Consider the following 219,930-nt stretch of genomic DNA (forward strand, 5'->3'; position numbering starts at 1 on the left):
GCTCCTGTCTCGGCGAGTTGCAGGCCGATCGCCTGTCTAAAGTGAGCCTGAACGGCGACTGGCTCTCCGGCGACAAACCGTCGAAAGAGATCAGCTTTCATCGGGCGCTCTATCTGAACAACCCGGAATGCAAAGCGGTCGTGCACTTGCATTGCACCTACCTCACGGCGCTCTCTTGCCTGCAGGGGCTGGACGCCGACAACGCCATCAAACCGTTCACCCCCTATGTGGTGATGCGCGTCGGCAAGGTGCCGGTGGTGCCTTACTACCGGCCCGGCGACGAAAGGCTGGCGCAGGATCTGGCCCGCCTGGCGCCGACCCACCGCGCCTTTTTGCTGGCCAACCACGGGCCGGTGGTGACGGGTAAAGACCTGCGAGCGGCGGCGGACAATACCGAAGAGATGGAAGATGCGGCGCGGCTGATCTTCACCCTCGGCGATCGTCCGATCCGCTATTTGACCGCTGATGAAATTGCCGAATTACGGAGCTGAACCATGCCTAAATTTGCCGCCAATTTGTCGATGATGTTTACCGAGGTGCCGTTCCTCGATCGCTTTGCCGCCGCTGCCGCACAGGGCTTCAGCGCGGTGGAATTCCTGTTCCCTTACGAGCATCCCGCCGATCTGTTGGCCGAGAAACTGCGCGAACACGGCCTGCAACAGGTGCTGTTCAACACCGCGCCCGGCGATGCCGCCGCCGGCGAATGGGGGCTGGCGGCGCTGCCGGGCCGCGAACGGGATGCGCGCGCCGATATCGATCGCGCGCTGGCCTACGCCATCGCCCTTTCCTGCCCCTGCGTGCACCTGATGGCCGGCGTGGTGCCCGCGAGCGCGGATCGGCGGCGTTATCTCGACACCTTTATCGCCAATGCGCGCTATGCCGCCGACGCTTTTGCGCCGCACGGCGTCAAGGTGCTGATCGAGGCGCTCAGCCCGCCGGTCAAGCCCGACTACCTGTTCGCCAGTCAGCATCAGGCGGCGGAAGCGGTGGCGGCGATCGAAAGACCGAACGTGTTCATCCAGTTCGATTTTTTCCACGCGCAGTTGGTGGACGGCAATATCAGCGGGCTGCTGGAGACGCTGGCCGGGCGCTACGCGCATATCCAGATAGCCTCGGTGCCGGATCGTCATGAGCCCGACGAAGGCGAACTGAATTACCCGTGGCTGTTCGACAAGCTGGATGCGCTCGGCTATCAGGGCTGGATCGGTTGCGAATACCGCCCGCGCGGCGACACCGCCGCCGGGCTCGGCTGGCTGAAGCCTTACCGCTAAAGCCGCACGCCGACACCAGGAAATCGATTTTATAACAATGAAACGCACCCGTATCGCCACGCGGCGATCGCGGTGCCCAACGCTTACCCAACGAAAGGCTTTTTTCATGTCTACCTCTCTGCTGTTGCTGATTGCCGTACTCGGCGTGGTGCTGCTGTTATTGATGGTGATTAAGGCGAAGGTGCAACCCTTTGTCGCGCTGTTGGTGGTCAGTTTGCTGGTGGCGCTGGCCAGCGGCATTCCGACCGGCGAAGTGATGAAAGTGATGACCGCCGGAATGGGCGGCGTGCTCGGCTCGGTGACCATCATCATCGGTCTGGGGGCGATGCTCGGCCGCATGATCGAACAATCGGGCGGCGCCGAGTCGCTGGCGCAGCGTTTCAGCCAGGGTCTGGGGCCGAAACATACCGTCGCGGCGCTGACCCTCGCCGCGTTTATTCTCGGCATTCCGGTGTTCTTCGACGTCGGCTTTATCATTCTGGCGCCGATTATCTATGGCTTCGCCAAGGTCGCCAAAGTGTCGCCGCTCAAGTTCGGCCTGCCGATGGCCGGCGTGATGTTGACGGTACACGTCGCGCTGCCGCCGCACCCCGGCCCGGTCGCCGCCGCCGGCTTGCTCAACGCCGACATCGGCTGGCTAACCATTATCGGCCTCGCGATCTGTATTCCGGTCGGCGTTATCGGCTATTTCGCCGCCAACTACCTCAACCGCAAAACCTATCCGTTATCGATAGAGGTGCTGGAACAGCTGCAGCTGGCGGCGCCGGAGCCGCGTCCGGAAGATCACGCGCCGCTCAGCGATCGCATCAACCCGCCCGGCGCCGGCCTGGTGGCGGCGCTGATCGTCATCCCGATCGCCATCATCATGCTCGGCACCGTCTCCGCCACCCTGCTGCCGGCCGGCTCGGCGCTGCGCGACGCGCTGTCGCTGCTGGGCTCGCCGGCGGTGGCGCTGATGATCGCCCTGCTGTTGGCCTTCTATTTCCTGGCGCTGCGCCGCGGCTGGAGCCTGCAACACGCCGGCGACGTGATGGGGGCCGCGCTGCCGACCGCCGCGGTGGTGATCCTGGTAACCGGCGCGGGCGGCGTGTTCGGCAAGGTGCTGGTGGAGTCCGGCGTCGGCAAGGCGCTGGCGGAAGTGCTGACGGCCATCGGCCTGCCGCTGGTGCCCGCCGCGTTTATCATTTCGCTGGCGCTGCGCGCCTCGCAGGGTTCCGCCACCGTGGCGATCCTGACCACCGGCGGCCTGTTGTCGGAAGCGGTCAGCGGCTTGAATCAGCTGCAGCTGGTGCTGGTAACCCTGGCGACCTGTTTCGGCGGGCTCGGGCTTTCGCACGTCAACGACTCCGGTTTTTGGATCGTCACGCGCTATCTGGGGCTGTCGGTGGCCGATGGCCTGAAGACCTGGACGGTGTTGACCACCCTGCTCGGCCTGAGCGGCTTCCTGTTCACCTGGCTGTTGTGGCTGGCGGCGTGATTTCTCTGGCATACTGAACGCCGTTGTTTTTCATCGCCTTTCATCCTGTGCAGGAGCAGCAACATGACCGTAATCAACACCGCGCCCACGCTTATCACCGAACGCCTGCGGCTGGACGCGCACACGCTGGACGACTTCGACTCGCTGGCCGCGCTGTGGGCCGACCCGCTGGTGGTGCGCTATATCGGCGGCACCCCACGCGACCGGGAAGACTCCTGGGGGCGCCTGATGCGCTACGTTGGCCACTGGGCGCTGTTGGGATACGGGTATTGGGCGGTGCGTGACAAGCAGAGCGGCGAGTACCTCGGCAGCATCGGCTTCTCTAACTTCCTGCGCGACATCACCCCGGCGCTCGATGCGCCGGAGATGGGCTGGACGCTGGTGAGTTCAGCGCACGGCAAAGGCTATGCCACCGAGGCGCTGCGGGCGGCGCTGGCCTGGGGGAAAACGCACCTGCCGGGGGAAAAAACCGTCTGCATCATCTCGCCTGAAAACCAGGCTTCGCTGGCGTTGGCGAAAAAGGTCGGCTTCAGCGAAAGCCACCGCAGCGAGTACCATCAAAACCCGATCGTGGTGATGCACTGCCTGCTTTGAATGCCTAAGCGCGTTGCACCGCCAACGCCGTCTGAATGAAGTTGTCCCGCAGCGCGTCGGTGCGCTGCGGATCCCAGGCGATACCGACCTGCCACTCCGTCTCCTCGCCGCTCAGCGGTAAAATGTCGATGCCGGCCGGCGCGATATGTGTGATGCTGTGCGGCAGCAGCGCGACGCCGACGCCGGCGGCGACCAACGCCAACAGCGTCTGGATGTCGCCGGCCTGCTGCACCACGTTCGGCGTCAGGCGGTGAGCGGCGATAAACCGCAGCGACTGATCGCTCAGCCCGCGCCCGCGTTTAGGGGTCAATTGCAACAGCGGCAGCTGATTGAAACGCGTCATCAGCTCGTCGGCGCGCAGCGCCAGCGCGCCCGGCGCGGCCAGCACCAACCGATCACTCAACAACGCGACGCCGCACAGCGGCGTATTGACCGGCAAGCGCACGAACCCCGCCTGCAACTCTCCCTGCAGCAACAGCTGATACTGCCGCTCCGACGGCAGATCTTCGAGGCCAATCGCCACCTCGGGAAACCGTTGGCGAAAGGCGGCCACCAGCTGCGGCGCCAGATGAAAACTGGACAGGCCAAACCCCAGCGCCAGCCGCCCCGCTTCCCCGAGCGCCACCCGCCGCGCGCGCCGCTGAAACTGCTGATACTGCTCCACTAGCGCCTGCGCCTCCGGGTAAAGCCGCCGCCCGCCGGCAGTGAGCACCGCCCCTTGTCGGCCGCGCTCGAACAGCCGAACGTCAAGCTGGGCTTCCAGCGCCTGAATTTGCTTGCTCAGCGCCGGTTGGCTGATGCACAGCAGGCTCGCCGCCTGCCGATAGTTGCCCTGCTCCGCCAGCGCCACCAGGGCGCGCAGTTGTTTTATATCCATTCCATTAGGTTATCAAATAAGGAATTTAATTGATTATACAGTAATCAATTCGCCTGCTGTAATCAATGCAGACCCCAACCGGAGAGATCCCATGACCACCTCATTACGCGCCGCCACGGTGCAATTCCAGCATCATGCCAATGACAAGAATTACAACCTGTCGACCATGGAACGCTTTATCGCGGAAGCGGCCGAACAACAGATACAACTGCTGGCATTCCCGGAAATGTGCGTCACCGGCTATTGGCACGTGCGCCATCTGTCCGACGCCGAAGTGCGGGCGCTGGCGGAGCCGATCGTGAGCAGCCCTTCGCTGGCGCGCATTCGCCCGCTGGCTGAGCGTTACAACATGGCGATTGGCGTCGGGCTGATCGAGCTGGGCGATGACGGCCGGTGTTACAACGCCTATGCCGTTTGTCTGCCGGACGGCGAACTGCATGTGCACCGCAAACTGCACGCCTTCGAGCACCCGGCTATCGCCAGCGGCGACCGCTATACGGTGTTCGATACCCCCTGGGGCGTACGCGTGGGCGTATTGATCTGCTGGGACAATAATCTGGTGGAGAATGTGCGCGCAACGGCGCTGCTGGGCGCGGACGTGCTGATCGCCCCGCACCAGACCGGCGGCACCCATTCGCGCAGCCCGCACGGCATGAAGCCGATCCCGCAGGCGCTGTGGCAGCGGCGCGTGGAAGATCCGCAGGCGATAGAAGCCGCCTTTCGCGGCGAACACGGCCGCGGCTGGCTGATGCGCTGGCTGCCGTCGCGCGCTCACGACAACGGGCTGTTCTTGCTGTTCAGCAACGGCGTGGGCCGAGATGACGATGAAATACGCACCGGCAACGCGATGATCCTCGATCCTTACGGCCGGATCGTGGCGGAGACCTGGGCGGCGGAAGACCGGATGGTCAGCGCCGAGCTCGATCTGACGCTAATCCCGCTCAGCACCGGTCGCCGCTGGATCTACGGGCGGCGCCCCGAGCTGTACGGGTTGTTGACCGAGCCGCAAGGCTACGAGCGCGATGCCCGCAGCGCGCGCTTTTCGACGCAGCCGACGGGGCGCGGCGGTGAATGACAGATAAAAAAAATCCGCCCGGAGGCGGATTTTTTATGGGTGCGGCAAACAAGGCCGCAGGTTCATGCCCGCAGGCACGAACACACTTAGAAGCGGTAGCCTACGCCAACGTTCCAGGTGCCAACGTCAACGCTGCGAATGCGGTTCTGCTCGTAACCGACATCCAGGGCAACGTTCTCGATTGGGTTGAACTGCAGACCGGCGCCATAGGTGAAGCCGTAGTCAGCGGTGTCGTGACGAGAAGTGCCGTTCTGAGCGTTGGTAGTGAATTTACCGTAACCCAGGCCAACCAGACCGTAGATGCTCGCCCAGTCATTGATGCGGTATGCTGGACCGGCAGAGATAGAGTTGTACTGAGCTTTGTTATAGAAACCGTCCTGAGAACCGTCCTTTTCCAGGTGGGTAAAGGAACCGATTACGCCCAGTGGGTTGTTGTCGAACTCGTAACGGTATTTCAGGTTGAAACCGTCGGCTTTGTTAGCAACGCCTTGGAAATCACCCTGCGCATAGCCAGCGGATACGGTGCTCTGACCAGCGAATGCGGTACCTGCGCTAACTGCTAATACGCAAGCTGCTACTGCGGAAAGACATGCAATTTTTTTCATAACCACCTCAAACGCGTTTTATTATTAAGTACATCCATTTGTTCATGCTTTGAAAATATAACAAAAATTAGCGTGAAACTCTGCCTTGAAATGAGTGTCTAATGCTTTATATCGTGTAACAGAAGATTTCAAGAACAGTGTATCTTCTTCTTTTCGCTCTATTTTCGGCCGTATTCTACGACTTTCTGTGACAAAAATCACCTATTTAATATCCAGATAATTCTTAAGAAAAAGCGCATTTTTTGACCAAATCCGCCACATCTCATCCGAGGATCGGCGGATTTCACCGCGATGCGCGCTTTTCTCAGACAGATTTTCGCCATTTCATTTACACTGCTCGCATCCCCGTTTCGACCGTTTTCTCAAGGCTGAGGAACGGCGCATAAAAGGCCCGTTAAGGATGTCGTTATCTACTGCCGGCAGAGCGCCCTCCGCGCTGCTGCCCATTTGTCTGTTAATCATCGCCATGGTGTCGATCCAGAGCGGCGCTTCGTTGGCCAAAAGCCTGTTCCCGATCGTGGGCGCGGAAGGCATCACGACGCTGCGTCTTTTCATTGGCACCCTGATTCTGTTCATCATCTTCCGCCCGTGGCGCATGCGCATCGCCGCCGGCAGCCGCTTGCCGCTGTTGATTTACGGCCTGTCGCTCGGCGCGATGAACTACCTGTTCTACCTGTCGTTGCGCACCGTGCCGCTCGGCATCGCCGTGGCGCTGGAGTTTACCGGCCCGCTGGCGGTGGCCATGTTCTCGTCGCGGCGGCCGATTGACTTCCTTTGGGTGGCGTTGGCGATCGCCGGGCTGTGGTTCCTGCTGCCGCTTGGTCACGGCGTAGGCGGAATCGACCCGTTCGGTGCCGCCTGCGCGCTCGGCGCCGGCGCCTGCTGGGCGGTCTATATCATCTTCGGCCAGAAGGCCGGCGGCGATCACGGCCCCGGCACGGTGGCGCTCGGCTCGCTGATCGCCGCGTTGGTGTTCTGCCCGATCGGCGCCTGGCAAACCGGCAGCGTGCTGTTCAACGTTGAGATTCTGCCGATAGCGCTGGCGGTGGCGATCCTCTCCACCGCGCTGCCTTATTCGCTGGAGATCATCGCGCTGCCCAAAATTCCGGCGCGCACCTTCGGCACCTTGATGAGCCTGGAACCGGCGATGGCGGCGTTATCCGGCATGCTGTTCCTCGGCGAACACCTGAGCGGCGTGCAATGGCTGGCGCTGGCGGCGATCATCGCCGCCTCCATGGGCTCCGCCCTCACCATTCGCCCCAAACCTCGCTTCGAAAGCCTTTCCTGATGACCCGACTCGCCTGCAGACCGCAACGTCGGAATGCAGGCGGGTTAACTGTTTTCCTCGTGACAAGTCGGCATACTTCCCCTTAGCCTGTATCGCAGGCTCTTTGGACTTTCGCTCACATGGAGAATAACAGTGATTCACAACAGCCTGTTCAACCCACGCTTCGGCCGCGGACTCGCGCCGGCGCTGGTTTCAACCCTGACCGAATTGCGCCGATGCGACCTGCCAGAACTGGCGCTGGGGCATCACCCGATCGACGGCGACAACATCTTTATGGACGTGATGACGCTGACCACCGCGCCGGCGGCGGAAAAGCGCGCCGAAATGCATCAGGAATACATTGCGCTGCATCTGCTGATCAGCGGTGAAGAGCGCATCGAATACGGTCTGGCGGGCAACGGACATCGCGAACACCCCCACGCGGAAAATAGCGATCTGCTGCTGCTGGACATCAAACGCCACCCGCAAACGCTGCACATGACGCACGGCATGTTCGCCCTCTTTTTCCAGATGGAGCCGCACAAGACCGGCTGCGTGTGGCAGCGGCCACAGCAAATCAAGAAAGCGGTGGTGAGGATCCATCACCGTCTGCTGCTGTGAACCTGCGGCAGCGCCCGTAGAAAATCGGCGGCCTGGCGGGGAGAACGCAGGCGCACGAAACGGCGTCCGGCGTCGGGACGAGCCATCTCCGCCAGGTATTTTCGCCGGTTCTTCGAGTAAGTGCGGATCGTCCAGAGCACGATCGACTCGCGGCTGAAGAAAGAACGGCGGAAGCTTTCCCGATTGCCGGTGCCCGGCCACAGCTCGCTTTTGCCGGCCGCGCGTCGGCACGCGCGGCGCACGGCCTGCCACAGCGTGCGGCCGAAACCGTAGTCCAGCCACAGAATATAATCGACCTCGCGCCACTTGCTCGGCTGCGTGCGGCTGTAATTGCCATCCAGCACCCAGCCATCCCCCGCTTCGGCCAGCGTCTGTTCAAGCCGCGCCAGGAACGCGTCATCAGGCGTTCCCTGCCATTCGGGCCGCCAATACAGCCTGTCCATCTCGATATAGGGCACGCCAAGCCGTTCCGCCAGTTGACGCGCCAGGGTGCTTTTACCGCTGCCGCTGGTGCCGACGACGTTAATTTTCATTATTCGCCTATAAAGAGAGAGGATAATTGCCCTACTGTAGCGGCATCAATTACCGCTATCAATATGAATGGATGAGAAATTAACACCACGATAACAAAGCGGATATTTAGCCGAAGCCCGCAGGCGAAAAAATAAAATAACCAGGGTAAATTTTCACAGCCATAAACAATAAACCAGAAAATGATAAATAATTATATTTTTCATGGTGTTGCATTAATTAAAAATTCAACCAGACCCATTATTCGTAGGCTAACCCTATTTGTGCAATAGCCATTTTCGTCCGGCAAAAATAAACAGCCCTGCTATAATTGATCCCGTAATGAAATAGGACAACGACTAATCAAGAGGATATCTGATATGAGTACCGCTAAACTGGTGAAAACGAAATCTTCTGATCTGCTGTATACCCGTAACGATCTGGACGAAAAAATCAAACTGGCCGCCATCAAGGCGCTGAACCATCAGGTCGTGCAATTCATCGATCTTTCGTTGATCACCAAACAGGCGCACTGGAACATGCGTGGCGCGAACTTTATCGCGGTTCATGAAATGCTGGACGGCTTCCGCACCGCCATCATCGAGCACCAGGACACCTTCGCCGAGCGCGTGGTGCAGCTGGGCGGCGTGGCGCTGGGCACCGTACAGGTGGTGAACGATCGCACGCCGCTGAAAAGCTATCCGACCAATATCCACAGCGTGCAAGAACACCTGAAAGCGCTGGCCGATCGCTACGGCGCGGTGGCGAATGACATCCGTAAGGCCATTACCGAAGTGGAAGACGAAGACACCGCCGACATGTTCACCGCCGCCTCGCGCGATCTGGACAAGTTCCTGTGGTTCATCGAATCCAACATCGAATAACGCCGCAGCGCGTTGCAGACCGCCCGTCGTGCCGGGCAGAACAGGCTGGGCTTCGCCCGGCCTGTTTTCTTTTGCGCGGCCGTTGAATTGTGCAAAAAACGGCCCATATTAAACGGTAGGTTTCCCTTGTCAGGAGGTCATGATGGCCAGCGGCTGGGCGGCGGACGGCGCCGTACAAGATCAGATTGATTCTACCGTCGACGATGCGGTGCAGCGTGCGCGTGATGCGCTCGGGCATGGCGAGAGCGAGCGCTATTGCCAGGAATGTGGAGAACCGATCCCCGAGGCGCGCCGCAAGGCGCTGAAGGGGGTGCGTTTTTGTGTCGCCTGCCAGGCCGAACAAGACAAAAAACACGCGGCCAGCAGCCTGTACAACCGGCGCGGCAGCAAAGACAGCCAGTTGCGCTAGCATTATCTGCTCCCCTTTTTCCCCTCTCGCGGCCACGCTTGCACCGTCAATGGATCATGAAAGTTAGAGTTAGTTATCAATATTGAAGCAAAAACGTTAAAGAACGGTTGTTTCACAGCCAAAATTTGGTTAATGATAGCCCCGTGCACCAAGATAATTCTTACGCACCATTTCGGTGCCTCATTGTGGTGCATAACCATAACTATTCGCCGTCACGGCACAACATCACGCAGTAACTCTTTGTTTTTATATTAGTTGAAAACATGGCACGATTTTTTCATGGCACCAACTGCAATATAAAAAATGGGTAATCCGCAACCTGTACAGGAATTCCTCTCATGAAGTCGATTTTTAAAGTCTCCCTGGCCGCACTCTCCCTGGCCTTTGCCGTAAGTTCCCACGCAGCAGACAAACTGGTGGTCGCCACCGACACCGCTTTCGTTCCTTTTGAGTTCAAGCAAGGCGACAAATACGTCGGCTTCGACATCGACCTGTGGGCCGCCGTCGCCAAAGAGCTGAAGCTGGACTACACCCTGAAACCGATGGACTTCGGCGGCATCATTCCGGCGCTGCAGACCAAAAACGTCGATCTGGCGCTGGCCGGCATCACCATCACCGATGAGCGCAAGAAAGCCATCGACTTCTCAGACGGTTACTACAAAAGCGGCCTGCTGGTCATGGTCAATGCCGACAACAACAGCGTGAAAGGCATCGACGATCTGAACGGTAAAGTGGTGGCGGTGAAGAGCGGCACCGGCTCGGTGGATTACGCCAAGCAGCACATCAAAACCAAGGATCTGCGTCAGTTCCCGAACATTGACAACGCCTATATGGAACTGGGCACCAAGCGCGCCGACGCGGTGCTGCACGACACGCCAAACATCTTATACTTCATCAAGACGGCCGGCGCCGGCAAGTTCAAAACCGTCGGCGATTCGCTGGAAGCACAGCAGTATGGTATCGCCTTCCCTAAAGGCAGCGATGCGCTGCGCGAGAAGGTGAACGGCGCGCTGAAAACCCTGCGCGAGAACGGCACCTATAACGAAATCTACAAGAAGTGGTTCGGCACCGAACCTAAGTAAGCGGTGAACTTGGCACGCTATTAACTTAAGCACAGGGGGTCGCTTAACCCCCTGCGCTTCGTTGTATCTGATACCCACGTTTGGGATCACCGGGAGAAATATCATGCAGTTCGACTGGAGCGCCATCTGGCCCGCCATTCCTATCTTGTTAGAGGGCGCCAAAATGACCCTGTGGATTTCGGTCCTCGGTCTGATTGGCGGCCTGATCATCGGCCTCGTCGCCGGCTTTGCCCGCACCTACGGCGGATGGATCGCCAACCACATCGCGTTGGTGTTTATCGAAGTGATCCGCGGCACGCCGATCGTGGTGCAGGTGATGTTCATCTACTTCGCCCTGCCGATGGCGTTCACCGATTTGCGCATCGATCCGTTCACCGCGGCGGTGGTGACCATCATGATCAACTCCGGCGCCTACATCGCGGAAATCACCCGCGGCGCGGTGCTGTCTATCCATAACGGTTTCCGCGAAGCCGGGCTGGCGCTCGGCCTGTCGCGCCGCGAAACCATCCGCTACGTCATTATGCCGCTGGCGCTGCGCCGCATGCTGCCGCCGCTGGGCAACCAGTGGATCATCAGCATCAAAGATACCTCGCTGTTCATCGTGATCGGCGTGGCGGAGCTGACCCGTCAGGGTCAGGAAATTATTGCCGGTAACTTCCGCGCGCTGGAAATCTGGAGCGCCGTGGCGGTTATCTACCTGATTATTACTCTGGTGCTGAGCTTCGTGCTGCGTCGTCTGGAAAGAAGGATGAAAATCCTGTGATTGAATTTAAAAACGTCTCCAAGCATTTTGGCCAAACCCAGGTGCTGCACAACATCGATTTGAAGATCGACAAAGGCGAAGTGGTGGTGATCATCGGGCCGTCCGGCTCCGGCAAATCCACCCTGCTGCGCTGCATCAACAAGCTGGAAGAGGTGACCAGCGGCGATCTGATCGTCGATGGCCTGAAAGCCAACGATCCGAAAGTAGACGATCGGTTGATCCGCCAGGAAGCCGGCATGGTATTCCAGCAGTTCTACCTGTTCCCGCACCTGACGGCGCTGGAAAACGTCGCCTTCGGCCCGATCCGCGTGCGCGGCGCGAAGAAGTCCGATGCGGAAAAGCTGGCGCGCGAGCTGCTGGCCAAGGTCGGTCTGGCGGAGCGCGCCCACCACTACCCGTCCGAACTGTCGGGCGGCCAGCAGCAGCGCGTGGCGATCGCGCGCGCGCTGGCGGTGAAGCCGAAAATGATGCTGTTCGACGAGCCGACCTCCGCGCTCGATCCGGAGCTGCGCCACGAAGTGCTTAAGGTGATGCAAGACCTGGCCGAGGAAGGCATGACGATGGTTATCGTCACCCACGAAGTCGGCTTTGCCGAAAAAGTGGCGTCGCGCCTGATCTTTATCGACAAGGGCCGGATTGCCGAAGACGGCAACCCGCACGATCTGATCAACCATCCGCCGAGCCCGCGTCTGCAGGAATTCCTGCAGCACGTTTCCTGATCCTGGCGGTTTAACGGCGGGCGCGCCACGCGCCCGCCGCTTTCATTCCGCACGCTCTCCCACGCCCCATCGCGTTTCCTTTCCTACTATATTGATTGTTTTTCATCGTATTGCTCTGACATCCGCCGATCACAGAACGCCAAAGAGAGGAACCATGCCGCCAAACGCAGACTCCCGACGAGGTTCTCATCTGCGAGAACACCTGCTTTTCCTGCTGCTGCTGTTGACCCTGAGCGTCTTCGCACCACCGGCGCTGGCGCAAAATGCGCCGCCTGCGCCCGCCGACAAGAGCGAGCAGCAGAAAGCCGCCTACGCCGCGCTGGCCGATCTGCTGCAAGACGACCAAGCGCGCGCGGAACTCATCGACCACCTGAAACAGACCGCCGGCGACGCTGCGGCCGCCGCGCCGACAACGCCGGAGGAATCGACGCCCGCTACGCTGAGCGACAGCCTGAACTCGCTGGCGCAGGAAGGCATCGGCACCTTTAACCAGAAGCTCGGCGCGCTGCAAAAGCTGATCGATTCCGGCCCGAAGCGCGTTTTCAATCCCGCCGGCTTTTTCCGCGCGCTGGGCTACTTTCTGCTGACGGTGGCGGTCACCTTTGCGCTGTTCCACCTGATCCGCCGGCTGATCGCGCCGCTGTACAAGCGCATGGGCAGTTGGGGGCACAACGCCAGGCTGCAGCGCGGCCCGTGGTATAAGCGCCCCGCCGCCATTCTCGGCGCTTTCGCCATCGATCTGCTGGTGCTGCTGCTGGCGCTGGCGGCAGGCAACCTGTTTGCCCGCCACGTCCACGCCGACAGCGCCACCATTCTGCGGCTGCAGACCCTGTTTCTCAGCGCCTTCGCGGTCATTGAATTTTTCAAGGCGGTGCTGCGGCTGATTTTCGCCCCCAGCTTCGACTATCTGCGCCCGTTCCCCTTCAGCGATCGGAGCGCACGCTATTGGAACACCCGCCTCGCCTGGCTCAGCGGCCTGATCGGCTATGGCCTGATGGTGGTGGTGCCGGTGGTGGCGGTGCAGATCAGCTATTCGGCCGCCGCCGCCGTCAACCTGGTGGTAATGCTGGCGCTGACGCTATACGCCATTTGGCTGATCCTGCACAACCGCAAACCGATACAGCAACAGATCAACCTGCTGGCCGAACGGTCGATGGCGTTTTTCAGCGTGATCCTGCGCGGGCTGGGGCATGTCTGGCACCTGCTGGCGATCGCCTATTTTCTGGTGCTGTTCGTGCTGTCCCAGTTCGACATCGGCAACAGCCTGCGCTTTATGATGAGCGCCACGGTAAAAAGCCTGCTGGTGGTCGGTGTCGGCGCTCTGCTGTCCGGCATGCTGACCCGCTGGATTTTCCACCGCATTTCGCTGCCGACCGACGTCAATTTGCGCTATCCGATGCTCGAGCGGCGCATCAACTCTTACATCCCCAACGGGTTGAAGATACTGCGGGTGATGGTGGTGCTGGCAGTGACGCTGTTTCTGCTCGATGCCTGGCATCTGATCAACCTGTATCAATGGGCGGGCAGCGAAAATGGCCAGCGGACGCTCGGCGGGCTGGTGCATATTCTGCTGATCCTGTTGATCGCCGTGTTCAGCTGGACGCTGATGGCCAGCATCATCGAGCACCGCCTGGCGCTGGAGCTGAGCAACGGCGTGCGGCCGAGCGCGCGCGAACGCACGCTGCTGACGCTGTTTCGCAACGTGTTGGCTATCGTTATCAGCACCATCACCGTGATGATCGTGCTGTCGCAGGTCGGACTGAACATCGCGCCGCTGCTGGCGGGCGCCGGCGCGCTGGGGCTGGCCATCAGCTTCGGCGCCCAGACGCTGGTGAAAGACGTGATCACCGGCGTGTTCATCCAGTTTGAAAACGGCATGAACACCGGCGAATACGTGACCGTCAGCGGCATCACCGGCACCGTGGAGCGCATGACCATCCGCTCGATCGGCCTGCGCGACGACTACGGCGTCTATCACATCGTGCCGTACTCTTCGATCACCACGTTGGCCAACTATGCGCGTGAGTTCGGGGTATACCGCGCCAATTACACCGTTAGCCGCGACGAGGACATCGATCGGGTCAATGAGGTGCTGCATCAGGCCATCGCGGCGTTGAAGCAGGATGAACAGGTGAAGCATTTCCTGATTGGCGAGCCGGTCTTCAACGGCGTGGTAGCGCTGGGCGATCGTTCGTTCACCACCCGCGTGACGGTGCGCACGCAGGCGCTGAAACAGTGGGTGGTGCAATACGCCCTCGACCGGCTGGTGAAAATCCATTTCGATCGGGCCGGCATCGGCATGCCGCAGCAGGCGATGCAGATTTCCCGCGCGCCGCAGCCGCATGACGAGCAGGCGCCGCCCGCGGCGATCTGAGGTTAGCGCCCGCGCCCGCAGGGCTGAGCGGCCAGGAAGGCCGCCACGTCCTGCCGGTAGGCGTCGTATTGCACCGAGCGCGGGGCAAACAGGCCCACCACGTTGATCAGCCACGGATGGCGCGCGAACAGCGGCTTGACCATCACATGATCGGCCTCGTCGATGCGCGTCACCGTCAGCAGCGAGGCCGGGATCGTTTGCCGATACACGCGCTCGGTTTCGTCCGCGTCCACGTTGACGTCGCGCCCGCCCAGGATCAGGTGCACCGGCGTGGCGAAATGCCGCAATCCCGCCGTCGCGTCGCTGGCCATGTTGGCGCGAATAAAGCGCCAGCGGTCGGCGCTCAATGCAGCGGCGGCGCCAGACTCACGGCGGTACTGTTCGTAGCCGTCCGGCTGTTCGAGCAGCGTTTGGATGTGGCGCCAGTGCGCCTCGCGCGCAGCGATCGACGCTTCATCGTCCCCTGCCGCCGCCATCGCCGCCCGGGTGTTGTAGCGCCCCTGCCGCAGCCAGTTGATCGCCGGCGCCACCGCCAGCGTAAACGCGATGTCGGGGCGCAAACGCGCCACCTCCGGCATCACCCACCCCGCCTGACTGGTGCCCCACAGCCCCACGCAGCGCGCATCGAAGCGCCCGTCCCGCCGGGCCCAGTCGATGATATCGACCGTTTCCCGCGCGCGATCCGCCATGGTCTGATGCAGCCAGTTGCCGCCGGAGCCGCCCACGCCCGGCTTATCGAAGGATAAAACCGCATAGCCCTGCTGCGCCATCGTCTCCCAAATGCCGTAATAGCCTTCGTCGCGGCTGGCGTTGGCCGGCCCATCGCCGTGCACGAACACCACGACGCCGGGCTTCACCGGCGCATGCTCCGGCAGCACCAGCGTGCCGGTCAGCCGATTGCCACCGGCGGTCACCACGACCGGTTCGGTGACAAAGCGAAAGTCGTTGACGTAAATCACCCAGCCGAGCACCGGCAAGAGCAGCGCCACGAGACACAGCCCTATTCTGCGCACGTCGCCTCCCCGCTGCGTTTCTCCATCAACACCCAATCGGCCTGGCCGAACAGCAAGCCCAGCGAGGCGTAATGTTCTTCGCGCCGCACCTGAAAACCGCAGCGCTGATACAGACGCTGCGCATCGACGTTGCGCCGGCTGACGTGCAGGCTCAGGCGCCGGCCTGCGCCTTGTTCGGCGGCGTAGTCGTTCATCCACTGCAGCAGTCGCCTGCCCACGCCTTTGCCGCGCTGACTCTCGGCCACCGCCAGGTAGGAAAGATACAGCTCATCGGCCGCCGGGGTGTGCTGCAACACCGCAATTTGCAGATACATACGCCAAACGTTCAGCCAGCCATAGCGGCGACACAGCCGCCAAATCGGCAAGGCGTGCGGACGTGGCCCAGCGCGGTTCTCGCCATCGATGGCATTCAGGGCAAAGGCCGCCACCACCTGTTCATCCTGTTTCACCACGAAGCTGCGCTCCCGGCTGCCGCTTTGCCGCCAACGCCACAGCCGATAGAACAGACGCCACTGAAGGCGGGCGCTCAGACGGCGCGCGCGCTGGAATTTGTCGCAGAACGCGGCGTAGATCAACGCCGCCGTTTGCAGGCGGTCAGCGTCGCGATAAGGCTCAATGTGCAACATATCAACCTCGACTAGGGTTGGCGGTAGAGCAGCTGTTCCAACAGCCGCACCGGCGTGATCGCCTCCGGCGAAGGCGACGCGAAGATCGCCTGCCGCCAAGCCTGGCTTTCGATCACGTCCAGCACCAGCTGCGCGAGCGGCAAGGGCGCTATCGCCGGCGCGATCTCGCCGATTTGCTGAGCCTCGGCGATCGTCGTCGCCAGCGCCTCAATCAACTGCCGCTGGTTGGCGCTGAACGGCTCGGCCAATGCCGGGTTACGCGCCACTTCAGCCACAATCTCCGCCGACAGTTGCACATTGTCCGGTTCGGCGACAAAAGCGTGATAGGCGGTGAAAAAGGCCGACAGCGCCTGTTTCGGCCGCTTTTTCTCGGCCCGCAATGCGGCGGCGAACTCGGCGAATACGCCGTTTTCCAGCAGCGCGATCTCGCCGATCAGCGCCTCCTTGCCGGAAAAATGGTTATAGAGGTTGCCCACGCTGACGCCCGCCGCCTGGGCGATATCCCGCATGCTGGTCTGGTGAAATCCCTTATGGGTAAAGCTGTGCAGCGCAGCGTCGACAATCTTTTCTCGGTTTCCCATCGGCAGCTCCCGAAGCAATGAGGGCGCTGGGCGCCGTAAATTGATACAAAAAAATGAACGAACGTTCGTTCATTTTCAAGTCTAGCATAGACCGGTAAAATTGAACCGCGGCTCAACGGTGCAGAGATCGGTGGGAAGAGACAAGCGCCGCCCCGCTTTCAGGGGCGGCGCCCGGCAAACTCAGTGCAGCGCGTCGCCCTGCTTCACCGACGTAAACGCCTGCATCAGTTTCACGACGTCATGCATGCCGATGTTGACCTGGTTGATCACTTCTCCGGCGTCATGGGTCAATGCCACACCGCCGCCGGCCTGTTCCACGCAGGTCGCCATGCCGGCGATCGCCGCCGCCACGCCTTGCTGGATAGACTTGGTCATGCGTTCGATCTCGGTCGCCGCCTTGCGCGACTGTTCCGCCAGCGTGCGCACCTCGTTGGCCACCACCGCAAAACCGCGCCCGTGCTCACCGGCGTGGGCGGCTTCGATGGAGGCGTTAATCGCCAGCAGATTGGTTTGCGAGGCAATTTTACGAATGGCTTCGACGATGGTGCCGATCTGCTGAGAGCACTTGCCAAGCTCGGTGACCACGTCCGACGTTTCGCGCGCCGCCGCTTCGACCTGCTGCATGCCCTTCACCGCCTGCTGCACGATGACCGCGCCCTGCGCCGCCTGCCGGTCGGTATCGAGCGACAGATGATGCGCGTTGCGCACCATCTCTTCTTCATGCTGCTGCTGTTGCATCAGCCGGGTGATGTCCTGGGCGATCTTCACCACTTTCACCACCTGGCCGTCGTTGTCGAGGATCGGGTTATAGCTGGCCTCCAGCCAGACCCGTTCGCCGCGCCGGTTGACGCGCTCAAAACGCCCGGTGATGAACTCGCCGCGCGCCAGGCGCTGCCAATGCCGCCGATAGTCGTCGGAAGCGGCGAACGCCGGTGGGCACAGCACCGCATGCGACTGCCCGCACGCTTCTTCCAGCCGATAGCCCATCAGCGCCAGCATATTGTCGTTGGCGCTGACAATGTCGCCCTGCGGCGTGAAAGAAATCATCGCCATCGAGCGATTCAGCGCCGCCAGCAGGCTGCGGTGTTCCTGCGCCTGGGTCACTCGCTCGGTCACTTCGCTGGCGATCTTGACGATTTCCACCACCTTACCCTGTTTATTCAGCACCGGCGCATAGGTGCCCTGCAGCCACACCGCCTCGCCGTTTTTCGCGATGCGCTTTATCGTGTCCGTGATGGGTTGCCCTTTATTCAGCGTCTCCCAATGTTCGCGATATAACGGGCTGGCGACATAGTTCGGATCGCAGAAAATACGGTGATGCCGGCCTATCACATCATCGCGTTGAAATCCGAGCGTGCTGAGAAAGAGATCGTTGGCGCGCAATACCGTGCCGTCGGGCGAGAATACAATCATGGGAACGGCGTGTTCTATCGCGCTCAGCTCGGCGCCTTTGTGGGTAGTTAACTGACTGAATTGTAACAGCATAGGGTGTAGTCCTTGTGGCAGATGATCGCGCTTTTCTTATTTTGTCTGGCCACATGCCGCGCCCACACGCAGACGTGCCATCGCGGAAGGAGCGGGCAGCGCCGATCCTTCTGGTTATTGCTCTTAACCGGATTAAATTTATTTATTCAGTAAAGTAATTATTCGAATTTAAATAAACCAACAACCTAAGATTTTTATTATGAATAACTGTATTGAGAATAACGTAAGTGATGAAAATTGAAAGGTAAAATGCGGATTTTTGTCGGCGCCGGCAGGATAACCGGCGCCGGGAAGATTAACGCCAGCGTTCGGCTGCCCAGGCGGCCTGTTGCTCGGCGTCATGGAAAGTCCAGGCGACGAAGCGGCTGATCTTCTGCCCTTGCGCCATCTCGATGGTGCGCACCTCGGCCGCCCCCGCCACTTTCAGCGCATGGTAGATGGCCGGCAACGTGGTGTTTTTCGAGATAAGCGAGGTGAACCACAGGCAGTTATTGGCCTTGCTGACGCTCTCTTCCACCATCTTGCGCACAAAGGCTTCTTCGCCGCCTTCGCACCACAGCTCGTTGTTCTTGCCGCCGAAGTTTTGCACCGGCTTGTCGGCCACTTCCCCTTTGCCCAATTTGTGCAGCTTGCGGCGGGTGCTGGCGCGCGCTTCCTGCTCGGACGCGTGGAACGGCGGGTTGCACAGAGTGGCGTCGAATTTCTCGGCCGCGCCGATGATGCCGCTAAAAATCAGTTCAGGCTGTTTTTGCAGCCGCAGACGCACGCTGTTGCGCAGCGTCGGGTTCATCTCGACGATCATTTTGGCTGCGTTCAGCGACACCGGATCGATTTCGGAGCCGGTGAAACGCCAGCCGTATTCGCGCAGGCCGACGATCGGGTAAATGCAGTTGGCACCGACGCCGACGTCGAGGATCGCCACGCCCTTGCCGCGCGGGATCTCGCCGCCGTTGCTGGTCGCCAGCAGATCCGCCAGGTGGTGCAGATAGTCGGCGCGGCCGGGGATCGGCGGGCACAGGTAATCAGCCGGAATATCCCAGTGTTCGATGCCGTAAAAGTGTTGCAGCAACGCACGGTTGAGCATTTTCACCGCCGCCGGATCGGCGAAGTCCACCGAGACATCGCCCCAGGCGTTCGGTTTTACGAACGGCGCCAGCGCCGGGCAGCTGGCGATCAGCGCCGGGAAGTCGTAGCGCGAACGATGACGGTTGCGCGGATGCAGGCCGCTTTTCTGCTGCGGGAAGGTTTTCTTTTTTTCCACCGTGACGGGCTCTCTTGAAGGTATTTCCGGCGCGTAAGATAACACATCCGGCCCGGAATGGCGCAGCGGCGGGAAACCCGGCACAATGAAAGCTTCATCGATTGCCACAGGGGCCCCCATGAGCCGTGAATCTCGTTATTATTATGAACCCGCCGCCGGCCACGGCCTGCCGCACGATCCGCTGAACGCCATCGTCGGCCCGCGCCCCATCGGCTGGATCTCTTCCCGCAGCGCCGCCGGCTTGCGTAATCTGGCGCCCTACAGCTTTTTCAACTGCTTCAACTACCGCCCGCCCATCATCGGTTTCGCCAGCACCGGCTGGAAAGACAGCGTGGCGAATATCGTGGAAACCGGCGAGTTCGTTTGGAACCTGGCGACGCGCCCGTTGGCGGAAGCGATGAACAACAGTTCCATCAACCTGCCGCGCGGTGAGGACGAATTCGCCTTCGCCGGCGTCACGCCGCTGCCCGGGCGCCGGGTCAAAGCCGAGCGCGTGGCCGAAAGCCCGGTGAACTTCGAATGCCGCCTGACCCAATGCATTCAGTTGCAAACCGCCGCCGGGGAACAGGTGGAGACCTGGCTGGTGTTGGGCGAAGTGGTGGCGGTGCATCTCGATCCGGCGCTGCTGGATGAACACGGCGTTTACCAGACCGCCGCCGCCGAACCGATCCTGCGCGCCGGCGGCCCGAGCGCCTACTACGGCATTTCCGAGCAGCACCGTTTCGATCTGACGCGCCCGACGCGCTGATCGTCTCCCCCGTTTATACAGAAGATGAACGGGGGAATTAACAATCAAAAAATCTGAATAAAACCGTCAACACTCTCCGATTTCATCACGTCTTCTCCTGCGCAATAATCTTCCCATCGAAAGGTACTCCCTTTCTCCCTAATCCGCTTTGACAGGAATGACGAACATGAAAACCATCAAAACTTTTGCTGCCGCTATCGCCCTGGCTACCGTTTCTTTCACCACTTTCGCCGCTGAACACGTCAGCGCGCAGGATGCCGCCCAATTCGAAAAAGCCGGCGTGATCGTCGCCAGCGGCGCGACCGACTTGAGCAGCCTGAAATCCCAGTTGGCCGCCAAAGCCGATGCGGCGGGCGCCAAGGCTTTTACCATCACCTCCACCAGCGGCAATAACCTGATGCACGCCACCGCGGTTATCTACAAATAATCGCCGCCCAGACGTCAAAAAGCCCGCCGGCTATCACCCCGGCGGGCTTTTTTTATGTTCAAGTGCATTAGCGCTGAATGGGTAAGACAGTGAGTTTTTTGCCGTCCGCTTTGTCAGCAACCAATGTAAATTCAGTCCAATATTTGCGCGGTGCCTCATTTGACGCATTGCCGACCGTCGCAATCTCAACCGAATAGCTATGCCCAATCTTGAACCCGTCGAAAGCCTCCGTCAGGCATTCGCCAGGCATGACCGCTATCGGCTGCTGGCCCGGCGCAACCGACGTGGACCATTCCGCCTTCCCTCCGGCCCCCGGTTGATAAATTCCGATGCCCACCAGCTCGCGTTTTCCGTCAATATCGTCCGGCACACTAATGCATACGCGATTGTTTTTAACGCTGACGTTTGCCGGATAGAACCAGGGACGTTCCTGCACACAGCCGCTCAGCAATGCCAGCGCCAATAAAAAAGTCAGTTTTTTCATTTCATCGCCTTAGGATTACGCGGCTCTCGAAGGAACAACCGTAACACGGTTTCATAGCGAGTTTTAAATAGATACGACAGCTATTTTCCTATCGTCCGCTTCGTCAGCCCCCACGCGTAAACGAGCCGGAAAATTCTGTCGCCAACAGGCAGAAACCCTGTATTCAATGGGGTTTGCGGGGCTTGCACACACATTTTTTTACCTGCCCATAGCTGGACTAACGGGAGAGGATGATTATCATGTTACGTAGACTACAGATGCAGAGAACGTTGTATGCAACATATCATTGAAGGTTTCCTCAGTTTCCAGAAAGAGATTTTCCCGCAGCGCAAGGAACTGTTCCGCAGCCTTGCCTCCAGCCAAAATCCCAAAGCGCTGTTTATCTCATGCTCTGACAGCCGTTTAGTGCCCGAGCTGGTCACACAGCAAGAACCTGGGCAGCTTTTCGTTATCCGTAACGCCGGCAACATCGTCCCTTCCTTCGGCCCGGAGCCGGGCGGCGTGTCTGCCACCATCGAGTATGCAGTGGTGGCGTTGGGGGTTACCGATATCGTGATTTGTGGCCACTCGAACTGCGGCGCCATGAAAGCGATAGCCTCCTGCCAGTGCCTCGATCCCATGCCTGCCGTGGCTCACTGGCTGCACTATGCCGATGCGGCAAAAGCGGTGGTCGAAAAGAAAACGTGGAATAGCGAAACAGACAAAGTTAACGCTATGGTCGAAGAGAACGTTATTGCTCAGCTAAATAATATCAAAACCCACCCTTCTGTGGCGGTGGGTCTGCGCAACAGCGGGCTGCGCCTGCACGGCTGGGTGTACGACATCGAAAGCGGCGAAATTCGCACGCTGGATAGAAACACCAAGAGCTTCGTGTCTTTGGCCGATAATCCCGACGTCTATTTCGAATAAAATAGCGTCCGGTTTAGCCATTAAATAAAATCCACGCCGCGGCGTGGATTTTATTATCCGCCTTAAGCCAAGCGCGCCTCTATCGCCGCAGCGAAGTCGCGGCACATCCGTTCGTCACCCTCAGCGTTGTCCGCCAATACCGTCTCGCCATCCACCACCCGGATGTGCGCCTGCAAATCGAAATCTGCCGGCGGCTGCGGGCGCTTGGCCGCGGCGGCCATCGTCTGCTGCGCCTCGTGCCACGCCTGCGCCACCGTCTGGTTGCAGGCCTGCGCCAGATAGTCCGGATTAAACCCTTCGCCGGTCAGGCTGCGCAGCGTGTCGTCATGGCTGACGCTGTTGCCCGGCAACCAGTAGTGTTGCGCCAGATCCGGGCCGATGGCCGGGTTGTCCGTCAGGTAACCGTCGCGCTGCAGGAAGAAGTGACGGGTTTGCTCCACCGCCATCATCGCCAGCAGATAACCCTGATAGGAACAGGCGGACTCCAGCGACAGCAGGTGCGGGATCGCCAGCGTCGGGCGCGGGCTGCCGCTGATGCCGAGGATCTTTTGCTCGACCTCGCGCGCCAGTGCGGTGATGGCTTCCGGCGTGCGTTGCTCGTCATCCCACTGGTACAGCGCCCACTCGAAGTACGGCACCAGCAGGATGTGGCGCTCGTTGAACGCGCGCATCGGCTGGCGCGCCGCGATGCCGGCTTCGATCAGCGCATCGGGCACCGCTTCGCCGGCGGCGTTTTTCGCATAGCGTTTCAGCCAGTCGGCGTCGTCCAGCAGGCTGTCGCAGAACATCGACTGGGTTTCGGCATAGGCCATCGAGGTCGGCGGGAACTCCTGCGAGAAGCACGGCGCATTCTGGCGAATGTTGGCGAAGTGCGCCGCATGGCCGCCCTCGTGGAACAGCGTGTTGAGCCCATAAGCCCCGCTGCCCACCTGCCCCGGCTGCGCCAGGCTGGTGAAGTTGATGCGCGCCGGCACCCATTCCCCCTGACGTACAAACGGCGGCACCGGGCCGTGCATAAAGCCGTTCTCATACTTGCCTTTGCGCACCAGCAGATCGAGATTCATCTCGGCGCCGCCAAAACCGATGTGCAGACGTTTGAAGCTGTCGACCCAGCGTTCCAGCGAACGAGAAAACGGGAAGTAAGGATCCAGTTGACGGGTGACGTCGCCGGCGCTGGCAAAGCGCACATTCCACGGCTCCAGCGCCTGGCTGCCCTTGTCAGCCGCCAGCTGTTGCAGGCTGCGCGCGTTGGCCTCGCGGGTTTCCCGCTCGAAGCGATCCAGAATGGCGAACAGCTGCTCCGGCGTCATGCGCTCGGTTTTGTTCACCTTATAGTCGAAATAGTTGCGATAGCCCATCTGGCGCGCAAAGCGGTTGCGCAGGCCAATCAGCTCCGGCAGGCCGTTATGCAGCAGCCATTGCTCCAGGTCGCGCAGCGCCTGCTGCGAGCTGCGGCGGTAGTCTTCGTTCGGGTTGGTTGCCTGGTTGGTCAACAGTTCGCCGAGCGAGGCCGCCACCCGCCGGCCCTCGGCGTTCAGGTGCGTGACCTGATAGCCCTTGCGGCGCGAGTAAAGATCGGACTCGGCGTGAATGATCTGATCCAACAGCGCCTGCGCCTGCGGATCTTCGATGGCGTTGCAGTCGAAGAAACGCAGCCAACCTTGCAGGCCGTGGATCAGCGCATCGCGCTGCGCCTCCTGCGGCAGCGCTTCCAATCCGGCCAGCAGGCTGCGGATCTCGGCCAGCCGGCGCGGTTCGGCGACGAAGCGCTTATAGGCGCTTTCCGCGGCGGAAAAGCGCGCCGACACGTCTTCACCGCCGGTGCCCATGTAGTTTTGCCAGAACAGCTCTTCTTTGGCGCGGTGAACGTCGAGGTAATCCTGGTTCAATTGATTGAAGTAATCGAGAGCCTGTTGCATAACCGTCCTTCTCAGCCGATGAGGAAATATCCCAGTATAGCCGCGCTTAGGCCTGACGCAGACGCTGCAGCCCCTGCTCCAGCGTCTCGCTCTCGCCGGCGGCCACCAGGCAACAGGCGACCTGCCGCTGGATGGCCTGCGGGATCGCCACCTCGCCCGCCAGACAGCGTTCAGTCCAGCGCGCGGTGGTTTCAGCGTCTTTCGCCGCCGGCAATGCCGGTGTTTCATCCGGCAAGGTGCGCTCCAGCAGCACCTGCTGTTCGCCGCCGACGATGTGGTGAATTTGCGGGCAGCGCAGCGGGTTGGCGTAGGCCTCGCCTTCCGTGCCGTGCATCAGCAACCCGCGGGCGCCGATCTGGCGGAAAAACGACGCCACCCGGCCAACATACTCCGGATGTGAGACGCTGGCGAGGCGCAACGCATCCTGTTCGCCAAACGGCGTCGCCAGCTTGGCCAGCGTATGGGCGCTGTTGCGCACCCCCATGCGCCAACGCAGCCCGAGCTGCCGCGCCAACGGCGCCGACAGCGTGGAAACCGGCATGAATACCGCCTCGCCGTTATCGAGACGCCGCTGGGCGTGAGCGGCCTGTTCCGACCACGGCAGCCCCAGAGCGCGGAAAATCTCGGCGCTGGTCACGCGGGTGCTGTCGTCCAGGACGCCGTGCACCACCACCGGCAGGCCCACTTTCGCCAGCAGCAGCGCCAGCAGCGGCGTCAGGTTGGCCTGCTTGCGCGCGCCGTTGTAGCTCGGCAGCACTACCGGCAGCGGGCGCCCTTGCGGCGCCTGCAGCGACAATACCTGCTGCTGCATCGCCTGGTAGAACCCCAGCATCTCCTCTTCGGCTTCGCCCTTGATGCGCAGCGCGATCAGAATGCCGCCAAGCTCAAGTTCGGGGACCTCCCCGGCCAGCATCGCCTGATACAGTTGAAAAGCGGTCTGTTGATCCAGGTCGCGCGCATGATTTTTGCCGCGGCCTATTTCTTTGATAATTTTGGTGTAATCCATCCGAAGGTTCCCCTGGCTGCCCTTCAGTTAGCATACCCTATCCGCGCCGCCGCTCAACCTCCTGCGCCAGTCGCCGCTGCGCGTCATCGCCCTCGCGCAGCCCGGCGATCACCCCGCCGGCATCGTCGGCGCTGCGGTTTTGGCTCATCTTCCATTTGCCTTCGCGCCGGGTGACGGCGATCTCGATACCGACAATGCCTTTAAGCTGCGCGGCGATGTAGTTGGCCGGCGCGTCGTCGAGCCGCCAGGGCGCCGGGCGGCGCCCTTCCTGTTGCGCCGTCAGGTCGATCAGTTGGCGGCGCAGCCAGGCCGGATCGTCCGTCACCGTCGGCACGCCATACAGTTGCACCACGCTGTAATTCCAGGTCGGCACCACCTTGCCGGTCTGGCGTTTGCTCGGGTACCAGCCTGGCGACACATAACCTTCCAGGCCTTGAAAGATCACCAGGCATTCCGCGGCGTGCCGCAACCGCCGCCAGTGCTCGTTGGCGCGCGACAGGTGCGCCCGCAGCCGCAGCTGCCCCTGCTCGACATCAGCCACAAACGGCAGCGGGTCGGCCGTCAATCCGTGCTCGCCGTGGCTGACCAACAGCCCCAGCGGGTGGGCGCGGATCAACGCCAGTTGGGCATCCAGATCGTCTTCGCGAAATGCGGCGGGTTGAAACATCAGTGCGGCTCCTTATCGCTCTCTCATGATGACAACAGTAAAGCACCCGCCGGCGGCCTACTTAAGATCCGCTTTCTGGCTATTTCGAGTGATCCGGTTTAACAACAACAGGGCCACGCCCATCGCCAACAGATTAAATACCATGGCGCCGGCAAAGGCCTGGGCATAGCGCTCCGCCGCGCCGCCGCTCGCCAACAGCGGCACAAAACCGACGCCGCTGACCACGATGCCCAACGCGCCTCCCACCTGCTGCACGGTGGCGACCAGACCCGCCGCCATCCCCGCCTGCCGCTCCTGCGCCAAACCCAGCACCAGATTCAGCAGCGGCGTCATGCTCAGCGCCTGACCGAATCCCAGAATCACCAACCCCGGCAGCAGCCGCAGCGGATGCGCCAGCGCCTCACCCCACAGCGCCTGCGCCATCAATAGCACCAACCCGGCGGCGTAAATCGCCACGCCCACGCTCAGCACGCCGTTGCCCCACCGCTGCGCCAACCGGGGCGCCAGCATCGAGGCCAACATAAAGGCCGCGCTGGCCGGGGCGAACAGACTGCCCGCCTGAAAAGGCGTCAGCCCCGCCCCCGCCTGCAGCAGCAGTGCGAAACACAAGAAAAACGAGGAGGCGGTGGCATAAATCGCCAGCACCACCGCCATACCCGGCGCGAAACCCGCCTGGCGGAACAGCGCCGGATCGAGCACCGCATCGTCACCGTGCTGCGCCAGACGCCGCTCCCAACGCAGGAAGCCCCACAGCGTCAGCATCGCCAACGCCAACATCGGCGCTATCCACCACGGCCAGCCGCGCGCCGGCCCCTCCAGCAGCGGCAGCAGCAACAGCGACAGGCCGGTCGCCGCCAGCCACAGGCCAACGCCGTCCAGCCGCTGTGCCTGCGCCACCCGCGATTCGGGAATGCGCCGCACCGCCCACAGCGCCAGTGCACCGATCGGCAAATTGATCAAAAAGATCATGCGCCAGCCGCTGCCGAACAGGTTGGCCTCGATGATAAATCCGCCGAGGATCTGGCCGAAGATCGCCGCCAATCCCAACGTCATGCCCAGCCAGGCGAAGGCGCGTCGCCGCTGTTGCGGCGCGTACAGCACCCGCATCAAGGCGTAAATTTGCGGGAACAACAGCGCCGCCGTCGCCCCCTGCAGAATACGCGCGGCGATCAGCAGGCCGAGCGATCCCGCCAGCCCGCACAGCAGGGAGCTCAACGTGAATCCCAGCATGCCGAGGCTGAACAAGCGCCGACGCCCGAAGCGATCGCCCAGACGCCCACCGGCGATCAACAGCACCCCAAACGCCAGCTCGTAACCGGCGACGATCAAACCGACCCCGGCGAAATCGGCGGCGAACTGCCGCTGGATCACCGGCGCCGCCACGTTGACCACGAACAGATCGAACACCGTGACGAAACCGCCCAACAGCAGCACCGGCAGGCCGGGCAGCCCTCGCCGCTCACCAGATAATGAATGTTCCATACCACCTCCAAAGATTATGATGGCCGCAGTATGGAACAAGGTTTAAACTGTTACTATATAGCCATTTATACTATTACTAACAGCAACAGGACGGCCGACATGCCCCCACGCACCCTCGAACGCACCCGCCACGAACTGGGGGATTTTCTGCGGCAAAAGCGAGAACAGCTGTCGCCAGAGGCGGTCGGCTTGCCGAGCGGCAGCCGCCGCCGCACGCCGGGATTGCGGCGCGAGGAGGTGGCGGCGCTGGCCGGCGTCGGCCTCACCTGGTACACCTGGCTGGAGCAAGGCAGGGAAATCAATGCGTCGGTGACGTTTTTGGAAAATCTGGCGCGGGTGCTGCAGCTCGACGCCGCCGGCCGCTACCACCTGTTCTTATTGGCGCATCAGCGCCCGCCGGTGCCGGTTGGGCATCAGTGGTGCCAGGTTTCGCCGTTGGTGCGGCGTCTGCTGGACGATTTGGCGCTGCGGCCGGCCTACGTCATGAACCTGAGTTGGGACATCATCGCCTGGAATCCGGCGGCACAGCGGCTGTTCGCCATCGGCGATCGCCCGGCGCAAGAGCGCAACATGTTGTGGATGCTGTTTGCCGATCCGCAGCTCAATGAGCGCCTGCTGGAGTGGCAGGCGCAGGCGCCGCAAATCCTGGCCAGCTTCCGCCGCGACTATGCCCGCGCGCCGGAGGATGAGGTGATGCGCCAACGGGTGCAGGCGCTGGAGCGGGTGTCGCCGCCGTTCCGCCGGCTCTGGCGGCAGCATGACATTCACGGACGCTGTCAGGGGCGGCGCAGCTTCGTCGTCCCGGAGATCGGCCCGGTCACCTTTGACCATGCCTCTTTCATCGTCGACGAAGAGAACCATCTGCGGCTGGTGATGTACAGCGCGCTGCCGGACGAACCGGCCAGCGCGGCGTTTGAAGCGCTGCTGCGCGAGGATTAACGACGGCTGTCGAAAATGAGTTTGCAGGCCAGCCCGGCGAACACGCCGCTCAGCAGGTAGTTCGGCCAGCGGGCGCTGAAACGGCGGCCGACGAAACGGCTTTTCATGCCGCTGACCGCCAGGATCACCCCGCCGTTAATCAGCAAGCCGACCAGATTCAGCACCGTCGCCAGCGCCAGCATCTGCACCACCACCGAGCCGGCGCGCGGATCGATAAACTGCGGGAACAGCGCCAACACGAACAGCGCCATCTTCGGGTTGAGGATGTTGGTCAGCAGCCCCTGTCGGAAAATGCGCGCCGTCGGCACCGCCTGCAACCCGGCAGAAGCCTGCAGACTGCTGCCGGATCGCAACGTTTTCCACGCCAGATAGAGCAGATAAGCTGCGCCCAACATTCTCACCGCGTCGTAAGCCAGCGGCACCGCGACGAACAGTTGCGACAACCCCAGCGCCGCCGCCAGCGCATGGCAGTAAGTGCCGAGTTGAATGCCCGCCAGCGAAGCGAAACCGGCCCGCCGCCCCTGGCTGACGCTGCGCGAAGCGATCAGCAGCATATCCGGGCCGGGGGTCAGCGCCAGCGCCACGCAGGCACCGGAAAACAACAACAGCGTTGCAGCATCAATCATGAATCACCTGATAAGAAGACGGACGGGGATGGAGCGTCCATCATAGCGACGCCGACGTGGCTTGTCAGCGCCGCTCGCGTCAGATCACCCACAAATCGAGATACTCGTTGACCGGCATCTGCGCCAGCCGCTGCCGGTCCAGCGACACCTCAAGAATGCGCTGCTGCTGCAGGGCCGGGAACTGGCGCGCCAGGTTGGTTTTGAACTTCTCGATCAGCAGCGGGATGCCCTCTTCGCGCCGCCGGGCATGGCCGATAGGATACTCCACCGCCACCTCATCCAGACGGCTGCCGTCGGCGAACTCCACCGTCAGCGCATTGGCTATCGAGCGTTTTTCCGGATCGTGATAATCGCGCGTGAAGGCGGGATCTTCATGGCAATGTATCTTGCTACGCAATGCGTCGATGCGCGGATCTTCGGCCACCCGGTCCTCGTAATCCGCCGCCGTCAGCCGGCCGAACAGCAGCGGGATCGCCACCATATACTGAATGCAGTGATCGCGATCCGCCGGATTATCCAGCGGCCCCTGCTTGTCGATAATGCGCAGGCAGGCCTCGTGGGTGCGGATGCTCACTGCGGCGATGTCGGCGGCGGTTTTGCCGGCGGCCTGCATCTGGCGGTGCAGCGTCATGGCCGCCTCCACGGCGGTCTGGGCATGGAACTCCGCCGGGAACGAAATTTTAAACAGCACGTTCTCCATCACATACGCGCCGTACGGCCGCTGGAAGCGGAAAGGTTTGCCGTTGAACGAGACGTCGTAGAATCCCCAGGTCGGCGCCGTGAGCGCCGAGGGATAGCCCATCTCACCGGTGGCGGCCATCAGCGCCAGCCGCACCGCGCGGGCGGTCGCATCCCCCGCCGCCCAGGATTTGCGGGTGCCGGCGTTCGGCGCGTGGCGGTAGGTGCGCAGCGACTGCCCGTCCACCCACGCCAGCGACACCGCGTTCAGGATCGCCTCGCGGCTCAGGCCGAGCAGCTGCGCCACCACCGCGGTGGACGCCACCTTCACCAGCAGCACGTGATCCAACCCTACCCGGTTGAAGGCGTTTTCCAGCGCCAGGCAGCCTTGGATCTCATGCGCCTTGATCATGGCGATCAGCACCTGCCGCATGGTCAGCGGCGCTTTGCCCGCCGCCACCGCCTGGCGAGAGAGCCAATCGGCCACCGCCAGGATCCCGCCCAGGTTGTCCGACGGGTGGCCCCACTCCGCCGCCAGCCAGGTGTCGTTAAAGTCGAGCCAGCGGATCATGGTGCCGATATTGAACGCCGCCTGCACCGGATCCAGCTGGAAACGGGTGCCGGGCACCCGGCTGCCGTTCAGCACCTCGGCGCCCGGCACCACCGGCCCCATCAGTTTCTTGCAGGCCGGGTAGCTCAGCGCCTCCAGCCCGCAGCCGAGGGTATCGAGCAGGCAATAATGGGCGGTGCGGTACGCCGCCGGGGTATCGACGGCCTCTTTCATCACATAATCGACGATATCGACCATTTCGCGATCGAATGGCGGACGGCGGGTATTGGCAGACTCAAGCATCATGATTCCCAAAGGCTCCAGAGTGAAAACGACACGATAACGACCGGCGCTCAGCGCTGATCCAGCGGTACGAAGGCTCGCGCTTCCGGCCCGGTATAGTTGGCGGACGGGCGAATGATTTTGTTGTCCTGCCGTTGCTCGATGATGTGCGCCGACCAGCCGCTGACGCGCGCCATGACGAACAGCGGCGTGAACATTTCGGTGGGCACCCCCAGCTGGTGATAAGACACCGCCGAGAACCAGTCGAGGTTGGGGAACATGTTTTTGGTGTCGCGCATCACGCTTTCCAACCGGTCGGCGATGTCATACAGCTTCATCGCGCCCGCGTCCTGCGACAGGCGTAGCGCGATCTCTTTGATCACCTGATGGCGCGGATCGGAGACGGTATACACCGGGTGCCCGAAGCCGATCACCACCTCTTTGTTGTCGATGCGGCGGCGAATGTCGGCTTCCGCTTCGTCCGGCGTTTCATAGCGTTGCTGGATCTCCAGCGACACCTCGTTGGCGCCGCCGTGCTTCGGCCCGCGCAGCGCGCCAATGGCGCCGACGATCGCCGAATAGACATCGGATCCGGTGCCGGCGATCACCCGGCCGGCGAAGGTCGAGGCGTTGAACTCATGCTCGGCGTACAGGATCAATGACGCGTGCATCGCCTGCTCCCAGCTGGCGGAAGGTGCTGCGCCGTGCAGCAGGTGCAGGAAGTGGCCGCCGATGGAATCGTCGTCGGTCTCCGGCTGAATGCGCTCGCCGTTGTGGCTGTAGTGATACCAGTAGAGCAGCATCGATCCCAACGACGCCAGCAGCCGGTCGGCGATGTCGCGCGCGCCGGCCGCGCCGTGCTGCTCTTTTTCCGGCAGCGTGCAGCCGAGGGCCGAAACGCCGGTGCGCATCACGTCCATCGGGTGAGATGCCGCCGGCAGCGCCTCCAGCACCGTGCGTACGCTGGCGGGCAGGCCGCGCAGCGCTTTGAGCCGCTGCTTGTAGGCATGAAGTTCGTCGCGGTTGGGCAACTTGCCGTGGATCAGCAGATGGGCGACCTCTTCAAACTCGCAGTGGCGCGCGAGGTCGAGAATGTCGTAACCGCGGTAGTGCAGATCGTTGCCGCTGCGCCCTACGGAACACAGCGCGGTATTCCCGGCGGGCACGCCGGATAACGCCACGGATTTTTTCGGCTTAACGCCAGTCGGGCTTTGCGGGGAGATCGCTTGGCTCATACTGTCCTCATTTGGCTTCTGCGTGAATGGCGCTTATTCGTCGCGTTGGCGAGCGAACAGAGCGTCGAGTTTCTCTTCGAACAAATAGTAGTTGATGCTTTCATACAGCTCGTTGCGGGTCTGCATGGTGTCGATGACGTTTTTCTGCGTGCCCTCCTCGCGCAGGGCGCGGTACACCCGCTCCGCCGCCCGATTCATCGCCCGGAAGGCCGACAGCGGATACAGCGCCATATCCACCTGGGCGCTGCGCAGCTCCTCGGTAGTGAACAGCGGCGTCGCGCCGAATTCGGTGATGTTGGCGAGGATCGGCACCTGCGTCGTTTCGGCGAAGCGGCGGTACATGCCCAGCTCGGTAATCGCTTCCGGGAACAGCATGTCGGCCCCGGCCGCCACGTAAGCCTGAGCGCGCTCGATGGCCGCCTCCAGCCCCTCCACCGCCAGCGCATCGGTGCGCGCCATGATCACGAAGTCCGGATCGCTGCGCGCATCTACCGCTGCCTTGATGCGATCCACCATCTCTTCGGTGGAGACGATGGCCTTATTGGGCCGATGGCCGCAGCGCTTGGCGCCGACCTGATCTTCGATATGCAGCGCCGCCGCCCCGGCCTTGCTCACCGAGCGCACCGTGCGGGCGACATTGAACGCCGATGCGCCGAAACCGCTGTCGACATCCACCAGCAGCGGCAGCGGGCAGACATCGGTGATGCGGCGAATATCGGTCAACACATCGTCCAGCGTCGAAATACCCAGGTCCGGCAGCCCCAGCGAACCGGCCGCCACGCCGCCGCCGGAAAGATAGATGGCCTGGAATCCGGCTCGCTGGGCCAGCAGGGCATGGTTGGCGTTGATCGCGCCGGCGATTTGCAGGGGTTTTTCTTTACTCAGGGCCTGACGAAAGGCGAGCCCGGGTGAGCGCAGCGTCATGACGTTCTCTCCGATTAGCTAGATGGAACAGACAGAGCAAGAGGCGGGCCAGGTTGCACTTTGGCGAGGAAAAAATTAAAAGCGATAAAAATAAGTGAGTTATAAAATTCGCATCGCCATTGGGCAGACCAAGCGATAAAAAACGTTTCAGTTAACGTTTCAATCTCGGTTTCAGTCGGCATATTTGAAACATGACTGAAACAAGGCTACACCTAATGCAGCCACTTTCATTCGGTAACCCACCATGAGCGATCACATCACGCCGTCCCGCACGCCGGACAAACCGGTGATCTGGACCGTCTCCATCACCCGCCTGTTCGATCTGTTCCGGGATATCAGCCTCGAGTTCGACCACCTGGCGACCATCACCCCGATCCATCTCGGCTTCGAGGAGGCGGTGCAGCATATCCGCGCTCGCCTGGCTAGCGAGCCTTGCGACGCCATCATCGCCGCCGGCTCCAACGGCGCTTACCTGAAAAGCCGCCTGTCGGTGCCGGTCATTTTGGTCAAGCCCGGCGGCTTCGATCTGCTGCAGGCGCTGAGCCAGGCGCGCAGAACCGCCGATCGGATCGGCGTCATCACCTACAAAACGCCCCTGCCCGCGCTGCTGGAGTTCCAACAAACCTTCGATCTGCCGCTGGAGCAGCGCAGTTACGTCACCGAAGAGGACGCGCGCGGCCAGATCGCCGAGCTGAAAGCCGCCGGCATTCAGGCGGTGGTCGGCGCCGGCCTCATCAGCGATCTGGCGGAAGAGGCCGGGCTCACCGCCATTTTTCTCTATTCCGCCGCCACCCTGCGCGCCGCCTTCAGCGACGCGCTGGACGTGACGCGCCTGATGCTGGGCGGCGCCAAACGCGGCGGCGACTACGCCGCGCGCGATACCCTGCAGCCGCGCTATGGGCTGAGCGATTTACAGGGCGATTCCCCGCAGATGGAACAGACCCGGCGCACCATCATGCTGTACGCCCGCTCGCCGGCGGCGGTGTTGATCGAAGGCGAAACCGGCACCGGCAAAGAGCTGGCGGCGCAGGCGATCCACCGCGAATACTTTTCCCGGCGCGGCGCGCCGTCCAGGGGCGCGACACCGCCGTTCGTCGCCATCAACTGCGGCGCCATCGCCGAATCGCTGCTGGAGGCGGAGCTGTTCGGCTATGAAGAAGGCGCCTTCACCGGTTCACGGCGCGGCGGCCGACGCGGGCTGCTGGAAACCGCCAACGGCGGCACCCTGTTTCTGGATGAGATCGGCGAAATGCCGCTGCACCTGCAAACCCGGCTGCTGCGGGCGCTGGAAGAAAAAACCATCACTCGGGTCGGCGGGCAACAGCCGGTAAAGGTCGACTTTCGCGTCATCAGCGCCACCCACACCCGCCTGGAGCAGGCGATTCAACAGGGCGATTTTCGCGCCGATCTGTTTTACCGCCTGAGCGCCCTGCGGCTGCAGCTGCCGCCACTGCGGGCGCGCGGCGACGATATCGCGATGCTGGCGGAACACTTTCTGAAACAGTCGCTGGCGGCGCTCGACGTGCCGCTGACAGAGCCGCTGCGCGCCGCCCTGGCCGGGTGTTACGACGCGCTGGGTCATTACGCCTGGCCCGGTAACCTGCGCGAGCTGCGCAACATGATGGAGCGGGTGGCGCTGATGCTGAGCACCGGCGTCGCGCCGAGCGGCGAGACCCTGCAGTGGCTGCTGCCGGAGCTGGCGACGGCCACGCCGCCCGATCCGCCGGCGGCGCCCATCTCCGCCCACGAAGCCCTGGCGCGGTGCGGAGGCGCCCACGCCGCCGCCGCCCGGTTGCTCGGGATCAGCCGCACCACTTTATGGCGCCGGCTGAAAAAACCGAACTGAGCATCAGCCGGCGCGCCGGCCGTCCGAGGCCGGCAGCAGTCGCGCTCGCCGCTCGCCCAGCAGGTTCATGCCCGCCGCCGCCAGCAGGATGATCGCCGTCCCCAGCAGTTGCCATGCCGACAGCCGGTGGCCAAACGCCAGGCGATCCACCAGCATGGCGGCGATCGGGTAGATGAACGACAGCGAGCCGATCAGGTGAGTCGGCAGCTTCTGCAACGCGCCGTACATCAGCACGTACATCAGGCCGGTATGCAACACGCCGAGCGTCGCCAGCATCCCCCACTGCCCCACGCTGGCCGACGCATGAAAATCCACCAGCGGCAGCAGCATCACCGCCCCCACCGTTACCTGGATCAGCGCAATAAGATGGGGCGGCGTGCCCTTCAGCCGCTTGGCCGCCAGCGCCATCAGGGCGTAGAAAAACGCCGCGCCGAGCGCCAGCGCGATGCCCGCCAGATAATGGCTCTGCTCCCCCGCCTGCCGCGGCTGCGCCAGCACCACCAGCATCATGCCGCCGAACGCCAAGCCCAGCCACAGCAGCTTGCGGGCGGTCAGCCGTTCCCCCAGAAACAGCGCCCCCAGCCCCACCAGCATAAACGGCTGGGTGTTGTACACCGCGGTGGCGATGGAGATAGAGGCATAGGAATAGGCGGCGAACAGCAGCAGCCAGTTGATCACCAGCGCGACGCCGCCGGCGATCGCCAGCAGCAGCGTGGCGCGCGTCAGCGCATCGCGGCGCAGCTGGCCCAGCGCGCCGCACACCGCCAGCAGCACCAGCGCCCCCACCGCGCAGCGCCAAAACACCACGTTGACCACCGGCTGGCCGGACATCAGCACAAACCAGCCGATGGAGCCGGAAATCAGCATCGCCGCCGCCATCTCCAACGAGCCGCGTTTTATCTCTGCATTCATTCTGCGTTCCTCAAAGCTTGCCCAGAGACATAGCTTGCGGCTTCGCAGGACGGCTTTCCATAGCATAAAAAAGGCAGATATGCTTAACTGCCTTTTTCTCGCAGCTACAATCAAGAAAACACCTAACGGAGGCGTTATGGATGATATCGATCGCCAAATCCTGACCATTCTGGCGGAAGATGCGCGCGCATCGTTGAAGACGCTGAGCGCGCAGGTGGGCCTGTCGTCGCCGAGCACGTCGGAAAGACTGCGGCGGCTGGAGGAAAGCGGCGTGATCCAGGGCTATACCCTGAACGTCAATCTGCAGGCGGTGGGTTACGCCTTTCAGTCGCTGGTGCGCATCAAGCCGCTGCCGGGCATGCTGAAGAAGGTCGAACAGCTGATTCAGGCGATCCCGGAAGTGGTCGAATGCGATAAGGTGACCGGCGAAGACTGCTTTATCGTGCGGCTGGTGGCGCACTCGATGGAACAGCTCGACCACACCCTCGATCGGCTGGCCGAGCACGCGCAGAGCAACACCTCGATCGTGAAAACCACGCCGGTCAAGCGCCGCCTGCCGCCGCTGCTCTGATCAACGCCGCCGTTTGCGGGCGAGCGGGTTGCCGCGCTTCTTCTCTTTTTTAGCCGCGTCGGCGGCGGATTTCAGCGCCGCCAGATGCGCCTTGTCGGCCTCCGGCACCGCGCGCTGCTCAATCGGGAACACCGGCAACGACGCCAACAGCCGCGAACCGTAGTTTTTGGTCAACAGCCGGCGATCGTAGATCACGATCTCGCCGTAACATTGGTTGCTGCGGATCAGGCGGCCGACCTGCTGGATCAGGTTGAACGAGGCGCTCGGCAGGCTCTGCACTTCGAACGGATAACGCTTCAGCGATTTCAGCCACTCGCCTTCGGTGATGATCACCGGGCTGTCGATCGGCGGGAACGCGATTTTGTGAATATGCACCTGGGTCAGCAGTTCGCCTTTCAGATCCAGCCCTTCGGCGAACGATTGCAGCCCCACCAGCACGCTGGCGACGCCCTTCTCCACCCGCTTGCGGTGCTCTTCCACCAGCCGGTAGCGCGGCTGGTCGCCCTGCACCAGCAGCATCAGCCGCAGATCGGTCACGTAGCTGAGGAAAGTCTGCATCGCCCGGTGGCTGCTGAACAGGATCAGCATGCCTTTGTGCTTGCCGCTCGCCTGCTCGGCGCGGAAAAACCGCGCCATTTCCTCAAGGTGCTCCGCCTCATTGGCGAGCGCCGGTTCGTAGCGCATCTGCGGAATGACAATCTTGCCCTGTTCGACGTGATTGAACGGCGATGAGAGCGTTTCGAAGCGATCGCCGGCCTTCTCGCTCAGCCCGCTCATCTCTTGCAAACGCGCGAAGCTGTTCAGTGAACGCAGCGTGGCCGAGGTGACCACCACGTGCGGCACCTTGCGCCACAGCAGCTTTTCCAGCTGATCGCTGACACGAATGCCGACGCAGTGCAAATACAGATGGGTGACGTTATCGCGCAGTTCGCGCGTGACCCATTTGGAGATCGGCGCGTTGGACGACTTGTCGAGCGCCGCCAGCCGCCACAGCTTGCTCATCGCCTCCAGATAGCCCAGCGTGCGGCTCATCTGAATGATCGAGCGGTGCAGACGCATGATGTCGTGCTTGCCGGTCTGTTCGGTAAGATCGTTAAGCACGAACTCCGCCAGCCCGCGCAGCGCATCGGTCAGTTTGAACAGCCGCGCGCAGCTCTCCACCATCTCCGCGGGCAGCTCGCCCATTTCAAAACGGTGCTCGGCCGCCACGCTGTCGCCGGGCAGATAGGCGCTGACCTGATGCTCGAAGATCTGCACCAGCTCGCGCAGCTCCTCGCAATGGTTTTTCAGCCGTTCGCTGTTGGCCAGCCCCGGCGGATTCTTCGGCCGGTACTGCGTCATGCACTGTTCGACCTGGCGCACGATCATGTCCAACTGCAGGTTGGTCGACAGCGCGGTGATTTCCCCGTCGATCTCCAGCGCGTCGCGCGCCACCTCCGGCAAATGGTGGCCTTCGTCCAGCACCAGCAGCAGCTCTTTCGGGTTCGGCAGCACCGATTCCGTCTCCAGCGCCGCCATCACCAGCGCGTGGTTGGCCACCACCACGTCGGCGCTCTCGATCTCTTTGCGAGCGATATAGAACGGGCATTCGCGAATGTAGTGACAGTTGCGCCCCAGACAGTTGGCCTTGTCGGTGCTCAGCTTGGCCCACAGCGGATCGTCGATGCTCTGCTGATAGTGATCGCGCAGCCCGTCCCACTCAAAGCGGGCCAGCGCCTTGGTCAGCTTCTGACACAGCGCCTGCTCTTCACCGCTGGACGGCGCCAGCTCGTCGTCGAGAAACAGCGTCAGATCGCCCTGTTGGCTAACGTCGGTGCTCATCGCCGCCAGATTGCGCGGGCAGACGTAACGCCCGCGGCCAAAGGCGCCGGTAAATTTCAGATCGGGAATAATCTTCTTCAGCAGCGGCAAATCCTTGCTGTAGATCTGATCCTGCAGCGCCACGTTGGCGGTGCTGACCACCAGCGGTTTGCTCTCCGCCCGCCCGACGGCGATGCCCGGTATCAGGTAAGACAGCGTTTTGCCGACGCCGGTCGGCGCCTCGATCGCCAGATGGCGCGGGTAGTCGCCGGCCAGCGTCTTCGCCACCTCGGCGATCATCTGACGCTGGGGCGCGCGGGAAATGAAATCCGGTATTTGCTGCTGCAGGGCTTTGTACCACTGGCCAATCTGATCTTTAACTGCGGAGGAGAGCGCCATTCAACTCTTATCTAAACGAAATGATGGCGCTATTGTCCCACAGACCGCCGGCGGCGTCAGCCCGAGTTACGCCTGCGGATCGATCATCGAGGCGCGACCACCGCCGAACGACCACTCGTCCAACTTGGTGGTGGCGATCACCACCATCACATCCTCGGGGTTCAGCCGCAGCTTTTCCATCAGCAGCGCCGCCAGCCGTCGGTAGAAACGCCGCTTGGTGTCGCTGTCGCGCGGCCGCCCGGCGGTGATGTAAAACAGCACGAAATCCGCGCTGCGCGGCCCGCCGAGATAATCGCGATCGTAGATAAGCTCACCGGGGCGGTATTGATCGATCGCCTGAAACCTGTCCGCCGGCGGCACCTCGAAGGCCTCCACCAGCGCCTGATGCAGGCTGTCGGACAAGGTTTGCAGGTAGTCGGCGGATTTGCCCTGATGCAGGGCGATGCGGCTAAACGGCATGGGGCGCCTCCGGTTCCAGCTCGCGCAAGCGCGCCACGGCCGACGCCGCCGCGGGCCAGCCGGCGTAAAACGCCAGGTGGGTGATGAGCTCAGCCAGCTGCTGATGCGCCACGCCGTTGCGCTGCGCCAGCTGCAGATGAAACGGCAGTTGCTCCAGGCGGTTGAGCGCCACCAGCGCGGCGACGGTGATCAAGCTGCGCTCGCGCGGGCTCAGCTCTGGCCGCTGCCAGACATCGTCAAACAAGACGCTGTCGCTGAGCTGCGCCAGCTTGGGGGCGATATCGCCGAACGCCTGTTGTCCGGCCCGGGATTCTGATTGCATCACACTCTCCTGTCAGTTGCGGATAGCCTTACGCTACCCGCCGACGAGGCGAGTGAAAATCGGGATTTTCGGCAGTCTCGGTTCAGAAAAACGGGAGGGTTCCCCGCCGACGGCGGGGAGATATTACGATTCCAGCGGCGCAACGCCGTCGAAATGGGCGCTCAGCAGCGCATTCAGCTCCGGCCGCTGCTCCACCCGTTCGGCGATGGTGTAAAGCCGCGTGCAGTGTTGCCGGAACCACGCGCGCCCCGGCCGCCAGTTGCACATCACCGCCACGTACAGGTCCAGCGCGCTGAAGCTCTTGCCGAGAAACCACGGGCCGGCGGCGCCGGCGGCGGCGTTCAGCTGCCGCAATAAACGCTCGCGATAGCTCATCACTGCGTTTTTCAGCTGTTCCGCCCCTTCCGTTTTCGGCTGCCAGCGCTGCGGATGGTCGGCGTAGGTGAAAGTGGGATAAATCTCTGCGTTGATGAACAACAGCCAGCGCAAAAAGCGCGGCAACAGCGGCGAGCCGCCGGACGGCGCCAATTCGGCGTGCGGCGCGCGATCGTGCAGCAGCAGGATAATCGCCGCGCTCTCCGTCATCACTTCGTCATCAGGCAGCACCAGAGTGGGGACCTGACCGAGCGGGCTCAACGCCAACAGGCGATCCCGCTCCGGGCCGTCCTGGGTGTAATCCACTTCCTCGTAGCCCCAGGGGAACGCGGTCAGCACCAACGCGGCGGCCACGATGGTCGAGCCACACCCCTGCGTACCGAACAATGTATAAGTATCGTGCATGATTCCTCCGGAAACCGATCAGGCTATCGGTAACTGTAGACCAGCCGCCGACCGTCGGTTGCAGAAAAAATTCACCCTTTGCGCGACTTTTTTAATCGTTCGACATGAAAATGAATTTTTTGTCATAAATAGATCACATTACTACGGTAAAAATTCTCCGCCGCCAACAACCGGACGGCACAGTAAAGCAGCAATGCAACTGATGATAGCGTCTTTTAATCGAATAAAGCAGGGTAACCCATGAAACGTAATCTTCTGGCCGTTATTATTCCGGCACTTTTACTTGCGCAAGCGGCACAGGCAGCAGAAATCTACAATAAAGACGGCAACAAACTCGATTTTTACGGTCGTGTGAAAGCCCTGCATTATTTCTCCGATGATGCCGGCAACGATGGCGATAAAACCTACGTCCGTATCGGCTTTAAAGGCGCCACCCAGATTAATGACATGCTGACCGGTTACGGCCAGTGGGAATATCAGATCGCCGCTAACCATTCTGAATCCGACGGCACCAAAGACACTAAAACGCGTCTGGGCTTCGCCGGTCTGAAATATAAAGACCTTGGTTCTTTCGACTACGGTCGCAATTACGGCATTATTTACGACGTCGGCGCCTGGACGGATATGCTGCCTGAATTCGGCGACGACGCGTACGTCAAAACCGACAACTTTATGAACGGCCGCACCAACGGCGTCGCCACCTACCGCAATAACAACTTCTTCGGTCTGGTCGACGGCCTGAAATTCGCCGTCCAGTATCAGGGCAAGAACGAAAACGACGGCCGCTCCGCCAGCAAGGCTAACGGCGACGGCTGGGGTCTTTCCTCCAGCTATGAAATCATCGACGGCCTGAGCGTGGGCGCCGCCTATGCCTCTTCCAACCGCACCGCCAGTCAGAAAGCGGGCACCTTCGGTAAAGGCGACAAGGCCGATATCTGGGCCGCCGGTCTGAAGTATGACAACAACGATGTCTACCTGGCCGCGACCTACTCGGAAAGCCGCAACATCGCGCCAATTTCCGGCACCGCCACCATCAATAACCGCTCCACTTCCGTCAGCGGCTTCGCCAATAAAGCCGAAGGCCTGGAACTGGTTGCGCAATATCAGTTCGACTTCGGTCTGCGTCCATCGCTGGGCTACGTTCAGCAGAAGGGCAAAGATATTGAAGGCATCGGCGATGCCGACCTGGTGAAATATATCGACGTCGGCGCGTACTACTATTTCAACAAGAACATGTCGACCTATGTCGATTATAAAATCAACCAGCTCGACAGCAATAATAAGCTGGGTCTGAAAGACGACAACGTGATTGCCGTCGCCCTGACCTATCAGTTCTGATGTGATGAATGAATAACCACCACTGCAAACTTTAGCGTCACTTGATACCCAGAGTTTTATTTCGCCGGGCGGCTGCGTCCGGCTTTTTTGTTTTTATTTTCCCCGCCGGCGAATGCCCCCGCTTGCCTTGCCAAACAAACGGGTCTACATGTATAGCTTTCCCCCGAGCGGAATCAGCCATGCATAACGACGGTCGGTTTAACTATCACAACGCCGTGCGCTACAGCAGCGACGAACTGGCGAACATCCTCAACCACTGTTTTGAAAACTACATCGTGCGTTTCGTCCTCGACGGGCCGACCTTCGCCGCCCGCTTCGGCGCCGAAGATCTCAGCCTGAACGACAGCCTGATCGTCACCCATCGCAATGAACCGGTGGCGGTGGCGCTGATCGCCCGCCGCGGCCGGCACAGCCGGATCGCGGCCTTTTCCGTACGCCCCGAGATGCGCGGCCAGGGGCTGGGTAAGGCGCTGATGCAGCGGGTAGTAGCGGATGCCCGTCAGCGCGGCGATCATCGGCTGTCGCTGGAAGTGATCGAAGGCAACGACGCCGCGCTGGCGCTGTACCACCGCGCCGGGCTGCGCATCGTGCGCACCCTGACCGGCCATCAGGCGCCGGCGGCCGTGCCGCCAGGCAAGGCGGTGCTGCAGGCGGTCGATCCGCTGACCGTCAGCCATCGCCTGACGGCGGAAGGCGCCACCGACCTGCCCTGGCTGATCGCCCCCGAGTCGTTGTTCAAACTGCCGGGCACACCGCGAGCCTATACGCTCAATCGTCAGGCCTACGCCGTGGTGATGCCCGGTACCGAGCACTGCTGGCTGCGCCTGATCTACGTGCCGCCGCAGCATCGCGGCCAGGGGCATGCCCGCGCCTTGCTGGCCGCCCTGCAAGCGCAGTTCGCCCCTTTGCCGCTGACCGCCAACGTTTTTGTGCCCGAGGTAGCCGCCCCCTTCTTTACGCATCTTGGCTGGCGGCAGGATCCCCTGCGCCAGTTCGAGATGGATATGCTGCTGGACAGCCCACAAAAATAAAACCGAGAGAGATAACGATGGCAGGAAAACAGGCAAGGAAACTCACCCTCGGCGCGGCGGTTGGCGTCGCGCTGCTGACGTTGGCCGGTTGTGCGCAGCCGCCGCACACCGACGCCCAGGCCCAGCAGCGGCTGGCGGATCAGTCGGTGCTGGCGGTGAACTGGTTCCAACAGTCCGGCGAATACCAGGCGCTGGCGCATCAGGCGTTCAACAGCGCGCAGCGCGCCTTCGATCAGGCCAGGGCCGCGCCAGGCCGTAAAAAAGCGGTGGTGGTCGATCTGGATGAAACCATGCTGGATAACAGCGCCTACTCCGGCTGGCAGGCGCAGCAGGGCCGACCGTACGACGGCGCGACTTGGGCCAAATGGACGCAGGCCGAACAGGCCGCCGCGGTGCCGGGCGCAGTGGCGTTCGCCCGCTATGTTAACGCCCATCAGGGGACCATGTTCTACGTGTCGAACCGTAAACAGAGCGACTACGCCGCCACGGTGGCCAACATGCAGAAGCTCGGTTTCACCGGCCTGTCGGCAAAAACCGTGCTGCTCAGCACCGACACCGCCAATAAACAGGCGCGCTTCGACGCCATCAAACAAGCCGGCTATGACATCGTGGTGTACGCGGGCGACAACCTGAACGACTTCGGCGCCGCGACTTACCACCAGGACAATGCGCAGCGCCGGGCGTTCGTCAGCGAGAACCAGGCCAAGTTCGGCACCGAATTCATCGTGCTGCCCAACCCGATGTACGGCGACTGGGAAAGCGGCCTGGCTCGCGACTACAACAAGCTGACGCCGCAGCAAAAGCTGCAGGTGCGCCAGCAGGCGATCAAAGCCTGGCGCGGGCGCTAACCCTCACAGCAGTTTGTACATATAGCAGGTGGCCTCCAACGCCCCGCCGTCGCTGGCACGGGCGTATTGCGGGATGTCGCCCGCCGCCTCGAACCCCAATTGACGGTACAGCCCCTGCGCCGCGCTGCCGCTCAGGGTATCCAGCACCAACAGGCTGCGGCGATGACGCGCCGCCAGCGCCTGCACTTCCTGCATCAACAGCCGGGCGACGCCCTGCCGCCGCGCCTGCGGGTGCACCATCAGCTTGACCACTTCCGCTCGGTGGCGGCCGTTGTCCGGCATCGCCAACAGCAGCTGCACGGTGCCGACCGGCCGGCCGTTCGCGAGCGCCACCAGCATCGCACGCTCTCCCCGCGCGATGGCCGGCAGCAACCCCTGCCAAAACGCCTGCGCCTGCGTCAGCGTAAAGGGCATGACAAAACCGATGCTGGCGCCGTGCGCCACGCTGGCGTGCAGCATTTCGGCCAATTCGGCAATGGCGCTTTGCGCCGCGCCGGCGTCCCACTGTTGCAATTCAATCATGGCTATGGCCTGCAAATAACGAGGGTGTAATGGGCCGGCTCATCGCCGGGGACATGGAAACGGGAGGCGCCGAACAGGCGGTAGCGCAGGCAGTCGCCGGATGATAATCGGAAAACGCGCCCTTCCAGCGTCAACTCCAGCTGCCCGGACAGCAGCCAGAGATGGTGCTCCAGCGCCGGAATCGACGGCAGGTCGTAATCGATCTGCGCGCCGGCATCAAGCCGGGCTTCGATAAATTCAGCCTTATACAACGCAGCGGGGGGAGAAACGGAGCGACGGTGAAAACCGCTGGCGCGATCGACCCACACCGGTTGCTGCTGCGGCCGCAACAGCTCCGGCGGCTCGTCTTCGATCTCGCTCAGCAGGCGCGACATGGTCAACCCATAGGCGGCGCACAGCCGGTTCAGCAACGACGCCGTCGGGCTGGTCTCGGCGCGCTCCACCCGCGAGAGCGTCGCCCGGCTAAGGCCAGTGCGCTGCGCCAGCTCCTCCAGCGACCACGCCCGTTGCTGGCGCAAATCCGCCAGCCGCTGCGCCAACCTCAGGTCGGCATTGTCCAGACCGTTATCCACCGTTCACACTCCGCTTGAAAATCCCATATAAGAGAAATAATCTCAAATTAGAGATATAGCAAGCGAATTTTAACAATGTCGCGCAGGAATAACGCCAGGATCACCGCAAACATCGCCGAATGAGGAGAAACGTTCTAGCACTCGCGCGAGGACGGGTTGGGTACAAAATTGCCCGTCTCGGCGGCCAGCGGCGCGATCGCGGCGCAGCGCCAGGCGCTGAATACCGCCAGCAGCGGCGCCAGCGCGAACGCCAGGAACAGCCAACGCGCCGCCGATGCCGCGCCCGCCGCGCCGCCCGGATCGTTCAGCCCCGCCAGGTTGGCGATCATCCCCGCCAGCGCCGCGCCGAATGCGGTGGCGAACAACTGCACCGTGGTGATCGAGGCGCCGGCGATGTCTTTGTCCGCTTCAGGCGCCACCTGCAAAATGCGCGTCAGCAGATGCGGCCAGCCGAAGCCGATGCCGAATCCCACCAGCGATAACGCGATGACGATCGGGGTCAGCGCCTGCCAGTGACCGCCGGAGGGCGTCGGCATCAGGATCGCCAGCGCCAGCAGGCCCACCAGCACGAACAGCGGCCCGCTGACGATCGCCCGGCGAATGCCCGCCCCGCGCCAGCCGGAGCTGAGGATTTCGGACAACGTCCAGCCGGCGGCCATGGTCGCGGCGATATAGCCGGAGATCAGCGGCGACTGGCCGTGCAGCAACTGCAGGAAATAGGGCACGAAGATTTCGCTGGTCATGCCGATCACCAGCAACGCGGTCGTGATGTACAACGCCGCCAGCGATGAGCCGCGCCGCAATGCGCCATGCGGCAACAGGCGCGCGAGCGAGCGCGCCTCGCGCTTCATCAGCCAGGCCATCAGCACCAGCGAAAGCGCGATGCCCGCCAGGTTGATCCAGACGCTGTGCGCCAGGCTGCCGGCGGACACCACCAGCACCGCCACGGTCAGCAACAGCAGCTGCGCGGCCGGCAGCGGCGCGGCCGCCTGCTGCGCCTGGCCCTTGGGCAGGATCAGGAAGGTAAACGCGGCGTACAGCGCCATGATCGGCAGCAGAATGCCGAAGGCCCAACGCCAGGCGTGCAACTCGGCGAAAATGCCGCCTACCGCCGGGCCGACCAGCGTGGCGATGCCCCACATCGCCGAGATAAGCGCCATGGCGCGCGGCCACAATCGCTGCTCGAACACCAGATTGATCATCGCGTAGGAGAGCGCAAAGATCAGCCCGCCGCCGAACCCCTGCACCGTGCGGCCGATCAGCATCACCGGCATGCTCGGCGCCAGCGCGCACAGCCCCGCTCCGGCGATGAAAAACAGCGAAGCGACCAGATAGGCGTTGCGCGCGCCGTAGCCGCTGAGCAAGCGGGCCGACAGCGCGGAGCCAAGGATCGACGCCACCACGAACAGCGTGGTGTTCCAGGCATAGAGATCCAGACCGCCGATATCCTGCACCACCGAGGGCAGAATGGTGGTGGCGACCAGAATATTGATGGCATGCAGCGCCACGCCAAGCGAGAGCGCGATCGCACTGGCCGCATTTTTGCCGGAGAAAAGGTCGCTCCAGCGGCTATCATCATGGGTTATCACGGTTGTTGTCCTGTTTTCAGAGGAATGGCATTGAGTTGGTCATGAGATTGCGTTAAATTTAACAAGAGTTATCTTGGAATAAGTTAGGGCGAGGCGGAGAAATATGTCAAGAATAAACTTGGAAAATGGCGGCAGCACCGCACAATCGGTCAGTGACCGTTTGCTGACGCTATTGAAGACCCGCGGCCCGCAGCAAGCCTCAGACGCAGGAAAAGTGCTCGGCACCACCGGTGAAGCGGCCCGCCAGCAGTTCGTCAAGCTGGCGAAAGAGGGGCTGGTCGAAGCGATCGCGGAAACGCGCGGCGTGGGCCGCCCGGTGCAGCTGTGGCATTTGACTGCCGCCGGTAACGCACGCTTTCCGGACACCCATGCGGATCTGACGGTGCAGCTGCTGCGCACCGTGCGTGACAAGCTGGGTGAACAGGCGATCGACCTGCTGATCGAGACCCGTGAGCAGGAAAACCGCATCAACTACAAGCAGGCGATGATCGGCGCCACCGATCTGCGCGAACGCGTGGCGCGTCTCACCGAGATCCGCTGCCGCGAAGGGTATATGGCCGAATGGCGTCAGGAGGAAGACGGCGCTTATCTGCTGGTGGAAAACCACTGCCCGATCTGCGCCGCCGCCACCGTCTGCCAGGGCTTCTGCCGCGCTGAGCTGAGCATCTTCACCGAAGTGCTGCAGGCGCAGGTGGAGCGCGCCGAACACATTCTGGCCGGCTCTCGCCGCTGCGCCTACCGGATTTCTCTCTTGTAACACCGGTTTTTGCCCGCGTTTTCAACCGGTACAGATTATTCTGCTTGTGCACCCCGCACCTTCCCTTCTAAGGTTGAATTATCGAATATTCAGGCAAACAACGGGCCCCACGCCCGTTCTGACACCTCCGTCGGCGCGCTGCGCGCGCGGCGGCAGAGTAACCCCACGGGAGTTGAACGATGAAGAAGCCGCATGCCGGATTCTGGCTGGCGACGCTGGGGCTGGGCGTCTGCTGGCTGCTGGCGCTGCTGACTCGCGATCGGCTCAACGGCATACTGCTGGCCGGTGCGGCGCTGGCGCTGATCTTTACCCCCGCCGCCCGCCGCAAGGGCGCCGCCCTGGCCGCCTTGGGCGGCATCGGCATGGATGGTCTGTGGAGCTACAGCGGCGTGCTGCATTACAGCGGGCAACACGACCTGCCGCTCTGGACCATCGCGCTGTGGATCGGCTTCGGCTGCTGGTGGTATTGGCTGTTGGACGTGGTCAGAGCGGCGCCCTGGCCGCTGGCGGTATTGGGCGCCGCCCTCGGCCCCTTCGCCTACGCCGTGTCCTGGAAACTGGACGCCCTGCTGCCCGGCGTGCCGCCGGAGTTCATGCTGCTGCTGCTGGCCATCGGCTGGTCGATTTATCTGCCGGCCGTCAGTTGGCTGCAGTGGAAACAGCAAGGCCATTGAACGGCTTTCGGCCGCCGGAAAAATAATGCCGCAGGCCATTGCTTATCGGTTGCCCGATCGGGTTTACTGAGCATTCTAATAATAATCATTCCCGCAAAATACAATCCTATGCTTAGCCAACAAAGCCGTAGCGTCCTGCCGTTGATCGGGGCGTTGTTCACGTTATATATCGTTTGGGGTTCCACCTATTTCGTCATTCGTCTGGGCGTCGAACAGTGGCCGCCGCTGATGATGGCCGGGATTCGCTTTCTGCTAGCCGGCATCGTGCTGTTCAGTTTCCTGGCCTGGCGCGGCCACGCGCTGCCGACGCCGAAGCAGTGGCTGGCCGCCGGCGCCATCGGCATTCTGCTGCTGGCGGTGGGCAACGGCCTGGTGACGGTGGCGGAACACCAACACGTGCCGTCCGGCATCGCGGCGGTGATGGTGGCGACGGTGCCGCTGTTTACCCTCTGCTTCAGCCTGCTGTGGGGCATGCGCAACACCAAGCTGGAATGGGCCGGCATCGCGCTCGGGTTGGTGGGCATCGTGCTGCTTAATACCGGCAACAACCTGGTGGGCAATCCGACCGGCGCGCTGCTGATTTTGCTGGCGTCGGCCAGTTGGGCCTTCGGATCGGTGTTGGGATCGCGCATCTCGCTGCCGGCCGGGCCGATGGCCGGCGCGGCGGAGATGCTGGTCGCCGGCGTGGTGTTATTGGCAGCCAGCCAGCTGAGCGGCGAGCGCCTCGTTCAGATGCCGAGCACCGGCGGCTTTCTGGCGCTGGGCTATCTGATCGTCTTCGGTTCGATGCTGGCGATCAGCGCCTATATGTTCTTGTTGAAGAACGTGCGCCCGGCGGTCGCCACCAGCTATGCCTACGTCAACCCGGTGGTGGCGGTGCTGCTCGGCATCGGTTTTGCCGGTGAATCGCTGGCGCCGCGCGAGTGGCTGGCGCTGGTGATCATCGTGGCGGCGGTGGTGCTGGTGACGCTGGGAAAATACCTGTTCGCCCGCCCGGCCAACGTACAGGCCATCGACTGCGAACGGCGGTGATCACAAAGGGCGGTCTGCGGGCCGCCGTTAAAAACGATTCTTGTTTCACCCGGCGAAGGGGCTATAATTCCCGCTGTTCCAAGCAACCTGCGAAATTATTCCTATGCTGAAAAAAGCGTTCGTCATCGTCATCGCCCTGTGCGCCTTCGGTTCTCTGGGCGGCGTATTCCTCGCCGGGCTGAACATCTACACCCGTTCCACCACCCCGCACGAAGAAAGCGCGCCTTCCGGGGATACCGCCGCCACGCCGGCGCAAACCGAAACCCTTCAGGCCAAGTGATCGTCCATCCAACGCTGGCAGCGCTGCTGTAAAAAGCGCTGCAGCTGCCTGACGCGTTCCGACACCTGCGAACGATGCGGGCAGACCAGATTGATCGGCACCGCGTCGCTGCGCCATTCCGGCAACAGTTGCACCAGCCGCCCGGCGTGAATGTCGGCCGCCACGTCGATCGCCGACTTGCGCACCACGCCGTGCCCCGCCAGCGCCCAGCGCCGCGCCACCTCGCCGTCATCGGTAAAATAGCTGCCGTTCAGTGGCACTTCGACCCCCTCCTCACCGCGCCACAGCCGCCATTCTACCTGCCGTTTGCCGCTGGGCTGATACACCAGAATGCTGTGCCGAACCAGATCGGCCGGCGTTTGCGGCGCGCCGTGACGCCGCAGGTAATCCGGGCTGGCGCAGATCAACCGCCGATGCTGCGGCAAGATCGGCAGCGCCACCAGCGAAGAGTCGGCCAGCGGCCCGAAGCGCAATGCCACGTCCACCGGTTCGCGGAACAGGTCGGCCTGCCGATCGTTGATCAGAAGCTGCAGCTGGATATGCGGATGCTGCAGGCGGAACTCATCCAGCCAGCAGAGCAGCAAATTGCGGCCAAAATCCGACGGCGCGGAAATCTGCAGCACCCCGGACAGCCCCTGATGCTTCTCGCGGATCGCCTGCTCTCCTTCGGCTAACGCGCCCAGCGCCAGGCGCGCGCTGTCGAGATAGCGAGCCCCCTCCTCCGTTAACCTCAGGCTGCGGGTGGAGCGCACCAGCAGCCGCGCGCCCAACTGCTGCTCCAGCCTTTTCACCGCAATGCTGGCCGCCGCCGGCGTCATGTCCAGCGCGCGCGCCGCGGCGGAAAAACTGCCGCCGTCCACCGTGCGGACAAACACCTCGAGATCGACAAATGAGGTCATGTATTTCCCTTCTTAGAGAGCCGGATTCACGGCGTATCGGATTGACGATAAAACGCCCAACAGTTATGATTAGATCATAATAAATGGAGCTTTGATCAATGGATGAACACAACGGACTGGACTACATCCTTAGCCTGCATGGCACGCGGGTCAATCGTGAGGATGGCTATTGGTGGAAAATCGAGGCTTGGACGGTGACCCAAACGGCCTTTATCCCTCACGGCATCCGTTACAATTTGACCTTGCATGATAACCACAATACCCGGGTTTTTGGCATAGACAACGCGCATGCCATTAAAACCCCCCGCAAAGGTAAATTTTCGGGCCGCGTCGTTTACGATCACCAACATGACTCCCCGACGGACAAAGGCTCACCCTACGAGTTTCATTCCGCCTATCAGTTGGTGGAAGATTTTTTTACCCGGATAGACGAAGTCATACGCAAGAGAGAAAACCGAGGTTGATGATGAAAGCACTGATTGGCGTGATGCCTGAAGAACTGATTCGCAAGCGCACACTGGCGATCGCAAAAGGGGAATACCAGCCACAGGAACGTGAGCCCAAAGTGTGGTTTACGTCAATGATTGCGCTGGCCCAGGTGCTCAGCAACGAGAATATTGCCCTGCTGCGTCTGATCGACACTGCCCGCCCCGAGACCATCAGCCAGTTGGCCGAACTGTCGGGGCGCCAGGTCAGCAATCTGTCCACCACGCTGAAAACGCTGAGCGGGCACGGCCTGGTGGCACTGGAAAAACAGGGGCGTTCAGTGAAACCCCGAGCGCTGTTTACCGATTTCGAAATCATCGTGGATCAGAAGCTAAACGCCCGCTTTAGCGCCGCATGATCTTTAAAAAATATTAATAAGAGTTTGTCAGCAAGGCCGATTGTTAGGTGATTTTCAATCAGGAAAGATAGATCCCGTTGAAACTTACCTAAAAAGAGGCCTTAACATGACAATTCCTGACTCCCCCCTGAAACGACAAAAGCTGGTGATCCTGGGCGGCACCAGCGGCATTGGCGCCGCGGTGGCCTACGCGGCGGCGGCGCGCGGCGCTGAAGTGGTGCTGGCTTCGCGCCGCCTTCCCCACGCCGGGGAGAAAAACGACGCGCTGCATCTGATGCAGGCCGATCTGACCGATGAAGCGTCGCTGCATGCGCTGTTTGCCGCCGTCGGCGCTTTCGACCATCTGGTGATCACCGCCGGGCCGCTGGTGCAGGCGAAACCGCTGGCGGAGACTGCTTTTGAGCAGGCGCAGGCCGACTTCAACGTCAAATTCTGGGGCAGCTTGCGCGCGGTGCAGGCCGCGCTGCCGACGCTGGCGCCGCAGGGCTCCATCACCCTGACCTCCGGCCAGCTGTCGCGCAAATACCTCGGCGGTCAGTTGATCAAAACCGGCATCAATGCCGCGCTGGAAGCGGTCGGTAAACAGCTGGCGAAGGAACTGGCGCCGCGGCGGGTGAACGTGGTCAGCCCCGGCATTACCGCCACCGAAGCCTACGACGGCATGAGCGCCGCGCAGCGTCAGGCGCTGTTCGAACGCGTGAGCGACAGCCTGCCGGTCGGCCGGATCGGCCAGGCGGCCGACGTCGCGGCGGGTTACCTGCTGGCGATGGAGAACGGTTTCGTCACCGGCAGCGTGATCGACATCGACGGCGGCGGCCTGCTGTAACGGCGGCTAGAGCGCCGTTACGCCCTGTGCGGCGGCCTGTTGCTCCAGCACGGTGATAATCTGGTAAGCCGAGCGCGGCACCAGGCTGAAATCGCCGATCAGCAGACGGTCGCTGACCGCCTCATCCAGCATCGCTCGGGCGCCGGCGCGCAGGATGTCCACCTGTTCCGGCGGCGTGCCCGCTGCGGTGATCAGCGGCAAACCCGGCACCGCCGCCGTGCGGCCAATGATTTTCAGCCCCTCCAGCGCCTGCGGCTGCGCGCGGCGCAGCAGTTCCATGCTGATGGAATCGATGGCGGCGATATCCGCCTGCCCGCTGCGGATCAGTTTCAGCGACTGATAATGCGCCCCGGAGGCAATAGCCGCACCGAAGAATTTCCCGTCCTGCGCCAGCGGCGCGATTAGCGCGCGCAAGCCGTTGTAGCCGGACTGGGAATCGGTGCTGTTATACGCCACCGTCCGGCCGCGAAAATCCGCCAGCCGTTCGCCGGAGTCGCCTGCACGCACCACCAGCCAGCTGCGGTAATTTGGCCCGTCGCACCCTTCCACCCGATAATGATAGGTTCCGATCAGCTGCACCTGCGGCAGGCTGCTGACCAACGGATAACCACAGGTTTGGCTGAGCAAGAGATCCTCGCGCCGCCAATGCTGCGCCAAATCGTCCGGCCAACTGAGCCGTTCCGGCGCCGCCGGCAGCCCCAGCCGCAGCAGCTTGCCGCGCAAGACCTGCCAGAAAGCGTCGGCCTGCTCCCGGCCAACGCCGTACATCGGTAGAGACACCTGCATCATTTCCCCCTTACCCCGCCGGAGTGGCCGCCAGCGTCTGCTGACGCCAGGCGGTGAGATAACGCACCCAACGTTCGAACAGCATATCGGTGATAATAGCCAACAACGCCACAACCGCCGCGCCCTGGATCACATAGGCGGTGTTAAACCCGGTTAGGCCGATGATGATCGGCGAACCGAGCGTTTTGGTACCGACGGTGGAAGCGATGGCCGCCGTGCCGATGTTGATGATCACCGACGTGCGGATCCCGGCGACAATCACCGGCGCCGCCAGCGGCAGTTCAACCCGCCACAGTATTTGCCAGGCGCTCATCCCCACGCCGCGGGCGATCTCGCGCGTGGCGGGCGGCACCGATTCGATGCCCGCCAGCGTGCCCTGCAGGATCGGCAGCAAGCCGTACAGCACCAGCGCGATGATCGCCGGCTGCTCGCTGAAGCCCATCACCGGCACCGCCACCGCCAACACCGCCACCGGCGGGAAGGTCTGCCCCACCGCCACCACCGTTTCCAGCAGCGAACGAAACTCCCGGCCGCCGCGTCGGGTCACGGCGACGCCCGCCGCCACGCCGAGAGCCACCGCAATCAGGCTGGAGATCGCCACCAGCGACAGGTGCGCCCCCACCAGCGCGATAAAGCTGTCCTGCTGATAAATGGGCCGGTCCAGATCGGGGAACCAGGCGGCAAACAGACCGCGCAGATGATCCATACCGAACACCAGCGCCAACAGCAGCGCCAGCGTCCAGGGCAGCGGATCGCGCAGCAGGCGCCAGAGACGCCCGCTCATGACAGCGCCTGCCCGGCGATCAGATCGTGGAAGTGCAGAACCCCCAACGCTTCGCCCCGTTCATCCACCACCGGCAGGCAGTCGCTGCCGCGCGCCACGAACACCGACAGCGCCTCGCGCAGGCTCATGGCAGCGGCGATCGGTTCGCCCCCGGCGACACCGGGCCGCACCCGCTCCGCCACCGTCCCCAGCGACAGCAGCTTGATGCCGCGATCGCTGCGCCCGAAGAAGTCACGCACGAAGTCGTTGGCCGGGGCGGTCAACAGCGTCAGCGGCGTGCCCTGTTGCACCACCCGCCCCTGATCGAGCAGCACCAGACGATCCGCCAGGCTCAACGCCTCGTCGATGTCGTGCGTCACCAGCACAATGGTACGGCCCGAGATCTGATGAATGCGGGCGATCTCCGCCTGCAGCGCCGCGCGGGTGACCGGATCCAACGCGCCGAACGGTTCGTCCATCAACAACACCTCGGGATCGGCGGCGAGCGCGCGCGCCACTCCGACCCGCTGCTGCTGCCCGCCGGAAAGCTGGTGCGGGTAGCGGCGACGAAACAGCTCCGGTTCCAGGTGCAGCAGCTCCAGCAACTCGGTAACCCGATCGCGAATGCGCGCGCGCGGCCATTTCAGCAGCTGCGGCACGGTGGCGATGTTCTCCTCCACCGTCCAATGTGGAAACAGGCCGATCGATTGGATCGCATAACCCATGCGCCGCCGCAGATCCTGCGGTTTAAACGACTGGATCTCTTCGCCGGCAAAGAGAATCTTGCCCCGATCGTGTTCGATCAGGCGGTTGATCATTTTTAATGTCGTGGACTTGCCGGAACCTGAGGTGCCGATCAACACGGTGAATTCGCCCTCGGCGATGTGCAGCGTGAGATCGTCCACCGCCGGCTTGCCCTGAAAAATTTTGCTGACTTGCTCAAAGTGAATCATCGGCGCGATACGTCCAGGATTGAAACCCAAAATTTAAACAGCGAATCGACGATGACCGCCATCATGACCACCGGGATCACCCCCAGCAGAACCAGCTCCAGCGCGCTGCTGAGCAGCCCCTGAAACACGATGGCGCCAAAGCCGCCAGCGCCGATCAGCGCCGCCACCACCGCCATGCCGACGGTTTGCACCGCCAGGATGCGCACGCCGGTCAGGAACAGCGGCAACGCCAACGGCAGTTGCACGCGCAGGAAGATCTGCCCGCGCGTCAGCCCCATGCCGGTGGCGGATTCAATCACCCCGGCCGGCACGCTCTGCAGCCCCGCCACCACGCTGCGCACCAGCGGCAACAGCGCGTACAGCACCAGCGCCACGATCGCCGGCGCCATGCCGATGCCGCTGACGCCGTGTTCCGCCAGCCAGGGCACCGCCGCCGCCAGCCCCGCCAGCGGCGCGATCAGCAGGCCGAACAGCGCGATGGAAGGCACGGTCTGGATAATGTTCAGCGCGGAAAAGATCGGCCTCTGCCAGCGCTCGGAGCGAAAACACAGCACCCCGAGCGGCACGCCGATCGCCAGCGCCGGCGCCATCGTCGCCAGCAGAATGGTCAGGTGCTGCAGCAGCGCGGCGTCAAACACCTCCTGGCGATTGTGGTACTCCTTCAGCAGCGACAGCTGATCGAGCTGATGGCCGAACAGCAGCAGCGCCGGCGGCACCAGCACCAGCGCGTTGCCGAGCATTCGCCGCAGATGCGACGCGGTGAGGCGCGTCATGGCGTCGGCGGCGATCAGCAGGCTCAGCGCCATCGTCAGCCAGGCACCGCTGCCCCAAGAGGTGCGCGCCAGGCGCGATCCCTCCTGCGCCAGGCGTTCGGCGGCCTGTCCGCCGATCCAAAAGACCAGCGTCAGCACCCCGCAGGCGGCCAGCGCCGTCAACAGCGCACGCCCCCGCGTCGGCGGCAACAGGCTGAGGATCGCCAACGCCGCCAGCGGCAACAGCAGCCACAGCGCCGGGCCGTTCAGCAGGGAGAATAAGGACAGGCTTTTACCCGACAGCAGACGATTGGGGGCATAACTGAGGAACGGCAGGCCGAAGGCGGCCAGCAGCAACAGCACGAACAGCGTTAACAACACGCGATGTTTTACGGCAATAGTCAAAGAAACTCTCCGGCGCCATCGGTTTTCCCCCTCTCCCGTAGCAAGAGGGGGCACCTCGGCGTTATCCCTTAACAAATCCTTTCTCTTTCAGGTAAGCGGCCGCCACCTGTTTGGCGTCCTGGCCTTCCACTGCGATCTGCGCGTTGAGCTTTTGCAGCGTCGGCCCGTCCAGCGAGGCGAACACCGGTTTCAGCAGTTCAGGCAGATTGGCGTGCGCTTTCAGCGCCGCTTCGCGCACGATCGGCGCCGGCGCGTAGATGGGTTGTACGCCTTTCGGGTCCGCCAGCGTTTGCAACCCCAGCGCCGCCACCGGGCCATCGGTGCCGTAGGCCATCGCCGCGTTGACGCCGGAGGTCTGCTCCGCCGCCGCCTTGATGGTCACCGCCGTGTCGCCGCCGGCCAATGACAGCAGCTGATCCTGATTCAGCTTGAAACCGTAGGCGTTCTGGAACGCCGGCAGCGCATCCGGCCGCTCGATAAACTCCGCCGAGGCCGCCAGCTTGAACTTGCCCCCGCCGTTGATCCACTTGCCGAGATCCGCCAGCGTTTTGAGATGGTTGGCGTCCGCCACGTCCTGCCGAATGGCGATAGTCCAGGTATTGTTGGCTGGCGCCGCGTCCAACCAGACGATTTTGTTTTTGTCGTAGTCGAGCTGCTTCACCTTCTCGAAGCCAGCCTGGGCGTTCTTCCATGCCGGATCTTTCTCATCGGAGAAGAAAAACGCGCCGTTGCCGGTGTACTCCGGGTAAATGTCGATCTCACCGGAGGTAATGGCGCCGCGCAGTACCTTGGTAGTGCCGAGCTGCAGTTTGTTGGTGGTTTTGATGCCGTTGGCTTCCAGCACCTGCACGATGAGGTTGCCGAGCAGCGAACCTTCGGTATCGATCTTGGAGCCGACGCGTACCGAGTCGGCCGCCTGCGCCAGGCCGCCGGTGGCCAGCAGAGCCAGCGCGATGGCAAAGGAACGTCCGCGTGATAAGGTGATTGCCATACTTTTCCTCTGGTTATATGTTTTCCGGCTCATGGGCCAGTTCGGTTGGAAAATCCTGAGAAACGCGCTTCCAGCGCGCAATAAAGTTTTTCTTCGGCCGGGCACCGCGTTCCTCCCGCCGTTCGCCGGCGCTCAGCGGATGCACGCAGACGTCGATCGGCGTCAGCGCGTAATCGCGCAGCCACTCGCCGTAGCCTTGCGCGACAAATCCCTGGCTGCGGCGCTGATACGCTTCGCGTTCCGCCAGATAGACTTCGCGCAAACCATACCAGGGCAGGCCGGGCAGATCGTGATGCACTAAATGGTAGTTCAGATTGAGAAACAACAGCCGCCACGGCCAGCCCGCCTCATTAATAATAGAACGTGCCTGCGGTGCGTCCACGGCGCGATGCTCAAAAAACGATCTCACCTTGGTCAGCGCCAGCGCCGGGTAGCTGATGGCCAACAGATAAAACGCCGTACCGATACCCTGCATCTGCAGCCAGTGCAGCAGCACCGCCAACAGCGACAGGTGCACCAACCACCTCGCCCAGGCGCGCCACTCCCCTCCGGCGAGCGCTTTCACCGCCCCGGCCAGGGTCGCGGCGATATCCAGCGCCGGGCCGAGGAGCACCCGGCCGATCAGCGTATTGCGCACGGCGGCCAGCAGCGGCAACAGGCGGGGATAACGCCGCCACTGCGCGGCGCTGAAGTAGTAGCTTTCGGGATCTTCGTGCGGATCGGTCAGGTGTTCATTGCGATGGTGGCGCAGATGCGAATCGCGATACAGCCCGTAGGGATACCACACCGCCAGCGGCAACAGGCCGAACAGCTGATTGACGCGCGGCCAGCGCGTCGGATGGCCGTGGATCAGCTCGTGTTGCAACGACAGGTACCAGGTGGTCAGGAGGATCAACAGCGGCGCGCCAAGCCACGGGCCCAGCGTTTGCCATCCCAGCGCCACGCCGAACCAGCCGCCGTACACCGCCACCATGATCCCCCAGGTGGGCAGCTCCAGCCGCCAGTGCCGGCGCCGATAAAGCTGCCTGATTCGTTCGCGCTGTTCGGGGTGCAAATAGTGGGCGTGGGACATGCTGCGGCTCGCGGTTGGGGATTTTCCCCCAGTATCCGTGAGCCGCAGTGACGTTCAAAATAACGAAAATGGCAAAGCTAAGTGAAAATTCAGCGGGTTGCGTACGCGTCAAAGCGAAAAAACGGGCCGCGCAGGCGGTGATATCAGTCAGTTAAACCTGACTGGCATTTTTTATCCCATCTTTGTGTGTTTTGTGTAGCCTGAATTGCCGTCAATGTTCCGCATTTATTTGTGGCCAATATGAACGGCAATTGGAGGGGCCGAAGGCGCGGCCCCTCCACCCGCGCCCTTGCTTAACACCGTCTGTCCGCTGTGCGGATGCCCTCGCCGCGTCTGCATTGTCGGGCGGGTCGGCTGCGACAAACGTCCCTGTTAGTCTCGCCTCAACCGGCCTTCCCTGGCCGGTTGCCCCTGACTATGCCGTCTTGCTCGGCAGCCGGTGATGCGCGCCTAAGGTCAACACCCGAGCTGGCAGCTACCGGGCAACCTGTCCCTTATGAGGTTATGACAGAGAAGAGAAATCGGAGATGAGCACGGTATTGGACGCCCTTGAAGACGCCGAACGCAGGCATAGCGCATTAGGAGAAACCGCCATGGACGGCGGTTCCAGGTGAGACAGGCAGGGACGCCTGTCGCAACCGGCCTCAATGCGCTATGGCGGAGAGAGGACAAATCTGCCTGGAGCAGATTTGAACGCTGCTTGCAGCGGCCCCGAAGGGGCGAGGCCCAGGGATGGGCTGAGTAACGTTGGCAAAGCCAACCGTCTGACAGGGCAAAGGCGCGGGTTGCCAGGGGCCGCGCCTTCGGCCCCTGGCTCGGTCGAGGCGCAGGAGCCTCATGATGCACCTCTCATTTATCGACCGAAAACGTCACGAGTACTTCAAAAAACGCTAACTGACAAGCATTAGCCGCGCAGGCAGCCCGTCGGTCACATCCCTTCAGGGAACGAAATCGAGCACCACGGCGTTGAACAACGCGTATTCAGTGGCGCTGGCCATCGGCGGAAACTGCGCGCGCTGCACCGCCGCGTTGGCCGCCGCGCACAGCGGCGCATCGCCTCTTACGATCTTGCTGCTCGCCAGTTTCCCGTCCGGCCGCAAACGGATGCTGATGGTGCAGCGTTGGCCGCGCGCATGCTCCGGCAAACGCAGCTCGCGGCTCACCGCGTTATGCACCCGCACCGGATAGCTGAGCGGCGCCGCAACCGGCGCCTCGGTCTGCGGCGACGGCAAGGGGGTGCCGGCCTGACGCCCGGCGCCCGCGCCGCAGCCGCTCAACAGTAACAGCGCCAACAGGCTTAGTGTCTTTTTCATTCCCTATGTCCTTATTGGGGATTAATCTTTATCGAGCGCCCTTACTGCGCCGCTGGGTAAGCCTCACCGTCATCCGCGTAACGCTGCAGCCGCTCGCGCCACCACTTGGCCGCCAGGCCGCTGGCGCTTTCCCGCCAGCCGAAGTAGGCGATGTCGTTGCAACGTTCCGATTCGACGCGTTTCGCCACCAGTTCGCCGCTGTTCAGGTAAGGTTCCGCCAAGGCGCGCGGCAGATAGCCGCAGCCCAGCCCGGCCAACTGCGCCTGCAGTTTGGCGTCGAAGCCGAAGACCGTCAGCGTATCCTGCTCTTCCAGCAGGTTCAGGCTCTGCGGCGCGTTGACCCGCGAGGTATCGCGCACCACCACCGCCCGGTGCTGACGGATCTCATCCTTCGGCAACGGTTCCGGCAGCGCGGCCAGCGGATGCTGCGGCGCGACGGCGAACACGTAATCCAGCTGCCCCAGGCGGCTGAACGCATAGCCCACTCGCGACGGCGGCTCGCAGATGGCGCCGATGATAATGTCGGCGCAACCGTAAACCAGCGACTCCCAGGAACCGGCCAGCACCTCGTGGCTGAAACGCAGCCGGGTATGGTGATGCTGCCGATAGAATTCGTCGATCAGCGGCAACAGGCGGGCAAACGGGAAGGAGGCGTCGATCCCGAGCGTGATTTCGCTTTCCCAGCCGTTCTCCACGTAGCGCGCCTGCTGCTCCAGATCCTGCGCCGCCCGCAGCAGCACCCGCCCTTTTTCCAGCATCAGCTTGCCGGTATCGGTGAACTTCGCCCGATGGCCGGAGCGGTCCAGCAGGGTGATGTCGAGATCGTTCTCCAGCTTTTGCACCATATAGCTGAGTGCCGAAGGGGTTTTAAACAGTGCGGCGGCCGCGGCGGCGAAAGATCCGTGCCGGTCCAGCGCGTCCAAAATCAGCAGCGCTTCCAGGTTTAATCTCATGCTTTCTCCCGTGTATAAAAAAACTCAACAAGTCGGCAAAAATTCTGCGGTATCTTTGAAATCGCCCTCTGCCTACCATGCGTTTTATCGGCGTTACACTCATCAGATGTTCAACCGAAATATCACTGGGAAGGTAAATTATGTCCAAGTTTCAACTGCTTGATAAAGACAATTCCGCACTGATTTTTATCGATCATCAACCACAAATGGCCTTCGGCGTGGCTAATATTGATCGTCAGCAACTGAAAAACAACGTTGTTGGTTTGGCGAAGGCAGGCAAGATTTTCAACGTCCCTACCCTTTTCACCTCGGTCGAAACCGAAAGCTTCAGCGGCTATATCTGGCCGGAACTGCTGGCGGTACACCCTGAAATCACCCCGATTGAACGCACCTCGATGAACTCCTGGGAAGACGCGGCCTTCGTCAAAGCCGTGGAAGCCACCGGCCGCAAAAAGCTGGTGATCTCCGCGCTGTGGACCGAAGTGTGCCTGACCTTCCCGGCGCTGATGGCGCTGGAGGCCGGCTATGAAGTGTATGTGGTGACCGACACCTCCGGCGGTACCTCCGTCGATGCGCACGAGCGCTCGATCGAACGCATGGTGCAGGCCGGCGCCGTACCGGTGACCTGGCAGCAGGTGCTGCTGGAGTACCAACGCGACTGGGCGCGCAAAGACACCTACGACGCGGTGATGGCGCTGGTGCGCGAACACAGCGGCGCGTACGGCATGGGCGTCGACTACGCTTACACCATGGTGCACCACGCACCGGCCCGCACGGTGAAATAATTCCCCCTGCCCCGGCCCCGCGCCGGGGTATTTTCAGGAGTCGGTTTTATGGCCCATCCGCAGCATGTCACGCTGGTGATCACCCACCGTTTGGCGCCGGGGAACGAGCAGGCCTATGAGGCCTGGCTGAACCGCATCATGCCGGACGCCGCGGGCTTCACCGGCCATCTGGGCGTCAACGTCATCCGCCCATCCGACAGCGAACAGGCCTATACGGTGCTGGTCCGCTTCGACAATGTCGATAATCTCTACCGCTGGCTCAACTCGCCGCTGCGCAAGCAATACATCGAAGAAGTCACTCCGCTGTTGCTGGAGAATGACCATATCGAGATCCGCCCCGGCGCGGAGTTCTGGTTTACCCCGCCCAACCCCGGCGTGCGCCAACCGCCCCAGTGGAAGCAGTTCATCATCACCCTGCTGGTGATCTTCCCTTCCACCAATCTGGTGCCCTGGTTTTGGGGGCTGGCGCTGCCGCAGTTGAACGGCACGCTGCTCGGCCATTTTCTCAATGACGCCACCGTGGTCGCCCTGGTGGTGTACCTGTGGATGCCCATCGTGACTCGCGTTTTTCATCAATGGCTGATCCGCCGCTAGGCGGTTCGCCGGGAGAATGTTATGAACCACCACGCTTCATTGATCCTCACCAACGGCAAATTTCACACCGTTGACCGCCAAAACCTCACCGCGCAGGCGGTCGCCATTCGCGACGGCAAGTTTCTGGCGGTCGGCAGCGAAGCCGAAGTCATGCAACACGCCGGGCCGGAAACCCAGGTGATCGATCTGCACGGCCACACCGCCATTCCGGGCCTGAACGACTCGCACCTGCACCTGATCCGCGGCGGCCTGAACTACAACCTGGAGCTGCGCTGGGAAGGCGTGCCTTCGCTGGCCGACGCGCTGCGCATGTTGAAAGAGCAGGCGCTGCGCACGCCGAGCCCGCAATGGGTGCGGGTGGTCGGCGGCTGGACCGAGTTCCAGTTTGCCGAACGCCGCATGCCGACGCTGGACGAAATCAACCAGGCGGCGCCGGACACGCCGGTATTTATTCTGCATTTATACGATCGCGCGCTGCTCAACCGCGCGGCGCTGAAGGTAGTCGGCTACACCAAAGACACGCCGAACCCGCCGGGCGGCGAGATCCAGCGCGACGCCAACGGCAACCCGACCGGCATGCTGATCGCCAAACCCAACGCCATGATCCTGTACGCCACGCTGGCGAAAGGGCCGAAGCTGCCGCTGGAACAGCAGGTCAACTCCACCCGCCAGTTTATGCGTGAGCTGAACCGCCTCGGCCTCACCAGCGCCATCGACGCCGGCGGCGGTTTCCAGAACTACCCGGAGGATTATCAGGTGATCGCCGAGCTGCACGAGAAAAAGCAGCTGACCATCCGCATCGCCTATAACCTGTTCACCCAGCGGCCGAAGCAGGAACTGGAAGACTTCGAGCTGTGGACCGACATGCTCAAGCCGGGCCAGGGCACCGACTTCTATCGCCACAACGGCGCCGGCGAGATGCTGGTGTTTTCCGCCGCCGACTTCGAAGACTTCCTGCAGCCGCGCCCGGATCTGCCGCCGGGCACCGAAGACGAGCTGGAGCGAGTGGTGCGCCATCTGGTCGAGCACCGCTGGCCGTTCCGCCTGCACGCCACCTATGACGAATCCATCAGCCGCATGCTGGACGTGTTCGAGAAGGTGAACCGCGATATTCCGTTCAACGGCCTGAACTGGCTGTTCGACCACGCCGAAACCATTACCGAACGCAATATCGAGCGCGTCAAGGCGCTGGGCGGCGGCATTGCGGTCCAGCACCGCATGGCGTTCCAGGGGGAATATTTCGCCGACCGCTACGGCATCGAAGCCACCAAACATACGCCGCCGGTAGCGAAAATGTTGGCGGCCGAGCTGCCGGTCGGGCTGGGCACCGACGCCACCCGCGTCGCCAGCTACAACCCGTGGACGGCGCTGTACTGGCTGGTCTCCGGCCGCACCGTCGGCGGCATGGCGATGTACGACGACAGCGCCCGGCTGGATCGCGAAACGGCGCTGATGCTGTGGACCCAGGGCAGCGCCTGGTTCTCCACCGAACAGGGCAAGAAAGGCCAGATCAAGGTCGGCCAACTGGCGGATTTGGCGGTGCTGTCGCAGGACTACTTCAGCGTGCCGGAAGAGCAGATCAAAGGCATCGAGTCGGTAATGACGGTGGTGGACGGCAAGGTGGTCTACGCCGCCGGCAGCTTCTCGCCGCTGGCGCCGCCGCCGCTGCCGGTGCTGCCGGAGTGGTCGCCGGTCACCCAGGTGCCGGGCCATTACCGCTCCGCGCCGCCGTCGGCGGCGGCCCGCGTCGGGGTAGTGAGCCAGGCGCACCAATGCTGCGGCCCGTGCGGCGTGCACGCGCACCAGCATGACATCGCGCGCCGCTCCAGCATCCCGGTGTCGGACGAGAATGCTTTCTGGGGCGCGTTCGGCTGTTCGTGTTTCTCGTTCTAAGTTATCAAGCCAGTAACTTATTATAAAATTAATTTAATAAGCTATTAAGCTAACAACACAATAAATTAATGGCGCTGTCCGCGGAGGGCGCCATTTCCTTTTCAATCGCGGTTGATCTCCAGCCAGCGCCGCTGCTCGGCGGAGGCGGCTATCGCGTCCAGCACGCACGACACCTTCCAGCCCTCTTCAAAGTCCGGCCACATGCGATCGCCCGCGGCGATGCCGTTGACCAGATCGCGGATCTCCACCGTCTTCTGATCGTTAAAACCAATGCCGTGCCCGGCGCTGATGCAAAACGCCGCATAGTCCGGGTGCTTCGGCCCCACCAGCAACGTCTTGAACCCCTGCCGCTCCGCCGGTTCATCGTGCCGATACAGCTTCAGTTCGGCCATCCGTTCCTGGGTATAACTCAGCGTGCCTTTGGTGCCGGTAACCACATAGGTCAGCCCCATCTTGCGCCCGCAGGCGATGCGCGACGTTTCGATAGTGCCCATCGCCCCGCCGGCGAAACGCAGCAGCGCACTGGCCTGATCTTCGTTTTCCACCGGATGCATACGCGACGGGTCTTGCGGATCCGGCCGCTGTTTGATCACGGTCTGCATATCGCCAGAGACCGCCACGATATCGCCCACCAGGTAGTGCGCCATATTGACGATGTGCGCCGCCAGATCCCCCAACGCGCCCAGCCCGGCGCTGGCGCGGCGGCAGTGCCAGTCGATCGGCGTGCGCGGGTCGGCCAGGTAATCCTCATTGTGGGTGCCGTAAAAATGCACCACCTCGCCGATTTCGCCGTTGGCGATGATCTCGCGCGCCAGCTGGCTGGTGGGGTTTTTCATGTAGTTGAAACCGACCAGCGTTTTCACCCCCTTGGCGCGGGCGGCCTGCACCATCTCCGCCGCGTCGGCGGCGTCCAGCGCCAGCGGTTTTTCCGAATACACGTGCTTGCCGTGGCGGATCGCCGCCAGCGCCATCTCTTTGTGCAAGAAGTTGGGGGCGCAGATGTCCACCACGTCGATCGCCGGATCGGCCACCAGCTGCCGCCAGTCGCCGGTCGAACGCGCAAAGCCGAACTCGGCCGCGCGTTGCGCCGCCAGCTCGGGCGTCACCTCCGCCAACATCTCCAGCACCAGATCCCCTTTAAGGGGAAAGACCGTGGGGGCCTGCGCATAAGCGATAGCGTGACAACGCCCGATATAGCCGGTGCCGATTAATCCAACGCGTACCTGTTTCATCATCCTCTCCCGTGACCGAAATCTTGCCTGAAACCCGGCGCCCTGAGTGAAACGCGCCAGCTGATAACGGTTTTATATGGAATATAAATTTCAATAACAAGCGCACGGAAAAAGAAAGTTCGGATTCGTGATGTCGTTCATGAAACGTTGATAGGATGATGCAAAAAGGAAAATCCGAACGCGGCGTTGCCGTATCCGGATAAGGTAAAATGAACCATTTATTTCATATTACGGTAAACCGTTGGCACCGTGCTGAACGTAGCCAGGGCGTTGCAGCAGGCGCTGCTGATAGGCCGCCAGCCCCGCATACTCCGGCCGCTCGAACGGCGTCATCAGCCAGCGGTTGAGCGACAGCCCCAGCACTACGTCCGCCAGCGTGAAGGCAGCGCCGGCGGCGTAAGGGCCGCGCTGCGCCAAATGCGCATCCAGCAAGCCCATCAGCCGATTCCACTCGCGCTCGGCGGCGGCCAGGCTGGCGGCATCCTGGTAATCCGCATGCCCGCGCACGCGCGACATGAACACATAGCGCCAGGCGCCGTTCAGATCGGTGGCCTGCCAGTCCATCCACATCTCCACCGCCGCGCGCGCGCCGGGTTCCTGCGGCAGCAGATCGCGGCGCCCTTCCCGCCCCGCCAGATAGCGGCAAATGGTGTTCGATTCCCACAGCACCCGTGCGCCGTCGATCAGCACCGGCACCAGGCCGTTGGGATTGAGCGCCAAAAACTCGGGTTCCTGCGTGGAGCGAAAGCCGCTGCCCCAGTCTTCCCGTTCCAACGTCAGCCCCAGCTCATGGCTGGTCCACAGCACCTTGCGCACGTTGATCGATGAGGCTTTGCCCAATAATTTCAGCATCCGCTTTCCTTATTCTCTCCAGAACGGTTTATACCCTTCCCGCCAGGCATCCGCCCGCGTCAGGCCGATATCCGCCAGTTGCCTGTCGTTCAGCAGCAGTAACTCTCTGCGCGTTCTGCGACGCAACAAATACCAACGCCAGCGTGACCAGCCTCCCCGTCGCCACGTCGTCATGCCATCAAACAGAGCCATCTTATTATTCCCCCTGATGTTTTCGCCTTGTTGTGATGATGCGCGCCGGGCAAAAAACAATACAGATGCACGTTAGCGTTATTTTTTTCATACAGCTGCATACCAAAATGCGCTGAATGGTTTACTTTTGAGGCATCTGTACCGGTTTTTCGGTTGCTTTTCCTGATGAGGGATATCTGTATGACACGCTACGCCACGCTGGCCGCCATTCTCAGCCAACGCATTCAGCAAGGGCTGTATCCGGTCGGCCACCGCTTGCCTTCGGTGCGCGCGCTGAGCCTGGAACACGGCGTCAGCATCAGCACGGTGCAACAAGCCTACCGCCTGCTGGAAGAACGGCGCCTGGTGGAAGCGCGACCGAAATCGGGCTACTTCGTGCATGCGCAGCGCACGCAGGCCGAGCTGCCCGCCATGACGGCGCCGACGCAGCGGCCGGTGGACATTTCGCAATGGGAACAGGTGCTGGAACTGGTGCGCACCCGGCCGCGCGAGGGCCTGATCCAACTGGGGCGCGGCATGCCGGACATCGCCGAGCCGACGATGAAACCGCTGATCGTCGCCCTGCGCAACGCCGCCCGTCACGGCGACTTGCGCAGCCTGTATTACGACAGCATCCAGGGCGTGACCGCGCTGCGCGAACAGGTCGCTCGCCTGCTGCTGGATTCCGGCTGCCAAATCGGCGCCGATCAGTTGCTGATCACCACCGGCTGTCAGGAAGCGATCTCCGCCGGGCTGCGCGCCGTTTGCCAACCCGGCGACATCGTGGCGGTCGATTCCCCCTGTTTCCACGGCACCATGCAAACGCTGAAGGGATTGGGCATCAAAGCGCTGGAAATCCCCACCGATCCGCTGACCGGCGTGAGCCTGGCGGCACTGGAGATGGCGCTGGAACAGTGGCCGGTCAAGGCCGTCCTGCTGACGCCCAACTGCAACAACCCACTGGGCTACATCATGCCCGACGCCCATAAACAGCGGCTGCTGACGCTGGCGCAGCGCCACGACGCGGCGATCATCGAGGATGACGTTTACGGCGACATCGCCTATCACTACCCGCGGCCGCGCACCATCAAATCGTTCGACGAAGATGGCCGCGTGCTGCTGTGCAGCTCGTTTTCCAAAACGTTGGCGCCGGGGCTGCGCGTGGGCTGGATCGCGCCCGGCCGTTATCTGGAGCGGGTGCTGCACATGAAGTTCATCGGCTCCGGCGCCACCGCCACGCAGCCGCAGCTGGCGATCGCCGACTTCATCCGCGGCGGGCACTATCTGAAGCACCTGCGGCGCATGCGCGCCCGCTACCAGCAAAACCGCGACCGCATGACCGATCTGATCCTGAAATACTTCCCGGCCGGCACCCGCGTCAGCCGGCCGCGCGGCGGTTTTATGCTGTGGATCGAACTGGACGAGGCGTTCGACACCCTGCGGCTGAATCGCCATCTTGAACAGCAAGGCGTGCAAATCGCCGTCGGCAGCATTTTTTCCGCCGCCGGCAAGTATCGCAACTGTCTGCGCATCAACTATGCGCCGACGCTGACGACGGAGATCGAACAGGCGGTACAACGGGTCGGCGCCACCATCCAGGCGCTGATGCCGAGCAACAGTTTGGCGCAATCGGATTAAATCTTGACGCGATCGGATTATCGGCGCACGGACAGGCTGTTTTAGAGTAATGCCTTCTCTTACCACTGGCAGGCAACAACCATGAGCAGCGATCAAATTCCGGTTTCCAACGCGTTGGCGGTGCGCCTCGCGGCGCAAGGCGTCGATCTCGAACGGGTCGGTCAGTTGGCCGGCTTGCCCGCCGGGCTGCTCAGCGAGCGGCGCGTAAAAGTGCGGTTGACCACCCACCAGTTCTTCGCCGTCTGGCGCGCCCTCGCCCAACTGAGCGACGATCCCGCCTTTGGTCTGCGGCTGGGCGGCGACGTCGCGCCGGAGCATTACGATATCGCGTCAGTCGCCGCACTGCACTCCGCCACGATGGGCGAGGCCCTGCGTAAAGTCGCGCGCTACAAACGGTTGGTGTGCCCGGAAGAACTGATGCTGGAGGAAGATGGCGACAGCGTTCGGCTGCATACGCGTTGGACGATGATCGAGGACCATACGCCGGAATTGCTGATAGACACCATGTTCGCCTCTATCACCACCCTGTGCCGCCGTGGCACCGGTTTACCGCTGCAGCCCAAGGCGCTTGAGGTGACCCGCCGTCGCGATCCCCACTCACCGCTGCTGCGCCACTTCGGCTGCCCGGTGCGATTCGACGCGCCGCTGGACGTGCTGGTATTTGACCGTGCGCTGATGCAGCAGCCGCTTATCACCCACGACCAGGACATGCTGGCGCTGCTGCTGCCGGAGCTGGAGGCCGAGTTGGCCGAAGCGCGCGCCGAGCAAGACTTGCCCACACAGGTGATGACGATCCTCGGCCGCAGCATGCGCGGCCAGCGCCCCAGCGTCAACAGCGTGGCCGCGGAGCTCTATCTCAGCCCACGCACGCTGCAGCGCCGTCTGCAACGGCACGGCTACAGCTACCAGCAGTTGTTGGACAAAACCCGCCACCGCACCGCCTGCCGCTTGTTGGCGGAGACCGATCTTGAGCCAGGGGAAATCGCCTTTGTGCTGGGATTCGAAGAGCTGAATTCGTTCAGCCGCGCCTTTATTCAGTGGGAAGCGCTGACGCCCAGCCGCTGGCGCATGCAGCGCACCGCCGGCCAGTGGGAGAACAGAGCATGAAAGTGATTATCTTCGGCGCCAGCGGCATGGTGGGCCAGGGCGCGTTGCGGGAATGCCTGCGCGATCCGCGCGTCAGCGAGGTGCTCAGCATCGGCCGTCGTCCGGTGGCGCAGAGCCACGCCAAGCTGCGCCAGCTCTCCCTGCCCGATCTGCGTGATCTGTCGGCGCTGGAGCCGCAGCTCGCCGGCTATGACGCCTGTTTCTTCTGCCTGGGGATTTCGTCCGCCGGCATGAGCGAAGCCGAATATCGCGCGGTGACTTACGATCTGACGCTGGCCGCCGCCCGCCCGCTGGCGAGGCTGAATCCGACGATGGTCTTCCTCTACGTTTCCGGCGTCGGCACCGACAGCAGCGAACGCGGCCGCAGCATGTGGGCCAGGGTCAAGGGCGCCACCGAAAACGCGCTGCTGGCGCTGCCGTTCCACGCGGTGATGTTCCGCCCCGGCGCCATTGTGCCGCTCCACGGCATTCGCTCCAAAGTCCGCACATACGATCTGATTTATCGGCTGTTCAAGCCGCTGTGGCTCGGCGCATTGCGACTGTTTCCCGCGCAGGTGAGCAGCACCGAACGAATCGGGCTGGCGATGCTGGCGGTGGCGCGCCGGGAAACGGCCTTGCGCATCCTGGAGCCGCCGCAGATCAATCAACTGGCGACGCGCTGAAATACCGTCATCAACCGCGCCGCCGCCAATACTCCGCCACCCGGCGGCGCAGATGCTCGATGCCCTGCGGATGCTCAATAAACTGCGCCACCGGCATCATCCGCCAGCGCTGGCCTTCGTCGCCGAAGCGAATGGCGGCGATCTGCGCCGGGGCGATCTCGCCGGCCATAAACCAGGTCGGCGGGGAGCCGGGCAAAATGCCGGCGTAGCGCCGCCGCCAGACAACCTGGTGTTCGGCGATCGCCACGCCGAACTCTTCCCGCGTTTCCCGCTGCACGCACTGCAGCGGCGTTTCGCCGTTTTCCCGCCCGCCGCCGGGCAGATCCCACTGACCGGGCCACGGAATGCTCGGCTTGTCGTCCCGTTGGTAAACCAGCAAGAGACCGTCGCACAGCAGCGCGATCTTGGCCCCGCCAAACGCCTCGTCCGTCATGATTTCTCCGCTCCCGGCCCCATCGCCTTTGACTGAACATCATACTTCATCCCCGCGCGGCCTGGTGTATAGTGAAAATCCGTTTTCACAACAGGCGAACAATGACGATGAACTCTCCGTTTCTGGTGACTCCCCAATGGCTTGCGCAACATATCAACGATGAAAATCTGGTGGTGATCGACGTTCGGATGTCGCCGGTCGGGCTGACGCCGAAAAAAGACATGCTTGCCGAGTTCGAACGCGGCCATATCCCCGGCGCGGTCTATTTTGATATCGACGACGTGGCGGACAAAAACACTGCGCTGCCGCACATGTTGCCGACGGCGGTGGAATTCGCCGCGGCGGCGGGCCAATTGGGCATCAGCGAGCGCGATACCCTGGTGATTTACGACGAGGGCAACCAGTTCTCCGCACCGCGCGGCTGGTGGACTTTCCGCAATTTCGGCGCCGAGCGCGTTTATGTGCTGGATGAAGGGCTGAACGGCTGGACCGCGCTGGGGCAAGCGTTGGAAACCGGCCCGGCGCAGCCTGCCCCGCAGACGTTTAACGCCCGGTTCAACGCCGACGCGGTGGTGGGTATGCGGCAAGTGGAGCAAGCGTTAGGCACGCCGGTGCAAATTCTCGACGCGCGCGCCGCGCCGCGCTTTTATGCCGAAGCGCCAGAGCCGCGCCCCGGGCTGCATCGCGGCCATATTCCCGGCAGCATCAACATTCCGTACGGCGAGCTGCTGGAAAACGGCCGCTTCAAATCATTGGAGGCGCTGTGCCAAACCTTCAGCGACAAGGGGGTGGACATCAACGGCCCAATCATCACCAGCTGCGGCTCCGGCGTGACGGCGGCGGTGCTGGCGTTTGGCCTGCTGTCGCTCGGCGCGCCGCAGGTCAAGCTGTATGACGGCGCCTGGAGCGAATGGGGCCAGCTGAGTGGCAAGCAGCCTATCGCCCAAGATTAAGTTTCGATCCGCTCGACCACGATCTGCGCCAGCCGCTGCACGGCGGCCGAAGGCTGATCCTCGGCGCGGTGCAGCACCACGCCGAGTTGGCCGAGAGCGGGCAGCAGATTGGGGGCCAGCGGTGACAGGCCGGGCGGCAAGCCCGCCGCCGTGCGCACCGTAACGCCCAACCCGGCGCTCACCGCCGCCCACACGCCGTTCAGGCTGCGGCTGCTAAAGGCGATGCGCCAGGGTATGCCGGCGCGATCCAGCACCTGCGTCGCCGCGCTGCGCATCAGACAGGGCGCATCGAACATCACCAACGGCAACGGCTCATCCCCTTCTCGCCAGGGCGCCAGCGCGAAGCCGGGCGACGCGATCCAGTGCAACTGCCGCTGCCCCAGCGCCTGATGAAACGGCGTGCTCAGACCGCCATCCCACGCCAGCGACAGATCCAGCTGGCCTTTCAGCACCCAGTCGATCAGCTCGGCATTACGCGCGATGCGTGCCTCGATCCTCACCTTTGGATTGGCGCGCGCGAAGCTGCCCAACACCTGCGGCAGAAACGTCTCGCCGAAATCCTCCTGCAGCCCCAGCCGCACCGTGCCCTGCAGATCCAGCCCGCGCACCGCGGCGGCGGCTTCGTCATTAAGCTCCAGCAGGCGGCGCGCGTAACCGAGCAGGGTCTCCCCCGTCTCGGTCATCACCATGCCGCGCCCGGCCTTGCGCAGGATCGGCGCGCCAACCTGCTGTTCCAGCTTTTTCAGGTGGGCGCTGACCGCCGACGTCGAACGCCCCAGCCGTTCAGCCGCCTTGGCGAAGCTGCCCAGCTCGACGCCGGTGACGAAGCTGCGCAAATCCTCGAGATCGAACGTTATTCGCCCCATGCTGACCATCCTGATTTTCTGAATCATCAATCAAAATAATACCGATTTTACTGATAAAGATGGCGTGTCACGCGCTCCGGGTCAATGTCTTTCCGGAGAATCCTTATACTCGCGATGCAATACCGTTTTACCCTGCCCGCCGGTTCCGCCCCTCTGTCCGCTCCCTTTGACCACACTGCGCCGCGGGTTGACAGCTCAATGTGATATTGATAATCATTATCAATATTGCATATTCATTTGCGGCTCGCGGGATGCGGGCCGCTCTCCGGGGTCAACCGCCATGTCGTCATCACCAATCACACCTTACGCCACCACCTGCTGCATCGTGGGAGGCGGCCCCGCCGGGCTGATGCTCGGCTATCTGCTGGCGCGGGCGGGGATCGACGTGACGGTGCTGGAGAAGCACGCCGATTTCCTGCGCGATTTTCGCGGTGACACCATTCACCCGTCGACGCTGGAAGTCATGCATCAACTGGGCCTGCTCGACGAGCTGCTGACGCTGCCGCATCAGCGCGCGGAATCTCTGCACGCCGAAGTCGCCGGACGCGACATCAAGCTGGCGGATTTCACCCGCCTGCCGACGCGCTGCAAATTTATCGCCTTTATGCCGCAGTGGGAGTTCCTCAACTTTTTGGCCCAGCAGGCCGCCGCCTTCCCCAACTTCAGGCTGCTGACCTCGGCGCAGGTTCATGAGCTGCTGTACGACCGCGGCCAGGTATGCGGCGTGCTGGCCGACACGCCGGAAGGCCCGATCCGCGTGCGCAGCCGGCTGGTGATCGGCACCGACGGCCGCAACTCGGTGGTGCGCGAGCAGGCGGCGCTCAGCAGCCGTTCCTTCGGCGCGCCGCGCGACGTTGTGTGGATGAAGCTCAGCAAGCAGCCGGGCGATCCGGCCTGGTCGATGGGCCACACCGGGCCGAAGCAGAACTTCATCATGATCGATCGCGGCGACTACTGGCAGTGCGGCTACTCGATCGATAAAGGCAGCTTCGACGCGATCCGCGGTAGCGGCCTGGAGAAATTTTTGCTGCACCTCGCCGAGGTGGCGCCATTCCAGGACGATCGCCTGCAGGAGATCGTCGAGTGGGATCAGGTGAAGCTGCTGAGCATCCGCATCGATCGTCTGGATCGCTGGGCCAAACCGGGAGTGCTGTGCATCGGCGACGCCGCGCACGCCATGTCGCCGATCGGCGGCGTGGGCGTCAACCTGGCGATTCAGGACGCGGTGGCCGCCGCCAACGCCCTGATCCCGCCGCTGCGCCAGCATCGGCTGCAGCTGAAGCATCTGCTGAGCGTGCAGCGCCGGCGCGAATTCCCCACTCGCGCCATCCAGTTTTTGCAGATCAAAATGAGCCAGCGCAAGCCGGGCGAACGCCGCGCGGCGGGCGGCTCGCGCTTGATCGCCCGCGTCGGCAACAGCCGCTGGCTGCCGCGCCTGTTCGGCCGCATCATCGGCCTGGGTTTTCGCCGTGAAACACCGCGGCATCTGTCCAACGAAACCTGCCCGCCGGAATAGCATTGGTGATTTTTTCATCGCGCCGTATAATGGTTAAATCGAACGATTTAATTAACTGGAGCGATTAAATGTACGCACTCACCGCGAACGAGGCCAAAACCCAATTCGGCGATTTGCTGCTCAAGGCGCAGCGTGAACCGGTGCAAATCAATCGCAACGGCAAACCGGTCGCCGTCGTCATGTCTGTAGAAGATTACCAGGCGCTGGAAGATCTCAAATTAAGCGCACTGCAGCAAAAAATCGCGCAGGCTACCGCCGAGGAAGACGCCGGTAAGGCGGTAGACGGCGATGCCTTCTTCAACCGTCTGCTCACCGATGAAACAGACTGAGATACCCGCGTTTCGCCTCACCCCGCAGGCCCAACAAGATCTGCTGGCTATTCGTCATTTCACCATCGAGCACTGGGGCCAAGCGCAATCTCGCCGCTATCTTGAGCAGTTGAGAGAGGTCATGCATCATTTGGCAGATATGCCGGAAGCGGGTAAAGCTCACTTCCACGATCTGGGCGAAGAGATACGCCGTTTTCCTTACGCCAGCCATAGGATCTACTACCGCAACCGCCCTGCCGGCATCACCGTTCTCGCCATTCTGCATCAGGCGATGGTGCCTCACCGCCATCTGGAACAACGGCTGTAATTTTTCTTACTCAAAGGGGCACTGATGTTCACCGTTCGTCAGGCATTGCTGGAAGATTTAACGCAAGTGCGCGATATCGGCATCCGCACCTACCGCGCCCACTTCGGTGAGCTGTGGCGCTACCCGCACGAGCTGGAGGCCTTTCTGGCGGAGGATTTTTCCGTCTCCGCGCTGGAACGGACGCTGCGCGATCCCGACGTGTGCTGGCTGTTGGCCCATGAGGATGACGCCCTCGTCGGCTATGCGCGGGTGAACTTCGACAGCCTGCTGGCACCAACCGAGCACATCGGCGCAGAGCTGCAGAAAATCTATTTTCTGCCGGGCCATGCCGGCAACGGCTATGGCCAGCGCCTGTACGAACAGGTGCAGCAGCGGGCTATCGACCGTCGGCAAAAAACGCTGTGGCTGGAAGTGCTGCAACGCAACACCCGCGCCCAACGTTTTTATCAGCGTCAAGGATTGAGCATTTGTGGCGAGACCTGCTACACCAGCGCCCAGGGCTCGATAGGCATTTGGTATATGAGCAAGGCGCTGTAACCGCGCCCCACTCCGCCGTCGTTTAGCGCGGCTCCCGCTGCAGCATCAAGAACAGCAAGGCAAACGCATTGGGCGCCAGGTAGATCAGCGCCCCCAGCTGCACCGCCAGCGGATCCTTCTTGGCCTGCCAGGCCATAAACCAGTCGCCGGCGACCACCATAAAGCCGACGCCCCACACCGTTATCGCGCAAAGCGCCCCCAGCATCGCCCAGGCTTTGCCCTTGGCGAAAGCGGCGTAAGGGCCTTTCAATCGCCCGATCATCAGCGCCACGCCCGCCGTCGCGAATAGGCCGGCCAGCGTTTCCAGCGCGGTGATGACCGCCAACCCCAACATGCAGGCCCAGTCGGCGCTGATCGCGCGCCACATCAGCCCCGGCGTTTGATAAGTATCCTGCATGGCGAGCAGCGGCCCCACCGCATTGCGCGCGGTGCCGGCGAAATCCGCCGTATTGTTCAACAGGCTAAACAGCCCCCACAGGGCCGGAAACAGGGACAGGACGATGCAACCGAGGCGTGACACAGTGGTTTCGTTCATGGTTATCCTTAATGAATAAACGGGTGGCTCCCGTCCTCATGACGGGACCGCTCTTGAGAGCCTGATAGTTTGACGTGCACAATGTAAGAACTAATCTTACAATGACGCAGCATAGCCGAAAGTGAGGAGGAACAATGGGCAGAACACTAACGGTAGATCTGGGTGACGAACTGCGTAGCTTCGTCGAAGACCTGGTGGCCAGCGGCGATTACCGAACGCCCAGCGAAGTCATCCGCGAATCCGTGCGCACTTTGCGCGAACGTACCGCCGCCTCAAAACTGGAAGAGCTTAGGCGCTTGATCGCCGAAGGAGAGAACAGCGGCGAAGCCGTCGAATGGGATCGTGATGTGTTCATGGAAAGAATACGGAGCAAAGCAAAAGGATGCGCAGGAGAGTAACCGTTCGTCCAAAAGCGTTGGACGATATGGAAGAGATCTATTTTTACGGGTTGGCGCACTTTGGCTTGCAGGTGGCCGAAGATTATCTGCGCCGCCTGCATCAGGCTTTCGATAACCTTAGCCACCACCAACTCGGCAAAAACATCGATGCAATCGGCCCCGGCCTATGGGTATCGCCCGTCGCCAACCACCTGATTTATTTTCGACAGCACAGGCGGGAGGTGAATATCATCAGAGTGCTGCATCATTCCCGCGATCCGCTCAGCCAATCCTTTTTCAGCTGACCCAACGTTAAATCGCCACCAGCCCGCGTACGCCGTCCTGTTCCATAGCGCTGCCGGCGCCGCGCTGCACGATGCTGCCGCGCGACATCACCAGATAGCTGTCCGCCAGGTCGGCGGCGAAGTCATAGAACTGCTCCACCAGCAGGATCGCCATATCGCCCCGCGCCGCCAGCTGTTTGATCACCGCGCCGATCTCCTTGATCACCGAAGGTTGGATCCCTTCCGTCGGTTCGTCGAGGATCAACAGCTGCGGCCGGCAGGCCAGCGCCCGGCCGATCGCCAGCTGCTGTTGCTGCCCGCCGGAAAGATCGCCGCCGCGCCGATCCTTCATTTGCCGCAGCACCGGAAACAGTTCATAGATCGGATCCGGCACCGCGCGCGCGTCGGCGCCGGAAAAACGCGCCAGCCCCATCAGCAGATTTTCCTCCACCGTCAGGCGCGGAAAAATCTCCCGCCCCTGCGGCACATAGGCGATGCCCGCCTGCACCCGCTGATGCGGCTTTTTACCGGTGATGGTTTCGCCCCGCCAACGGACGCTGCCGCTGCGCGCCGGGATCAGCCCCATCAGGCATTTCAGCAGCGTGGTCTTGCCCACGCCATTGCGCCCCAGCAGGCAGGTCACCTCGCCGATGCGCGCCTCGAACGACAGGCCGCGCAGAATGTGGCTGCCGCCGTAATACTGATTCAATTCCTCTACCTGCAGCATGATTACGCCTCCTCAGCGCCCCAGATATACCTCAATCACCCGTTCATCGGCCTGCACCTGCGCCAGCGATCCTTCCGCCAGCACCTGTCCCTGATGCAGCACCGTCACGCGATCGGCAATGGTTTCCACAAACCCCATGTCGTGCTCCACCACCATCAGCGAATGCTTGCCCGCCAGCTCGCGGAACAGTTCGGCGGTGTAGTCGGTTTCAGCGTCGGTCATGCCGGCCGCCGGCTCGTCGAGCAACAGCAGGTGCGGTTCCTGCACCAGCAGCATGCCGATCTCGAGAAACTGTTTCTGCCCGTGGGACAGCAGCCCGGCGGGCCGGTGGCGCTCGTGCCCCAGCCGCAGGGTCTTCAGCATCTCGTCGATGCGGTCTCGCTGTTCGCTGCTTAAACGGGCGCGCAGGCAGGCCCATACCGACTTGCGGGTTTTCTGGGCGATCTCCAGATTTTCGAACACCGTCAGCGCCTCGAACACCGTCGGTTTTTGAAACTTGCGGCCGATGCCGGCATGGGCGATCTGCATCGGCGCCAGCCGGGTCAGATCGACGGTCTGGTCGTAAAACACCCTGCCGCTGTCCGGCCGGGTTTTGCCGGTGATCACATCCATCAGCGTGGTCTTGCCGGCGCCGTTGGGGCCGATCACGCAGCGCAGTTCGCCGACGCCAATGCGCAGCGACAGATCGGTCAGCGCGCGAAAACCGTCGAAGCTGACGTTGACGTTATCGAGCTGCAACACCGGATCGGTTTGCTGCCGGTATTTGTCCGCCGGCAGCGGGTGGGTAAACAGTTCGTCGGTCACTTGCATCGCCTTCATGAGGATTTCCTCCGACGCAGCAGGCCAATCACCCCTTTGGGCAGAAACAACGTGACGACGATAAACATCAGGCCGAGGAAAAACTGCCAGTATTCGGGAATGGCCATGGTGAACCAGCTCTTGGCGCCGTTGACGATGCCGGCGCCGAGCAGCGGCCCCACCAGGGTGCCTCGCCCGCCGAGGGCTACCCAAATGGCGGCCTCGATCGAGTTGGTCGGCGACATTTCGCCGGGGTTGATGATGCCGACCTGCGGCACATAGAGCGCGCCGGCCAGCCCGCACAGCACCGCCGACAGCGTCCAGACGAACAGCTTGAAGCCCTTCGGATCGTAGCCGCAGAAGGTCAGGCGGTTTTCCGCATCGCGCACCGCGGTCAGCACCCGGCCGAACTTGCTGCGCGCCAGCGCAAAGCCGATGGCCAGGCTGGCGGCCAGCAGCAGCACCGTCGCCAGGAACAGCGCCACCCGCGTGCCGGCGGCGGTGATGGGAAAGCCGAGCAGCGTGGTGAAACCGGTAAAGCCGTTATTGCCGCCGAAACCGGTCTCGTTGCGAAAGAACAGCAGCATGCCGGCATAGGTCAGCGCCTGGGTCATGATCGAGAAGTACACCCCTTTGATTTTCGAGCGAAAGGCGAAGTAGCCGAACAGGAAAGCCAACAGGCCCGGCACCAGCACGATCAGGCACAGCGCCCAGGCGAAATGCTGGGTGCCGCTCCAGAACCACGGCAGCTCGTTCCAGGAGAGGAACGCCATAAACGCCGGCAGCCCGTCTCCCGCCGCCTGCCGCATCAGGTACATGCCCATGGCGTAGCCGCCGAGCGCGAAGAACAGCCCGTGGCCGAGCGACAGCAGCCCGGCATAGCCCCACACCAGATCGAGCGCCACCGCCACCACCGCGTAGCACAGGATCTTGCCCGCCAGCGTCAGGGTATAGGTGGACACCGCCAGCGGATGACCCGCCGGCAACAACGTCATGAACGGCATGACCAGCAGCGCCAGCAACGCCAGCCCGCCGATGCTCAACGCCAGCCGGGGCGCTTTCTGCACGCCGGTTACGGTCAATGGTTGGCTCATCAGTCAATCACCCTGCCCTTAAGGGCGAACAGCCCCTGCGGACGCTTTTGAATAAACAGAACGATCAGCACCAGGATCAGGATCTTGCCCAACACGGCGCCGATCTGCGGCTCGAGGATCTTGTTGACGATGCCGAGGCCGAAGGCCGCCGCCACCGTCCCCGCCAGCTGGCCGACGCCGCCGAGCACCACCACCAGGAACGAATCGATGATGTAACCTTGCCCCAGCTCCGGCCCGACGTTGCCCAACTGCGACAGCGCCACCCCGCCAAGCCCGGCAATGCCGGATCCCAACCCGAAGGCCAGCATGTCCACCCGCCCGGTGGGCACGCCGCAGCAGGCAGCCATCGCGCGGTTTTGCGTCACCGCGCGCACGTTCATGCCGAGCCGGGTTTTGTTCAGCAGCAGCCAGGTCAACGCCAGCACCAGCAGCACGAACGCGATCACCGCGATGCGGTTCCACGGCAACACCAGGTTCGGCAACAGCTGCACGCCGCCCGACAGCCACGCCGGGTTGGCGACCTCGACGTTCTGCGCGCCGAAAAGCACCCGCACCAGTTGGATCAGCACCAGGCTGATGCCCCAGGTGGCCAGCAGGGTTTCCAGCGGTCGGCCGTACAGGTGGCGGATCACCGTGCGCTCCAGCAGCATACCGATCCCGGCGGTGATGGCGAACGCCACCGGCAGCGCCGCCAGCGGGTAGAGCGCCAGCCACTGCGGCGCAAATTGCTGAAACAGCCCCTGCACCAGATAGGCGGAATAGGCGCCGAGCATCAGCATTTCGCCGTGCGCCATATTGATGACGCCGAGCAGGCCGTAGGTGATCGCCAGGCCAAGCGCCGCCAGCAGCAGGATCGAACCGAGCGACAGGCCGCTGAACGCCTGGCCGAGCAGATCGCCGATCATCAGGCGGTGCTGCACGCGCTGCAGGCTGCGCTGCGCCTCGGCGCGCACCGCGGCGTCCGGCTCATTGGCCGCGTCGGTCAAGGCTTGCAGCCGCGCGCGGGTTTCCGGCTCGCCCGATTCCCCCAGCAGCCGCACCGCATTGAAGCGCACCTGCGGGCTGGCGTCGGCCAATTGCAGGTTCGCCAGCGCAATGCTCAGCGCGTCGCGTACCTGAGGGTCTTTCTCCTGCGCCAGCCGCCGGGTCAACAGCGGCAACTGCTCGCCCTGCGCCTCGCGCTGCAGCGCGGTCGCCGCCTGCAGCCGCACCGCCGCGTCCGCGCTAACCAACCGCTGCGCCGACAACGCGTTGGCGATCAGAATGCGCAGCCGGTTGTTCAGCCACACCTTCTTCGGCTCGCCAACCGGGGCCGCCTCACCTTCAAGCGGCAGATAGCGGTCGCCCTGGCGGATAAAGGCGCGTTTCGCCCCGTCGATCACCACGGTTTCCTGCTGCAGCCCCTGCAGCAACGGCAGGCGCGCGGCGTCCGGCTCGGCCGCCCACGCCTGCAGCAGTTTAGCCTGCTGCGCGCGAGTGGCCGCCGCGAACTCATCGGCCGGCCCGGCCTGCGCCAGCAGGGGCCAGGCGCACAACAGCCACAGCCCGGCGCGCAGAGAGGATAAAAACGGAGATTGCATCAGCTGCCTCTTCTGTTGGGCCGGCGCGCGTCGAGCCGCGCCGGCGCTGAGTGACGTTACTTGCCGCCTTTCACCGGGTAATCCGGTTTTTTGTCGTTGCCGGCGATATACGGACTCCACGGCTGCGCGCGCACCGGCGCCTCGGTCTGCCACACCACGTTGAACTGGCCGTTGCCCTCGATCTCGCCGATCATCACCGGCTTATGCAGGTGGTGATTGGTCTTGTCCATGGTCAGCGTGAAGCCCGACGGCGCGGCGAAGGTTTGCCCAGCCATCGCCGCGCGCACCTTATCGACGTCGGTGGTGCCGGCCTTTTCCACCGCCTGCGCCCACATATGGAGGCCGACGTAGGTGGCCTCCATCGGATCGTTGGTGACCGCAGTGGCGTAATTCGGCAGATTGTGCGCCTTGGCGTAGGCTTTCCACTGGCTGACAAACTGTTTGTTGGTCGGGTTATCCAGCGATTCGAAGTAGTTCCAGGCCGCCAGGTTGCCCACCAGCGGCTTGGTGTCGATGCCGCGCAGCTCTTCCTCGCCGACCGAGAAGGCGATCACCGGCACGTCGGTGGCCTTGACGCCCTGGTTGGCGAGTTCTTTGTAGAACGGCACGTTGGAATCGCCGTTGATGGTGGAGATCACCGCGGTGTTTCCGCCGGCGGCGAACTTCTTGATGTTGGCGACGATGGTCTGGTAATCGCTGTAGCCGAACGGCGTATAGACCTCTTCGATATCCTTGTCCTGCACGCCTTTGCTGTGCAGGAAGGCGCGCAGGATCTTGTTGGTGGTGCGCGGATAGACGTAATCGGTGCCCAACAGGAAGAAGCGCTTGGCGCCGCCGCCGTCCTCGCTCAGCAGGTATTCCACCGCCGGGATCGCCTGCTGGTTCGGCGCCGCGCCGGTGTAGAACACGTTCGGCGACATCTCTTCGCCTTCGTATTGCACCGGATAGAACAGCAGGCCGTTCAGCTCCTCAAACACCGGCAGCACCGACTTGCGCGACACCGAAGTCCAGCAGCCAAACACCGCCGCCACCTTGTCCTGGCTCAGCAGCTGGCGCGCCTTTTCGGCGAACAGCGGCCAGTTGGAGGCCGGATCCACCACCACCGGCTCCAGCTTTTTGCCGAGCACCCCACCTTTGGCGTTGATCTCGTCGATGGTCATCAGCGCCACATCCTTCAGCGGCGTCTCGGAAATCGCCATGGTGCCGGAGAGCGAACTCAGAATGCCGACCTTGATGGTGTCGGCGGCCTGCGCGCTCCAGGCCAGGCCCAGGCCGACAGCGGCGGCGGACAGCGCAAAAGCTTTGATAAAACGACGACGTTGCATAGTTCAAACTCCTGATGTGTATGAAATCAAAATCGTTACGCCGAGCGCGCAGGCTGCTGAGCCCGCGCCTGGTGCAACATGTGCAGCGTTATTTTTCGCACTTCTGCCTTGCTGACGGCGATGTGCTCGCCGAGCAGCGTTTGCGCCGCCCCGCTTTGCCGCTGCAGGATCGCCTGCAAAATGGCGGCGTGCTCGCGGTAGGTGGCGTCCACCCGCGCCTGCTGGGTGAAATCCAGCCGGCGAATGATGCGGATCTTTTCGGTCAGTTCACGGTGAATGCGCGCCATTTCGCCGTTGCCCGCCGCGGCCACCAACGCCTGATGAAACTGCTCATCGTGCTGCGACACCGCCTTGCCGTCCGCCAGGCGCGGCGCTTCGGTCCAAAAACGGCTCAGCGCCGCCAGCGCGTCCGGCGTTTCCCCGGCCGGGCGTTCGCACAGCCGTTTCACCGCCTCTTGCTCCAGCACGATGCGCAGGTCGTACAGCTCTTCGAAGTAGGCGAAGTCGAACGGCCGCACCTGCCAACCGCTGCGAAACAACACCTCGACATAGCCTTCGCGCTCCAGCCGAAACAGCGCCTGACGCACCGGCGTGCGGCTGGCCGCCATGCGCTGCGCCACGTCGCTTTCGCTGAAGCGATCGCCCGGCAGCAGGCGAAACTCGAAGATGTCGGCCTTGAGCTGCAGATAAATGCGCTCCGCCAACCCTTCCGGGCGCGCCTTGTGCTCTCCGTTGGTGATTTGCATCATCGCTCCTCCGTTCAGACCGCCTTTTCCAGCCACAGCAGGGCGTCGCCCGGCCCGACCGGCCGCCCCTGCCGGCAGCTGATGCGTTTAACGATCCCGGCGCGCGGCGCGGTGACCGCCAGCTCCATTTTCATCGCCTCGACCACGATCAGCGGCTGCCCGGCCGCCACCACCTGCCCCGGTTCCACCAGGATCTTCCACACGCTGCCGTTCAGATCGGCGCTGACCAGATCGCCGTCGATGGCGTCTTCTTCCTCCGGCGGCAACAGCTGCGCCTCGGCCTCGTCGTCATCGCTGCGCCAGCGCGCCACTTCGGCGCTGAACGCCTGCTGCTGGCGATGCTGGAAGTCGGCGATCGCCTCGGCGTTGTCGGCCAGGAAACGGGTGTAGGCGGCGAAGTCGAACTCGCTCTCTTCGATGCGCACCTGCATGCGCCCTTCACGGAACGCTTCGCGCTGCTCGTCCAGCTCTCGCTCGCTGACCGGGTAGAAGCGCACCTGATCGAAGAAGCGCAGCAGCCAGGGCTCACCGGCGGTGAACTGCGGGTTTTTGAGAAACTTGTTCCAGATCGGCAGCGTGCGCCCCACCAGCTGGTAACCGCCCGGCGAGTCCATGCCGTAGATGCACATGTACATGCCGCCGATGCCGACCGTCCCTTCGGCGGTGTGGGTGCGCGCCGGGTTGTATTTGGAGCTCAGCAGGCGATGGCGCGGATCGAGCGGCACCGCGCAGGGCGCGCCGAGGTAGACGTCGCCCAGCCCGAGGATCAGGTAGCTGGCGTCGAACAGAATGTCGCGCACCTGCTCGCGTCGGCTCAGGCCATTGATGCGCTGAATGAAATCGACGTTGTTCGGCAGCCAGGGCGCCGAGGCGCGCACCGTCTGTTGATAGCGATCCACCGCCCCCAGCGTGGCCGAATCCTCAAACGCCATCGGCAGCCACACGGTGCGCGTCGGCACCTTCAGGCGGCTGACGTCCCCCAGCGCCCGTTCGCGCGCCAGCAGGCGCTGCAGCAGGTCGGCCTGGCTAATCTGCCGGCTGTCGTAGCGGATCTGCAGCGAACGCACGCCCGGCGCCAGCTCCGCCACGCCCGGTATCGCCCCCTCACGCAGCGACTGCATCAGCAGATGAATGCGCAGCCGCAGCGCCAGATCGAGCACATTGTCGCCGTACTCCATCAGAATGTAACCGTCCCCCGCCTGGCGATACGCCACCGCCGGGCGCCCTTCCGCCGCCGGCAGCGCCGCCAGCACCGCGGCGGAAACGGTCTCCGCCGGGGCCAGATCCGGCGGCGGCAGGGTGATGGCCTTCACCGCCGCCAGCGCTTCGATGCTGCCAAGCTGCGCCTGTTCCAGCGACTGCGCCTGGCGAAAGCCGATCGGATGGAACCGGATGCGGTCGCCCGGCTTCACCTGCCCCACTTTCCACAGCTCGGCCTTGGCGATGGTCACCGGGCAGACGAAGCCGCCGAGGCTGGGCCCGTCGCGGGTCAGGATCACCGGGAAATCGCCGGTGAAGTTGATTGCGCCGATGGCGTACTCGCAGTCGTGCACGTTGGAAGGATGCAAACCGGCTTCGCCGCCGTCCTCCCGCGCCCATTCGGGCTTCGGCCCCGCCAGGCGCACGCCGAGGCGGTTGGAGTTGTAATGCACCTGCCAGTCGGTGGCGAAGAAGGCCTCTATTGATTCGGCAGTGAAAAAGTCCGGCGCGCCGTGCGGACCGTACAGCACGCCGATGTGCCACTGGTCGCCGTAGTGCGGGATCAGGCTGTCGTCCATCGCCTGCGGCGCGGCGATCGGCGCCGGCGTGGTGCAAGCAGTCAGCGCCGGTTGAGCGATCGCCAGCATGTCCGCCACGCGCAGGGTGCGCCCGGCATGCCCGCCGAACTGGCCCAGCGCAAAGGTGGAACGGCTGCCGAGATACACCGGCACGTCAAAGCCGTTGCGTACCGCCAGATAGGTGCGGCAGCCGTGCGTGGCGCGCCCCAGCGTCAGCACCTGCCCGGCCCGCACCGCGATCGGCCGCCAGTAAGCGACCGCTTCGCCGTCCAAATCGGCCGGGCAGCTGGCACCCGTCAGCGCGAGGGTGGCGTCGCAGTGAAAGCGCAACGTCGGCCCCTGCAGGGTAAACTCGAGCCCGGCGGCCGCCGGGTGGTTGCCGACGATGCGGTTGGCCAGCCGGAACGCGAAGTCGTCCATCGGGCCGGACGGCGGCACGCCGATGTCCCAATAGCCGAGGCGGCCGGGATAATCCTGCACGCTGCTGTAGGTACCGGGTTGCAGCACTTCGAGGCAGTGCGGCTGGAAACGCACATCGTCCAGCAGACGCGTCCAAACGTCGCCGCGCTGAAATTGCGGCGTGGCGATCACCTGCCGCAGATAATCGAGGTTGGTGGCGATGCCGTGCAAACGGGTCGCCGCCAGCGCCACGCGCAGTTTTTCCAGCGCCTGCGCCCGATCCGCGCCGTGCACGATCAGCTTAGCGATCATCGGGTCGTAAAACGCCGAGACTTCGCTGCCGGTCGCCACCCACCCGTCGAGCCGCACGTCGTCAGGGAAATGCACCTCGGTCAGCACGCCGGGGCTGGGCTGGAAGTTTTTCAGCGGATCTTCGGCGTAGAGGCGCACTTCGATCGCCGCGCCCTGCGGCGCGCGCTGCAACGCCGCCCAATCCAGCGCGTCGCCCGCCGCCACCTGCAGCATGCATGCGATCAGATCCAGGCCGGTGACCATCTCGGTGATCGGGTGCTCGACCTGTAAGCGGGTGTTCACTTCCAGGAAGTAAAACTCGTCGCGCGCGGCGTCATAAATGAATTCCACGGTGCCGGCGCTGCGGTAATTCACCGACTCGCCCAGCGCCACCGCCGCCCGATGCAGCGCCTGGCGGGTCGCCGCCGGCAGGTGCGGCGCCGGGGTTTCCTCCACCACCTTTTGGTTGCGCCGCTGCAGCGAGCAGTCGCGTTCGCCGAGCGCCGCCACCCGCCCCTGGCCGTCGCCGAAAATCTGCACCTCGACGTGGCGCGCGCGATCGACGAAGCGTTCGATAAAGGCGCCGGCGTCGCGGAAGAACTGCTCTCCCAGCCGTTTGACGCTGTCGTACGCGTCGCGCAGCGCCGCCTCGTCGTCACAGCGCGTCAGGCCGATGCCGCCGCCGCCGGCGGTGCTTTTCAGCATCACCGGGTAGCCGATGCGCGCGGCGGCGGCGACCGCCTGCTCAACGCTCTCCAGCAAGCCGGTGCCCGGCGTCATCGGCACCCCGGCCAACGCCGCCAGCTCGCGCGCCCGGTGCTTGAGGCCGAACTCGCGCATCTGCGCCGCCGTCGGGCCGATAAAGGCGATGCCCGCCGCTTCGCAGGCGTCGGCAAACTCGGCGCTCTCGGACAAAAAGCCGTAGCCGGGGTAGATCGCCTGCGCGCCGGTGGCCGCTGCCGCCGCGAGGATCTTGTCGATGCGCAGGTAGCTGTCGGCGGCCTTGTCGCCGCCGAGCGCCACCGCCCTGTCGGCCTCGGCGACGTGCGGCGCATTGCGGTCGGCGTCGGAATAGACCGCCACGCTGGTTACGCCCAGGCGTTTCAGGGTGCGAATGGCGCGGCAGGCGATTTCGCCGCGGTTAGCGATCAGTACGGTAGTAAACATGTTCATGCCCCCTTAACGCTGGCGAGATAGTCGCGCCAGCCGCCAAACTCAGTGATATCCGTCGCGTCTTCCAGCGCCCAGGCTTCGCAGATAAACCCCTTCACCCGCCGGCCGTCCGCCAGCAGCAGCGTGCCGATGCCCAATGGCGCCGGGATTTCCGCCACAAACTCGCCGAAACGGGCCAGCGGAATGTCCCACAGCTCAACGCGGATCGCCGCCCCCTGCGCCGCGCGCGCCAGCCCCGGCTTCGGCGGCTCGGTATCGGCCAGCGCATACAGGCGATAGCAGGGGGCGGTAGCGGTTTGCTCCACCTGCACCGCGTCGCGCTGCGTCAGCTGGACGTTGAGCGGCATGCCACTGAGGTGAGCGCCCACTACCGCCAGACGCACGTGTCCCAAAGACGGGGCCGGCGTGGGCTGCGGCGGCAATGCCCGACCGATAGCGCCGAGCGGCAAGGCGCTTTGCCGTTGCCAGCGCACGCCAAACGCCGCCAGCGCCCGGTCATGCCAGGCGGGCGCAATCAGGGTGATGCCCGCCGGCAGACCGTCTTCGCGCAGCGGCCCCGGCAGCGCCAGCGCGCTCAGATCGGCCAGGTTGGTGAAATTGGTGTAAGTGCCGAATTGCGAATTGAACAGCACCGGCTCCTGCGCCATCTCCGCCAGGGTGCGGATAGTGGGCGCGGTCGGCACCACCAGCGCGTCGAACGGCGCCAGCCGCTGGGCGATTTGCCGCGCCAGCTCGGCGCGCAGGTATTCCGCCTTGTAGGCGTCGCAGGCGCTGTAGCCGAGGCCGTTGCCGACGATGCCGCGCACCACCGGATCGATGGCCTGCGGGCTCGCTTCCAGCACCTGCTCAATGGCCACCGTGCGCTCCGCCACCCAGGGGCCGTAATACAGCTGTTCCGCCAGAGTGCGAAACGGCGCGAAATCGAGGGGTTCCAGCGTGGCGCCGCCCGCCTGCAGCTGCGCCAGCGCTCGGTGAAACGCCCGCTCGGCCTGAACATCGCCGAAAAACTCCAGCTGGGCGGGAACGGCGAAACGCGGCGCGGCGGGGATATCCGCCGGCGCGGTATGCGGATCGGGGCGGGAATACGGGTCTGCCGCGTCAAAGCCGCTCGCCAGTTCCGCCACCAGCGCGGCATCGGCCACCGTCAGCGCGAAGACCGACACCGTATCGTTCAACCGGCAGGCCGGCACCACGCCGCGGTTGGACAACCGCCCCTTGGTCGGCTTCAGCCCGACGATGTTGTTGAACCCGGCGGGCACACGCCCCGAACCGGCGGTGTCGGTGCCGAGCGCGAACGGCACCAGGCCGCGCGCCACCACCGAGGCGGAGCCGGAGCTGGAACCGCCGCTGACGTAGCGGCTGTCGAAGCTGTTGACCACTGCGCCATACGGTGAGCGAGTGCCCACCAACCCGGTAGCGAACTGGTCGAGGTTGGTTTTACCAAGGGCGATAGCCCCGGCGGCGCGCAGGTGGGCGACCACGGTGGCGTCCGCCGCGGCCTGATAGGTGAACGCCGGGCAGGCGGCGCTGGTCGGCCAGCCGCCGACGTCGATATTGTCTTTGATGGCGAAGGGCACGCCGAACAGCGGCAGGCGGCTGAGATCGCCGGCGACCGCCTCGAGCCTCTGTGCCAGCTGCCGATACTGCTGCTCGCGCTGCGCCGGCGTGGCGAGATACAGCCAGGCGTTATCGTCTGGGGTCAGCCCGGCGACCAGCGTTTCGATCGTCGCACTGACGCAGGCAAGGCGCTCGCCCGCCGGGCGGGTTTGGTAATGGTGTTGCCATTCACTGAGGGTAAAACCGCACGCTACAACAGGTTCGCTCATCGACTGAATTCCATCTGGTACACAAGATGGGATTCAACAGAGCAACCGGCGTGCCAATTTTTAATCTCATGATTTCAATAAATTATAATTAAAACTTATGACAGCAGCGGCAAACGGGCTGCACCAGCGGCGCGCAGCGGGAGAACAAAAAGAGTGCAATGGCGGGATGACGCAGAGGAAAAACCGGGGCGACTCACTCGCCGCCCCGCAGGCCGATGGGGATAGGTCAACCGCCAGCCGCAAGCTCAGTACCTACCATGTGGTGAGCGCTACCCTTCTCCAGGTATTGGCCGCCGTGCAAATATAAAAGAACGTGGAGTCTGCCGACCATTGGCCTATTTTACCGGGCGCAACGGCCGAAGCGGGGACAGCAACTCTGACACCTACAGGATCTCCGTTCACGTTCGCTGAATCATAAATATTCAACACTTTTATGTGGCCGGAGGAGAATTGGTTATTCGGCCCACCAATAGGATAAGCGCCGTTACCGGCCGGATAGATGCCATTATCCGCAACCGTTAACTGCTTGGTGTACAACCCGCTCCATTTAAATGAGGGTTGTCCTAAGGCGGTCGCGATATCCTTCTGCGGCGAAAAATCCGCCGGGGAGATGGATACGCCGCTGCTGGTCGTATTGTTATTAGCGCCAAGCGTAAACTTAGGTGAAAAACTAATTAAGGAAGCCCCGTCCTGAGCCAACCTGACGCCCGGTTCAAACCCCTGAAGGTTATTGCCTGGAGAAATGCCGCCAAAGTAATGGTAGCTGGTACTCCCTCCTTTGGCGGCATAGAACAGGTTATCGGAGCCGTCCTTGATACCATGGAAAATGGCCGGATAAGCGCCATGGCTGGCCCTGTCCGCCAAGGACCACGGAAGTTGCCTAGGAGCCATATCGGCGATTGCCGCGTTGGCGAATCTTGTCGTATTGCTCAGCATGTTATCAAACACAAATGCCGCCGCGATGCCGTTTACCGGTTCTGCAGCCACATTGTAAGTGGTATTACCCACGTTATAGAAACCGCCCCGACATTCAAAGGTGCTTCCATCACTCTGAAGAATGGTTTCACCTTCGCAAGTAAACTGCCCCAGGATGTTATCGGTGTTGGTTCGGGTGAGTTTGATCGCCGTAGCGCCGACGCCGCCGAACAGGTGGATATAGCAGAAACCGTTGTACCACGTTACGCTGTTGGCGTTTCCTCTCAACTCCAGCCCCACGCCGGCATCCGTATTTGTGCCACCATCGCCCGGATTGCCGGAGACCTTGATCTGACATTGAATTTCATGGAACCCCACGCCGTGGAAGGAGCTATCCCCGCCATTGCTTTCCATCAAGATGTTCGACAAGCCACGGTGGAACCGGCAAGAGTGAAAACTGACGAACTCGGTAAACGCACCGGCATAGCCGTTCAACAGATGTAAGTTCACAAAAAACTTCATAATCAGCAATCTTTCATGCCGCATGAAACAGGAACCATTGATCCGATAGCCGGTGCCCGTATATAACGCGCCCTTGGCCGGCGTAATCGTCACATCGCTGATATATCTGTTGGTATGGATCCCGGAACCGCCTTTCGACTCAAAACACGCATGATCATTAGACGTCGGCTTAAAGAAGAATTTCGTACTAATCCAATTTTCACCCTCTATCGCAATGCCTTTATCTCCGGTGTAGTTTTCTCCCCCTAAATTTAAGGTATCTGTAATGTAATAGTTGCCGGCAGGAACATAGAGCTTCTTGCAGCCTTGGCTAATCGCATAAGCGATAGCCTGTTTAAACGCCTGCGTATCATCCGTACCAACGCCAGCTGTATCATTCCAATCGCCCTTCGCGCCGAACATCTGAGGGGTAATGTGGGGCACGCCTTCATTCGGGAAGGAATACTGAATGAGTTGATTGCCCGTTACCCCTGCAAGCGTAGAGAGAATCGGTTTAAAAGCGCAATCCCAGACGTTCTTGCCAATGAGAGTCGTTTCGTCAAATGCCCCGCCTAACTCCAGCGCCCGAGCGGGAGAAGCAAGTTTAATCACATTCCCTTCAATAATGGCGTTTTTCCCATTCAAGAAACGGATATAACCAAACCCAGAGTCCGTGACCCGATTGCCGGAAAACACCGTACGGTCGCCGTACAGCTTGATCCATACCTGGCTGCTGGTCCATCCGGAGTTGGTTATCTTGTTGCCGGTCATCACGCAGCTATTGGTGAACAGGGCAACCTTGCAATTATTGATAATATTGCCTGAGAGGGTCGCCTCCGTTGCGGCAATGCCATTGAAGGCCGAGGAATTGGAGGTGCCGCAGAAATTTAAAAAATTATCTGCGATAACGGACTCAGCGACAGAAATATCGTTATTGCCGTGATAGTCGATGCCATTCTCAACGGTATCTTCAACGTGATTCCCGATAATTCGTGAATTATTCGTAGGGATTTTGGTGGGGTTATTCACTAAGGAATAGTCGATCTGAATGCCGAACCTTTCGATCGTTTTGATGTAGTTATTAGAGATATTAATGTCACTGATTCCACCCAGCGAGATGCCATAGCTGGTATTAACAATATGGTTATTGGCAACGGTCAGGTTAGTGAATGAATGAGGCGTGCCGGTCACTTCATTATTCAATGTCACCCCGCCCCCTCTTTGCGTATGCCCGGCCCCAGCGGGTTTAGCGGGTTTATGTCCATCATGAATATGATTGTTCACAATCAAGATGTCATAAGCATCTCGGTTCACGCCCGTTTTCAGCAAGATCCCGTCACCCTGGTGATTCGTCAGTTCGTTATTCTGGATTGTAATATGGCGTCCGCCACGAACGGCGATAGGTTCTTCACCCAGATCTTTAAGTAAATTGTTCTCAAGGGTAACTGACGTACAGTCAGAAAGGCCCAAAGCATCGGTATGCATGCTGATGACGCAATTTCTCACGGTGAAGTTTTCACAACGGGTGAAAGCCATGCCGGTACACGCGCGAGTGGCATACCACCAAATAGGATCTGCATCTTTCTGAGTCACCTTTCTCGTGATCCTCAGATCTTCCACGATGAAATTCGACTGTTCCACGGTATTAAAAATGTTGATTTGAGGCGTATCGTCATCCAGGTGAATTTCACCACCGCCATAAATATGGCAGTTGCTGGGTATCTGTAGAGACTGCCAAGCCGAACCCAACGTCAACCGATAGACATTCGCCATTCTGACCTGGCGTTTTTTCATCGAGTTAGCGGCGTCAATCGCCACTTTAGCGAACATGGCGCTAACGGCATCTCGATCGTCAGCCAGGCCATCGCCTACGGCGCCGAACTGCTCAGGGGTATATTCAGCGAATTCGCCGCCGTCATTGACCTGAGCAGCGACATTTTTTGCGTTGAACTGCGGATCTTCTTTTGACATTTGAGCCATTGAATTACTCCTCTGGATTTTACGTTTCAATCGACATTGAATTGAACGACCCCTAAAAAAGTAACCGGATGGGCGGCACGCCCTCCATCGATGGCGGGTGGCTGAGGGCCAGTACAACAAAGGTAGGAGGGAGGAGACAATAAAAAAGGCGCAACCTTGCGATTGCGCCTGATGTTCGGTGAACGCTGCGCGTTACTCGCCGCGAACGCGCTGCGCCAACCCTTTGAGGAAGTAGCGCAGCATCTGATCGCCGCACGGGCGGTAGTTCTTGGTGCCCTCTTTGCGGAACAGCGCGCTCAGCTCCGGCTTGGAGATGCGGAAGTCCACCGCGGTGAAAATCTGGTGCATGTCGGTGTCTTTCAGCTCGAACGCCACGCGCAGCTTTTTCAGCACCAGGTTATTGGTGATCGGCAGCTCAACCGCCGGCGCCGGGAACTTGTCGTCCTTGCCGCGCTTGAAGAACACCAGGCCGTTGAGGAAGTGCGCCATCACTTCGTCCGGGCACTTCTCGTAGCCCGGCTCGCCTTCTTTGATCACGTAAGCGTCCATCGCCGACACCGCCATCTCGAAATCGTCCAGTTTGATAATCTCGACCATTTTGGCGTTGTTAATGCTCAGCATATAGCGCACGCTGCGCAGCACGTCGTTGTTCATCATGGGATTGCATTGCCTTTACTTGTCTAACGGGGACGTGCGCATTGTAAAAAAATGCCCCATACCCAAAATAGTTGGAGTTGCATCGCGGCGGCAAATTTGTAAGCCCCCGGAGCATAGTTAACTATGTGACCGGGGCGCGCAAATGCAGCCAACAAAGAGGCAGCTCCAAGTATGACGGGTATGGCCGCACACCTTGAATGTGCGGCAGTATAGGGATCGGCAAGGGGTTTCTCAATCGATTTGGCTTTTTTGCTGATACAGCGGGATATCTTCGCCGATGATGTACTTGTTGCGCAGCATCGACGAGACCTTGTCCATGATCATCACCACCACCACCAGGATCAGGGTGATGAACATCACTACGTCCCAGTTCCACAGCCGCATATTCTCCGCATACACCAGGCCGATGCCGCCGGCACCGACGAAGCCCAGCACCGCCGCTGAGCGGGTGTTGGACTCGATCTGGTACAGGCTGAGCGCCAGGAAGGTGGGGAACGACTGGGTGAAAATGCCGTAACGGTGCTTCTGCAACCCGTTGGCGCCCACCGCCGTCAGGCCGCGGCTGGGGGACTTGTCCACCGCCTCATGGCCTTCGGCGTACAGTTTACCCAGCAGCCCGACGTCCTGCATCACGATAGCCAGCACCCCGGCGAGCGGCCCCATGCCGACGGCGCGCACGAAGATCAGCCCCCAGATCGCCATGTCGATGCCGCGCAGCACGTCCAGCAAGCGGCGCACCAGCACCGAAATTGGCCGCAGCAGCGGCGTCGACATCACGTTGCGCGCGGCGAAGAACGACAGCGGCAGCGCGATCAGCGACGCGGTGATGGTGCCGGCGAACACGATGGCGATGGTGATGCCGATCTGCTGGAAGTAGTACATGAACGGCCAGTTGGCGAAGTCATGCCAGACGAACATGCGCAGGAAATAGCGCCCCAGCTGCTGGCAGCCGTTGATAAACTGCGGCCAGCTAATGCCGAAGACCAGGAAGAAGAACACGTAGTACAGCACGATCGCCAAGGCGATCAGGCCGACGGTGCGCAGGTAGCGCCCCTGCTGCGCGAAGATCACCGGATGCTGCTGTTTCAACTGGCGCAGCGTTTCCGCCGATGCCGGAGTGCCCGCTGTCATTTTGCCCCCTCCACCACGCGCTTGCGCAGCTCGCCCGACACGTAGTCGAGCACGGAAACCACCACGATGATCAGCAGCAGCGTCATGCTGACCTGATCGTAACGGTCGAGTTTAATGTTGGTCATCAGCTCCTGGCCGATGCCGCCCGCCCCCACCAGCCCCAAAATGGTCGACTGACGGAAGTTGATCTCCAGCCGCATGAAGCTGTAGGAGAGAAACACCGGCTTCACCTGCGGCCACAGGCCGAAGCGCATGCGCTGCAGCGGCGTGGCGCCGCAGGCCGCCAGCCCGCGCACCGGTTTGTTGGAGGCGGTTTCGATCGATTCGTAGAACAGCTTGGTCAGGCTGCCGATGGTGTGCAGCGCCAGCGCCAGGAAGCCGGGAATGGCGCCGATGCCGAACGCCATCACGAACATCACCGCCCACGCCAGCTCCGGCATGGTGCGCAAGAACGCCACCAGCGTGCGGATCGCGAGCCGCACCGAGGCCGGAGTATAGGTATTGCCGGCCGCCAGAAATGCCAGCACGGTCGCCACCAGCACCGAGAAAATGGTCGCCGCCAGCGCCAGCTGCAGGGTCTCCCAGATCAGCGGCAGCTGAATGTTCAGGCGATAGCCCCAGTAGGCCAGCGAGCCTTCGGTACGCCCATCGGCGAACAGCAGGTTCCAGTGCAGCGTCGGCACGGTTTCGGCCAGGTAGTCGAAGAAGTGCGGAATAGACACCCAGACGGTGTACAGGTTGAACTCGGCGAGGTTGCCGGCGCCCAGGTACAGCACCACCAGCCCGAGCGACCACAGCAGCGCTTCGCGCTTTTGCTTGCTGCGGATCCGTTGGTAATAGTGTGCGAAATCGGTATTCAAAACAGGTCTTCCATCGTTATGGAACAAGGGGTTCAGCATGCTGAACCCCTTCATTCGGGCGGCCGAGGCAGCCGGGAATCAACGGTCGCCTTTGGTCAGCTCGCGCTTCATATCGATGATGGTCTGGTATTCCGCCAGGGTGGTGTCGCCGATGTGCTGTTTGCCGCCCATCGCTTTGATAAAGCACGCGTGATCGTCTTTATCCAGCTTCTTGATGGCGGTGACCACTTTGGCCTTGAAGTCGGCCGGCAGCGAGTTGCTCACCAGGATCGGGCCGTTCGGGATCAGCGGCGACTGCCAGATGATGCGGATCTGCTTCATCAGGTCCGGGTGATCCATGCGGATCATGCGGGTGAACGCGCCGCTGGTGTAGCCGGTGTTGTAGTCGCCGATCATCGACGCCCAGGTCACCGCGCCTTCGAACTGGCCGTTCAGCACGCCGAGGATGTCCTGCTCGTGGCCGCCGGAGAAGGTGACGCTGGAGAAGGTGTTGTTGTATTTGTTGTCGACCGTGCCGCCGAACAGCTTTTTAAACGCCTGGTTCGGGATCAGGAAGCCGGAGGTGGAATCCGGATCGGCGAAGCCGATGGCCTTGCCCTTCAGGTCTTCCAGTTTCTGGTACGGGCTGCCGGCCTTCACCACCACCACCGAGTGGTAGCCGCGCGACTGGTCGACGTCGTCAACCGCGATGCCGACGATGTCCACCGCTTTCGGATCCTTGATGTAAACCGAAGCGAACGACGACGGCGACATGCTGAGCACCAGGTCAATCTTGCCGCCCAGCAGGCCCTGGATCACGCCGGAATAGTCGGACGAGTTGCGCAGCTTGGTATCGACGTTCAACTCTTTATCCAGGAACTGCTTCACGCACTGGTTATCGCCGATCTGCTGGGTGGCGTTCTGGCCGCCGAGAATGCCCAGGTTCAGCTCTTTCGGCGCATCCGCTGCGGCAGCATTAAATACCATCATCGCGCCGGCCATCAGGGTGGTCAGACTCAATACTTTTTTCATTAGGTGTGCCTTGTGTGTAAAGGGTAAAGGTCAAAAGTGCTTCAATGGATCTGATTGGCTTCCTCGCCATACAGCTGGTGCAGGATCCGTTCGTTCAGTTGCGAAGGATGCCCGTCAAACACGATCTTCCCGTGGGCGATGCCGATCACCCGCGAGCAATACTCTTTCACCAGTTCGACCGAGTGCAGGTTCACCATCACCGCGATGCCGTCTTCGCTGATTTTCTGCAGCGCGTCCATGATGCGGCGGGTGTTTTTCGGATCGAGCGACGCCACCGGCTCATCAGCCAGCAGGATTTGCGGGTTTTGCATCAGCGCGCGGCAGATGGCGACGCGCTGCATCTGGCCGCCGGAGAGGTGCTCGGCGCGCTGCAGCGCGTGCGGCAGCATGTTGAGCCACTGCAACAGCTCGATGGCGCGAGCGCGGTCGGCGTCATCGAACAGTTTGAAGAAGGATTTCAGGGTGGAGGTGTGGCTCAGGCGCCCCAGCAGTACGTTGGTCATCACGTCCAGCCGCGGCACCAGGCAGAAGTCCTGGAAGATCATGCCGCAGCGCGCGCGCCATTGGCGCATCTGGCGGCCGGCAAGCTGGGCGATATCCTGCGCCACGCCATCGTCTTCGAAGTGCAGCATCTCGCCGCAGCTGGAAGGAATGGTGCCGTTGAGGGTATGCAGCAGCGTGGACTTGCCTGCGCCGGAGCGGCCGATCACCGCCACGAATTCACCGGCGTGCAGATCGAAATTGATGTCATCCAGCACGCGCTGCTGCGCTTTGTAAGCTTTGCCGAGCCCCTTGACCGATAACACTTTGCGGGATGCGGCGACGTGCTGCCCTGGAAAGTCGTGCTGCGCCAATTTTAACAGTGCCTGAGCCATATGATTTCTCTGGTTTCAGTGGCTAATCATTATGGGCACCTATTAACGGATAAGTTTATGACAGTGGGATGATGGTTTTATGGCCGGGGCGTGACGCGTGCCGCCCCGGCGTACGCATCATTCCAGGCTAAAGAAGTCCAGCCCCAGCGCCGCCTTGACCTGCTGCAGCGTCTGCTGGCTGACCTGATGCGCGCGGCGGGTGCCGTGCTGCAGGATGCGCGTCAGTTCGCCTTTATCGGCGATGAACTCGGCGCGGCGGGTGCGGATCGGCTCAAGCAGGCTCTGCAGGCAATCCTCCAGCAGCCGTTTGATTTTCACGTCCCCCAACCCGCCGCGCCGATAGTGCGCCTTCAGATCCGCCACCAGCGCGGCGTCTTCGCAGAAGGCGTCCAGGTAGGTGAACACCATGTTGCCCTCCACCCGGCCGGGATCGCTGACGTTGAGATGGCCGGGGTCGGTGAACATACTCATCACCGCCTTATGCACCTCGTCGGCGCCGGCGCCAAGCGGGATGGCGTTGCCGCGCGATTTCGACATCTTGCCCTGCCCGTCCAGCCCCGGCAGACGCCCGACGTTGCTCAACAGCGGCTGGCACTCCGTTAATATCGGTTGGCCGACGATGTGGTTGAAACGCCGCACGATCTCATTGGTTTGCTCCAGCATCGGCAGCTGATCCTCGCCGACCGGCACGTGGGTGGCGCCAAAGGCGGTGATGTCCGCCGCCTGGCTGACCGGATAAATCAAAAAACCGGCCGGCAGGCTGCGGGCGAAATCCTTCTCGGCGATTTCGTTTTTCACCGTCGGGTTGCGCTCCAGCCGCGCCACGCTGACCAGGTTGAGGTAGTACATCGTCAGCTCGGCCAACGCCGGCAGCGCCGACTGCAGGCAGATCGTGGTCTTATGCGGATCGATGCCCACCGCCAGATAGTCGGCCACGACGTTGAGCACGTTGGCGCTGATTTTTTGCGGGTTGTTGCCGTTGTCGGTCAGGCCCTGCAGATCCGCCACCATCACCGTTTGGTTATGCTGGTGCTGCAGTTCGACGCGCTGGCGCAGCGAGCCGACGAAGTGGCCTAAATGCAGTGGGCCGGTGGCGCGATCGCCGGTAAGAATGGTGTAGCTCATGACAGTGCTCCTGAAGGTCTGTAGACCGCCGGATCAACGCCACAAAAAATAATGCCGCCAAACCGGCGGCATTAAAAAGAGATGTGAATACTCGTGCCGCCTCAGAAGAGGCGCCACCATGACTGATTGTGGGTGGAGTGCATCGATATATTCATGCCATCAAGGTATACCCGCAGCGGCAGCGCGTCAATAGCCCGCCGCCGGCGCGTAAGACGGCGTTACACTCCGGCATTTGCGTTCCTGGCCTGGCGCGCTAGGGTAAAACCTTCAACCTGAAAAAGGAGCGCATGATGAAGATCGGATTTGCCGGACTGGGTGGGATGGGCAGCGCCATGGCGGCTAACCTGGTGAAGGCGGGATTTGCGTTGACGGTATGGAACCGTTCGCCGCAGGCGGCGCAGCCGCTGGTGAGTGCCGGCGCGCAGCAGGCCGAACGGCCGGAGCAGCTGGCCGATGCCGACGTGCTGATCACCATGCTGGCCGACGATGCCGCCACGCAACAGGTGGTGGTTGACAGCGGGTTGCTGCAACGGATGAAACCGGGCGCGCTGCATATCAACATGGCAACCATCTCGGTCGAACTCGCCCAGCGTTTGACGGCACTGCATGCGGAACACGGCATCGGCTATCTCGCCGCGCCGGTGCTGGGACGGGTCGACGTGGCCGCCGCCGGCAAGCTGAATATTCTGGCGGCCGGCGATAGCGAGCTACTGAAGCAAGCGCAGCCGCTGTTCGATGCCCTCGGCCAGAAAACCTGGCACTTCGGCGCCGATCCGGCGCAGGCCAACGTGGTCAAAATCGCCACCAACTTTACCCTGGCCAGCGCCATTGAAGCGATGGCGGAAGGCAGCGCGCTGGTGCGCAACTACGGCGTTTCCGGCGCCGACTACCTGCAGATGCTGAGCGGTACCGTCTTCGCCGCCCCGGCCTATCAGGGCTATGGCGCGCTGATCGCCGCCGAGAAGTATTCACCCGCCGGATTCCGCTTGGCGCTGGGGCTGAAGGACGTCGGGCTGGCGCTGGCCGCCGGCGCCGACAGCCATACGCCGATGCCGTTCGCCGGGGTGCTGAAAGACAATTTCCTCGACGCGATGGCGCAGGGGGATGCGGATCTGGACTGGGCGGCGCTGGCCAAGGTAGCGGCGCGACGAGCGGGCCTGAAATAACGAACGGGGGCGTTGGCCCCCGTTTTCCGTACTCAGAACACGATGTCCGCCGCGGGCACGGCGCGGATCGGCACGCCGAAGCTGTCGATATTCGACAACGTCTCGTTATGGTGGGTACGGATCAGCAAACCATCGGCATAGGATTTGTCGTGGCAGGTATGCGCATCCGCCGCCAACGTCACCGGATAACCGTGCGCCGCCGCGCTGCGCACCGTGGTATCGATGCAAAACGGCGTGGAGTAGCCGCAAACCACCAACTGCGATACGCCGTTGGCGATCAGTAACGCGCCGAGCGAAGTGCGCAGGAACGAGTCCGGCGTGGTTTTATCCACCCGATGGTCGCCCGGCGCCACCTTCAGCGCCGCGAGCACTTGCCAGGCGGCGCTGCCGTGCGGCAGTTCGTCGTCCGGCGTATGGTGCTGAATCACGATCACCGGCACACCCGCCTGGCGGGCGCGCTCGCTCAGTTGGTTGATGCGCGCAACGGTGCCCGCGGCATCCGCCGGCGGCGGCGTAAACAACCCTTCCTGCACATCGATAATCAACAGCGCGCTGGTCATGGCGGCTCCCGAAGAGAAGACAAGACAAGTCGCGTCAGCACACCGGCTGGCGCGGGCGGAAAATATGGTCGACGCCCTGCTCGCGCAGCCTGTGCACCAGATCGTGCCCGCCGTTCGGCGTGGCGTGCGCCAGCTGGCGCTCGGCGGTAAACACCGGGCTGGCCCAGAACAGGTTCACCGGGTCGCCATACTGCTGAGGCAACGTCAGGTGCGCGTGATGCGGGTAGAAGGACGACGATAAAATATAGCCTTCATAGCCCAACGGCGCCACGTCGGACTCCAGCGTATGCCCTTCGCCGATCCAGGTCAGCCGCGCCCAAGGGGCGTGAGCGAAACCGGCCAGCGCGCTGGCCATCTGCACCGCGTTGTCTTCGGTCATGTATTGGCTGTCGATGGCGATCGCCATCTCCATGCGGCGATAGCGCGAAGCCTCATCGTTGAACAGGATCTCCACCCACGGCATCGGCCGAATGCTGACGCCCATGGTGAGGAAGTAATAGATGCCGTCGCGCTCGTGCTGAGTGATGGCCATCGGCGGCCACTTGCCCTGATCGATGGCGTAGTATTTTACCGAAGGGCCGAAATGCTGCTCATAGCGCGCCTGAAAATCGCGCTGCATCTTCGGCCACGGATTGCCCTCTTCACGCTGCCAGCTGCGCCAAAACTGGCGGGTGCTTTCCGCCTGCGCATATTGCGTGTTGGTCGAGGCCGAACCGAGCGGATAGGCCAACGGGCTCTCCTTGATGCAGCTGGCCGAATAGCACACCGAATGGTCGATATACAGGCTCCAGCCGGGGATCACCGCCAGCAGTTGGCCGTAATACCACAGGGCCGCGCCGTCGTCGCTTTCGCTCCACACCACCATCAGCCCTTCAGGGTTCAGCGGCGCTTCCCCTTCCAGGTTGCGGCAAAATTCCGCCGCCAGCATCGGCGGTTGCCCCTGCTCCAGCGCGGCGCGATCTTCCTGCAACGGCGCGGCGGCCAGATTGCGCAGCCAGCAGGCGCGCACCTGATAGCGATCGCTGTAGGCTTCGGCGGGATAGATGTAAAAATAGGCTGCCCGGTGATCTTGCTGAACCACCGCGACCAGCGTCTGGTTCTCATTGCTGACTTCAGCAAGTACGTATGACTCGTTCATATCACCTCAATAGGGTCAGGGCGCGGCAGAATCGGCTGCGCGCAAAAAATGGAATGTGGCTTTGCCCTCAAGTGTAAAACGCATTACTGGCCGGATCACCCGTAAAAGTCTCAAAAACGGCCGTAAACGAAGATAAACAAAGGTTAATTATAGCGGCTGCGGCTCATGACGCCTGAGTGATGCGCCGCACCGCGCGCTGATAGGAACCGTTGCGCATCGACGCGCCCAGCACTTTGCCGAGGCCTGCAGCCCCCGTTCGCACCAGCCGCCGCCGCAACGCGCCCGGATGAAAGCCGAACTGCCGCTGCGCCCAATCGGGCAACAGATCGATGCCCGCCTGCATCACCACCCCGCCGAGCGGGCGCGCCAACGCGCTCGGCGCCGGCGCCTTCAGCAGAATGCGCGCCACCTCTTGGGTGCGTTCGTCACAGACCAGCTGCGGCCGCATCGCCTGCAGATAGTCGTCTACTTCCGCGCAGGACTGAGGGATAGCGGTCGCCCCCAGCGCGGCGGCCACGCGCGCCGCTTCGCGATAGTATTGATCCTGCAAATCGCGGGAAAGATGCGGGTTGCGGTAGCGCAGGTGGCTGGCCAGAAAACGGCTGCTCTCCGCCACGTGCACCCAGGTCAGCAGCGCCGGATCGCTGGCGGCATAGGGCGTGCCGTCGCTGCCGACGCCGGTCACCCGCAGGTGGATGGCTTTGACTTTGGCGATCAGCCGCTCCGCCTCGGCGGTCGGGCCGAAGGTGGTGACCGACACGAACTGGCTGGTGCGGCGCAGGCGGCCAATCATATCGTCGCGGAAGTTGGAGTGATCCCATACGCCGGCCAGCGCCAACGGGTGCAGCATTTGCAACAGCAAGGCGCTGACGCCGCCGCACAGCATCGGGGTGAAATCGCGGTGTACCTGCCAGATGACAGACTGCGGGCCGAACAGCCCCGGATCGCCGGGCGGATTCTCAAAATCGACGCCGCCGAGCGCCAACCCGGTCAGGCTGAGCACCTGTTTTTCTATCGCTGCGCGTACCGCTTCCATCCTACCGCCCTCTTGCTCATTCAGCGGCCAGTGTATCACGCGGCGAGCGCCTCATTGCGCCCTGCGGCGGTTGAAAGCTTTAACTTACTGAATTACAGTTGTTATACCGCTTGCAACCAGGCGGGCCTATTCGATCCACTGCAGAGGCGCTTTGCAGGGCGTTAACCCACGTTAATTCGGCACTAACCCCACAAAACCTCTATCTAGTTTCTTTTCCTTCAACTTAGATAGCAGAGAGTTCGATGATTACCATCAGAGCACGCGCGGCGGAAGACAACGCGCAATTGGCAGATATCTGGCTGCGTTCGGTGCGCGCCACTCACCACTTTTTAACCGAAGACAACATCGCACAACTGTTCCCGCTGGTGCTGAACGACTATCTGCCGGCGGTCAACGTTTGGGTGGCCGAAGAGCAGCCGGGGCATCCCTGCGGCTTTATCGGTCTGAACGGCAACAAGGTGGAGATGCTGTTTATCGACGCCGATCAGCGCGGCAAAGGCGTGGGCAAAGCGCTGCTCACCCACGCGGAAACGCTGCACGATGAGCTGCAGCTGGACGTGAACGAGCAAAATCCGCAGGCCAGCGGCTTCTACCGCCACTACGGTTTTGTCATCACCGGCCGCTCACCGCTCGACGGCCAGGGCAACCCGTTCCCGCTGCTGCACATGAAGCTGGAAAAACGCTAGTCCGCCCCCGCCGGCCGCCCTGCGGCCGGTTTTCTCCCCCTTCTCTCGCCCGCCGCCTAATATATCAAATCAGAATAAGTAATAGATTTTACATTCTTCCTGTCACTATCAACCCTCGGTAGGATTGCCCGGTATTCACCCGCAACAGAGGTTCCGTCCGTCACTTCCCGCCGGGTTGTGCCCCGCCGAAAAGCCGAACGATCCTTGTCCGGCGCGACGCGCCCCGGACGGAATGCTGTGATGTATCAATAAGGATCCGCTTCGCTATGATCGTTCTTTCGAACGTTTGCAAAACTTTTGACAGCGCACAGGGCCGCGTCGTGGCGGTTGACGACGTCAGCCTGGCGATAGAAGCCGGGCAAATTTACGGCATCATCGGCTACAGCGGCGCCGGCAAAAGCACGCTGATCCGCCTGCTCAATGGCCTGGAAAAGCCCACCAGCGGCCGCATTGACGTGGGCGGATTCGATATCGCCCGCGCCAAAGGCAGCCACCTGCGCCAGGCGCGGCTGAAAATCAGCATGGTGTTCCAACACTTCAACCTGCTGTGGTCGCGCACCGTCAGCCAAAACATCGCTTTTTCCATGCAGATAGCCGGCGTCCCCAAGGCGCAGATTGCCCCGCGCGTGGCGGAACTGATCGCGCTGGTTGGCCTGCAGGGGCGCGAAAACGCCTACCCGTCGCAGCTCAGCGGCGGCCAGAAACAGCGCGTCGGTATCGCCCGCGCGCTGGCCAATAACCCGAGCGTGCTGCTGTGCGACGAGGCCACCTCGGCGCTCGATCCGCAAACCACCGACGCCATTCTCGACCTGCTGCTGGCCATCAATCGCCAGCTGAAATTGACCATCGTGCTGATCACCCACGAAATGCACGTGGTGCGCAAAATCTGCCACCGCGTGGCGGTAATGGAAAACGGCCGCATCGTCGAAGAGGGGCCGGTGCTCGAGGTGTTCACCCGGCCACAGCAGCCGATCACCCGGCAGTTCGTCAAACAGGTGTCGCAGTATGCGGACACGGCTGAGAGCTTCAACCCGCAGCTCACCGCCCACCTGCCGGGGGCGATCTTCAAGCTGACCTTCGTCGGCGAACAAACTCATCAGGCGGTAATCGCCGAGGTGATTCGGCGCTACCCACTCACCGTCAACATTCTGCACGGCAAGATCAGCCACACCCTCAACGGTTCGTTCGGCGAACTGTACATCCACGCCGAAGGCAACGAACAACACGTCGCCGACATGCTCAGCCTGCTGAACGAAAGAGACATCGCCGTCGAGGTTATCCAACATGATTGAATCCCTGTTCCCCCACCTGCGTCTGGACCAACTGTGGGACGCCACCTGGGAAACGCTGTACATGACCGGCATCGCCGGTTTGGCCACGCTGGTGCTGGGCATCGTGCTCGGCGTGCTGCTGTTTTTAACCTCGAAGGGGCAGTTGCTGCAAAACCGCACGGTCTACACCCTGATCTCCGTGCTGGTCAACGTCTTCCGCTCCATTCCGTTCATCATTCTGATCGTGCTGCTGATCCCGTTCACCAAGTCGCTGATCGGCACCATTCTCGGCGCGGACGCCGCCCTGCCGGCGCTGATCGTCGGCGCTGCGCCGTTCTACGCCCGGCTGGTGGAGATCGCGCTGCGCGAGGTCGACAAAGGGGTAATCGAAGCGGCGCGCTCGATGGGCGCCAAAAACCGCACCCTGATTTTCCGCGTCTTGCTGCCGGAGAGCTCGCCGGCGCTGGTTTCCGGCATCACCGTTACCCTGATCGCGCTGGTGAGCTACACCGCGATGGCCGGGGTGATCGGCGCCGGCGGCCTGGGCAACCTGGCCTATCTGGAAGGCTTCCAACGCAACCACAGTGACGTGACGCTGGTGGCGACGCTGACGATCCTGCTGATCGTTTTCGTCATTCAGTTCATTGGCGACACCCTGACAAGAACGCTCGATAAACGTTAATTAACCAAGGAAAACGATGATGAAAAAGCACCTACTGATGTTGGCTTTCGCCTCTGTCGCCACCCTCGCCTCTTACGGCGCCGCCGCGGCAACCAAGCTGGTGGTTGGCGCCTCCAACGTGCCGCACGCCGAGATCCTCGAACAGGCCAAACCGATACTGGCGAAGGAAGGCATCGATCTGCAGATCAAGCGCTTCCAGGACTACATCCTGCCGAACACCGCGCTGGCCAGCCACGACATCGACGCCAACTACTTCCAGCACGTGCCTTACCTGAACTCGGTGCTGAAAGACCACGCCGACGACAAAAGCTACGACTTCGTCAGCGCCGGCGCGATCCATATTGAGCCTATCGGCATCTACTCGAAGAAGTACAAGAGCCTGAAAGATCTGCCGGAAAACGGCAAAATCATCATGCGCGACGCGGTGGCGGAAGAAGGCCGCATTCTGTCAATCTTTGAACGGGAAGGCGTGATCAAGCTGAAGCCAGGGGTGAGCAAGGTGGATGCGCGCATCGCCGACGTGGTGGAAAACCCGAAACACCTGAAGTTCCAGGCTAACGTTGAAGGCGCGCTGCTGCCGCAGATGTACAACAACAACGAAGGTGACGCCGTGGTGATCAACGCCAACTACGCCATCGACGCCGGGCTGAATCCGACCAAGGATCCGATCGCGGTCGAAAGCGGCGAAAACAACCCGTACGCCAACATCATCACCGTGCACAAAGCCGACGTGAACAAGCCGGAGATCGTGGCGCTGGTGAAAGTGTTGCACTCCAAGCCGATTCAAGACTTTATCCGCGAGAAGTACCAGGGCGCGGTGATCCCGGTCAATCAGTGACGCTGTATACGGCCCGGTAAAAACCGTAATGCTGGTCAGTTAGCGTTTTTATGCAGGCGTTCGTGAAATTTTCGGTCGATAAAAGTGAGATGCCCCATGTGGCTCCCACACCTCGACCGAGCCAGGGGCCGAAGGCGCGGCCCCTGGCAACCCGCTCCTTTGCCCTGTCAGACGGTTGGCTTTGCCAACTCCCCTCCCTCCGCCATAGCGCATTGAGGCCGGTTGCGACAGGCGTCCCTGCCTGTCTCACCTGAAACCGCCGTCCATGGCGGTTTCGCCTAATGCGCTACGTCTGCGTTCGGCGTCTTCAAGGGCGCCCAACACCGTGCTCATCTCCAACTTCTCTACCACAACCTCATAAGCGACAGATTTCCCGGTAGCTGCCAGCTCAGGTGTTGACCTTGGGCGCGCATCACCGGCTGCCGAGCAAGACGGCGTTGTCAGGGGCAACCGGCCAGGGAAGGCCGGTTGAGGCGAGACTAACAGGGACGTTTGTCGCAGCCGACCCGCCAGACAATGCAGGCGCGGCGAGGGTATCCGCATAGCGGACAGACGGTGTTAAGCAAAGGCGCGGGTGGAGGGGCCGCGCCATCGGCCCCTCCAATTGCCGTTCATGTTGGCCATAGAGAAATGCAGGACATTTACGGCAATTCCCCTGCACAGAACGCCCAGAAGCTGGATAAAAAAATGCCACTCAGGATTAACTGATCAGCATTGCGGTAAAAACCGGGCCTGTTTCTACACCTTATTGCCAATCTGGCTGAGCCGCGGCCACACCAGCATCAGCGCCTCCAGCAACCGCAACAGATCGTCCCGGCTTGCCCCTTCTCGCGCCTGCACCGACATGCCTTCAATGGTGCAAATCACGTATTTCGCCAGCAGCGCGGTATCGGTTTTCGCCAGCAGCTCGCCCTGCTGCACCTTGCGATCGAAGCAGGCCTTCAGCGCCGCTTCCTGGGCATGATGTTTTTTGCGCAGCATCTGGGCGACGTCGTCGGAAGCGGACGACAGCGCCGCGGAGGCGCACACCATAAAACAGCCTGACGGCGTATCGGGGTCGGTGAACACTTCGACGGAAGAGCGCACGTAAGCCTCGACGATCTCGGCCACCGGCACATCCTGTTCCAACAGTTGGTTGGTACAGGTGGTGTATTTTTGCAGATAGCGTTCCACCGCCGCGCGGAACATCCCCTCTTTGTTGCCGAATTCCGCATACAGCGTCGGCGCCTTGGCGCCGGTCACTTCCACCAGATCGGCCAGCGAGGTGGCTTCATAACCGTGCCGCCAGAACAGATCGAGCGCGCTTTCCAACGCCCGGTCGCGATCAAATTGTTTCGGTCTGCCACGGCTTTTTTTGCCGCAGACCGCTTCATTGATGCTCATCGTTCCTCTCCTATCCCGCTCCACGGCAGGGTTAGCACAAATAACTTAACGATCATTATAAAAAAATATTGCGCGCTCGTCGAGAACCGATTAGCATTTAGTTATCGATCGTTAAGATAAATTAGCGAAGCGGATTAAAACCCTCTATTCACCGTTATCGGAAAGGAATTAACATTATGAAAAACTTAAAATTAACCTTAGCCGCCCTCACTCTGGCCAGCGTTTCCTTCGGCAGCTTCGCCGCCGATTTGGTCACTAGCCAACCGGCCGACCAGCAAAAAGTGGGCGTCATCACCGTCAGCGGCGCATCCGATTTGACCTCGCTGGAAAACAGCCTGGCCGCCAAAGCCGATCAGGCCGGCGCCAAATCCTTCCGCATCACCAGCGCCGGCGGCAACAACCAGCTGCATGGCACTGCAGAAATCTATCAATAACAAAGCATTAAGCCTGTGGACTGCATATCCTTATTGCTCACAACGCCAGGGCGTAAAAAAAATTAATTAACGAGCATTAAAAAAATACTTGCAATCCGTCAAACCGGTATCTAACATTAAATTATCGATCGTTAATTAATTTAACGACCTTACAAAACAAACATCGTAAAGAACACTGATAGGAAATAAGACCATGAAAAACCTGAAAATGACCATCGCAGCCATCGCACTGGCTTCCACCTCCTTCGGCAGCTTCGCCGCTGAACTGGTGAACGCGCAACCCGCCGACCTGCAAAAAGCCGGCGTCGTTACCGTCAGCGGCGCGTCCGACCTGAGCAGCCTGGAAAACAAACTGGCGGCCAAAGCCGACGCGGCGGGTGCCAAATCCTTCCAGATCATCGCCACTACCGGTGACAACAAACTGCACGGCACCGCGATCATCTACAATTAATGGCCGGATCGGCAATCGTGCAAAAGGGCGGCTCAGGCCGCCTTTTGTTTGCTTTAACGCCAACGTTCTGTTGTAAGCTGTAGCGACCTCTTCCCGCTGAGCCGAGCAACGCCATGACTCCCCTGCTGTTTCACAAATATCACGGTCTGGGCAACGACTACCTGGTATGCCACCGTTCGGTCGCCGATCGCCTGAGCCAGGAACAAATCCGCCTGCTGTGCCACCCGCATTACGGCATCGGTTCCGACGGCCTGCTGATCGACAGCGGCGACGCCGTCAATCCCACCCTGCGCATCATCAACCCGGACGGCTCCGAAGCGGAGAAAAGCGGCAACGGCTTGCGTATCTACGCGCGGTATCTGTTCGACAGCAAGCGCGTGGCGCATCAGCCGTTTCTGGTGCACACCGCCGGCGGCGACGTGCGTTGCCAGGTGGCGGAAGACGCGCATCAGATAACCGTGGAGATGGGGCGCGCCAATTTCAGCCCGGCGGCGCTGCCGGCCTTGATCGATCTGCCGGAGGCGCTGAACTATCCGCTGCCCCTGAAGGAGGAGACGTTAAGCGTTTCGCTGGTGTCGATGGGCAACCCGCACTGCGTGGTGCCGGTGGAAAAACTGGATCTGGCGCAGGTGCATCGGCTCGGACCGCAGATTGAGCGCCATCCGCTGTTCCCGAAACGCACCAATGTACAACTGGTGGAAGTGGTCGATCGCCAGACGCTGCGCATCGGCATCTGGGAGCGCGGCGCCGGCTTTACCCTCGCCTCCGGCAGCAGCAGCTGCGCCGCCGCCAGCGTGATGCGCAAGTTGGGACGAGTCGGCGAGCGGGTTAGTGTGCGGATGCCGGGCGGCGAACTGCAGATCGCCTTCAGCGGCGATTTTCAGGTCAGCATGCGCGGACCGGTGCATAAAATCGCCACCCTGACGCTGGACGAAGACTGCTTTGCCGGCGGCGCGGGGCTGTTTACGGGATCCACCCCAGCAGCCTGAACCACAGATAGTCCAACGGCACCAGCAGCGCAAAGCTGAGCGCGGCCAACAGCAGACACAGCTTTAGCCCTTCACGCGCCGGCACTTTGCCCATCCCCATCGCCACCACGATCGGCGAGGCCTGATACGGCAACAGCGGCGTGGCGTAACCGATCACCTGGGTCATCAGCACCGTCAGCAGCGGCAAGCCGCTGCCTGCGGACAACGCCTGCGCCAGCGGGGTAAACAGCGCCGGCACGCCGTTGGCGGTCACCACGAAATTCAACAGCGCGGTGACCCCCACCAGCGAACCGAATGCGGTAAACGGCTTGCCGTGCAGATCCGGCATCATCGCCAGCAGCGCGCCGCCCAACCGATCGCCGAGCCCCGAGTGGCTGACCAATGCGGTCAGCCCCAGGATCCCCGCCACGTAAATACAGGTGCGCACGTTGACCCCGGCGGCGAACTGCTCGCCGTTGAGAAAACCGATGCGCGGCAACAGGCAGAAGCAGGCCGCCGCCAACCCTATCCAGGCGGGGGCGATGCCGTGCCAGCTGTCGGTCATCCACAGCAGCACCGTAATGCCCAACAGCGCTATCAGCCGCCACTCGGCGGCACTGAGCGGCGTTTGCCCCGCCTCGGTCGCCACCGGCTGCGGCCGGGCACGGAACAGGCCACAGATGCACAGCGTCAGCAGCGCGCCTTTGGCCAACCCGAGCACCGGAGCGTGCAACAGCAGATAAGAGAGATAAGCGAAGTGGCTGCCGTAGGCGCTTTCCGCCGCACCGCTCATCACCAGGTTAGGCACGTTGGCCGGCAGGATGCTGGCGGAAAGCTGGAAGGTGCCGAACCCCACCGCCAGCGCCAAACCGATGCGGCCGCGCGAGCCTTCCGCCAAGCCGGCGCGCTCGGCCAATGCCATGACGATCGGCATCAGCAGCGTAATGCGCCCCATATTGGAGGGCATGACAAACGCCAACGCGTAGCTTATCGCCACCACGCCGCCCACCAGGCGCGGCCAGGAACCGGCCAGATGCGGCAAGAGCCGGTTGGCCAGGCGATCCGCCAAGCCGGTGCTGCGGATGGCGGTGCCCAACACGAAACCGCTGAGCACCAGCCAGAATGCGGAAGACGCGAAACCGGAAAAGGTCACCGCGGCGGGTGCCAGCTGCAATACCATCACCGCCGCAAAGAACAGCAGCGCGACCAAATACTCCGGCAAACGGGCGCTGGCCCATAGCGCGATGACCACCAGCGTGACCAGCGCAGACAGCGCCATGGGATCCCCCAACATAATTCTCCTCCCTGATAAAACGTTGTGATTGTTATCAAACGGTTAACAGGGTGACACAAGGCGCGGGCGTTAACCTTGAAACCGCTCACATATCGTCGTTCTGCAGATTTTTCAGCATGCACACATTGCAGCCGTGGTGGCCGGTATTGCCGCGCCGTTCCGTCAGCAGCGTGAAACCCAACGCGTAATACAACCCGATCGCCTCTTTCAATTGTTCGGTGGTTTCCAGATAGCAATAGCGATACCCTGCCGCCCGGGCCGCCTTCAGCGCCTGCACCACCATATAGCGCGCCATACCCAACCCACGCACACCGGGTTTGAAGAACAGTTTTTGCAGTTCGCAATAGCCGGGCTCTTCGCCGGCCAGCGGCGCCATGCCGACGCCCCCCACCACCTGCCCGTCCCGCTCCAGCACCCAGTAGCGGCCGCCGTTGTCGCGATACAGGCCGGTCAGCCGATCGAGATCCGGATCGTGCAGGCTGACGCCTTCCATCTTGTCCATGCCGTACTCGCGAAACACCTCGCGAATGATCGCCGCCATCGCCGCATCGTCGCGCTCGGCGATCGGCCGCACCCGCAGATTGGCGTCGCGCTGTTTGCGCGCGCTGCGCAGCGCCGCGGTCATCTTTTTCATCGCCGCAGTGGTGCTCGCCAGCTCATCGTCATCCAACTGCGCCAGCGCCGCCTGCATAAAGCCGTCGGCGTCGCTCTCGATGCCGGCCAGCGCCTTGACGCCCTGTTTACTCAGCCGATGCAGGTTGTGCCGCTTGTCATCCGGATGATCCACCGTTTCTATCACGCCGGCGGCCACCAGGCTGCGCAGCGCCCGGCTGGCGCTGGCTTTGTCGATGCACAGCCGGGCCGCCAGCTCGGTGACGCCCAGCGGCTGCTCGCTAACTTCGATCATCAGATGGATCTGCAGCGGCGAAAAGCGCGAGCCGTTGCTCTGCTTGTTCAACATGCCGAATTCTCTGACCAAATTGCGCGCCAATGCTCTGAAATCCCTGATGTTCACAATTGATATCCCCAATTAGCTACCGATAAAAAATGAAATTTAGTTGATAGTGTTACCTAATTCTCACTACCTTAACGGATCATCAAACCGCCATGAACCCCGGTATAACAGAGGAGCTGATGCAAAACGTTACATTACCCAATACAGTAAACTGATTAATTAAAAAAAATCAGAATAAAAATTCATTAATTTAATATTGATAAAACAATAAACCAGTTAAAAAACATACAATCATGAAAAAATCTGCGGATAAGAGAAAAAATCGATATCAATCCATTGCATTACAATAGGTTACAACAATGTTAATAGCGGCATTAATGCCGATATCTTGTTGTAATTTGTTACATATTCATGGCAGGATCGCGGCGCTTCCATAACAGCGACAACGCTCGTTATGGAAACATCGGGCGCGGGTTGCTCCCGCGCCGTTTTATGCTCATGGAGAGATCGCATGCCAATGAAAAAATCACTCGCCGTCTGTTCCGTCGCCCTTTCCGTCACTTTGCTGGCGGGCTGCGCGACCGAATCCTCCCGCTCTTTGGAAGTGCCGAAAGTGGCTTCCTACAACACCACTTATCAGGGCCCACGCAGCCCTATCGCCGTCGGTAAATTCGACAACCGCTCCAGCTACATGAATGGCATCTTCTCCGATGGCGTCGATCGGCTGGGCAATCAGTCCAAGACTATCCTGATCACGCATTTGCAGCAGACTGGCCGTTTCAACGTGCTGGATCGCGCCAACATGGAAGAGTTGAAAACTGAAGCCGGCATTAAAGGGAAAGCACAAACGCTGAAAGGCGCCAACTATGTGATTACCGGCGATGTCACCGAATTCGGCCGCAAAGAAGTCGGCGATCATCAGCTGTGGGGCATTTTGGGCCGTGGTAAATCACAGGTCGCTTACGCCAAAGTCAATCTGAACGTCGTGAACGTACAGACTTCAGAAGTCGTCTATTCCTCTCAGGGCGCCGGTGAATACGAACTGTCCAATCGCGAAATCATCGGTTTCGGGGGCACCGCCAGCTACGACTCCACCCTTAACGGCAAGGTGCTGGATCTGGCCGTGCGTGAAGCCGTCAATAACCTGGTTACCGGTATCGAAAACGGCGCATGGCGCCCTGCTAACTAACGGACTAGAAGCAGAAAGATGATAACTAAAAAAATGGGCGGGGCGCTGTTTGCAGCGACCCTGTTGGCCGGCTGCGCCGCGCCGAAAACGCTTTACAATTGGGATGGCTACCAAACTTCTCTTTATCAATACTACCAGCAGGATGGGCAAAGCCCTGAGCAGCAGATCGCTACGCTGAAAGAGATCGTCGAGAAATCCCGCGCCAAGGATAAAGCCGTACCGCCGGGGCTGCATGCGCAACTGGGGCTGCTGTACAGCAAAACCGGCAACGACGGACAAGCCATGAGTGAATTCAACACGGAAAAAGCGCTGTTCCCGGAATCGGCATCGTTTATGAATTTCCTGATGGCCAAGGATAAGGGGAGCTTTAAATGAAGCGTGTACTCACTTTCCTCAGCGTTACCGCCATCCTGTTGCTGAGCGGCTGTGCTAAGCAAACGCCTTATGACTATGCGGCATTCCATGAGAGCAAGCCGAAGTCGATCCTGGTCTTGCCGCCGGTTAATCAGTCGCCGGATGTCAAAGCCAGCCACAGCGTGCTCGCCAGTGCAACCTTACCGCTGGCCGAGGCCGGTTACTATGTGTTGCCGGTCGCTGTAGTGGAGGAAACCTTCCTGCAAAACGGTCTAACCAACGCCAACGACATCCGCGCCGTCAGTCCGAAAAAACTGCACCAGATTTTCGGCGCCGACACCGTGCTGTACCTGGATGTCACGCAATACGGTACCAGCTACATGGTGATCAGCAGCGAAACTCGCGTTACCGTAGCCGCTCGCCTGGTTGACCTGCGCAACGGCAAACAGCTGTGGGCCGGCACCGCCACCGCATCCAGCAACGAAGGCAACAACAATTCCGGTGGCCTGCTGGGCATGGTGATCAGCGCCGCGATTTCACAAATCGCGGATACCATCAGCGACAAAGGGTTCGACATTGGTGCCATCGCCAACACTCGCCTCCTGTCGGCAACAGGTCAGAACGGCGCCATTCTTTATGGCCCGCGCTCACCTCATTACGCCAGCCAGCGTTAAGCAGTCTCTCGGGCGGCCTTCTCGGGCCGCCTATGCCAAACTTGTCCCTTTTGCCAAAAGTAGCCCATGCTTTAACTGCTCCTTTCCTTCTGGCTAACCGGGACGCTGGCTCATGACGAAAAAAACCACCCTGCTGCAATTCTTCCACTGGTACTACCCCGACGGCGGCAAACTGTGGCAGGAGGCCGCCGAACGCGCCCCGCACCTCGCCGAACTGGGCATTACCGATCTGTGGCTGCCGCCCGCCTACAAAGGCGCTTCCGGCGGTTACTCCGTCGGTTACGACACCTACGATCTGTTCGATCTGGGCGAGTTTGACCAGAAAGGCAGCGTGGCCACCAAATACGGCGACAAGGCGGCGCTCGAACACGCCGCCACTGCGCTGCGCGAACACGGCGTGGGGGTGCTCTACGACGTGGTGTTCAACCACAAGCTCGGCGCGGACGAGAAAGAACGGGTGCACGTGTTCAAGGTGGACGCCAACAACCGCAACGACATTGACAACCAGGGCTTCGACGCGCTGGCCTATACCCGCTTTACCTTCCCCGGCCGCCAGGGCGCGCATTCCGAGTTTATCTGGGATTACAAATGCTTCAGCGGCGTCGATTACGTTGAGCAGCCGGACGATAAAGGGGTGTTTAAAATCGCCAACGACTACGGCGACGACGGCTGGAACGATCAGGTCGACGACGAGAAAGGCAACTACGACTACCTGATGGGCGCCGACGTGGAGTTCCGCAATACCGCCGTGACGGAGGAGCTCAAATACTGGGCGCGCTGGCTGCTGGACACGCTGCCGTGCGACGGCTTCCGCCTCGACGCCGCCAAACACATTCCCGCCTGGTTCTTCAAAGAGTGGGCGGATCACGTGCGCGACAGCGCGCAGCGCGATCTGTTTATCGTCGCCGAATACTGGTCGCACGATCTCAGCGCGCTGCAACAATACATCGAGTTGGTGGACGGCAAAGTGATGCTGTTCGACGTGGCGCTGCACCTGAAGTTTCATCAGGCGTCAAAACAGGGCGACGGCTTCGACATGGCGCAGATCTTCACCGATACCCTGACCGCCGCCGATCCGGCCCACGCGGTGACGCTGGTCGCCAACCACGATACCCAGCCGCTGCAATCGCTGGAGGCGCCGGTGGAACCCTGGTTCAAACCGCTGGCCTACGCGCTGATCCTGCTGCGCGAACAGGGCGTGCCCTGCGTGTTTTACCCCGACCTTTATGGCGCCAGTTACCGCGATAAAGGGCGTGACGGCGGCGAGTACCAGATTGACATGCCGGCGATCCCGGAGCTGGAGAAGCTGATTGCCGCCCGCCAGCGCTTCGCCAACGGCCCGCAAACCGACTACTTCGACGACAGCCACTGCGTGGCCTTCAGCCGCGCCGGCACCGCCGACGCCCCCGGCTGCGTGGTGGTGTTGACCAACGGCGGCGAAAGCGGCAAGACGGTCGCGCTCGGCGCCGATCTGGCGCGCACCGCCTGGCGCGATTTCCTCGGTAACCGCCAGGAGGAAATCACCACCGACGACCAGGGCAGCGTCCATTTCCCGGTCAACGCCGGCAGCGTCAGCGTCTGGGTGCCGACAGGCAGCCTGTGAACGCCCGCCGCCGCGCAATGATGCCGCGGCGGCAAAACTAATGTTTGCCTTTCGGGTCTAACTTACGCTATCAACTGCGCAAGCCATTCACACCGGAGCCTAAATAGGGTACAAGGCTGCATGAAAATTCCAAAACGACTCCAGCCGCTGGTGGATGACGGATTAATCGACGAAGTCATCCGCCGTTTGAAAAGCGGCAAAGAAGCCGACGTGTTTATCGTGCGCTGCGGCGATGAGATCCGCTGCGCCAAAGTGTACAAAGAAGCCGAGAAGCGCAACTTCAAGCAGGCCGTGCACTACCAGGAAGGGCGCAAGGTGCGCAACAGCCGCGACGCGCGCGCCATGAGCAAAGGCTCCAAATTCGGCCGTCAGCAACAGGAAGAAGCCTGGCAGAACACCGAAGTGGACGCGCTGTATCTGCTGGCCAGGGCCGGGGTGCGGGTGCCGCAGCCGGACATCTGCCTGGACGGCGTGCTGCTGATGGAGCTGATCACCGACGAGGAAGGCCTGGTGGCGCCGCGTCTGAGCGATGTCATCCTGACGCCGGAACAGGCGCGCGCCGATCATGCTCTGATGATGAACTACGCGGTGCGCATGCTGTGCGCCGGCTTGGTGCACGGCGATCTGTCGGAATTCAACGTGCTGATGGATAAAGACGGGCCGGTGATCATCGATCTGCCGCAGGTGGTGGACGCCGCCGCCAACAACCACGCCAAAAGCATGTTCGAGCGCGATATCGACAATCTGGCGGAATATTACGGCCAATTTGCGCCGGAGCTGCGCGACAGCCAATATGCCAAAGAGGTCTGGGCGCTGTATCAGGAAGGCACGCTGACGCCGGACAGCGTCCTCAGCGGCCGATTCAGCGAAATTCAGAAGCGCGCCGACGTCGGCTCGGTGCTGGAAGAGATCCAGGCCGCCAGCGAGGAACATCAGCGCCGCCTCATGGCGCGCAACGCGGAAGAGTAACGCCCGCGCTACTCGACGCGAAACACGTCCGGCCGCTGCGGGGTCGCGGCTTCGTGATAGATATCCCCCAGATAGCCGGCGATCTCCTCTTCGCGCAGATCCGCCGGCAACACGATATCGTAGCTGGGGGCATATTTGCGCTCCGGCAGCGTCACGCGGAACAGCCGCCATTCGTCCCCGATACGCTTCACGCCTACCAGGCGGCCGAACACGTTAAAAATCATCATCCGCCATTCCCCTTTTCGTCGCTTTCAGGCTATAACACTGTGATGCCGCCGCAGTGAAAAGGAAAGCGCATGAGTGAAAAAACGCCCCAGTTCTGGCGCGACCCGCAGTTGCCTTTTGTCGAAGCGCGCGCCATCAATGATGGCCGCAAAGTGTGCTACAGCCTGCACAGCCACGAATTCTTTTCCATCGGCGCCATCACCGGCGGCGTCAGCACCTATGTCAACGGCGAGCGGCGCATGCAGGTCGGCGCCGGCGATGTGGTGATCATCAATCCGCAGCAGGCGCATGCCTGCAACCCGATCGCCGACCGCCGTTGGTCATACATCATGTTCTATCTCGATCTCGCCTGGCTCGGCGCGCTGCAGCAGGAAATGATGGGCGGCGACGGCGACCGCTTTGTCCCCTTCAGCCGGCCGCTCAGCCGCGATCCGGCGCTGTTCAACGGGCTGAACCAATTGTACGCGCTGCTGACGAACGCGCAGTGCGGCGCGCTGGAAAAACAGATCGCCCTGGTGGAGTATTTCAGCGCCCTGCAGCTCGCGCTGGGCAGCGGCCGCCAGCCGGAGACGCCGCCGCACCCCCGACTGGAAGCGGCGGCGGCGTTTATCGACGCGCACTGCACTCAGTCGCTGACGCTGGAAGACATTTGCCACGCCGCCGCGCTCTCGCCCTCCTACCTGATCCGCGCCTTCCGCCAGCGCTACGGCATGACGCCGCACGCCTATCTGGTCAATCGCCGCGTGCAGCACGGCCATCGGCTATTGAAAAGCGGCCTGCCGATCGCCGCAGCCGCCAGCGAAAGCGGCTTTGCCGATCAGGCGCACTTCCAGCGCACCTTCAAACAGCTTCTGGCCGCGACACCCGGCCAGTATCAAAAACCCTCCGCCAACAGATAGCAGGCGCTGGCCGCCAGCAACGCCGCCATCGCGCGATTGAAACGCTGTACGTTGCGCGCCTGCCTGAGCAGGCCGCGCAACATCGCGCCAACGTAAGCCCAGCAGGCCACCGAAGCATAGCAAATCACGAAGTAGAGCCCGGCGAACTGCCACAGCAACCGGATGTCACCGTCGCCGACAAACGCCCCGAGACTGGCCACCGACGCCAGCCACGCCTTGGGGTTCAGCCATTGCATCAGCGCGCCGTACCAACAGGAAGGCGCCTGCGCCTCGCCGTTGCCCAGCCTGCCGTCGTCAAACGCCAGCCGGTAGGCCATAAACAGCAGGAAGGCCACGCCGGCCCATTGGATCAAGCGGGTCAACGCCGGCCACAGGATCAGCAGTTGGTGCATGCCCAAACCCAGCAGCACCAGCAACAGGGTAAACCCCAGCGTGGCGCCGAACACGTGACGCTGGGTCGCGCCAAAGCCGAACTGCGCCCCGGCGCTCAATGCGACGATGTTGACCGGGCCGGGCGTGATGGAGGCCGCCAGCGCAAATGCGGCCATGGAAAGGTAGATATTATTCATGAGGGCACCTGAGGAAAAATTCACAGGCGCCAGAATGCCGGGCCGCGCCGACAACGTATTGAACAGAATTGCCCTGTTAGGTTTAGCGCACCGCGACGGCCCGTCGGCGCGGCAACCCGAAGGTATTGACCGCCATGCCGGCCAGCACCAGCAACGCGCCGCCGAACTGCGCCGGCGACAGCGCTTCGTCCAGCAGCAGCCAGGCGGCGAACAGCCCGACCAGCGGCACCAGCAGCGTCAGCGGCGCGACGCGCCAGGTTTCGTAGCGCCCCAGCAGGCTGCCCCACACCGAATAACCGAACAGCGTGGCGGCGAACGCCAGATAGGCAACCGCCAGCCAGGTGCCGACCTGCACATGGCTCAGGCTGGCCAGCACCGCCTGCGGGCCGTCGAACAGCCAGCTGCAAATCAGGAACGGCAGTACCGGGATCGGCGCGCTCCACACCACCAGCGACAAAATATTGCGCTGCGGGAAACCGGCCAGGATCTTCTTGTTGGTCAGGTTGCCCAGCGCCCAGGAGAACGCCGCCGCCAGGGTCAGCAACAGGCCCGCCAGGGGGACCGCGCCGCTGCCCGGCTTATGCAGGCTGGCCTGCGCCAGCGCCAGCATGCCGCCGCTGGCGATGGCGATGCCGACGAAATGATTGACGCGCAGCTTTTCGCCCATCAGCACGACACCCAACAGCAGGGTGAAGAACACCTGCGCCTGCAACACCAGCGAGGCCAGCCCCGCCGGCATGCCCACCTTGATGGCGACAAACAGAAAGGCAAACTGCGCGAAACTCATGGTCATGCCGTAGAGCAACAGCCATTTCCACGGGATGGTCGGGCGCGGGATAAAGAAGATCGCCGGCAACGCCACCAGTAAAAAACGCATCCCGGCCAACAGGAACGGCGGCATCCCCTGCAGGCCGAACTTGATTACCACGAAATTCACGCCCCAGATCACCACCACCAACAGCGCCAACAGCCGATCGCGCAATGTCATCCTCGCCCCGCTTATCCCATTGAAAATTCGCTTTGCCTTGCAGGTTACAACCAAACCGGGCGCATGGACACCGGCAAACGCCGGCGTTTATTCCGGCATCAGGCCAATGAAGGTGGTTTTCTTGCGCGGGCCGGTCATCAGCGCTTCCAGCTTCTCCACGCACTGCAGATAGTGTGGGGTCTGCTTGTGCGCCGCCACCGCCTGCTCGTCGCGATAGGCTTCGTAGATGTAAAACCGCGTCGGAATATGCTCATCCTGCAGCACGTCGAAACGCAGGTTGCCCGGCTCTTCGATCGCCCCCAGATGATTGGCGCGGAAAACGTCGATAAATTCGTCGATCTTATCCTGTTTAACGTTGATCTCTACCAATGTGACGTGCATGACAGCTCCTTGTTTAAACGGCGCGCCGCAGCATGGCGCTTTCCAACCATAGGTTTATTCCCGTCGATTGCCCTGCCGCAACGGCAATTTTGCCGCCTGGCTCACAAATCGCACCGGCGATGCCCACCCCGCCCCCGGCGAGGGAAGACGGCGGCATCTATAGTTACTATTCCTCCCCCTGAGAGCATAGGCTATGGATAACTACTTGATGGCGCTGGACGCAGGAACAGGCAGCATTCGCGCGGTGATCTTCGATCTGGCGGGCAATCAGATCGCGCACGGCCAGGCCGAGTGGCAACACCTCGCGGTGCCGGGCGTGCCCGGCTCGATGGAATTCGATCTCAACCGCAACTGGCAGTTGGCCTGCCAGTGCATCCGCCAGGCGTTGCAGCGCGCGGGGCTGAGCGCGCAGGCGATCCGTGCGGTAGCCTGCTGCTCGATGCGTGAAGGCATCGTTCTGTACGATCGCAACGGCGTGCCGATCTGGGCCTGCGCCAATGTCGATGCGCGCGCCAGCCATGAAGTCAGCGAACTGAAAGAGTTGCACAACCACGGCTTCGAACGTGAGGTCTACCAGTACTCCGGCCAGACGCTGGCGCTGAGCGCCATGCCGCGCCTGCTGTGGCTGGCGCACCACCGGCCGGACATCTATCGCCAGGCGGCGACGCTGACCATGATCAGCGACTGGCTGGCCTACATGCTGAGCGGCGAGCTGGCGGTCGATCCTTCCAACGCCGGCACTACCGGCATGCTGGATCTGACCAGCCGCGACTGGCGGCCGGCGCTGCTCGATATGGCCGGGCTGCGCGCCGATATTCTGTCGCCGGTGAAAGAGACCGGCGTCGTGCTGGGGCGCGTCACCGAACAGGCGGCCCAGGAGAGCGGACTGCTGCGCGGCACCCCGGTGGTGATGGGCGGCGGCGACGTGCAGCTCGGCAGCCTGGGGCTCGGCATCGTGCGCGCCGGGCAGACGGCGGTGCTCGGCGGCACCTTCTGGCAGCAAATCGTCAACCTGCCGGAACCGGCCATCGATCCGGAAATGAACATCCGCATTAACCCTCACGTCATTCCCGGCATGGCGCAGGCGGAATCCATCAGCTTCTTTACCGGCCTGACCATGCGCTGGTTCCGCGACGCTTTCTGCGCCGAAGAGAAACTGCTGGCGGAGCGACTGGGGATCGACGCTTACAGCCTGCTGGAAGAGATGGCGGCCAGGGTGCCGCCGGGCGCCTACGGCGTGATGCCGATCTTTTCTGACGCCATGCATTTCAAAACCTGGTATCACGCGGCGCCGTCGTTCATCAACATGTCTATCGATCCTGAACGCTGCAACAAACAGACGCTGTTCCGCGCGCTGGAGGAGAATGCCGCCATCGTCTCAGCCTGTAATCTGGAGCAGATCGCCGCCTTCTCCGGCGTGCAGGCCCGCTCGCTGGTGTTCGCCGGCGGCGGTGCGAAGGGCAAACTGTGGAGCCAGATCCTCAGCGACGTCACCGGCCTGACGGTGCGGGTGCCGGTGGTGAAAGAAGCCACCGCGCTGGGCTGCGCGATCGCCGCCGGGGTCGGCGCCGGGCTTTACGCGTCGCTGGCCGAAACCGGCGAGCAGCTGGTGCGCTGGGAGCGCGAGCATCAGCCGGATCTCACCAACCATGCGCGGTATCAGGAACAGAAAGAAAACTGGCGGCGAGTCTACGCCGATCAGCTGACGCTGGTGGATAGCGGCCTGACCACCTCATTGTGGAAAGCGCCGGGGCTCTAGCGCCGCGCGCGGCCCGGTCATAACCTTATACCGTTTTATTCCTTTCCCCTCGGCGCGGCGCAAGCCGCGTTTTAACTCGCTGCCGTCATTGTTCCCCCTCAGAAACAGTGTAACCACCGCAGATGGATTTATCTGCGCCTTCAGCCTGCCGTAGATTGTGACTTTGATCACGCCGCGCCCCGAGCGCGGCCTGCGCATTCACCTGAGAAGAGCGGCATTATGCTGAATAATAAAGATAACCCTGCATCATCCCCGTGGCCGGCGATCTTCTCGCTGACGGTCGCCTGTTTTGTCATGGTCACCACCGAGTTTTTGCCGATCGGCCTGCTGACCAACATCGCCCCTTCGCTCGGCGTCAGCACCGGCACCGCCGGGCTGATGGTGACCATGCCCGGCATCGTGGCGGCGGTGGCCGCGCCGGTATTGAGTCTGGCTTCCGGCCGGCTGGACAGACGCCTGCTGATGCTGGGGCTGTCGTTGCTGCTGATGGTGTCCAACCTGGTGGCGGCGCTGGCCGTCAACTTCCCGATGATGCTGCTGGGCCGCGTGCTGCTGGGCATCTGCGTCGGCGGCTTCTGGTCGTTCGCCGCCAACTACGGCCGCCATCTGGTGCCGGAAGCCAGCCAGGGCCGCGCCACTGCGCTGATCCTCAGCGGCATCTCGGTCGGCGCGGTATGCGGCGTGCCGGCAGGGGCGCTGATCGGCGATCTGTTCGGCTGGCGCGCCGCCTTCTTCGGCGGTGCGGCGCTGGCAGTCGGCGTCCTGTTGGCGCAGCTGCGTTTGCTCACGTCGGTACCGCCTTCCCGACCGGTCACGCCGCGCGATCTGGTGCTGCCGCTGCGCCTGCCGATGGCGCGCATCGGCCTGATCGCCATCGTGCTGTTGTTCATCGGCCACTTCGCCGCCTATACCTATCTGCGGCCCCTGCTGCAGCAGGTGTTCGTGCTCAGCCCATCGGCGATCTCGCTGCAGCTGTTGGCCTATGGCGCCATCGGTCTGCTGGGCACCTTTCTCGGCGAGCGTCTGGCGGAACACAGCCTGCGCGCCACCTTCATACTGATCGCCGCCATGCTGGCGGGCATTTTGATCGTTTCGCCGCTGCTCAGCGGCCTCGCCGGCGCCACGCTGATGGTGCTGGTATGGGGGCTGGCCTTTGGCGCCGTGCCGGTCTGCGCCACCAACTGGATGTTCGCCGCCGTGCCGCAGGCGCCGGAAGCCGGTCAGGCGCTGTTGGTGTGCGTCATCCAGATCGCGCTGGCCTCCGGCGCACTGCTGGGCGGCGAGGTGGTGGACTGGCAGGGCGTCAGCAGCGCCATGCTGTTCGGCGGCGCGCTGATCCTCTCCGCCACGCTGGTATTCGGCCTCAGCTTGCGCTCCGGCGCGATTGGCGCTAAACAGTGTTAATCATTATCTATCTGCAGAAACATGCCCCGGCCAGCGCCGGGGCATGGCGTTGAGAACCTATGGACCATCATTTGCTCGCTATCCGGGTATTTAACCGCGTCGTGGAAACCGGCGGCTTTACCCGCGCCGCCGATTCGCTGGGCATGCCGAAAGCGACGGTCACCAAGCTGATCCAAAATCTGGAGGATCACCTGCAGACCAAACTGTTCCAGCGCACCACCCGCAGCGTGTCGGTCACCCGCGAGGGCGAATGCTATTACCAGAATACGGTGAAATGGCTGGCGGATTTGGAGCAGATGGAGGGCTGTCTGACCGAGTCGCAGAATTCTCCGCAGGGCGTGCTGCGCATCGATACCGGCAGCGGCACCGCCCGCCAACTGCTGTTGCCGGCGCTGCCCGGCTTTTTGGAACGCTACCCGCAAATCCAGATCGATCTCAGCATCGGCGATCGCGTTATCGATTTGATCAGCGACAGCGCTGACTGCGTGATCCGCAGCGGTCCGTTGGCCGATTCCAGCCTGATCGCCCGGCGTCTGTTCGATCTGGACTGGGTCAGCTGCGCCACCCCGGCCTATCTGGCGCGCCACGGCACCCCGCGCCATCCGTGCGATCTGGAACAGGGTTTTCCGATGGTGCACTACCGCCATCCGGTCAACGACCGCATCCATCCGCAACGCTATGTCGAGCGCGGCAAAGAGATCGCCATCCAACAGCGCTACCCGGTCAGCATCAATGAAGGCAACGCGCTGCTGGCGGCGAGCCTGGCCGGCTTGGGCATCATCCAGATCTATCGGTTTATGGCGCAGCCGCACCTCGAGCGCGGCGAACTGGTCAGCCTGCTGCACGACTGGCAGCCGCCGCCGGAGCAGATGTACGTGGTCTACCCGTCCAATCGCCACCTCAGCGGCAAGCTGCGGGCGTTCATCGACTGGGCGGTGGAGACGTTTCATTAACCGGCCGCTTAGGCAGGAGCGGCTTTTTTCCCGACTTTAAAAAAAATAGGCACATCATGCATATCGAACCGCTGCTCGCCCATCGCCGGCGCATTGAGGAACTGGCCGCGTTGCTGCACCAGGAATGGGGCGCCTTTGCGCAGTGGAGCAGCCGCGATACCATCAGCCGGCGGCTGGCTGAACGCTGCGCACCCGAGAGCCAAGGCGTCGTGTTGCTGGCGCTGTCGCCACAGCAACAGATCGTCGGCACCGCCAGTTTGACGCTATATGAATTGACAGATAAACCGGAGCGCCAATACTGGCTGAGCGAAGTCTTTACCCACCCGCAGCACCGCGGCCAAGGCATTGCCCGCAACCTGATCGCGCGCTGCATCGAGCACGGCCGAATCCAGGGCATCAGCGAACTGTATCTGTATACGCCCGACCAGCAGACGCTGTATCAGAAACTCGGCTGGCGCCCTCTGGAGCAACGCCAGGTCGCCGGTGAAACCGTCACGGTGATGAGCCGCACGTTGTAGCCGCACGCACTGTGGTATTATTTACCGCATAGTGATTCACGACGGACGACCACCATGGCCTATATCCCCAAAAACTATGCGAAGCTGGAAACCGGCTACCGCGAAAAAGCGCTGAAACTGTTCCCCTGGGTATGCGGGCGCTGCTCGCGCGAATTCGTTTATTCCAACCTGCGCGAGCTGACGGTGCACCACATCGATCACGATCACAGCAACAACCCGGAAGACGGCAGCAACTGGGAAATGTTGTGTCTGTATTGCCACGACCACGAACACTCGAAATACACCGAGGCCGATCAATACGGTTCGACGGTGGTGGCCGGTGAAGATGCGCAAAAAGATATCGGCGTCGCCACCCACAACCCGTTCGCCAACCTGAAGGCGATGATGAAGAAGTAACGCCATCGACAGCTTAATGAGCCACTAACTTATTAAGCTGTTAAATTAACAAAAGGCACTTCCGTTCCGCCACTTCCCAGAGAATTCCTACTTACCCATCCGGTCCATTCACCGCAAAATAAGCTGCGCAGTTAACAACATACTGGCTTGGCAAGCCGCCGCAGTTGGTGCATATTGTTCGCGAGTTGTTCTTGTTAACCTGTTTGATTATCAACCTAATAAGCACATTAACTTAATAAGTTACCTGCTTAATAACTTGAGAGATGGCAGCATGATTGTTCTGATTGGCTCGCAAAAAGGCGGCGTCGGCAAATCGACGAAAGCAGTGAATATCGCCGGGTATCTGATTCTTAAGCAAGGCAAGACGGCGATCATCGTCGATGCCGACGACCAGAAATCGATCATGACCTGGTACAACGACCGTCAGAACGTCGAGGGGCTGCCGCACATTCCGGTGGTGGCCGCGTCGGGTAAAATCAAGGAAACGCTGCTGGAGCTCGATCGCCATTACGACTACGTGATCGTCGATACCGCCGGCCGCGACAGCGCCGAACTGCGCTCCGGCCTGCTGGCCGCCGATCTGTTCCTCTCGCCGCTGCGCCCTTCGCAGATGGATCTCGACACCATCGGCTATCTGTCGGAGATGTTCTCCACCGCGCAGGAATACAACGAGAAGGTCAAAGGCTACATCGTATTGAACATGTGCCCGACCAATATCTTCATTAATGAAGCCAACGAAGCGGCGCAGGTGCTGAGTGAATACCCGGAGTTCACCCTGGTGAGCAATCGCCTGTGCGACCGCAAGATTTACCGCGACGCCTGGGGTGAAGCCATCACCGTGCACGAAGCGAACAATGAAAAGGCGCAGACCGAAATTGAATGCCTGGTGAAAGAGGTGATCCTGTGAAGAAACGCACCCCCACCCACCGCATGTCGGAAGACGAATTCATCAACAGCGCCACCTCGCATACGTTGCCGGTTGCGGCTCCCGCGCCGGAAGCCAAGCCGGCCGGCCGCAAGCGTACTTATAAGGCGATTTCCGTCAGCCTGACGGACAACCACATTGAGGCTATCGATGAAGTGATCGTGCAGGCGGCGCGCAACGGCATCGTGCGTATCACCCGCTCCGACATCATCAAACTGGCGATCGACGGATTGGCGGAGAAAAGCGAAGCGCAACTGCTAGCGCTGCTGAAAAAGCTCTGACCGCACGGCAGCCGCCGGCTGATCGAGCCGGCGGGCCGTTACACCGACGAGAACTCGCGTGGGAACGGCATAGTACGATAGGTTTTGCCGGTGGCCTTATGCAGCGCGCTGGCCATCGCCGGGGCGACCACCGCAGTCGACACTTCCCCGCATCCCTGCGGCGCACGCGCGCTGTCGAGTATCACGACCTCCACCTTGGGCATTTCGGCGATCGCGAGCAGCGGATAGCGATCGAAATTCCCTTCCACCACGCCGCCCCGTTCAAAATGCAGCTCGCTGTGCAGACAGGTGGTCAGCGCAAAGCCGATGCCGCCCTCTACGTTGGCGCGCACCAGGTTCGGGTTTATCACCTTGCCACAGTCAATCGCACATACCGCGCGCAGCACCCGTAGTCGCCCCTCCTGAATGGCGATTTCAACCACCAAACCGACGTAGGTGGTGAAAGCATTATTGCGGCCGACCCAAATATTGCACGCCATACCGCGAGAAACGCCCGACGGCGGTTCATGCTGCCAACCGGCCGCCGTGGCGGTGGCGTCCAGGACGCGCAACGCTTCCGGGCTGTCCTGCAACAGATGCCGCCGATACGAATACTCGTCCCGGTTGGCCTTATGGCTGAGTTCGCTGATAAAGCTTTCCAAAAAGAACAGACTGGCGACGCTGCCGACACCGCGAAGATAGCTCAGGGAGATCGGCTGTTCGACGATGCCGGCCTCCACCTTCAGATGAGGGATGCGATACGGCGTGCTGTAAACGCACTCCACCATACTTTCATCCCATCCCCCGGCCTCGTTGACCGTTTCGCGCCGCATTTGCCAGAAGAGCGACTGCCCGGCATAGCGCGCCCACAGCGCCTGCGGGTAGCCGTTTTCATCCAACAGCGCCCGATAATGGCTGATGCAGGCCGGACGATAGTATTCATGCCGCATGTCGATCTCGCGCGGATAGACCACTTTGACCGGTTTCCCCACCGCCCGGGAGGCGGCGGTAGCATGCATCACGGCATCCGGCAGATATTTGCGCCCAAAGCTCCCCCCCAGATAGGTCGTATTCACCACCACATCCGTCGGCTTCAGCCCGAACATTTTCGCCAGAACGTTGCGCACCATGTCCTGCCCCTGGAAGGGGCCCCAGGTTTCGATACGGCCCTCGCCGTAATGGCTGGTGGCATTGCAAGGCTCCAGGGTGGCGTGCGCCACATAAGGTGCGCTGTAACGCGCCTCATGCAAGCGCGAACCTTGTTCAACTCCACGAATCAACGCCGACGCCTCGCCGCGATCGACCGCCGGCACCAGCGTATCGCCATCCAGCATCGCCAGATTCTCTGCCGCAATCGCGCTATCGGTCAGCGCTTTTCCTGCGCCCGGCAGCCAGTCGACCTCCAGCAAATCAGCCGCCTTTTTGGCCTGCCAGTAACTCGCCGCCACCACGATCACCGTATTGAGCGACATATCATGATCCAATCCGACCATGTTGTTCATCGACCACTGCCGGGTCAGCACCAGATCCACCACGCCCGGCATGGCCCGAATCTGTCGTTCATTACGCACGGCGACCAGCTTTCCGCTAAGGTCGGGCACCATCCAGGGGACGCCGATCAGCATCTCCGGCAAGTCGATATCAATACCGTAAATCGCACTGCCATCTACTTTCTCCGGCGTATCGACCCGCAACAGCGGCTTGCCAATGACACTCTCTCGCTCTTGCGCCTCACTCTTTAAAGCAGGCTGCGGATCCAACGGCAGTTCGGCGGCATAGCGCACCAAATCGCCATAGGCGACCTTGCGCTTCCCGCCTTTCTCAAGCACCCAGCCTTTCTCCGTGCGGCACTGCGATGGTGAAAGCGCGAAATGTTTTGCGCCGGCCCGCAGAAAGAAATCTCTCGCCTGTGCGCCGGCCAGCCGGGCACGCTGATAAAATTTGGTCATGGAGGTTGAGGCGGCGACAAACTGCGCGAAAGCCTCGCCCCCGGCAACCTGACGGTAAGCGTCACGGCCGGTGACGAATTTCACCGTCACCTGCGCCCAATCGGCATCCATCTCCGCCGCCACCACTTCGGCCAGGCCGGTGTAAATCCCCTGCCCAACCTCACATTGCGACACGCCGATGACGATGCGCCCATCGCGGTCGATCCAGATCCAATCGTTCAATTCATGCTGACTGTCCGGTGGCGCCACGTCTTGTGAAACCACGGCCGCCAGGCTGCGCGTCGATATCGGCAGCAACATGGCGGCCACTGCCAACGCGCTGCCTTTTATCAAGGTTCTGCGGGTGATCGCCATACTCAGGGTTCTCCCTTGTCGGCGGCGCGGTGCACCGCCGCACGGATACGGTGGTAAGTGGCGCAGCGGCACAGATTGGTCAGGCCCGTATCTATCTGCCGATCGTCCGGCCTCGGGTGTTCCGCCAGCAGCGCGCTGACCGCCATGATCATGCCTGATTGGCAGTAGCCGCACTGCGGCACGTCCTCCGCAATCCAGGCCTGCTGCACCGGATGACGGCGATCGATGGACAGCCCTTCGATGGTGGTCACCTGCCGATCGCGCACCAATTGCAGCGGATAACAGCATGAACGCACAGCCTTACCGTCGACATGTACCGTACAAGCGCCACAGGCGCCGATACCGCAGCCGAACTTGGTGCCGGTTAATTTAAAATGTTCTCGGATCACCCACAGCAGCGGCGTATCCGGCTCGCCGTTAAATTCGACCGCCTGGCCGTTCAGATTGAACTTCATGCCATCCTCTCTTGGATCAGTGCTTCACCCGACGTTTCACCCACGCCCCAATGACGATCAATACCAGCAATACGCCGCCCCAGAACACATAATGCAATGACGTAATCAACAGCGGTTTTTCACCGCCCGCCCGCTGCAGAGCCACTTGCTCCGGCGTTATCCTGACCGCCGGATTGCCGAATTGCTGCAATACGTAATTGCCCAATTCAGCCAGTTGCCGGTCATCCAGACTATCGGCGAACCCCGGCATCCAGGTCTGTAGCGTCTCCCCCTGACGCTGCACGCCATACAGCATCACCATGATCAGGTTATTGGCCCGTTCGCTGCCTACGGTGGTGTTGTGCGTCAAAGAAGGGAAATGGCCGTCATAAGCCCCCTCGCCGCCCAGACGATGGCAGCTGGCGCAGGAAACGGCATACAGCGCCTGTCCGGTGGCACGGCCTTTACCGCCCCCCTGATATTGATAGGCCGCTTTCGTTCCTTGTACGGTGACGATCGGCGGCGTTTGTTTAAGCCAATCGGCGATGGCGCCGAGGTTGTCGTCACTCAGGAAACGCAGGCTATGCTCCACCGCCTCCGCCATGCCGCGTTCCGCCATCATCCCGTTACGCGGGCTGTGACACGCCGAGCAATGCCCCAACACATCCACCAGATAGCGACCACGCGCCTTCCTCTCGTCTGCATCGACGGGCGTCTTTTTCAGAAACAGCCAGTTCCAGCCGTGGATCGCATAACGCCAGGAAAAAGGGAACGTCAGTTGGGTCTCAGGCACCGCACGATCGACCGGTGCGACACCGGCCATAAAATAGCGATACAGCGCGTGCAGATCGTCATCACTCAGCCCCCGATAAGCGGTATAAGGCATGGCGGGATACAAGGGTTGGCCGTCCCGCCGAATGCCCTGCGTTAACGCGCGGCGAAACTCTTGTTCACTGTAGTCGCCAATGCCGGTTCCTTTGGCGGGCGTGATATTGCTGGCGATGATGTCGCCCATCGGCGACGCGATGGCATAACCGCCGACATAGGGGGCGTCCTGTTGACTGCTGCCGCGGTGACAAGCCGCGCAATCTGCGGCGGTAGCCAGATATTTTCCCCGTGCGATGACCTGTTGGTCATTCTGGCTGGCGAAGACCGAGCAGGAGAAGATCCCCAACGCGATAACGCACAGCTGTTGTGCTCTCCGCCAGCGGCCGTTCACGCTTCACCTTCCGGCTTCATCGCCCCCGCTCGCTCCTCCGCCAGAAGAGCAAACTCGTCCGGCAACAGATTTTCCTGTTCGAGCATCGCTATCGCGTTATGCTTGATGCCAAACAATACGCGGTAAAAAGCCTCCAGATCGTTGGCCGAAATGCCGTTGAGCAGTTTTTCCCGCGCTTGCTGGCTGGAATGATCCAACTGCGCCAGCATCTCCTGCCCGGCCTCGGTCATTCTCACCCCTTTGGCGCGCTTATCTTCGGACAGAGCATCGCGGGCGATAAGCCGATTTTTTTCCAGAAACAGCAGCGCGCGCGACATCGTCGAGACTTCGGCGTTCAAATGCTGCGAAACGTCTTTCAACGTGCAGCCATCCCCCAGATCGGCAATCGCACTCAGCGCCAGCCAATGCGGGCGCGTCAGATTGGTCATTTTCACCGACTGGTCCATCGCCGTGCGCCACAGGCGATTGGTCACATCCAGATGGATGCCCAGTGCAGCAGGAAGTTTACGTGGTTGTGACATGTCGGGTTACTCTCGATTATTTATTTGCTTGTGCAAACAAATAGTAGATCGAACATGAGAACAGGATCAAGCAGAGGAGGGAGAATAAAATAAAAGCAAGTTAATACATTTGGTTAGTTTGTATCGCACGGCGTACGCTCCCCAACGACGGGGAGCGATAAGAAAAACTCAGTTCCCCGCGACCTCGCACCGGTAGTCCTGAATTTCACCGGCCGACCCCAGGTTGAGATCGGTCAACTTCAAACGGTTTGCCAACAGCAGCATCTCGCCCTGCGGGCTGATCGCCAGCGCCAGGCCGTAATTGCCGATGCTGTCGCCCTGCTCGACCACGTAGTTTTGCAACAAGCGGAAAGGATCTTCCTGGGTTAAATCGGTGCCCGCCAATTTTCTGGCCAGATATTGATGGCCGACCAATTTCACCGCCAGCGGCCGCCACTGTTGATCTAATTGCTCAGCCTGTTCCCCCAGCGCGTTATAGACATCCTGGCGCAAGCAGGCAACGTGAATATGCAACTGATTTTGAGAGCGGCCATATTTCGAATTGACCGCCAGAGAAACCCATGCGTCTTTTAACGGTTTACCCAGCTCGCTGGATATATGTTCGCGGTTATTCCAGGCCTGGGCGAAATAAGGCGGCGTTCGATCCGCTTGCAATATCGGGCTCTCGATGCCGCTGACCTTTTCGGTCGGCATCACCAGATCGTGGTAAGGGCCCTTGCTGTCCTTAAACAGCACATATCCTTCGGTTAAATCCACCTTTAAGCAGGGTGCAGGATCGTGGTTCTGCTGCTGATTGGGCACGCACTGTTGGCTGACTATCTGCCACAGCGCATTCGGATTGCCGCGCCCGAAGAACCACCACAGCACCGCCGCCAGCAGCAAAATGACAAGCAAAATAATTAATAGTCTGAAAAGTCTTTTCATCGCGACTCCCTGTTTATCTATTCCATACCGAAAGGAGCGCCAGCATAAACCAAGGCTCCGGCATCGACCAGAATATTATCCTTAATGTCACCTTTTATTGACGTCTTGTTAGCAATGGATAATTAAAAATAAGCCTCCACCTGAGTAATTTAAGGTAAATTAATACCGTGGGTTGAATATGAGTGTGATATAAGCAGCCGGGACTCTTTTTATATAAGGAACCGATAAGATGCCAACGATGGGCAAATCCCTGCATTATCTCGACGTAGGTTCAGGCTTTCCATTGCTGCTGGGCCACAGCTATCTGTTCGATCTGAATATGTGGGCGCCGCAGTTCGAAGCGCTGGCTAAACGCTACCGCCTGATCGTACCGGATCTCTGGGGCCACGGCGATTCACCGGCACTGCCACCCGGGCGAAACAGCCTGTCGGATATCGCCGCCGATCATTTGGCGCTGATGGATCATTTGGATATTGAAGAGTTCGGCATCGTCGGCCTGTCCGTCGGCGGCATGTGGGGCGCCGAACTGGCGGCGCTGGCGCCGGAGCGGGTGAAAGTGCTGGCGCTGCTGGACAGCTACCTGGGCGACGAAACTCCAGAGGCACGGCAGCGCTATATGGGCATGCTGGCCGCCGTGGAACAGGCCGGCGCCATCACGCCGCCGCTGCTGGAATATATCGCCGCGCAGTTCTATTCCGACGAAGTGCCCGCTGCGCTGTCGCAGCCGTTGCTGGCCCATCTGCAAAGCCTGCCCGCCGATCGTCTGCGCGAGAGCATCGTACCGCTGGGCCGGATGATCTTCGGTCGGCCCGACAAGCTGGCGCTGCTGGAACACATCACCGCCGCCAGCATCGTCATCACCGGCGCGCAGGATAAGCCGCGCCCGCCGGCGGAAGGCCAGCGCATGGCGGATCTTCTCGGCTGCCGACATGTGCTGATCCCCAACGCCGGGCATATCAGCAACAAGGAAAATCCGGCGGCGGTCAATGAAACGCTGCTGGCGTTTCTTGCCGAAAGCACCACGCCGCTGTTTTGGTAAGTCGCTCCGGGCCGCCAGGCCCGGACCTGCCATGCCATCGCTCAGACGACGTGGCTATCGCCATTTCCCTGACCGAACTCCCCCAGACGCAACCAGCGGTAAAGCTCCGCATCGCGCTGAAAATGCATCTTTCTCATCACCGCCCGTTTATGCGTGCTCACCGTCTTGATGCTGACCCGAAGCCGACGGGCAATGGCGGTCGGCGTCATTTCCCAACTCAGGTAACGCATCACTTGTTTTTCCTGCGGCGTCAATGGCAACGGCTGGCACCAGGCGCAACAAGAAAAACCGCAGGCGCCGCCGGTTCGGCCTTTTATCACCCGCGCTACCGTGTGCAACAGCTTTGCGACGCCTTCATTGCGGTACACCCTCCCCGCTTCCCTCAGGCACCCCGAAATGGCGCGAATGCGAGCTTCTCTGAGATCGTAAACGGCGAGATAAAGGGCGTGAGGAGCATGGGGAGGATGGCAAAAACGCGCCATGTCGCCTTTGGCGATCGCCTGGAACACAAGGTCGGCATTCAGCGGCTCGCTGCAGCGCGCCTCGATGCCACGTTCACTAAAATAGTCGCTCAACGCCCGATACGCCCCGGCGACAAAAAAGCAGTCGATATCCAGGAAGGCGATATTGATGACCGTGTTCACGCCGTTTCCCTCCGCGCGAAAACAAACCGGCAAAACCGGCCGGCATTGAGCCTGCTGCGCCCATCCAACGTAACGAGCAGCAGCGTCAAAACCGCCCATTGGATGAGCGACAGCCCGAACGGGTAGGAAAACTGCGCGCACAGCAGCAAGGGAATGCCGCTCGTCGCCAACGCGGCCTCTTCCCCGGCGGCCGGGCTGTGCAAGCGGGCGGCGATGCGCTCCCGTCGCCATGTTTGGTGCACCAGCGCCGCCACGCCCGCCAGCAGGCACAGCATGCCCGCCAACGCAACGACGCCGCCTTCTATCCACCACAGCAGGAGCTCATTATAGGGTTGCCGCGCTGCGCCTGCCCGCGCCACCGCGGGCAGCGCATGGGCCTGTAAATGCTCAAAGCCATGCTCGAATCGGCCATAGCCCCATCCTAACCAGGGCCGCTCTACCACCAGCGCCAGCGAATCAAGCAGCGTATCGCAGCACGGCGCGGCGTTCGACAAACGAACGCCGGCGTTCAATTCATCCGCCAATATCGCCAGGCAGAATCCCAATGCCGTCATCAGCAGCGCGAGCACGCAATGCAGCGGGTATCTGCGCACAAACATCAGGGTCAACAGCGCGGCACCCAATACCACGCTGAGACAAACTGTCTGCGATGCCCCCCAGCCCAGCGCGGCGGATAAACCGATCAAGAGCGGCAGCAAGAGTAAAATACGCCATCGCTCGCTATCTCGGCGCAACATGCGGAACCGAGGCAACACCGTCAGCCCCCATCCCGCCAATAATCCGCTCGCCAATAAACTGCTCGCGGCATCCGGCCAACGCCCCCCGCTGCCGGCATAGCCTGCCGCCGCCTCGGCCGGGAAGGAAAAAAGCCAAATGCCTCCCACGGCTGCGGCTAATACCAGCGTATAGATAAACGCAATACGCACGTGCTGCATGACCCGATATTGCAATAGGATAAAGTAAATAATCCAACTGCCAAACAGGCAGGCCATTCGCCCGACGGTAAGCACGCCCCACTCGGCACGAGAATAAAAAAGGGGCAGCAGCAATATCACCGCGCCCAGCGCAAAGAAAAAACACGCGGGGGTCATCCCCCACGCTTTTCGCAAAAAAAGGAGCGCGCCGCCGACGCCCAATAAAGCAAACAGCACAATCCCAATCACAAGAGAATATGGAAACGTCAGCGAGAAATAGTTCATATCATAGTGATAAATATAGCCACCCAACAAAAGCAATACGCTGACATAGACCATCACCATGAACTTTAAACATGGAATAGACATAATAATTTCATCCCAAAATATCTATCTGAAAAATCATCAGAAAAGGCTAAGCCATTTTTCAATTGCAATAAAAGAAATGCCTGTCAGCAACACCAGCCCGGTAATTATCGCCATCACAATCCCGACAGATTGAATAGCTTCAAAAAGCTTTCGCCTGTAGCGTAAAAGCGTCCAGTTTCTTTTAAACATACCTTTTCCTCTTGGCCATTCAGGCTTCAAGCAAAGAAAGCCCGCAATTTAAACGTGGATTACCGGCAAAATCCTGTCGCATTTCCCAGCGAGTTCCATAGTATCGCCGCAGCCAAAATCAAGATATATGTATTAAATTTAACCATAAAAACAGTTTTTAATTCCTAAAGATAATAAAAATAAGGAATTAAAAACCAAAACAAAGAAAACCTAATATTATAAAACTGGCGCCCCCGTACGTTTGAACTTTCGCCAAAAATTTCACAACATGAAAAAATCGCCATCATCTTGACGGGTGAAAAATAATAGATAACTCTGTCCTCGCTAAATTTCGCCGTCGCTATAAGGGCAAGCAGCACATTATGGAATACGTCATTAATCAGATGATTATTTTCTCACCTGCCGAACGCGCATTGTTCATCATCAATGAACGGGAATCTTTTATGCCGTTATCTAACCCTGCCACCCGCTTGTTGTTAGAGTTGGTTACCCATCATAAAGAGATGCTCACCCGCAGGCATTTGATGCAGCGGGTCTGGGAAGATAATGGTTTTGTGGGTTCAAACAATAATCTGAATGGTTGCATCAGTGAGATAAGAAAAGCGCTTGAGTCGTTGGCGCTGGATCCGCAAATCATTATTACCATCCCCAAACTGGGGTTCATTCTTGAAGCGGAAATTACCTCATGCGAAAACATGCGCTCACCGGACAACCAAGAAGCGGTTATTCCCACCCTGTTGACCCGGGCCGGCGCACTGTTAAAACGGCGTGGGAATATCTGCCTGGCAAATAAAGCGCCCCTTGCCGCAGCATTGATGATGATTGCGTGCTTTAGCCTCGTCTGCGCTTTATTGTGGTTCAACCGGCCGGTTCACGCGTTCAAAAACGCCAGGGTCGATTTTTTTTATCGCCATGAGCAGTGCAACGTTTTTACGTTGGAAACCGCCGCGCTGAACGATCGGCGTGAAACGCAAGCGCAAATTGCCGCTGCATTGAAAGCTGAAGCGACCGACTGCGGCACAACGCCCGCCGATCTGTTCTACACCAAAATCGCCAACCCCAATCTTCCTTTTCAGGTCACCTTCATCGCCATCTGCAATCTGGCGCAACCTGGTCAATATGGCCGGTGCCGCACGATCAAAAACACCGACGGTATGACGCCATGAACAAAAAAACACGCTTTATCGTCGGCTTGTTATTATTGATGGCACCCCTGGCAAGCCAGGTCGCCCAGCTGTCGCACCATCCTAAAACCTTACTGCGTTGCGAAGCGGAGATCACCGCGCGCAACCGCTATGGCCCAGCCATGGAGCCCGCCGCGGTTTTAAAAGCAAAGATGTATTTTTTCCTCTACCACAACGGCACTGGCTTTATCAGGCTCAATGGTTTTATCGAGCGGCAAGAAAAAACCTATGTGCTGAACCGCGAACTTCACTATGTGTATGACACCCCCGGCGATGAGGCGGCTGAAGAGGATGGCGGCGGCGATGGGTACACGCTACGATTCGCCGCCGACCGTAAACATGCCGGAGATACGGTTCCCGCCCCCCTTTGGGCGACCTTTTTGCAGTCGGAAGATCCCCGAATCTCCTACCATGTCGCCGTCGAACACGTACTCGGCAACCTGTATGTGGTCAGTACGCTTCAAAGCCCGACCTTTGTCTGCCGGCGTTATTAGGCTATGCGTTGCGAGTGTTGCCTATCGGAAGAAAAGCCCGCAAGCGGCAGCCATTTCAGCGGTTAATTGAACGCGCCATGCGGCTGTAGGTGTGGCGCACGCCGCGAATCGCCACGCTGTAGGCGAAGATGTTTTCCGGCAGCGCCAGCCCCAAATAGCCGGTATCGCCGATATGGTGCAGATCCGCGCCGGCCATTTTGCTCATCAGCGCAATCTGCCGCACGGTCTGCACGTCGGCCCCCTCTTGCGAGGTGCCGATCGCTGTCATCGCCAGCGCCCCCTGCCGCTGGGCAAAGGCGATCAGCGCCGCCACTTTCTCCTGCGACATGCCGGGAATGGTGCCCGGCGCCGGCAATAGCACGATATCCGCACCGTTCTCCACGAACAGCGCGATGTCCTGCTCGCCGATCAGTTGGCTGCCGCTTTCGCGCACAATGCCGGCGCCGTGCATTTTGCCGGTCACCAGCACCATCTCGTCGCCCACTTCATCGCGTATCGCTTTCAGCGCGGCGGCGATCGCCTGATTGCTGACGCCGTTGTTCGGGTTGCCGGTCAACACCAGCATGCGCGCGCCGAGCTGATACAGCTTACGCGCATTCTCGGCGGTGGCGGCGCGGCCCGCCGTCATCTGCCAAAAGTCGTTATGTTCGCTGGCGAAAGCCGGATCGACGGCCTCCAGGTTCACCCCGATCACCCGCCCGGTCAGTCGCTGCAGCGTGCGCAGCGCCTCCTGCGGCGGCACGTCGGCGGGCAGGCCCGCGATATGTGGACGATCGACGTCGAACAGGTTCAACAGCAGCAGGTCGGCGCCCTGGCTGGCCGCCAGTTCGGCGTTGGTGACGTTATTGAGCAGCGGCTGAGTGACCGCGATGGTTTCGCTGACCAAGATGCGCCCTTCGCTGGCGCGGATGGCGTAGAGCAGATCGGCTTTGCCGATATCGGCCAGATCGCTGGCGCTGCAGTCCAGATAGCGTTTCATGAGGCAAGCTCCGGTGACGTTAGCGGAAAGGGATGGATGCCCCCTCTCCCACCGCAGTGAAAGAGGGGGAAAAGGTTACTTCAGCGTAAAGCTTTGCGCCTGCACGTTGTCGGAATCCAGGCCGACGAACACGTTGAATTTGCCCGGCTCCGCCCCCCACTTCAGGCTGGCGTTGTAGAACTTCAGATCGTCTTCGCTAATCGGCAGCTCAACCTGCTGCGACTGGCCGGCCTTCAGCGTCACTTTCTTGAAGTTGCGCAGCTCTTTCACCGGGCGGCTGACCGACGCGGTGACGTCCTGCAGATACAGCTGCACCACCGTGGCGCCGTCGTACTTGCCGGTATTCTTCAGCGTGACGCTGGCGGTTAACTTGCCGTTGCGCGCCATCGTCGGGCTGGATAACTTCAGATCCGACAGGCTGAAGGTGGTGTAGCTCAGGCCGTAACCAAACGGATACAGCGGGCCGTTCGGCGAATCGAAGTAGCGCGAGGTGTACTTGCCCGGGTTCTCCTTGCCGAACGGCCGGCCGGTGTTCAGGTGGTTGTAGTACATCGGGATCTGGCCGACCGAGCGCGGGAAGGTCATCGGCAGCTGGCCCGACGGGTTGTAATCGCCGAACAGCACGTCCGCCACCGCGTTGCCGCCCTCGGTGCCGCTGTACCAGGTTTCCAGCATCGCGTCCGCCTGCTCGCTCTCCCAGCTCAATGCCAGCGGGCGGCCGTTCATCAGCACCAGCACCAGCGGCTTGCCGGTGGCTTTCAGCGCGGCGATCAGATCGCGTTGGCTCTGCGGGATCGTGATGTCGGCGCGGCTGGAGGCCTCGTGCGCCATGCCCTGAGATTCCCCCACCACCGCCACCACCACGTCGGCCTTGTTCGCCGCCTGCACCGCTTCGTCGATCATCTGCTGCGGCGAACGGGTATCGAACGCCACCGCCGGCTCATACTCGTTCAGATAATCGATGATGCCTTTATCCTGCGTGACGTTGGCGCCCTTGGCGTACAGAATGCGCGCCTTGTCGCCCACCGCCCGCTCCAGCCCCTCGCGCAGGGTGACCGACTGCTTGACCACCCCGGCGGCCGACCAACTGCCCATCACGTCGCGCTGGCTGTCGGCCATCGGCCCGACCAGGGCGATGGTTGCCTGCTTGCTCAGCGGCAGCGTCTGCTTATCGTTCTTCAGCAGCACCATCGTCTTGCGCGCCACCACCCGCGCTTCGGCGCGGTGCAGACGGCTTTCGGCGTTGGTGTCCTGCGGATCGGAACCCGCCGGGCCCAGATGCACATAAGGATTGGTGAACAGCCCCATGTCGTATTTGGTGTTCAGCACGTCGCGGCAGGCGCGGTCGATATCGCTTTCAGACACCAGTCCGTCCTTCACCAGACCCGGCAGGTATTTGTCGTAGAACTCGTCGCTCATGCTCATGTCGACGCCGGAGGTGATCGCCAGGCGCACCGCGTCGCGCGCGTCGGCGGCCACGCCGTGCTTAATCAGTTCCTTAATCGCGCCGTGGTCGCTGATGGTGATGCCTTTAAAGCCCCACTGCTCGCGCAGCAGATCTTTCAGCAGCCACGGGTTGGCGGTGGCCGGCACGCCGTTCACCGAGTTGAGCGACACCATCACTCCGCCGCTACCGGCGTCCACCGCCGCTTTGTAAGGCGGCAGATAGTCCTGATGCATGCGCAGCGGGCTCATGTCGACGGTGTTGTAATCGCGGCCGCCTTCGACGGCGCCGTACAATGCAAAGTGCTTGACGCTGGCCATCACCGAACCGGGTTTGGCCGGATCGCCGTTCTGGAAACCATCGACCATCACCTTGGCGATTTTCGAGACCAGCCAGGTGTCTTCGCCGAAGCCTTCGGAGACCCGGCCCCAGCGCGGATCGCGGGTGATATCGACCATCGGCGCGAAGGTCATGTTCAGGCCGTCATCGCTGGCCTCTTGCGCCGCGACCCGGGCGCTGAGCGCGATGGCCTCCAGATCGAAGCTGGCCGCCAGCCCCAGGCTGATCGGGAACACGGTGCGCTGGCCGTGCACCACGTCATAGGCGAAGAACAATGGGATTTTCAGGCGGCTGAGCTGCATCGCCTGATCCTGCATCACCCGGATATCCGGCCGGGTAACGGTATTGAAGATGGCACCGATCTGCCCTTTGCGGATCCCCTCGCGGATCGCTTCTTTCGGGTTATCCGGCCCGACGCTGATCAGCCGCAGCTGGCCAATCTTCTCTTCCAGCGTCATCTGCTTCATCAAATTGGACACGAAGGCGTCGCGCTGCTGGGCGTGAATGCCCTGCGTTATCGGCGTTTCCTGCGCAAAAACCGGGCTGAGGGCCAGACCGGACAACATACTCACCACACAAAGCCATTTCATCTTGTTTTATCTCAGGCGTGTTTCCGCCGCCAACGCCGCGGAGTTTAATCGGAGTGAAGAAACAGTTTGCCACACTCTGTTTCATCGCCAAGGGAATTCGCATCGCTAATGTTTACAAAGCATTACAGGTTATCGGCAGGTAATTCCGCAGCCGGGCGCGGCTGTCGGCGGCCTCCGTCGCCAGAAAATCGACCAGCGCGGTTAACGTCGGCGGTGCCACCGTGCGTTCAGGATAGACCAAATAATAGGCCGCGCCGCTGCTGACGCAGAGCGGGAACGGCGTTACGATGCGCTGCGCCTGAATATCCTCCTCCAGCAGGCACAGATCGCCGATGGCGATGCCGAATCCCTGCAGCGCGGCGCTCATCGCCAGATCGAGGGTATCGAAATGCTGGGCCTTGCCGGACGGCAACGCATCGGCGCCCGCCGCCTTCAGCCAGCGCAGCCAGTCGCGCCGATCGCGCGTCGGGTGCAACAGGGTTTTGTCCGTCAAGTCCGTCAACCGGGCTGCCGGCGGCAGGAACGTCGGCGTGCAGACCGGCGTGAGGATTTCGTCGAACAGCAAGTGCGCGGTCAGCTTTTTACTCGGCGGCCGGCCGAATACCACCGCGGCGTCAAACTGCTCGGTACTGAAATCCAGGCCGTGCGACACCGAGGCGGTCAGCTCGATATGCATGTCCGGCCGTTCATTTTGCAGGCGAATGATGCGCGGCAGCACCCAGCGCATGGCGCAGGTCGGGCATTTGATGCGCAGCGCCCCCGGCGGAGCGGCGGCCCGCGTCAGGGCTTCATCCAACTGCCCCAGCGCCTGCTGTACCGGCGCCAGCAGCTGCGCGCCCTGCGGCGTCAACGCCAAACCGCGCGCCTGACGGCTGAACAGCGGATAGCCCAGACGCTGTTCCAGCCCGAGAATTTGCCGGCTGACCGCCCCCTGCGTCAGGTGCAGCTGCCGGGCGGCATGGGTAAAGTTGAGGCGTTGCGCCACCACCACAAAGGTTTTCAATACGTCGAGCGACGGCAGGGATATCGGCATAGCGTGCCTCGATTAGGTATGATCGTAGTGCATGACAAGTATGACAAACTTTCCCTTGTCCGCCTACGCCGCCTGATGCTTAATCGCTCAACACTTCCCTGTTTGCCTGGAGCCCATCATGCAGAGCGCCTGCTCATCCCGCTCGAAGCTGCCGGACGTCGGCACCACCATTTTCACCGTCATTGGCCAACTCAGCGCCGAACATCAGGCCCTCAACCTGTCGCAGGGCGCACCCAACTTCGCCGGTGACCCGCAGCTGATCGAGGCAACGGCGCAAGCCATGCGCGCAGGTCATAACCAATACGCGCCGATGAGCGGCGTGGCGGCGTTACGTGCTGCTCTGGCGGAAAAAGCTGAACGATTGTATGGCGCGCGCTATGACGCCAACGAAGAAATCACGGTGATCGCCAGCGCCAGCGAAGGGCTGTACTCGGCGATCAGCGCACTGGTGCATCCCGGCGACGAGGTGATCTATTTCGAACCGGCGTTCGACAGCTATGCGCCGATCGTGCGCCTGCAGGGCGCCACGCCGGTGGCGATCAAACTGTCGCTGCAGGACTTTCGCGTCGACTGGGATGAAGTGGCCGCCGCCATCAACGGCAAAACGCGCATGATCATCGTCAACACGCCGCACAACCCGACCGGCGCAGTGTTCGACGCGCAGGATATCGACCGCCTGACCGCCCTGACCCGCGACACCGACATCGTGATCCTGTCCGACGAGGTCTACGAGCACGTGGTGTTCGACGGCGATATTCACCACAGCATGGCACGCTACCCGCAGCTGGCGGAACGCAGCGTGATCGTGTCGTCGTTCGGTAAAACCTACCACGTCACCGGCTGGCGCGTCGGCTACTGCCTGGCGCCGGCGGCGCTGATGGACGAGATCCGCAAGGTGCACCAGTTTATGGTGTTCTCCGCCGATACGCCGATGCAACACGCCTTCGCCGCCGCGCTCGCCAACCCGCAGAGCTACCTGGGGCTGGCGGCGTTTTACCAGCAAAAGCGCGATCTGCTGGCCAGCGCCCTGCAGGATTCGCGCTTTGAGCTGCTGCCCAGCCGCGGCAGCTTCTTCATGCTGGCCCGCTTTAGCGGCTTCAGTCACGAAAGCGACAATGATTTCGCCGTGCGCTTGATCCGCGAAGCGAAGGTGGCGACGATCCCGCTGTCGGCGTTCTACAGCGACAGCACCGATACCGGCCTTATTCGGCTGAGTTTTTCCAAAGATAACGAGACCCTGCTGGAAGGCGCGCGCCGCCTGAGCCAGGCGTAATTTTTTGTCCGACCATGGGAAAGGGGTACTGCCTATGAAAGCTTTGAAAACGCTGTTCGCCGCCGGATGCCTGCTGGCCGCCGGCTCTTCTCTGGCGGCGGAAAACAGCCTGCGCTTCGGTCTGGAAGCGCTGTATCCGCCGTTCGAATCCAAATCCGCCAGCGGCAAACTGGAAGGGTTCGACATTGAACTGGGCGACGCGGTGTGCGCCGCCGCGCAGTTGCAATGCAGCTGGGTGGAAACCTCGTTCGACAGCCTGATCCCGGCGCTGCAGGCGCGCAAGTTCGACGCCATCAACTCGGCGATGAACGTGACCGAACAGCGGCGCCAGGCGATCGCCTTTACCGACGCCATCTATCAGGTGCCGAACCGTCTGATCGCCAAGGCCGACAGCGGCCTGCTGCCGGACGCCAAAGCGCTGGCGGGCAAACACGTGGGCGTGCTGCAAGGCTCGATTCAGGAGATTTACGCCAAAACCCATTGGGCGCCGGCGGGCGTGGATGTGGTGTCTTACCAGGATCAGAATCAGGTGTATCTCGATCTGGCGGCCGGTCGGCTCGACGCCACGCTGGTGATGGCGCCCTCGGGGCAAAGCGGCTTCCTGTCACAGCCGGACGGCAAAGGCTTCGCCTTCGTCGGCGAGGCGGTGCGCGACGACAAGATCCTCGGTGAAGGCATCGCCTTCGGCCTGCGCAAAGGAGATGAGGCGCTGAAGAAGAAACTGGATGCCGCCATCGCCAAAGTGAAACAACAAGGCACGGTGACGGCGCTGTCGAAGAAGTATTTCGGCGATATCGACGTGACGGTGAAGTGATGGACGGGGGCGGCACCGCCGCCCCCTGCCGCGTTTAGCGATCGAACACCGAACTGTTCAGCGCGCGATCCTGCTGGTGGCGCTCCAGCGCCAATTCGATCAGGCGCGTGATCAGCGCCTGGTAGCTGACGCCGCTGGCGGCCCACAGCTTGGGATACATGCTGATGTTGGTGAAGCCCGGCAGCGTGTTAATCTCGTTGATCACCACCTGGTTATCCGGCGTCAGGAACACATCCACCCGCGCCAACCCGAAGCACTCCAGCGCGCGGAACGCCTTCAGCGCCACCTCACGGATGTGGTCGCTCACTTCCGGTGCGATCGCCGCCGGCACCACCACCTGAGCGCCCTGCTCATTGATGTATTTGGTGTCGTAGGAGTAGAAAGCGTCGCTCAGCACGATCTCGCCGCACACGCTGGCCTGCGGATCGTCGTTCCCCAGCACCGCGCACTCGATCTCGCGGCCGACGATCGCCGACTCCACCAGTACTTTATGATCGAAACTGAAGGCCAGTGCCACCGCCGCGTCAAACTCGGCGCGGTTCTCCACCTTGCTGACCCCGACCGACGAGCCCTGGTTGGCCGGCTTGACGAACAGCGGCAGGCCGAGGCGCTCGCTCAGTTGCTCAAACGTGAACCCGGCGCGGTTGGCGCGCGTCAGGGTGACGAACGGCGCCACCGCCAGCCCGGCGTCGCGCAGCAGGCGCTTGGTCACGTCTTTGTCCATGCTGACCGCCGAACCGAGCACGCCGGCGCCGACGAACGGCATATTGGCCATGCGCAGCAGCCCCTGCAGCGAGCCGTCCTCCCCCAACGTGCCGTGCACGATCGGGAAGATGACGTCGAGCTGGCCCAGCGCGCCGGCGCTGCCCGCTTCGATCAGCTGCTGTTTTTCCTGGCCCGGGATCAGCGCAACGTTCTTGTTCGAGCGGTTCAGCGCGATCAGCGCCGGGTTCTCGGCGTTGAGCAGGTAGTTGGAGGCGTCGTTGATGTGCCACTGCCCCTGTTTGTCGATCCCCAGCAGCGTGACGTCAAACTTCTCTTTGTCGATTGCATCCACAATGTTTTTGGCCGACTGCAGCGACACCTCATGCTCCGCCGATTTACCGCCAAAAATCACCCCAACACGTAGTTTAGTCACGCCTTAAATCCTTCTGAAAAATCATGGCAAAAAAGTCGTTCATCACAATAAACGCATTGCCTGGCGGCGGCAATCGTTGTTGCCAGAATCTTCTTACGCCACAGAATGCCACATCGCGACCATCCAAAGCGTATACACTTCGTATATCGTTCATTTATGGAGACGCCGATGGGCATCGTAAAAATTTCGGACGCGCTGCATGACGATCTGCGCCTCGCCAGCCTGACCATGACGCGTTCGATCAACGCGCAGGCCGAGTACTGGATCAAGATCGGCATGCTGGCGGAGTTCCATCCGGAACTGACCTACCCGCAACTGGTAAAAAAAATGATGAAAGATAATGCGCTGACGCTGAAGGAGATTGTCGGGTGAAACAGATTGTGATTAAAACGCCGGAAGAGATTGCCAAAATGCGCCATTCCGGCGCTCTGCTGGCTAAAGTGTTTGCTATGCTCGATGAGGTCATCGTCGAAGGCATCTCCACCATGGAGATTAACGACCGCGCCGAGGCGTTTATCGTCGAAGAACTGAAGTCGCGCCCGGCCAGCAAGGGGCAGTATGATTTCCCCTATGTGCTCAACACCTCCGTAGACGACGTGGTGTGCCACGGGGTGCCGTCGGCCAGCAAAATCCTGCGTTCCGGCATGATTGTCAACGTGGACATCACGCTGGAAAACGGCGGCTACATCGCCGACTCCAGCAAGATGTACTGCATCGGCCAGGTGACGCCGCTGGCTAAACGGTTGGTGAACAACGTCTATGAATCGATGTGGCAGGGCATTCGCGCGGTGAAACCGGGCGCGACCCTGGGGGATATCGGCCACGCCATCCAGCGCCACGCCGAGCAGGCCGGCTACAGCATCGTGCGGGAGTATTGCGGCCACGGCATCGGCCGCGACATGCACGAAGAGCCGGCGGTGCTGCACTACGGCCAACCCGGCAGCGGCATGGCGCTGCAGGAAGGCATGGTGTTCACCATCGAGCCGATGATCAATCAGGGTGACCGCCGCATCAAGCAGAAGAAAGACGGCTGGACGGTGGTGACGCGCGACAAAAAACTGTCGGCGCAGTGGGAACACACCGTAGCGGTCACCGCCGACGGCGTGGAAATCCTGACGCTGCGCGACGAAGAGCGTCGGGCCGGTTACGCCGAACGCTACTAAATCCTCAAGCCATTAGCTTAATAAGCTAATTGCTTGATAAGTTATTTAATTGATAGCCTCTTAGCTAACTGCGCGGCACTCCGGCGCCGCGGTTAAAGCGACGGGGATGACAGGGAGACAGGCAGCATGCAGTCAGGCAATCAGGCGTTTCTCAACCAGCTTAAGGACATCGTCGGCGGCCCGCAGTTATTGACCGGCGATCGCAACACCGAACGGTATCGCAAAGGGTTCCGCTCCGGCGAAGGCCAGGCGCTGGCGGTGGTGTTTCCCACTAGCCTGCTGCAGCTGTGGCGCATTCTGCAGGCCTGCGTGGCCGCCGATAAAATCGTCATCATGCAGGCCGCCAACACCGGCCTGACCGAGGGCTCAACCCCCAGCGGCAACGACTATGATCGCGATATCGTCATCGTCAGCACCCTGCGCCTCGACCATATTCAGGTGCTGGACAACGGCAAGCAGGTGGTCGGCTTCCCCGGCAGCACCCTGCACCACCTCGAGAAATTGCTCAAGCCCTACGGCCGTGAACCGCATTCGGTGATCGGCTCTTCCTGCATCGGCGCCTCGGTTATCGGCGGCGTGTGCAACAACTCCGGCGGCTCGCTGGTGAAACGCGGCCCGGCCTATACCGAAATGGCGCTGTACGCCCAGTTAGGGGAAGACGGCCAGCTGCGCCTGGTCAACCATCTGGGCATCCGGCTTGGCGACACGCCGGAAGAGATCCTCACCCGGCTGGAAAAAGGCGACTATCGCCCGAGCGACGTCGAATACGGCGAGCTGCGCGCCTCGGATAACGAGTACGCCAGCCGGGTGCGCGACGTCGACGCCAACACCCCTTCCCGCTTCAACGCCGACAAACGCCGCCTGTACGAAGCCTCCGGCTGCGCCGGCAAACTGGCGGTGTTCGCGGTGCGGCTCGACACCTTCGAGAAAGAGGGCAAAGAGCAGGTGTTCTATATCGGCACCAACGACACCGCGGTGCTGACCGAACTGCGCCGCCACATGCTGAGCAAATTCGAAAACCTGCCGGTGGCCGGTGAATACATGCACCGCGATATCTTCGACATCGCCGAGGTGTACGGCAAAGACACCTTCATGATGATCGACAAGCTCGGCACCGATCAGATGCCGCGCTTCTTCACCCTGAAGGGCCGAATGGACGCCAGCCTCAACAAGCTGCCGCTGCTGCCGCACAACCTGACCGATCGGCTGATGCAGGGCCTGAGCCATCTGGCGCCGAGCCACCTGCCGAAACGCATGAAGGAATACCGCGAACGTTTCGAACACCATCTGCTGCTGAAGATGGCCGGCCCCGGCGTGGAAGAGGCCCAGCGCTACCTGACCGACTATTTCGCCCAGGCCGAAGGTGCCTTCTTCGCCTGCACGCCTGACGAGGGCAAAAAGGCTTTCCTGCACCGCTTCGCCGCCGCCGGCGCCGCCGTGCGCTACCACGCGGTGCACGCCGACAAGGTGGAGGATATTCTGGCGCTGGACATCGCCCTGCGCCGCAACGACACCGACTGGTTCGAAACGCTGCCGCCGGAAATCGACAGTCAGTTGGTGCATAAGCTGTATTACGGCCACTTTATGTGCCACGTCTTCCACCAGGACTACGTGGTGAAAAAAGGCGTGGACAGCCATGCACTGAAAGAAAAGATGCTCGAGATCCTCAACCGGCGCGGCGCCGAGTACCCGGCGGAGCATAACGTCGGCCACCTGTACCACGCCAAACCGGATCTGCAAGCGTTCTACCGCACCGCCGATCCGACCAACAGCTTCAACCCCGGCATCGGCAAAACCAGCAAACGCAAAGGCTGGGCCGAAGCCCCCCGCTAAACGCCGCACGATTGGCCCGCCGCCCACCCGGCGCGGGCCTCACCGCCCCTGCCCGCCTCGTCGAGATCTTTGCGCCCATAAAGATGCATTCTTATTGCAACTTATAAAATTCCCGATTACCATTCATCGCAAATGAGAATTAATTACAAAGCTGTCGTGACGGATACATGACATCCGCCGTGGCATTCACCGCGAACTTAATGAGAAGGAACCTACCATGAGTCAGACCCTCGATTCCGCCCAGCTGTTGGCCGCGCTCGATAAAGTGATGGTGATCTCCACCACCGATCTGCAGGGCACTATCACCTACGTCAACGACCTGTTCTGCCAACTGACCGGCTTTTCCCGGGAAGAGCTGGTGGGCCAGCCCCACAGCATCGTGCGTCACCCTTCCGTACCGAAAGCCGTTTACAAAGCAATGTGGGACACCATCAAGGCGGGCGGCATCTGGACCGGAATCATCCCGAACGTCGGCAAGGGCGGCGTGCTGTACGTGGTCGACACCACGGTGCAACCGCTGTATGACGCCCAAGGCAATATCGAGGCTTATATCAGCATCCGCCGCGTAATTAACGATCTGATGACCGACTTCGAATCGGTGGAATTCGCCAAAGAACAGTTCGACAACCACTACGACAAGTAACCGCTATGGCCGACATCATCGAACGCATCCTGATTGGTTACGGTTCGGAGTCGGGCAACGCCCGGGCGCTGGCGATGCGCCTGGGCGAGCAAAGCAGCCTGCAACCCTACCGCCCCGTCGTTAAAGAACTCAACGCCATCCAGCCCGCCGATGTGGGCAAACGCGACGCCCTGTTGATTGTCTCGAGCTCATTTGGCGACGGCGAACCGCCCGCCAACGCCGAACGTTTCCCCGACGCGCTGGCGCAATGGCCGGATCGCCACCGGTTGCGCTACGCCATCTTCGGTCTCGGCGACACCGCTTACCCGCATTTCTGCGGGTTTACCCAGGCGCTGGATGCGCGCCTGACGCAATACGGCGCCCGTGCCATCATCAATCGCGTTGACGCCGACGTTAACGTCGAACGGTTCTTCACCACCTGGCTAACGACGCTGGATAAGGTGCTGGCCGGCGATGCCCAGGCGGGCCGCGATTTGCATCTGCGCGTGACCGCCTACGGTGAAGACCATGCGTTCAACGCCGCCCTCCTCGAACGGCGGCCGCTTAGCGCACGCACGCCGCAAGCCTGGCATCTGCGGCTGAATATCGCCGGCAGCGGCATCGTTTACCGGGCAGGGGATACCGTCTATCTGTTGCCGGAGAACGACGAAGGATTATTGATCCGGCTGGCAGAGTGGCTCGGCAGGCCGGAGGCCATCGACGCGCTGCGGCGCCGGGAGCTGCGCCAGATCAGCAAAACGACGCTGCGCGAACTGGCGCAGTTGGCCGACAGCGAAGAGCTCAAAAGCCTGCTCAAGATCCGTCAGCGCAAATCCCTGGAGAGTTATCTATACGGCGCCGATCTGCTGGACGTGCTGCACGATTTTTGCCCGCCGCACGCGATCACGCTGGAGAACCTGTTGGCGCTGCTGCCCATTTGCCTGCCGCGCGCCTACTCCATCGCTTCGGCAACGCGGGAAGAGAGCCTCGATCTGTGCGTGCGCGACGTACATTATGAACGCGGCGGCCGCACCCGGCGCGGCACGGCGACCGGCTGGCTGCTCAAGCACCCCGGTCCTTTCCGCCTCTTCTGCCGCGCCAACCCCGGCTTTTACCTGCCGCGCGACACCGCCTTGCCGGTGCTGCTTATCGGTACCGGTACCGGCATCGCACCGTTGATTGGCTTACTGCGCGAAATGGCCGCCCAGGGCGAACGGCGTGAAACCGTCCTGATCTTCGGTGAGAAAAGGCGCGATGAAGACTTCCTGTATGGCGAGGAGTTGGTCACGCTGAACGCGACGGGCGTACTCACACGGCTCATCACGGCATTCTCGCGCGACGCCGCCGACAAGTATTACGTGCAACACGCCATCGACGATCACGCCGATGCCGTCAGCGGCCTGCTGCAACGGGGCGCGCATGTCTACCTGTGCGGCAATCGCCAGTATCTGGAACATGCCGTGGCGACGGCGCTGGAGCACGCCTGCGGGACGGAAAACCTGTGGCAGACGCTGATTGAGCAGCAGCGGCTGCACCTGGAGCTCTATTGAGACAGGGCGGCGTTCACCGCTCCGCGCGCAGCAGCAAGGAGACGATGAACGCGCCCCCCAGCCCCGCCGTAATGATGCCGATGGGCAGCTCCTGATTGGGGATCAGGCTGCGGCTGAGCATGTCGCCGCCGGTCAGCAGCATCGCCCCCAGCAGGCCGCACATCGGCACGGACAAGCGGTGGCGCACACCTACCAGGCGCCGGGCCAGATAAGGCACCATCAGCCCGACAAAACCGATCACGCCCGTCAGCGAAACGAGAAACGCTGTAGACAATGCGCAGCACAAAAAGGTCTCGGTGCGCAGGCGCGCCACGTTGACTCCCATCGAATGGGCGGTTTGCTCACCCGCCAGCAGCGCGTCCAGCGCCCGCCAACGCAGCGCCGTAAACCCGGCCAGCAGCGCGAAACTCACCAGCGGAATGAACAAATTATCCCAACGCGCCAACCCCAAGCCGCCCAGCGACCAGAACAACACTGAACCGGCCGCCCGCTGATCGCCGGAAAAAACCAGATAGCTGGTGAGCGCGCTGAACAAAAATGAGACCGCCAGGCCGCAGACGATAAGCTGCTCGGCGCGCCTGACCCGGCTGACGCGAAACAGGATCATCACCGCCAACGCGGACAGAATGCCGCCGACGAAAGCGGACAGCGGCAACGTCAGCGCGCCCAGCGCATCGCCGAATCGCGTGATGACCAGCACCGCGCCGGCGGCGGCGCCGGAGGAGAGCCCAAACAAAAAAGGATCGGCCAGCTCATTGCGGGTGGTGGTCTGCAGCAGCGCGCCGGTCATCGCCAGCCCGGCGCCGGTCAACGCCGCCAACAAGGCCCGAGGCACGCGCAGTTGCACGACGATAGTGTCCAGCATGCCGGAAAGCGGCGCCGAATCTATCCCTAACGCCGCCAACGCCTGCCGCCATGACAGCGCGACGCTGCCCAATTGCAGGCTCCAGACCATTAATCCGCACAACGTCAACAGCGCCAGCGGCGCGAGCAGCATAAACCGCCGTGTCGGCGAGTTCATTCAGCCTCCGGCGCGTACAGCGCCCGCGCCAGCTTTTCCACCGCGCCGATGTTGGCTGGCCCCGGCGTCAGCTCCGCATACTGCAGTTTCAGATAACGATGGTGCCGTACCGCAGGCGTCAACTTCATCAACGGATGAGACTCGAGGAAACGCCGCAGCGCCTCGGCGCCTGACCCGGTCTGATAATCCAGCAGAATGATGAAGTCGGGTTCCGCCGCCGCCACCGCCTCCCAAGATGCCGTCGTCCAGCTCGCCGCCAAACCGTCCATCACGTTGCGGCCGCCCGCCGCTTCGACAATCGCCGTCGGCATGGCGTATTTACCGCTGGTAAAAGGCTTCTCTTCTCCCGAGTCATACACGAACACCTTGAGCGGCGCCTGCCCCGCCGGTCTGGCGGGCAGCGCGGCTAACCGGCGGCGCCAGCCCTCAACCAGCTCGGCGGCCTCTCGCTGCTTGCCGAAAATCTTGCCGAGCTTCAGCTCATCGTCATACAGCAGGTTCATATCGGCCTTCTGCGGCCGACCGCCGGCCTGTACGCAGCTCTCGCTCAGCACCAGCGTTTTGATGCCGAACGGCGCGAGCGTCTCCGGCGTGACGTCGCCGCCGATCTTCATGCCGTAATTCCAGCCGGCGAAGAAAAAGTCCGGCTGCGCCGCCAGCAACGTTTCCAGAGCGGGATACTTCGGCGCCAGTTCGGGAATGGCGCCCATCGCCGCCTTGAAATCAGGCGTCAATTTGTACCAGCCGGTGATGCCGGTCAGCCCGACGATCCGATCCTGCAGATGAAGCGCAAAGGCCATCTCGGCCATATTGATGTCGTTGATGACGGCGCGCTGCGGCGCCTGATTGAAGGTGATCGGCTTCCCGCAGCTTTCTACGGTGACGGGAAATTTTTCAGCCGCTGCCGCTCCGCCGGCCAACAGCAGGAGCAAGGGGAATACGCGTATGTTCATGTTTCTCTCTGGTTTATCAAGCGCAATGGGGAACTTCAAAAATACGCAGCGTTTTCCCGCTGACGGGATGCGCCACGCTGAAACTGTGCATGCCGAACACCGGCAGAATTACCGGGGTTTGCAACACCGCCGCGGGCGAGCCGCAGGCCACCTGGCGGCTTTCGTTGAGCACCAGGATCCGATCGGCGAACGCCTCCGCCACGGGCAGGTCATGCAGCACCGCAATCACGGCGATGGCTTTATGTTTTACTAACGACAGCAGCGCCGAACGCCCGGGAGGATCGAGGTGATTGGTCGGCTCATCCAACAACAACAGGTCGGGAGTCTGCGCCAACGCCCGGGCCAACGCAGCGCGCTGACGCTGGCCGCCCGAGAGCCGCCCCAACGGATGGTGCCTGAGCGGCGCCAGGCCGGTTTCCCCGATGATCTCGTCAACGATGCGTTTTCCCGCCGCGGGCCGTTCGCCATGCGGCAAACGCCCTAACGCCACATAGTCCTCCAGCGACAGCCGCAAATCCGGCAGATCGTTTTGCGCCAGAAAGGCGATGCTTCTGGCGCGTTCCGCCGCCGACAAGCCGGACAAAGCGCGCCCTCGCCAGTAAATCTCGCCGCTGTCCGGCCGCGTTTCGCCGATCAGCGTGCGCAACAGGCTGGATTTGCCGCTGCCGTTAGGGCCGATCACCGCCAGCTTCTCACCGGCGCGCAGCGTGAAATGGATGTTGTAGAGTATCGAGGCCCCGCCGTGGCCGGTCAGGCTAACCCCATCAACATGGAGGATGTCGTGAGCTGAATTCATCATGCGTTAATTGTTATATTATAACATATCAATATTTTTATCACGAATGCGCGCCCTCTGCAAAAACGAATCGTAAAGTCTCTCGCCGCACGCATGACGGGAAACGGCGGCGGGGAGCCTACCCCCTTGCGCCTCGCGCTGGCGTTAAAACTGCGTTTTTGCAGCAACATAGCACACCTTCAATTTAATGATAATGATTTTCATTATCGTTTAAGCCTCTGTGATTTTCGGTTGCGCGCCCCGCTGAACTTGGCTATGTTTGAAGCGATTGGTTTCATTCACGGTTTTCAGGAACTCACATGACCTACCTGGCGCACAGCACAGATCCGACAAACGCGACCGTTCCGGCCGTCGTTTTGCTGTGTGCTTCCTCCGCTCCACCCGCCGTTTTCTCTGTCGTTTCCGCGGTTGCCGCTTACCCGCCACGCCTTGTGGTCGTGCGCTAAGCCACACCGACTTTTACCTCCGGCTTATGTTGATTTATTGCGTTCAGGCGTAGACCGCCGCGCGCGCCGGAGCCTGTAATTTTCACGACAGGTGAAATTGATATGCGATTACCTTCTCTCTGGGCCAATGCCGGCCTGGCTACGCTGTTCGTCCTGCTTTGGAGCAGCGGCGCGATCTTCTCCCGTTGGGGGTTGGAGCACGCCTCCGCCTTCGCTTTTCTGTTCTTCCGCTGCGCCATCGCGCTGGCGGTGCTGTTGGCCATCGGCCTGTGGCAGCGCCAGTGCCTGCCCGCCGCCGGCACCCGTCGGCGCGTCGCGTTGATCGGCGTGCTGATGATCGGCAGCTATCAGATCTGCTATCTGCTGGCCCTCGAACGGGGCATTACCCCCGGCGTGCTGGCCACGCTGCTTGGCGTACAGCCGATCCTGACCCAGTTCATTACCGAACGGCGCTGCGCCGGGCTGCGCGAGCTCGGGTTGGCGCTGGCGTTGGCGGGGCTGACGCTGGTGGTGTACCAAAGCCTGATGGTGGCCCATTTCTCGCTGAGCGGCATGCTGTTCGCCTTTATCGCCTTGGGCTGCATGACCGCCGGCACTCTGCTGCAAAAGGGCATGACGCAGCCGCCGCTGGCGGTGTTGCCGCTGCAGTATGCCGTCGGGCTGTTGATGTGTGCGTTGGCGCTGCCGTTTGAGCCGCTGCGGGTCGAATGGCGGCCTGAGTTCGTGCTGCCGCTGCTGTGGATGGCGGTGGTGATCTCGGTGCTGGCGACGTTCTTGCTGTATCGGCTGATCCAGCGCGGCAACCTGGTGCAGGTGACCAGCCTGTTCTACCTGATCCCGGCGGTCACCGCTCTGCTGGATTATCTGCTGCTCGGCCACGCGCTGGCCGCGCTGAGCCTGCTGGGCATGGCGGGCATCGTGCTCGGCGTGATGCTGGTTTTCCGCCGCGCATAGCCTAAAAACAAAAGCCCCCGCGCCGTTCCACCGGCGCGGGGGCGATAACAACAACCGTTAACTCAGAACAACCAGGAACCGTACCCCCACAGCAGCACCGTCACCCCAAGCAGCAGCTCGAGCAACAGAATGCCGATGGCGAAGGTCGAGCTGGAGAAGATGAACCCTTCCTTACTGTCGATATTCAGGAAGTGCGGGATCCCCAGATTCAGCAGATAGCCCGAATAGCACAGGCCGATAATGCCGACAAACAGACACAGCCAGACGACCGGATAAAGCGCCACTACCCCGCTGAGGAACATCGGGGTCGCCACGTAGCCGGCGAACACCATGCAGCGGTGCAGGCTTGGGCGCGATTCATAACGCCGCGCCATCCAGTGAATGACTTTCCCCATGGCCGCTACGCCTGCCAGCATCAGCAGGTAGAACGCCACGGCGGTATAAAACGCGGTAAACATGTCGAGCCTGATGGCATGTCCCTCGCCGGAGAGCCAGCCCAACTGGGTGGTGCCGATAAAGGCGCAGACCACCGGGATTGCTGCCAAGAGCAACACGTGATGGGTGTATAGGTGCGAGACGCTTTCATTCTCGCTTTTGATCTGTTCGAACTCGGCGCTGGGATGCGCCAGAAGTCCCCAAACATGACTGACCATGAGACACCTCCTATCTCGCCGTAGGCCGCGATCGGCGAACGAATTTCACACCTCTGACGGACAGCTACCCGTGCGAGGATTGCGGCCACGGGGCTCTCTCCCCTGTACTAATTATAGTCTTTTGGCGAAAAAACGTGCGGAAAGCGAAAGGCGCGGCGCTTTGTCTTATACTCCCCCCATTAAACCCAGGCTGTGAGGAAGGTTATGTCATCCGCTATCATCACCCGCCAGGCGGGGATCGTCGACGTCGACGCCGGGCGCAATGTCACCGTGGTAGAACCCTGCAATCTTTACGGCTGCCGGCTCGGCGACGATGTCTTCGTCGGCCCGTTCGTCGAGATCCAGCGCCACGTCAGCATCGGCGCGCGCAGTAAAATTCAGTCGCACAGCTTTATCTGCGAATACGTTACCCTCGGCGAAGCGTGCTTTGTCGGCCACGGCGTCACCTTCGCCAACGATCTGTTCCGGGACGGCGCGCCCAACGCCGATCCGGCCAGCTGGGGGCGCACCTGCATCGGCGATCGGGTGTCCATCGGTTCCGGCGCCACGATCCTGGCGGTGACGATCTGCAGCGACACGGTGATCGGCGCCGGGGCGGTCGTGACCCGCGACATCACCCGCAAGGGGATCTATGCCGGCAACCCGGCGCGTCTGCTGCGGGAGCTGCCGTAATGAACCCGGCCATCCGCATCGCGGCCATTGAGACGTTGCCCGACGATTATCTGGCCCGCGGCGATTTCAGCTTCACCATCGCCTGTTACGCCCTGCCGCAGTTCGACAGCCCGGTGGACAGCTGGCCAACCCGCCCGGTGGCGCCGTTTCGCAAACGCTATCCCCTGGCGCCGTTCGCCAACGAAGACAGCGTGACCTTCCTGGCTTATCGCCAGAACGATGCCGTTGGCCACATCACGCTGAGCAAAAACTGGAACGGCTACACCCTGATCGACGAGATCGCCGTCAGCGCTGACGCGCGCCGCCAAGGCATCGCCGGGGCGCTGCTGGACTGCGCCAAACAGTGGGCGCGGCAGCAGGAAACCTCAGGTATGATGCTCGAAACGCAGAACAACAACCTGGCGGCCTGCCGCTGCTACCAGCACTATGGGTTTATCCTCGGCGGCATCGATCGCTTGCTGTACCGCGCCGAACCGGAGATCGCCGATCACGAAATCGCGCTGTTCTGGTATTTGCCGTTCAATAGCGAAATCGGTTACTGATTTATCGATTGCCATTGAGGTTATGTTTACTTTTTAACCCCTACCATCGGATGAGAACTGTTATCACTTACTCTGATAAACCAGCGACACCCATGGAGGGCCGTATGAACAAGAACAAGGCTGTTTTACTGATGTTAGCTATCGCCATGAGCGGATGCGCCGATCGCCCCACCGCCGTCACCCCCGCAACGCCGCCGACCGACGCCGCCGTTTCGCCGCCGAACCTGCAACCGCAGATGGATGACAGCACCCGCAGCAAGCTGCGTGAGATCCTCGCACTGCGCGCCGGTTGGCCCGCCGCGCAGCCGCATGGCCGCACCGTCGATTTGATTTCGCGTGAATTCCTCGGCACGCCCTATCTCGCCAACCGCCTGATCGGTTCGCAGAGCACGCCCGAGCAGTTGGTGATCGACTTCCGCGGGCTGGATTGCTTCACCTACATCGATTATGTCGAAGCGCTCAGCACCGCCCGCAGCGAAGCCGAGTTCGTTCAGCGCCTGGTGGACATCCGCTATGTCGACGGCAAAATCGCCTTCCCGCAGCGCAAACACTTCTTCACCGACTGGGCGCAGCGGCCGAAAAAAGTGGCCGAAGACATCACCGCCCAGCTCAGCCCACACGCCGTCAGCCTCGTGAAAAACCTCAATCAGAAAGCCGACGGCGGCAGCTACCTGCCCGGCTTGCCCGTCGTGCAGCGCAGCGTGACCTACATTCCCAGCGACCGCGTCGACGACAAGGTGCTGGCTCAGCTGCGCACCGGCGACTACATCGGCATTTACACCAACCTCGCCGGGCTGGACGTGACCCATACCGGCATCTTCGTCATGACCGACAACGGCCCGGTGCTGCGCAACGCCTCATCGCGCAAGGCCAACATGCAGGTCGTCGATTCACCCTTTATGGATTACGTGATGGCCACGCCGGGCATCGTGGTGCTGCGTTCGCTCAGCCGATAATCCCCCATCGCATAACGGCTATAAGCTATAGCCGTTTATGCTGAACGAGCGTTTGACTTCATCGGCGGTTCAGGCTTAGCTGTAAGAACAAAAACCAACTGATTTTATTGTTCTTTTCAGGGAGAGTTCGATGACCTTACGCTGGCGTATCACCCCTCTGGCGGCGGCCTTCGCCGCCGTCTTGGCGCTTCAGGGCTGCGATCAAAAAACCGACCAAAACCATATCAAAGTCGGCGTCATCAACGGCGCGGAACAGGACGTGGCGGAAGTCGCCAGGCAGGTGGCGAAAGAGAAATACGGGCTGGACGTCGAGCTGGTCGGTTTCAGCGGTTCGCTGCTGCCGAACGACGCCACCGACAAAGGCGAACTGGACGCCAATGTGTTCCAGCACCGCCCGTTCCTCGAACAGCAAAACAAAGATCACGGCTATAAGCTGGTGGCGGTCGGCAATACCTTCGTCTTCCCGATGGCCGGCTACTCCAAAAAGATAAAATCGCTGAAAGAGCTGCCGGACGGGGCGGTGATCGCCATTCCGCTCGATCCGACCAACCTGGGACGCGCCCTGCTGCTGCTGGAAAAAACCGGGCTGATTAGCCTGAAGCCTGGCAAAGGGTTGCTGCCTACCGCGCTGGATATCAGCGCCAACCCACATCATTACCAGATCATGGAGCTGGAAGGCGCGCAGTTGCCGCATGTGCTGGACGATCCGAAGGTCACCGTCGCCGTCATCAGCACCACCTACATCAACCAAACCGGCCTGTCGCCGACCAAAGACGGCATCTTCATCGAAGATAAAGACTCGCCGTACACCAACATCATCGTCACGCGCGAAGACAACAAGGACGCGCCGAACGTGCAGAACTTCATCAAGGCCTATGAGTCGGACGAAGTCGCCAAGGCCGCCGAGAAAATCTTCAACGGCGGCGCGGTGAAAGGCTGGTAATACCAGGCGCAGCGCCACAGGGGCTCTCCCCAAAGAGCCCCTTCCCGCTCATCATCGCCTTTTCTTATCCCACCATAAGAAAACCCGATTTATCCCGGCGGCAAGCGGCGCGCATAATGGCGTTTATCCGCTGATTTTCAAGGTAAACAGACACGTGACAACGCTCTCCGCCCCCGCACTCAGCCTTCTTGACGCCACACCGGACGATATGGCCGCCGTGCTGCGTATTTACACCCAGCACGTGCTGTACGGCGCGGCCTCATTTGAAGAGCAGCCGCCGACGCTGGCGGAAATGCAGCTGCGCCTGAGCAAGGTGCGGGAGGCCGGCCTGCCCTGGCTGGTGGCGAAAAGCGCAGGCGTCATTGTGGGTTACTGTTATGCCACGCCTTATCGCCCCCGGCCGGCTTACCGCTTTACCGTGGAAGACTCGGTGTACATCGCCGAAGGGCAACAGGGTAAAGGCATCGGCAGCGCGCTTCTGAGCGCCTTGATCGTCCGCTGCGAACAAGGCCCCTGGCGCCAGATGCTGGCGATCGTCGGCGATTCCGCCGCCAACCGCAGCTCATTGGCCTTGCATCAGTCACTCGGCTTCACCAGTGCAGGGACGTTAAAAGCGGTGGGGTTCAAGCTGGGGGAATGGCGCGACACGCAGATTATGCAGCGCGCGCTGGGCGCGGGCGACAAGCGCCGCCCGTGAAGGCATGACGACGCACGATAGAGAGATAGCGTCTATAGTGAAGAATGATTTCATTAAGTTAGCGCCAATCGCGCCCCACCTTTAACCGGTAAGGAAGAAGCCAATGAAAATTATTCTGTGGATTGTCGCCATCATCTTCATCGTGGGTTTGTTGACGATTACCGGCGTTCTCAAACTGATCTTTTAATTCGTCTGATACGTCCCGCCCCTCCCGGGGCGAGACTTTTCATCAAGCCTTGAAACGCGCGCGCACGGCGCCCAGCGCCGACACCACCGCCAGCACGACACCGCCGGCCACCAGCCCGAACGCCACGTTCAACAGCGCCGGGATCACCCCCTGCAAAAGATGGCCAAACGTCGGCACCACAGTGGTGTACGAGGCCCAGTCTTCGAACAGATGATGCACCGGCGGCAAACCGTGGGTCAGAATACCGCCACCGACCATAAACATGGCGACAGTGCCGACGATCGACAGCGTTTTCATCAAATAAGGCGCGGCGCGCACGATGCCGCCGCCGAGGGAGCGCGCCACCGCGCTGCGTTTGCGGCTCAGATACAGCCCCAGATCGTCCAGGCGGACGATGCCGGCGACAATGCCGTACACACCGAGCGTCATCACGACGGCGATGCCGCACAAGACGATCACCTGCTGGCTGAAGGTGGCGCCGGCGACCGTGCCCAAGGTGATGGCGATAATCTCGGCGGACAGCACAAAATCGGTGCGTATCGCCCCCTTCACCTTGCGTTTTTCATAGGCCGCGGCGTCCTCATTGGCGCCGGGCTCGTCCGATGCCTCCTCCTGCGCCGCCTTGCCGGGGCTCAGGCTGTGGAACACCTTTTCGAACCCTTCGTAACACAGGTAGGCGCCGCCCACCATCAGCAGCGGCGTAATCGCCCAGGGCGCGAAGGCGCTGATCAGCAGCGCCAACGGCACCAGGATCGCCTTGTTGATCAGCGAGCCTTTGGCGACGCTCCACACCACCGGCAGCTCGCGGTCGGCTTTAACGCCGGTGACCTGCTGCGCGTTGAGCGCCAGATCGTCCCCCAGCACCCCGGCGGTTTTTTTCGCCGCCATCTTGCTCATTAAAGAGACATCGTCCAGCAATGAGGCGATGTCGTCGATGAGAGTGAGTAAGCTACTTCCTGCCAAAATGATTCATCCTTTTACATTCACATTTATTATTTGTTTAGCATAGCGGTTAAGTGCCATGCAGGGATATAGGATGAGAGAGGAAAACGCCAGGCCAGCAATGGCCGCCCCGCGCCGACGTTAAACCCCCTCGCCCGCCGGCCCCTCATCGGATCCGGTAGCGGCCGCACGCGAGATATGTTGAAGGACAAGGGGATGGGCATCAAATACGCACGATAAATGCGTGCTGCCTTCAAGCAAACCAAAGGCGGTTTGGGCGTTGCCATGCTGTTCGACGAAGCGCTGCATCGCTTGCGCATTGAACAACTCATCCTGCGCTGCCGCCAGCAGCAAGGTCGGTAATCGCAGCGCCGCCAGTTGCCTGGCCGGGGCGCGAGGCGTCAACGCGTTAGCCATATTGACGCTGTATTGGCAGACAAAATCGGGGGCGGCGGCCAGCACAGCCGGGGGAAAATTCAGGCTGACCGCCCGAACGTGCCCAAACCAGCGCCCGCCGCTGAGCGCATTGGCGACAAACGGCCATTGACGCACCTGCGCAAAACGGGCCGTCGCCGCCAGATCGCGGGCCATCCCGGAAAATGGCCCCAGCTCGGGCGCCAGCATGATCAGGCTATCCGCACGCTGTTCGCCTGGGTAACGGGTCAGGTAGTTGAGCAACATCCCGGCGCCGCTGGAATGGCCCAGCAGGTGCCTGCGCGCCAACGGAAACCGGCGGCGCATTTCCGCCAGGATGACATCGACATCGCGCCAAATACGCTCAGGCCGCTCAACCGTCCCCCGCTTTCCCGTGGAATCGCCATGTCCGCGGATATCCACCAGGCACACCGCGAGCGTTGGCTCGGCCGCCAACTGGCGCGCCAGGACGTCATACCCGGCGGCGCTGTTAACCCCGCCGCCGTGATAAACCACGATCGCGTCTTCACTCTCGGCTGCGTGCCGATACAGACGATAGCTCAACCCCTCGACGCAACCGGACGACATGTCCACATGCCCGCCCGGCCACTCGCCGTAAGACTTCGCTTGCTCAACATAGCGGTCAAAATCAATCAAAGCGCACCTTTCCATGATGTTGTCGGTATTGCCCACGGCAGAGAGCCCTGCCGCCATGGCGATAAGCATATGAAACAACAGTAGGCGCTACCATCCCTTTTGCACGCCGCGCGCTGAGCTCAGGGCAGATCGCCCGCCGGCACATTGAGCTGCCAGGAAAGGCCGAAACGATCGTTGAGCCAGCCGAAACGGGCGCTGAAGCCGTAGTCATCGAGCGGCATCAGCACCTTGCCGCCCTCCGCCAGCCGGTGGAACGCCCGCTCCAACGCTTCTTCGTTAGGCAGGTTGATGAACAGCGACACCGCCGGGGTAAAGCTGAAGTCATGGCTGATCGGGCTATCGGTAAACACCAGGTTCTGCCGATCAAAATCGATGGACGCATGCTTGATCAACCGCCGGCCGTCCGGCGTCGGATCGTAATGCTGCACCTGCATGAGCCGAAAACGCTCGAACACCTGGCTGTAGAGATCGATCGCCCGCTGCGCCTCTCCCTGGAACATGACAAAGGTCGAAACCTGACTCATAACATCCCCTCCGGCAAACGTTGTGGTATTAATGGAGGATAGCGGATTACCGTTGAAGCGGCGGAAAGGAGCAACCATGAGCATCATTCATCGCCTGGCGCAGCCGGACGATCTCAACGGCCTGTTAGCCTTGTATCGCGAGCTGCGCCCGCAGGACGCGCCGCTGCGCGCCGACGATGCGCGCCGTACCCTGCAACGCCTGTTGGACGATCCGGCGATCCGTCTGGTGGTGGCGGCGAAAGAAGAACACCCGATCGCCACCTGCATGCTGGCACTGATCCCGGGGCTGGCGCATCAGGCACAACCGTTCGGCGTCATCGAACACGTGGTGACGGCGGAGCCCTACCGCGGCCACGGCGTGGCGCTCGCCATGATCGAATACGCGCTGCAGCTGGCCTGGCGCAAAGGCTGTTACAAGGTGATGCTGTTGTCGGGGCAGCAACGCACCGGCGCGCACCAGCTCTACCTGAAAGCGGGCTTCGACGGCGATCGCGAGCGGGGATTTGTCATCAGACGGCCCGAGGGCCGATAGCGGCCCGCCGCAAACGGGCGGACCGCCAGGCGGGTTATTCGCTGTCGTTCTTCGCCAGACGGGCGTCTTTTTGGCGGCGATAGTCACGCGCGGCGGCCGGGATCGGCGTCACCTTGCCGGTTTCAATCCAGCTGCGCAGACGGTTGGCGTCGGCGAAGTGGGTGTATTTGCCGAAGGCGTCCAGCACCACCAGCGACACCGAGCGGTTGCCGATCACGGTGCGCATCGCCAGGCAGTGCCCCGCCTGGTTGGTGAAGCCGGTCTTGGTCAGCTGAATGTTCCATTTCGGGTTGTACACCAGGTGGTTGGTGTTGCGGAACGGCAGCGTGTAGTTGGGATCCTTGAAGCTGGCCATGCGTTCGGTCGTGGTGCTGAGCTGGCCGATCAACGGATATTGCTTGGTGGCGATCAGCAGTTTGGTCAAATCGCGCGCCGTCGACACGTTATGAATAGAGAGCCCGGTCGGTTCCACATAATGGGTATTGGTCATGCCGAGCGCCCTGGCCTTGGCGTTCATCGCTTTGATGAAGGCGTTGTAGCCGCCCGGATAGTGGTGCGCCAGGCTGGCGGCCGCGCGGTTTTCCGACGACATCAGCGCGAGCAGCAGCATATCCTTGCGGCTGATTTCGCTGTTCAGCCGCACCCGCGAATACACCCCTTTCATCTCCGGCGTCTGGTGGATGTCCACCGACAGCATCTCGTCGAGCGGCAGGTGCGCGTCCAGCGTGACCATAGCGGTCATCAGCTTGGTGATCGAGGCGATCGGCACCACCTCATCCGGGTTGCGCGCGTACATCACCTTATGGGTTTGCATATCGACGACCATCGCGCTGCCGGAAGCCAGCTCCGGCTGGGCGGCGTGCAGGGCGGCGGCGTTATCGCTGGCCAGCGCGCGCGGCGCAAAGCCCGCGCCCGTCTGTAAAGCGAGCAGAGTCAGAACCAAAACACGTATTTTCACAGGCATTACTCTGAAATGGGGGCTTGAACTCAGCGAATTATATGTGAGGGTTCAGCGCTTGGCACTGGGATTGTATGGCGGATTTGTGACAAATTCTGTCGGCCGAAAATCGGTACAGCCCGCGGGCGCTCTGGGATGAACGCCCGCGGGGAAAAAGTTACAGTGCCGGCTGCCACGCCGACTGCGGCAACAGGTACAGCCCCGGCGTTTGCCGCGCTCCCGCGCCGACGATATGGCCGATGCCGGCCGCCATCACCGCCAGCGTGACGTCGAAAGCGTTAAGGCTGTCGCCATAGCCGGCGGTCAGGTTGAACATCGAGCCATTGGCCAGCAAATAGACCGTCTTTTCATTCAGTTGGTAAGCATTCACATAAGGCATCGGCTCGTGGTGCGGCAGGCTCTTGAGGAAGCCGACATCGATCTCTTCGGCCACGTGGCCGACGTTGAGAATAAATACGCCGTCCTGCGCCTGTTGCAGATGCTGCGCCGAAAGCACGTTTTTCGCGCCGGTCGCGGTGGCGATAACGTCCGCCTGCGCGACCGCGCTCGCCAGATCCACCACCTGCCAGCCGTCATAACGCGCCTGCAGCGCACGCGCCGGATCGATTTCCGCCACCATCACCTGGCCGCCGTAGGCTCTGGCCGCCGCCGCCGTGCCCTGCCCGACCAGGCCGTAACCGATCACCAGCACGCGCTTCTCGTGCAGCGTCAAATGGGTGGTCTGGAAGAAGGTATGCCAGGCGGTCAGCCCAACCATGTGCCGGTTATGCAACCCTTCTTTCACCGGCAGATCGTCCCAATTGAAGATCGGGTAGCGCGGCGCCACGCCGTTCAACCGGCTGATGCCTGATCCGGTGGCCTCCAGCCCGGCGACGATCTGCGGGCCGTTCGGCGATTGGTGCAGACGGGTGGTCAGATCCGCTCCCATTTCGCACAGGTGAGTCGGCCGCCAGGCCAGCGCGCGATCGAAAGATTCCGACCATTCGCCGGCGCTCATATCGCGCCAGGCGTAAGCCTGCGCGCCCCGCCGTTCCAGCCAGGCCACCACGTCGTTCTGTACCGTGGTGGGATTGCAGGTGGTCAGAAAGATCGCCGCGCCCTTGTCCAGCAGGCCGGCCACCAGCGGCGCCATTTTCAGATCTAGGTGCATATTGCACGCCAACCGCACCCCGTGCAGGTCCGGCAACGCCGCCACCGCCGCCCGGGTGCGCGGCATATGACGCATCGCCCAGCTCAATTCGCTCTCAAAATCCTGATACATCCGTTGCTCCTCTGATGCGCCCCGCCGCCAGGCGTGGCAAAAAAGTTATCCCGCGCGGCCAAGCCGGCGGATCGCCTGCGGAGACAGGCCAAATACGCGGATAAACGCCCGCCTCATACGCTCCGGATCGCTGAACCCCACCGAGCGGGCGATCGCCTCCAGCGGTTCGGCGCTCTCTTCAATACGCCCTCTGGCCGCCTCTACCCGCAGCTGCTCGATCACCTTGGCCGGCGTCTGCCCGGTTTCGGCGCGGAACAGCCGGCCGAATTGCCGCTCGCTCAGGCAGGCGGCGTCGGCCAGATCCGCCACCGACAGCGGCAGATGCAAATGCTCGCGCGCGTACGACAGCGCGGTGCGCATGCGATCCGACGACGGATTCAGCGCCAGCAGCAGCGAGTACTGAGACTGCCCGCCGGGGCGGCGGTGATAGACCACCAGCTGCCGCGCCACGGCCGCCGCCAGGGTGGCGCCCAGATCGTCTTCGATCAGCGCCAACGCCAGATCGATGCCGGCGCTGATGCCGGCCGAGGTCCAGATATCCCCGTCGCGAATGAAGATGCGGTTGCTGTCGACGCGAATGCGCGGGTAGTTCTGCTGCAGCCGCGCCGCGTGATACCAGTGAGTGGTGGCGCGCTTGCCGTCCAGCAGCCCGCAGGCCGCCAGAATAAACGCGCCGGTACATACGCTGGCGATGCGCCGCGCTCGTCGGCTTTGGTTGGCCAGGAACGCCGCCAGCGCCGGTGATTGCGCCGCCATCACGTTGCCGCTGCCGCCGGCCACCACCAACGTATCGAAACGCTCGTCGCCGCACGGCTGCGTGGCGATTTCCACCCCGGCCGAGCTGGCGACCATGCCGCCCTGCGGCGAGATCGCCACACAGCGGTAGGCCGGCGGGTCGGTGAACTGGCTGACGTTATCGAACGCCGCCAGCGGCCCGGCAAAGTCCAGCAGGTTAAAACCGGGAAAAACCACAAAACCGATCGTTTTCATGATGGCGCTTTTTGAGGGTTATCTGTCATATCAGCCAAAAACAGGGCGGCTATTATGACCCAGGTCCAACGATAAAAATGAGGCGAATATCATGTCTGAATCACTCGTGATTGTATTTCCCATCTATCAAGGCGTCACCCAGCTCGACTTCACGGGCCCCTTGCAGTTCCTGCGCCGCATGCCGGGCGCGGAAATCATCGTCGCCTCGGTAGACGGCGCGGATGTCGAGTCGGAAGGCTTGCACTTCACCCAGCTGCGCCCGCTGCCGGAGATCGCGCGCTGCGACGTGCTGTGCGTACCGGGCGGCAGCGGCTGCACCCAGGCGCTGCAAGATGAGGCCTTTATGCAGCAGATCCGTCGGCTGGGCGCCGATGCCCGCTACCTGACCTCGGTGTGCACTGGTTCGCTGATCCTGGCCGCCGCCGGTCTGCTGCAAGGCAAACGCGCCGCCTGTCACTGGTCGATGCGCGACAGCCTGAAGCTGTTCGGCGCCGTGCCGAGCTCAGCGCGCGTGGAGCGCGACGGCAATGTGATCAGCGGCGGCGGCGTCACCGCCGGCATCGATTTCGCACTGGCGCTGATCGCCGAACTGCACGGCGAAGAGACCGCCCAAATGATCCAGCTCTATCTGGAATACGCCCCGGCGCCGCCGTTCGAGGGCGGCACGCCGGAACTGGCCCCGCCGCACATTTACGCCAGGGTACAGGCGCAGATGGCGGAGAGCCTGCAGCGGCGCAGAGCGTTGGTGGCCCAGATCGCCCAAGGTTAGCAATCGGGCGTATACTTGCCCTTATGCGTCAGCCACATAAGGAGTAAGGAATGACCGATTTAGCCCACTATATTACGGACTACGGTTACTGGGCGTTGTTTATCGGCTGCCTGGCGGAAGGGGAAACCATCACGCTGCTGGGCGGCATCGCCGCTCATGAAGGGCTGTTGCACTGGCCGTGGGTGATCGCAGTGGTGGCGCTGGGCGGCATGATGGGAGACCAGCTGCTGTACTTCGCCGGCCGCCGGTTTGAAGGCCGCGTCATCTCGCGGCTCAAGGGACAGGAAAAGCGCATCGCGCGCGCCAGAAGGCTGATCGCCCGCCACCCGATGCTGTTCGTTATCGGGGTGCGTTTCATGTACGGTTTCCGCATCATCGGCCCGGTGTTGATCGGCGCCAGCCGCCTGCCGCCGTCGCGCTTCGTGCCGTTGAACATCCTCGGCGCCATTTTATGGGCGACGATCTTCGTCATGCTCGGTTATTTTGGCGGCCAGGCGATCGAACGCTTCGTTACCGGCTTCGACAAAAAGCTCTCCAGCCTGCTGTTTGTCGCGCTGGCGATCGCCGCCATCCTGCTGGTGCGTTTCTGGTGGCGTAAACGCCACCCGGAGTAAGCAAACGCAGCGGGCGTCAGCTTTCCTGCGGCGCCTCGCGCATCAACGCGACCAGTTCGCGCGCCGCTTTGTCCAACGGGCGATTCTTAAGCCAGATCAAATGCATCGGCAAGCGCAGCTCGTTCTTGGTGTTTTTGAACTTCAGCCGCACCAACCGCCCCTGCGCCAGCAGCGGCTCGGCCAACGACAGCGGAAAATTGCCCCACCCCAGACCCGCTTCCACCATGTTCAGCGCCATCGGCAGGCTGTCGGTGCGCCAGTAAGCCTCCGCCACCTGGGGACGCAGATCGCCGATCGGCAGATCGCGGCTGGCCACCATGATCTGCCGCACGTTGACCAGATCCTCGAGAAACAGCTCGCCCGCCGCGCCGTCCAGCGCCGGGTGCTGCGGCGACAGCATCGCCACCAGCGATTCCGCGCCCACGAAGTGGAACTGTTCCGCGCTGTTGACGTTCAGCCCGCCGAACGCCAGACAAACGCCGATGCGCCCCTCGTGCAGCATGTGCAACACGTCGTCCTGCGGCGCGCTGAGCACTTCGATGTTCAGCAGCGGATAACGTTGCGACAGCGTTTTCACCGCCGCCAGCAGGCCGGCGCCGTTGATATCCGACGCCACGCCGATCGAAAGCCGGCTCTCCAGCCCCTGGGACAGTTCGATGGCATGCACCTGCAGCTGCTTGAGCTGCCCGGCGATCAGGCGGGCGTGCGGCGCCAGGGCCAACGCCAGCGCGGTCGGCGTCGGTTCACGGTGAGAACGGTCGAACAAGGCGAAACCGAGTTCCGCCTCCATGTTGGCGATGGCCATGCTGACGGCGGAGGGCACGCGCCGCAGCGCGCGGGCGGCGGCGGAAAACGAGCCGCGATCGAGCACCGCCAAAAACAGTTCGATGTTGTCGCTGGAAAAATTCATTGTTCAACCTGTCAGATTAACTGACAACTCCTGACTTTTTCTATCAATGTGATTGACGTTATCTTAGCCGCCGTCGCCACAGAGGCAACTAAAAACAGATCGGGAGAAAACGATGCAAGGCGTCAAACGCAAACTGGTGTATGTCACCGCTTATGAAATCATCGGCATGGCGATCTCGGCGCTGGGGCTGGCGCTGCTGTCGGGCCATGCGCCAAGCAGCACCGGGCCGCTGGCAGTGGTGATCACCACCATCGCGGTAAGCTGGAACTTTATTTACAACTATGTATTCGAGTGGTGGGAAAGCCGCCAGGTGTCGCGCGCCCGCACGCTCAAACGCCGCATTTTGCACGCCGTCGGCTTTCAGTTGACGCTGGTAGTGTATCTGATCCCGCTGATCGCCAGGTGGATGGGCATCACGCTGTGGCAGGCGCTGCTGCTGGATATGGCGTTGATCGTCATCATTCCTTGTTATACCTTCGTGTTCAATTGGGCATTCGACAAGCTGTTCGGCCTGCCCGCATCGGCTCTGCCGGCCAGCGAATCGGCCTAAGACTCGTTACGCGCCCACCGACCCGCTGCTGATGCCATTTTCTGCGCGGGTCGCCATTTCCTTTCCCCTTATTTCTCACCGCGAAATATAAGAACAACACCCTGTAATTTGCACGGTAATTATTATTTTGTGATTTTAATCACTTTTTATTCCTCGATATTTCCGTCTTGATAAAACATCACATCTTTTTGAATAATATATCCTTTTATATTTGGATTAAAAAATAAACACACTTGTTCACGTTTTATGCGCAGTATTTTTTGCCACCATTACGGAGAAAAGGTAGCATGCTTCGCCGTTATTTTAATGATGGCTGTATACACAATAAACAGCGGAATGATGCCACGACCTCATTCTCATGACGATTGGTCATAGCAATCGTTTGCTCTCGGTAAGAGCAGGGTTAACATAGACAGGTAAACAGGACGGATAATGCACTCACAAAAACAGTCTGCGGATGAAAAACACGCCGCCAGAAGACGCTGGCTAGACTCTCATGAATCCGGTTATCACAAAAGCATGGGCAACCGGCAAATCCAAATGATCGCCATCGGCGGCTCCATCGGCACCGGCTTGTTCCTCGGTACCGGCGGCCGTCTCGAACTGGCCGGGCCGGCGCTGGCGCTGGTCTATCTGGTGTGCGGGATCTTCTCTTTCTTCATCCTGCGCGCGCTGGGCGAACTGGTGCTGCATCGCCCTTCCAGCGGCAGCTTCGTTTCTTACGCTCGCGAGTTCCTCGGTGAAAAAGCCTCTTACGTTGCCGGTTGGATGTATTTCCTCAACTGGGCGATGACCGGCATCGTCGACATCACCGCCGTGGCGCTGTACATGCACTATTGGGGCACCTTCGCCGACGTGCCGCAGTGGCTGTTCGCCCTCGGCGCGCTCGGCATCGTCGCCACCATGAACATGATCGGCGTGAAGTGGTTCGCCGAGATGGAGTTCTGGTTCGCGCTGATCAAGGTCGCCGCCATCGCGCTGTTCCTGATTGTCGGCGTCGTCTTCCTCGGTACCGGCACGCCGGTGGCCGGCCACACCACCGGCATGCACCTGATCACCGAAAACGGCGGCATGTTCCCGCACGGCCTGCTGCCTGCGCTGGTGTTGGTGCAAGGGGTGATCTTCGCCTTCGCCGGCATCGAGCTTATCGGCACCGCCGCCGGCGAGTGTAAAGATCCGGCCAAAATGATGCCCAAAGCGATCAATAGCGTGATCTGGCGTATCGGTCTGTTCTACGTCGGCTCCGTGGTGCTGCTGGTGCTGCTGCTGCCGTGGAACGCCTATCAGGCCGGCCAAAGCCCGTTCGTCACCTTCTTCAGCAAGCTGGGCGTGCCTTACATCGGCACCATCATGAACATCGTGGTGTTGACCGCCGCGCTGTCCAGCCTCAACTCCGGCCTCTACTCCACCGGCCGCATCCTGCGTTCGCTGGCGATGGGCGGCTCCGCGCCGAAGCTGATGGCCAAAATGAGCAGCCAGCAGGTGCCTTACGCCGGCATCCTGGTCACCTGCGGCATCTACGTGATCGGCGTGGTGCTCAACTACCTGGTGCCGTCGCAGGTGTTCGAGATCGTGCTGAACATCGCCTCGCTGGGCATCATCGCCTCCTGGGCGTTTATCATCGTTTGCCAGATGCGCCTGCGCAAAGCCGTGCGCGAAGGCCGCGCTCAGCCGGTGTCGTTCAGAATGCCGGGCGCGCCGTTCACTTCGTGGCTGACGCTGGCGTTCCTGCTGATCGTGGTGGTAATGATGGCCTTCGACTACCCGAACGGCACCTGGACCATCGCCACCATTCCGGTGTTGGCGGTGCTGCTGACGCTGGGCTGGTTCGGCCTGCGCAAACGCGCGCAGGAAGTGAAGCTGGAACAGCAGGCTCACGAAGAGCAGAACCCGCACTGAATCGACAAACCGCCCTCCGGGGCGGTTTTTTTATCCGCTATAACCGCCCGTAGAACGTCATTCTGGCGCTTTCCGACAGCATCACGTCCGGCTGCGCATTGTAGGCCAGCACCACCAGCATGCGCATGGTGTCGCCTTCGGTCGGCGTCACCCGGTGCATGGCGTTGCGCCCGCGAAACAGCACCAAATCCCCCTCCTCCATCGCCAGCTGTTTGACCGCCCGCTCGCCGTCCAGCACCTGCGTGACCCCGGCATAGTTCATCTCGCCGCGATCGGCGTCGCGCAGGTTCTCCACGTATTCGAAGCGCCCACCCGCCTGCGGTTTCTGGATCAGGAGCGTGATGGCGAACGAGGAGTTGTCAAAATGCCAGCCAAGCTCCTGGCCGGTGTGGGCGTAATGCAGGTTGATCGACGACAGCCGATCGGCGTAGGGATACAGCTGCGCCTCGTCAAGCACCGCACAGAGGAACGCGCGAAACGCCGGAGCGTCGTACAACGCGCGTAGCGGCGACTGCGGCGGAATATCCTCGTCGGTAATGCAGCCCTTGGACGACACCACCAGCCGGTTGCGCGCATGGTCGGCCGGCAGCGCGTCGTCCTGTGGCCGTAGATACACGTTGTGTTTGCTGGTGGCGTAAAACGCCGCATGGTGCTGTTCGGCGCCTTCCAGCCGCACCGTCGCCAGCGCGGCTTCGCGCAGAAATCCCGGCAGCACCAGCGCGCCGGCGCGCGCCAGCGTTTGCCGGCAGCGGACGCGGAACGCGGCGTCGTCGATGGGGTGGGCGGACAGATCGATAATATCGGCAAGTTGCGGCATGACGTTCCCCTCGTGTGCGAAAGCCGGATGCCTCTCACTGTAGCGAATGGCGCATTGCCGCCATAACAAAAATACGTTATGGATAAGCTAACCAATTCTTAGCGATAGCCCTGCCCATGCACTCACCGTCCCGCGCGCGCTTGCCCAAGCTGAGCGCCATTCTGGCGTTCGAAACCGCCGCCCGCACCGGCAGCCTGGCCCGCGCGGCGGATACGCTGGCGCTGACCGCCGCCGCCGTCAGCCAGCAGATCCGCCAGCTGGAGCAACATCTGGGGATCACGCTGTTCATCCGCGCCAAAAGCGGCGTCACGCTGACCGAACAGGGCGCGGACTACCTGGCCTACGTGCAGGAGGCGTTCGAAACGCTGCGCGTGGCGCAGCAGCACGTCGAGCGCCAGCGCGGCAAACAGGCGCTGACGGTATTCGCCCTGCCGGCGTTGGCCTCCAAGTGGCTGAACCCGGCGCTGGGCGACTGGCTGGCGCAGTGCCCCGACGGCGATCTGCGGCTGCACGCGACCCATGCGGCGGTCGATTTCGCCCATTCGGCGGCGGACTTCGCCCTGTGCTTCGGCGATCAGGACTATCCGCTGCTGGAAAAGGTGCGGCTGTTTCAGGATCGGGTGCAGCCGGTGTGCAGCCCGGCGCTGCGCGATCGCGGCGACTGGACGCAGCTACCGCTGATCCACGTCGACTGGGGCAAGGAGAGCCAGTTTCTGCCGGGCTGGCACGAGTGGTTCACCGCCGCCGATCGAATGCCGCCGGCGCGGCGCGGGCTGACCTATAACCTGACTTCGCTGGCTATCGACGCCGCCGTGCAAGGGCGCGGGGTGCTGCTCGGCCAGCGGCGGCTGATCGCCCGTGAACTGGCGGAAGGCCGGCTGGTCACCCTGGCCGAACCGGCGCTGCCGCTCAGCAAACCCTACTACGTGGTTTACCCGCCGCGCACGCTGGAAAAACCCGGCGCCGCAGCGTTTTTGGGCTGGCTGCAAGCACTCGCCCTCGCCGCCAGCACCTAAAATCCGCAACGTGATGTTTGCTGGCGTCAGACACAACCCTGGACGCTTAATGCCCTCGCCTTAGCCTGTTAATTTATTCCTGCCGACCGGGATCATGAACGGGCTCCCTCTTCGGTCACAATGCCACTTACTTAAGCCTCCGCCTCTGCAACTGCCACATATTGCATCGGCCTCTTATCGTACCAAATGAGGGTTATTCCATGATTTCATTAAATGATTATGCCAATCTGCGCAACTATGCCGGCAGCGAAACCGCAGTGATGCTCGAAAACCGCTACCACCATGGCGTATTTACCCGAGACGACGCGGATTCCACCAGTCAGGATAACGGTGTTACCCTGCTCGTCGACGCGCAAAACCGCCGCTGGAAGCGCATCATCAATGACGGCGATTACAGCATCGATTGGTGGCACCTGCCGGGCGATGAGCTGGATTACTCTCTGACCATCACCCGCGCTTGCAACTTCTTGCAGGTCAAAGGCGAAGAGTGGTGGCAACTGCCGATCCCGACGACCCCTGCGGGGATTACTCTGGTCGGCCCCGGCGGCGTACGCCCTTGTAAAACCACCGCCAACCTGAAGCTATGGAAAAACGCCGTCGATTTTAAGGGCACCATTCTTGATTTCAGCAGCGCGGCCAATATCGAGTGCGTACGCGTGCAATACTCTTTGGGTGCGCCGGCGATTTACAACCTGCGCATCGTCGGAGCGCCCGGCGCGGCGGCCAATCTGCGCGGCCTGTGCGTCTACAGCGATGCCTCGAACATGCACGGCCTGCCGGCCTGCCAACTGCTGGTGCAAAACGTCTGGCTGACTAACCTGCACAAGGGCATCGTCTTCGGCAACAACGCCTATATTCAGAGCTGGCACAGCATCATGGTGCGCGGTTGTGTGTGGCCAATTTGGTCGGAAACCACCGCCAACGCCGGCGAAAAAATCGTCTTCTACAAATGCCTGTTCGGCGACAGCCGAAACTACTATCAGGGCGTGCATACTTTGGCCTTCCGAGATTGCTCTTTCGATTACAGCGGCTTTAACAATGAAACCGAACAGTTGGCCAATACCGATTACGGCTTGTTTGATCTCAAAGGCGGCACGCTTGACTTTAAAAACTGCCACTTCGAATGGGGCAACGCCAACTGCCGCAACTATCGACCGGTATTTACCAGCGACAACGGCGGCACGGTAAAAATCAAAGACAGCCAATGGCACAGCGTGATGACTAACAACACCGATACCGGCAGCAAGGTGCCTTATCAATACGTTGAATATTTCTACTTCGATAAATCCAGCGATCTGAGCGGAAAATGTTATATCGATGGGTTCGATCTGGTGAACGCCGACATTAAAAAAGGCTGGTCCAACAACCACATCGAAATGAAAAAGATCGTCGCGCCTGGCTATGTCAACATGTGGCGTCTGCTCTATCTGGGCGATGGCGTCAACCATCTGCCGGAACCCACCTGGAAAGAGAGCAGTGCGCTGGCGCTGAATAATGTCTACGCCTTCGGCGGCGCACGCGTTTCGCAAACGGAAACCGCCGATTTGGCAGTAACGCTGCAAAACGGCGTGCTCACCGCCACCACCAAAACGGCGACAACGGCCGACAAGCGCATCGAGATCTACTTCCCGATCGCGAAAAATGATCTGGTGCTGTGGCGCGCCACGTTGGCAAACCTAAAAGGCCAGAACAGCCTTGATGTCACAATCGGCACCTACCAAGGAAAGTATGTGCTGAACGGCGATGCCGGCGTCACCACCTTGCTGGAAAAAGTCTGTCAGTGGGGCCGCACCGGCACAGTCACCCCGACCACTTCAGCAACGATGACCTCGGATCGCATTACCGCGCTCGACGTTGCCGAGTATTTGCCGCTGCCTGAGGGCTACGTTAATTACGCCCGCATCGCCATCGTGCTGAAAAACTTTGTCGGCAGCGCCGCTCAGCCAACCTCGGTGGACATTACCAAACTGCTGTGTCAAAAGATCGACATCGTCTCCCGCAACCCGCATAAATCCTGGTAACTGCACAGGCCCCATCAGGGGCCTGTTTTTGTTAATGCGCGGAATAACCGCCGTCGATGCAGTAGAAGGCGCCGGTGGCTTTCCCGCTATTTCTTTCCTGTCCTGTTTTCAACGCATCCAACTTGGGATGCGCTTCATGACTGAAGATCGCCTGCGCCACGAAACGACACTGCATTCGAAGAGGAACGCCGCGGCGTTTTTGGGCTGGCTGCGGGAACTGGCTCAACGCTCGGCATAGCGTTCAGGTTTTGGCCATCAGCTCGCCCAGCAGCAGGTTGGTGGCGCGCGGTTGGTACACTTCATTGCCTGCACCGGGGGTGAGCGTCAGCTCGCCGATATAGAGCCTGTCTTGCGTCAGGTAGAAATCGACCCGGCAGTAGTCCAGATCGGCGGCAACCGCTTGGGCGACCTCAATCATCTCATCCCAAAAGTCAGGCTTCGCGTGCAACGTGTTGATCTGGGGAATATCTTTCTGGGTAAAAAAGCAGTGATGCGCATGGCGGTCCAAAAACTCCAGCGACGTCGGCTCCGGGCCGCCCCGCAGCAACTCCACGAACAGATAAGGCTGGCTGCCGTTAAAAACATGCACTTTATAGTCGATCAATTCACCGTCGCGTTCGATGTCCAACAGGTTTTCAACCACAATTTGCAGTGGGATCTTCGCATAGTGCTTCTCACGAAAGCGCTTCCAATACGTTATTTTTGACCATTTCTTGAGAGTGCTTGCAACCTCATCATAACTCACTCGCGCTTTATCTCTGACAATCTTAACTTGCTGCGAGGCATTATTTGTTTTGATAACAAAAGATTGAGGCAACGACAAATAGTCTTGCTCAGTGAAGTTCTCCGTTATCATGATGACCGGCGTTAGGTATTTTTCCGAAACGCGACTGGATATATAATCCCTCACCGCCACCTTGTCCGCCAACAGGCTGAACTCTTCGCGCGGGTAGCGCATTCTGTGGTAAATCCTTTCGGAAAAACTTTTAGGATTCAAAAAGTTGACAAAGCTTCCGTGAGCAAAATAATGCGACAGCTGATAATAAATAAAGTCAGGCGAAACCTTATAGAGGTATTTTACGAATTTTCTCATTCCGTTGATTCATCCATTAATCCAACATAACAAAAGACCCAGCTAAAGTTTAAATGCAATTGACTTCAATTGTAAAATATAAAAAAAGCCTTGGTGATTATTAAAGGATAAAAAACGGAATAATCCTATATCATAAGGTATTCAGGGAAGCGTCAGTGAAACTAAAGATCATAGACTTCAGCATAATAAGAAACGCTTCCTGGATGATAGCGGAAAAGACGGTATCAATCCTCGGCGTTATATTCATCACCGCCTACATGGCCAAATATATTGGGCCGGAAAGCTTCGGAAAGATTACCTTTGCCACGGCGATTTTCGCCATTACCCAAACGTTGGCGCTGCTGGGGTCGGACACCATCCTCTTCAAACGCATTAGCCGTAATCCGCGCTCCGGCGCAGCGCTGATGTTCTCCACCAACCGGCTGAGGCAAGCCTGTTTCCTGGCCTTTTCTGCGATCATCTTGCTTTATACCGGGCTGCGGGAAGACTTCACGACCTTTTACTTTTGCGCCGCCACATTCCTGGCCTCGTTTTTTTCACTCAAAGACGTCTTCGCCATTTACCATGACGCCCGGCTGGAATCGCGTTTCAATACCTTAGCCAACGTGGCCGGCTTAGCCAGCGCATTGTTGGCTCGCTGGCTGATCGTGTTTTTTGATCTGCACCTGTACTTTCTGGCCATCCCTATCGTGATGGTGTACCTCATCCCCTATCTGATCCGTCATCACCTTTATCATCGCCGCCATCCGGGCTTTTCGGCCCCCGGCCGTATTCGGCGCAAATATGTGCGCTATCTGCTCGCCAGCGGCCTGCCGTTGGCGGTATCCAATGTTTCCATCGCCATCTATACCCGGCTGGCGCAGCTGTTTTTGATGTGGTTCGTTTCCGCCGCGGTGCTGGGCATTTACTCGGTCGCCATTACCCTGGCGACCGCCTGGATGTTCGTTACCGATGCCGTCATCACCTCGTTCTTCGCGAAAATATTCGCCTATCGGCGCGAAGACGCGATGCGCGCCGCGGCCAAACTGAATGGGTTGGTGCTGGCCATCGCCTTAGCCATCGTCGCCGGGATCGTTTGGCTGGGCAAACCGGTCATCGCACTGTTGTACGGCGAGCAATACCTGGCGGCCTATGCCGCCATGGGGGTGTTGGCCGTCGCCACCCTGCTCTCCGCCCTGGGGACCGTGGCCTATAAATACATCGTGCTGTTTTCCGGTTACAGCTTCCTTTCCCGCAAAATGTTGTTGGTGTTTATCATTAACATTCCTCTGTCATACGGCCTGATTCGGCAATACGGCATGATGGGCGCCGCTTACAGCACCTTGCTGACCGAACTGCTGTCATTGACCGTACTCAACTATCTCTTTCAGCGGGGTGCCGTACTGAAAATGCATCTGCGCTCACTGAACCCGGCGCTTTACCTAAGACGCCCGTCGGGAAAGTAATCCGGCTGCCGTGGCGCAGCACGTAATGCGCTCACAAACGCCGCAAAGCCCGCTATTTTATGCCTACTTTTTCTCATGCGAGACTCCCTGTGGATACCCAACGCTACCTGCAGCATATCGGCTTTACCGGTGCCGCCCGCCCAGACCTCCCCACGTTGCAACAGCTGCACCATCGCCACATGCTGAGCGTCCCGTTCGAGAACCTGAGCATTATTTATCATCAGGGCATTCAACTGGCGCCGGAGGCGCTGTTCAGCAAGGTGGTCGAGCGTAACCGCGGCGGTTTCTGTTATGAGCTGAACACGCTGTTCGCCCTGCTGCTGCGAGAGCTCGGCTTCAAGGTGAGCTTCATCTCCGGCGAGATCCGCGCGCGCGACGGCCATTTCGGCCCGCCCTACGACCACCTGGCGCTGCGGGTGGATCTGGAAGATCAAGCATGGCTGGTAGACGTCGGTTTCGGCGATTCCTTCCTGACGCCGCTCAAAATCGTCGTTGCCGAGCCGCAACCGCAGGCCAGCGGCACCTTCCACCTGGAGCAGGAAGGCGAGTATTACCTGCTGGAGCGCCGCAACGGCGACCAACGCTCGCATGCCAAAACCCTATATCGCTTTACCGTTCAGCCGCGCGAATTGCATGAGTTCGACGAGATGTGCCACTTCCACAGCACTTCGCCGCAGTCGCATTTCACCCAACGCCTGGTGTGCTCACGGCCGACGGAACACGGCCGGGTGACCCTCAGCGACATGAAGCTGATCGTGACTGAAGATCACCAGCGCCACGAAACGACGCTGCATTCGGAAGAGGAACGCCGCGCCGCGCTGTGGCAGCATTTCGCCATCGATGTGGATCGTTGACGGCGCGGGCGACGCCCTTTTATTACGATTCTGTTACATCGATTGCATAACCGCGCTTGGCTGATTGCCAGCATCGCGGCGGCAGGCATCATAGGATCATGATTCGGCAACAGAGTGCGAAAAATGATCCGTGTGATACTGGTCGATGACCATGTGGTGGTGCGCTCCGGCTTTGCGCAATTGCTCAGCCTCGAAGCAGACATCGACGTGGCGGGGCAATACAGCAGCGCGGCGGCGGCCTGGCCGGCGCTGCTGCGCGACGACGTCAGCGTCGCGGTGATGGACATCGCCATGCCGGATGAAAACGGCCTGAGCCTGTTGAAACGCCTGCGGGCGCAGAAGCCGCAGTTTCGCGCGATCATACTCAGCATTTATGACTCCCCCACCTTCGTGCAGAGCGCGCTGGATGCCGGCGCCAGCGGTTATCTGACTAAACGCTGCGGGCCGGAAGAGCTGGTGCAGGCGGTGCGCTCCGTCGATATGGGCGGCCATTACCTGTGCGCCGACGCGCTGCGGGCGCTGCGCGGCGGCGAGCAGCCGGCCACGGCGCTGGAAGTGCTGACCCCGCGCGAGCGTGAAATCTTCGAGCTGCTGGTCAAAGGCGACAGCGTAAAGGAGATCGCTTTCAAGCTCGATCTCAGCCATAAAACGGTACACGTACATCGCGCCAACGTCCTGGGCAAGCTGCAGTGCAACAGCACCATCGAGCTGGTGCATTTCGCCCTCGATCATCAGCTGCTGGCGGGGCATTGATGTCACTCCGCTCACGGCGCTGGGTTATCTCGCTGTTTATCCTGTTGGCCTGGGGCAGCGGCTGGCTGATGCTGTGGACGCTCGGTTTCTATCTGACCCACAACGGCAATCAGGCGGCGCTGTTTCTGCCCCACGGCGTCTATCTCGCGCTGCTGATCTTGCTGGGGCGGCGCTATTGGCCCGCCCTGATAGCGCCGCCGGCGCTGCTGCTGTTCTGGCTGCACGGCGAACGCCTGCTGAGCGGCTACGGCCTGCTGGCCGCCCCGTTCATCACCCTGATCCCGGCTCTTCTCGCGCAACGGGTCTGGCGTCGTTTTCCGCTCTACTGGCAACGGCTGACGCTGCTGCTGGCCGCAGTGACCGCCGCCTCGCTGCTCAATACCGCCCTGCTGTCGCCTTTCGCGCAGAGCCCGGCGATGCTGCTCGGCCTGGCGTCGTTTACCGGCGGTGTTTTGTTGACCCCGTTCGTCTACCTGATCTTTGAATTTCTGCGCCAGCAGCACCGCTACCATCTGCTGGGGCTGGACACCGCCAACCCGCCGCTGCGCGCGTCCTTAATCATCTGGTGCAGCCTGTTTTTCGTTATCGGCATCGGTACGCAGATGGTGCTGTCGCCGGAAATCGAGCGCCTGCTGCTGATCGTGGTGTTTTTGCCGAACGTGGTGATGGCGTGGAAGTTCGGTTGGCAGGGCGGCGTGCTGTCCGGCCTGCTCGGCAGCATGATGATCACCCTCGCGCGGCAGGTCGGCGTGGGGTTCGGCAATCTGGTCGAGCTGGAAATCTTTCTGGCGACCCAGGCGCTGCTCGGCATCGGTCTGGGCATTGCCATCAGCCGTCAGCAGCACCTGGCGCAAAACCTGCACCACTATCGCCGACGCCTGGAAGAAGAGTTGGCGGCGCGGCGGGCGTTGACCGAAAAACTGATCCACACCGAAGAAGACACGCGAAAGAACCTGGCGCGCGAGCTGCACGATGAAATCGGCCAGAACATCACCGCCATTCAAATTCAGTCGCAGCTGGTCAAACGGGCGCACGATCCGGCGCAAACCCAGGCCGCCGCGCACCAGATAAGCGATCTCGCCCGGCGCATTCATCACTCCACGCGCCAGCTGCTGCGCCAACTTCGCCCGCCCGCGCTGGACGAGCTGGCGTTCAAAGACGCGCTTCACCACCTGCTGAGCGAATTCGCCTTTAGCGAACGGGGCATCCGTTGCCGTTTCGACTACCGCCTGACCGACACGCCCGCCGGCGAGACGGTGCGCTTCACCCTCTACCGGCTGCTGCAAGAGCTGCTCAACAACGTGTGCAAACACGCCGAGGCCAGCGAAGTCGCCATCGTTTTGTATCAGCAAGGCGCCATGTTGCACCTCGAAGTACGGGACAACGGCGTCGGCATCCATGCGGGCAACGCGCCGGGCTTCGGCATTCAGGGAATGCGCGAACGGGTCAGCGCGCTCGGCGGCGAACTGACGCTGGAAACGCAGCGAGGCACCCGGGTAATTGTTAACCTGCCCACAAATTTGCAACAAACCGCCGACTAACTAGGAAAAAGTCTTAGCCACTCCGGACTTTATCTCATCCCCTTTCCTTTTCACCTTCTTATAGTCAGCACCAGGGAGGCGGCTATGCAAGCACGCTCGGCATCTGAAATCGATCATCGTTACCGCGCGCTGCGCCCGCGGCTGCTGCTGTACATGGTCATCGGGTACGCCGCCTTTTACCTGACACGCAAAAGCGTGAATTACGTGCTGCCGGCGCTGCAAACGGATTTGGGGCTGGATAAAGGAGACATCGGCCTGCTCGGCTCGCTGTTTTATCTGAGCTACGGCCTGTCGAAATTCGTCGCCGGGTTATGGCACGACGGCCATGGGCAGCGCGGGTTTATGGGGATCGGCCTGTTCGCCACCGGTTTGCTGAACGTGGCGTTCGCCTTCGGCGAATCGCTGACGCTGCTGCTGGCGGTCTGGGCGCTGAACGGCTTCTTTCAGGGCTGGGGCTGGCCGCCCTGCGCGCGGCTGCTGACCCACTGGTATTCGCGCAACGAGCGCGGCTTCTGGTGGGGCTGCTGGAATATGTCGATCAACCTCGGCGGCGCGATTGTGCCGCTGATCAGCGCCTTCGCCGCCCAGCGCTGGGGCTGGCAGGCGGCGATGTTGATCCCGGGGGCCGTCAGCATGGTGCTGGGCATCTGGCTCACGCGGCAGCTGACAGGCACGCCGCAGGAAGAAGGCCTGCCGTCGGTCGGCCAGTGGCGCCACGATCCGCTGGAGCTGCGCCAGGAACAGCAAAGCCCGCCGATGGGGCTGTGGCGAATGTTGCGCACCACGATGCTGAAGAACCCGATGATCTGGTTGCTCGGCGTCTCTTACGTGCTGGTCTACCTGATCCGCATTGCGTTGAACGACTGGGGCAACCTGTGGCTGACGGAAAGCCACGGCGTCAACCTGCTCAGCGCCAATGCGACAGTGATGCTGTTCGAGATAGGCGGCCTGCTCGGCGCGCTGTTCGCCGGCTGGGGCTCGGATGTGCTGTTCGGCGGGCAGCGCGCGCCGATGATTCTGCTGTTCACGCTCGGGCTGATGGTGTCCGTCGCCGCGCTGTGGCTGGCGCCGGTGCACCACTACGCGCTGCTGGCGGGCTGTTTCTTTACGGTGGGCTTTTTTGTCTTCGGCCCACAGATGCTGATTGGCCTCGCCGCCGTGGAATGCGGGCACAAAGGCGCCGCGGGCTCCATCACCGGCTTTCTCGGCCTGTTCGCCTATCTGGGGGCGGCGCTGGCGGGCTGGCCGCTGTCGCGGGTCATCGAAGGCTACGGCTGGTCAGGCATGTTCAGTTTGCTGTCGATCGCCGCCGTTCTTATGGGTTTATTGCTGATGCCGCTGCTGATGGCGAGCGTTACCACCTCTACCGAGAGAAGGATAAAACAATGAAAAAAACGTGGGTCACTACCCTGATAGCGTCCGGCATCGCGCTGGCGACCCTGAGCGGCGCCGCGCACGCCAAGGGCCGCCTGGTGGTCTACTGCAGCGCCACCAATGAAATGTGCGAAGCGGAAACCAAAGCCTTCGGCGAGAAATATGACGTGAAAACCGCGTTCATCCGCAACGGATCCGGCAGTACGCTGGCGAAAGTGGACGCCGAGAAGAAGAACCCGCAGGCGGACGTCTGGTACGGCGGTACGCTCGATCCGCAATCCCAGGCCGGTGAAATGGGGCTGCTGCAGCCGTACAAATCGCCGAATCTCGACCAGGTGATGACGCAATTCCGCGATCCGGCCAAGCTGAAAGGCAACTACTCCTCGGCGGTCTACGTCGGCATTCTCGGCTTTGGCGTCAATACCCAGCGCCTGAAAGAGAAAAATCTGCCGGTGCCCAAGTGCTGGAAAGACCTGACCAAGCCGGAATACAAAGGCGAGATTCAAATCGCCGATCCGCAAAGCTCCGGCACCGCCTACACCGCGCTGGCGACCTTTGCCCAGCTGTGGGGAGACGATCAGGCGTTCGCTTACCTCAAACAGCTGAACGCCAACGTCTCGCAGTACACCAAGTCCGGCATTGCCCCGGCGCGCAACGCCGCCCGCGGCGAAACGGCGATCGGCATCGGTTTCCTGCATGATTACTCGCTCGAAAAGGAACAGGGCGCGCCGCTTGAGCTTATCTCGCCGTGTGAAGGCACCGGCTACGAAATCGGCGGCGTCAGCATCCTCAAAGGCGCGCGCAACCTCGACAACGCCAAGCTGTTCGTGGATTGGGTGTTGTCGAAAGAGGCGCAGGAGCTGGCGTGGAAGCAAGGCAAGTCCTATCAGATCCTGACCAACACCACCGCCGATACCTCGCCGAACTCGCTGAAGCTCGACGACCTGAAGCTGATCAACTACGACATGGACAAGTACGGTTCGACCGACGTCCGCAAGGCGCTGATCAATAAATGGGTCAGCGAAGTCAAGATGGGTAAATAAGCCCACATTCTGCGCCTGTTGCCGGGTAAGCCTCACGGCTTGCCCGGCCTGAACATCCGGGAAACTTATGTCACATACACATGCACTCCATCTCGTGAAAAAACGAGATGCGATATCCCTTTGGGTTTTGCTTGGCTGGCTGGCGTTCGCCCTGCTGCCGAGCTGGAGCCTGGATTACGGCCTGCTGGAGTCCACCGGCGAAGAGATCCTCGCGGCCTACGGCTGGTCACACCGCAATATCAGCTGGCTTTGGTGCCTGCTGCCGAGCCTGCTGCTGCTGCGCCCTTACGCTGCGGCGGGCCGTGAGCAGCGGCGCCGCCACGCGTTCGATGCCGGCTGGGCGCTGCTGTGCATGGCCTTTATCGTTGTCAGCGCCACGGTGGCGGGACGCGGTTTAGGCTACGCCACCCTGGTGCAGTTGACCGCGCTGGGCGCCATCATGACGCTGGCGCTGACCCGCCTCGACTGGCTGGGCGGCGACCGTTTCGTTATCGGCGCGCTGGTCACCATCGTGGCGCTGATCGGCGTCTTCATCGTCTGGCCGAGCATCGCGATTTTCATTCCGATGTTCACCGACCAGACGGGCGCGTTCGCGCCGCTGGCCTTTATGAACGTGCTGTCGCAGGCGCATATCATTCAGGTGATCCTCAACTCCATCGCCCTGTCGATCGCGGTGGGCGCCGGCTGCACCTTTTTCGGCCTGGTGCTGGCGATTTACACTACCCGCATCGCCAGGCGCAGCGCCATTATCGGCCGCATCTTCTCCATCTTGCCCATCGTCACGCCGCCGTTCGTCGTCGGGCTGGGCGTCACGCTGATGATGGGGCGCTCCGGCTACGTCACCGAGTGGATGGTGGCCTGGTTCGGTTTGACCAACACCAACTGGCTGTACGGCTTTACCGGCATCTGGCTGGCGCAGGTGCTGGCGTTCACCCCGATGGCGTTCATGATCCTCGACGGCGCGATCAAGACCATTCATCCTTCGCTGGAAGAGGCCTCCTACACCCTGCGCGCCAGCCGCTGGCAAACCTTTAACGGCGTGTTCGTGCCGCTGCTGAAACCGGCGCTGGCCAACGCGTTTTTGATCGTGGTGGTGCAATCGCTGGCTGATTTCAGCAACCCGCTGGTGCTCGGCGGCAACTTCGACGTGCTGGCGACGCAAATCTATTTTTACATCACCGGTTCGCAGCTCGATTATCAGGCCGCCAGCACCCTCGGCGCCTTCCTGCTGCTGTTCTCACTGCTGGTGTTCTGCATCCAGTATATGTGGATCGGCAAACGTTCCTACGTCACCGTGTCCGGCAAATCGTATCGCGGCGACGTGCAGCCGCTGCCGGTCACGCTGGTGTGGGGCGTGATCGCGCTGCTGGCGGTGTGGGTAGCCTTTAACGCCCTGCTATACGGCAGCATTTTCTACGGCAGCTTCACCGTCAACTGGGGAGTGGATTACACGCTGACGCTGGATAACTTCATCAAACTGTTCGGCCAGGGCATGAGCGACGGCGCGTGGCCTTCGCTGCTCGACACGCTGCTGTACGCCGGGATCGCCGCGCCGATCACCGCCGCGTTCGGCCTGCTGATCGCCTGGATCGTGGTGCGCCAACAGTTCAAGGGCAAAAAGACCATCGAGTTCACCACCATGCTGTGCTTTGCGGTGCCGGGTACCGTGGCCGGCGTCTCTTACATTCTCGCCTTTAACGGCGCGCCGGTGTACCTCACCGGGACGGCCGCCATCGTGATTATTTCGATGGTGATGCGCAACGTGCCGGTGGGCATTCGCGCCGGGATCGCCGGGCTGGGCCAGATAGACAAATCGCTGGACGAAGCCTCGCTCAGCCTGCGCGCCGGCTCGCTGCGCACCATCACGCACATCCTGCTGCCGCTGCTGCGCCCGGCTATCCTGTCGGCGCTGATCTACAGCTTCGTGCGCGCCATCACCACCGTCAGCGCCATCGTCTTCCTGGTCACCCCCGATACCCGCGTGGCCACCGCCTACATCCTCAACCGCGTGGAAGACGGCGAATACGGCGTGGCGATCGCCTACGGTTCAATTCTGATCGTGGTGATGCTGGCGATTATTTTCCTCTTTGACTGGCTGATCGGCGAGGCACGCATCTCCCGTTCAAAAGCCAAAAACCAGGCGTAATGGAGCCCATGATGAGCCAGAAAAATTTCGTTGAACTGCGTAACGTCTCCAAACGGTTCGGCAGCAACACGGTAATCGATAACATCACGCTCACCATCCCACGGGGGCAAATGGTGACGCTGCTCGGCCCTTCCGGCTGCGGCAAGACCACCATTTTGCGCCTGGTCGCCGGGCTGGAAAAACCGAGCGACGGGCAGATATTCATTGATGGTGAAGACGTCACCCATCGTTCCATCCAGCAGCGTGACATCTGCATGGTATTCCAGTCTTATGCCCTGTTCCCGCACATGTCGCTGGGGGAGAACGTCGGCTATGGCCTGAAGATGCTCGGCATTCCGCGCGCCGAAGTGAAAGCGCGCGTGCAGGAAGCGCTGGCGATGGTGGACTTGGCGGGGTTCGACGATCGCTATGTCGATCAGATCTCCGGCGGCCAACAGCAGCGCGTGGCGCTGGCGCGCGCGCTGATCCTCAAGCCGAAAGTGCTGCTGTTCGACGAGCCGTTGAGCAACCTCGACGCCAACCTGCGCCGCAGCATGCGCGAAAAGATCCGCGAGCTGCAAAAGCAGTTTGATATCACGTCGCTGTACGTCACCCACGATCAGAGCGAGGCTTTTGCAGTCTCCGACACCGTACTGGTGATGAACAAGGGGCATATCATGCAGATGGGCTCGCCGCAGGATCTCTATCGGCAGCCCGCCTCGCGCTTTATGGCGAGCTTTATGGGGGACGCCAACCTGTTCCCGGCCAGCTTCAGCGCCGATCATGTCGATATCAGCGGCTATCGCCTGCCGCGCCCGGCGCATTTTGCCGCCCAGGGCGCCGGCACGGTGGGCGTGCGGCCGGAAGCGATCACGCTGAGCGAGCATGGCGATGAAAGCCAGCGCTGCGAGATCCAGCATGTCGCCTACATGGGGCCGCAGTATGAGGTGACGGTGGCGTGGCACGGGCAACAGATTTTGCTGCAGGTTAACGCCACCCGCCTGCAACCGAACGTCGGCGAGCAGTATTATCTGGAAATTCACCCCTACGGCATGTTTATGCTGGCGGACGCGGCATAATCGGCCTCACGCTTAAGGGGTAGAATAACGGCCATCCCGAACGGGATGGCCGAAAATAATCGCCAAAAACACCGTATTTATCTATTTTTACAATTCCACCCAAGTCCTTGTTCAGCCGAAAAATAAATATAGCCACACCCACTCAAAAATAACCACCCAGACCACTCAGGGTGATATTTTTATTTAAATAGGGTAAGCTTGATCCCGCAGTCGAAATTATTTAACGGCCAACTCAAGGAGAAATTCATGAGCAACAATGCAAATGCACAGGCGCAGCTGGATAATTTACGCAATGTCGCTTCCCAGCTGAAGGAAATGCGCCACTACGCGCAGTCGAATATCGAGACGCTCTCCGCACACTGGCTGGCCTTCGATCAGGGGGAATGCAAAAATAAGGCATTCGCCGAAGCCATTAACGACCTATTGAATAAACAGGGCGCCTGTCTGGAAGGACTGGAAAAAACCATTCAGGATATCGAGATAGAATTAAACCGTCTTGATAAAGCCGCCTGATAATGCCGATTTAAATAAACCCGCCACGCGCGGGTTTATTTTCAGCTGCGGCAGATGACGCGCGCAATATCCCCGGACGTCGTCAGCGCGCGTATTTCGCTGAACAGTTCAGTTGCTTCATCATATTCTTTACGCAAATAACCCAGCCACTGTTTAATGCGCGCCACGTGATACAGGCCGGTGTCGCCCTGCTTTTCCAGATGGACGTATTTTTGCAGCAGCTCAACCACCTGCGGCCAGGGCATGCGCGGTTCGTTATATTTCACCACCCGGCTCAGGTTCGGCACGTTGAGCGCGCCGCGCCCCAGCATGATGGCGTCGCAGCCGGTCGTCTGCAGGCAATCCTGCGCGCTCTGGTAATCCCAGATCTCGCCGTTGGCGACAACCGGGATGCTCAGCCGCTGACGGATCTCGCCGATCGCCGCCCAGTTGATGCGATCCGCCTTGTAGCCGTCCTCTTTGGTGCGGCCGTGCACCGTCAGTTCGCTGGCGCCCGCCTGCTGCACCGCATCGGCGATTTCAAAGCTGCGATTGGAAGAGTCCCAGCCCAAGCGCACCTTCACCGTGACCGGCAGATGGGCCGGCACCGCCGCGCGCATCGCTTTGGCGCCCTGGTAGATCAATTCCGGATCTTTGAGCAGCGTCGCCCCGCCGCCGCTGCCGTTAACCAGCTTGGACGGGCAGCCGCAGTTGAGATCGACGCCGTAAGAGCCCAATTCCACCGCGCGCGCGGCGTTCTCCGCCAGCCACTGCGGGTACTGCCCCAGCAGCTGTACCCGCACCAGCGTGCCCGACGGCGTGCGGCTGGCGTGACGCAGCTCCGGGCACAGCCGATAGAACGACTTGGCCGGCAGCAGCTGATCGACCACGCGCAAAAATTCGGTGATGCACAGATCGTAGTCGTTCACTTCGGTGAGTAACTCACGCACCAAAGAGTCGAGAACGCCCTCCATCGGAGCCAATAATACGCGCATGACCAATCCCAGCTAAAAAAAGACCCGCAATAATACGGGTGAATGCCCGCGCCAGACAAGCCTCTGCGGGCATTAAAAACGCCATCAGCCCAGCCGACGGATCGGTTGACCGGCGAGAAACGCCGCAATGTCCTCGACCGCCTCGGTGAAGTAGGCGCGGTAGTTATCGTCCGCCACGTAACCCACATGCGGCGTCGCCAGCACGTTGGGCAGTTGACGAAACACATCGTCGGCCGGCAGCGGCTCCGTCTCGAACACGTCCAGCCCGGCGCCGGCAATCTTCCGCTGTTGCAGCACGTCCACCAGCGCCGCCCGATCGACGATCCCCGCGCGCGAGGTGTTGATCAGGTAAGCGGTGGGTTTCATCGCCGTCAATTCGTCCCGCCCTACCAGCCCGCGGCTGCGATCGCTCAGCACCAGGTGAATGGAGACAAAATCGCTCTGCTCGAACAGCGCCCGTTTGGACGGTGCCAGCAGGGCGCCCTCCTGCGCTGCCCGTTCCGCCGTCAGGTTCTGGCTCCAGGCCAACACCCGCATGCCGAACGCCTGTGCCACCCTGGCCATTTGGCCGCCGATCTTGCCCAGCCCCAGCAGCCCCAGCGTCTTCCCCTGCAGCGTGACGCCCAAGCCCAGCTGCCACGGGCCGTTGTTCCGCAGCCCGGCGCTTTCCGGCACGATATGCTTGGCCAGCCCGAGCAGCAGCGCCCAGGTCAACTCCATCGGCGCCGCCGACCCGCTGCGGGTGCCGCACACCACCACGCCGCGCTCGGCGGCGGCGGCCAAATCGATAGCGGCATTGCGCATGCCGGAGGTGATCAGCAGCTTCAGCTGCGGCAACCGCGCCAGCAACGAGGCGGTTATCGGCGTGCGCTCGCGCATGATGACCAGAATGTTGCATTCCTGCAGATGCACCGCCAGCTCCGCCTCATCGGTAAAGTGCGCGCTGATGGCGGACACCTCCACCCGATCGGCCAGCGCTGACCAATCCGCCATGTTGAGCGCCACCTGCTGGTAATCATCAAGAATTGCGCACTTCAATTTCATCTCCGTCTCCTGGAATGTAGGGGTAGCCACCGTCCAGCCTAGTACGAAAATGCCGTTCCGCCAGGCAAAAAAAAAAGCCGCCCATACAGGCGGCTTGCTTTTGCGCAATCGGGCTTATTCGGCCGGTTTGCGGTTGCGCGGGCGACGCGAGGCCGGCGCGCCGGAACGGCGCTGGCCGTCACCCTGCGGGCGAGCGTTGCCGTTACCGTTGCCACGGTTTTCACGCTGGCCGCCGTTGGCGTTACTGCTGCGCTGACCGCCGCCGTTACCGGAACGCTGGCCACCGCCGTTGCCGCGCGGCGCGCCGCGTCCGCCACCCTGGCGGCCGTTGATGATCGGCTCGGCCTTGATGGTCGGATCCGGCTCGTAGCCCGGCAGCGCAATGCGCGGAATTTCACGCTTCAGCAGACGCTCGATGTCGCGCAGCAGCTTGTGTTCATCCACGCACACCAGCGAGATGGCTTCGCCGGTACGCTCCGCGCGGCCGGTGCGGCCGATGCGGTGCACGTAGTCTTCCGGCACGTTAGGCAGCTCGTAGTTCACCACGTGCGGCAACTGGTCGATATCCAGACCGCGCGCCGCAATGTCGGTCGCCACCAGCACGCGGATGCGGCCGTCTTTAAAATCGGCCAGCGCACGGGTACGGGCGCCCTGGCTCTTGTTGCCGTGGATCGCCGCAGCGGTGATGCCGTCTTTGTTCAGCTGTTCCGCCAGGTGGTTGGCACCGTGCTTGGTGCGGGTAAAGACCAGCACCTGTTTCCAGTCGCCTTCGCCGATCATCTGCGACAGCAGTTCCCGCTTACGCTTCTTGTCGACGAAGTGCACGCTCTGCTCGATCTGCTCGGACGCGGTATTGCGGCGAGCCACTTCCACCGAGGCCGGGTTATGCAGCAGTTTGTTGGCCAGCGCCTTGATGTCGTCGGAGAAGGTGGCGGAGAACAGCAGGTTCTGGCGCTTGGCCGGCAGCTTGGCCAGCACGCGGCGGATGTCGTGGATAAAGCCCATGTCCAACATGCGGTCCGCTTCGTCCAGCACCAGAATTTCGATTTTGGACAGGTCAACCGCGTTCTGATGTTCCAGATCCAGCAGACGACCCGGCGTCGCCACCAGGATATCGACGCCGCCGCGCAGCTTCATCATCTGCGGGTTGATGCTCACGCCGCCAAACACCACCAGCGAACGCAGGCGCAGGTGTTTGCTGTAGGCATCGACGTTTTCGCCGATCTGCGCTGCCAGCTCACGGGTTGGCGTCAGGATCAACGCGCGCACCGGGCGACGGCCTTTGACCGGATGGTCATGCTTGCTCAGCAGCTGCAACAGCGGCAGGGTAAAACCGGCGGTTTTACCGGTGCCGGTCTGGGCGCTGGCCATCAGGTCACGACCTTCCAGCACGACAGGGATAGCCTGACGCTGAATTGGCGTCGGTTCGCGATAGCCCTGTTCTTCAACAGCGCGCACAATTTCAGCACTTAAGCCGAGGGTTTCAAATGACATAAAGAGAAAAACTCCAGATCCCCCCTAACCTAACAGTGTTCGGTGCAGTTTCCTGGGAGGATGATCAGACGGGGCATTAAGCATGACCACGAGGGATTGGCACAAACTGCAGTGCACCAGGCGGCGATTGTAACAGAAGTCGCGCAATAAAAAGCACTTTTACGTGCAGAGAGCACAATCTGCCGTAAATTCAGCATTATCTGAAGTCGGTCACATAACTCATTGTGGTTAGCGGTTGCGTTTTAAACAATCTGGCATAAAGTTAATCATATGATTGATTAACTTTGAGCGTGACCTATGCCAGCTTCCGTCCCTCATCAGGCCGCCGGCCGGGCGCGCGGCGAGCAAACGCGCCGGCAACTGCTCGCCGCGGCGACCGACCTGTTCGGTGAATATGGCCTGCAGGGCGCCACCACCCGCGATATTGCCCAGCGCGCCGGCCAGAATATCGCCGCCATCACCTACTACTTCAGCTCCAAAGAGGGGCTGTATCTGGCCGTGGCGCAGTCGCTCGCCGATTTCATCCAGCAGGCATTCGCCCCGCTGGCCGAAGAGGTCGATCGCTTTGGGCAGCAGCCTGCCGCACAGCGATCGCCCGACGCGGCGCTGCGTTTGCTGCAGCGTGGCCTGCTGGCCTTCAGCGAGCTGATGACCCAGCCGCACACGTTGAATCTGAGCAAAATCATGTCGCGCGAACAGCTCGCCCCAACCGACGCCTACCCGCTGATCCACCGCCAGGTGATCGCGCCGATGCACGAACGGCTGTGCCGCCTGCTGTCGGCCGCCACCGGCATCGACGAACGCGCTGCCCGCCTCGTGTTGCATACCCATGCGCTGATCGGCGAGGTGCTGTCGTTCCGCGTAGCGCGGGAGACCATCCGCCGTCAGGCCGGCTGGCAAGAGATTGGTGAGGGCGAAGCGGCGCAAATCGCGGCGGTGCTGAGCGAGCATATCGAGATTTTAGTTATTGGGCTGCGCCAACGTCACGGCGCGTAAATTCAGGCAGGGAGTGTTATGAACAAAAAACGCAGTGCCTTGATCGTGTTGTTGATTCTGCTGATCGCGGCCGTCGCTTACGGGGTATGGCATTACCAACAGCAGCAAGAGCGGCCGCTGACGCTGTACGGCAACGTCGATATCCGCACGGTCAACCTCGGCTTTCGCGTCGACGGCCGCCTGGCGTCGCTGACGGTGGATGAAGGCGATACCGTTCAGCCGGGCCAGCTGCTCGGCAAGCTGGACGATGCTCCCTACCGCAACGCGCTGCAACAGGCCGAAGCCAACGTCGGCAGCGCGCGCGCCAAACTGTCGCTGCTGCAGGCCGGCTATCGCAGCGAAGAGATAGCCCAGGTGCAGTCAGAAATGGCGCAGCGCCAGTCCGCTTTCGCCTACGCCGACAGTTTCCTGAAGCGCCAGCAAGGGCTGTGGGCGAAAAACGCCACCTCCGCCGACGCGCTGGAGGATGCGCGCACCGCCCGCAATCAGGCGCTGGCCAATCTGCAAGCGGCGAAAGACAAACTGTCGCAATACCGCAGCGGCAACCGCCCGCAAGAAATTGAACAGGCCAAGGCCGAGGTGGCGCAAAGCGAAGCGGCGTTGGCGCAGGCGCAATTGAACCTGCAAGACGCCACGCTGCTCTCCCCTTCCGCCGGCACGGTGCTGACCCGTGCGGTAGAGCCGGGCACCATGCTCGGCGCCGGCGGCACGGTGTTCACCCTGTCGTTGACCCGGCCGGTGTGGGTGCGCGCCTACGTCAACGAAACCAGCCTGAACCAGGCTGTGCCCGGCACCGAGCTGGAGATCTACACCGACGGCCGCCCCGGCAAGCCTTACCACGGCAAGATCGGTTTCGTCTCGCCGACCGCGGAATTCACGCCGAAAAGCGTTGAAACGCCGGATCTGCGCACCGATCTGGTGTACCGCCTGCGGGTGATCGTCACCGACGCCGACGATGCGCTGCGTCAGGGCATGCCGGTCACCCTGCGCTTCGCCAAACCCTGAGGCCGGCCATGGAACAGGCGCACACCATCGAGTTGGAAGGGCTGGAAAAGCGCTTCCCGTCGCTTGAGAAACCGGCGGTCGCCAGCCTGACCACCACCCTGCGCAGCGGCGCGGTCATCGGACTGGTCGGCCCGGACGGCGCCGGCAAAACCACCCTGCTGCGCATGCTGGCCGGGCTGCTGAAGCCAAGCAGCGGCAAACTGCGGGTCGCCGGGCTGGATCCGATCGGCCAGGATCGCCAACTGCATGCGATCCTCGGCTACATGCCGCAGAAGTTCGGGCTGTATGAGGATCTGACGGTGATGGAGAACCTGACGCTGTACGCCGATCTGCGCGGCGTCACCGGCGATCTTCGCCGCCAGACCTTCGAACGGCTGCTGAAATTCACCGATCTGACCCGCTTCACCGAGCGCCTGGCGGGCAAGCTGTCCGGCGGCATGAAGCAGAAACTGGGACTGGCCTGCACGCTGGTGGGCGAACCTCAGGTGCTGTTGCTGGATGAACCGGGCGTCGGCGTCGATCCGATCTCGCGCCGCGAGCTGTGGCGCATGGTGCACGAGCTGGCCAACGACGGCATGTTGATCCTGTGGAGCACCTCTTATCTCGATGAGGCCGAGCAGTGTCGCGAAGTGCTGCTGCTCAACGAGGGCGAGCTGCTGTTCAGCGGCGCGCCGCAGGATCTGACCCAGCGCATGGCCGGACGCACGGTATTGATCGCCGCGCCGCCCGGCAGCCATCGATCGTTGCTGCAGCGGGCGATCTGCCTGCCGGCGGTCACCGACGGCGTGATCCAGGGCAAGTACCTGCGCCTGATCCTGAAAGAAGGCGAAGATCATCGGCAGCTGCTGCAGACGCTGGATCTGCCGGACGCCGAACTGGACGAAGCGGATCCGCGCTTCGAGGATGCGTTTATCGATCTGCTCGGCGGCGGCCCCAACCATCGCTCGGCGCTGGCGGAGATCATGCCGACCGTTGACGGCAAAGGCGGTGAAACGGTGATCGAAGCGGTGCAGTTGACCAAGAAATTCGGCGATTTCGCCGCCACCGATCACGTCGATTTTCAGGTACGGCGCGGCGAAATCTTCGGCCTGCTCGGCCCGAACGGCGCCGGCAAGTCCACCACCTTCAAAATGATGTGCGGCCTGCTGGTGCCGTCCGGCGGCAAGGCGCTGGTGCTGGGGATGGATCTGAAGACCAGTTCCGGCAAGGCGCGCCAACGCCTCGGCTACATGGCGCAAAAATTCTCGCTGTATGGCAACCTGACGGTGGCGCAGAACCTGAAGTTCTTCTCCGGGGTCTACGGCCTGAGCGGCAAGGCGCAGCGCGACAAAATCGACGAGATGTCCCGCGCCTTCAACTTCGCGCCGATCCTCGATCAGACGCCGGATGCCCTGCCGCTCGGCTTCAAGCAACGCCTGGCGCTGGCCTGCGCGCTGATGCACGAACCGGATATCCTGTTCCTCGACGAACCGACTTCCGGCGTCGATCCACTGACGCGGCGCGAGTTCTGGTTGCACATCAACGGCATGGTCGACAAGGGCGTCACGGTGATGGTGACCACCCACTTTATGGACGAAGCGGAGTACTGCGACCGCATCGGCCTGGTGTACCGCGGCAAAATCATCGCCGCCGGCACGCCGGACGATCTCAAACAGCAGGTGGCGCGCGACGACAATCCCAACCCCTCGATGGAGCAGGCATTTATCGAGCTGGTGCAGGGTTACGATGAGGAGGTATCACGGTGAGCGATAACCGCACCCCAATCGACGACGGCGGCTTCTCCTGGCGCCGGCTGCGCGCGCTGTGCCTGAAGGAAACGCGGCAGATACTGCGCGATCCCAGCAGCGGCCTGATCGCCTTCGTCATCCCGCTGATGCTGCTGTTTATCTTCGGCTACGGCATCAACCTGGACTCCAGCAAGCTGCATCTGGGCATTCTGATGGAGCAGCAGAGCGAAGACGCGCGCGATCTGGCCCAGGCGTTCGCCGGCTCGCCCTATATCGAACCGACCATCAGCGACAACCGCCAACAGCTGATCCAGCAGATGCAGGCCGGCACGATCCGCGGCCTGGTGGTGATCCCGGTGGATTTCGACCAGCGCATGGCGCGCCCGCACGACAGCGCCCCTATCCAGGTGATCACCGACGGCAGCGAGCCGAACACCGCCAACTTCGTGCAGGGCTATGCCCAGGGCGTATGGCAAATTTGGCAGCAGCAGCGCGCCACCGATCGGGGGAACAGCGACAAACCGCTGATTGACGTACAGATGCGCTACTGGTTCAACCCGGCGGCCATCAGCCGGCACTACATCATTCCCGGCGCCATCACCATCATCATGACGGTGATCGGCGCCATCCTCACCTCGCTGGTGATCGCCCGCGAATGGGAGCGCGGCACCATGGAGGCCCTGCTGTCCACCCAGGTGACGCGCAGCGAGCTGCTGCTCTCCAAGCTGATCCCTTATTACTTCCTCGGCATGGCCGCGATGGCGCTGTGCATGGCGGTGGCGGTATGGGTGCTCGGCGTGCCCTATCGCGGCTCCCTGCCGATCCTGCTGCTGATCAGCAGCCTGTTCCTCGCCAGCACCCTCGGCATGGGCCTGCTGATCTCCACCCTCACCCGCAATCAGTTCAATGCGGCGATGGTGGCACTGAACGCCGCCTTCCTGCCGTCGATCATGCTGTCCGGCTTTATCTTCCAGATCGACAGCATGCCGGCCATCGTGCGCGCGGTGACCTATATCATTCCGGCGCGCTACTTCGTCAGCACGCTGCAAACGCTGTTCCTGGCGGGCAACGTCGGCACCGTGCTGCTGATCAATCTGCTGTTCCTGATCGCTTCCGCCGTGGTGTTCATCGGCCTGACGGCCTGGAAAACCCAGCGCCGGCTGGATTGAGGAGAAAGAGCGATGTTTCATCGTCTGTTGACGCTCATCATCAAGGAAATGCAGGCGCTGCTGCGCGACCCGCAAACCCGCGCCATTTTAATCATGCCGGTGATCCTGCAGGTGCTGCTGTTCCCGTTCGCCGCGACGCTGGAAGTCACCAACGCCACCATCGCGGTCTACAGCGAGGACAGCGGCCAGGCCTCGGTAGAGCTGACCCAGCGCTTCGCCAAGGCCAAGGCCTTTCAACACGTGCTGCTGCTGCGTAGCCCGCAGGAGATAAAGACCACCATCGACAACCAGCGAGCGCTGCTGCTGATCCGCTTCCCGGCGCAGTTCTCGCGCGATATCGCCACCGGCAACACCGCGCCGCTGCAGCTGCTGCTCGACGGGCGCAACTCCAACAGCGCGCAGATCGCCGCCAACTACGTGCAGCAGATCGTGCAGGAATATCAGAACGAGCTGCTCGGCAACCGCGCCAAACCCAACAACAGCGAGCTGGTGGTGCGCAATTGGTATAACCCGAATCTGGACTATAAATGGTTCGTGGTGCCGTCGCTGATCGCCATGATCACCACCATTGGCGTGCTGATCGTCACCTCGCTGTCGGTGGCGCGCGAACGCGAACAGGGCACGCTGGAACAGCTGCTGGTCTCGCCGCTCACCACCTGGCAGATCTTTATCGGCAAGGCGGTGCCGGCGCTGATCGTCGCCAGCTTCCAGGCCAGCATCGTGCTGCTGATCGGCATCTTCCTGTACCAGATCCCGTTCGCCGGATCGCTGCTGCTGTTCTATGCCACCATGCTGATCTACGGGCTGTCGCTGGTCGGTTTCGGCCTGCTGATCTCGTCGCTGTGCGCCACTCAGCAGCAGGCGTTCATCGGCGTGTTCGTGTTCATGATGCCGGCGATCCTGCTCTCGGGTTACGTCTCGCCGGTGGAGAATATGCCGGTGTGGCTGCAGGATCTTACCTGGGTCAACCCGATACGCCACTTCACCGACATCACCAAGCAGATCTACCTGAAGGACGCCAGCTTCGACATCATCTGGCACAGCCTGTGGCCGCTGCTGGTGATCACCGCCACCACCGGCAGCGCCGCCTACGCGCTGTTCCGCCGCAAAATCGCATAAAAAAAGCTCTGCATGTCACATGCAGAGCTTTTTGATCGCCAAATACCCTAAGGCATGAAAGACGACGGATTTAGCGGCGGTTGCCGAAAATGCGCAGCAACATCAGGAACAGGTTGATGAAGTCGAGATACAGCGTCAGCGCGCCGACGATGGCGTACTTGCGGAAGCCGTCTTTATCATCGGCGTTCAGCTGCTCGCCCATCGCCTTGAGTTTCTGCGTGTCGTACGCGGTCAGGCCGACGAACACCACCACCCCGATGTAGGTAATCGCCCACATCAGCGCGGTGCTTTTCAGCCAGATGTTCACCAGCGAAGCCAGCACGATGCCGATCAGCGCCATGAACAACATGCTGCCGAAGCCGCTCAGATCGCGCTTGGTGGTGTAGCCGTATAGGCTCATCGCGCCGAACATGCCGGCGGTGACGACGAAAGTGCTGGCGATCGAGCTGTAGGTGTACGCGATGAAGATGCTCGACAGCGTCAGCCCGGTCAGCGCCGAGTACAGCATGAACAGCGAGGTGGCCACCGCGCCGCTCAGGCGGTTGACCATGCCGGAAATCACGAACACCAGCGCCAACTGGGCGATGATCAGACCGAAGAAGGTGATCTGACTGGAGAAGATGAAGTTGAGGATCGCGGGCGTATTGGCCGCATACCAGGAAACGAACGCCGTCAGCAGCAGACCGCAGGTCATCCAGCCGTAAACCTGCGCCATGTAGGCCTGAATGCCGCTGTTGGCACGTTCGACGATTGAACCATTAGAGCGTGGATATCGGTCCATGACGGTTACCTTTTGCGTTGTAAACAAGATTCCGAAGCCCCGTAAACGGGGCTTCGCCTGCTATAAGCGTACCACAGAATAGGCCGCGCGAAAGCGGCAAAGGTCTTGATTTGTTTCCGCTGTTGAGGCGTTATTTAGCCGCGTCGTGCCAGCGCTGCGCGGCCTGACGATCGCTGTCGCGAGCGTCCACCCAACGATCGCCCTGGCCGGTCGCTTCGCGCTTCCAGAACGGCGCGCGGGTCTTCAGGTAGTCCATGATGAACTCGCTGGCGGCGAACGCCATGCCGCGGTGCGCGCCGGTCACGCCGACGAACACGATCTCGTCGCCGGGATACAGCGCGCCGACGCGGTGGATCACCGTCACGCGCTGCAGCGGCCAACGGCTGCGCGCCTCGGCCACGATCTCCGCCAGCGCCTTCTCGGTCATGCCGGGGTAGTGTTCCAGCGTCAGCGCGCTGACGTCGTCCCCGAGGTTATGGTTGCGCACCTTGCCGGTGAAGGTCACCACCGCGCCGTCGGCGTCGCACTGCGCCAGCCACTGATACTCGTCGCCGACGTTGAACGGCGCTTCGCCCACGCGAATGCGGGTGTTTTCCATGCTTACCCCCCGGTAACCGGCGGGAAGAAGGCCACTTCATCGCCGGCGCGCAGCGGGTGATCCGCCGCCACCAGCGACTGATTGACCGCCGCCAGCAGTTTGCCGGACTCCAGCGCCAGCGCCCAGCGATCGCCGCGCGCGCACAGCGCCTGGCGCAGCGCCTCGACGGTCGGGTAATCCGCCGGCATCGACAGCGCGCCAGTGCCCACCAGTTCGCGCACCTGCGCGAAGAAAAGAATATCGATCATGCGTTCACCTTAAAATCGCCGGATTTGCCGCCGCTTTTCGCCAGCAGGCGCACCGGGCCGATCACCATGTCTTTCTGTACCGCTTTGCACATGTCATAGATGGTCAATGCCGCCACCGAGGCGGCGGTCAGCGCTTCCATCTCGACGCCGGTTTTGCCGGTCAGCCGGCAGCAGGTTTCAATGCGCACCCGGCTGTGCTCCGTTTGCGCCTCCAGCTGCACTTCGACCTTGCTCAACATCAGCGGGTGGCACAGCGGGATCAGTTCCCAGGTGCGTTTGGCCGCCTGAATGCCGGCGATGCGCGCCGTGGCGAACACGTCGCCCTTGTGATGGCTGCCGTCGACGATCATCGCCAGCGTGGCGGGCAGCATGTCGACGAAGGCTTCGGCGCGCGCCTCGCGCACCGTTTCGGCCTTGGCGGAAACGTCGACCATATGGGCTTCGCCGGCGGCGTTAATGTGGGTTAGCTGTGTCATGACTCAGGGCTTCTTCAAATGGGGCTGGAAGTTGCACGGGCGATGGCGCGCGTCCAACTGCTCTTCGATAATCCGCTCCCAGGCGGTGCGGCAGGCGCGGGTGGAGCCCGGCATGGCGAAAATCACCGTGCGGTTGGCCAGGCCGGCCAGCGCGCGCGACTGGATCGTCGCGGTACCGATCTCTTCGTACGACACCATGCGGAACAGTTCGCCGAACCCTTCCACCTCTCTGTCGAACAGCGGCAACAGCGCTTCCGGCGTGTTGTCGCGCGCGGTAAAACCGGTGCCGCCGGTGATCAGCACCGCCTGCACGTTGTCATCGGCGATCCACGCGGAAACCCGTGCGCGGATCTGGTAAATGTCATCTTTGACGATGGCGCGATCCACCACCTGATGGCCGGCTTCCTGCGCCGCTTCCTGCAGATATTGGCCGGAGGTGTCTTCCGCCGCGCCGCGGCTGTCGGACACGGTCAGGATGGCGATATGCGCCGGAATAAACTCGCTGCTCGCATGGCTCATGGTTCAATAAGCTCCTATTGGCTGTCAGCCGCCGATAAACGACAGGTTCTGGGTGATCCCGCTGTTGCCCTGATGCAGGAAATGGGTCTGCTTCTTGCTCAGCAGCCCGCTCTGAATGCGCGCCTTCAGCGCGTCGAGCTGGCCGTCGTCCGCCAGCAGATCGCGCAGGGGCACCCCCTGCTCGCCGAACAGGCACAGATGCAGATTGCCGATGGAAGAAACGCGCAGCCGGTTGCAGCTGGCGCAGAAGTCTTTTTCATACGGCATGATAAGACCCACCTCACCCTGGTAGTCCGGGTGGCTGAACACCTGCGCCGGGCCGTCGCTGCGACCACGCGCCTGGCGCTGCCAACCCTGCTGCTCCAACTGCCGGCGAATCACTTCGCCGGAAACGTGGTGTTTGCGAAACAGTTCGCCCCCCTCGCCGGTTTCCATCAGTTCGATAAAGCGCAACTGGATCGGCCGATCCTTGATCCAGGCGAGAAACGCGCCGAGTTGCTGGTGATTGACGTCGCGCATCAGCACGGCGTTGACCTTGACCTTGCTGAAACCGGCGCTGAAGGCGGCGTCGATGCCGTCCATCACCTGGCGGAACTTGTCCTGACCGGTAATGGCATGAAACTGGCGGGGATCCAGACTGTCGATGCTGACATTGATCGCCGTCAGACCGGCGTCACGCCAGGCGGCGACGTCGCGCGCCAGACGGTAGCCGTTGGTGGTGACCGCCAACGTGCGGATGGCCGGATTTTCCCGCACGGCGGCGATGATCTCGGTAAAGTCGCGGCGCAGCGAAGGCTCGCCGCCGGTCAGGCGCACCTTTTCGGTGCCCAGTTCGGCGAACGCGCGGCTGACGCGGCGGATTTCATCCAGCGACAGGAAGCTTTTCGGGCTGCCGCTCGGCTTGTAGCCGTCGGGCAGACAGTAGGTGCAACGAAAGTTGCACACGTCGGTGATCGACAAGCGCAGGTAATAGAACTTGCGCTCATAAGCATCAATGAGTTGCGGTACCATAACACCTTTCCAAAGTCGGGAGATGCGAGCGTTTCCCCTCTGCACCCTGGTGGCTGACTTCGCCACGGCCCAGGCGCCATATCGTTCCGGATGAACAACGTAGGCGCAGGGGCTAGGAGTTTGATTTCTCTTCCCGCTACCTTGAGTAGCCGGAATGAAACCGTGGTTTTCAGCAGAATTCTAGCGCTAATCGGCAACGATAGCCAACGCGTTAATTCGCTATATAACTGTCTATACAGCGCTTTTAGACGCCGCGTAATCGGGTAAACCATGATAAACATCGCTTACGCGGGCGAATTGACCAGAATCACGCAAATGGCACTCTTTATCCCCTAAATAATGGGCGTCGCCTCCCGACGGCAAGCCCGCTCCCCCCAGAGGCAACGTCAAGGATAACGGGTATATCGCGTTTTTACGCCGGATCCGCTACCTTATGCGGGCAGTTCAGCCCCTTTGTAAGGAAATTTATGCGTAATCGTACCCTGGCCGATCTCGACCGCGTGGTGGCGTTGGGCGGCGGACACGGCCTGGGCCGTGTGATGTCGGCCCTGTCGTCCTTAGGCTCCCGCCTGACCGGCATCGTTACCACCACCGACAACGGCGGTTCCACCGGCCGAATCCGCCGTTCGGAAGGCGGCATTGCCTGGGGCGATACCCGCAACTGTCTCAACCAGCTGATCACCGAGCCGAGCGTCGCCTCGGCGATGTTCGAATACCGCTTCAGCGGCAACGGCGAACTGGCCGGCCATAACCTCGGCAACCTGATGTTGAAAGCGCTGGATCACCTGAGCGTGCGCCCGCTGGAAGCGATCAACCTGGTGCGCAGCCTGTTGAAGGTGGACGCGGCGTTGATCCCGATGTCGGAACAGCCGGTGGATTTGATGGCGCACGATCACGAAGGCAACCATGTTTACGGTGAAGTGAATGTCGATCAACTGGCCCATATGCCGCAGGAGCTGATGCTGTCGCCCCCGGTCAACGCCACGCGCGAAGCGCTGGACGCCATCGCGCAGGCCGACGTGATCCTGATCGGACCGGGCAGTTTCCTCACCAGCCTGATGCCGCTGCTGCTGCTGGACGATCTCACCCAGGCGCTGCGCCGCAGCAGCGCCAGCATGATTTATATCGGCAACCTCGGCCGCGAGCTGAGCGTGGCCGCCGCGGCGCTGTCATTAAAGGATAAGCTGGCGCTGATGGAAGAGAAGATCGGCCGCCGGATGATCGATGCGCTGATCGTCAGCCCGGCGGTAGACACCAGTGAAGTGCAGGATCGGGTGGTAATTCAGCAACCGCTGGAAGCGAGCGACATCCCCTACCGCCACGATCGCCAGCTGCTGCGCCAGGCGCTGGATCAAGCGCTGGTAGAGCTGGCCGACCGCCGTTGACCGAATTTAACCGTCTCGCCCGCGCAGCCAGGGATTATCGCTGGCTGGGGCGGGATGGCTGACCATATCGATATACAGATCTTCCACCTCTTTACGCGCCCAGGGCGTGCGACGCAAAAATTTCAGACTGGACTTGATGCTCGGATCGCTGCGGAAGCAGTTGATGCGAATGCGCGCGCCCAGCTCGGACCAACCGTAGTGATCCACCAGTTTATTCAGCAGTTGCTCCAGCGTCACGCCGTGCAGCGGGTCTTTAGACTGGTGTTGGCTCATGTTCGGTACTCTTCGTGGTCAAATCGGGCCGCACACCATAACAGCTTTGACGCGGCCGACAAGGAATTTTGACGCCCACAGCGCGGGCGCCGTCCAACGGTCAGGAAATCGCGATGAACTGCTCGCGCAGCTGGTGGATCTCGTCGCGCAACGCAGCCGCCTGCTCGAACTCCAGATTTTGCGCATGGGTATACATCTGCGCTTCCAGATCGCGGATTTTCTGATCCAGCGCTTTCGGCGTGAGGTTCTGCAGCTGAGCGCCGCTGTCCGCCGCCTTGCCCCTGCCTTTACCCTTGGCGCGGTTGACCGGCTGGCCAATCTGCAGAATGTCGCCGATCTTCTTGTTCAGCCCCTGCGGCACGATGCCGTTGGCTTCGTTGTAAGCCTGCTGCTTGGCGCGCCGCCGCTCGGTTTCACCGATCGCTTTGGCCATCGAATCGGTGATGCGATCGCCATACAGGATCGCCTTGCCGTTCAGGTTACGCGCCGCGCGACCGATGGTCTGGATCAGCGAACGTTCGGAACGCAGGAAGCCTTCCTTGTCGGCGTCCAGAATCGCCACCAGCGACACCTCAGGCATGTCGAGCCCCTCACGCAGCAGGTTGATGCCCACCAGCACGTCAAACTCGCCCAGACGCAGGTCACGAATGATTTCGACGCGTTCCACGGTGTCGATATCCGAGTGCAGGTAGCGCACGCGCTCGCCATGCTCTTCCAGGTATTCGGTCAGGTCTTCCGCCATGCGTTTGGTCAGGGTGGTCACCAGCACGCGCTCGTTGATCGCCGCGCGCTTGCGGATCTCGGAGAGCAGATCGTCCACCTGAGTAGCGACCGGCCGCACTTCCACGATCGGATCCAGCAGCCCGGTCGGGCGCACCACCTGGTCGATCAGATCGCCGCCGGATTTCTCCAGCTCATATTTGCCCGGCGTGGCGGAGACATAGATGGTCTGCGGCGCCAGCGCCTCGAACTCCTCGAAGCGCAGCGGGCGGTTGTCCAGCGCCGACGGCAGGCGGAAACCGTACTCCACCAGCGTTTCCTTGCGCGCGCGGTCGCCCTTGAACATCGCGCCGATTTGCGGAATGGTGACGTGGGATTCGTCGACCACCAGCAGGCCGTCCGCCGGCAGGTAATCGAACAGCGTCGGCGGCGGCTCGCCCTCGGCGCGCCCGGAAAGGTAGCGCGAGTAGTTTTCGATGCCCGAGCAGTAACCCAGCTCGTTCATCATCTCCAGATCGAACTGGGTGCGCTGCGTCAGGCGCTGCTCTTCCAGCAGCTTGTTGTTGGCCAACAGCACCTTGCGGCGGTCCGCCAGATCGACCTTGATCTCTTCCATCGCCTGAATGATCCGCTCGCGCGGCGTCACGTAGTGCGACTTCGGGTAGATGGTAAAACGCGGCACCACCTGCTCAATCTGCCCGGTCAGCGGATCGAACAGCGACAGCCGCTCCACTTCGTCGTCGAACAGCTCGACGCGCAGCGCCAGCTCGTCCGATTCCGCCGGGAAGATGTCGATCACCTCACCGCGCACGCGGAAGGTGGCGCGCTGGAAAGCCTGATCGTTGCGGGAATACTGCAGCTCCGCCAGCCGGCGCAAAATGGAGCGCTGATCGATGATCATGCCCTTGGTCAGATGCAGCATCATCTTCAGGTAAAGATCCGGATCGCCCAGGCCGTAGATCGCCGACACCGACGCCACCACCACCACGTCGCGCCGCTCCAGCAGCGCCTTGGTGGCGGAAAGGCGCATCTGCTCGATGTGCTCATTCACCGAAGCGTCTTTTTCAATGAAGGTGTCGGAGCTGGGCACGTAGGCTTCCGGCTGGTAGTAGTCGTAGTAAGAGACGAAGTACTCCACCGCATTCTCCGGGAAAAACTCTTTCATCTCGCCGTACAGCTGCGCCGCCAACGTCTTGTTCGGCGCCAGCACCATGGTCGGCCGATTCAGATCGGCTATCACGTTGGCGATGGTGAACGTTTTGCCCGAGCCGGTTACCCCCAGCAGCGTCTGGTGCGCCAGGCCGTCTTCCAACCCCTCTTCCAGTTTGCGGATGGCTTCCGGCTGATCGCCGGCCGGTTTGAAATCAGAATGCAGTTTGAAAAGTTTACTCATTGCTCGGCTACCCTGTGGAGATGCGCGCGCTCAGGCGGCCAGCCGGCTCTGCGCCGGACGTGGCCCCTAATTATGGAAAGTGTCGGCGATTTGCGCCAGTGCCCATGATACTGGATATAAAACCAGCTTCAAGCGGATTCGTCGCTGCGCCCGGCAGCGCGGCAACGCCGTTGCACCGTGAGGTTACAGCGGGGTGACATTTTTATTGTCAATAACAGATTTATCCCCAGAACTTGCCGAAAATTAACTTATTGATAGCACCGCGGCGAAAAATCACACATAGAAACCCGATCAATGCCCTGGCGTCTTGATTTTAGTTAATTTATTGATAATTAATAGTTTTAATAAAAAGACGAGATTGCGGACAAAGCGAACAGAACCCGCGTCGGCTCTCGCTTTACAGCGTTTTTCTAAATCTAATGCACAAGGTTATCCACAGGAATAGTGGATAACTCTCACCGCCCCGCCCGTGGCGGGAGTTACAGAAAGAAAGCTTTTCGCCCTTTACACTCGCCAAAATGGCTTTTTTAGTTATTTTTTCATAAAAATATCGCTTTGTTTATGCCGATTAATACTAAAAATCCCCATTGCCAAAATCGCATTACCCCCTTTCACGCCGATCGCGCTTGACGGCGGCGCAACGCCTTGCACCACGCCCACGCCGGAGAGCACCACAAGAGTGCAAAAAACGTCCGGGTTAACTTCCCGGCGTATTTTCAGGCCGCCGCGGCAGAGCGCGTCGGGCCTGACAGGCGGTTAACAAAGCGATAACACTCCCCCTTTTCGGCCAGTGGCAAAACTGGCCTGGGAGTTGCTTTATCTTCCCGCGTGCGAACGAGGCGCGACAGCATAATGCGCTGCCGAATGCGGCGTGCAACCGCCGCCTGGCTATGCCTCGTAAAAGCGCGAGAACGACACCAAGTCGTCATAAACGTCGTTTTTCACGACATATTGACTGTCTTTCCGTCCACCGCAGACATTGCTCAGGTGAATCGGAGGGACGGCATTTTGTTCCGGACATTGCCACACTCGGGAAATCAACCGCCAATGCGGCCTTTGCAGCACCCCACCAACGAGTGGAACGGGCGCCTATGTCTATGAGGAGAATGCCACATGCTGAGTCTGAGATCGGTCAATCAATTTTACGGGCAAAATCATACCCTGTGGGACATCAACCTGGAGCTGCCGCGCGGCCAGTGCACCGTGCTGCTCGGGCGCAACGGCGTGGGCAAGACCACGCTGGTCAACTGCATCATGGGGCATTTGCCGGTGGTGAGCGGCAGCATGACCTGGCAGCCGGCGGATCAGCCGCCGCAAAACCTGCTGCTGCAACCGATGGAGCGCCGCGCCGCACTCGGCATCAGCCACGTCCCGCAAGGGCGGCAACTCTTCTCGCAGCTGAGCGTGGAAGAGAATCTGCAAGTGGCGCAGATGGCCGTGCGCGGCGCCCCTTACCGCATTCCGCCGCTGATCTACAGCCTGTTTCCCAATTTGCGCCAGATGCGCGCCCGCCGCGCCGGCGATCTGTGCGAAGGCGCTCAGCGCCAGTTGGCGATTGGTCGTGCGCTGGCGCAGGAGCCGGCGCTGCTGATCCTCGACGAACCGACAACGGGCGTACCGCCCTCGATCGCCGCCGACATCGGCAACGTGATCCGCAGGCTCAACTATGAGTTGGGCATGACCATTTTGCTGGTAGAGCATCAGCTGCCGTTCGTGCGCCGGGTGGCGGATCGTTTTTGTCTGCTCGATAGCGGGCGCACCGTGGCGCACGGCGCGCTGGCGCAGCTGGATGAGGCGCTGATCGGCGCCGGGCTGGCGGAGTGAGTGCTCGGGTTAGCGATTAGGTTGCTGTTGTATCAGTCACGGCCGGTCTGCGCCCAATAGGCATGGGCCGGCCATCTTTTCATACTCGATAGGGGTCACACCGACACCATAATATCGAGGGATGTAAGCATGACAGACAACAACGCGGCATTTATTCAATACGCGGATTTGCGCAACAAAAACTGGAGCCTGCAGGAACGTCTTAATATTGAAGGCATTTACGTCAGTTCGCGCGACGAACTGGTCGGCGCACAAGACTTTATCATCAAAACGTTAAAACGCCCTGCGATTGTCAGATTCGCCGCGCCTTTTGCCCTTTGGACGGCGCCTAAAACCGATATCAATGTCGGATTCGTCTATATCGACGGCAACGGCGTCAACGTCACTACCGAGATCCCCAACGGCACGGAAAGCGACCATAACTATTTCCTGCGCTGCTATACCAGCAACGGCGCGCTGGATAACAACGTTCCTATTCGCCCGGCGCCTATCATGAAAGATTTCACCGTAAAGGGCATCGGCGCCAGGATTAACAACAGCAAAGATGAAACGACGATCGAATACACCTATATCGACGGCGTCCGTTTCGATTCGCCTGAAGGCCCGCTGGGCAACTTTTCCGTCAATAACGTCTATATTTCCGGCTTCTACTACGGCCTGTACTACGGTACCAATGCCTATATCGCCCACCACTACGCCTGTGAAGTCATTCGCTGTTTTGAGTGCCTGCATATGCCTTCAACGAACAGCGGCGCCCAAAACTTCGGCGAAGGCATCAACTTCTTCGGTGGCACCCTCGGCAATTCCCAGGGGCTGGCCGTTCGCAACGCTAACCCCAACGGCGCCTTCCGCCTGTTCGGCACTTCGATCGACTATGCCGGCTCGATTGCCGACGTTGAGGCCGGTAGCATTGAATTGCATGGCTGCCATATGGAATTCAACAACGGTAATAGTCCGCTCACGGAAATTCCCTTCCGTTGCAGCGCCAATCAAAATGCATCGCTGTTGATTCACGGCGGCGAAATCATCGTCGCCGGCGGCCGACTGGCGCAAGCGTCGCTGTTTTACGCCGAGGCCGGCAGTAGCGGGATTATCGTCGACAGCGTGAAGTTCTATGGCGTACGAACCGCCAGCGGCCGCTATTTCAGCGGTACCGGCGACTTTGTCATCGTCAATAGCCGACTGGATGGCGGTGGGGGTGGCGCCGGGATCCAGACGCTGGTCGGCGCCGTGAATAACAAGTTAAAAGACGGTGAGTTCGCCTTTTCCGCTAAGCCGTTTGGCTGGGAAGTGACAGGCGGCACGATCAGCGAGCCCTTTACCTCAGACGCAGTGACTATCAGTATCGAAGCCGGCGCGGGCGTCAACGGCAGCAATGCCCTGAAAGTGACCAAGTTGGGCAACGCCAATACCAACGCCGGAGTGAGAGTGATCGTGCCCGCCGCGCAATATGAGCAGCTGGGCGCCTGTTTTACCCTGAAAACGGTCAACGGCGGTACCGGCAATCTGTTCGCGACGCTGCAATATGCCTGTATCCAGGACCATGCGGACAACGGCGTCTCGCTCGTCGCCAAAGCCGCGCCGGCAGCCTGGGACGCCGCCTTGAAAGCCGATGCTTACGCCGAGTACACCGAATATCGTTTCAACGCCAATCGACGAAAAGTCCCGGTCTGGGCGACCCATGTCATCCTGACGTTCAACCTGTTTGCCCTGGCGAAAAATGGCGTGCTTTATCTCGATAACGCCTGTATTACCGCTATGTAAAAGCCAACGCCGGGTCATAAGACCCGGCGTTGTGATTCATCAGCCAGAACCTCTCACTGCGCCAGCAAGCTGATATCCAGATACTGCCCCAGCGGCGCCCGTTCGGCCTGCGGCAGGTGCGGGATTTCGCCCAGCAGCGGCGCGGGCAGCATACGGCGCAGCGTAGCCAGGTATTCCTGATGCCGCCGCCCCGGCGGCGCCACGTCGTTGGCGATCCAACCGGCCAGCGTCAGCCCGGCCTGTTGCACCGCCTGGGCCGTCAGCACCGCGTGGTTGATGCAGCCCAGCTTGATGCCCACCACCAGGATCACCGGCAGTTGCTCTTGCCGCACCCAGTCGGCGAAGGTGTACTCCGCCGACAACGGGGTAAACCACCCGCCGGCCCCCTCGACCAGCACCCAGTCGGCGCGCTGCTCCAGCCGGCGCAGGCCGTTGGACAGCCGCGCCGCGTCGATCGGCCGGCCTTCATCGGCGCTGACGATATGCGGCGAGGTCGGTTCTGCAAATACGTAAGGGTTCACTTCGTCGTAATCCAGCGCCACGCCGCTGTTGGCCTGCAGCGCCAGCGCGTCGCCGTTGCGCAGCCCCTCGGCGGTCATCTCGCTGCCGGAGGCCACCGGTTTATAGCCGGCGCTGCGGTAGCCCGCCCGGTTGGCGGCCTGCAGCAAGGCGCTGCTGGCGACGGTTTTCCCCACTTCGGTGTCGGTGCCGGTCACGAACCAACGTTTACTCACGATAAATCACTCCATAAGCCAGATGATAGCTGAGCGGGAACTGCCCCTGCCGGCACGGGTAAGCCGCCTGCAGCGCGGCGAGGCGGCCACGCGACATCAGGCCGCCCTCGCGCCCCTGATGCAAATGCGTCGCCCCGATGCCCTTGAGCGAACGCATTAGCGTCATCACGTCCGGGTAGTTCAGGGTGCGCAACTCCGTCACCAGCTCGTGTCGATAGGCGGCGCAGGCGGTGCGGATCTGCGTCAACGGCAAAAAGGCGTTCACGTGACGTTCGCCGTCCACCTGTTGCCAGGCGTCCCCCAATTCCTGCAGCGAGCCCGCCGCCAGCGTGGAAAACAGGATCACGCCGCCGGGACGGGTCACGCGATACAGCTCCGCCAGCGCGGCAGGCAGATCGCTGCACCACTGCACCACCAGGCTGCTGAAACAGATGTCCATCGCCGCATCGGGCAGCGGCACCTGTTCGATATCGCCCAGCAGATAATGATGCGCCGCCTGCCGTTGGCGGGCGACATCCAGCATGCCCGGCGCCAAATCGAGCGCGGTCACCCGTTTGCCGCGCTCACGCCACATCCGGCTGAAATAGCCGGTGCCGCAGCCAGCGTCCAGCAGCTGTTCGCCCGGGTGGGAACTCCCCATCCCCAGTAAGCGCTCGCCAACGTCACGCTGCAGCTCGGCGGCGGCGTCGTAGCTGCCGGCCGCGCGGCTGAAGGCCGAGGCGACCGCCTGTTTGTTCACTGTGTCATTGGCTGACGTCATTTAGCACCTCCAGCAGGCGATCGATATCCTGCGGCTGATGCGCCGCCGTCAGGGTAATGCGCAGCCGCGCGCCGCCCGGCGGCACCGTCGGCGGACGGATGGCGCTCACCCACAGGCCGCACTCGCGCAGGCGGGTCGCCAGATCGAGCGCGCGCTGATTGTCCCCCACCAGCAGCGGCTGGATGGCGGTGTCGGAATCCGTCAGGGTCAGCGCCAGCGGCGCCGCGCCCTGACGGAAACGCCGAATGTTGTCCTGCAGCCGGGCGCGCAGATCATCGCCCTCGCGAATGCAGACCAGCGCCGCCTGCAGCGCGCAGGCCTGCGCCGGCGGCATCGCGGTGCTGTAGATCAGATGGCGGGCGAACTGCAGCAGATACTCGGCGGTCGCCTCATCGCACAGCACCGCCGCGCCGCTGACGCCGAACGCCTTGCCGAAGGTCGCCACCAGCAGTTCAGGGCGCACGCCCTGCTGCCAGCAGCTGCCGCGGCCTTGTTCGCCGCGCACGCCGATGCCGTGGGCGTCGTCCACCATCAGCCAGGCGCCCGCCGCACGGGTTAAGCGATGCAGCTCTGCCAACGGCGCGCCGTCGCCATCCATGCTGAACACCCCTTCGGTGACCGCCAGCCGCTGCCCGTCGCAGGGTTTGGCCAGCAGATCCGCCAAGGCCTGCGGTTGATTGTGCTGGAACCGGCGCAGCTCGGCCGGCGACTGCGCCGCCGCCTCCAGCAGCGAGGCGTGGCTGAGACGATCGGCCAAAATGCGATCGCCCTTTTGCATCAACGCCGCCAGCACCGCCTGGTTGGCGGCGTAGCCGGAGATGAACAGCAGCGCGCGCGGATAGCCGAGCCACGCCGCCAGTTGCTCTTCCAGCGCCTGATGCGCTGCGCTAAAACCGGTCACGTGGCCCGAACCGCCGCTGCCGACGCCGTAACGCTGCGCGCCCTGCTGCCAGGCGGCGATCACCCGCGCATCCTGGCTCAAGCCCAGGTAGTCGTTGCCCGAGAAGTTCAGATAGAGACGATCGCCGAGCCGGATCTGGCGGCCGTTGCCGCCCTCGGTGGTCTGTCGCCGGCGGTAGGCGGCGTTCAGGCGCCGCTCAGCCAGCGCCTGCTCGATGCGTTGCTGCCAGCTCATCACGGCGCCGCGTTGTAAAACTCGGCGGTATCGGCGTTCAGCAGTTGCTTGGCCAGCACCTGCTGTTGCTGGTTGTCGCCGTGTTCGGTTGCGGTCTGCTGCGGGTTGAGCCCCAGCTTGCGGAACAGCTTCAGGTCTTTGTCTTCTTCCGGATTCGGCGTGGTCAGCAGCTTGCAACCGTAGAAGATCGAGTTGGCGCCGGCCATGAAGCACATCGCCTGCGTCTGTTCGTTCATCTGTTCGCGGCCTGCGGAGAGACGGACATAAGAAGATGGCATCATGATGCGCGCCACCGCGATGGTGCGGATGAAATCAAACGGATCGACGTCATCGTTATCCGCCAGCGGCGTGCCTTTCACCTTCACCAACATGTTGATCGGCACGCTCTCCGGCGGCTTTGGCAGGTTGGCCAGCTGCACCAGCAGCCCGGCGCGATCGCGCACCGTTTCACCCAGCCCGACGATGCCGCCGGAGCACACTTTGATGCCGGCGTCGCGCACCTTGTCGAGCGTATCCAGGCGCTCCTGGTAGCTGCGGGTGGTGATGATGTTGCCGTAGAACTCCGGCGAGGTGTCGAGGTTATGGTTGTAGTAATCCAGCCCGGCCTCCGCCAGCCGCTCGGCCTGGGTGCCATCCAATGTGCCCAGCGTCATGCAGGTTTCCATGCCCATCGCTTTCACGCCCTGCACCATTTGCTGCAGATAAGGCATATCGCGCTCGTGCGGGTTCTTCCACGCCGCGCCCATGCAAAAACGGGTCGAACCGTTCGCCTTGGCCTTGCGTGCCGATTCCAGCACCTGCTCGACCTGCATCAGCCGCTCCGACTCCAGGCCGGTCTTGTAGCGTGAGCTCTGCGGGCAGTATTTGCAGTCTTCCGGGCAAGCGCCGGTCTTGATCGACAGCAGCGTGCTGACCTGCACCTGACGCGGGTCGAAGTGCTGGCGGTGTACGGTTTGCGCTTCGAACAGCAGTTCCAGCAGCGGTTTATCAAACAGGGCCTGGGCTTGCCCTACTGTCCAGTGAATGCGGTCGGCCATCATGGCGTCTCCAAAACGAAAAAGTGTCGCCAGTTTAAATATTGTGGATATACTGTCAACCAATCTTAATCCAATTTGGTTTACAACAATGTCTGTCACCGCTTCCGACCTGGCGTTTGACCAACGCCATATCTGGCACCCCTACACCTCCATGAGCCGCCCGTTACCCTGTTACCCGATCGAATCGGCCAGCGGCGTCGAACTGCAGCTGGCGGACGGCCGGAGTCTGGTGGACGGCATGTCCTCCTGGTGGGCGGCGATCCACGGTTACAACCATCCGCGCCTGAATCAGGCCGCCAGCCAGCAGTTGGAGAAGATGTCGCACGTGATGTTCGGCGGCATTACCCATCCGGCCGCCATCTCGTTGTGCCGTCGGCTGGTGGAAATGACGCCGGAAGCACTGCAGTGCGTGTTCCTGGCGGACTCTGGTTCGGTGGCGGTAGAAGTGTCGCTGAAAATGGCGCTGCAGTACTGGCAGGCGCGCGGCGAGCGCCGGCAGCGCATCCTGACGCTGCGCCACGGCTATCACGGCGATACCTTCGGCGCGATGTCGGTCTGCGATCCGGACAACTCGATGCACAGCCTCTATCAGGGGTATCTGGCGCCGCACCTGTTCGCCACCGCGCCGCAGTGCCGCTTCGACGAGGAATGGCGTGAAGAGGATATCGCGCCGTTCACCGCGCTGCTGGAGCAGCACGCCGGTGAAGTGGCGGCGGTGATTCTGGAACCGGTGGTGCAAGGCGCCGGCGGCATGCGCATCTACCATCCGACCTATCTCAAGCGGGTGCGCGAGCTGTGCGATCGCCATCAGGTGCTGCTGATCGCCGACGAGATCGCCACCGGTTTCGGCCGCACCGGCAAGCTGTTCGCCTGCGAGCACGCGCAGGTGGTGCCGGACATTCTCTGTCTGGGCAAGGCGCTGACCGGCGGCTATATGACCCTTTCCGCCACCTTGACTACCCGCCATGTGGCGGAGACCATCAGCAACGGCGCGGCCGGCTGCTTTATGCACGGGCCGACCTTTATGGGCAATCCGCTGGCCTGCGCCGTGGCGGACGCCAGTCTGGCGCTGCTGGCGGAAAATCGCTGGCAGGCGCAGGTGAGCGCCATCGAAACCCAGTTGAAGCGGGAACTGTTGCCGTTGGCGGCGCTGCCGAAGGTGGCCGACGTGCGGGTGCTGGGCGCAATTGGGGTGCTGGAGATGCGCGAACCGGTGGATGTCGCCGAGCTGCAGCGCGGGTTCGTCGAGCGCGGGGTATGGATCCGGCCGTTCGGCAAGCTGATTTACCTGATGCCGCCTTACATCATCGAAGCGGACCAGCTCAGCCGCCTGACCGCCGCCGTCGCCGCCGCCGCGCGTTAATGCCTTACCAATGCTGGTCCAGATAGCGGGCCAGCAATCCCAAACACAGCAGCCACAGTAAAATGATCATCGCCGCCGCCATGCGGCCGGTGGGATTATCGACGCGCTTTTGCGCCTTCTCGCGCAGCTCGGCCATCAGCGGTTTGGGGATCAGCCGCACCGCCAACATGATGCCCAACGGCACGATGATCACATCGTCCAGATAGCCCAGCACCGGAATAAAATCCGGGATCAGATCGATCGGTGAGATCGCATAGCCGGCCACCAGCAGCGCGATCAGCTTGGCGTACCACGGGGTGCGCTTATCACGGGCGGCCAGCCACAGCGCGTAGATATCGCGCTTGATGCCTTTGGCCCAACGGCGCAGCCAGCCGAACCACGGCGTGCGTTTTTTCAGTGAAATCATGATTACTTCATATAAGAACGTAAAACGGTCATCAATTGCTCGATGTCCTGCTCGCGCTGCTGCGGCGTAGCGTCCGCGGCAGCCAGATGTTCGCGCACATGCCCTTCCAGCACCTGCGCCATCAGGCCGTTGACCGCGCCGCGCACCGCCGCGATCTGCTGCAGAACAGCCGAACATTCGCCGCCGCTCTCCAGCGCGCGCTCCAGCGCTTCGGCCTGCCCTTTAATGCGGCGCACCCGCGCCAACAGCTTCTTTTGATCTCTGTGGGTATGGCTCATCATTTCCGCCTGATTGTTATTTACTATACTGGGGTATAGTATATTTCAGCACACTATCTTTTGCTGAGGAACTTCACCATGACGTCTCACGCGCCCGTTTTGCACCGCGAGCACAGCCACGTTTTTGACGATGGTAACCCATTGGCCGAAAGAAACACCAGATGGGCGGTGATACTCACCGCCAGTATGATGGCTATCGAGATCGCCGGCGGCTGGCTGTTTAACTCGATGGCATTGCTGGCCGACGGCTGGCACATGAGTTCGCACGCGCTGGCCCTGGGCCTGTCGGTGCTGGCTTACGGCGCCGCACGCCGGCTGGCCAAGGATCGCCGCTTTAGCCTCGGCACCTGGAAGATCGAAGTGCTGGCCGGTTACACCAGCGCGGTGTTGTTGGTGCTGGTGGCGGCGCTGATGCTGTTTCAGTCTGGGCAGCGGCTGCTGAATCCCAGCCCGATTCATTACAACGAAGCCATCGCCATCGGCGCGATCGGGCTGGCCGTCAACCTGCTCTGCGCCTGGCTGTTGCGCGGTGGCGGCCACCATCATCATCACGGGGATGACCACGATGACCATCATCATGACCTCAACCTGCGCTCCGCCTATATCCACGTGCTCGCCGACGCCGCCACCTCGGTGCTGGCGCTCGTCGCGCTGTTCGGCGGCAAGCTTTGGGGCGCCGCCTGGCTCGATCCGCTGATGGGCATCGTCGGCGCGGCGATGGTGGCCGCCTGGGCCTATAGCCTGATGCGCGATAGCGGAAAGATTTTGCTGGATGCCGAAATGGACGCCCCGGTGGCGCAAGAGATCCGCCAGGCCCTGGCCGCTTCCGGCCACGCGCTCACGCTGACCGATTTGCATGTAGGCCGCATCGGCAAAGGAAAATATCATTGCGTCCTCGCCCTGAGCAGCGCCGATCGCGCCCTCACCGCCGATCGGGTGCGCCAACTGTTGGCCGCGCGTCCCGAACTGGTGCATGTCACCGTCGAGATCAACCGTCCGCCTCTGGCGCAAGGGGTTGTATTGTTCCACCGAAAAGATCTAGCTTAAGGGTCCGCGTTTATCGACAACTGGGAGTCATTATGGCTTTTCGTTTGTACAGCAACGATCTGCAGGACGGCGGCACAATGCCGCAGACGCAGGTCTTCAACGGCATGGGCTACCGCGGCGATAACCTGTCGCCGCACCTGGCCTGGGACGGCGTGCCCGCCGGCACCAAAAGCTTCGTCGTCACCCTGTACGATCCCGATGCCCCGACCGGCTCCGGCTGGTGGCACTGGGTGGTGGCCAATATTCCGGCCGACGTGCGCGAGCTGCCGCAGGGCGCAGGCTCCGGCAAAGCGCCGTTGCCGAGCGCCGCGCTGCAAACCCGTACCGACTTCGGCTCGGCCGGTTACGGCGGCGCCGCGCCGCCGAATGGCGAACGCCACCGCTATCAGTTCACCGTGCATGCGCTGGACGTGGAAAGCATTGAGGTGGATGAAGGCTCCAGCGGCGCGTTGGTGGGCTTTAACGTGCATTTCCACAGCCTCGGCAGCGCCACGCTGACGGTGATGTTCAACTGATTGATCTCCGCCCATAAAAAAGCGCGGCTCAACCGAACCGCGCTTTTCTGCTCTGCCCGCCGAATTACTTCGCCAGCACGCTTACCCACATCGGGCCTTTGCCCACCGGATAACGCGCCAGCGTGGTCAGCTCACCGCTGCGCTGATCAATCTCATGCACCGCGATGTGATCGGACTTCTGGCCGGACGAAATCACGAAGCGGCCGCTGTGATCGATATTGAAACCGCGCGGCTGCGCTTCGGTCGGGTGATAGCCGACCACGCTCAGCGTGCCGCCGTCTTCGGAAACGCTGAAGAGGGTCAGAATGCTGGCGGTGCGATCGCTGGTGTACAGGAAGCGGCCGTTCGGCGTGATATGAATGTCCGCCGCCCAGCGGGTGCCGTCGAAGTCGGCCGGCATGATGTCCAGCGTCTGCGTCACGGTGTAGTGACCGCCGTTTTCCGAGATGGCCAGCACGTCCACCGTACCGTCCAGCTCATTGACGCAGTAAGCGAACTTGTCGTTGTGGTGGAACGCCATATGACGCGGCCCGGCGCCGGCGGCGGTCGCCACCGCGTCCTGCGCGTGTGGCGTCAGCTGGCCCGCCAGGCTCAGGTTGAACAGGCGGATGCGGTCTTCTTTCAGGCAAGGCACCAGCACCAGCTGGTTGGTCGGATCGATGTTCGCCGAGTGCGGCGCGGTCAGGCCGTCGATCTGCTGAATAGGCGCCGTCACCACGCCGTCGTGGCCGATCGGGCTGATGCTGGCGCAGTTGCCGCTGTAGGAGGCGGAGAACAGGTAACGCCCCTGCAAATCGGTGGAGATATGGGTCGGGCTGCCCGGCAGCGGCGCCATGCCGGCCTGCTGCAGCGTGCCGTCCGCCTCGATGCGGTAGCTGACGATGCCGAACGCCGGACGTACGCCGACGTACAGGTGGGTCTTGTCCGGATGAAGGGTCATCGGCTGCACCTGGCCCGGCACATCAACGGTTTGCAGCAGCGCCAGCGCGCCGGCATCGTCCAACTGCCAAACGTGGATCTGCTGGCTCTCCGGGCTGGCGACATAAACGATTTGCTTCATGTGTTCTCCTTGCAAAGGGTAAAAGAGGAACCGGTTTCAGGCCGTTCGATTGCCCCTAGCTTACCGCACATCCGTCGCATGGCAACCCCGCTTAGCACCGGAAGCTCACGCGGTTTTCTCCGTTGGCTATCCGGTGTACCATCGGATTAATTTTATGGCTAACGATAACGAGAACCCTATGAGCTACCGCGTCATCGCCCTCGATCTTGACGGCACCCTGCTGGACAACCAAAAACGCATCTTACCGCAGTCGCTGGAAGCGCTGGCGCAGGCGCGCGCCGCCGGCATCCAGGTGGTGGTGGTCACCGGCCGCCACCACGTCGCTATCCATCCGTTCTACCAGGCGCTGCAGATCGACACCCCGGCCATCTGCTGCAACGGCACTTACCTGTATGATTTTCAGCAGAAAAAGGTGCTGGCCGCCGATCCCTTGGCGAAGGAGCAGGCCAAACAGGTGCTGCAGATGCTCAAACAGACCGACATTCACGGGCTGATGTACGTTGACGACGCCATGCTGTATCAGGAACCGAGCGGCCACGTGACTCGCTCGCTGGCCTGGGCCGAAACCCTGCCTGCGGCGCAGCGCCCGACGCTGCTGCAGGTCGGCAGCCTGGCGCAGGCGGCCGACGACGCGCAGGCGATCTGGAAATTCGCCACCTCGCACGCCGATATTCCGGCGCTGCGCGAGTTTGCCGACACGGTGGAAAAAGAGCTGGAGTTGGCGTGCGAATGGTCCTGGCACGATCAGGTGGATATCGCCAAAGGCGGCAACAGCAAAGGCAAACGCCTGCGCCAATGGGTGGAGTCGCAGGGGCTGAGCATGGATCAGGTGGTGGCGTTCGGCGACAACTACAACGACATCAGCATGCTGGAAGCGGTCGGTTTGGGCGTGGCGATGGGCAACGCCGATGACGCGATCAAGGAACGCGCCGATCTGGTGATCGCCGATAACCTGCAGCCGGGCATCGCCGAGGTGATCCGCACCCGCGTGCTGTAGTCTTTTCGCCCTCCCGCCGGGAGGGCTCGCCTTAACGGCTCTCGCGGCTGATCGACACGCTCTTCACCTGCGCGTACAGCCACTGCCCGGGGCGGATCGCCAGTTCGTCTCGCGCCCAGGGCGTGATGCGCGCCCACAGCACGTGTTCCCCGACCGCCAGCTTCACCTCCACCTGCCCGTCCACGTCCAGACACTCGCTGACCTTGGCCGGCAAGACGTTGCGAATGCTGCTGTTGACCGGCGGCTGCAGCACCAGCGAGACGTCGGCGGCGTTGATGCGAATGCGCAGCTGGGTGCCCAATTCGGCATCGATGCCGCTGACCCACAGCCTTTGATCGCCGAGCGCCAGCGCGGTCATGGCATAGCGTTGATGATGCTCAATCACGCTGACGCGCAGCACGCTGCTCTGATCTTCACGTTGCAGCCACGGCCGCAGCGCGCTGCTGGCCCAGACGGCTTCCAGCCCGCCGAACGCGCGCACCTCGCCGCGATCCAGCACCAACACCTGCTCGGCCAGGCGCAGGATCTCGTCCAGGCTGTGGCTGACATAGAGGATGGGGATGTTCACGTCCTGCGCCAACCGCTCCAGATACGGCAGCAGCTCGCGTTTGCGCGGCAGATCGAGCGAGGCCAGCGGTTCGTCCATCAGCAGCAGTTCCGGCGCCGTCAGCAGCGCGCGGCCGATCGCCACCCGCTGTTTTTCACCGCCGGAGAGCGTCAGGGGCAGCCGATTAAGCAGCGGCCCGATGCCCAGCAGCTCGACGATGGTGTTGAACTGCGTACGCATGCCGGCCACCATGCCGTACTGCAGGTTGCCGCGCACCCGATAGTGCGGGAACAGGCGCGCATCCTGAAACACATAGCCGATACGGCGCTTTTCCGGCGGCAGGCAGAGGCCCGCGGCAGTATCCACCAGCGTGCGGCCATTGAGCGCGATGCGCCCCTGCTGCAAACGGGTCAGACCGCCGATGGCGTTGATCAATGAAGTTTTACCTGCGCCGGACAGGCCGAAAATCGCGGTGATGCCCTGCGCCGGCAAATCGGCGCGGACGTTGAGATTGAGGTCGCCCAGCTGCTGCGAGAAGTCCAGCTCCAGCATTTACACCCCCATCCGTTTGCGGCCCCAGCGGGCCAGCCATTCGGACACCATCAGCGAAGCCAGCGACAGCACGATGGCGATCACGCACAGACGCGCGGCGGCGGCCTCCGCCCCCGGCGTTTCGATCAGCGTATACATCGCCAGCGGAATGGTGCGGGTTTCACCGGGAATGTTGGAGACGAAGGTGATGGTGGCGCCGAACTCCCCCAGCGAACGGGCAAAGGCCAGCACCACGCCGACAATGACGCCGGGCAGCGACAGCGGCAGCGTGATGGTGAAAAACACCCGCCACGGGTTGGCGCCCAGCGTGCGCGCCGCCTGCTCCAGCCGGGTATCCACCGCCTCCAGCGCCAGCCGGATGGCGCGCACCATCAGCGGAAACGCCACCACCGCCGATGCCAGCGCGGCGCCGCGCCAGCTAAAGCTGAAGTTGAAGCCGAACCAGTCGTACAGCCACTCGCCGATGACGCCGCGCCGCCCCATGGCGATCAGCAGCAAATAGCCGACCACCACCGGGGGCAGCACCAGCGGCAGGTGAATGACGCCGTCCAGCAGTGCCTTGCCGGGAAAGCGGCAACGCACCAGCACCCAGGCCATCAGAATGCCGAACGGCAGGCTGCAGACCACCGCCAAACCGGAGACTTTCAGGCTCAGCTCAACCGCCTGCCACTCGTACTCACTCAGAATCATTTACGCGGGGTGAATCCATAATGTTCAAAAATAGCGGCCGCTTCCGGGCCCTTCAGATAGGTATAGAAAGCGCTGACCGTCGGATTTTGACGATCTTTCACAATCGCCATCGGATATTCAACCGGTTTGTGGCTGTCTTCCGGGAATACGCCCACCACTTTCACCTTGTCGCTGGCGACCGCGTCGGAGCCGTAGACGATGCCGAGCGGCGCTTCACCGCGCTCCACCAGCGCCATCGCGCTGCGCACGTTGTTGGCGCGCGCCAGTTTCGGCTCCAGCGCGCGCCAGGCGCCCAGGTGTTCCAGCGCCTCTTTGGCGTAGATGCCGGCCGGCACGTGATCCGGATCGCCCACCGCCAGACGGCCGCCGTTGAGCAGCTTGGTCCAGTCGGTCTGCTTGTCGATGGCGATCTTGTCTTGTTTATCGTTCTTGGCGGCGATCAGCACCAGTTCGTTGCCCAGCAGCGTATAGCGGGTGTCTTTCACCATCTGCTGCTTGTCGATGGCGTAATCCATCCACTGTTGATCGGCGGAGATAAACAGATCGGCCGGGGCGCCCTGCTCAATTTGGCGCGCCAGCGTCGAGGACGACGCGAAGGAGGAAACCACCTGCACGTCCTTGCCTTTTTGATACTGGGTGGCGATGTCCTGCAGCGCGTTGGTCAGCGACGCGGCGGCGAACACGGTGATCTTTTCCGCCGCCGAGGCCTGAGTCACCAGGCCCGATGCCAACACGATCCCGCCAACCCATTTGGTCCATTGCTGTTTCATTGTTTTTCTCCGCAAGTTAACGTGCATTATCACTCTTCGTTATATAAAAAATAATATAACGTTGCGCGAAAGCTTGTCATGCGGTTTATCGGCAAAGCGTGAGATAACTTGAGGAATGCCCGCCGGGCGATGCCGACGGGTATCGGGATGGGGAACGGTCAGTGCTGGGTGCGGTTTTCTTTCGAACGGCCCACTTTGGAGAAGACGTTGAACACTTCGCCAAAACCGTAGATCAAGCCGAGAATGAGCGCCATGACCACCGGCACCATCACCACGGCGAATAACAGACTTTTCAATAATTCCAACATGATAGCCTCGCTTAACTGCCCATTGAGCGGCAAATGCCTTTCACCGCATATCAGGTTATTCTAACCCAAAAAATCGCTAAAACCGGAGTTATTTTAGCCAGCGAGGCGAAATTGTGATCGGCTAAACGTGCCCTTTGGCGCTTTGCCGCCAAATCGGCGACAATACGATTTTTGCCGCCGACAGGATGCGCTATGCAGGCCGAAATTCTTCTGACTCTCAAACTCCAGCAAAAGCTGTTCGCCGATCCGCGCCGCATCGCGCTGCTGAAACAGGTGCAGCACACCGGCTCCATCAGCCAGGGCGCCAAACTGGCGGGCATCAGCTACAAAAGCGCCTGGGACGCCATCAATGAGATGAACCAACTGGCGGAACAAACGGTGGTGGAACGCGCCACCGGCGGCAAAGGCGGCGGGGGCGCGCATCTGACGCACTACGGCCAACGGCTGATCCAGCTGTACGATCTGCTGGGCCAGGTGCAGCAAAAAGCGTTCGACGTGCTGCAGCAGGACGATCTGCCGCTCGATAGCCTGCTGGCGGCCATCTCGCGCTTCTCGCTGCAAACCAGCGCGCGCAATCAGTTTTTCGGCACCGTGATCGAACGCGACCACCAGCAGGTACAGCAGCATCTGGCGATCCTGCTGAACGACGGCAGCACTCGCCTGACGGCGGCCATTACCCAGCAAAGCGCCGATCGGCTGCAGCTGACGCCCGGCAAAGAGGTGCTGGCGCTGATCAAGGCGCCCTGGGTGCGTCTGAGCGTCGATGCGGCCGATAACGCCGACGCGGATAATGCGCTGGCGGGCGTGGTGGCCGGCATTCAGCCGGGCGCCGAACACAGCGAGGTGCTGGTGACGCTGGCGGGCGGCGAAACCCTGTGCGCCACCCTGACGACGGCGGAGCTGCAGCGCCTGCAGCTGAGCGTCGGCGCCGCCGTACACGCCCTGTTCAACGCCGATCGGGTGATTGTCGCCACGTTGTGTTAAGCGCAACGTGATGTTGCGTTTTTGTTGATTGACATCACCCGGCAATGCGCCTATTTCTAAGGCAAATAATTGCAAAAAAAGGAACAGGTGATGTCGTCGTTGCACATTTCGCAAGGTTCATTCCGCTTGAGCGATACCCGCACCCTGACGCTGGAAGCGCTGGCGATCCAGGCCGGTGAAAGCTGGGCCTTCGTCGGCGCCAACGGCAGCGGCAAATCCGCCCTGGCGCGCGCGCTGGCCGACGAACTGGTTCTGCTGCGCGGCGAACGCCGCAGCGACTTTCAGCATGCGGTGCGCATCTCCTTCGAACAGTTGCAAAAGATGGTCAGCGACGAGTGGCAACGCAACAATACCGATCTGCTCAGCGCGGACGAGGACGACACCGGCCGCACCGCGGCGGAAATCATTCAGGAAGAGGTGAAAGACGCCGCGCGCTGTGAGCGACTGGCCGCGCAGTTCGGCATTACCGCCCTGCTGACGCGCCGCTTCAAATACCTCTCCACCGGCGAAACGCGCAAAACCCTGCTGTGCCGCGCGCTGATGCCGCAGCCCGACCTGCTGATCCTCGATGAACCTTTCGACGGGCTGGACGTGCACTCGCGCGCGCAGCTCGCCGCACTGCTGAGCGAGCTTTCCGCCCAGGGGCAAACCGTGGTGCTGGTGCTCAACCGTTTCGACGAAATACCGGATTTTGTCCGGCAGGTGGGCGTGCTGGCGGACTGCACCCTGACCAACCGCGGGCCGCGCGGCCAGGTGATGGCGGACGCGCTGGTGGCGCAGCTGGCGCACAGCGAAAATCTCAGCGGGCTGGCGCTGCCGGAAACGGAGGATCCGACGCAAAAAGAGGCCCTGCCGGCGGATCGTCCGCTGATCGTCCTGCGTGACGGCGTGGTCAGCTATAACGATCGGCCGATCCTCAATCATCTCGACTGGCAGGTTAACCCTGGTGAACACTGGCAGATCGTCGGCCCAAACGGCGCCGGCAAATCCACCCTGCTCAGTTTGATCACCGGCGATCACCCGCAGGGCTACAGCAACGATCTGACGCTGTTCGGCCGCCGCCGCGGCAGCGGGGAAACCATCTGGGAAATCAAACGCCATATCGGCTACGTCAGCAGCAGCCTGCATCTGGATTATCGCGTCAACACCAGCGTGCGCAACGTGGTGCTGTCGGGGTTCTTCGATTCGATCGGCATTTATCAGGCGGTCTCGGATCGCCAGCGGCAGCTGACAGAGCAATGGCTGGCGCTGCTCGGGCTCAACGGCGCGCGCGGTGACGCCCCGTTCCACAGCCTTTCCTGGGGCCAACAGCGGCTGGCGCTGATCGCCCGTGCGCTGGTGAAACACCCGGCGCTGCTGATCCTCGACGAACCGCTGCAAGGGCTGGATCCGCTCAATCGCCAGCTGGTGCGCCGCTTCATCGACGTGCTGATCGGCCAGGGCGCCACGCAGTTGCTGTTCGTTTCGCACCATGCCGAAGATGCGCCGCAGTGCATCACCCACCGCCTCAGCTTCGTGCCCGACGGCGAGGGCGGCTACGGCTATCAACACCAGCGGCTGGAGGCAGCCTCCGTCTGAAACGCGGCGTAAACATATCCGGCAACACTTCACCGCAGCACATCACATTTGGCCTTTTATCATAGAAAGAAAGAAGGCCATTTTCTGGAGACGCCATGTCCGCTGCGTTGATTATCATCGACCTGATCGAGGATCTTATCGGGCCCAAAGGCCGCGCCAACCACTGCCGTGAACAGGTGGCGGCGACCCACCTGCTCGCCAACGTCAATGCCGCCGCGGCCTATGCGCGGGTGCGAAAAATCCCGGTAATTTGGGTGCGGGTGGGATTCGCCGACGATTATCATGACATCCCGCCTCACTCGCCGCTGTTCAACCATCTCAAGCAGATCGGCGCGCTGCGGCTAAACGGCCCGGGATGCCGCTGGGTGCCCGAACTGCACCGGGAAGAGACCGATCTGCAGTTTGAAAAAACGGCGGTTAGCGCCTTCTCCGGTAACAATTTGTTAGCCTGGCTGCGGCAACATCGGTGCCACCATTTGCTGCTGGCGGGCATCAGCACGCCGCTCGCCATCGAAAGCACCGCGCGTCAGGCGCACGACGCCGGCTTTCAGGTGACCGTATTGCACGATCTGTGCGCAGCCCCTACGCAGGAGATCCACCAGCAGAGTCTGGATACCCTGCAAAATCTGGCCGAAATCACCCGTTCGCAGGCCTGGATGAGAGGTTAACCTGCATCGCCGCCGGTTGTGTCGGCCGGCATAATGCACGAATGCATCACTGCCCCGACCTTTAGCGTCATTCTGGTGTGCTACTATCCGCTTTAGCGCTCAATTTCGCCATCATCGCACGCCGCAAAGGCGCTGAGCGCCGTGTACATATTTTAAAGGGACATATTATGTGGGGCGTACTGGCTGCTTCGTTATTTTTCTTGCCGTTTAACCGGCTGATAGCCTGGGTGATCCTGGCCGCCTCGGCGGGCATGGGGCTTTATCATGGGGTGCTGACGCCACTCAGCCTGGGTTGCCTGTTGGCCATCGTGGCGCTGGCGGGTCTACGTCATTATTTTCGCGCGCAGCGTAATCTGGCGATCGCGCTCGAAGGGTTGGTGATCGCCGGCTGCGTGGCGCTGTTCTTGCATCTGGTGCCTGGCATCCACAACCAGCTGATGATCGACGGCGAAAAGGCCGGCCCGCTCAGCGCGCCGTTCACCATGTATTACAACTTCGACAAGGCGATGGTGCCGTTCCTGCTGTTCGCCTGCTTGCCCACATTGTTTTCCGCCGAACGCGGCGGCAACGGCGGCAAGGCGGGCTGGATTGCGCTGCTGCTGGCCGTGCCGGCGCTGTTGCTGCTGGCGGTGGCGCTGGGCGGCTTAAAAATCGAGCTGCATGCGCCTGCCTGGATCCTGCCCTTCGTCATGGCGAACCTGTTCTTCGTCTGCATGGCCGAAGAAGCGCTGTTTCGCGGCTACCTGCAGCAGCGCCTCAGCCAGTGGCTGGGGGCCTGGCCGGCGCTGATTGTCGCCTCCCTGGTGTTCGGCGCCGCGCATCTGGCGGGCGGTACGCTGATGGTGATCTTCGCGACCCTCGCCGGGGTGATCTACGGCCTGGCGTGGATGTGGAGCGGCCGTCTGTGGGTACCGATTCTGTTCCATTTCGGGCTTAATCTGACCCATCTGCTGTTCTTCACCTACCCGCTGTATCAGCATCCCTAACGTCTGACGCCGGCAGAGAGCGCTTCTCTGCCGGTGGCTGGATGAAAACGCTATCACAAGCGCCTCACCGCCCCGCCATCAACCGCTTTGCATGCTGCTTTACGCCGCCTGTCCGGCGCTTTGCACCGAAGTGTAAACGATTCCATTTTTCGCGTTGGATCACCTTTTTATCGCTGTAGCCATGCTATCTTTTTGCGCATTGACCACTCCCTGTTCAGCAATGGGCGTATCAAGACGGTAATTGGAAGCGATTACACCCTCGTCGACGCCAAGAAAGGAACCGTATGACGGAATTTAACCCTATCGACCATCCGCACCGCCGCTTTAACCCGCTGAGCGGCCAGTGGGTGCTGGTCTCACCGCACCGCGCCAAGCGCCCCTGGCAGGGCCAACAGGAGAGCGTCCCCACGGCAACGCTGCCGACGCACGATCCCGACTGTTTCCTGTGCCCGGGCAATGCGCGCGTCACCGGCGATCGCAATCCGGAATATCGCGGCACCTATGTCTTTACCAACGATTTCGCCGCGCTGATGAGCGATACGCCGCCGGCGCCCGACAGCCACGATCCGCTGATGCGCAGCCAGAGCGCGCGCGGCGTCAGCCGGGTTATCTGTTTCTCTCCCGATCACAGCAAGACCCTGCCCGAACTGACGCTGCCGGCGCTGGAGCAGGTGGTCGCCGCCTGGCAGGCGCAAACCGAGGAGCTGGGCAAGCACTACCCCTGGGTGCAACTGTTCGAAAACAAAGGCGCGGCGATGGGCTGCTCCAACCCGCACCCGCACGGGCAGGTCTGGGCCAACAGTTTTCTGCCGAACGAGGCCGAACGCGAAGATCGCCTGCAACACGACTATTTCCGGGAACATGCCTCCCCGCTGCTGCTGGACTATGCGCAGCGCGAGCTGGCCGCAGGCGAACGCATCGTGGTGAACACCGAACACTGGCTGGCGGTGGTGCCCTACTGGGCCGCCTGGCCGTTTGAAACGCTGCTGCTGCCGAAAACGGCGGTGCAGCGCATCACCGATCTCAGCGCGGCGCAAAGCCGCGATCTGGCGCTGGCGCTGAAGAAGCTGACCAGCCGCTACGACAACCTGTTCCAGTGCTCGTTCCCCTATTCGATGGGATGGCACGGCGCGCCGTTCAATGGCGCCGACAACCGGCACTGGCAGCTGCACGCCCATTTCTATCCGCCGCTGCTGCGTTCAGCCAGCGTGCGCAAATTTATGGTCGGTTACGAGATGCTGGCGGAAACCCAGCGTGACCTGACCGCCGAACAGGCCGCAGAGCGTCTGCGCGCCGTCAGCGATATTCATTACCGTGAAGCCGGAGCCCAAGCATGAGCCTGAAACCGCTTACCCATTCCCTGTTTACCGAACACTTCGGCTATGCGCCGGCGTTGACCATCCAGGCGCCGGGGCGGGTGAACCTGATCGGCGAGCATACCGATTACAATGACGGCTTCGTGCTGCCCTGCGCCATTGATTACCAAACCGTTATCGCCTGCGCCAAGCGCGACGACCGTCAGATCCGCGTGCTGGCCGCCGATTATCAGAATCAGCAGGATCAATTCTCGCTCGACGATCCGATCGTCAGCCATCCCGACCAGCGCTGGTCCGACTATGTCCGCGGCGTGGTGAAGCACCTTCAGCGCCGCAGCGCCGACTTCGGCGGCGCGGATCTGGTGATCGCCGGCAATGTGCCGCAGGGCGCGGGGCTCAGCTCCTCCGCCGCGCTGGAAGTGGCGGTGGGCCAGGCGCTGCAGGCGCTCTATCAGCTGCCGCTGGACGGCGTGGCGCTGGCGCTGAACGGCCAGGAGGCGGAGAACCAATTCGTCGGTTGCAACTGCGGCATCATGGACCAGCTGATCTCCGCGCTCGGCCGGCGCGACAGCGCTCTGCTGATCGACTGCCGCTCGCTGGAGACCCGCGCGGTGCCGATGCCGGACAGCGTGGCGGTGGTGATCATCAACTCCAATGTGCAACGCGGGCTGGTGGACAGCGAATACAACACCCGCCGCAAACAGTGCGAAGAAGCGGCGCGTTTCTTCGGCGTCAAGGCGCTGCGCGACGTCAGCCCCGAACAGTTTGCAGCGCGTCAACATGAGTTGGATCCGTTGGTGGCCAAACGCGCGCGCCATGTCATCAGCGAGAATGCCCGCACGCTGGCGGCGGCCGATGCGCTGGCGGCCGGCGATCTGCAACGCATGGGCCGGCTGATGGCGGAGTCTCACGCCTCGATGCGTGACGACTTTGAAATCACCGTGCCGCCAATCGATCGGTTGGTCGAGATTGTCAAAGCGACCCTCGGCCCGCGCGGCGGCGTGCGCATGACCGGAGGCGGCTTTGGCGGCTGCATCGTCGCGCTGATGCCACAGGACCTCGTGGAAACGGTGCGCGCCGCCGTGGCGCACGAGTATCCGCTGCAAACCGGCGGATTGCGGGAAACGTTTTACGTCTGCCAGGCTTCGCAGGGGGCCGGCACATGCTGACGGTGAGCACGGAAGCGGCGCCCGATGGGCAGCCTTACCAGCTGACGCGGCTGCAAAACGCCGGCGGCATGACCGTCACCCTGATGGACTGGGGCGCCACCTGGTTGTCCGCGGTATTACCGCTCACATCCGGCGAAAAACGCGAGCTGCTGCTCGGCTGCCGCAGCGCCGCGGACTATCAACGTCAGGGCGCCTATCTGGGCGCCACCGTTGGCCGTTACGCCAACCGCATCGCCAATGCCAGCCTGCCCATCGACGGTAAATCCCATGCGCTGCTCGCCAATCAGGGCGCGCACCAGTTGCACGGCGGCCCCGACGGTTTTCATGCCCGCCGCTGGCGCCGGGTACAGCAGGATGCGCAACAGGTCTGCTATGCTCTGCATTCAGCGGATGGCGATCAGGGCTTCCCCGGCAATCTCAACGTGCAGGTTTGCTACCGCCTGACCCCCGATAATCGTCTGGAAATCAGCTATCTGGCGCAGGTCGATCGCCCCTGCCCGGTCAACCTGACCAACCACGCCTATTTCAATCTGG

At 61.6% G+C, this 219,930-nt stretch carries 228 protein-coding genes and 1 riboswitch (2 of these 229 running past the window's edge); of the genes, 115 read left to right on the top strand and 113 right to left on the bottom strand.

Annotated features, from left to right (window positions below; genetic code table 11):
• The 4 genes from otnC to ACJ8M3_RS10630 form a co-directional block, all read left to right on the top strand.
• Positions 1–491, top strand: the 3' portion of a protein-coding gene (gene otnC / locus ACJ8M3_RS10615) for a 3-oxo-tetronate 4-phosphate decarboxylase (RefSeq protein ID WP_089194452.1). Its footprint begins 142 nt before the window's first position; only the last 491 of its 633 coding nucleotides appear in the window; its start codon lies beyond the left edge, outside the window; it ends in the stop codon at positions 489–491.
• A gap of 3 nt (positions 492–494) precedes the next feature.
• Positions 495–1,271, top strand: coding sequence for a 2-oxo-tetronate isomerase (otnI, locus tag ACJ8M3_RS10620; RefSeq protein WP_069101075.1), 777 nt, complete (start codon positions 495–497; stop codon positions 1,269–1,271).
• 106 nt (positions 1,272–1,377) lie between these two features.
• Positions 1,378–2,748, top strand: a complete 1,371-nt coding sequence (locus tag ACJ8M3_RS10625) for a GntP family transporter (protein WP_033642396.1) — start codon at positions 1,378–1,380, stop codon at positions 2,746–2,748.
• A 63-nt stretch (positions 2,749–2,811) separates the two neighbouring features.
• On the top strand, positions 2,812–3,342 hold the full coding sequence (locus tag ACJ8M3_RS10630) for a GNAT family N-acetyltransferase (RefSeq protein ID WP_033642395.1): 531 nt from the start codon (positions 2,812–2,814) through the stop codon (positions 3,340–3,342).
• 4 nt (positions 3,343–3,346) lie between these two features.
• On the opposite strand, the gene ACJ8M3_RS10635 is transcribed toward ACJ8M3_RS10630, so the two are convergent.
• Entirely contained in the window at positions 3,347–4,219 is an 873-nt protein-coding gene (locus ACJ8M3_RS10635) for a LysR family transcriptional regulator (protein ID WP_047572167.1), read from the bottom strand.
• A gap of 91 nt (positions 4,220–4,310) precedes the next feature.
• Between ACJ8M3_RS10635 and ACJ8M3_RS10640 the strand changes: the two genes are divergently transcribed.
• Complete coding sequence (locus ACJ8M3_RS10640) at positions 4,311–5,294, top strand: nitrilase family protein (protein ID WP_089196786.1); 984 nt, start codon at positions 4,311–4,313, stop codon at positions 5,292–5,294.
• 86 nt (positions 5,295–5,380) lie between these two features.
• Here ACJ8M3_RS10640 and ompX read toward each other — a convergent pair whose 3' ends face one another.
• Positions 5,381–5,899 carry an outer membrane protein OmpX gene (ompX, locus tag ACJ8M3_RS10645; RefSeq protein WP_019454480.1) on the bottom strand — a complete coding sequence of 173 codons (519 nt, stop codon included), beginning with the start codon at positions 5,897–5,899 and terminating at the stop codon, positions 5,381–5,383.
• Between the two features lie 400 nt (positions 5,900–6,299).
• On the opposite strand from ompX, the gene rhtA reads away from it, so the two are divergent.
• Both rhtA and nanQ read left to right on the top strand, forming a co-directional pair.
• A complete protein-coding gene (gene rhtA, locus ACJ8M3_RS10650; RefSeq protein WP_046686677.1) occupies positions 6,300–7,187 on the top strand; it encodes a threonine/homoserine exporter RhtA in 888 nt (295 codons plus the stop codon).
• Positions 7,188–7,319: 132 nt separating this feature from the next.
• The gene (gene nanQ / locus ACJ8M3_RS10655; protein ID WP_033650557.1) at positions 7,320–7,787 is read left to right on the top strand and encodes an N-acetylneuraminate anomerase; all 468 of its coding nucleotides are present in this window, start codon (positions 7,320–7,322) and stop codon (positions 7,785–7,787) included.
• Here the strand turns inward: nanQ and ACJ8M3_RS10660 are convergent.
• A complete protein-coding gene (locus tag ACJ8M3_RS10660) occupies positions 7,769–8,320 on the bottom strand; it encodes a shikimate kinase (protein ID WP_046686676.1) in 552 nt (183 codons plus the stop codon). The genes nanQ and ACJ8M3_RS10660 overlap by 19 nt on opposite strands.
• A 357-nt stretch (positions 8,321–8,677) precedes the next feature.
• Here ACJ8M3_RS10660 and dps point away from each other — a divergent pair, with 357 nt between their 5' ends.
• The 6 genes from dps (at position 8,678) to ybiO (ending at position 14,528) form a co-directional block, all read left to right on the top strand.
• Positions 8,678–9,181, top strand: a complete 504-nt coding sequence (gene dps, locus ACJ8M3_RS10665; protein WP_016928514.1) for a DNA starvation/stationary phase protection protein Dps — start codon at positions 8,678–8,680, stop codon at positions 9,179–9,181.
• Positions 9,182–9,323: 142 nt separating this feature from the next.
• A complete protein-coding gene (locus ACJ8M3_RS10670) occupies positions 9,324–9,590 on the top strand; it encodes a DksA/TraR family C4-type zinc finger protein (protein ID WP_033650555.1) in 267 nt (88 codons plus the stop codon).
• Between the two features lie 338 nt (positions 9,591–9,928).
• Positions 9,929–10,672 (top strand): glutamine ABC transporter substrate-binding protein GlnH, encoded by a 744-nt coding sequence (glnH, locus tag ACJ8M3_RS10675; protein ID WP_016928516.1) that lies wholly within the window; start codon positions 9,929–9,931, stop codon positions 10,670–10,672.
• A gap of 103 nt (positions 10,673–10,775) precedes the next feature.
• A complete protein-coding gene (gene glnP / locus ACJ8M3_RS10680; protein ID WP_004939229.1) occupies positions 10,776–11,435 on the top strand; it encodes a glutamine ABC transporter permease GlnP in 660 nt (219 codons plus the stop codon).
• Positions 11,432–12,154 carry a glutamine ABC transporter ATP-binding protein GlnQ gene (glnQ, locus tag ACJ8M3_RS10685; RefSeq protein WP_004939230.1) on the top strand — a complete coding sequence of 241 codons (723 nt, stop codon included), beginning with the start codon at positions 11,432–11,434 and terminating at the stop codon, positions 12,152–12,154. Before glnP ends, glnQ begins: the two co-directional genes overlap by 4 nt.
• A gap of 154 nt (positions 12,155–12,308) precedes the next feature.
• Complete coding sequence (ybiO, locus tag ACJ8M3_RS10690) at positions 12,309–14,528, top strand: mechanosensitive channel protein (protein WP_089196785.1); 2,220 nt, start codon at positions 12,309–12,311, stop codon at positions 14,526–14,528.
• A 2-nt stretch (positions 14,529–14,530) separates the two neighbouring features.
• Here ybiO and ACJ8M3_RS10695 read toward each other — a convergent pair whose 3' ends face one another.
• The 5 genes from ACJ8M3_RS10695 to rlmF form a co-directional block, all read right to left on the bottom strand.
• Positions 14,531–15,541 (bottom strand): alpha/beta hydrolase family protein, encoded by a 1,011-nt coding sequence (locus tag ACJ8M3_RS10695; RefSeq protein WP_089196784.1) that lies wholly within the window; start codon positions 15,539–15,541, stop codon positions 14,531–14,533.
• Positions 15,529–16,167: a GNAT family N-acetyltransferase gene (locus tag ACJ8M3_RS10700; protein WP_089196783.1), complete on the bottom strand. Its 639-nt coding sequence runs from the start codon at positions 16,165–16,167 to the stop codon at positions 15,529–15,531. The genes ACJ8M3_RS10695 and ACJ8M3_RS10700 overlap by 13 nt, the downstream gene beginning before the upstream one ends.
• 11 nt (positions 16,168–16,178) lie before the next feature.
• Positions 16,179–16,748 carry a TetR/AcrR family transcriptional regulator gene (locus ACJ8M3_RS10705; RefSeq protein WP_033642384.1) on the bottom strand — a complete coding sequence of 190 codons (570 nt, stop codon included), beginning with the start codon at positions 16,746–16,748 and terminating at the stop codon, positions 16,179–16,181.
• A 180-nt stretch (positions 16,749–16,928) separates the two neighbouring features.
• The gene (locus ACJ8M3_RS10710) at positions 16,929–18,233 is read right to left on the bottom strand and encodes a methyl-accepting chemotaxis protein (protein ID WP_033642383.1); all 1,305 of its coding nucleotides are present in this window, start codon (positions 18,231–18,233) and stop codon (positions 16,929–16,931) included.
• Between the two features lie 295 nt (positions 18,234–18,528).
• The gene (gene rlmF, locus ACJ8M3_RS10715) at positions 18,529–19,494 is read right to left on the bottom strand and encodes a 23S rRNA (adenine(1618)-N(6))-methyltransferase RlmF (protein WP_167325058.1); all 966 of its coding nucleotides are present in this window, start codon (positions 19,492–19,494) and stop codon (positions 18,529–18,531) included.
• A 118-nt stretch (positions 19,495–19,612) separates the two neighbouring features.
• Between rlmF and ACJ8M3_RS10720 the strand changes: the two genes are divergently transcribed.
• Both ACJ8M3_RS10720 and bhsA (ACJ8M3_RS10725) read left to right on the top strand, forming a co-directional pair.
• Positions 19,613–20,242 carry a flavin reductase family protein gene (locus ACJ8M3_RS10720; protein WP_033642382.1) on the top strand — a complete coding sequence of 210 codons (630 nt, stop codon included), beginning with the start codon at positions 19,613–19,615 and terminating at the stop codon, positions 20,240–20,242.
• Positions 20,243–20,408: 166 nt separating this feature from the next.
• Positions 20,409–20,669, top strand: coding sequence for a multiple stress resistance protein BhsA (bhsA, locus tag ACJ8M3_RS10725; protein ID WP_015377148.1), 261 nt, complete (start codon positions 20,409–20,411; stop codon positions 20,667–20,669).
• A 67-nt stretch (positions 20,670–20,736) separates the two neighbouring features.
• On the opposite strand, the gene ACJ8M3_RS10730 is transcribed toward bhsA (ACJ8M3_RS10725), so the two are convergent.
• Positions 20,737–21,153, bottom strand: coding sequence for a putative T6SS immunity periplasmic lipoprotein (locus ACJ8M3_RS10730; protein ID WP_046686670.1), 417 nt, complete (start codon positions 21,151–21,153; stop codon positions 20,737–20,739).
• 273 nt (positions 21,154–21,426) lie between these two features.
• On the opposite strand from ACJ8M3_RS10730, the gene ACJ8M3_RS10735 reads away from it, so the two are divergent.
• Positions 21,427–22,062 (top strand): carbonic anhydrase, encoded by a 636-nt coding sequence (locus tag ACJ8M3_RS10735; RefSeq protein ID WP_004939270.1) that lies wholly within the window; start codon positions 21,427–21,429, stop codon positions 22,060–22,062.
• Between the two features lie 62 nt (positions 22,063–22,124).
• Here the strand turns inward: ACJ8M3_RS10735 and ACJ8M3_RS10740 are convergent, their stop codons facing one another.
• Genes ACJ8M3_RS10740 through ACJ8M3_RS10755 form a run of 4 tightly spaced genes read right to left on the bottom strand, consistent with a single transcriptional unit; the run spans position 22,125 to position 27,136 of the window.
• On the bottom strand, positions 22,125–23,981 hold the full coding sequence (locus tag ACJ8M3_RS10740; RefSeq protein WP_089196782.1) for a M3 family metallopeptidase: 1,857 nt from the start codon (positions 23,979–23,981) through the stop codon (positions 22,125–22,127).
• A 46-nt stretch (positions 23,982–24,027) separates the two neighbouring features.
• On the bottom strand, positions 24,028–24,987 hold the full coding sequence (ybiB, locus tag ACJ8M3_RS10745; RefSeq protein ID WP_033642380.1) for a DNA-binding protein YbiB: 960 nt from the start codon (positions 24,985–24,987) through the stop codon (positions 24,028–24,030).
• 37 nt (positions 24,988–25,024) lie between these two features.
• On the bottom strand, positions 25,025–25,654 hold the full coding sequence (locus ACJ8M3_RS10750; RefSeq protein WP_033642379.1) for an FMN-binding negative transcriptional regulator: 630 nt from the start codon (positions 25,652–25,654) through the stop codon (positions 25,025–25,027).
• A 57-nt stretch (positions 25,655–25,711) separates the two neighbouring features.
• Entirely contained in the window at positions 25,712–27,136 is a 1,425-nt protein-coding gene (locus ACJ8M3_RS10755) for an MFS transporter (RefSeq protein WP_089196781.1), read from the bottom strand.
• Between the two features lie 99 nt (positions 27,137–27,235).
• Here ACJ8M3_RS10755 and ACJ8M3_RS10760 point away from each other — a divergent pair, with 99 nt between their 5' ends.
• A complete protein-coding gene (locus ACJ8M3_RS10760; protein ID WP_033650544.1) occupies positions 27,236–28,075 on the top strand; it encodes a helix-turn-helix transcriptional regulator in 840 nt (279 codons plus the stop codon).
• Here ACJ8M3_RS10760 and ACJ8M3_RS10765 read toward each other — a convergent pair.
• The 4 genes from ACJ8M3_RS10765 to prpB form a co-directional block, all read right to left on the bottom strand.
• Complete coding sequence (locus tag ACJ8M3_RS10765) at positions 28,072–28,701, bottom strand: LysE family translocator (RefSeq protein ID WP_060444218.1); 630 nt, start codon at positions 28,699–28,701, stop codon at positions 28,072–28,074. The two genes, ACJ8M3_RS10760 and ACJ8M3_RS10765, sit on opposite strands and share 4 nt — an antisense overlap.
• Positions 28,702–28,780: 79 nt before the next feature.
• Positions 28,781–30,232 carry a bifunctional 2-methylcitrate dehydratase/aconitate hydratase gene (locus ACJ8M3_RS10770; protein WP_046688443.1) on the bottom strand — a complete coding sequence of 484 codons (1,452 nt, stop codon included), beginning with the start codon at positions 30,230–30,232 and terminating at the stop codon, positions 28,781–28,783.
• 50 nt (positions 30,233–30,282) lie between these two features.
• Positions 30,283–31,446 carry a bifunctional 2-methylcitrate synthase/citrate synthase gene (gene prpC, locus ACJ8M3_RS10775; RefSeq protein WP_097102519.1) on the bottom strand — a complete coding sequence of 388 codons (1,164 nt, stop codon included), beginning with the start codon at positions 31,444–31,446 and terminating at the stop codon, positions 30,283–30,285.
• Between the two features lie 33 nt (positions 31,447–31,479).
• Entirely contained in the window at positions 31,480–32,370 is an 891-nt protein-coding gene (gene prpB, locus ACJ8M3_RS10780) for a methylisocitrate lyase (protein ID WP_442514665.1), read from the bottom strand.
• 244 nt (positions 32,371–32,614) lie between these two features.
• Here prpB and prpR point away from each other — a divergent pair, with 244 nt between their 5' ends.
• Positions 32,615–34,216, top strand: coding sequence for a propionate catabolism operon regulatory protein PrpR (prpR, locus tag ACJ8M3_RS10785; protein WP_442514666.1), 1,602 nt, complete (start codon positions 32,615–32,617; stop codon positions 34,214–34,216).
• Positions 34,217–34,219: 3 nt separating this feature from the next.
• Here prpR and ACJ8M3_RS10790 read toward each other — a convergent pair whose 3' ends face one another.
• Complete coding sequence (locus ACJ8M3_RS10790) at positions 34,220–35,128, bottom strand: DMT family transporter (RefSeq protein ID WP_033642373.1); 909 nt, start codon at positions 35,126–35,128, stop codon at positions 34,220–34,222.
• Positions 35,129–35,264: 136 nt separating this feature from the next.
• On the opposite strand from ACJ8M3_RS10790, the gene ACJ8M3_RS10795 reads away from it, so the two are divergent.
• Positions 35,265–35,699 (top strand): Lrp/AsnC family transcriptional regulator, encoded by a 435-nt coding sequence (locus ACJ8M3_RS10795; RefSeq protein ID WP_042783967.1) that lies wholly within the window; start codon positions 35,265–35,267, stop codon positions 35,697–35,699.
• Here ACJ8M3_RS10795 and dinG read toward each other — a convergent pair whose 3' ends face one another.
• The 4 genes from dinG to ACJ8M3_RS10815 all read right to left on the bottom strand — a co-directional run bounded on the left by dinG (position 35,700) and on the right by ACJ8M3_RS10815 (position 39,459).
• Complete coding sequence (gene dinG / locus ACJ8M3_RS10800) at positions 35,700–37,898, bottom strand: ATP-dependent DNA helicase DinG (protein WP_442514667.1); 2,199 nt, start codon at positions 37,896–37,898, stop codon at positions 35,700–35,702.
• Between the two features lie 66 nt (positions 37,899–37,964).
• Positions 37,965–38,357 (bottom strand): tautomerase family protein, encoded by a 393-nt coding sequence (locus ACJ8M3_RS10805; protein ID WP_442514668.1) that lies wholly within the window; start codon positions 38,355–38,357, stop codon positions 37,965–37,967.
• Positions 38,347–38,679, bottom strand: a complete 333-nt coding sequence (locus ACJ8M3_RS10810; protein WP_042783964.1) for a carboxymuconolactone decarboxylase family protein — start codon at positions 38,677–38,679, stop codon at positions 38,347–38,349. The genes ACJ8M3_RS10805 and ACJ8M3_RS10810 overlap by 11 nt, the downstream gene beginning before the upstream one ends.
• A gap of 123 nt (positions 38,680–38,802) precedes the next feature.
• Positions 38,803–39,459, bottom strand: a complete 657-nt coding sequence (locus ACJ8M3_RS10815; protein ID WP_442514669.1) for a glutathione S-transferase family protein — start codon at positions 39,457–39,459, stop codon at positions 38,803–38,805.
• A gap of 240 nt (positions 39,460–39,699) precedes the next feature.
• On the opposite strand from ACJ8M3_RS10815, the gene ompC reads away from it, so the two are divergent.
• The 3 genes from ompC (at position 39,700) to ACJ8M3_RS10830 (ending at position 42,676) form a co-directional block, all read left to right on the top strand.
• A complete protein-coding gene (gene ompC / locus ACJ8M3_RS10820) occupies positions 39,700–40,797 on the top strand; it encodes a porin OmpC (RefSeq protein ID WP_033650535.1) in 1,098 nt (365 codons plus the stop codon).
• A 179-nt stretch (positions 40,798–40,976) separates the two neighbouring features.
• Positions 40,977–41,828, top strand: coding sequence for a GNAT family N-acetyltransferase (locus ACJ8M3_RS10825; RefSeq protein WP_089196774.1), 852 nt, complete (start codon positions 40,977–40,979; stop codon positions 41,826–41,828).
• Positions 41,829–41,845: 17 nt separating this feature from the next.
• Positions 41,846–42,676 (top strand): 5'-nucleotidase, lipoprotein e(P4) family, encoded by an 831-nt coding sequence (locus tag ACJ8M3_RS10830; protein WP_089196773.1) that lies wholly within the window; start codon positions 41,846–41,848, stop codon positions 42,674–42,676.
• A gap of 3 nt (positions 42,677–42,679) precedes the next feature.
• On the opposite strand, the gene ACJ8M3_RS10835 is transcribed toward ACJ8M3_RS10830, so the two are convergent.
• The 3 genes from ACJ8M3_RS10835 to ACJ8M3_RS10845 all read right to left on the bottom strand — a co-directional run bounded on the left by ACJ8M3_RS10835 (position 42,680) and on the right by ACJ8M3_RS10845 (position 45,359).
• Positions 42,680–43,198 carry a GNAT family N-acetyltransferase gene (locus ACJ8M3_RS10835; protein ID WP_033642367.1) on the bottom strand — a complete coding sequence of 173 codons (519 nt, stop codon included), beginning with the start codon at positions 43,196–43,198 and terminating at the stop codon, positions 42,680–42,682.
• 2 nt (positions 43,199–43,200) lie between these two features.
• Complete coding sequence (locus ACJ8M3_RS10840; RefSeq protein WP_033642366.1) at positions 43,201–43,770, bottom strand: helix-turn-helix domain-containing protein; 570 nt, start codon at positions 43,768–43,770, stop codon at positions 43,201–43,203.
• 134 nt (positions 43,771–43,904) lie between these two features.
• On the bottom strand, positions 43,905–45,359 hold the full coding sequence (locus ACJ8M3_RS10845; protein ID WP_442514670.1) for an MFS transporter: 1,455 nt from the start codon (positions 45,357–45,359) through the stop codon (positions 43,905–43,907).
• Positions 45,360–45,462: 103 nt separating this feature from the next.
• Between ACJ8M3_RS10845 and ACJ8M3_RS10850 the strand changes: the two genes are divergently transcribed.
• From ACJ8M3_RS10850 to ACJ8M3_RS10865, 4 genes are all read left to right on the top strand, one after another.
• Positions 45,463–46,116 (top strand): helix-turn-helix transcriptional regulator, encoded by a 654-nt coding sequence (locus tag ACJ8M3_RS10850; RefSeq protein WP_033642364.1) that lies wholly within the window; start codon positions 45,463–45,465, stop codon positions 46,114–46,116.
• A gap of 179 nt (positions 46,117–46,295) precedes the next feature.
• Positions 46,296–46,790 (top strand): DUF2878 domain-containing protein, encoded by a 495-nt coding sequence (locus ACJ8M3_RS10855; protein ID WP_122016841.1) that lies wholly within the window; start codon positions 46,296–46,298, stop codon positions 46,788–46,790.
• Between the two features lie 108 nt (positions 46,791–46,898).
• Positions 46,899–47,822: a drug/metabolite exporter YedA gene (gene yedA / locus ACJ8M3_RS10860; protein ID WP_033650530.1), complete on the top strand. Its 924-nt coding sequence runs from the start codon at positions 46,899–46,901 to the stop codon at positions 47,820–47,822.
• A 103-nt stretch (positions 47,823–47,925) separates the two neighbouring features.
• Positions 47,926–48,102: a hypothetical protein gene (locus tag ACJ8M3_RS10865; protein WP_162997235.1), complete on the top strand. Its 177-nt coding sequence runs from the start codon at positions 47,926–47,928 to the stop codon at positions 48,100–48,102.
• Here the strand turns inward: ACJ8M3_RS10865 and ACJ8M3_RS10870 are convergent.
• The gene (locus tag ACJ8M3_RS10870; protein ID WP_033642361.1) at positions 48,090–49,001 is read right to left on the bottom strand and encodes a LysR family transcriptional regulator; all 912 of its coding nucleotides are present in this window, start codon (positions 48,999–49,001) and stop codon (positions 48,090–48,092) included. The two genes, ACJ8M3_RS10865 and ACJ8M3_RS10870, sit on opposite strands and share 13 nt — an antisense overlap.
• A 98-nt stretch (positions 49,002–49,099) precedes the next feature.
• On the opposite strand from ACJ8M3_RS10870, the gene ACJ8M3_RS10875 reads away from it, so the two are divergent.
• From ACJ8M3_RS10875 to ACJ8M3_RS10885, 3 genes are all read left to right on the top strand, one after another.
• Positions 49,100–49,465, top strand: a complete 366-nt coding sequence (locus ACJ8M3_RS10875; protein WP_004939355.1) for a DUF6516 family protein — start codon at positions 49,100–49,102, stop codon at positions 49,463–49,465.
• Positions 49,465–49,845 carry an HVO_A0114 family putative DNA-binding protein gene (locus tag ACJ8M3_RS10880; RefSeq protein ID WP_004939357.1) on the top strand — a complete coding sequence of 127 codons (381 nt, stop codon included), beginning with the start codon at positions 49,465–49,467 and terminating at the stop codon, positions 49,843–49,845. The genes ACJ8M3_RS10875 and ACJ8M3_RS10880 overlap by 1 nt, the downstream gene beginning before the upstream one ends.
• A 106-nt stretch (positions 49,846–49,951) precedes the next feature.
• Positions 49,952–50,671, top strand: a complete 720-nt coding sequence (locus ACJ8M3_RS10885; RefSeq protein WP_033642360.1) for an SDR family oxidoreductase — start codon at positions 49,952–49,954, stop codon at positions 50,669–50,671.
• 6 nt (positions 50,672–50,677) lie between these two features.
• Here the strand turns inward: ACJ8M3_RS10885 and ACJ8M3_RS10890 are convergent, their stop codons facing one another.
• From ACJ8M3_RS10890 to ACJ8M3_RS10925, 8 genes are all read right to left on the bottom strand, one after another.
• A complete protein-coding gene (locus ACJ8M3_RS10890) occupies positions 50,678–51,439 on the bottom strand; it encodes a phosphate/phosphite/phosphonate ABC transporter substrate-binding protein (protein WP_080273377.1) in 762 nt (253 codons plus the stop codon).
• Between the two features lie 28 nt (positions 51,440–51,467).
• Positions 51,468–52,241, bottom strand: coding sequence for an ABC transporter permease (locus tag ACJ8M3_RS10895; protein WP_046896907.1), 774 nt, complete (start codon positions 52,239–52,241; stop codon positions 51,468–51,470).
• Positions 52,238–53,173 (bottom strand): ABC transporter ATP-binding protein, encoded by a 936-nt coding sequence (locus ACJ8M3_RS10900; protein ID WP_033650524.1) that lies wholly within the window; start codon positions 53,171–53,173, stop codon positions 52,238–52,240. The genes ACJ8M3_RS10895 and ACJ8M3_RS10900 overlap by 4 nt, the downstream gene beginning before the upstream one ends.
• Complete coding sequence (locus ACJ8M3_RS10905) at positions 53,170–54,330, bottom strand: ABC transporter permease (protein WP_442514671.1); 1,161 nt, start codon at positions 54,328–54,330, stop codon at positions 53,170–53,172. The genes ACJ8M3_RS10900 and ACJ8M3_RS10905 overlap by 4 nt, the downstream gene beginning before the upstream one ends.
• Before the next feature lie 61 nt (positions 54,331–54,391).
• Positions 54,392–55,321 carry a glycine betaine ABC transporter substrate-binding protein OsmF gene (gene osmF, locus ACJ8M3_RS10910; RefSeq protein ID WP_060659776.1) on the bottom strand — a complete coding sequence of 310 codons (930 nt, stop codon included), beginning with the start codon at positions 55,319–55,321 and terminating at the stop codon, positions 54,392–54,394.
• A 13-nt stretch (positions 55,322–55,334) separates the two neighbouring features.
• Positions 55,335–56,393: a fatty acid desaturase gene (locus tag ACJ8M3_RS10915; RefSeq protein WP_103101901.1), complete on the bottom strand. Its 1,059-nt coding sequence runs from the start codon at positions 56,391–56,393 to the stop codon at positions 55,335–55,337.
• 938 nt (positions 56,394–57,331) lie between these two features.
• Positions 57,332–57,706: a cell envelope integrity TolA C-terminal domain-containing protein gene (locus ACJ8M3_RS10920; RefSeq protein ID WP_047572209.1), complete on the bottom strand. Its 375-nt coding sequence runs from the start codon at positions 57,704–57,706 to the stop codon at positions 57,332–57,334.
• A gap of 41 nt (positions 57,707–57,747) precedes the next feature.
• On the bottom strand, positions 57,748–58,659 hold the full coding sequence (locus tag ACJ8M3_RS10925; protein ID WP_060659778.1) for a LysR substrate-binding domain-containing protein: 912 nt from the start codon (positions 58,657–58,659) through the stop codon (positions 57,748–57,750).
• 140 nt (positions 58,660–58,799) lie between these two features.
• On the opposite strand from ACJ8M3_RS10925, the gene ACJ8M3_RS10930 reads away from it, so the two are divergent.
• Genes ACJ8M3_RS10930 through ACJ8M3_RS10940 form a run of 3 tightly spaced genes read left to right on the top strand, consistent with a single transcriptional unit; the run spans position 58,800 to position 61,931 of the window.
• Complete coding sequence (locus ACJ8M3_RS10930; protein WP_046686653.1) at positions 58,800–59,444, top strand: hydrolase; 645 nt, start codon at positions 58,800–58,802, stop codon at positions 59,442–59,444.
• Between the two features lie 48 nt (positions 59,445–59,492).
• The gene (locus ACJ8M3_RS10935) at positions 59,493–60,038 is read left to right on the top strand and encodes an antibiotic biosynthesis monooxygenase (protein ID WP_033652685.1); all 546 of its coding nucleotides are present in this window, start codon (positions 59,493–59,495) and stop codon (positions 60,036–60,038) included.
• A gap of 21 nt (positions 60,039–60,059) precedes the next feature.
• Entirely contained in the window at positions 60,060–61,931 is a 1,872-nt protein-coding gene (locus tag ACJ8M3_RS10940) for an amidohydrolase (RefSeq protein ID WP_442514672.1), read from the top strand.
• A 101-nt stretch (positions 61,932–62,032) separates the two neighbouring features.
• On the opposite strand, the gene ACJ8M3_RS10945 is transcribed toward ACJ8M3_RS10940, so the two are convergent.
• The 3 genes from ACJ8M3_RS10945 to ACJ8M3_RS10955 all read right to left on the bottom strand — a co-directional run bounded on the left by ACJ8M3_RS10945 (position 62,033) and on the right by ACJ8M3_RS10955 (position 64,207).
• On the bottom strand, positions 62,033–63,163 hold the full coding sequence (locus tag ACJ8M3_RS10945; RefSeq protein WP_033642347.1) for a Gfo/Idh/MocA family protein: 1,131 nt from the start codon (positions 63,161–63,163) through the stop codon (positions 62,033–62,035).
• A gap of 228 nt (positions 63,164–63,391) precedes the next feature.
• Complete coding sequence (locus ACJ8M3_RS10950; RefSeq protein WP_442514673.1) at positions 63,392–64,015, bottom strand: glutathione S-transferase family protein; 624 nt, start codon at positions 64,013–64,015, stop codon at positions 63,392–63,394.
• A 9-nt stretch (positions 64,016–64,024) separates the two neighbouring features.
• Positions 64,025–64,207, bottom strand: a complete 183-nt coding sequence (locus ACJ8M3_RS10955) for a DUF1127 domain-containing protein (protein ID WP_071845081.1) — start codon at positions 64,205–64,207, stop codon at positions 64,025–64,027.
• A 180-nt stretch (positions 64,208–64,387) separates the two neighbouring features.
• Between ACJ8M3_RS10955 and ACJ8M3_RS10960 the strand changes: the two genes are divergently transcribed.
• From ACJ8M3_RS10960 to ACJ8M3_RS10970, 3 genes are all read left to right on the top strand, one after another.
• The gene (locus tag ACJ8M3_RS10960; protein WP_089194428.1) at positions 64,388–65,824 is read left to right on the top strand and encodes an aminotransferase-like domain-containing protein; all 1,437 of its coding nucleotides are present in this window, start codon (positions 64,388–64,390) and stop codon (positions 65,822–65,824) included.
• Positions 65,825–65,905: 81 nt separating this feature from the next.
• Complete coding sequence (locus ACJ8M3_RS10965) at positions 65,906–66,931, top strand: AraC family transcriptional regulator (RefSeq protein ID WP_033642344.1); 1,026 nt, start codon at positions 65,906–65,908, stop codon at positions 66,929–66,931.
• Entirely contained in the window at positions 66,928–67,593 is a 666-nt protein-coding gene (locus ACJ8M3_RS10970) for an epimerase (RefSeq protein ID WP_442514674.1), read from the top strand. The genes ACJ8M3_RS10965 and ACJ8M3_RS10970 overlap by 4 nt, the downstream gene beginning before the upstream one ends.
• A gap of 10 nt (positions 67,594–67,603) precedes the next feature.
• Here the strand turns inward: ACJ8M3_RS10970 and ACJ8M3_RS10975 are convergent, their stop codons facing one another.
• Positions 67,604–68,026, bottom strand: coding sequence for an NUDIX hydrolase (locus tag ACJ8M3_RS10975; RefSeq protein WP_129993277.1), 423 nt, complete (start codon positions 68,024–68,026; stop codon positions 67,604–67,606).
• A gap of 107 nt (positions 68,027–68,133) precedes the next feature.
• On the opposite strand from ACJ8M3_RS10975, the gene sseA reads away from it, so the two are divergent.
• Complete coding sequence (gene sseA / locus ACJ8M3_RS10980) at positions 68,134–68,979, top strand: 3-mercaptopyruvate sulfurtransferase (protein ID WP_442514698.1); 846 nt, start codon at positions 68,134–68,136, stop codon at positions 68,977–68,979.
• Here the strand turns inward: sseA and ACJ8M3_RS10985 are convergent.
• A complete protein-coding gene (locus tag ACJ8M3_RS10985; protein WP_442514675.1) occupies positions 68,976–69,845 on the bottom strand; it encodes a LysR substrate-binding domain-containing protein in 870 nt (289 codons plus the stop codon). The two genes, sseA and ACJ8M3_RS10985, sit on opposite strands and share 4 nt — an antisense overlap.
• 280 nt (positions 69,846–70,125) lie before the next feature.
• Between ACJ8M3_RS10985 and ACJ8M3_RS10990 the strand changes: the two genes are divergently transcribed.
• The 4 genes from ACJ8M3_RS10990 (at position 70,126) to ACJ8M3_RS11005 (ending at position 72,534) form a co-directional block, all read left to right on the top strand.
• A complete protein-coding gene (locus ACJ8M3_RS10990) occupies positions 70,126–71,361 on the top strand; it encodes an FAD-dependent oxidoreductase (protein WP_442514676.1) in 1,236 nt (411 codons plus the stop codon).
• Between the two features lie 68 nt (positions 71,362–71,429).
• Entirely contained in the window at positions 71,430–71,690 is a 261-nt protein-coding gene (locus ACJ8M3_RS10995) for a type II toxin-antitoxin system Phd/YefM family antitoxin (protein ID WP_016928576.1), read from the top strand.
• Positions 71,650–71,997, top strand: a complete 348-nt coding sequence (locus ACJ8M3_RS11000) for a type II toxin-antitoxin system RelE/ParE family toxin (RefSeq protein WP_052133736.1) — start codon at positions 71,650–71,652, stop codon at positions 71,995–71,997. Before ACJ8M3_RS10995 ends, ACJ8M3_RS11000 begins: the two co-directional genes overlap by 41 nt.
• A gap of 24 nt (positions 71,998–72,021) precedes the next feature.
• Positions 72,022–72,534, top strand: a complete 513-nt coding sequence (locus ACJ8M3_RS11005; RefSeq protein WP_033642337.1) for a GNAT family N-acetyltransferase — start codon at positions 72,022–72,024, stop codon at positions 72,532–72,534.
• Positions 72,535–72,556: 22 nt separating this feature from the next.
• On the opposite strand, the gene ACJ8M3_RS11010 is transcribed toward ACJ8M3_RS11005, so the two are convergent.
• Positions 72,557–73,069 carry a DUF2165 family protein gene (locus ACJ8M3_RS11010; RefSeq protein WP_206196167.1) on the bottom strand — a complete coding sequence of 171 codons (513 nt, stop codon included), beginning with the start codon at positions 73,067–73,069 and terminating at the stop codon, positions 72,557–72,559.
• A gap of 134 nt (positions 73,070–73,203) precedes the next feature.
• Here ACJ8M3_RS11010 and ACJ8M3_RS11015 point away from each other — a divergent pair, with 134 nt between their 5' ends.
• Together ACJ8M3_RS11015 and ACJ8M3_RS11020 are read left to right on the top strand one after the other, a co-directional pair.
• Positions 73,204–73,467: a type II toxin-antitoxin system ParD family antitoxin gene (locus ACJ8M3_RS11015; RefSeq protein WP_004939442.1), complete on the top strand. Its 264-nt coding sequence runs from the start codon at positions 73,204–73,206 to the stop codon at positions 73,465–73,467.
• Entirely contained in the window at positions 73,452–73,751 is a 300-nt protein-coding gene (locus ACJ8M3_RS11020) for a type II toxin-antitoxin system RelE/ParE family toxin (protein WP_089196766.1), read from the top strand. Before ACJ8M3_RS11015 ends, ACJ8M3_RS11020 begins: the two co-directional genes overlap by 16 nt.
• 7 nt (positions 73,752–73,758) lie before the next feature.
• Here ACJ8M3_RS11020 and urtE read toward each other — a convergent pair whose 3' ends face one another.
• The 15 genes from urtE to trpS form a co-directional block, all read right to left on the bottom strand.
• Positions 73,759–74,457 (bottom strand): urea ABC transporter ATP-binding subunit UrtE, encoded by a 699-nt coding sequence (gene urtE, locus ACJ8M3_RS11025; RefSeq protein ID WP_033642334.1) that lies wholly within the window; start codon positions 74,455–74,457, stop codon positions 73,759–73,761.
• Between the two features lie 12 nt (positions 74,458–74,469).
• Positions 74,470–75,276, bottom strand: coding sequence for an urea ABC transporter ATP-binding protein UrtD (gene urtD, locus ACJ8M3_RS11030; RefSeq protein WP_015377102.1), 807 nt, complete (start codon positions 75,274–75,276; stop codon positions 74,470–74,472).
• Positions 75,273–76,349 (bottom strand): urea ABC transporter permease subunit UrtC, encoded by a 1,077-nt coding sequence (gene urtC, locus ACJ8M3_RS11035; protein ID WP_033642333.1) that lies wholly within the window; start codon positions 76,347–76,349, stop codon positions 75,273–75,275. Before urtC ends, urtD begins: the two co-directional genes overlap by 4 nt.
• Positions 76,349–77,929, bottom strand: coding sequence for an urea ABC transporter permease subunit UrtB (gene urtB, locus ACJ8M3_RS11040; protein ID WP_060659784.1), 1,581 nt, complete (start codon positions 77,927–77,929; stop codon positions 76,349–76,351). The genes urtC and urtB overlap by 1 nt, the downstream gene beginning before the upstream one ends.
• 56 nt (positions 77,930–77,985) lie before the next feature.
• The gene (gene urtA, locus ACJ8M3_RS11045) at positions 77,986–79,254 is read right to left on the bottom strand and encodes an urea ABC transporter substrate-binding protein (RefSeq protein ID WP_025302020.1); all 1,269 of its coding nucleotides are present in this window, start codon (positions 79,252–79,254) and stop codon (positions 77,986–77,988) included.
• A 35-nt stretch (positions 79,255–79,289) separates the two neighbouring features.
• A complete protein-coding gene (locus ACJ8M3_RS11050) occupies positions 79,290–80,000 on the bottom strand; it encodes a GntR family transcriptional regulator (protein ID WP_033644224.1) in 711 nt (236 codons plus the stop codon).
• A 14-nt stretch (positions 80,001–80,014) separates the two neighbouring features.
• Positions 80,015–83,635, bottom strand: coding sequence for an urea carboxylase (gene uca / locus ACJ8M3_RS11055; protein WP_089197677.1), 3,621 nt, complete (start codon positions 83,633–83,635; stop codon positions 80,015–80,017).
• A gap of 2 nt (positions 83,636–83,637) precedes the next feature.
• Positions 83,638–85,467: an allophanate hydrolase gene (gene atzF / locus ACJ8M3_RS11060; protein ID WP_089196765.1), complete on the bottom strand. Its 1,830-nt coding sequence runs from the start codon at positions 85,465–85,467 to the stop codon at positions 83,638–83,640.
• Between the two features lie 252 nt (positions 85,468–85,719).
• Positions 85,720–88,863, bottom strand: a complete 3,144-nt coding sequence (locus tag ACJ8M3_RS11065) for a right-handed parallel beta-helix repeat-containing protein (protein ID WP_089196764.1) — start codon at positions 88,861–88,863, stop codon at positions 85,720–85,722.
• Positions 88,864–89,055: 192 nt separating this feature from the next.
• Positions 89,056–89,520, bottom strand: a complete 465-nt coding sequence (locus ACJ8M3_RS11070; RefSeq protein ID WP_089196763.1) for a DUF1456 family protein — start codon at positions 89,518–89,520, stop codon at positions 89,056–89,058.
• Positions 89,521–89,751: 231 nt separating this feature from the next.
• Positions 89,752–90,651 carry a phosphonate ABC transporter, permease protein PhnE gene (gene phnE, locus ACJ8M3_RS11075; RefSeq protein WP_442514677.1) on the bottom strand — a complete coding sequence of 300 codons (900 nt, stop codon included), beginning with the start codon at positions 90,649–90,651 and terminating at the stop codon, positions 89,752–89,754.
• Positions 90,648–91,511 (bottom strand): phosphonate ABC transporter, permease protein PhnE, encoded by an 864-nt coding sequence (gene phnE, locus ACJ8M3_RS11080; protein WP_069100205.1) that lies wholly within the window; start codon positions 91,509–91,511, stop codon positions 90,648–90,650. Before phnE (ACJ8M3_RS11080) ends, phnE (ACJ8M3_RS11075) begins: the two co-directional genes overlap by 4 nt.
• A 78-nt stretch (positions 91,512–91,589) precedes the next feature.
• On the bottom strand, positions 91,590–92,522 hold the full coding sequence (gene phnD, locus ACJ8M3_RS11085) for a phosphonate ABC transporter substrate-binding protein (RefSeq protein ID WP_004939482.1): 933 nt from the start codon (positions 92,520–92,522) through the stop codon (positions 91,590–91,592).
• Positions 92,523–92,563: 41 nt separating this feature from the next.
• Positions 92,564–93,397: a phosphonate ABC transporter ATP-binding protein gene (gene phnC / locus ACJ8M3_RS11090; protein WP_069100206.1), complete on the bottom strand. Its 834-nt coding sequence runs from the start codon at positions 93,395–93,397 to the stop codon at positions 92,564–92,566.
• A 117-nt stretch (positions 93,398–93,514) separates the two neighbouring features.
• Positions 93,515–94,522, bottom strand: coding sequence for a tryptophan--tRNA ligase (gene trpS, locus ACJ8M3_RS11095; RefSeq protein ID WP_089196762.1), 1,008 nt, complete (start codon positions 94,520–94,522; stop codon positions 93,515–93,517).
• Positions 94,523–94,812: 290 nt separating this feature from the next.
• Between trpS and ACJ8M3_RS11100 the strand changes: the two genes are divergently transcribed.
• On the top strand, positions 94,813–95,688 hold the full coding sequence (locus ACJ8M3_RS11100) for an NAD(P)-dependent oxidoreductase (RefSeq protein WP_033642322.1): 876 nt from the start codon (positions 94,813–94,815) through the stop codon (positions 95,686–95,688).
• A gap of 32 nt (positions 95,689–95,720) precedes the next feature.
• Here the strand turns inward: ACJ8M3_RS11100 and ACJ8M3_RS11105 are convergent, their stop codons facing one another.
• The 3 genes from ACJ8M3_RS11105 to ACJ8M3_RS11115 all read right to left on the bottom strand — a co-directional run bounded on the left by ACJ8M3_RS11105 (position 95,721) and on the right by ACJ8M3_RS11115 (position 98,422).
• Entirely contained in the window at positions 95,721–96,248 is a 528-nt protein-coding gene (locus ACJ8M3_RS11105; RefSeq protein ID WP_033642321.1) for a cysteine hydrolase family protein, read from the bottom strand.
• A gap of 34 nt (positions 96,249–96,282) precedes the next feature.
• On the bottom strand, positions 96,283–97,386 hold the full coding sequence (locus tag ACJ8M3_RS11110; protein WP_033642320.1) for a suppressor of fused domain protein: 1,104 nt from the start codon (positions 97,384–97,386) through the stop codon (positions 96,283–96,285).
• A 163-nt stretch (positions 97,387–97,549) separates the two neighbouring features.
• The gene (locus tag ACJ8M3_RS11115; protein ID WP_046686638.1) at positions 97,550–98,422 is read right to left on the bottom strand and encodes an oxygenase MpaB family protein; all 873 of its coding nucleotides are present in this window, start codon (positions 98,420–98,422) and stop codon (positions 97,550–97,552) included.
• A 242-nt stretch (positions 98,423–98,664) separates the two neighbouring features.
• Here ACJ8M3_RS11115 and ACJ8M3_RS11120 point away from each other — a divergent pair, with 242 nt between their 5' ends.
• From ACJ8M3_RS11120 to ACJ8M3_RS11135, 4 genes are all read left to right on the top strand, one after another.
• Positions 98,665–99,108: an acetyltransferase gene (locus ACJ8M3_RS11120; RefSeq protein ID WP_033642318.1), complete on the top strand. Its 444-nt coding sequence runs from the start codon at positions 98,665–98,667 to the stop codon at positions 99,106–99,108.
• A 266-nt stretch (positions 99,109–99,374) separates the two neighbouring features.
• Entirely contained in the window at positions 99,375–100,400 is a 1,026-nt protein-coding gene (locus ACJ8M3_RS11125) for a methionine ABC transporter ATP-binding protein (RefSeq protein WP_033642317.1), read from the top strand.
• Positions 100,393–101,061 carry a methionine ABC transporter permease gene (locus ACJ8M3_RS11130; RefSeq protein ID WP_033642316.1) on the top strand — a complete coding sequence of 223 codons (669 nt, stop codon included), beginning with the start codon at positions 100,393–100,395 and terminating at the stop codon, positions 101,059–101,061. The genes ACJ8M3_RS11125 and ACJ8M3_RS11130 overlap by 8 nt, the downstream gene beginning before the upstream one ends.
• A 19-nt stretch (positions 101,062–101,080) precedes the next feature.
• Positions 101,081–101,899, top strand: a complete 819-nt coding sequence (locus tag ACJ8M3_RS11135; RefSeq protein WP_033652662.1) for a MetQ/NlpA family ABC transporter substrate-binding protein — start codon at positions 101,081–101,083, stop codon at positions 101,897–101,899.
• A gap of 738 nt (positions 101,900–102,637) precedes the next feature.
• On the opposite strand, the gene ACJ8M3_RS11140 is transcribed toward ACJ8M3_RS11135, so the two are convergent.
• The gene (locus ACJ8M3_RS11140; RefSeq protein WP_089196761.1) at positions 102,638–103,282 is read right to left on the bottom strand and encodes a TetR/AcrR family transcriptional regulator; all 645 of its coding nucleotides are present in this window, start codon (positions 103,280–103,282) and stop codon (positions 102,638–102,640) included.
• Positions 103,283–103,458: 176 nt separating this feature from the next.
• On the opposite strand from ACJ8M3_RS11140, the gene bhsA (ACJ8M3_RS11145) reads away from it, so the two are divergent.
• The 3 genes from bhsA (ACJ8M3_RS11145) (at position 103,459) to dapF (ending at position 105,156) form a co-directional block, all read left to right on the top strand.
• On the top strand, positions 103,459–103,716 hold the full coding sequence (gene bhsA, locus ACJ8M3_RS11145) for a multiple stress resistance protein BhsA (protein WP_089196760.1): 258 nt from the start codon (positions 103,459–103,461) through the stop codon (positions 103,714–103,716).
• Between the two features lie 193 nt (positions 103,717–103,909).
• Entirely contained in the window at positions 103,910–104,167 is a 258-nt protein-coding gene (gene bhsA, locus ACJ8M3_RS11150; protein WP_089196759.1) for a multiple stress resistance protein BhsA, read from the top strand.
• 113 nt (positions 104,168–104,280) lie between these two features.
• The gene (gene dapF / locus ACJ8M3_RS11155) at positions 104,281–105,156 is read left to right on the top strand and encodes a diaminopimelate epimerase (RefSeq protein ID WP_033642310.1); all 876 of its coding nucleotides are present in this window, start codon (positions 104,281–104,283) and stop codon (positions 105,154–105,156) included.
• On the opposite strand, the gene ACJ8M3_RS11160 is transcribed toward dapF, so the two are convergent.
• Both ACJ8M3_RS11160 and ACJ8M3_RS11165 read right to left on the bottom strand, forming a co-directional pair.
• On the bottom strand, positions 105,131–106,429 hold the full coding sequence (locus tag ACJ8M3_RS11160; RefSeq protein WP_089196758.1) for an SLC13 family permease: 1,299 nt from the start codon (positions 106,427–106,429) through the stop codon (positions 105,131–105,133). The two genes, dapF and ACJ8M3_RS11160, sit on opposite strands and share 26 nt — an antisense overlap.
• A gap of 85 nt (positions 106,430–106,514) precedes the next feature.
• Positions 106,515–107,420 (bottom strand): bifunctional helix-turn-helix transcriptional regulator/GNAT family N-acetyltransferase, encoded by a 906-nt coding sequence (locus tag ACJ8M3_RS11165; RefSeq protein WP_084819338.1) that lies wholly within the window; start codon positions 107,418–107,420, stop codon positions 106,515–106,517.
• A gap of 481 nt (positions 107,421–107,901) precedes the next feature.
• Here ACJ8M3_RS11165 and ACJ8M3_RS11170 point away from each other — a divergent pair, with 481 nt between their 5' ends.
• The 5 genes from ACJ8M3_RS11170 (at position 107,902) to ACJ8M3_RS11190 (ending at position 112,173) form a co-directional block, all read left to right on the top strand.
• Positions 107,902–108,573 (top strand): CsgG/HfaB family protein, encoded by a 672-nt coding sequence (locus ACJ8M3_RS11170; RefSeq protein ID WP_016928605.1) that lies wholly within the window; start codon positions 107,902–107,904, stop codon positions 108,571–108,573.
• A gap of 18 nt (positions 108,574–108,591) precedes the next feature.
• Positions 108,592–108,948 carry a DUF4810 domain-containing protein gene (locus tag ACJ8M3_RS11175; RefSeq protein WP_046686634.1) on the top strand — a complete coding sequence of 119 codons (357 nt, stop codon included), beginning with the start codon at positions 108,592–108,594 and terminating at the stop codon, positions 108,946–108,948.
• On the top strand, positions 108,945–109,601 hold the full coding sequence (locus tag ACJ8M3_RS11180; protein WP_033642306.1) for a DUF799 domain-containing protein: 657 nt from the start codon (positions 108,945–108,947) through the stop codon (positions 109,599–109,601). Before ACJ8M3_RS11175 ends, ACJ8M3_RS11180 begins: the two co-directional genes overlap by 4 nt.
• 112 nt (positions 109,602–109,713) lie before the next feature.
• Complete coding sequence (gene amyA, locus ACJ8M3_RS11185) at positions 109,714–111,204, top strand: alpha-amylase (protein ID WP_089196757.1); 1,491 nt, start codon at positions 109,714–109,716, stop codon at positions 111,202–111,204.
• 120 nt (positions 111,205–111,324) lie between these two features.
• Positions 111,325–112,173: a PA4780 family RIO1-like protein kinase gene (locus tag ACJ8M3_RS11190; protein WP_089196756.1), complete on the top strand. Its 849-nt coding sequence runs from the start codon at positions 111,325–111,327 to the stop codon at positions 112,171–112,173.
• A gap of 8 nt (positions 112,174–112,181) precedes the next feature.
• Here the strand turns inward: ACJ8M3_RS11190 and ACJ8M3_RS11195 are convergent, their stop codons facing one another.
• Positions 112,182–112,400 (bottom strand): DUF7661 family protein, encoded by a 219-nt coding sequence (locus ACJ8M3_RS11195; RefSeq protein ID WP_033642303.1) that lies wholly within the window; start codon positions 112,398–112,400, stop codon positions 112,182–112,184.
• Positions 112,401–112,469: 69 nt separating this feature from the next.
• Between ACJ8M3_RS11195 and ACJ8M3_RS11200 the strand changes: the two genes are divergently transcribed.
• Positions 112,470–113,297: an AraC family transcriptional regulator gene (locus ACJ8M3_RS11200; RefSeq protein ID WP_033642302.1), complete on the top strand. Its 828-nt coding sequence runs from the start codon at positions 112,470–112,472 to the stop codon at positions 113,295–113,297.
• Here ACJ8M3_RS11200 and ACJ8M3_RS11205 read toward each other — a convergent pair.
• The 3 genes from ACJ8M3_RS11205 to lsrG form a co-directional block, all read right to left on the bottom strand.
• Positions 113,273–113,866 carry a LysE family translocator gene (locus ACJ8M3_RS11205; RefSeq protein ID WP_033642301.1) on the bottom strand — a complete coding sequence of 198 codons (594 nt, stop codon included), beginning with the start codon at positions 113,864–113,866 and terminating at the stop codon, positions 113,273–113,275. The genes ACJ8M3_RS11200 and ACJ8M3_RS11205 overlap by 25 nt on opposite strands.
• Positions 113,867–113,948: 82 nt before the next feature.
• Positions 113,949–114,854 (bottom strand): EamA family transporter, encoded by a 906-nt coding sequence (locus ACJ8M3_RS11210; RefSeq protein WP_033642300.1) that lies wholly within the window; start codon positions 114,852–114,854, stop codon positions 113,949–113,951.
• Between the two features lie 87 nt (positions 114,855–114,941).
• Positions 114,942–115,235 (bottom strand): (4S)-4-hydroxy-5-phosphonooxypentane-2,3-dione isomerase, encoded by a 294-nt coding sequence (gene lsrG / locus ACJ8M3_RS11215; RefSeq protein ID WP_033642299.1) that lies wholly within the window; start codon positions 115,233–115,235, stop codon positions 114,942–114,944.
• Between the two features lie 193 nt (positions 115,236–115,428).
• Between lsrG and lsrK the strand changes: the two genes are divergently transcribed.
• The 7 genes from lsrK (at position 115,429) to ACJ8M3_RS11250 (ending at position 121,471) form a co-directional block, all read left to right on the top strand.
• The gene (gene lsrK / locus ACJ8M3_RS11220) at positions 115,429–116,994 is read left to right on the top strand and encodes an autoinducer-2 kinase (RefSeq protein ID WP_042783922.1); all 1,566 of its coding nucleotides are present in this window, start codon (positions 115,429–115,431) and stop codon (positions 116,992–116,994) included.
• A gap of 219 nt (positions 116,995–117,213) precedes the next feature.
• The gene (locus ACJ8M3_RS11225; protein WP_033652404.1) at positions 117,214–118,398 is read left to right on the top strand and encodes an MFS transporter; all 1,185 of its coding nucleotides are present in this window, start codon (positions 117,214–117,216) and stop codon (positions 118,396–118,398) included.
• A gap of 59 nt (positions 118,399–118,457) precedes the next feature.
• On the top strand, positions 118,458–119,351 hold the full coding sequence (locus ACJ8M3_RS11230; protein WP_033652403.1) for a LysR family transcriptional regulator: 894 nt from the start codon (positions 118,458–118,460) through the stop codon (positions 119,349–119,351).
• Between the two features lie 56 nt (positions 119,352–119,407).
• Positions 119,408–119,869: a GNAT family N-acetyltransferase gene (locus ACJ8M3_RS11235; protein WP_033652401.1), complete on the top strand. Its 462-nt coding sequence runs from the start codon at positions 119,408–119,410 to the stop codon at positions 119,867–119,869.
• Positions 119,870–119,923: 54 nt separating this feature from the next.
• Entirely contained in the window at positions 119,924–120,265 is a 342-nt protein-coding gene (gene yajD / locus ACJ8M3_RS11240) for an HNH nuclease YajD (protein ID WP_004939576.1), read from the top strand.
• Between the two features lie 271 nt (positions 120,266–120,536).
• Entirely contained in the window at positions 120,537–121,172 is a 636-nt protein-coding gene (locus ACJ8M3_RS11245) for an AAA family ATPase (RefSeq protein WP_016928620.1), read from the top strand.
• Entirely contained in the window at positions 121,169–121,471 is a 303-nt protein-coding gene (locus ACJ8M3_RS11250; RefSeq protein WP_033642294.1) for a hypothetical protein, read from the top strand. Before ACJ8M3_RS11245 ends, ACJ8M3_RS11250 begins: the two co-directional genes overlap by 4 nt.
• Before the next feature lie 38 nt (positions 121,472–121,509).
• Here ACJ8M3_RS11250 and ACJ8M3_RS11255 read toward each other — a convergent pair whose 3' ends face one another.
• From ACJ8M3_RS11255 to ACJ8M3_RS11275, 5 genes are all read right to left on the bottom strand, one after another.
• Complete coding sequence (locus tag ACJ8M3_RS11255; RefSeq protein WP_164120338.1) at positions 121,510–123,753, bottom strand: xanthine dehydrogenase family protein molybdopterin-binding subunit; 2,244 nt, start codon at positions 123,751–123,753, stop codon at positions 121,510–121,512.
• A 2-nt stretch (positions 123,754–123,755) separates the two neighbouring features.
• Entirely contained in the window at positions 123,756–124,208 is a 453-nt protein-coding gene (locus ACJ8M3_RS11260) for a (2Fe-2S)-binding protein (protein WP_033642292.1), read from the bottom strand.
• A 16-nt stretch (positions 124,209–124,224) separates the two neighbouring features.
• The gene (locus ACJ8M3_RS11265) at positions 124,225–125,406 is read right to left on the bottom strand and encodes a c-type cytochrome (protein ID WP_442514678.1); all 1,182 of its coding nucleotides are present in this window, start codon (positions 125,404–125,406) and stop codon (positions 124,225–124,227) included.
• Entirely contained in the window at positions 125,403–125,927 is a 525-nt protein-coding gene (locus ACJ8M3_RS11270; RefSeq protein ID WP_080350166.1) for a MarR family winged helix-turn-helix transcriptional regulator, read from the bottom strand. Before ACJ8M3_RS11270 ends, ACJ8M3_RS11265 begins: the two co-directional genes overlap by 4 nt.
• A 168-nt stretch (positions 125,928–126,095) precedes the next feature.
• Positions 126,096–126,851 (bottom strand): CDP-diacylglycerol diphosphatase, encoded by a 756-nt coding sequence (locus ACJ8M3_RS11275; protein WP_046686628.1) that lies wholly within the window; start codon positions 126,849–126,851, stop codon positions 126,096–126,098.
• A gap of 238 nt (positions 126,852–127,089) precedes the next feature.
• On the opposite strand from ACJ8M3_RS11275, the gene ACJ8M3_RS11280 reads away from it, so the two are divergent.
• Positions 127,090–127,890 (top strand): alpha/beta fold hydrolase, encoded by an 801-nt coding sequence (locus ACJ8M3_RS11280; RefSeq protein WP_089194418.1) that lies wholly within the window; start codon positions 127,090–127,092, stop codon positions 127,888–127,890.
• A 41-nt stretch (positions 127,891–127,931) separates the two neighbouring features.
• On the opposite strand, the gene ACJ8M3_RS11285 is transcribed toward ACJ8M3_RS11280, so the two are convergent.
• From ACJ8M3_RS11285 to ACJ8M3_RS11295, 3 genes are read right to left on the bottom strand one after another with little or no spacing between them, the layout of a single operon-like run.
• The gene (locus tag ACJ8M3_RS11285; protein WP_442514679.1) at positions 127,932–128,534 is read right to left on the bottom strand and encodes a helix-turn-helix transcriptional regulator; all 603 of its coding nucleotides are present in this window, start codon (positions 128,532–128,534) and stop codon (positions 127,932–127,934) included.
• Positions 128,531–129,817, bottom strand: coding sequence for an O-antigen ligase family protein (locus ACJ8M3_RS11290; protein WP_158524114.1), 1,287 nt, complete (start codon positions 129,815–129,817; stop codon positions 128,531–128,533). The genes ACJ8M3_RS11285 and ACJ8M3_RS11290 overlap by 4 nt, the downstream gene beginning before the upstream one ends.
• Positions 129,818–129,853: 36 nt before the next feature.
• Positions 129,854–130,006, bottom strand: a complete 153-nt coding sequence (locus ACJ8M3_RS11295) for a hypothetical protein (protein WP_154582434.1) — start codon at positions 130,004–130,006, stop codon at positions 129,854–129,856.
• A gap of 362 nt (positions 130,007–130,368) precedes the next feature.
• Here ACJ8M3_RS11295 and ACJ8M3_RS11300 point away from each other — a divergent pair, with 362 nt between their 5' ends.
• Both ACJ8M3_RS11300 and ACJ8M3_RS11305 read left to right on the top strand, forming a co-directional pair.
• Positions 130,369–131,172: a winged helix-turn-helix domain-containing protein gene (locus tag ACJ8M3_RS11300; protein WP_089196752.1), complete on the top strand. Its 804-nt coding sequence runs from the start codon at positions 130,369–130,371 to the stop codon at positions 131,170–131,172.
• Complete coding sequence (locus tag ACJ8M3_RS11305; RefSeq protein WP_033642288.1) at positions 131,169–131,684, top strand: hypothetical protein; 516 nt, start codon at positions 131,169–131,171, stop codon at positions 131,682–131,684. Before ACJ8M3_RS11300 ends, ACJ8M3_RS11305 begins: the two co-directional genes overlap by 4 nt.
• A 55-nt stretch (positions 131,685–131,739) precedes the next feature.
• On the opposite strand, the gene ACJ8M3_RS11310 is transcribed toward ACJ8M3_RS11305, so the two are convergent.
• The 3 genes from ACJ8M3_RS11310 to ACJ8M3_RS11320 form a co-directional block, all read right to left on the bottom strand.
• The gene (locus tag ACJ8M3_RS11310; protein ID WP_042783918.1) at positions 131,740–132,663 is read right to left on the bottom strand and encodes a DUF7916 family protein; all 924 of its coding nucleotides are present in this window, start codon (positions 132,661–132,663) and stop codon (positions 131,740–131,742) included.
• A gap of 75 nt (positions 132,664–132,738) precedes the next feature.
• On the bottom strand, positions 132,739–135,036 hold the full coding sequence (bglX, locus tag ACJ8M3_RS11315) for a beta-glucosidase BglX (protein WP_089196751.1): 2,298 nt from the start codon (positions 135,034–135,036) through the stop codon (positions 132,739–132,741).
• A 112-nt stretch (positions 135,037–135,148) separates the two neighbouring features.
• Positions 135,149–136,069, bottom strand: a complete 921-nt coding sequence (locus tag ACJ8M3_RS11320; protein WP_089196750.1) for a LysR substrate-binding domain-containing protein — start codon at positions 136,067–136,069, stop codon at positions 135,149–135,151.
• Positions 136,070–136,187: 118 nt separating this feature from the next.
• On the opposite strand from ACJ8M3_RS11320, the gene ACJ8M3_RS11325 reads away from it, so the two are divergent.
• Positions 136,188–137,342: a methionine aminotransferase gene (locus ACJ8M3_RS11325; RefSeq protein WP_089196749.1), complete on the top strand. Its 1,155-nt coding sequence runs from the start codon at positions 136,188–136,190 to the stop codon at positions 137,340–137,342.
• Between the two features lie 34 nt (positions 137,343–137,376).
• On the top strand, positions 137,377–138,156 hold the full coding sequence (locus tag ACJ8M3_RS11330; RefSeq protein ID WP_033633826.1) for an ABC transporter substrate-binding protein: 780 nt from the start codon (positions 137,377–137,379) through the stop codon (positions 138,154–138,156).
• A 34-nt stretch (positions 138,157–138,190) separates the two neighbouring features.
• On the opposite strand, the gene ddlA is transcribed toward ACJ8M3_RS11330, so the two are convergent.
• Positions 138,191–139,294 (bottom strand): D-alanine--D-alanine ligase, encoded by a 1,104-nt coding sequence (gene ddlA / locus ACJ8M3_RS11335; protein WP_015377061.1) that lies wholly within the window; start codon positions 139,292–139,294, stop codon positions 138,191–138,193.
• Positions 139,295–139,462: 168 nt separating this feature from the next.
• Between ddlA and ACJ8M3_RS11340 the strand changes: the two genes are divergently transcribed.
• The 5 genes from ACJ8M3_RS11340 to ACJ8M3_RS11360 all read left to right on the top strand — a co-directional run bounded on the left by ACJ8M3_RS11340 (position 139,463) and on the right by ACJ8M3_RS11360 (position 144,462).
• Positions 139,463–139,666, top strand: coding sequence for a ParD-like family protein (locus tag ACJ8M3_RS11340; protein WP_006324220.1), 204 nt, complete (start codon positions 139,463–139,465; stop codon positions 139,664–139,666).
• Positions 139,663–140,457: a type I methionyl aminopeptidase gene (gene map / locus ACJ8M3_RS11345; RefSeq protein ID WP_033642282.1), complete on the top strand. Its 795-nt coding sequence runs from the start codon at positions 139,663–139,665 to the stop codon at positions 140,455–140,457. Before ACJ8M3_RS11340 ends, map begins: the two co-directional genes overlap by 4 nt.
• A 126-nt stretch (positions 140,458–140,583) precedes the next feature.
• Positions 140,584–142,290: a D-lactate dehydrogenase gene (gene dld / locus ACJ8M3_RS11350; protein WP_089196748.1), complete on the top strand. Its 1,707-nt coding sequence runs from the start codon at positions 140,584–140,586 to the stop codon at positions 142,288–142,290.
• Between the two features lie 217 nt (positions 142,291–142,507).
• On the top strand, positions 142,508–142,933 hold the full coding sequence (locus ACJ8M3_RS11355) for a PAS domain-containing protein (protein WP_023447580.1): 426 nt from the start codon (positions 142,508–142,510) through the stop codon (positions 142,931–142,933).
• A gap of 5 nt (positions 142,934–142,938) precedes the next feature.
• Positions 142,939–144,462, top strand: a complete 1,524-nt coding sequence (locus ACJ8M3_RS11360) for a flavodoxin domain-containing protein (RefSeq protein ID WP_089196747.1) — start codon at positions 142,939–142,941, stop codon at positions 144,460–144,462.
• A gap of 13 nt (positions 144,463–144,475) precedes the next feature.
• On the opposite strand, the gene ACJ8M3_RS11365 is transcribed toward ACJ8M3_RS11360, so the two are convergent.
• Genes ACJ8M3_RS11365 through ACJ8M3_RS11375 form a run of 3 tightly spaced genes read right to left on the bottom strand, consistent with a single transcriptional unit; the run spans position 144,476 to position 147,235 of the window.
• Positions 144,476–145,483 carry a FecCD family ABC transporter permease gene (locus ACJ8M3_RS11365; RefSeq protein ID WP_047572259.1) on the bottom strand — a complete coding sequence of 336 codons (1,008 nt, stop codon included), beginning with the start codon at positions 145,481–145,483 and terminating at the stop codon, positions 144,476–144,478.
• Entirely contained in the window at positions 145,480–146,436 is a 957-nt protein-coding gene (locus ACJ8M3_RS11370; protein WP_047572261.1) for an ABC transporter substrate-binding protein, read from the bottom strand. The genes ACJ8M3_RS11365 and ACJ8M3_RS11370 overlap by 4 nt, the downstream gene beginning before the upstream one ends.
• 16 nt (positions 146,437–146,452) lie before the next feature.
• Positions 146,453–147,235, bottom strand: coding sequence for an ABC transporter ATP-binding protein (locus ACJ8M3_RS11375; RefSeq protein WP_180995579.1), 783 nt, complete (start codon positions 147,233–147,235; stop codon positions 146,453–146,455).
• A 545-nt stretch (positions 147,236–147,780) separates the two neighbouring features.
• On the opposite strand from ACJ8M3_RS11375, the gene ACJ8M3_RS11380 reads away from it, so the two are divergent.
• Entirely contained in the window at positions 147,781–148,632 is an 852-nt protein-coding gene (locus ACJ8M3_RS11380) for a DMT family transporter (RefSeq protein WP_442514680.1), read from the top strand.
• Positions 148,633–148,694: 62 nt separating this feature from the next.
• Here ACJ8M3_RS11380 and ACJ8M3_RS11385 read toward each other — a convergent pair whose 3' ends face one another.
• On the bottom strand, positions 148,695–149,285 hold the full coding sequence (locus ACJ8M3_RS11385) for a Yip1 family protein (RefSeq protein WP_019453944.1): 591 nt from the start codon (positions 149,283–149,285) through the stop codon (positions 148,695–148,697).
• Between the two features lie 204 nt (positions 149,286–149,489).
• On the opposite strand from ACJ8M3_RS11385, the gene ACJ8M3_RS11390 reads away from it, so the two are divergent.
• The 6 genes from ACJ8M3_RS11390 (at position 149,490) to ACJ8M3_RS11415 (ending at position 153,282) form a co-directional block, all read left to right on the top strand.
• Entirely contained in the window at positions 149,490–149,957 is a 468-nt protein-coding gene (locus tag ACJ8M3_RS11390) for an acyltransferase (RefSeq protein ID WP_060659805.1), read from the top strand.
• Positions 149,957–150,499 carry a GNAT family N-acetyltransferase gene (locus tag ACJ8M3_RS11395; RefSeq protein WP_033652386.1) on the top strand — a complete coding sequence of 181 codons (543 nt, stop codon included), beginning with the start codon at positions 149,957–149,959 and terminating at the stop codon, positions 150,497–150,499. The genes ACJ8M3_RS11390 and ACJ8M3_RS11395 overlap by 1 nt, the downstream gene beginning before the upstream one ends.
• Before the next feature lie 104 nt (positions 150,500–150,603).
• Positions 150,604–151,455 carry a DUF1460 domain-containing protein gene (locus ACJ8M3_RS11400; RefSeq protein ID WP_033642273.1) on the top strand — a complete coding sequence of 284 codons (852 nt, stop codon included), beginning with the start codon at positions 150,604–150,606 and terminating at the stop codon, positions 151,453–151,455.
• A 130-nt stretch (positions 151,456–151,585) separates the two neighbouring features.
• Positions 151,586–152,398, top strand: a complete 813-nt coding sequence (locus ACJ8M3_RS11405) for a MetQ/NlpA family lipoprotein (RefSeq protein WP_033642272.1) — start codon at positions 151,586–151,588, stop codon at positions 152,396–152,398.
• Positions 152,399–152,552: 154 nt separating this feature from the next.
• Positions 152,553–153,095 (top strand): GNAT family N-acetyltransferase, encoded by a 543-nt coding sequence (locus ACJ8M3_RS11410; protein WP_089196746.1) that lies wholly within the window; start codon positions 152,553–152,555, stop codon positions 153,093–153,095.
• A 103-nt stretch (positions 153,096–153,198) separates the two neighbouring features.
• Positions 153,199–153,282 carry a membrane protein gene (locus tag ACJ8M3_RS11415; protein ID WP_016928643.1) on the top strand — a complete coding sequence of 28 codons (84 nt, stop codon included), beginning with the start codon at positions 153,199–153,201 and terminating at the stop codon, positions 153,280–153,282.
• Between the two features lie 42 nt (positions 153,283–153,324).
• Here ACJ8M3_RS11415 and ACJ8M3_RS11420 read toward each other — a convergent pair whose 3' ends face one another.
• The 3 genes from ACJ8M3_RS11420 to ACJ8M3_RS11430 form a co-directional block, all read right to left on the bottom strand.
• On the bottom strand, positions 153,325–154,245 hold the full coding sequence (locus ACJ8M3_RS11420; RefSeq protein WP_442514681.1) for a DUF808 domain-containing protein: 921 nt from the start codon (positions 154,243–154,245) through the stop codon (positions 153,325–153,327).
• A gap of 120 nt (positions 154,246–154,365) precedes the next feature.
• Positions 154,366–155,331, bottom strand: a complete 966-nt coding sequence (locus tag ACJ8M3_RS11425; protein ID WP_233503939.1) for an alpha/beta fold hydrolase — start codon at positions 155,329–155,331, stop codon at positions 154,366–154,368.
• Between the two features lie 83 nt (positions 155,332–155,414).
• A complete protein-coding gene (locus ACJ8M3_RS11430; RefSeq protein ID WP_033652382.1) occupies positions 155,415–155,819 on the bottom strand; it encodes a VOC family protein in 405 nt (134 codons plus the stop codon).
• Positions 155,820–155,895: 76 nt separating this feature from the next.
• Between ACJ8M3_RS11430 and ACJ8M3_RS11435 the strand changes: the two genes are divergently transcribed.
• On the top strand, positions 155,896–156,351 hold the full coding sequence (locus ACJ8M3_RS11435; RefSeq protein ID WP_046686614.1) for a GNAT family N-acetyltransferase: 456 nt from the start codon (positions 155,896–155,898) through the stop codon (positions 156,349–156,351).
• Positions 156,352–156,385: 34 nt separating this feature from the next.
• Here ACJ8M3_RS11435 and pbpG read toward each other — a convergent pair whose 3' ends face one another.
• The 3 genes from pbpG to ACJ8M3_RS11450 form a co-directional block, all read right to left on the bottom strand.
• Positions 156,386–157,315: a D-alanyl-D-alanine endopeptidase gene (gene pbpG, locus ACJ8M3_RS11440; RefSeq protein ID WP_033652380.1), complete on the bottom strand. Its 930-nt coding sequence runs from the start codon at positions 157,313–157,315 to the stop codon at positions 156,386–156,388.
• Between the two features lie 151 nt (positions 157,316–157,466).
• Complete coding sequence (locus tag ACJ8M3_RS11445; RefSeq protein WP_072628133.1) at positions 157,467–158,570, bottom strand: adenosylhomocysteinase; 1,104 nt, start codon at positions 158,568–158,570, stop codon at positions 157,467–157,469.
• A 45-nt stretch (positions 158,571–158,615) separates the two neighbouring features.
• Complete coding sequence (locus ACJ8M3_RS11450; RefSeq protein ID WP_033642266.1) at positions 158,616–159,560, bottom strand: GlxA family transcriptional regulator; 945 nt, start codon at positions 159,558–159,560, stop codon at positions 158,616–158,618.
• A 91-nt stretch (positions 159,561–159,651) separates the two neighbouring features.
• On the opposite strand from ACJ8M3_RS11450, the gene ACJ8M3_RS11455 reads away from it, so the two are divergent.
• Positions 159,652–160,329: a DJ-1/PfpI family protein gene (locus ACJ8M3_RS11455; RefSeq protein ID WP_033652379.1), complete on the top strand. Its 678-nt coding sequence runs from the start codon at positions 159,652–159,654 to the stop codon at positions 160,327–160,329.
• 50 nt (positions 160,330–160,379) lie between these two features.
• On the top strand, positions 160,380–160,943 hold the full coding sequence (locus ACJ8M3_RS11460) for a DedA family protein (RefSeq protein ID WP_015377041.1): 564 nt from the start codon (positions 160,380–160,382) through the stop codon (positions 160,941–160,943).
• A 16-nt stretch (positions 160,944–160,959) separates the two neighbouring features.
• Here ACJ8M3_RS11460 and ACJ8M3_RS11465 read toward each other — a convergent pair whose 3' ends face one another.
• The gene (locus tag ACJ8M3_RS11465; protein ID WP_033642264.1) at positions 160,960–161,853 is read right to left on the bottom strand and encodes a LysR family transcriptional regulator; all 894 of its coding nucleotides are present in this window, start codon (positions 161,851–161,853) and stop codon (positions 160,960–160,962) included.
• 112 nt (positions 161,854–161,965) lie between these two features.
• Here ACJ8M3_RS11465 and ACJ8M3_RS11470 point away from each other — a divergent pair, with 112 nt between their 5' ends.
• Positions 161,966–162,403 (top strand): PACE efflux transporter, encoded by a 438-nt coding sequence (locus tag ACJ8M3_RS11470; RefSeq protein WP_442514682.1) that lies wholly within the window; start codon positions 161,966–161,968, stop codon positions 162,401–162,403.
• 432 nt (positions 162,404–162,835) lie between these two features.
• Positions 162,836–164,302, top strand: a complete 1,467-nt coding sequence (ansP, locus tag ACJ8M3_RS11475; protein ID WP_033642262.1) for an L-asparagine permease — start codon at positions 162,836–162,838, stop codon at positions 164,300–164,302.
• Between the two features lie 37 nt (positions 164,303–164,339).
• On the opposite strand, the gene ACJ8M3_RS11480 is transcribed toward ansP, so the two are convergent.
• Positions 164,340–165,119, bottom strand: coding sequence for a HalD/BesD family halogenase (locus ACJ8M3_RS11480; RefSeq protein WP_089196745.1), 780 nt, complete (start codon positions 165,117–165,119; stop codon positions 164,340–164,342).
• Positions 165,120–165,235: 116 nt separating this feature from the next.
• Between ACJ8M3_RS11480 and ACJ8M3_RS11485 the strand changes: the two genes are divergently transcribed.
• Entirely contained in the window at positions 165,236–166,135 is a 900-nt protein-coding gene (locus ACJ8M3_RS11485; RefSeq protein WP_069100572.1) for a LysR substrate-binding domain-containing protein, read from the top strand.
• A gap of 200 nt (positions 166,136–166,335) precedes the next feature.
• Complete coding sequence (locus ACJ8M3_RS11490; RefSeq protein WP_047572275.1) at positions 166,336–168,156, top strand: hypothetical protein; 1,821 nt, start codon at positions 166,336–166,338, stop codon at positions 168,154–168,156.
• A 31-nt stretch (positions 168,157–168,187) separates the two neighbouring features.
• Here ACJ8M3_RS11490 and ACJ8M3_RS11495 read toward each other — a convergent pair whose 3' ends face one another.
• Complete coding sequence (locus ACJ8M3_RS11495) at positions 168,188–168,331, bottom strand: hypothetical protein (protein ID WP_157993241.1); 144 nt, start codon at positions 168,329–168,331, stop codon at positions 168,188–168,190.
• A gap of 66 nt (positions 168,332–168,397) precedes the next feature.
• Entirely contained in the window at positions 168,398–169,249 is an 852-nt protein-coding gene (locus ACJ8M3_RS11500; RefSeq protein ID WP_033642258.1) for an ATP-grasp fold amidoligase family protein, read from the bottom strand.
• A gap of 155 nt (positions 169,250–169,404) precedes the next feature.
• Between ACJ8M3_RS11500 and ACJ8M3_RS11505 the strand changes: the two genes are divergently transcribed.
• The 9 genes from ACJ8M3_RS11505 to ACJ8M3_RS11545 all read left to right on the top strand — a co-directional run bounded on the left by ACJ8M3_RS11505 (position 169,405) and on the right by ACJ8M3_RS11545 (position 179,976).
• Positions 169,405–170,694 (top strand): oligosaccharide flippase family protein, encoded by a 1,290-nt coding sequence (locus ACJ8M3_RS11505; RefSeq protein WP_033642257.1) that lies wholly within the window; start codon positions 169,405–169,407, stop codon positions 170,692–170,694.
• An 89-nt stretch (positions 170,695–170,783) separates the two neighbouring features.
• Positions 170,784–171,548: an arylamine N-acetyltransferase family protein gene (locus tag ACJ8M3_RS11510; protein WP_046686606.1), complete on the top strand. Its 765-nt coding sequence runs from the start codon at positions 170,784–170,786 to the stop codon at positions 171,546–171,548.
• 123 nt (positions 171,549–171,671) lie between these two features.
• Positions 171,672–172,301: a response regulator transcription factor gene (locus ACJ8M3_RS11515; protein WP_033642255.1), complete on the top strand. Its 630-nt coding sequence runs from the start codon at positions 171,672–171,674 to the stop codon at positions 172,299–172,301.
• Positions 172,301–173,842, top strand: a complete 1,542-nt coding sequence (locus ACJ8M3_RS11520) for an MASE1 domain-containing sensor histidine kinase (protein WP_089196744.1) — start codon at positions 172,301–172,303, stop codon at positions 173,840–173,842. Before ACJ8M3_RS11515 ends, ACJ8M3_RS11520 begins: the two co-directional genes overlap by 1 nt.
• Positions 173,843–173,902: 60 nt before the next feature.
• On the top strand, positions 173,903–175,231 hold the full coding sequence (uhpC, locus tag ACJ8M3_RS11525) for an MFS transporter family glucose-6-phosphate receptor UhpC (protein WP_226772964.1): 1,329 nt from the start codon (positions 173,903–173,905) through the stop codon (positions 175,229–175,231).
• The gene (locus ACJ8M3_RS11530; RefSeq protein ID WP_046686604.1) at positions 175,228–176,259 is read left to right on the top strand and encodes an ABC transporter substrate-binding protein; all 1,032 of its coding nucleotides are present in this window, start codon (positions 175,228–175,230) and stop codon (positions 176,257–176,259) included. Before uhpC ends, ACJ8M3_RS11530 begins: the two co-directional genes overlap by 4 nt.
• A gap of 67 nt (positions 176,260–176,326) precedes the next feature.
• On the top strand, positions 176,327–178,405 hold the full coding sequence (locus ACJ8M3_RS11535; protein WP_089191319.1) for an ABC transporter permease: 2,079 nt from the start codon (positions 176,327–176,329) through the stop codon (positions 178,403–178,405).
• Between the two features lie 11 nt (positions 178,406–178,416).
• Positions 178,417–179,463, top strand: coding sequence for a ferric ABC transporter ATP-binding protein (gene fbpC / locus ACJ8M3_RS11540; RefSeq protein WP_033642250.1), 1,047 nt, complete (start codon positions 178,417–178,419; stop codon positions 179,461–179,463).
• Positions 179,464–179,709: 246 nt separating this feature from the next.
• Positions 179,710–179,976: a hypothetical protein gene (locus ACJ8M3_RS11545; RefSeq protein WP_033642249.1), complete on the top strand. Its 267-nt coding sequence runs from the start codon at positions 179,710–179,712 to the stop codon at positions 179,974–179,976.
• A gap of 41 nt (positions 179,977–180,017) precedes the next feature.
• Here ACJ8M3_RS11545 and dusC read toward each other — a convergent pair whose 3' ends face one another.
• The 3 genes from dusC to rhlE form a co-directional block, all read right to left on the bottom strand.
• Entirely contained in the window at positions 180,018–180,950 is a 933-nt protein-coding gene (gene dusC, locus ACJ8M3_RS11550) for a tRNA dihydrouridine(16) synthase DusC (protein WP_033652368.1), read from the bottom strand.
• An 84-nt stretch (positions 180,951–181,034) separates the two neighbouring features.
• The gene (locus tag ACJ8M3_RS11555) at positions 181,035–181,994 is read right to left on the bottom strand and encodes a D-2-hydroxyacid dehydrogenase family protein (RefSeq protein WP_060659815.1); all 960 of its coding nucleotides are present in this window, start codon (positions 181,992–181,994) and stop codon (positions 181,035–181,037) included.
• Positions 181,995–182,108: 114 nt separating this feature from the next.
• Positions 182,109–183,488, bottom strand: coding sequence for an ATP-dependent RNA helicase RhlE (gene rhlE / locus ACJ8M3_RS11560; protein ID WP_033642246.1), 1,380 nt, complete (start codon positions 183,486–183,488; stop codon positions 182,109–182,111).
• A gap of 297 nt (positions 183,489–183,785) precedes the next feature.
• Here rhlE and cecR point away from each other — a divergent pair, with 297 nt between their 5' ends.
• Genes cecR through ACJ8M3_RS11585 form a run of 5 tightly spaced genes read left to right on the top strand, consistent with a single transcriptional unit; the run spans position 183,786 to position 189,504 of the window.
• Positions 183,786–184,484 carry a transcriptional regulator CecR gene (gene cecR, locus ACJ8M3_RS11565; RefSeq protein WP_033642245.1) on the top strand — a complete coding sequence of 233 codons (699 nt, stop codon included), beginning with the start codon at positions 183,786–183,788 and terminating at the stop codon, positions 184,482–184,484.
• Positions 184,485–184,502: 18 nt separating this feature from the next.
• Positions 184,503–185,489 (top strand): secretion protein HlyD, encoded by a 987-nt coding sequence (gene hlyD, locus ACJ8M3_RS11570; RefSeq protein WP_033642244.1) that lies wholly within the window; start codon positions 184,503–184,505, stop codon positions 185,487–185,489.
• 8 nt (positions 185,490–185,497) lie between these two features.
• The gene (locus tag ACJ8M3_RS11575) at positions 185,498–187,234 is read left to right on the top strand and encodes an ATP-binding cassette domain-containing protein (RefSeq protein WP_442514683.1); all 1,737 of its coding nucleotides are present in this window, start codon (positions 185,498–185,500) and stop codon (positions 187,232–187,234) included.
• Positions 187,231–188,385 carry an ABC transporter permease gene (locus ACJ8M3_RS11580; protein ID WP_219229738.1) on the top strand — a complete coding sequence of 385 codons (1,155 nt, stop codon included), beginning with the start codon at positions 187,231–187,233 and terminating at the stop codon, positions 188,383–188,385. Before ACJ8M3_RS11575 ends, ACJ8M3_RS11580 begins: the two co-directional genes overlap by 4 nt.
• A gap of 12 nt (positions 188,386–188,397) precedes the next feature.
• Positions 188,398–189,504, top strand: coding sequence for an ABC transporter permease (locus tag ACJ8M3_RS11585; protein ID WP_033637509.1), 1,107 nt, complete (start codon positions 188,398–188,400; stop codon positions 189,502–189,504).
• Between the two features lie 70 nt (positions 189,505–189,574).
• On the opposite strand, the gene ACJ8M3_RS11590 is transcribed toward ACJ8M3_RS11585, so the two are convergent.
• The 6 genes from ACJ8M3_RS11590 to moaA all read right to left on the bottom strand — a co-directional run bounded on the left by ACJ8M3_RS11590 (position 189,575) and on the right by moaA (position 193,137).
• Complete coding sequence (locus ACJ8M3_RS11590; RefSeq protein ID WP_004939761.1) at positions 189,575–190,285, bottom strand: Bax inhibitor-1/YccA family protein; 711 nt, start codon at positions 190,283–190,285, stop codon at positions 189,575–189,577.
• 130 nt (positions 190,286–190,415) lie between these two features.
• Positions 190,416–190,883 carry a molybdopterin synthase catalytic subunit MoaE gene (gene moaE / locus ACJ8M3_RS11595; RefSeq protein WP_033642239.1) on the bottom strand — a complete coding sequence of 156 codons (468 nt, stop codon included), beginning with the start codon at positions 190,881–190,883 and terminating at the stop codon, positions 190,416–190,418.
• A gap of 2 nt (positions 190,884–190,885) precedes the next feature.
• Positions 190,886–191,131, bottom strand: a complete 246-nt coding sequence (gene moaD / locus ACJ8M3_RS11600) for a molybdopterin synthase sulfur carrier subunit (protein WP_004939768.1) — start codon at positions 191,129–191,131, stop codon at positions 190,886–190,888.
• On the bottom strand, positions 191,128–191,607 hold the full coding sequence (gene moaC / locus ACJ8M3_RS11605) for a cyclic pyranopterin monophosphate synthase MoaC (protein ID WP_025301929.1): 480 nt from the start codon (positions 191,605–191,607) through the stop codon (positions 191,128–191,130). Before moaC ends, moaD begins: the two co-directional genes overlap by 4 nt.
• Before the next feature lie 3 nt (positions 191,608–191,610).
• Positions 191,611–192,126, bottom strand: coding sequence for a molybdenum cofactor biosynthesis protein B (moaB, locus tag ACJ8M3_RS11610; RefSeq protein ID WP_033642238.1), 516 nt, complete (start codon positions 192,124–192,126; stop codon positions 191,611–191,613).
• A 24-nt stretch (positions 192,127–192,150) separates the two neighbouring features.
• Positions 192,151–193,137 (bottom strand): GTP 3',8-cyclase MoaA, encoded by a 987-nt coding sequence (moaA, locus tag ACJ8M3_RS11615; protein WP_033641045.1) that lies wholly within the window; start codon positions 193,135–193,137, stop codon positions 192,151–192,153.
• Positions 193,124–193,268: riboswitch (molybdenum cofactor riboswitch) on the bottom strand. (Overlaps the previous gene by 14 nt.)
• 336 nt (positions 193,269–193,604) lie before the next feature.
• On the opposite strand from moaA, the gene ACJ8M3_RS11620 reads away from it, so the two are divergent.
• Positions 193,605–194,522: a gluconeogenesis factor YvcK family protein gene (locus tag ACJ8M3_RS11620; RefSeq protein WP_089196741.1), complete on the top strand. Its 918-nt coding sequence runs from the start codon at positions 193,605–193,607 to the stop codon at positions 194,520–194,522.
• A 6-nt stretch (positions 194,523–194,528) separates the two neighbouring features.
• On the opposite strand, the gene ACJ8M3_RS11625 is transcribed toward ACJ8M3_RS11620, so the two are convergent.
• Complete coding sequence (locus tag ACJ8M3_RS11625) at positions 194,529–194,795, bottom strand: VF530 family DNA-binding protein (RefSeq protein WP_004939783.1); 267 nt, start codon at positions 194,793–194,795, stop codon at positions 194,529–194,531.
• Between the two features lie 100 nt (positions 194,796–194,895).
• Entirely contained in the window at positions 194,896–196,908 is a 2,013-nt protein-coding gene (uvrB, locus tag ACJ8M3_RS11630; RefSeq protein ID WP_033642236.1) for an excinuclease ABC subunit UvrB, read from the bottom strand.
• A 1,113-nt stretch (positions 196,909–198,021) separates the two neighbouring features.
• Here uvrB and ACJ8M3_RS11635 point away from each other — a divergent pair.
• A complete protein-coding gene (locus ACJ8M3_RS11635) occupies positions 198,022–198,732 on the top strand; it encodes an ATP-binding cassette domain-containing protein (RefSeq protein WP_089196740.1) in 711 nt (236 codons plus the stop codon).
• A 129-nt stretch (positions 198,733–198,861) separates the two neighbouring features.
• Positions 198,862–200,496, top strand: a complete 1,635-nt coding sequence (locus ACJ8M3_RS11640; RefSeq protein WP_033642234.1) for a hypothetical protein — start codon at positions 198,862–198,864, stop codon at positions 200,494–200,496.
• Positions 200,497–200,549: 53 nt separating this feature from the next.
• On the opposite strand, the gene bioD is transcribed toward ACJ8M3_RS11640, so the two are convergent.
• The 4 genes from bioD to bioB are packed head-to-tail and all read right to left on the bottom strand — an operon-like array spanning position 200,550 to position 204,162.
• Positions 200,550–201,230, bottom strand: coding sequence for a dethiobiotin synthase (gene bioD / locus ACJ8M3_RS11645; protein WP_089196739.1), 681 nt, complete (start codon positions 201,228–201,230; stop codon positions 200,550–200,552).
• Positions 201,223–201,990 carry a malonyl-ACP O-methyltransferase BioC gene (bioC, locus tag ACJ8M3_RS11650; RefSeq protein ID WP_089196738.1) on the bottom strand — a complete coding sequence of 256 codons (768 nt, stop codon included), beginning with the start codon at positions 201,988–201,990 and terminating at the stop codon, positions 201,223–201,225. The genes bioD and bioC overlap by 8 nt, the downstream gene beginning before the upstream one ends.
• Positions 201,974–203,125, bottom strand: a complete 1,152-nt coding sequence (gene bioF / locus ACJ8M3_RS11655) for an 8-amino-7-oxononanoate synthase (RefSeq protein WP_033642231.1) — start codon at positions 203,123–203,125, stop codon at positions 201,974–201,976. The genes bioC and bioF overlap by 17 nt, the downstream gene beginning before the upstream one ends.
• Complete coding sequence (bioB, locus tag ACJ8M3_RS11660; RefSeq protein WP_089197675.1) at positions 203,125–204,162, bottom strand: biotin synthase BioB; 1,038 nt, start codon at positions 204,160–204,162, stop codon at positions 203,125–203,127. The genes bioF and bioB overlap by 1 nt, the downstream gene beginning before the upstream one ends.
• An 88-nt stretch (positions 204,163–204,250) precedes the next feature.
• On the opposite strand from bioB, the gene bioA reads away from it, so the two are divergent.
• Positions 204,251–205,525, top strand: a complete 1,275-nt coding sequence (gene bioA / locus ACJ8M3_RS11665) for an adenosylmethionine--8-amino-7-oxononanoate transaminase (protein WP_089196737.1) — start codon at positions 204,251–204,253, stop codon at positions 205,523–205,525.
• 4 nt (positions 205,526–205,529) lie between these two features.
• On the opposite strand, the gene ACJ8M3_RS11670 is transcribed toward bioA, so the two are convergent.
• The gene (locus ACJ8M3_RS11670) at positions 205,530–205,931 is read right to left on the bottom strand and encodes a YkvA family protein (RefSeq protein ID WP_025301916.1); all 402 of its coding nucleotides are present in this window, start codon (positions 205,929–205,931) and stop codon (positions 205,530–205,532) included.
• A 2-nt stretch (positions 205,932–205,933) separates the two neighbouring features.
• Positions 205,934–206,209 carry a metal/formaldehyde-sensitive transcriptional repressor gene (locus tag ACJ8M3_RS11675; protein WP_025301915.1) on the bottom strand — a complete coding sequence of 92 codons (276 nt, stop codon included), beginning with the start codon at positions 206,207–206,209 and terminating at the stop codon, positions 205,934–205,936.
• 78 nt (positions 206,210–206,287) lie between these two features.
• Between ACJ8M3_RS11675 and dmeF the strand changes: the two genes are divergently transcribed.
• Both dmeF and ACJ8M3_RS11685 read left to right on the top strand, forming a co-directional pair.
• Positions 206,288–207,256: a CDF family Co(II)/Ni(II) efflux transporter DmeF gene (gene dmeF / locus ACJ8M3_RS11680; RefSeq protein ID WP_089196736.1), complete on the top strand. Its 969-nt coding sequence runs from the start codon at positions 206,288–206,290 to the stop codon at positions 207,254–207,256.
• Between the two features lie 32 nt (positions 207,257–207,288).
• Positions 207,289–207,771 (top strand): kinase inhibitor, encoded by a 483-nt coding sequence (locus ACJ8M3_RS11685; RefSeq protein ID WP_042783877.1) that lies wholly within the window; start codon positions 207,289–207,291, stop codon positions 207,769–207,771.
• A 64-nt stretch (positions 207,772–207,835) separates the two neighbouring features.
• On the opposite strand, the gene pgl is transcribed toward ACJ8M3_RS11685, so the two are convergent.
• Entirely contained in the window at positions 207,836–208,831 is a 996-nt protein-coding gene (pgl, locus tag ACJ8M3_RS11690) for a 6-phosphogluconolactonase (RefSeq protein ID WP_089194399.1), read from the bottom strand.
• A 178-nt stretch (positions 208,832–209,009) separates the two neighbouring features.
• Here pgl and ACJ8M3_RS11695 point away from each other — a divergent pair, with 178 nt between their 5' ends.
• Complete coding sequence (locus ACJ8M3_RS11695; RefSeq protein WP_089194398.1) at positions 209,010–209,828, top strand: pyridoxal phosphatase; 819 nt, start codon at positions 209,010–209,012, stop codon at positions 209,826–209,828.
• A 31-nt stretch (positions 209,829–209,859) separates the two neighbouring features.
• Here ACJ8M3_RS11695 and modC read toward each other — a convergent pair whose 3' ends face one another.
• From modC to ACJ8M3_RS11715, 4 genes are all read right to left on the bottom strand, one after another.
• Positions 209,860–210,927, bottom strand: coding sequence for a molybdenum ABC transporter ATP-binding protein ModC (modC, locus tag ACJ8M3_RS11700; protein WP_442514684.1), 1,068 nt, complete (start codon positions 210,925–210,927; stop codon positions 209,860–209,862).
• Positions 210,928–211,617: a molybdate ABC transporter permease subunit gene (modB, locus tag ACJ8M3_RS11705; protein WP_442514685.1), complete on the bottom strand. Its 690-nt coding sequence runs from the start codon at positions 211,615–211,617 to the stop codon at positions 210,928–210,930.
• Positions 211,614–212,387, bottom strand: a complete 774-nt coding sequence (gene modA / locus ACJ8M3_RS11710) for a molybdate ABC transporter substrate-binding protein (protein WP_089196735.1) — start codon at positions 212,385–212,387, stop codon at positions 211,614–211,616. The genes modB and modA overlap by 4 nt, the downstream gene beginning before the upstream one ends.
• A 158-nt stretch (positions 212,388–212,545) precedes the next feature.
• Positions 212,546–212,695: an AcrZ family multidrug efflux pump-associated protein gene (locus tag ACJ8M3_RS11715; protein ID WP_004939813.1), complete on the bottom strand. Its 150-nt coding sequence runs from the start codon at positions 212,693–212,695 to the stop codon at positions 212,546–212,548.
• Positions 212,696–212,887: 192 nt separating this feature from the next.
• Here ACJ8M3_RS11715 and modE point away from each other — a divergent pair, with 192 nt between their 5' ends.
• From modE to galM, 7 genes are all read left to right on the top strand, one after another.
• On the top strand, positions 212,888–213,679 hold the full coding sequence (gene modE, locus ACJ8M3_RS11720) for a molybdenum-dependent transcriptional regulator (RefSeq protein ID WP_089196734.1): 792 nt from the start codon (positions 212,888–212,890) through the stop codon (positions 213,677–213,679).
• Between the two features lie 90 nt (positions 213,680–213,769).
• Positions 213,770–215,257, top strand: a complete 1,488-nt coding sequence (modF, locus tag ACJ8M3_RS11725) for a molybdate ABC transporter ATP-binding protein ModF (RefSeq protein WP_089197674.1) — start codon at positions 213,770–213,772, stop codon at positions 215,255–215,257.
• Between the two features lie 95 nt (positions 215,258–215,352).
• The gene (locus ACJ8M3_RS11730) at positions 215,353–215,925 is read left to right on the top strand and encodes a cysteine hydrolase family protein (RefSeq protein ID WP_033642216.1); all 573 of its coding nucleotides are present in this window, start codon (positions 215,353–215,355) and stop codon (positions 215,923–215,925) included.
• Positions 215,926–216,092: 167 nt separating this feature from the next.
• Entirely contained in the window at positions 216,093–216,911 is an 819-nt protein-coding gene (locus tag ACJ8M3_RS11735; protein ID WP_033652347.1) for a CPBP family intramembrane glutamic endopeptidase, read from the top strand.
• 284 nt (positions 216,912–217,195) lie between these two features.
• Complete coding sequence (galT, locus tag ACJ8M3_RS11740) at positions 217,196–218,248, top strand: galactose-1-phosphate uridylyltransferase (RefSeq protein ID WP_042783874.1); 1,053 nt, start codon at positions 217,196–217,198, stop codon at positions 218,246–218,248.
• Positions 218,245–219,396 carry a galactokinase gene (galK, locus tag ACJ8M3_RS11745; protein ID WP_033642213.1) on the top strand — a complete coding sequence of 384 codons (1,152 nt, stop codon included), beginning with the start codon at positions 218,245–218,247 and terminating at the stop codon, positions 219,394–219,396. The genes galT and galK overlap by 4 nt, the downstream gene beginning before the upstream one ends.
• Positions 219,390–219,930: the 5' portion of a galactose-1-epimerase gene (gene galM / locus ACJ8M3_RS11750; RefSeq protein WP_089194396.1), read on the top strand. The gene runs 503 nt beyond the window's last position; the window shows 541 of its 1,044 coding nt (coding positions 1–541); the start codon lies at positions 219,390–219,392; the stop codon falls past the right edge of the window. The genes galK and galM overlap by 7 nt, the downstream gene beginning before the upstream one ends.

The sequence above is a fragment of the Serratia sp. CY55921 genome (assembly GCF_052167655.1).
GTDB classification, from domain to species: domain Bacteria; phylum Pseudomonadota; class Gammaproteobacteria; order Enterobacterales; family Enterobacteriaceae; genus Serratia; species Serratia ureilytica.

What these genes read in the sequence shown, in the direction of transcription:
- cecR (WP_033642245.1), top strand. Translation starts at nt 183,786, where the DNA reads ATGCCAGCTTCCGTCCCTCATCAGGCCGCCGGCCGGGCGCGCGGCGAG.
- bioC (WP_089196738.1), bottom strand. Translation starts at nt 201,990, where the DNA reads ATGACGTCAGCCAATGACACAGTGAACAAACAGGCGGTCGCCTCGGCC.
- ACJ8M3_RS10920 (WP_047572209.1), bottom strand. Translation starts at nt 57,706, where the DNA reads ATGAAAAAGACACTAAGCCTGTTGGCGCTGTTACTGTTGAGCGGCTGC.
- ACJ8M3_RS11365 (WP_047572259.1), bottom strand. Translation starts at nt 145,483, where the DNA reads ATGAACTCGCCGACACGGCGGTTTATGCTGCTCGCGCCGCTGGCGCTG.
- ACJ8M3_RS10985 (WP_442514675.1), bottom strand. Translation starts at nt 69,845, where the DNA reads ATGGGGCGAATAACGTTCGATCTCGAGGATTTGCGCAGCTTCGTCACC.
- ACJ8M3_RS11455 (WP_033652379.1), top strand. Translation starts at nt 159,652, where the DNA reads ATGTCTGAATCACTCGTGATTGTATTTCCCATCTATCAAGGCGTCACC.
- ACJ8M3_RS11170 (WP_016928605.1), top strand. Translation starts at nt 107,902, where the DNA reads ATGAAAAAATCACTCGCCGTCTGTTCCGTCGCCCTTTCCGTCACTTTG.
- ACJ8M3_RS10830 (WP_089196773.1), top strand. Translation starts at nt 41,846, where the DNA reads ATGGCAGGAAAACAGGCAAGGAAACTCACCCTCGGCGCGGCGGTTGGC.
- ACJ8M3_RS11670 (WP_025301916.1), bottom strand. Translation starts at nt 205,931, where the DNA reads ATGATTTCACTGAAAAAACGCACGCCGTGGTTCGGCTGGCTGCGCCGT.
- phnE (WP_442514677.1), bottom strand. Translation starts at nt 90,651, where the DNA reads ATGACAGCGGGCACTCCGGCATCGGCGGAAACGCTGCGCCAGTTGAAA.
- ACJ8M3_RS11715 (WP_004939813.1), bottom strand. Translation starts at nt 212,695, where the DNA reads ATGTTGGAATTATTGAAAAGTCTGTTATTCGCCGTGGTGATGGTGCCG.
- ACJ8M3_RS10990 (WP_442514676.1), top strand. Translation starts at nt 70,126, where the DNA reads ATGTCGTCATCACCAATCACACCTTACGCCACCACCTGCTGCATCGTG.
- ACJ8M3_RS10915 (WP_103101901.1), bottom strand. Translation starts at nt 56,393, where the DNA reads ATGTCCCACGCCCACTATTTGCACCCCGAACAGCGCGAACGAATCAGG.
- ACJ8M3_RS11230 (WP_033652403.1), top strand. Translation starts at nt 118,458, where the DNA reads ATGGACCATCATTTGCTCGCTATCCGGGTATTTAACCGCGTCGTGGAA.
- ACJ8M3_RS10625 (WP_033642396.1), top strand. Translation starts at nt 1,378, where the DNA reads ATGTCTACCTCTCTGCTGTTGCTGATTGCCGTACTCGGCGTGGTGCTG.
- bhsA (WP_089196760.1), top strand. Translation starts at nt 103,459, where the DNA reads ATGAAAAACTTAAAATTAACCTTAGCCGCCCTCACTCTGGCCAGCGTT.
- ACJ8M3_RS10795 (WP_042783967.1), top strand. Translation starts at nt 35,265, where the DNA reads ATGGATGATATCGATCGCCAAATCCTGACCATTCTGGCGGAAGATGCG.
- ACJ8M3_RS11355 (WP_023447580.1), top strand. Translation starts at nt 142,508, where the DNA reads ATGAGTCAGACCCTCGATTCCGCCCAGCTGTTGGCCGCGCTCGATAAA.
- ACJ8M3_RS10975 (WP_129993277.1), bottom strand. Translation starts at nt 68,026, where the DNA reads ATGACGGACGAGGCGTTTGGCGGGGCCAAGATCGCGCTGCTGTGCGAC.
- ACJ8M3_RS11485 (WP_069100572.1), top strand. Translation starts at nt 165,236, where the DNA reads ATGCACTCACCGTCCCGCGCGCGCTTGCCCAAGCTGAGCGCCATTCTG.
- ACJ8M3_RS11260 (WP_033642292.1), bottom strand. Translation starts at nt 124,208, where the DNA reads ATGAAGTTCAATCTGAACGGCCAGGCGGTCGAATTTAACGGCGAGCCG.
- ACJ8M3_RS11205 (WP_033642301.1), bottom strand. Translation starts at nt 113,866, where the DNA reads ATGAATAATATCTACCTTTCCATGGCCGCATTTGCGCTGGCGGCCTCC.
- ACJ8M3_RS11235 (WP_033652401.1), top strand. Translation starts at nt 119,408, where the DNA reads ATGCATATCGAACCGCTGCTCGCCCATCGCCGGCGCATTGAGGAACTG.
- ACJ8M3_RS10700 (WP_089196783.1), bottom strand. Translation starts at nt 16,167, where the DNA reads ATGTTGCACATTGAGCCTTATCGCGACGCTGACCGCCTGCAAACGGCG.
- ACJ8M3_RS10895 (WP_046896907.1), bottom strand. Translation starts at nt 52,241, where the DNA reads ATGAGCGGGCGTCTCTGGCGCCTGCTGCGCGATCCGCTGCCCTGGACG.
- ACJ8M3_RS11675 (WP_025301915.1), bottom strand. Translation starts at nt 206,209, where the DNA reads ATGAGCCATACCCACAGAGATCAAAAGAAGCTGTTGGCGCGGGTGCGC.
- moaD (WP_004939768.1), bottom strand. Translation starts at nt 191,131, where the DNA reads ATGATCGATATTCTTTTCTTCGCGCAGGTGCGCGAACTGGTGGGCACT.
- ACJ8M3_RS10995 (WP_016928576.1), top strand. Translation starts at nt 71,430, where the DNA reads ATGTACGCACTCACCGCGAACGAGGCCAAAACCCAATTCGGCGATTTG.
- ACJ8M3_RS10935 (WP_033652685.1), top strand. Translation starts at nt 59,493, where the DNA reads ATGGCCCATCCGCAGCATGTCACGCTGGTGATCACCCACCGTTTGGCG.
- bhsA (WP_015377148.1), top strand. Translation starts at nt 20,409, where the DNA reads ATGAAAACCATCAAAACTTTTGCTGCCGCTATCGCCCTGGCTACCGTT.
- urtD (WP_015377102.1), bottom strand. Translation starts at nt 75,276, where the DNA reads ATGAAGGCGATGCAAGTGACCGACGAACTGTTTACCCACCCGCTGCCG.
- dusC (WP_033652368.1), bottom strand. Translation starts at nt 180,950, where the DNA reads ATGCGCGTATTATTGGCTCCGATGGAGGGCGTTCTCGACTCTTTGGTG.
- ACJ8M3_RS11305 (WP_033642288.1), top strand. Translation starts at nt 131,169, where the DNA reads ATGAACAAAAAAACACGCTTTATCGTCGGCTTGTTATTATTGATGGCA.
- pgl (WP_089194399.1), bottom strand. Translation starts at nt 208,831, where the DNA reads ATGAAGCAAATCGTTTATGTCGCCAGCCCGGAGAGCCAGCAGATCCAC.
- ACJ8M3_RS11325 (WP_089196749.1), top strand. Translation starts at nt 136,188, where the DNA reads ATGCAGAGCGCCTGCTCATCCCGCTCGAAGCTGCCGGACGTCGGCACC.
- ACJ8M3_RS11320 (WP_089196750.1), bottom strand. Translation starts at nt 136,069, where the DNA reads ATGCCGATATCCCTGCCGTCGCTCGACGTATTGAAAACCTTTGTGGTG.
- ACJ8M3_RS11270 (WP_080350166.1), bottom strand. Translation starts at nt 125,927, where the DNA reads ATGTCACAACCACGTAAACTTCCTGCTGCACTGGGCATCCATCTGGAT.
- moaE (WP_033642239.1), bottom strand. Translation starts at nt 190,883, where the DNA reads ATGGAAAACACCCGCATTCGCGTGGGCGAAGCGCCGTTCAACGTCGGC.
- atzF (WP_089196765.1), bottom strand. Translation starts at nt 85,467, where the DNA reads ATGAGCGAACCTGTTGTAGCGTGCGGTTTTACCCTCAGTGAATGGCAA.
- bhsA (WP_089196759.1), top strand. Translation starts at nt 103,910, where the DNA reads ATGAAAAACCTGAAAATGACCATCGCAGCCATCGCACTGGCTTCCACC.
- ompX (WP_019454480.1), bottom strand. Translation starts at nt 5,899, where the DNA reads ATGAAAAAAATTGCATGTCTTTCCGCAGTAGCAGCTTGCGTATTAGCA.
- ACJ8M3_RS11275 (WP_046686628.1), bottom strand. Translation starts at nt 126,851, where the DNA reads ATGAAAAGACTTTTCAGACTATTAATTATTTTGCTTGTCATTTTGCTG.
- ACJ8M3_RS11530 (WP_046686604.1), top strand. Translation starts at nt 175,228, where the DNA reads ATGAAAAAAACGTGGGTCACTACCCTGATAGCGTCCGGCATCGCGCTG.
- uvrB (WP_033642236.1), bottom strand. Translation starts at nt 196,908, where the DNA reads ATGAGTAAACTTTTCAAACTGCATTCTGATTTCAAACCGGCCGGCGAT.
- ACJ8M3_RS11300 (WP_089196752.1), top strand. Translation starts at nt 130,369, where the DNA reads ATGGAATACGTCATTAATCAGATGATTATTTTCTCACCTGCCGAACGC.
- ACJ8M3_RS11555 (WP_060659815.1), bottom strand. Translation starts at nt 181,994, where the DNA reads ATGAAATTGAAGTGCGCAATTCTTGATGATTACCAGCAGGTGGCGCTC.
- moaC (WP_025301929.1), bottom strand. Translation starts at nt 191,607, where the DNA reads ATGACACAGCTAACCCACATTAACGCCGCCGGCGAAGCCCATATGGTC.
- ACJ8M3_RS11385 (WP_019453944.1), bottom strand. Translation starts at nt 149,285, where the DNA reads ATGGTCAGTCATGTTTGGGGACTTCTGGCGCATCCCAGCGCCGAGTTC.
- ACJ8M3_RS11140 (WP_089196761.1), bottom strand. Translation starts at nt 103,282, where the DNA reads ATGAGCATCAATGAAGCGGTCTGCGGCAAAAAAAGCCGTGGCAGACCG.
- ACJ8M3_RS11100 (WP_033642322.1), top strand. Translation starts at nt 94,813, where the DNA reads ATGAAGATCGGATTTGCCGGACTGGGTGGGATGGGCAGCGCCATGGCG.
- ACJ8M3_RS11050 (WP_033644224.1), bottom strand. Translation starts at nt 80,000, where the DNA reads ATGCAAATCACCAACGGAGAGCACAAGGCGCGCCCGGAAGGGTTGGCG.
- ACJ8M3_RS11450 (WP_033642266.1), bottom strand. Translation starts at nt 159,560, where the DNA reads ATGAAAACGATCGGTTTTGTGGTTTTTCCCGGTTTTAACCTGCTGGAC.
- ACJ8M3_RS11295 (WP_154582434.1), bottom strand. Translation starts at nt 130,006, where the DNA reads ATGTTTAAAAGAAACTGGACGCTTTTACGCTACAGGCGAAAGCTTTTT.
- uca (WP_089197677.1), bottom strand. Translation starts at nt 83,635, where the DNA reads ATGTTTACTACCGTACTGATCGCTAACCGCGGCGAAATCGCCTGCCGC.
- ACJ8M3_RS10805 (WP_442514668.1), bottom strand. Translation starts at nt 38,357, where the DNA reads ATGCCGTTTAGCCGCATCGCCCTGCATCAGGGCAAATCCGCCGACTAC.
- ACJ8M3_RS11585 (WP_033637509.1), top strand. Translation starts at nt 188,398, where the DNA reads ATGTTTCATCGTCTGTTGACGCTCATCATCAAGGAAATGCAGGCGCTG.
- ACJ8M3_RS11175 (WP_046686634.1), top strand. Translation starts at nt 108,592, where the DNA reads ATGATAACTAAAAAAATGGGCGGGGCGCTGTTTGCAGCGACCCTGTTG.
- ACJ8M3_RS11575 (WP_442514683.1), top strand. Translation starts at nt 185,498, where the DNA reads ATGGAACAGGCGCACACCATCGAGTTGGAAGGGCTGGAAAAGCGCTTC.
- phnC (WP_069100206.1), bottom strand. Translation starts at nt 93,397, where the DNA reads ATGGCTCAGGCACTGTTAAAATTGGCGCAGCACGACTTTCCAGGGCAG.
- rhlE (WP_033642246.1), bottom strand. Translation starts at nt 183,488, where the DNA reads ATGTCATTTGAAACCCTCGGCTTAAGTGCTGAAATTGTGCGCGCTGTT.
- glnH (WP_016928516.1), top strand. Translation starts at nt 9,929, where the DNA reads ATGAAGTCGATTTTTAAAGTCTCCCTGGCCGCACTCTCCCTGGCCTTT.
- ACJ8M3_RS11480 (WP_089196745.1), bottom strand. Translation starts at nt 165,119, where the DNA reads ATGCCGCAACTTGCCGATATTATCGATCTGTCCGCCCACCCCATCGAC.
- dapF (WP_033642310.1), top strand. Translation starts at nt 104,281, where the DNA reads ATGACTCCCCTGCTGTTTCACAAATATCACGGTCTGGGCAACGACTAC.
- ACJ8M3_RS11180 (WP_033642306.1), top strand. Translation starts at nt 108,945, where the DNA reads ATGAAGCGTGTACTCACTTTCCTCAGCGTTACCGCCATCCTGTTGCTG.
- moaA (WP_033641045.1), bottom strand. Translation starts at nt 193,137, where the DNA reads ATGGTACCGCAACTCATTGATGCTTATGAGCGCAAGTTCTATTACCTG.
- ACJ8M3_RS11545 (WP_033642249.1), top strand. Translation starts at nt 179,710, where the DNA reads ATGAGCAACAATGCAAATGCACAGGCGCAGCTGGATAATTTACGCAAT.
- dld (WP_089196748.1), top strand. Translation starts at nt 140,584, where the DNA reads ATGCAGTCAGGCAATCAGGCGTTTCTCAACCAGCTTAAGGACATCGTC.
- ACJ8M3_RS10865 (WP_162997235.1), top strand. Translation starts at nt 47,926, where the DNA reads ATGCTGAAAAAAGCGTTCGTCATCGTCATCGCCCTGTGCGCCTTCGGT.
- ACJ8M3_RS11135 (WP_033652662.1), top strand. Translation starts at nt 101,081, where the DNA reads ATGAAAAAGCACCTACTGATGTTGGCTTTCGCCTCTGTCGCCACCCTC.
- ACJ8M3_RS11640 (WP_033642234.1), top strand. Translation starts at nt 198,862, where the DNA reads ATGACAGACAACAACGCGGCATTTATTCAATACGCGGATTTGCGCAAC.
- ACJ8M3_RS11160 (WP_089196758.1), bottom strand. Translation starts at nt 106,429, where the DNA reads ATGTTGGGGGATCCCATGGCGCTGTCTGCGCTGGTCACGCTGGTGGTC.
- otnI (WP_069101075.1), top strand. Translation starts at nt 495, where the DNA reads ATGCCTAAATTTGCCGCCAATTTGTCGATGATGTTTACCGAGGTGCCG.
- ACJ8M3_RS11430 (WP_033652382.1), bottom strand. Translation starts at nt 155,819, where the DNA reads ATGAGTCAGGTTTCGACCTTTGTCATGTTCCAGGGAGAGGCGCAGCGG.
- ACJ8M3_RS10765 (WP_060444218.1), bottom strand. Translation starts at nt 28,701, where the DNA reads ATGATTGATGCTGCAACGCTGTTGTTGTTTTCCGGTGCCTGCGTGGCG.
- ACJ8M3_RS11470 (WP_442514682.1), top strand. Translation starts at nt 161,966, where the DNA reads ATGCAAGGCGTCAAACGCAAACTGGTGTATGTCACCGCTTATGAAATC.
- ACJ8M3_RS11520 (WP_089196744.1), top strand. Translation starts at nt 172,301, where the DNA reads ATGTCACTCCGCTCACGGCGCTGGGTTATCTCGCTGTTTATCCTGTTG.
- yajD (WP_004939576.1), top strand. Translation starts at nt 119,924, where the DNA reads ATGGCCTATATCCCCAAAAACTATGCGAAGCTGGAAACCGGCTACCGC.
- ACJ8M3_RS11490 (WP_047572275.1), top strand. Translation starts at nt 166,336, where the DNA reads ATGATTTCATTAAATGATTATGCCAATCTGCGCAACTATGCCGGCAGC.
- ACJ8M3_RS11360 (WP_089196747.1), top strand. Translation starts at nt 142,939, where the DNA reads ATGGCCGACATCATCGAACGCATCCTGATTGGTTACGGTTCGGAGTCG.
- moaB (WP_033642238.1), bottom strand. Translation starts at nt 192,126, where the DNA reads ATGAGCCATGCGAGCAGCGAGTTTATTCCGGCGCATATCGCCATCCTG.
- hlyD (WP_033642244.1), top strand. Translation starts at nt 184,503, where the DNA reads ATGAACAAAAAACGCAGTGCCTTGATCGTGTTGTTGATTCTGCTGATC.
- ACJ8M3_RS11495 (WP_157993241.1), bottom strand. Translation starts at nt 168,331, where the DNA reads ATGCAGTGTCGTTTCGTGGCGCAGGCGATCTTCAGTCATGAAGCGCAT.
- lsrG (WP_033642299.1), bottom strand. Translation starts at nt 115,235, where the DNA reads ATGCACGTCACATTGGTAGAGATCAACGTTAAACAGGATAAGATCGAC.
- ACJ8M3_RS10870 (WP_033642361.1), bottom strand. Translation starts at nt 49,001, where the DNA reads ATGACCTCATTTGTCGATCTCGAGGTGTTTGTCCGCACGGTGGACGGC.
- ACJ8M3_RS11245 (WP_016928620.1), top strand. Translation starts at nt 120,537, where the DNA reads ATGATTGTTCTGATTGGCTCGCAAAAAGGCGGCGTCGGCAAATCGACG.
- ACJ8M3_RS11070 (WP_089196763.1), bottom strand. Translation starts at nt 89,520, where the DNA reads ATGATGAACAACGACGTGCTGCGCAGCGTGCGCTATATGCTGAGCATT.
- glnP (WP_004939229.1), top strand. Translation starts at nt 10,776, where the DNA reads ATGCAGTTCGACTGGAGCGCCATCTGGCCCGCCATTCCTATCTTGTTA.
- ACJ8M3_RS11390 (WP_060659805.1), top strand. Translation starts at nt 149,490, where the DNA reads ATGTCATCCGCTATCATCACCCGCCAGGCGGGGATCGTCGACGTCGAC.
- ACJ8M3_RS11010 (WP_206196167.1), bottom strand. Translation starts at nt 73,069, where the DNA reads ATGAACGAAACCACTGTGTCACGCCTCGGTTGCATCGTCCTGTCCCTG.
- ACJ8M3_RS11415 (WP_016928643.1), top strand. Translation starts at nt 153,199, where the DNA reads ATGAAAATTATTCTGTGGATTGTCGCCATCATCTTCATCGTGGGTTTG.
- ACJ8M3_RS10950 (WP_442514673.1), bottom strand. Translation starts at nt 64,015, where the DNA reads ATGCTGAAATTATTGGGCAAAGCCTCATCGATCAACGTGCGCAAGGTG.
- ybiO (WP_089196785.1), top strand. Translation starts at nt 12,309, where the DNA reads ATGCCGCCAAACGCAGACTCCCGACGAGGTTCTCATCTGCGAGAACAC.
- ACJ8M3_RS10925 (WP_060659778.1), bottom strand. Translation starts at nt 58,659, where the DNA reads ATGAGATTAAACCTGGAAGCGCTGCTGATTTTGGACGCGCTGGACCGG.
- osmF (WP_060659776.1), bottom strand. Translation starts at nt 55,321, where the DNA reads ATGGCAATCACCTTATCACGCGGACGTTCCTTTGCCATCGCGCTGGCT.
- ACJ8M3_RS10875 (WP_004939355.1), top strand. Translation starts at nt 49,100, where the DNA reads ATGGATGAACACAACGGACTGGACTACATCCTTAGCCTGCATGGCACG.
- ACJ8M3_RS11130 (WP_033642316.1), top strand. Translation starts at nt 100,393, where the DNA reads ATGATTGAATCCCTGTTCCCCCACCTGCGTCTGGACCAACTGTGGGAC.
- ACJ8M3_RS11110 (WP_033642320.1), bottom strand. Translation starts at nt 97,386, where the DNA reads ATGAACGAGTCATACGTACTTGCTGAAGTCAGCAATGAGAACCAGACG.
- dps (WP_016928514.1), top strand. Translation starts at nt 8,678, where the DNA reads ATGAGTACCGCTAAACTGGTGAAAACGAAATCTTCTGATCTGCTGTAT.
- modC (WP_442514684.1), bottom strand. Translation starts at nt 210,927, where the DNA reads ATGCTGGAGCTGGACTTCTCGCAGCAGCTGGGCGACCTCAATCTCAAC.
- galT (WP_042783874.1), top strand. Translation starts at nt 217,196, where the DNA reads ATGACGGAATTTAACCCTATCGACCATCCGCACCGCCGCTTTAACCCG.
- prpC (WP_097102519.1), bottom strand. Translation starts at nt 31,446, where the DNA reads ATGAGCCAAGCGATCTCCCCGCAAAGCCCGACTGGCGTTAAGCCGAAA.
- ACJ8M3_RS10770 (WP_046688443.1), bottom strand. Translation starts at nt 30,232, where the DNA reads ATGCTTGAGTCTGCCAATACCCGCCGTCCGCCATTCGATCGCGAAATG.
- fbpC (WP_033642250.1), top strand. Translation starts at nt 178,417, where the DNA reads ATGAGCCAGAAAAATTTCGTTGAACTGCGTAACGTCTCCAAACGGTTC.
- sseA (WP_442514698.1), top strand. Translation starts at nt 68,134, where the DNA reads ATGAACTCTCCGTTTCTGGTGACTCCCCAATGGCTTGCGCAACATATC.
- rhtA (WP_046686677.1), top strand. Translation starts at nt 6,300, where the DNA reads ATGTCGTTATCTACTGCCGGCAGAGCGCCCTCCGCGCTGCTGCCCATT.
- ACJ8M3_RS11375 (WP_180995579.1), bottom strand. Translation starts at nt 147,235, where the DNA reads ATGATGAATTCAGCTCACGACATCCTCCATGTTGATGGGGTTAGCCTG.
- ACJ8M3_RS11190 (WP_089196756.1), top strand. Translation starts at nt 111,325, where the DNA reads ATGAAAATTCCAAAACGACTCCAGCCGCTGGTGGATGACGGATTAATC.
- ACJ8M3_RS10825 (WP_089196774.1), top strand. Translation starts at nt 40,977, where the DNA reads ATGCATAACGACGGTCGGTTTAACTATCACAACGCCGTGCGCTACAGC.
- urtB (WP_060659784.1), bottom strand. Translation starts at nt 77,929, where the DNA reads ATGCAATCTCCGTTTTTATCCTCTCTGCGCGCCGGGCTGTGGCTGTTG.
- modA (WP_089196735.1), bottom strand. Translation starts at nt 212,387, where the DNA reads ATGAAACAGCAATGGACCAAATGGGTTGGCGGGATCGTGTTGGCATCG.
- urtA (WP_025302020.1), bottom strand. Translation starts at nt 79,254, where the DNA reads ATGCAACGTCGTCGTTTTATCAAAGCTTTTGCGCTGTCCGCCGCCGCT.
- ACJ8M3_RS11590 (WP_004939761.1), bottom strand. Translation starts at nt 190,285, where the DNA reads ATGGACCGATATCCACGCTCTAATGGTTCAATCGTCGAACGTGCCAAC.
- modE (WP_089196734.1), top strand. Translation starts at nt 212,888, where the DNA reads ATGCAGGCCGAAATTCTTCTGACTCTCAAACTCCAGCAAAAGCTGTTC.
- amyA (WP_089196757.1), top strand. Translation starts at nt 109,714, where the DNA reads ATGACGAAAAAAACCACCCTGCTGCAATTCTTCCACTGGTACTACCCC.
- trpS (WP_089196762.1), bottom strand. Translation starts at nt 94,522, where the DNA reads ATGAGCTACACCATTCTTACCGGCGATCGCGCCACCGGCCCACTGCAT.
- ACJ8M3_RS10855 (WP_122016841.1), top strand. Translation starts at nt 46,296, where the DNA reads ATGAAGAAGCCGCATGCCGGATTCTGGCTGGCGACGCTGGGGCTGGGC.
- ACJ8M3_RS10815 (WP_442514669.1), bottom strand. Translation starts at nt 39,459, where the DNA reads ATGCACGATACTTATACATTGTTCGGTACGCAGGGGTGTGGCTCGACC.
- ACJ8M3_RS10945 (WP_033642347.1), bottom strand. Translation starts at nt 63,163, where the DNA reads ATGAAACAGGTACGCGTTGGATTAATCGGCACCGGCTATATCGGGCGT.
- ACJ8M3_RS11395 (WP_033652386.1), top strand. Translation starts at nt 149,957, where the DNA reads ATGAACCCGGCCATCCGCATCGCGGCCATTGAGACGTTGCCCGACGAT.
- ACJ8M3_RS11465 (WP_033642264.1), bottom strand. Translation starts at nt 161,853, where the DNA reads ATGAATTTTTCCAGCGACAACATCGAACTGTTTTTGGCGGTGCTCGAT.
- ACJ8M3_RS10750 (WP_033642379.1), bottom strand. Translation starts at nt 25,654, where the DNA reads ATGTTTCAACCCGCCGCATTTCGCGAAGACGATCTGGATGCCCAACTG.
- ompC (WP_033650535.1), top strand. Translation starts at nt 39,700, where the DNA reads ATGAAACGTAATCTTCTGGCCGTTATTATTCCGGCACTTTTACTTGCG.
- ACJ8M3_RS10790 (WP_033642373.1), bottom strand. Translation starts at nt 35,128, where the DNA reads ATGAATGCAGAGATAAAACGCGGCTCGTTGGAGATGGCGGCGGCGATG.
- ACJ8M3_RS11125 (WP_033642317.1), top strand. Translation starts at nt 99,375, where the DNA reads ATGATCGTTCTTTCGAACGTTTGCAAAACTTTTGACAGCGCACAGGGC.
- ACJ8M3_RS11105 (WP_033642321.1), bottom strand. Translation starts at nt 96,248, where the DNA reads ATGACCAGCGCGCTGTTGATTATCGATGTGCAGGAAGGGTTGTTTACG.
- ACJ8M3_RS11290 (WP_158524114.1), bottom strand. Translation starts at nt 129,817, where the DNA reads ATGTCTATTCCATGTTTAAAGTTCATGGTGATGGTCTATGTCAGCGTA.
- ACJ8M3_RS10755 (WP_089196781.1), bottom strand. Translation starts at nt 27,136, where the DNA reads ATGGAACATTCATTATCTGGTGAGCGGCGAGGGCTGCCCGGCCTGCCG.
- ACJ8M3_RS11255 (WP_164120338.1), bottom strand. Translation starts at nt 123,753, where the DNA reads ATGGCGATCACCCGCAGAACCTTGATAAAAGGCAGCGCGTTGGCAGTG.
- prpB (WP_442514665.1), bottom strand. Translation starts at nt 32,370, where the DNA reads ATGACGCTGCGCTCACCCGGGCTCGCCTTTCGTCAGGCCCTGAGTAAA.
- ACJ8M3_RS11340 (WP_006324220.1), top strand. Translation starts at nt 139,463, where the DNA reads ATGGGCATCGTAAAAATTTCGGACGCGCTGCATGACGATCTGCGCCTC.
- yedA (WP_033650530.1), top strand. Translation starts at nt 46,899, where the DNA reads ATGCTTAGCCAACAAAGCCGTAGCGTCCTGCCGTTGATCGGGGCGTTG.
- ACJ8M3_RS11730 (WP_033642216.1), top strand. Translation starts at nt 215,353, where the DNA reads ATGTCCGCTGCGTTGATTATCATCGACCTGATCGAGGATCTTATCGGG.
- ACJ8M3_RS11005 (WP_033642337.1), top strand. Translation starts at nt 72,022, where the DNA reads ATGTTCACCGTTCGTCAGGCATTGCTGGAAGATTTAACGCAAGTGCGC.
- ACJ8M3_RS10965 (WP_033642344.1), top strand. Translation starts at nt 65,906, where the DNA reads ATGAGCAGCGATCAAATTCCGGTTTCCAACGCGTTGGCGGTGCGCCTC.
- ACJ8M3_RS10970 (WP_442514674.1), top strand. Translation starts at nt 66,928, where the DNA reads ATGAAAGTGATTATCTTCGGCGCCAGCGGCATGGTGGGCCAGGGCGCG.
- ACJ8M3_RS11460 (WP_015377041.1), top strand. Translation starts at nt 160,380, where the DNA reads ATGACCGATTTAGCCCACTATATTACGGACTACGGTTACTGGGCGTTG.
- ACJ8M3_RS11015 (WP_004939442.1), top strand. Translation starts at nt 73,204, where the DNA reads ATGGGCAGAACACTAACGGTAGATCTGGGTGACGAACTGCGTAGCTTC.
- ACJ8M3_RS10740 (WP_089196782.1), bottom strand. Translation starts at nt 23,981, where the DNA reads ATGCAACAGGCTCTCGATTACTTCAATCAATTGAACCAGGATTACCTC.
- ACJ8M3_RS11535 (WP_089191319.1), top strand. Translation starts at nt 176,327, where the DNA reads ATGTCACATACACATGCACTCCATCTCGTGAAAAAACGAGATGCGATA.
- ACJ8M3_RS10635 (WP_047572167.1), bottom strand. Translation starts at nt 4,219, where the DNA reads ATGGATATAAAACAACTGCGCGCCCTGGTGGCGCTGGCGGAGCAGGGC.
- ACJ8M3_RS10960 (WP_089194428.1), top strand. Translation starts at nt 64,388, where the DNA reads ATGACACGCTACGCCACGCTGGCCGCCATTCTCAGCCAACGCATTCAG.
- ACJ8M3_RS11695 (WP_089194398.1), top strand. Translation starts at nt 209,010, where the DNA reads ATGAGCTACCGCGTCATCGCCCTCGATCTTGACGGCACCCTGCTGGAC.
- ACJ8M3_RS11445 (WP_072628133.1), bottom strand. Translation starts at nt 158,570, where the DNA reads ATGTATCAGGATTTTGAGAGCGAATTGAGCTGGGCGATGCGTCATATG.
- ACJ8M3_RS11735 (WP_033652347.1), top strand. Translation starts at nt 216,093, where the DNA reads ATGTGGGGCGTACTGGCTGCTTCGTTATTTTTCTTGCCGTTTAACCGG.
- urtC (WP_033642333.1), bottom strand. Translation starts at nt 76,349, where the DNA reads ATGAGCCAACCATTGACCGTAACCGGCGTGCAGAAAGCGCCCCGGCTG.
- ACJ8M3_RS10705 (WP_033642384.1), bottom strand. Translation starts at nt 16,748, where the DNA reads ATGGGAAACCGAGAAAAGATTGTCGACGCTGCGCTGCACAGCTTTACC.
- galK (WP_033642213.1), top strand. Translation starts at nt 218,245, where the DNA reads ATGAGCCTGAAACCGCTTACCCATTCCCTGTTTACCGAACACTTCGGC.
- ACJ8M3_RS11515 (WP_033642255.1), top strand. Translation starts at nt 171,672, where the DNA reads ATGATCCGTGTGATACTGGTCGATGACCATGTGGTGGTGCGCTCCGGC.
- ACJ8M3_RS10720 (WP_033642382.1), top strand. Translation starts at nt 19,613, where the DNA reads ATGAGCCGTGAATCTCGTTATTATTATGAACCCGCCGCCGGCCACGGC.
- ACJ8M3_RS10730 (WP_046686670.1), bottom strand. Translation starts at nt 21,153, where the DNA reads ATGAAAAAACTGACTTTTTTATTGGCGCTGGCATTGCTGAGCGGCTGT.
- ACJ8M3_RS10735 (WP_004939270.1), top strand. Translation starts at nt 21,427, where the DNA reads ATGCAACATATCATTGAAGGTTTCCTCAGTTTCCAGAAAGAGATTTTC.
- ACJ8M3_RS11330 (WP_033633826.1), top strand. Translation starts at nt 137,377, where the DNA reads ATGAAAGCTTTGAAAACGCTGTTCGCCGCCGGATGCCTGCTGGCCGCC.
- bioA (WP_089196737.1), top strand. Translation starts at nt 204,251, where the DNA reads ATGTCTGTCACCGCTTCCGACCTGGCGTTTGACCAACGCCATATCTGG.
- ybiB (WP_033642380.1), bottom strand. Translation starts at nt 24,987, where the DNA reads ATGGATTACACCAAAATTATCAAAGAAATAGGCCGCGGCAAAAATCAT.
- ACJ8M3_RS11370 (WP_047572261.1), bottom strand. Translation starts at nt 146,436, where the DNA reads ATGAACATACGCGTATTCCCCTTGCTCCTGCTGTTGGCCGGCGGAGCG.
- ansP (WP_033642262.1), top strand. Translation starts at nt 162,836, where the DNA reads ATGCACTCACAAAAACAGTCTGCGGATGAAAAACACGCCGCCAGAAGA.
- ACJ8M3_RS11020 (WP_089196766.1), top strand. Translation starts at nt 73,452, where the DNA reads ATGCGCAGGAGAGTAACCGTTCGTCCAAAAGCGTTGGACGATATGGAA.
- modB (WP_442514685.1), bottom strand. Translation starts at nt 211,617, where the DNA reads ATGATTCTGAGTGAGTACGAGTGGCAGGCGGTTGAGCTGAGCCTGAAA.
- ACJ8M3_RS10930 (WP_046686653.1), top strand. Translation starts at nt 58,800, where the DNA reads ATGTCCAAGTTTCAACTGCTTGATAAAGACAATTCCGCACTGATTTTT.
- ACJ8M3_RS11225 (WP_033652404.1), top strand. Translation starts at nt 117,214, where the DNA reads ATGCTGAATAATAAAGATAACCCTGCATCATCCCCGTGGCCGGCGATC.
- ACJ8M3_RS11685 (WP_042783877.1), top strand. Translation starts at nt 207,289, where the DNA reads ATGGCTTTTCGTTTGTACAGCAACGATCTGCAGGACGGCGGCACAATG.
- ACJ8M3_RS11400 (WP_033642273.1), top strand. Translation starts at nt 150,604, where the DNA reads ATGAACAAGAACAAGGCTGTTTTACTGATGTTAGCTATCGCCATGAGC.
- dinG (WP_442514667.1), bottom strand. Translation starts at nt 37,898, where the DNA reads ATGGCGCTCTCCTCCGCAGTTAAAGATCAGATTGGCCAGTGGTACAAA.
- ACJ8M3_RS11380 (WP_442514680.1), top strand. Translation starts at nt 147,781, where the DNA reads ATGCGATTACCTTCTCTCTGGGCCAATGCCGGCCTGGCTACGCTGTTC.
- ACJ8M3_RS11310 (WP_042783918.1), bottom strand. Translation starts at nt 132,663, where the DNA reads ATGAAACGCTATCTGGACTGCAGCGCCAGCGATCTGGCCGATATCGGC.
- urtE (WP_033642334.1), bottom strand. Translation starts at nt 74,457, where the DNA reads ATGCTGCAGGTAGAGGAATTGAATCAGTATTACGGCGGCAGCCACATT.
- ACJ8M3_RS11280 (WP_089194418.1), top strand. Translation starts at nt 127,090, where the DNA reads ATGGGCAAATCCCTGCATTATCTCGACGTAGGTTCAGGCTTTCCATTG.
- pbpG (WP_033652380.1), bottom strand. Translation starts at nt 157,315, where the DNA reads ATGCCTGTGAAAATACGTGTTTTGGTTCTGACTCTGCTCGCTTTACAG.
- ACJ8M3_RS11625 (WP_004939783.1), bottom strand. Translation starts at nt 194,795, where the DNA reads ATGAGCCAACACCAGTCTAAAGACCCGCTGCACGGCGTGACGCTGGAG.
- ACJ8M3_RS10900 (WP_033650524.1), bottom strand. Translation starts at nt 53,173, where the DNA reads ATGATTCACTTTGAGCAAGTCAGCAAAATTTTTCAGGGCAAGCCGGCG.
- ACJ8M3_RS10940 (WP_442514672.1), top strand. Translation starts at nt 60,060, where the DNA reads ATGAACCACCACGCTTCATTGATCCTCACCAACGGCAAATTTCACACC.
- ACJ8M3_RS10835 (WP_033642367.1), bottom strand. Translation starts at nt 43,198, where the DNA reads ATGATTGAATTGCAACAGTGGGACGCCGGCGCGGCGCAAAGCGCCATT.
- ACJ8M3_RS11120 (WP_033642318.1), top strand. Translation starts at nt 98,665, where the DNA reads ATGATTACCATCAGAGCACGCGCGGCGGAAGACAACGCGCAATTGGCA.
- ACJ8M3_RS11195 (WP_033642303.1), bottom strand. Translation starts at nt 112,400, where the DNA reads ATGATGATTTTTAACGTGTTCGGCCGCCTGGTAGGCGTGAAGCGTATC.
- ACJ8M3_RS10630 (WP_033642395.1), top strand. Translation starts at nt 2,812, where the DNA reads ATGACCGTAATCAACACCGCGCCCACGCTTATCACCGAACGCCTGCGG.
- ACJ8M3_RS11000 (WP_052133736.1), top strand. Translation starts at nt 71,650, where the DNA reads ATGCCTTCTTCAACCGTCTGCTCACCGATGAAACAGACTGAGATACCC.
- ACJ8M3_RS10880 (WP_004939357.1), top strand. Translation starts at nt 49,465, where the DNA reads ATGATGAAAGCACTGATTGGCGTGATGCCTGAAGAACTGATTCGCAAG.
- ACJ8M3_RS10710 (WP_033642383.1), bottom strand. Translation starts at nt 18,233, where the DNA reads ATGCTGTTACAATTCAGTCAGTTAACTACCCACAAAGGCGCCGAGCTG.
- ACJ8M3_RS10810 (WP_042783964.1), bottom strand. Translation starts at nt 38,679, where the DNA reads ATGCAATCAGAATCCCGGGCCGGACAACAGGCGTTCGGCGATATCGCC.
- ACJ8M3_RS11115 (WP_046686638.1), bottom strand. Translation starts at nt 98,422, where the DNA reads ATGGAAGCGGTACGCGCAGCGATAGAAAAACAGGTGCTCAGCCTGACC.
- ACJ8M3_RS10890 (WP_080273377.1), bottom strand. Translation starts at nt 51,439, where the DNA reads ATGTACGGCGTTGGCCGGGAGCAGGCCGACGCTTTCTGGCAGGTCTTG.
- ACJ8M3_RS10640 (WP_089196786.1), top strand. Translation starts at nt 4,311, where the DNA reads ATGACCACCTCATTACGCGCCGCCACGGTGCAATTCCAGCATCATGCC.
- lsrK (WP_042783922.1), top strand. Translation starts at nt 115,429, where the DNA reads ATGGATAACTACTTGATGGCGCTGGACGCAGGAACAGGCAGCATTCGC.
- ACJ8M3_RS11635 (WP_089196740.1), top strand. Translation starts at nt 198,022, where the DNA reads ATGCTGAGTCTGAGATCGGTCAATCAATTTTACGGGCAAAATCATACC.
- ACJ8M3_RS10760 (WP_033650544.1), top strand. Translation starts at nt 27,236, where the DNA reads ATGCCCCCACGCACCCTCGAACGCACCCGCCACGAACTGGGGGATTTT.
- phnD (WP_004939482.1), bottom strand. Translation starts at nt 92,522, where the DNA reads ATGAAAAAAGTATTGAGTCTGACCACCCTGATGGCCGGCGCGATGATG.
- ACJ8M3_RS10660 (WP_046686676.1), bottom strand. Translation starts at nt 8,320, where the DNA reads ATGAAAATTAACGTCGTCGGCACCAGCGGCAGCGGTAAAAGCACCCTG.
- ACJ8M3_RS11065 (WP_089196764.1), bottom strand. Translation starts at nt 88,863, where the DNA reads ATGGCTCAAATGTCAAAAGAAGATCCGCAGTTCAACGCAAAAAATGTC.
- ACJ8M3_RS11200 (WP_033642302.1), top strand. Translation starts at nt 112,470, where the DNA reads ATGAGTGAAAAAACGCCCCAGTTCTGGCGCGACCCGCAGTTGCCTTTT.
- bioF (WP_033642231.1), bottom strand. Translation starts at nt 203,125, where the DNA reads ATGAGCTGGCAGCAACGCATCGAGCAGGCGCTGGCTGAGCGGCGCCTG.
- ACJ8M3_RS11500 (WP_033642258.1), bottom strand. Translation starts at nt 169,249, where the DNA reads ATGAGAAAATTCGTAAAATACCTCTATAAGGTTTCGCCTGACTTTATT.
- ACJ8M3_RS11435 (WP_046686614.1), top strand. Translation starts at nt 155,896, where the DNA reads ATGAGCATCATTCATCGCCTGGCGCAGCCGGACGATCTCAACGGCCTG.
- ACJ8M3_RS10885 (WP_033642360.1), top strand. Translation starts at nt 49,952, where the DNA reads ATGACAATTCCTGACTCCCCCCTGAAACGACAAAAGCTGGTGATCCTG.
- ACJ8M3_RS11405 (WP_033642272.1), top strand. Translation starts at nt 151,586, where the DNA reads ATGACCTTACGCTGGCGTATCACCCCTCTGGCGGCGGCCTTCGCCGCC.
- dmeF (WP_089196736.1), top strand. Translation starts at nt 206,288, where the DNA reads ATGACGTCTCACGCGCCCGTTTTGCACCGCGAGCACAGCCACGTTTTT.
- bglX (WP_089196751.1), bottom strand. Translation starts at nt 135,036, where the DNA reads ATGAAATGGCTTTGTGTGGTGAGTATGTTGTCCGGTCTGGCCCTCAGC.
- ACJ8M3_RS10850 (WP_033642364.1), top strand. Translation starts at nt 45,463, where the DNA reads ATGTCAAGAATAAACTTGGAAAATGGCGGCAGCACCGCACAATCGGTC.
- ACJ8M3_RS11210 (WP_033642300.1), bottom strand. Translation starts at nt 114,854, where the DNA reads ATGACATTGCGCGATCGGCTGTTGGCGCTGTTGGTGGTGGTGATCTGG.
- ACJ8M3_RS11620 (WP_089196741.1), top strand. Translation starts at nt 193,605, where the DNA reads ATGCGTAATCGTACCCTGGCCGATCTCGACCGCGTGGTGGCGTTGGGC.
- ACJ8M3_RS10955 (WP_071845081.1), bottom strand. Translation starts at nt 64,207, where the DNA reads ATGGCTCTGTTTGATGGCATGACGACGTGGCGACGGGGAGGCTGGTCA.
- prpR (WP_442514666.1), top strand. Translation starts at nt 32,615, where the DNA reads ATGAGCGATCACATCACGCCGTCCCGCACGCCGGACAAACCGGTGATC.
- modF (WP_089197674.1), top strand. Translation starts at nt 213,770, where the DNA reads ATGTCGTCGTTGCACATTTCGCAAGGTTCATTCCGCTTGAGCGATACC.
- bioB (WP_089197675.1), bottom strand. Translation starts at nt 204,162, where the DNA reads ATGGCCGACCGCATTCACTGGACAGTAGGGCAAGCCCAGGCCCTGTTT.
- ACJ8M3_RS10670 (WP_033650555.1), top strand. Translation starts at nt 9,324, where the DNA reads ATGGCCAGCGGCTGGGCGGCGGACGGCGCCGTACAAGATCAGATTGAT.